Genomic DNA, 230,686 nt, shown 5'->3' on the forward strand with positions numbered 1-230,686 from the left:
TTCAATACCGTGCTCTGCTTGATTGTAACGTTTACGTCCTTCGAATGTAAATGGACGTGTAACCACACCAACTGTTAACGCTCCGCACTCTTTAGCGATCTCAGCGATAACAGGAGCAGCACCTGTTCCTGTACCTCCGCCCATACCAGCAGTAACGAACACCATGTCCGCACCTTTTAAGGTATTCGCAATCAGATCACGAGACTCTTCTGCAGCCTTTTTACCTACTTCTGGATTAGCACCAGCGCCAAGTCCTCTTGTGAGCTTATCACCGATTTGAAGTTTGTGTTCTGAGCGGGCTAAATGAAGTGCTTGAGCATCCGTATTCACCGTAATGAATTCGACTCCTTGCACACCATTCTCAATCATTCGATTAACAGCATTACTTCCGCCGCCACCGACACCTATTACTTTTATCTGAGCCAAGCTCTCCATATCGAAATCAAATTCCAACATACTTTTCCATCTCCCCCTCATGTGTGCATGGATGGCTCGTCCACGTTCCGAAAATGAATCCAGACCATTTCATATATCGACGAACAATACCATTTCGTAAAGATCACTCGAAAACGAATCGTTCAAGGATCTATGAAATGGATTCAGACATGCTATATCAATTCACTGAACATATTTTTTAAGCGTTCGAAAAACCCCGGTTTTTGTTCTTCTTCCGGAGCCGGATTCGGCTTAACTCGATTGGTTGGTTTTTTGTTATTGCTTCCGCCACCAGGATTATTATTCGCTGGTCTTACTTTGATACCACGAATGACGTTATGCAAAATCCCCACACCGCTCGTATAGCCTGGATCCCTTACACCGATATAATCCGGCACTGCGATTCTAACTGAAGCAGCAAGTTCATGTCTAGCAACCTGTAACACACCTGGCATCGCTACAGTACCGCCTGTTAGTATATAACCTCCAGGTAGCTCTGTATAACCCAGTCGCTTCACTTCTTGATGAATTAATTGGAAGATTTCTTGCACACGAGGTTCTATGATCGCTGCCAAATCTTCCTGAGTAAATTCTTTATCCACGTTACTGCCAATACGTGTTACTTTGAATACTACATCACTAGCTGCATCATCAAGCCAAGCACAGCCATACTTAAGCTTGACCTTCTCAGCTTGCTCTGTCAAGGTTCGCAGTCCGTAAGCAATATCGTTAGTAACAAACTCACCACCGATTGGTAGTGTCGAAGTTGCCACCATGGAGCCTTCCTCAAACACGGCAATCGTGGTCATTCCTGCACCGATATCAACCAGTACAGAACCCATTCCTTTTTCATCTTTGGATAAGGACAATAGCCCCGCTCCAAGAGACATGAGCACCAGATCTTTCACTTTCAGTCCTGATTTCTCAACGCAGCGCAACAAGTTATGTATGGCAGTCTTCGCCCCTGTAATGATCGTCGCTTCAACTTCAAGACGAACACCGATCATACCGCGAGGATCCTGAATTCCTTCAAGACCATCAACTACATACTGCCTTGCCACAACATCTATGATCTCACGTTCCGGCGGGATCGCGATGACTTCTGCTGCTTTCAACACCCGTTCCATGTCTTCTTCACCGATCTCGCGGTCCTCATTTGATACTGCCACAACACCGTGGCTTGTCATAAGCCCGATATGATTTCCAGAGATCCCGACATAAACTTCGGATATTTGAATACCAACCATACGTTCCGCGTGATCTACTGCGTTGCGGATCGATTGTACAGTCTGGTCAATGTCTACAATTGCACCTTTACGAATTCCTTCTGAGTCGGCAGATCCAACTCCAATAATATTAAAGGTTCCATTATTAATTTCCCCAATAATAGCCCGAACTTTGGATGTACCGATGTCCAAACTAACAATGATGTCATTGTTGCTCAAGTCTGTGGCACCTCCTGACTCCGATTAATATACGTTCTTTTAAACAAACACTCTCTACATATTCAACACGTTTAAGGCTTTCCCTCTTTTTTCAACAAATTTTTTGGGTGCCTTCATATGGAGATAAGAAGCTCATATCAACTGCCTTTACTCAATTGATATAAGGTATGTCTCCTAATTGTCTCTAAGTTTGTTCACGAGTTTAACCGTCACAAACGATTCTAGTCAAATTTCAAAGAAAAAAGAAGGAAATGATAGCAAGATGCATATAGTGTAAAGTGTAACATTTTTTCATACGATCAGAAAGTGCTATCTTCACACGTCCATTGTTTTCCATTATAATTGCATAAATTTAGATCATTCAGCTGTCTCTAATTCCTCATCTTCCTCTGTGTCTGGAATAAAAGGTTCATAGGAATCTGCTTCAAGCATGGTGATGATCCCTGGTTTCTCCGTTTCAATCACTTGATTCAAATAGCTTACCTTATCTTCTAACAAGGAAACCGTAGTAATCACTTCAAACTGTGATTTCGTGTAAAGTTTAATTCGATCAGGAAACGACGGGGTAGGCGATGGCATAATTTCAGAAATATCTGTGGTGAGTTCATTCGGTATGTTCTTAAGGATCTCAGACAACTCTGTTTTTAACGGATTGCCATCCTCCCAATGTGTCAAGATCGGTTTTTCTACGGCCATTCCGCTATCAGGAAGCGTAACACTCACTCCACTGGATAAAATAGCATGAAGCTGTCCGTCTGCAGCCAGTTCGTAAGCTACTGGATCATATTCTTTAATGTGAATTACGATTGTACCTGGGAACTGCTTGTCCACTGTTGCCTCAGATACAGAAGCAATTTCTTCCAACTTCTTCTCTATATCACTGCCATTATCACTAAAAAACGGATTACCCACTTTAAGACCGCTCTTTGCTAGAATCTCATCTTTAGTAGTAAACACATTTCCATCAATCTGAACCTGAGAAATTTTGCTAACTGGCGATCTGAAAAATATAACAGCAAGTATAGCAATGAATAAAAGGATTAGGATCGTGATTAATTTACGGCTTGTTTTACGTTTTGGCATGCTCTCTTTTTTGAGAGCGGGCAATTGATTTTTTGGCATAAATCTCCGCTCCATAAAAGCCTCATTGTCCCCTCAAAAAGAGGGGACTTTCAAGGCAAGTTTGTGCTTAAAATGATACTGATTGGAATATATATAAGCATCGTTATTCTCACTGACCAAGGGGATAACAATTACGGTGCAACAAAGCTCACCGGCTGACGTTCCACAGAAGCCCCAAGTGATTGAAACAACTGCTCAATTCGATCATAACCCCGATCAATATGATGCACTTGTTCAACGACGGTTCTCCCTTGAGCGGCAAGTCCTGCAATAACAAGCGCAGCACCGGCGCGTAAATCGGTTGCTTCTACTGTGGCCCCATAAAGCCGTGGGACACCACGTATAAAAGCTGCGTTCATATCGACAGAAATATCAGCACCCATTACATTCAGTTCATCAACATGCTTAAATCTTGCTTCAAAGACCGTCTCCTTCATCACACTAAATCCATCTGCCAAACTGAGTAACACCATAACCTGTGATTGAAGATCTGTAGGAAACGAAGGGTATGGTGAAGTAACAATACGATCAACCGCTTTAGGTCGCCCCAAACAGCTTACGTTTATTATATCATTGCATACACTCGTTTGAACACCGGCGCGCTTCAGCACGTGGATAAGAGAATTTAAATGTGCAGGATTGCAGTGAGTAAGAGTGACATTTCCCCTTGTTGCAGCAGCTGCAATCAGCACTGTACCTGCCACAATCCGGTCCGGTATAATCTCATAGGTACAAGAGGTTAAATGATTGACTCCGTGAATCGTAATGGTACTCGTGCCCGCCCCGATAATGTTCGCTCCCATTGCATTCAGGAAATTTTGAAGATCCTGAATCTCGGGTTCTCTTGCTGCATTCGTGATCGTTGTCGTCCCTCTGGCTGTCGCGGCAGCCATCATAATATTTTCCGTGGCCCCGACACTTGGAAAATCAAGTTGTACATCTGCACCGATTAGTTTTTTAGCACGGCAGGTAATTTGAGAATCTTTCTCCTCAATAACCGCACCCAGCGCCTCGAGTCCCCTCAAATGCAGATCTATCTTTCTTTCTCCGATCGCACATCCCCCAGGCTGATAGATGGACACCTCTCCAAATCTTGCAAGCAAAGGACCCATTAAAAAAATGGAGGAGCGCATCTTGCTCATTAAGTCTTCCGGTACTCTAGCAGAACTGACTAAGGATGTGTCGATGGTTACTTTTCCTAAGTCATGTTTTGCACCACATCCGAGCCGTTCTAAAATGTGTAACATCACCTCAATGTCGAGCAAATGAGGTACATTATGGAGCTGCGTGTTTCCTTCTGCAAGTAAACTTGCTGCCATGATAGGCAAAGCAGCATTTTTAGCTCCATGGATACGTATGGATCCTGATAGGGGTTTCCCGCCTTCAATCACCAATTTGTCCAAGTGTATCACCTCCGAGTTTACCCGTTCACCCTAGTTCTTGATCGCTTCGACCCGGTTTATACCGTCCATTTCATTGCCTGATCGAGAAGCGTCCACAAGGTAGAACGTCCTCTGCTGTTTCTCTCCAGGAAGCGCATCAGCGTGATCTAGGCGCTGCTTTGCAATTCCCCTCAAGTCAGTTCAGCGGATAATAGTATTGTTTATGACACACCCGGACATTTACTTCGTCCAAAAGGTGAATGTCACAATTGATAAGGTATCTTATGTAAGGAGTACCTTGTGTGTGACAATCGCCTAGGGACAGTTTTACGTTGCATGGAGACTTTTATATTCCATTTATTTTCTTGTCGCAATACGTTTCATTTCAGCTACTAATAAGGAGGCAGAATCCGGTTTTCCCAGACGCTTTGAAGCTTCCGTCATAGAACGCTGAATCTTCTCATCTTTCATAATATCTTCAATATTCTGGAATAAAGCAATACCCGTAAGGTCCTTCTCAAGCAACATCCGAGCTGCTCCCGCTTTTTCCAGCGTTCTTGCATTCGCTTCTTGATGGTTATTGGTTACATTCGGTGAAGGAATGAGAATAGCAGGAATTCCAAGCGATGTAATCTCCGCAAGAAAAGAAGCGCCGGCCCGGTTAATGATTAACGAGGTAGCTGCCAGCACCTCAGGCATGTTGTGCACGTACGGTAGAACATGCAGATAACTTGGAATATGTCCTAAACGTTCCTTTATTGCCTGAAGTGTTGATTCATAATAGCCATCCCCTGTTACGTATACCACATGGACCTCGCCTAGGTTCTTCAGCTGATCCGCCATTTGGATCATTGCATCATTGATCGCTTTAGCTCCTCTGCTGCCGCCTACAATCAATACTACTTTACTCCCCTTCGGAATACCAAGCGAAGCAAATCCACGCTCCGGGTTCGCATGTTGTACCGTAGTAGCTCGCGGATTGCCGGTATATATGGTGTTCTTAGCGGAAGAGAAGGCTTGCTCAGCCCCTTCAAAGCTAACAGCCACCGTATCGACGTACCGACTCAAAAACTTGTTGGTGAGTCCAGGAATCGCATTTTGTTCATGTATAATGCTTGGGATACCTAGTTTTGCTGCAGCATACACAACAGGACCGCATACATAACCGCCAGTACCCACAACTACATCGGGTTTAAATTCCTTCAGCATTTTTCTGGATTCCTTTACTGCTTCAAGAAAACGAAGGATCGTTTTCACATTATCAAAAGATAACTTTCTTTTGAAACCAGATATTTCAATCGATTTAAAAGGGATGTTCTCTTGTGGAACAAGTTTGCTTTCCAGCCCCTTTTTACCTCCGATATATAAAAATTCCGCCGTTTTATCTTCTGATTCTAATTGTCTTGCGACAGCAACAGCCGGATAAATATGTCCGCCTGTTCCGCCGCCGGTTAGTACAACGCGCATGAATATCGTCACCTCGCATAACGTGATAAATTAAGTAAAATTCCTAGTGCTGTAAGCATCAGCGTCAGAGATGAACCTCCATAACTGATTAACGGGAGCGTAATCCCCGTAACAGGCATCAGCCCAATAACAACTCCAATATTAATGATTACCTGAACAGCAACCATTCCCACAATACCTACCCCAAGCAGACTTCCAAAAGCATCCGGAATCGTCATCGCAACTCGCATCCCTCTCCATACCAGCATCAAAAAGAGCATAAGTACGATGAGACCGCCTATAAACCCGAGTTCTTCCGCTAGAATAGAAAAAATAAAGTCTGTTTGCGGTTCCGGAACATAACTATATTTCTGTCGGCTCATTCCAAGACCCAGCCCTCCAAGGCCCCCCGGACCGATCGCGTATAGGGATTGGAGAATTTGATAACCGGAGCCCAGCGGATCTGACCAAGGATCAAGAAAAGCGGTGATCCGCTTTAGACGATAAGGTGCTGCTGCGATAAGGCCCGCAAAACCCACTAAACCACCCAAACCAAGCAACAGCAAATGTTTCATTCTTGCCCCCGCCGTAAAAATAATCAGCATAGAAGCTCCCATCATTACCGTGCCGGTCCCAAGGTCTGGCTGAAGCATAATAAGACCAAATGCGGTTCCCATTAAAGCAAGCGGCGGCAATAATCCCGATGTGAAATTTTTAATTGCAGCCGGGTCTTTACTGAGCCATTTGGCCAGAAATAAGATCATCCCGAGCTTCATAAACTCGGAGGGCTGAATACCGAACGAACTGATTCCGAGCCAACTTCTCGCTCCGCCGCGAACAACGCCGACGCCAGGAATCAATACGATAATAAGCAAGATAAAACAAAAAATAAGGATATACTTTGCATAATTGCGCCAAATCCGATAATCCACATTTGCAGTGAAAAACATGGCAGCTAGCCCCAGCCCCGCAAATAACAACTGCCTCTTTACAAAATAGAAAGAGTCGCCGTATTGACGGAAAGCGAGGACAGAACCCGCACTGTATACCATTACAAGACCGATGGCAAGTAAAGATACAATGCAGATGATCAGCCAAAAATCGGGCGCCGGACGGGTCTGTTTCATTGGAGGCCACCTCTTACATATGTAGTAGGGGCTTATCCAACCCCCCTACTTACAGGTTATGCACCGCCTCTTTAAAAATGCGTCCACGCTCTTCAAAGGAAGAATACATATCCCAACTTGCGCATGCAGGGGATAATAGAACCACATCTCCAGGTACAGCTAACGAAGCAGCTATCGAAACAGCCTTTCTTAGTGTATCAGCGGCATCTACCTCATTATCGACAACCTCTATTTCCTTTAATCCGGCAAGTTTCGCAACTTCCGCCAGTTTATCTTTCGTTTGACCCAGCAAAACGACAGCTTTTACTCTTTCACTAAAAACAGAAAGTAAATCCATATAATCCGACCCTCGGTCAAGTCCCCCTGCAATAAGGACAATTGGTTTCTTAAACGAGGTAAGTGCCATCGTTGTCGCTTTGGCATTGGTTGCCTTGGAATTGTTATAGTATGCCGTTTCATTACGGGTAAGAACGTACTCGAGACGATGTTCTACCCCTCTAAAAGCAGATAGCGGTCCATGAAGCACATCAGGTGATGCTCCAGCAGCAATAGCTATGGCACAAGATGCAAGTGCATTATCTACATTGAATCGTCCTGGAATTGCGATCTGATCCACAGTTATAATCGGATGAACCTTGCCTTCCTTATCCCGATAGACAACGGTTCTATTGATATCATCCTCTACATTTGCTACGTAAGGAGGATCAGCATAAACACCGGTTTGGAGAGTCTCCGTCATCGAAAAAGGAATTAATTCTGCTTTGATATAAGGAATAAGCTGTCTGCATACCGGGTCATCCCAGTTTAGAACAGCCTTGTCTTCTTCCGTCTGATTCCGAAAGAGTTTTGCTTTTGAAGCTACGTAATCTTCCATTCCTCCGTGGTAATCGAGGTGAGTCTCAGATACATTCAGAAGGCAGCTTATAGCCGGTTTGAAGTCTGTCGTCCCTTTTAGCTGAAAACTGCTCAGTTCAACAACCATAATATCCTTTTCTGTAGCTGTCGTAGCCGCCTCTGAAAGAGGTGTTCCAATGTTACCGGCAACAATCGGCGATAAGCCGGCAGCATCCAGCATCATGCCCACCCAAGTGGTCGTTGTTGTCTTTCCATTTGAGCCGGTAATACCGATGATCGGTGCCTTGCACAAGTGATAAGCTACTTCTACCTCAGTGACTACTTCAATGCCAAGTTCAAGTGCCTTCTGAATCGGTGCCACTTTGTAAGGAATGCCCGGATTCTTCACAAGCAGAGCAACCTCTTCGTGAATAAGGTCATCTGGGTGACCTCCGCATAGAACAGAAATTCCCAAAGCCTCCAATTCGGATGCTTCGGGACACTGTTCTCTTTCTTTTTGGTCATTTACTGTCACAAGAGCTCCAGCTTGATGGAGCACTTTAGCAACTTGAACGCCGCTCTTGGCAAGGCCAAGGACCACGACGTTCTTTCCTTTGTAATTCTCCGGATGATTCATAATTACAACCCCTTGTAGATGAAGAGTCCGAGTCCTGCAAGCAGCAGTCCTACGGCCCAAAACGTAATAACAACACGCCATTCAGACCACCCAGACAATTCGAAATGATGGTGGATCGGGCTCATTTTAAACACCCGTTTCCCTCTTGTTTTAAAAGAAATGACCTGGATTACAACGGACAACATTTCCACAACGAAAACACCGCCGATAACGAGAAACAGTAGTTCCGTCTTCGTGACAATGGCAATAGCGCCAATTGCACCGCCAATGGCTAGTGAACCTGTATCACCCATAAATACTTTGGCAGGATGCGCATTGTATACTAGAAAACCAAGTACTGCACCGATCATTGCAGCAGCACATACCGCAGCAGGAAGGGAAGTTGCCTGCATTGCCACGATCGCAAATGCACCAAATGCGATGGCACTTACTCCAGAGAGCAGTCCATCAAGTCCGTCTGTAAAGTTAACTGCATTACTAATGGCAAGCATCATGATGACAATAAACGGATAGTAGAACCAGCCGCCAAAATCAAATCCAAAGTCCGTTCCTGGCACGGAAATTTCCGTACTATGTCCGTTTTGAATGAGCAAGAAAGACATTATTGCTGCAAAAACCAATTGACCAATGAGTTTTTGCCTTGCTGTCAGACCAAGCGATCTTCTAGCGACAATTTTAATATAATCATCGAGAAACCCAATGAGACCAAACCCTAAAGTAGCCACGAGCAGAACATAAAAATCTGTGTTTTTAACAGGAGCAAACTTTAGGAATGCAAGTGTAAATGCTAAGACGATGACGACGCCGCCCATCGTAGGCGTGCCTGATTTTTTAAGATGGCTCTTCGGACCATCCTCTCTGACCTGCTGTCCAAACTTCATTCTTCTTAGAAGCGGAATAAGCAAAGGGGCTGCAATCACTGCAAGAATAAAAGAAACCCCGATTGTTAAGAGCATTAATTGAAAATCCATGAAAACACCTCTCTAGTTAACTTCAGATCTGTAATGGTTCCGTAATTAAGGCATTCGCCACATCTTCCAGCTTCATTCCCCGGGATGCTTTTACAAGCACTACATCCTTAGAACTCAGTCTATCCTTAAGGTGGGAAATTAAAGCATCCTTATCTTCAAAAGCGAACACTGCTTCCGCAGGCATGTGCTGCCGTGCGCCTTTGGCAATGTAAGAAGACAGGGGACCATATGTGAAAACCAGATCGAGCTTATCAGGTGTCAAATATTGTCCAATCTCTTCATGAAGTTCTTCCTGCCTTGGTCCAAGCTCAAGCATATCGCCGAGAACTGCTGCTTTGCGAGAATAGCCAGTAAGGCCGGCAAGCGCATCAATCGCAGCTTTCATCGCGGTAGGACTCGCATTATAAGCATCATTAAGTACCGTAATCCCACTTGTACCTTTTATGACCTCAATACGCATTCCTGTTAGTTTTATCTCGGATAGACCTTTTTTTATATTTTCGTAGGACACACCGTAATGTCTTGCCACAGCAAGCGCAGCGAGTGCATTCACCACGTTATGAGCGCCAATCAGAGGAATAGACAATGCTTCTTCCCCGGATCGAACCGAAGTGAATACCATTCCTTCCGGGTGATTCATCATTCCCGTAGGGAAATCATCGTTTGTCGCATTCATACCAAAAGTAAACCGTTTAAATTCCATTGGTTTTTTGGTCGCAGGTTCTGCAAGAACACGATCTGCTAAAGGATCATCACCGTTATAGATCAGAAGGCCGCCATTTTTGAGTCCTGCCATTATTTCCAGCTTAGCCCGCGCAATTTCTTCTCTAGAACCCAGCTGCAACAGATGCGCTTCTCCAATATTCGTAATAACGGCCACATCTGGACAAGCAATTTGCGTTAGACGTTCAATTTCCTGACGCCCGCTCATCCCCATTTCCAAAATCGCAATTTCCGCATCTTCCGGCATACTGAGGATCGTTAAAGGCAGTCCAATATGGTTGTTAAAGTTCCCTTGTGTCTTATGTACCTTAAAGGTAGTAGATAAAAGGGAGTACACCATATCTTTCGTTGTCGTTTTCCCATTGCTGCCCGTAATCGCAACTACAGAAGCACCGCTCTCTTTGAGATAGGCAGCCGCAATCTCCTGAAGTGCCGTCAGCGTGTCATCCACGAGGATGACAGCACCTTCAGGTGCATCTCCATGGTCTCTTTGCCACAGTGTCCCTGCAGCTCCTGAAACCAGGCAGCTAGAAGCATATTCATGCCCATCAAAATGCTCCCCTGTCAGCGGAACAAATAATTGTCCCGCCGATGGTTTGCGTGAGTCCGTGTATACTCCTTCAATGAGCGTTTCACGGTCACTTTCTCTTACAAGGGTGCCGCTGCACATATGTGCTATTTGTTCTAACGTTCTTTTTATCACTTTGTTAATCCCCTTATCGCTTCTTTCGCCACGAGCCGATCATCAAAATCTGTTTTCACCGTTCCGATAATCTGGTAAGTCTCGTGACCTTTGCCCGCTATCAATACTACATCGCCTGGGCTTGCCAGTTCAATAGCACGTTTAATAGCTGACTTACGGTCAACAATCAGTTCATATTTTTCGGATGGAACCCCATCTGCTATTAATCCCTGCTTGATATCTTCAAGAATGGCATCCGGGTTTTCTGTGCGAGGATTATCCGAAGTAACAAACACTCTGTCACTGTATTTAGCAGCGATTTGACCCATGATTGGACGTTTTGTGCGATCTCGGTCTCCACCGCATCCAAAGACACAGAATACTTCTTTTTCAGCAAATTCGTTAACTGTACGCAGTACATTCTCAAGTCCATCCGGTGTATGAGCATAGTCTACGATCACAGCGAAAGGCTGACCTTCGTTCACCGCTTCTACCCTGCCATCTACACCTGGAATGGCTTCAAGGCTGCGCTTGATCGAATCAAGCTCAATTCCTTCAAGCAGAGCAGCTGTGATTGCTGCGAGCGCATTATACACATTAAACTTACCTACCATACGAAGCTCTACATCTGTACTTCCTTTAAAGGAATCTACGTGGAAAGAAGTGCCTCGTGCTGTAATTTTAATATTAGAAGCCCGCACATCAGCATTCGCATCGATTCCATATGTAATCACTTCAGCAGAAGTAGAATCTGCAAAATAAACCGATGCTGCATCATCTGCATTAAGAACCGCATACTTGCGTTTATGAAGATCATCTTCAAATCCATTGCCTAGTCTAGCAAAAAGCAAAGATTTCGCACCGCGATACTCTTCCATCGTATGATGATAGTCCAGGTGATCTTGAGTAAGGTTTGTAAACACCGCAGTCCGGAATTCGGTTCCTTTTACGCGCCCTTGCTGCAACGCATGAGAAGAAACTTCCATGACACAATTTTTCACGCCTGCTTCTACCATATGATGAAGACTGCGCTGCAAATCAAGAGCTTCTGGTGTGGTTCCTGACATTGAGAACGTTTGACCGGCATAACGCATCTGAATCGTGCCAATTAGACCAGTCTCTGATTCCGCATCATTCAATATTTGTTCAATCAGATAAGTTGTCGTTGTTTTTCCATTCGTACCTGTAACGCCGATCATATTCAGCTTCTGACTCGGGTGTTCAAAAAAACGATCCGAGAAAACAGCCATTGCAAACCGGCAGCTGCTTACGATGAGTTGAGGTACATCGATTTCAAGTTTACGTTCCACGACAAGCGCAACTGCACCGAGGCTTACTGCTTTGTCAGCATAATCATGACCATCTACGGTATGACCAGGCAGACATATAAACATATCCCCATCTTGAACTTGTCTTGAATCCGTTTGAATTCCTTTGATTTCTGTGTTTCCATTGCCGGAGAGTTCACATACTGCCAGCAGGGAAGCAAATTGTTTTAACTGCACATGTATTCCTTCTTTCCATGAAATAAGACGTCATCCTTACCTATTGTATCCGTTACTTGCCAGTATGGTCCATAGATAGATGAGTAAAAACCTCAAGGCTCTTCTTTTTCAATATCTGCCTTCGTTTTCTCTTCGCTCTGATGCGCATCTTCCGGTTCACTGCCCATGTAGATTCGAATGGTCGAGCCGCGTTCCACCCTTGCTCCTGGCTTTGGAGCTTGACTTACTACGGTTTTGCCAGATCCGGATTTCGACAGCATGAAGTTCATATTAAGATCCTCATAGAGGTCCTGTACTGTCGCTCCGGTAAGATCAGGAACAGTAACGATCGGTGTTTCGCCATATTTGTATTCCTTAGCGATCTGATCACTCCGAGGCGGTACTTGTAAATAATGAAGTGAATCTTCTAGAATGTTCTGTACAATCGGCGCGGCAACAACGCCTCCGAATTGGATTCCTTTCGGGTTATCAACGGCCGTATATACGACAATCTGCGGATCATCCGCTGGAGCAAAACCGATAAAGGAAACAATATGTTCCGTCGACGAGTATCTCCCATTAATTACCTTCTGTGCCGTACCCGTCTTTCCGCCTACTCGGTATCCATCGATAAATGCCGGGCGGCCTGTTCCTTTCGCGACTACACTTTCGAGAGCTTCTCGAACCTGCTTCGATGTTTCTTCAGAGATGACTTGCCTTACGACTTCAGGCTTGGTCTCTTCTACGATTTTACCTGTCACCGGATCAACCCAGGACTTGGCTACAAATGGTTTGTACAGTTTCCCGCCGTTAATGGCGGCAGAGACGGCCGTAATTTGCTGGATAGGAGTAACAGATACCCCTTGACCAAAAGCAGTCGTAGCAAGCTCTACAGGTCCTACCTGCGAGAGTTTGAATAAAATTCCAGAGGCTTCTCCACTAAGGTCAATGCCTGTTTTAGAGCCGAAACCGAAGTTTTTAATATACTTGAAAAGCGACTCTTTGCCAAGCTTTTGACCTAGAGTAACAAACCCTGGATTACAGGAGTTTTCCACAACCTGTAAAAAGGACTGGCTGCCATGGCCGCCTTTCTTCCAGCACCTGAGTCTAGCTCCGCCGACTTCAACAAATCCCTTATCAAAAAACCTGTCATTTTTAAGATCCACTTTCTTTTCTTCCAGAGCAGCCGCCAGCGTAATAATCTTAAAGGTAGAACCCGGTTCATATGTCATCCATACCGGTAAATTCCGATTATATATATCAGCGTCATATTCCTGATAGTGACCGGGTTCATAGCTTGGGCGGCTAGCCATCCCGAGTACTTCCCCAGTCTTTGGGTTCATCGCAATGGCAAGAGCTGAATTGGCTTGAAATTTGACCATTGCTTGATCCAGTTCACGTTCAATAATAGACTGGATCGGCTGGTCAATCGTAAGTTTGAGGTTTAGTCCATCTTGAGGAGCTTGATAAGTCTCGCTTGATCCCGGCATTAATCTGCCTGCGGCATCAGAGAGATAGGCAATACCTCCCCCAATTCCGTTCAGGTTGTCATCATACGTTTTTTCAACACCGGTCAATCCCTGATTATCAATTCCGGTAAATCCAAGAATATGACCTGCAAGATCCCCAAAAGGATAATAGCGTTTATTATCTTCAGCTACAACAATGCCCGGAAGCTCTAAATCACGAATCTGCTGTGCTTTCTCCATCGTAATTTTGCGGCCCCCGGGCTTGATCTGAACTATTCTTTCTTTCTTCGAGATAATACCCAGCACTTTTTCCTTCGTCATACCTAGTAAGGGTGCTAAAGCCGTAGCAGTCTGCTCCTTGTCCTTAATCTGCACAGGAATAGCCATTACGGATGGCGTTGTAATGTTGTAAGCAAGAGAAATCCCATTCCGATCAAGGATTTGTCCTCTTTTTGCTGTGTACGGAATTTCTCTTCGCCACAAGTTCTCCGCTTCCTCCGATAATTCTGGCCCTTTGACAAATTGTACATAAGCTAAACGTACGACCAGTGCTGTAAATAAAATAAGAAGTATCAGCATGCACCATAGTAAACGGCGACGAAGCATCACGCTGGACACTTTGGCCATATTCATCTCCCCCCGACTTGTCTCCTTCATTCACAATATCATTCATCATTATGAATATTCAGGACAATCAGAGAATAGAACAAGCCTTTAGTTATCACCGCGTTCTTCGGTTGTAGTACCACTCAGTTCATTAGTATCAGCAGGTTCCGTTACCGTTGATTCCGCAGATTCTTCCTCTTCAGTACTGGCTTCGGTTTTATTTACATCCTCTGCCTCTTCAGAAGAAAGTACATCTTCTCCTGTTTCTCCAGTAACGGTTTCTTTGGCCGATTTTAGCGTAAGGACAACCGTCCGTTGTTCGCCGGACACTTCTACCTTTTGTTCAGATACGAAACCTTCACCTTCGACTTTAACTCCTACTTTGAGCAGAGTCAGTACTTCCAGAGCATCCCGCAGGGATTCTCCGGTCAGATCCGGTACTTCCATCGTATCGCTGTCTTCCGTTAACAGATACACACGTTGTCCAGGTTGCAAAGTAGTACCCGACTCTGGATATTGCTTAACGACTTCGCTTCCCTTACCAAGAGTTTCATAAGCAATCCCTTGATCAAGAAGCTGTGATCTTGCTTCTTTGCCCGATTTTCCAACCAAATCTGGTGCTTTTTTGCTCACCGTTTTGGATTTGTTGGTATCATCCTTCGATGCTGTTTCTTTTGGCACACCCAAATACGTAAGGGACTTAGACATAATCTCCTTAAATACAGGAGCTGCTGCTGTACCTCCCCCTACCGTAGGGTCATTCGGCTGATCAATTACGACAATCATGGCAATCTTAGGATTATCGGCAGGCGCGTAACCGATAAAAGATACAACTGCCTTCGAATGATCATAGTCACCATTTACATACTTTATCGCCGTCCCTGTCTTACCTGCAACACGATAACCATCAATATAAGCATTTTTTCCAGAACCTTTATCCCGATCAGCAACCACTTGTTCGAGATAACTGCTTACTGTTTTGGAAGTGGTCTCGGAGATGGCCTGTCTCACGACTTTAGGTTCCACCTTTTCAACTTCGCCGGTGTTGGGATCTGTAATTTCCTTAACCAGATGCGGAACCATTAATTTACCGCCATTAGCAATAGCAGAAACGGCAGCAACCTGCTGAAGCGGGGTAACTTGCACGAGACCATGCCCGTATGAAGCTGCAGCTATATCTGCAGCATAATGAAGTTCACGAATCGGCGAAGCAGATTCACTAGGTAAGTCAATACCTGTTTTTACGCCAAACCCAAACTTATCAATATAACTGCGCAGTTTTTCACCGCCAAGCATTTTATATCCGAGATTTACGAATGCAACGTTACTGGAACGTTTAACACCATCGAGATAGGTTATCGTCCCCCAATTGCGACTTACGTCACTAATTGTTCGCCCCCCCACCGTAATACTACCTGATTCATAGGTTGCATTTGGATTAAACAATTTTTCCTCGACTGCTCCTGCCAGTGTAACAATCTTAAAAGTTGATCCAGGCTCGTATATGGACTGTATGGCATGATTATAAAAATTCTTTTGATCTGATTCCCAGTATGTGTTCGGATTATAATTTGGCATATTTGCCATTCCCAAGATTTCCATTGTATTCGGATCTGCTGCGATAACGGTCATACTGATCGGATCATACTGATCCACCGCTTTTTTCATCGCTTCTTCTATATAAAACTGGATCGTATCATCAATAGTTAGAGTCAAATTCTTACCATTAACGGCAGGGGTATAATCAACCGTTGAATTATTAATCTCCACCCCTTTCCTGTCAGCCTGATAGACTATTTTTCCATCTTGTCCTTTTAACTCCTCATCATAATAGAGCTCGAGGCCATAGACGGGGTCATCTTCTTTATTCAGGTAGCCGAGGACATGGGACGCCAGATTATTTTCAGGATAAAACCGTTTGGATTCTTCCGTCAGAATAATCGCATCTTTGGCTCCATACTCTTTGTCCAATTTTTCTCTAAATTCTTCGACTTGGTCCTTGAGTTCTTGGCTAATCTTGTATCCTTCGCTTCGAACTTCCCGATGAACACGTAACTTACCTTTATCTGTTGTTGAAGTTATATCCTCTCGAAGACCAGCCTCATCTTTGCCGAGCAAATTATGGAGCCCCTTCACAACCTCATCTTCAATTTCTTTTTCAGCGATGAGTTTAGGATTCACTGCCACCGTATAAGCAGGGGCATCTTTAGCAAGAATATCTCCATTACGATCGGTAATCGTTCCTCGTTTGGCAGAGATCGTCTTCGTACGATCGATAAGTTCCAAAGCATGCTTTTTCCATGTATCCGCATCAACTACTTGAATCCAAAACACTTTCCCAATAAGTACAAGAAAAAAGAGGGTGATGATCCCTCCAATAAGTAACGTGCGAAGTTTTATTCTTTTTCCTGTGTTCCCCATCATCAAACCTCACATTCAATCGTCAGCTTTGTCCTTCCTTTACGGAGTCCCGGTCGTTACTGACGTTCTTTGAACTCGAATAGCCTCTTGATCGGCAGATGGCTCAATGTAACCCAGCTCCCGCGCTTTCGCCACAATATCGTTTTCCAGTTTTTCTTTCTGAACTTCAATTACAGCCATTTCTTTGTTAGACTTTTCAATACTCTGGTTTGCCGTGTGCATCTGCTTGTTCAGATCGTAAATATTTGCATATCTGCCCACCAAAACACTCGCGATCGCTATACATACGATTACAGTCATCAGATACAGGAATTTCTCTCTTGGAGGCAGACCTGTTCTCCGCGTAACGACTTTCGTCGTCTCCTTATAGCGATTAGGCTTTAGCTGTTCAGCATTTGCTCTCTCTTTCATTGCCAGATTGCCACGTGTATAGGCCATAGTCGACTCTCCTTACATTTCAATAGGTTACAGTTTCTCCGCTACACGCAGCTTTGCTGAACGCGCTCTGGGGTTTTGCGACAGTTCTGCTTCTGTGGGTACCATTGGCTTACGATTCACGAGTCGCAGCGTTCCTTTACCCCCGCAGACACATAACGGGAAGTCAGTTGGGCATGTGCATTTTTCTAAATAACTGCTAAAAATCTGTTTGCATATCCTGTCTTCCAAGGAATGAAACGTAATAACAGATACTCTGCCTCCAGGCTTAAGACAACGCACAGCCTGATGTAAAGCTTCCTCAAATGCACCGAGCTCATCATTCACGGCAATTCGAAGTGCTTGAAAGCTTCGTTTGGCAGGATGACCGCCCGTTCTCCGGGCAGCCGCCGGAATACCTTCTTTTATGATATCGACCAATTCGCCTGTAGTTTCAATAGGTGCAGACTTTCTTTTTTCAACTATTACCCGCGCAATGCGTCTTGAAAACTTTTCTTCGCCATAAACATACAAAATTCGAGCAATTTCTTCTTCGCTCCACTCATTAATGATGTCTTTTGCCGTCAAAAGAGCGGATTGATCCATCCTCATATCAAGTGGTGCGTCGTGGTTATAACTGAATCCGCGTTCTCCTTCATCAAACTGGGGTGACGACACACCTAGGTCGTACAAAATACCGTCCACTTGTGGTATCCCGTCTTGCATAGGCACGTCCTGCGCAGTCAGCACTTCGGTCAAATCCCGAAAGTTAGTCTTTACGAGCGTGATGTTCGTATCAAACTCCGATAGTTTACTCTTGGCATGATCAAGCGCCCAATCGTCCTGGTCAAGGGCAATCAGTCTTCCCTGTGGTCCCAGTTTTGAAGCGATAACCGAGCTATGACCCGCACCGCCGAGCGTGCAGTCCACGTAAATCCCGTCCTGTTTGATGTTAAGTCCTTCGGTTGCTTCTTCTTTAAGTACGGTAATGTGGTGAAACACTTGCTTGTCCTCCAGACATTGTTTTGATTTACAGATTTGCTATTTCCTATCTGCACAGTTATGTGATTTCTTGTTGATTTCCTTACTGCCATTGTTAAAATTCAAAATTGAAATCGACCAGCTTTTCGGCAATATCATTAAACGTTTCTTCAGATTGGCTGTAGTATTGTTCCCAAATGCCTTTGCTCCAGATCTCCACCCGATTCGAAACACCAAGAACCACACATTCCTTGTCCATCTTGGCATAATCCCGCAAATTGGGCGGTAAATTTACCCTGCCCTGTTTGTCGAGTTCGCATTCTGTTGCTCCTGAGAAAAAAAAGCGTGTAAATGCACGTGCATCGGATTTCATCAGCGGAAGAGCTTTAAGTTTCTGTTCCATGATCACCCATTCTTCCATCGGGTACACAAACAGACACTGGTCTAAGCCTCGAGTGATCACAAAGCTAGGTCCAAGAGGTTCGCGGAATTTAGCCGGAATAATGATTCGGCCTTTATCGTCAATGCTATGTTGGAACTCCCCCATAAACATTGTCCACCACTCCTCACCCTAAACTCTCCACTTTGCTCCACTTTCCACCACTTAAGCATAATAGATTCGCCTGTAAAAATCAAAACCCTTCTAGCTTGCTATGAAACTTTTTGGAAAACCTGTAAAGAGACTACCTTGACGCACAAAAAAAGTGATGTGTTCCGCCTTATTCAGGCTTTCACATCACTCTTTTCTACCTCAAAAATAATTATGCATTCCAGCTATCGAGATAAGCTTTTTGCTTCTCTGTCAGTGTATCAAGGGCAATACCTAGACTATCCAGTTTATACCTTGCTACTTTCTCATCAATCTCATAAGGGACTTTAATGACAGAACGATCAAGCGTTTCATAATTTTCTCTTACATAACGAAGTCCGAGTGCTTGCAGCGCAAATGTAGTATCCATAATTTCTGCCGGGTGCCCATCTGCTGCTGCCAGGTTAACCAGACGTCCTTCAGCAAGAAGATACATTTTTCTGCCATCTGCAAAGCGGTATTCTTCGATATTTTTACGAACGGTACGGATGGAAACGGCACGTTTAGCAAGTTCAGGTTTGTTCACTTCCACATCAAAGTGACCGGCATTCGCCAAAACCGCTCCGTCTTTCATCACATCATAGTGTTCACCTGTGATGACATCCTTGTTACCCGTAACGGTAATAAAGAAGTTCCCCCGTTTTGCTGCTTCGATCATCGGCATAACTTGGAATCCATCCATATGAGCCTCAACCGCTTTAATCGGGTCTACTTCGGTTACAATCACATTCGCTCCGAGCCCTTTAGCACGCATTGCCACACCTTTACCGCACCAACCATAACCCACAACAACCACTGTACTGCCCGCTACGACAAGATTCGTTGTCCGAATAATGCCATCAAATGCAGATTGTCCTGTGCCATAACGGTTGTCGAAAAGATATTTACAGTATGCGTCATTAACCGCGACCATCGGAAGTTTCAGCACTCCCTCTTTTTCGAGGGCTTTTAACTTAATAATCCCTGTTGTCGTTTCTTCTGCTCCGCCACGAATGGTTTCAAGCAGCTCAGGTCTCTCCGAATGAAGAATCGTAACCAGATCCCCGCCATCATCAATGATGAAATCAGGTTTTGTTTCCAGCGCATTAATAATCAACTGCTTATATTCAGCAGGGTCAGGATTGTATTTAGCAAATACCGTGATCCCATCCTCAACGAGGGCTGCACATACATCATCTTGTGTGGATAGCGGGTTACTTCCTGTAATGGTTACATTCGCCCCACCCGCTTGAATGACTTTCGCAAGATAAGCTGTTTTTGCTTCAAGATGAAGACAAATCGTAATATTCAGGCCTTTAAAAGGCAAATCTGCCTCAAACTCTTTGCGCACCCGGTTAAGAACCGGCATGTGAGCTTCTACCCAATCAATTTTGAGATGTCCTTCTGGAGCAAGCCCCATATCTGCAACAATACTATTTCTCAGTGCTTCCGTAGTCATCCTTGTTCCTCCATTTATATATACAGAATATGATGATGGCCGCTAAGATCAGCAGGAATATTCATGAGATCCGTAAGCCAGCGTGTACCATAGCGATTTAAATAGCCGTATACGTTATAGACTCTCTCTTGCGGACGTTTCATTGGGAATAAGGTCAGGTCTAGTGTATCCCATTGTTTCACTGAAGCATCATGCCTCTGTGCGATAGCCTGTTTTGTTCTCAGCTGCATATAGGAAATCTGTTCTTCAATCTTACTGCTGTTTGTAACGCCAAGCCGACCAAGCCCCGGCTCAATCTGATTTAGCTGCTCCAGTACGGGAGCATACAGTTTATGGAATGAAGTTTTCAACAATTCAAATTGTTCATTCATGTTAAATTCGTCTAAAGTACCGAGCCAAGTGTCCTTTTTATCATTAAATGCATACTGAATATCATGGAAACTTAAATCATATTTATCCATTAATTTTTGAATATGCTGATCCAAGATTGTAAAAGACATCCTTGGCTGCAAAATCGGCATTCTGAGCCCAAAACGGTGAAAAGCTTCTTTGGTCAAAGCCCAGTAAGCAATCTCTGCATGACCCAGAACGGTAGATAACACAGGGAACAGAGAATCCTGCATCAGCGGCCGTGTCAGAACATTATTGCTAAAACGTTCCGGATGTTGTCTTAGTATATCAATGAGTTCCGTTTTGGTAAAAGAAACGTATCCTCTACGATCGATAAACTTCCCGTTTTCTTTATGTAGCAGCAACCGAGAACCTTCATGGATATAAAATAAATTAGCACAGTCTGCAGTTACCTCAGCCTGCATACCAAACCCGCTGGTTACGACATGCCCTGCCGATTCATGATAACATCGTTCCAGAGAATCGTTGTCTTCAATCATCCGCTCAAAAATAGGAACTTCGAGTGCACGCAGCTCGGGATCTGCCGAATCCAGCAATACAAGTCCATAAGAACCAAACAATTGACCCATCAATTTAGCGAATACATCACTAAGACTTAGGTTATCATCCTGAACCGCTGCCTTGATATCAGAAATGAGACCCGGCTTAAACTCGGTGTCAGGAAGCAGTTCTTCCAGCTTATGTATCGCTTCAAGCCAGTTTTCCCGATCTACGCTGACTTCACTGACAGATGCTCTTCCATCATACCGCCCCGGCATTCTTACCTTCGTAATATTTAGATCAGCTGTCATCATGTAAGTATGATCGACTTCATCCCAGTCATGATCTTCACCTGCAATCCAGAAGACAGGAATGACAGGACGGTTTAATTTCTTCTCTGCTTCTTCCGCAGCCTTAATGATCGTTGCGGCCTTATAAATAACAAGTAATGAACCCGTAAAGAGTCCGCTTTGTTGTCCACCCGAAATTACAAGTGCATTCGGCTGTGCCAAACGCTCAATAGATTCCATTACTGCGGGATGTGAATTTAGTCTTCTATTATATGAACGCAAAAAACGTACGATATCTTGGCGATCCACCCGTGTATCTTCGGTTCGATCCAGCCATTCAGCACGCGCTGCGTAGCTTCCCGCATCACGAAAATCATATTCGTACAAATGATGTATGGCCTCATCGTAACGTAAATAATGTTCCGCGAGTGGTGATCCACTACGAAGCGCCTCAGGAATTACATTCATGAGGTCAACCTCCTATTCATTTAAAACCTTATTCGATTGTACCGAATGCTTAAGTTCCCGTCAAAGTAATAATCAGAACGATACTTCAGTTATAGATGAAGTATTCCTTCTCAAAGAGCAGCACATTCAGCTTTTCCACTTCAATGGAAAGAAGCCGCCGATGATCTCATCGATGGCTTCTTCTTACATTACATTAAGCGTATGGTTCAGCTACAAAATGGCCTTTTGATACTTCAATAAGTTTAGCGTTATCAAGGTTGTATGCACTTTTTGCACCCTGGCCCTCTTTACCGTTACTAATTGGACCCGCATCGTCTTCTGGCATAATGATACGTTTTTTGTTTGCTTCAATATCTGGATCCGGAATCGGAATCGCAGATAACAACATTTTGGTATATGGATGAATTGGATTGGCATAAAGCTCATCGCTCTCCGCTAGTTCTACCATTTTACCCATATACATAACAGCAACCCGGTCACTGATATGCTTAACCATAGAAAGGTCATGGGCAATAAAGAGATAAGTCAAACCAAGACGATCCTGAAGTTCTTTGAGCAAGTTAACCACCTGAGCCTGAATCGATACATCCAGTGCAGAGATAGGCTCATCACAAATAATGAACTTTGGATTTACAGCCAGTGCACGAGCGATACCGATCCGCTGACGCTGACCACCAGAGAATTCATGAGGATAACGGTTGGCATGATCCGCGTTCAGACCAACCAGATCAAGCAATTCCTCAATCCGTTTCTTACGTTCCTTGCTGCTGCCTGCCATATTGTGAATATCAAGCGCTTCTCCAACAATGTCAGCAACGGTAAATCGCGGATTGAGTGATGCATAAGGATCTTGGAAAATCATCTGCATGTCTCGGCGCATGGCTTTCATTTTGTTCGGAGGTAATTTGTAAATATCCGTTCCGTTAAATCTTACACTTCCTGCAGTTGGCTCATACAAACGAAGAATGGTACGGCCAGCTGTTGATTTACCACAGCCAGACTCCCCTACCATGCCCAGAGTCTCTCCTTCACGAATGTAAAAGTTCAGGTTATCTACCGCTTTAAGCGTGCGATTATTTCCTACATTAAAATACTTCTTCAGACCTTCTACTTCAATCAAGTTGTTACTCATCATGAGGAATGTACCTCCTTCGCCATAGGATGATGTTCCCAGCAACGAGCCGAATGCGTATCACTGAATACAGTAGCCGCTGGGTCCACTTTTTGACAGATGCTCATTGCACTATCGCAGCGCGCTGCGAACGGGCAGCCAACCGGAGGTTTGATCAGATCCGGCGGAGTCCCCACGATAGGAATAAGAGGCTCATCCTTTTTCTGATCCAAACGAGGCATGGAGCGCATGAGCCCTCTTGTATATGGATGCTGCGGATTTTTAAAGATTTCATATTTGGTTCCTGTTTCTACCACTTCTCCTGCATACATAACGATAACGCGGTCCGCAATCCCGGCTACAACGCCAAGGTCATGCGTGATCAAAATGATCGATGTACCCAGCTTATCCTGCATATCTTTCATAACATCCATAATTTGGGCTTGAATCGTTACATCAAGAGCCGTAGTCGGTTCATCTGCAATAAGAAGAGCTGGTTTACAGGCAAGGGCGATGGCAATCATCGCACGTTGACGCATACCGCCAGAGAACTCATGCGGGTACTGATTAAATCTCGCTTCCGCATTCTTGATTCCTACCATCTTCAGCATCGCGATGGCTTCTTTTTTCGCTTTTTCTTTAGACATCTTTTGATGCTTAATCAATACTTCAGTGATTTGATGTCCAATTTTTATCGTTGGATTCAGTGAAGTCATTGGATCTTGGAAGATCATTCCGATATCTTTGCCGCGGATTGCTTCCATTTGTCTATTTGTCTTCTTGAGCAAATTCTGCCCTTGAAAGATAATTTCACCTTTATTAATGATAGATGGTGGAGACGGAATCAAACGCATAATGGTTTGAGCTGTTACACTTTTACCACTACCTGATTCACCTACGATCGCAACTGTCTCCCCTTTGCCAATCTCGAAGTTCATACCGCGAACAGCTTTCACCTCTCCGTCTCTCACTTTAAAAGAAACGTTAAGATCTTTAACCTGTAACAACGAATCCATTACATCCACCTCCTATTTTTTCAGTTTTGGATCAAGTGCATCACGAAGACCATCACCAAACAAGTTAAACGCAAGCATAATTAAACTGATAAGACCTGCTGGGAACAACATCCGCCAAGGATAGTACATCCATCCTGTCAGTGCATTCTCAATCATTGAACCAAGAGAAGCCCTAGGAGCTTGTACACCAAGTCCCAAGAAACTTAGGAACGCTTCACTAAAGATGGCACTTGGTACAGAAAGCGTAAGCGTGACAATAATAGGACCTACTGCGTTTGGCAATAAGTGTTTAAAAATAAGTCTAGAAGAATTGGCACCCATCGATTTAGAAGCGAGAACGAACTCTCGATTCTTCAGCTGCATAATCTCACCGCGCACGATCCAGGACATATTAATCCAGCCTGTGATACATAAAGCTAATATAATCGTACCTATACTTGGTTCAAATACGACAAGTAGTAGAATCGTTACTAGCAGGTAAGGGATCGAATATAAGATTTCAGAGAATTTGTTCATGAGTTCTCCGACACGTCCGCCGTAGAATCCCATGATACCACCGTAGATTACACCGATCGCAAGGTCAATAAAAGCTGCTGCAAAACCAATAAGCAGTGAAATCCGCGCACCAGACCAGGTACGAACCCACATGTCGCGTCCGAGATCATCCGTTCCAAACCAAAATTCAGAAGATGGCGGTTGGTTGGTTTTCATAAGATCTTGTGTGTCATATTCATACCCCGAAAACATCGGAGCAAAGATAGCCATAATTATAATGATAATGAGGACGACTAGGCTGCCCATGGCAAGCTTGTTCTTCAGAAGGCGTTCCCAAGCATCTCGCATGGCAGAGACACTTTGTCTTTGGATAACTTCTGCCTGCTTCTCGTCTACCCCGATCTTTCTAAAATCTTCGGGTGTAAGCTGCAAGTTGTTTGGATCGATATGAGATTGATTTGCAGACATTACCTAGCCCTCCTTCCCGTTGGATAATTTGATACGCGGATCAATGATGACATAAGCGATATCTGTAATAAAGCGTGCTACCATCAAGATGAGTCCGTAGAAAATCGTAATTCCCATAATCATCGTATAGTCACGAGTTGTAATACTTTCAACGAATACTTTACCGATCCCGCCGATTCCGAATATACGTTCAATGACAACAGATCCGGTAATAATATTGGCCGTCATCGGACCCACATAAGTCACGACCGGAAGGATTGCGTTACGAATAATATGTTTAAACATAATCGTAATACTGTTAAGACCTTTCGCCTTCGCCGTCTTCACATAATCCGCATGAAGGACTTCGAGCATGCTCGAACGCGTCAACCTTGCAATAAAAGCAATCGGCTGAGCAGATAATGCGGCTACTGGAAGAACGTAGTCAAGCGGTCCGTTAAGTCCCATTACCTTGAACCAGCCAGCCTCTTGAGCTAGATAAAATTGCAGTAGAGATGCAAGCACGAAACTCGGCACCGCTATACCCAGTACGGCTAATATCATCGCTACATTATCAATAATCTTGCGATGATTCATAGCTGCAATCATTCCTAGCAAAACACCAACAATGACAGCAACTACGATCGCAACGGCTCCAAGTTTAAGAGAAACAGCAAATGTGTCGCCAATGATACCGCCTACATCTTGATTAAGTCTTTTCATTGAAATACCAAAGTCACCTGTGGCAATATCACCAAGATACTTTGTATATTGTTGGAAAACCGGCTTATCCAGCCCATATTGCTCCATCAGTCTAGCTTCAATCTCAGGTGATACATTTTTTTCCCCCATGAATGGGTTACCCGGAATCGCCTTCATTAAGAAAAACGTTGCGGAGATGAGGATAAATAATGATATCAGCATAAAGACAAGCCTATTGATCACGTATCTTACCATGACCTTGAACACCTCCCGCATAGAATTAACAGATGTGAATCACAAGTAAATCAGCATAATAATAGTAAGTTCATTTTCGTTATATGCAAAAAATTACTTAATTCTGGAAATTGGTAGAACAAATAAAAAATCGGGATATATAAGGGGTTACCCACATATATATCCCGAAATAACTATACTGTTAGATGATTACTTGTTCTCAAGATAAGCTCTGGTGAAATCAATCGCTCCGCTAAAGTCAAGGCTCACACCTTTAAGATTAGGTTTAGTGAGTGACACATTCGTATAATAGTACACCGGTGCAATAACCATATCATCTTGAATCAAGATTTTCTCAGCTTGTGCGAAGTACTCATTACGTTTAGCTAGATCTTTTTCCTCTGCCGCTTTCTCAATCAAAGCATCATATTCAGGATTCGCATAACCAGAATCATTATTACCGTTACCTGTAGTCCAGATATCCATAAATGTCATTGGATCATTATAGTCAGCAGACCAACCTGCACGTGCAATTTGATAGTTAAGATTGTTACGAGTTTCTAGGAATACGCCCCACTCTTGGTTCTGTGTAGCTACTTCCACACCAAGAACGGTTTTCCACATATTCGCAGCAGCTACCGCCAATTTTTGGTGAGCTTCACTCGAGTTATAGATTAAAGTAATCTTAGGAAGAGTCGTGTATCCTTCTTCTTTCATACCTTCTTCTAGCAATTTCTTCGCTTCATCTGCATTCTCTTGGAAGTACTCTGCATCTTTTACTTCCTCACGGAATTGTGCTGATTCACCTTTAATACCTGGTGGTACAAAACCGTACGCAGGAATTTGACCGCCAAGGGTTACATTATCAACAATGGATTGACGAGTAAGCGCCATTGTAAATGCTTTACGGATTTTCGCGTTTTGGAACGGCTCAGCCGTTGTATTAAACATATAATAGTAAGTGCTTGCAATACCAGTAGAATGGAATTCCTCTGGCAATTCTTTACTTACGCCTGGAATTTGATCAGTAGGGATTTCGCCGTTAGGAGCTCCAGCATAATCAAGTTCTCCGCTTCTATAAGAGGAAAGCTCAGTTGCACCGCTAGGTGTCAAAGACATATCGATTTTTGAAAGTTTGATATTATCTTTATCCCAATATTGTTCGTTCTTCGTTACCTCAATTTTTTGTCCCGTTGTCCACTGGGTGAGCGTGAATGCACCGTTAGTGATCATCGAATCTTTGTTAGTTGCCCATTTATCATTACCTTCTATCGATTGGTGAACCGGATAGTAAGTATAGAATGAAGTCAGACCCAAGAAATAAGGAGTCGGATTTTTAAGAGTAACTCTCAAAGTATGCTCGTCCACAGCTTCAACGCCGACTTTGGAGAAATCTGTTAATTCGCCAGTATTGTATTCCTCTGCACCGCTAATGTAGTAAAGTTGATAGGAATACGGAGGCGCTGGAGAGGTTGCAGGATCAAGTACGCGTTTCCAAGCAAACACAAAATCATTTGCTGTTACTGCGTCGCCATTGCTCCATTTAGCATCTTCACGAAGTTTGAACTCATAGATCAGTCCATCTTCGGAAATTTTCCAACTTTCAGCTACACCTGCAATTTCGTTGCCTTCAGAATCCATACGAACAAGGCCTTCATACATCGTTTTCAAAACGGTGTTCGTCTGGCTGTCTTGCGCAAGAGCAGGGTCAAAAGTTGGTGGTTCAGCGCTCAAGTTAATTTTCAAAACCTGTTCTGTTGGTGTGGAAGAACCATCACCTTGACTGCTATCATTGCTATTATCTGAACCGCACGCTGCAAGTACGGTACCAAATGCAAGAACAAGCGTCAAAAGGACTAGCAAACTTTTCCTCTTCATCTAGCATTTCCCCCTAAAAATGTGGTATATGTTTATAGATTATACAACCAGTGGTCAAAAAAAGCCATATAACTTTTTCTTCTTCTACATATTTTTTCAAAATTCGACTCTTTCGACACAAAACGCACACAATCTATGTCATATTTTCTTACATCAAAGCTATTATGTAACTGAATAATCCAAAGGCCATAAGTACTAAGTAACTAAACCCCATCAAGACAAATGCCATGCGCCAAACGACCCTGAACATACGCTTATAATCAATCTTTCCTTTTAATCTAGTTTGGGCACTTCCGATCAGACCGAGAGCAATAAGTAACAAGATTAAAATCAAATAGAATCCAAACCCTGAGTCAAATGTATTATTAAATAGAGCAGCAACCGCAGCAATAAGAAAGATCGTCGTTACATCCATTGCGGTAAGAAGGGCAACTTTCTTTTGCTTCTTATAATAAAGAACGAGGAAATACACAATGAGAAACGGAAAAAAAGGGAGCATGCTTAGCACGCTCAGGAAAGATTCGATTGTATCCAAATTTTACACTTCCTCCTCTATTAACATCCCTTGAACTATTTTATATACAAGCTCATGTCCAGGAGCAGTCACCCCTGCCTCCTTTGCCATATCGATAATACTGCCGTTAATTGCATCAATCTCTGTTGCTTTACCATTCATGACATCTGTACACATCGAAGACCGATTACTTGCAGTTGAACGGCACACTTGAATCACTTGTTCCCATAAGTCCGTATCATAAGGAATAGACAGCGCATCATACACACGAGTTGCTTCTACATACAATTGTTTCATCGTCTGCAATCGATAGGAACTATGTAATAACTCACCATTTGTAATTCTCCAAATTGAAGTAAGCGGATTAATAATCGCATTGATCATCAGTTTTCGGTAAACCAGCTTATCGATTTCATTCGACGATTTTGTAGTAAATCCTGCTTTGAGCAACGCTTCTGTAAAATACATCACCACATTTACTGCTTGCGTATACTCTTCTTCGCAAGACTCTAGGAGAGTTTCTCCGTAACCTGCTCGAATCACTTCATACTTGCTTGTTCTTTTCGCCCCTTCTGTAGTTACCGCAGCAAATACATAGGCTTTAGGCAAGGCCGAAGCGATTTTGCGAGTATGCCCTGTTCCATTTTGAAAACAATAAATGGGTATATCCACATCGACGCTTGTCAGCACCTTAATCACATCATCAATTGCTCCTTGCTTTGTCATGATCATCAATAGATTTCCCGGCTGCCCCTGCCATATCTCTTCAAATCGGTTTATCACATAGATCTGTAGATTTGAGACTTGCACTTTTGATACATGCCCCTTGGGGTCCGTAATGTGTATCCCATTCTGCACGAGTTCACCCGCTTGCTCCTCTGTTCGCACCCATAAACGGACCGATTCACCAGATGCCGCAAGCTGGCCTCCATATAGTAGCCCCAGTGCCCCAGCACCAATTACATCAATCATCAAAACAGATTCCACTCCCATTACAATTGATTTATCTATTATGATAACAGAAGGATAAGATGACAAAAACCCGTCTACCGCATAATAGCGATAATACGGGTCTTAGATACTGGCTTAATCTGTGTATTAATCAATACGTTCGAGATTGCCGTTCGCATCCATTTTGAACCTAGATTTCACTTCTTCCTCTTCTTCTGACAGAAATGCTAGTCTTCTTGCCCGGTCCATAATCTGGATCAGCGCCTTGTAATCATCGTTCACTACACGATAGTCAGTCTGTACCTCGTTCACTTGTTTGAACAATCGTTCATTCTCAAACTTCAAATCGTTTAATTCTTCTTCTTTTTCACGAAGCTCTTTCTCCAAGAGTTTTAAATGTCTAGCATTTTCGTGAACCATCCCTTTCCATTGTCTCAGGAACCGGATTACGGCATCAATAGATAACGTTTCTTCTGAAAACGCTTCTGAGCGATATACCATTTCTTCCGTATCTGTTACAGAAAGGGCTGCAACCTGCGGCTGTACTGCAGATTGTCTTTTTGAATAACTTCTTTTTTGACGCTGAGCCTTTGCGATTCCGATGGCTTCATCATATTTTTTGCGTACAAAACTATTCCAGCGAAAACCACAAGCAGCAGAAGTCCTTCCAATCTTATCCCCTACTTCTTCAAAAGCAGCCAGCTGAGTACTTCCTTCACGAATATGACGAAGCGTCACATCAGCCAGAATCAAATCATCTTCTGCACTCCAAGCATCTTGTCTCACAGCAGTCATGCTATAAACCTCCTAACTTGCATCCATTATCACAACCTCACTCCGGCATAGTAAGCCAGAGTGTAAGCCGGTTATAAAAGCAGCTTTAATCATTCTTATGCCCTTCATAGAGTTCATAGAATCTATTTCATATTAAAATGTATTCCCAATTTTGAGCATTGTCATACCCGAAAAGATTTCGCTTTCAAACCCGATTTTTATTTACAGCTTTTTCCTTAAAGGCTATAATGTTACTTAGTATACATTTGATCGAATTATCAGAAAGGGGGTTGCTATCGTGGCGCGCATGTTTCGTGTGCTTGGTTTTTTCACTCTAACGATTGGACTTATGGCTTTTGCCGCAAATATGCTAGAAATGGCCTTTCTTTTCTTCTTTCAAACCGTCTTCTTTGTTGTACTTGGCTATTTGAAATTCACCGAGAGAACGTACATCCTTTTATTCTGGGCTTACATGATTGTTAGTTTTTCCGGCTTCAGTTATTGGACTGTATTTGTAATGGGCAATCCTCTATAAAGAACATAATAAAGAACGGTTTGGCTGTTACTGCCAAACCGTTCTTTATTTATTCTCTTTTTCATATTATGTTTTAACAAGGTACAAGCTTGCGTTAGGAGGAGAATCAATTGCGACACCGGTTACACGCTAAGATCGTATGGCTTACTATTTGCTTTCTTCTTATGGCGAACTTTGGCTCTTATGTCCACGCAGAACTTTCTATAGAAGAAGATAACCTAAATATACTCCAGAACAGTCTCTCGATCGTCGAGATTGATCATGAAATTAGACGCATCCTAGATAAGCAAGAAGAACTTCAGCAAAAGCAGCGACTACTTGAAACAGAACTCAAACAACACAAAGAGGAAATGGTCAGTCACGAAGAGCGAGCAGGTTCGATCGTTAGATCCTATTATATGGGTGAGCGTAATCAGCTCCTCCAGATTCTTTTGAATTCAGATTCTTTTCGTTCACTCCAGATTGTAGCTGGTTATTATGAGATGATTATATTGGGTGATCAGGAAACCCTGCGTGCCTATCATAAAAAATACAATGAATTAACGACTGTCTCTGCGGAACTGGATCAAAGTGCAACTGAACTTGAGCAGATAAAACAAAACCTGATCAATCAAAGAGAACGAGTAATGGCCCTTGAAGAAGAAGTGGAAAAAGGACTCTCTTCGAGTGATCAAAGAGACCTCATGGAGAAGTTGATTGTAGAACTGACTTCCTATTGGAATAACGTTGGAGTTCATGAAGTTCATCAATATTTTAATGCGCTGGCTGTGGCGATGGAGAATCTCCCATCCTACGTGCAAAAAGAACCTGGCATTCTCTCTATGAATCGCGGCACTTATACCATTTCAATTACCGAAGCGCAGCTAAATGATTTTTTAAGATCAGAGAATGAAATTTTCCAGGATTTTTCGTTTGAGTTTAGCGACGATTACATTATTGCTTCTGGAAAACGTGACGACCTTGAACTCGCGGTTTATGGTCATTACTCTGTAATTGATGAACCAGAGAACGGTATTCTTTTTCACGTTGATAAGCTCATCTTTAACCAGTTTGAACTCCCTGATACGACACGTACGATGCTTGAGCAAGAATTCGACCTTGGATTTTACCCTCAGAAATTAATGTCCTTCATTAAGGCGACCGGTGTATCAACCAGAGAACAAACACTAGAAGTCACGATGGAACTTTCACTCAAATAGGGCTATTCACAACTCAAGAAATTCCTATCTTGAATCTGTCATTAGTAGACCCAGTTGTACATCATATTCTTCTAAAGAGAGCTGCCCATGTATAAATTGTTCAATCGTTTCCGCTGCTGTCCAAGACTTTTCAGGATCAGATAACACATGATTTTCATCCTGAAGTAATGATTCTTCCATACTTTCTTCTAAAGCTTGCAGCGGGATCGCATTGGTTATATCAAACAGATCGGGATCTGTATACAGAGTGGAATATACTGGAAGCTTACCTGAGAGAGCAAACCAATTTTTTGCTGACTTTGGCGATGTAAGTTTCGTAAGAAACTCTACTGTCGCTTCTTTTTGCGTTGATTTAGGAGAGATAATAAAACTACGTCCTTTTACAGCAAGGGACTGAGACTTCACATCATTATTAATGTAGGAAGAAAGTTCTTCTCTATGAACAGGAATGAGCTCTGATAGAGTAATGATCCCTGCTTGAAAGTCTGCACTGACGGACTTGAGATTGTACCGCTCTGTCTTAATATAAGAAAATAGAGGCTGTATAGCTTGAATCTGCTGTAATGCATCCTCTTCTTGTTCGTCATTTAACTCAAACACGTGTGAGACATCTGAATAAATCCCCAGGAAAGTAAGCCAAGAAGCATAGGCCACAGGATCTTCTCCATTGAAATAAAAAGGCTTATTCAGCCTTTCTCCCCACCCCGTAAAACGAGATACCCACTCATCCCGTGTACTAGTCGATTGCAGCGGCTCTTTACTCGTTTCTTCGTTCCGATACTCAGCATACACATAGGGATCTAAATCCATGGGAATAGACCACAGGTACCCGTTCCACTCTCCTGCTCGAAGCACAGAATCAAAAGAATCACCAGCAGCTATATTTCCATCTCCGCCCGTCATCGGACGAGCATATCCTTTTTTGGCGTACCATTTTATATACCGGTTATCAATAAGTAAAGTATCCGGACTTTCCCCCATCATGAACGTTTCCTTAAACGCTGAATAAAAATCAGCTGTTTCTATATTTGTTATCGTAATTTCCATGCCGATCTCTTTCGCTGTATTCATAGCAAAACTCTGAAATATTTCGTATTCTTCATCGTCCATCGATACCAGAACAGATAAAGGATTATTTTTATGCGTAGTCTCCGGAGCAGGAACTGAGAATATATCTGTCACGTCGTCTCTCTCTTCTTTTGTTTGATCTTGAACGAGATCAAGACTCGGTGAAAGTATGGTTAGGGACAATAACAATACAACAAACAGAATCCAATGATTTCTCCGTTTCAAGGCTCTTGCTCCTTCCGCAAAAACAAAGCTTCCATTTACCAACTATTGTAACAAATAATTGGGTCTGCTGTCCTACTTCCTTTGAGTTTTTGTTCCTCATTCTTCTTTTTTTCATACAAAAAGAACCGGTTCTTTATGCCGGTTCTCCGATTTTAAATAATAGACCCTTTTCCCGGGAAATAAATAGGCCATGTTCTCTTATAATAAATCAGCTGCGAGTTGCGCGAGCTTTGATCGTTCTCCTTTTTCAAGCATAATATGTCCGCTAATCCCTTCCTGACGGAAACGTTCCACAATATAAGTGAGTCCATTACTTGATGAATCCAGATAAGGATGGTCGATCTGTTCCGGATCCCCCATGAGAATGATCTTACTTCCTTCCCCTACTCGGGAAACAATGGTTTTTACTTCATGTCTGGACAAATTCTGAGCTTCATCGATAATAATAAACTGTCCTGGTATCGACCTTCCTCGAATATAAGTTAAGGCCTCAACTTGGATACTGCCAAGCCCCATCAAAATCTTATCAATATCACCTGATTTTTTCGTATCAAATAAAAATTCGAGATTATCATAAATAGGCTGCATCCAAGGACGTAGCTTCTCATCCTTCTCTCCAGGTAGATAACCTATATCTTTTCCCATCGGTACGACCGGTCTTGCAATCAGAAGTTTTTTATATTTATGATCATCTTCCACTCTAAGCAGTCCTGCTGCTAAAGCAAGCAACGTTTTGCCTGTTCCAGCTTTTCCTGTAATTGTAACCAACGGAATTTCATCATTTAATAAAAGTTCGAGAGCCATCCGTTGCTGTGCATTTCTCGCTACGATGCCCCATACAGGATCATTACTTAAATACAGCGGCTCCATCTTCGTTCCTTCTTGATTTACTTTTAGTAAGGCTGATTTCCCTGTACCCATCTCATCCTTAAGAATAACAAACTCATGCGGATATAGAGCATAAGGCAGCTGTAAAGGCTTAATAGGAAGAAATCGATACGTATAAAACTCATCAATGACGGAAGGATGAACTTTAATTGTAGAATAACCAGGATATAAATCACTAGGATCCGCCGTACGATCGGATAAATAGTCTTGCGTATATAAACCAAGCACATCCGCTTTGATTCGGACAAGCACATCTTTACTTACGAGAACAACCTGATCCGCTTCCTCCTTTTCTTGCTCTTCGAGGTGATAGTTTAGCGCGACAGCCAAAATACGATTATCATTCGTCACTTCCCCGAACATCTCCTGCACTCGAACAAAACTGCGATGATTTAGTTCCACCTTTAATCTGCCGCCTTCTGGCAATGGTACCCCGCTGTGCAGGTGACCCTGCTCCCTTAAGCCGTCTAATAAACGCGATACATATCTTGCATTGCGTCCAATCTCGTCCGCATTTCGCTTCTTCGAGTCAATTTCCTCTAAGACAACTGCTGGAATGACGACCTCATGCTCATCAAAAGCATAAATGGCGCCCGGGTCATGAAGCAGCACATTCGTATCCAATACAAAAATTTTTTTCATTGGTATCCCCTCCAAGGCGGCGTCTTTTAAGCACAGTTAGGCAAGCTTTGTAGCAGCGGTAAGGACAATCTTGCATCCCATATTTCAATGTATTCGTTAAGGAGCAAATAATTGTTCATTTTCCTGAAAATATCCTGAGATAAACCAATTTATTTATGAAAAGCATTAAATGGAGCCAAAAAAACCCCAGTGAATTGGGTTCACTGGGGTTCTGAAGCCTCGTTCCTACTATTCACTAGAAGTAGAGTTAACAAAGACGTGTTCACCTGCAAGTTCCTGTGCGAGTGCTTCTTTGGCTTTCGTTAATTCATTTTGATTAATATATACATAAGGGCTGTTCCAGGTTCCTGTCACCGGTACAAAATTCACGTTATCCTTTGACATGTCCCAGTAAGCAGAGATGAAATTTTTCACTTGATCACTTTCTACGGTAGTCGTGATGTTATCACTTACTGCTCCCACCACTTTTCCAATTTTCACTATACCACCAAGTGATTTCATCTGATCCATCATCGATTGCAGCACTTCGTTTTGACGCTGATTACGAGAGAAGTCATCTGAAGCTGGCGTCTTCGGATCACAATTCGATTTACGATAACGTACATAATCGAGTGCTTGATCTCCACTCAGATGCTGCGGGCCTTTTTTGATATTAATGTCTGTGCCATCGGCATTATCTTTGTAGCACATATTCTGCGATGCATTTACGTCAACACCGCCAAGTGCATCTACTGCGTCTGAGAAAGCCTGAAAGTTCAGAACCGTCACATAATCAATATCTAGGTCTAAGTATTTGCTCAGCATCACGCGCATTTCTTCTTCGGCGGTTATTCCTGACTCTTTTTCTGCAGCCTTAAACCTAGGATAGTAGGCATTAAGCTTGCGCTGTGAATAACCATCAAGCTGAATCAGTGTATCCCTCGGTAAAGATACAAGGGTAGCCGAGTCTGTAGCTGGATTCATCGAAGCCACCATAACGACATCGGTAAGATGAGTATTCGTTTTTTCGCGATAGTCTGTACCCAGAATCAACATCGTCAGCGGTTTTACCTTAGCTGAATCCTCCGCAGCAACGGGTGAATCCGTTCCCGTATTGATTACATTGTTATAAATCATATATAAATAGCCGCCGCCTGCCACTACACCGAGAATTACAAAGATCATAATCAATTTCATTAATTTACGAAAAGGGCTTTTCCTTTTCTTCTTCTGATGTTGGTCTTGTTTCCCATTAGAAGGAGGCTTCTTATCTCCCTGATTTCGAGGAGGAAGTCCATTAGAACCTATACTCATTCTCTCAACACCTTTACCTGTTTCTATCATTCTGACTTCTACTTATATTACCGCTTTTTATCGGTTTATATCAAATCTATAGAAATAAATACCCTTAAATAAGGAGAAGACCGCTCAAAGAGCGGTCTTCTCCATTACATTTATGAAATCGTATTGGGTATGCACCCTATAACTCTTTCGGCTTACATCTTACCTGTCTGTCCAGATGCTTGTGTCTTTTTCTTCTGACGTCCTTCGACGAAATAACGAATTCGGACTAGCAGCATCAGTCCCACAGCAACAAGTAAACATTGTATAATTGGCAGTTTATCAATTTGGAAAATAAGCAGCATGAAAGCACCTATGGCCATAAAGATGTACAGTAATATCTCTTTCGGTAATGACAATTTTTGCTGTGGACGAAATACCTTATTGTAGACATACGTGATCAGTACAAAAATCACCACATAACTTATGATCGGGTGTGACGCTAACCATGCTTGCATGGCGAGTCAACTCCTTCCTTAGGTTCATGCTCTCTTTTCCTTATCTTAACTGAAGACGATTAAGAGTTAGCTTGCGCCATCTTACGATGTTTCTCAGCACGTTCGCGCTCACTCTTATTAAGAATTTTCTTGCGAAGACGCACCGATTTAGGAGTAATCTCGCAATATTCATCATCATTCAAGTATTCAAGAGCTTGCTCAAGAGAGAAAATAACTGGAGTCTTCATTTTAACTGTATCGTCTTTAGATGCAGAACGAACGTTAGTCAATTGTTTTTCCTTACAAATGTTCACGACGATGTCGTTGTCACGGTTGTGCTCACCAACGATCATACCCTCATAAACTTCAGTTCCTGGCTCAAGGAATAACGTTCCGCGATCCTCTACCCCAATCATACCGTAGAAAGTAGATACTCCGCTCTCACTGGATACGAGTACGCCTTGGTGACGACCGCCGACTTGTCCGCCCACGAGTGGACCATAGCTGTCAAATGCATTATTCATTACACCATAACCGCGAGTAAGGGTCAGGAAGTTTGTACGGTAACCAATGAGTCCACGTGCTGGAATCAGGAATTCAAGACGAACTTGACCGTTTCCGGAGTTCACCATGTTCACCATTTCCGCTTTACGTGATCCAAGGCTTTCCATAACAGCTCCCATGCTGTCTTCCGGAATATCAATCAGAAGACGCTCAATCGGCTCCATTTTCTTACCATCGACTTCTTTAACGATAACTTCTGGTTTGGATACAGCAAGTTCATATCCTTCACGGCGCATGTTCTCAATCAAGATACTAAGGTGAAGTTCACCACGACCTGAAACAATATACGCATCCGGGCTGTCTGTTTCTTCTACACGAAGACTCACGTCTGTTTCGAGCTCTTTGAAGAGACGATCACGAAGTCTGCGGGAAGTAACCCATTTACCTTCACGGCCAGCAAAAGGACTTGTATTTACAAGGAATGTCATTTGAAGTGTAGGCTCATCGATTTTTAGAACCGGCAAAGCTTCAGGGTTATTCGGATCAGCAATGGTTTCGCCGATGTTGATATCTTTGATTCCGGCAATAGCAACGATGTCGCCTGCGCCCGCTTCGGCTACTTCTATGCGTTTCAACCCTTGGAAACCAAACAATTTCTCAATACGAGCAGATTTCATACCACCATCACGAAGCATTACCGTAACAGGTTGTCCTTGTTTAATTACACCACGGTTTACACGTCCGATAGCGATACGACCAAGGTATTCATTGTAGTCCATCAAAGTAACGAGGAATTGAAGGGGTTCTTCCACACTTTCGGTTGGATGCGGGATGTGGTCTACGATTGTTTCGTACAGGCTCATCATGTTGTCGTCTTGTTTCTCAGGGTCAAGACTAGATGTACCGTTCAAAGCGGAAGCATATACAACTGGGAAGTCAAGCTGTTCGTCATTTGCACCTAGTTCGATAAACAGATCAAGTACTTCATCAATTACTTCAGCTGGACGTGCAGCCGGACGGTCAATCTTATTAACAACTACGATCGGAGTAAGGTTATGCTCAAGTGCTTTACGAAGTACAAACTTCGTCTGTGGCATACATCCCTCGTAAGCATCGACAACGAGAAGTACACCGTCAACCATTTTCATGATCCGTTCTACTTCGCCGCCAAAGTCAGCGTGTCCTGGAGTATCCACAATGTTAATGAGGAAATCTTTATAGTTGATTGCCGTATTTTTAGCTAGGATAGTAATTCCGCGTTCACGTTCTATATCATTAGAGTCCATTACGCGTTCTTGTACAGCCTCGTGATCACGGTATGTTCCTGATTGTTGAAGCAATTTGTCAACTAACGTCGTTTTCCCGTGGTCAACGTGGGCAATAATCGCAATATTGCGAATGTTTTTTCTTACATGCATGGTTTGTATCCATATCCTTTCCAAAATCAAGTCTATTTGTAAATAAAACGGAATGCTCAAAAAAGAAGCGCTGGATCATCCGAGCGCGCTTAATCCACTTATATCCCTTATATTATAGACTAAATTCGTCAAAAATCAAGTCTATTATCTTCGAAATCTGCGATTTGGTTTCGGTCTGCCAAAAATGAGCCAAATGCCTGCGAAGATTAAAATGGCCGCAAATAGATAGATGAATCCGGTCGTAAGAAGCGTTATAAATAAAAGAACGATCGAAACAGCAAGCCCTATAATCGAAGTGGAATAAATGGTTGCCGGTCTTGGGTACTCAAATAAGGCGTACTCGAAAAGCCCCAGGGCGATACCAAAAATAAAAACCGGCCAAAGATAGGCAAGCAGATACCATCCGGTCAGATTGCAGACCAGAAATAAAATTCCATAGACTGTAAATACTCCAGCTGGAATGAGGATCACCGTACTTGTTTTTCTTAAAAAGTAATACAGATGCAGTAAAATACCAGGTATCAATAGAACAAGCGGCCAAAAGTTTCGTCCAATATAACCAAATACACCAAGTTTACCTAGCAAAATAACAAGACCGGCTACCGCGATGAATATGCCGATAGCACGTTCGTTTCTTCCTCTCACGATCCCTTCACCTCATCCATCAAAAATAATATATTTGTTGTTTCTTATTGCCTTAATGATTATCCTGTTTCCAAAAACACAAAGGACTGAGCACCCGATCTATGTATAGTTTATCCTATGTTTTTACAAAAAACTACTCTGTCAGCTAATTCCATTCTTCTTAGATGAAAGCAGGTGCCTCTATACTCTTAGCATAACCAAATCAAACAAAAAACCGGCAATTTCTGCCGGTATCTTTCCTATTAAATATCCTCATAAAGAATACTAAACACGGTAGTGTATCAATTTTCGAAAAACACCGCTAACCATAATACATACAGCAGCAATGGCAGGAATTAACCCCTGATATCCAAACAGATATTGCTGTAGCCAGATGCCTAGTTTCGGATCGCGAAGCAGCATTTCTCCTGCCGTATACGCTAAGATTGCAGACCCTGCAAATACGAGAATCGGATATTTTTGCAATAAAGTTACGATAATTCCGCTCCCCCATACGACGATAGGTATGCTTATCGCAATTCCGATAACGATCAGAGCAAGGTCTCCGTCTGCGATGGCCGCGATCGCTAAAACATTGTCCAGACTCATCACAAAATCTGCAACAAGAATCGTTTGAATGGCACTCCACAGTGTGGAGGACTCACGGACATTCACCTCTCCTGTATCTTCGAGCAGCAGCTTGAATGCGATATAAAGAAGCATCAGTCCACCCGCTGCCTGAATGTACGGAATTTCGAGTATAAGCACCGCAACAAAGGTCAGGATACATCTTAATAAGACGGCACCGAATGCGCCCCACCAAACAGCTTGTCTTCTTCTAGGTTCCGGCAGATTACGACTTGCTAGTGCAATAACCACTGCATTATCTCCGCTAAGCACAAGATTGATCATAAGTATTTGTGCCAGCAACCATAGCTCGTTCATACGTTACGAACACCCCCATACATTAGATGTATGTTCACGTTGCCAAGCCTATGCTTGACGATGTTCGGGCAGAGGAATATAATGAATTCCGATTTATACCAAACAGAGCGTTTTAATAAAAGGAGTGACCTACATGAATTTCAGCGAGTTTATAGTCAGCTTGCTGCAGGTTGTATTTATCGACCTTATACTGGCCGGCGATAATGCAATCGTCATCGGACTCGCTGCCCGAAATTTGCCTCAGGAAACTCAAAAAAAAGCGATTATATATGGTACCGGCGGTGCTGTCTTAATTCGGATTGCAGCTACGGTTGTCGTACTATGGCTGTTGCAGATTCCTTGGCTGTTACTTGTAGGAGGCGTGCTTCTAATCTGGATCGCCTATAAGTTGCTTGCGGATCAAGAGGACGAGCATACCGAAGTAAAAGCAGGAGTTTCCTTATGGACAGCAGTAAAAACGATTGTTATTGCCGACGCAGCTATGGGTATCGATAATGTAATCGCTGTGGCAGGTGCGGCAGAACAACATTTACTTCTCGTTATTTTAGGATTGTTAATTAGTGTGCCGATTATTGTCTGGGGAAGTACGCTGTTTATTAAGCTCATCAACCGCTTTCCGTGGATTATTTTCCTGGGTGCTGCGGTCCTTGGTTATACCGCTTCCAACATGATTACAGAGGAGAAAGTGCTTGAACCCTTCTTTACCGCACATCCTGTAATACGTATTCTATTCATTGCGTTTGTCATTGCAGGCGTACTCTTTGCAGGCTATCGCAAACAAAAAAGTGCGAAGCACGGTCAGCAGCATTCTTATTCGTAAAATTCATTGCAAAAAGAGCTGTCTTTATACATCCAGCGGATGATAGAGGCAGCTCTTTTCGTATGATCCTATATTTATAACCAATCCTCTTCGATCGCGCTGGATTCGAGATCCTTGCCGTCTCCAAGCGTGATCGTTTCCGTATTAGCTACGGCTTGTTCTAATAGTTCAGACAAATTTTCAATAGATGCTTCCAACTTCTCTACAATCCGAAGGTTCGGATTGGTTGCTGGAGATTTAGGAACAAATAAAGTACAGCAGTCCTCATAAGGCAAAATGGATAATTCATAGGTCCCAATTTCCTCTGCTATTTTTACAATTTCCATCTTGTCCATCATAACAAGCGGCCGCAGAAGAGGCAGAGCCGTTGCTCTTCCGATGACATTCATACTGCCAAGCGTCTGACTCGCAACCTGACCGAGACTATCCCCGCTAACAATAGCAAGGGCTCCTTCACGTTCCGCCAACATGGTTGCAATGCGGAGCATAGAACGACGCATTAAAGTAATGATCAGATTGTCCTGTCCCAATTGGGTAAACGAAGTTTGCACCTCCGTAAAAGGAACCAGATGCAGCTTGATCTCGCCCGAATATCCAGCCAGCACTCTAGCAAGGTCAATAACTTTGTCCTTGGCTTTCTGGCTGGTAAAAGGAAAACTGAAAAAGTGAACCAGTTCGAGTTCCAATCCTCTTTTCATGGAAGACCAGGCTGCTACAGGCGAATCAATTCCTCCTGATAACAACATCATTGCCTTGCCATTCGTCCCTCTTGGAAAACCTCCTACAGCGGAAAAAGATTCGAAAAAGAGGTACGTTCCTGTCTCCCTGATTTCGATTTTTAGTTCGATATCCGGTTTTCGTACATCAACTTTAAGTTCTTGGAACGTACGCAGCAAAGGTGATCCTACCAGATGATTCATTTCATGAGAGGAGTGCTCAAACCCTTTCCATACACGTCTGGCATTCACTTTAAATGTTGTACCCGGGGCAGGGCGCATCTCCTTCATGAATGCAAGCGAAGTATCTACAATTTCATCCAGTTCTGAGGCCGTTACCTTGACAGGACTGATCGAAACAAGTCCGAAAATTTTTCGTAAATCCTCGATTACAGCCAAATAGTCATGTCCGCCAAGCCCCACATACATCCGTCCATATTCTTCTACGATGGTAGCTCCGGGGTATGCAGTAAGCTTCGATTTCACATGACTTTTTATTGATTTTTCAAAACGTCTGCGGTTTTTACCTTTTAACGTAAATTCTCCAAAACGAAGAAGTAGCATATCGTATTTCATGTCTTAGCGGTTCCACCCTTCAAAATTAACCAGTCTTTTCTTCATTTCCCGTAGTGCGTGTATTAATTGATCGATATGTTCTTCGGTATGAACATCCCCCAAGCTAATTCGTATACCCGAACGCGCAGCTTTTTCCGATTTTCCCATCGCCAGAAGTACTCTGCTCGGTTCTGTATACTTGGAGGAACAAGCCGACTGTGTGGAAACAACCACACCCAGCTGCTCAAGTGTATGCAATATTACCTCTGCTTTCATACCAGGATAAGAGAAATGCACAATATGCGGCGCACCTTCAGGAGAGCTGTTCAGTTCCCATTCGGGATAACGATGAATTTCCTCCATTAAGCGATCTCTAAGCGGTATGAGGCGGGCGTAAAGATCAGATCTATTTTCTTCTGCTAAACGAATGGCTTTCGTCATACCAGCGATCAGCGGAATGTTCTCTGTCCCGGCCCGAACTCCCCCTTCCTGGGAACCCCCTGACAATAGCGGAGCAAGTTCGAGACCTGATCTAACATAGAGAAGTCCCGCACCTTTCGGTCCGCGTATTTTATGAGCAGATATACTATATAAGTCAATCCCCGAGTGGACAAGATCTACCTTTATTTTGCCAAAAGCCTGAACACCATCTACATGGAAAATAACCTTTGGATGTTGTTTCTTAAGTTTGCGTCCAATCTCTGCAACAGGATGAATTGCACCCGTTTCGTTATTTACATGCATTAGGCTTACCAAGATGGTATCTTTTCGCACTGCTTGAAGAACATCTTCCACATTCACCCGGCCTTTGGAATCCACTGGCAGATAAGTGATATCATACCCCATTCGCTCCAAAAACCGAAAACTTTCATATACCGATGCATGTTCAGTTTTCGTTGTTATCATATGTTTACCACGAGAATGATAGCGCAGGGCAACCCCTTTAATCGCCATATTATTACTTTCGGTAGCTCCCGAGGTGAAAATAATTTCAGATGCTTTGACACCCAGTGCTTTCGCACAGACTTCACGTGATTTGTTGAGCAATTTTTCAGCATTTTCTCCATATCCATGAATAGAGGAAGCATTCGCAAAATGTCGGTTCATCACTTCACTGACCGTCGTGATCACATCAGGATATGGCGGAGTTGATGCTGCATAATCAAAATAAAGCAATGGTTTCACCTCCTTAGGCACATGACCTTTCTTTGTATTAAAAAAGCAAAAAGACCAATGAAAGAAAGGTTCATTCCCATGACCTTCTCATGTGATCTTTTTCGCAGATCTATACAGTTATAAAATAATCAGACAGTGTATTTCGCCTGGGCCTGTTCTATTTTAGTAATATAGCGCTGCGTTTCAAGCGGTAAACGGCTCATTACCGTCATCAGTTCCTCATCGGTATCAACGCCTAGACGTCCGACTCTGCCTGGGCCTGCATTATACGCAGCAAGAGCCAGCTTCTCCTCACCGTTAAAACGCTGAAGCTGATATGATAAATATCGTGTGCCCGCATCTATACTTTGGGCCGGGTCGAATGCATTCGTAACCCCTAAACCTGCTGCTGTACCATCCATAAGCTGCATAAGGCCTTTTGCCCCAGCACTCGATACTACATTTGGATTAAAGGAAGATTCCGTATCAATAACAGCTTTGATCAAAGACTCAGATACGCCGTATTTTAGACTTGCCTGTTTAATTAATGCATCGTAATCTGTGGAAATCGCTTCATGGGCTGCGGATATAGAATTCGAAGAAGTCCCAGGGGCAGCACTTACATTACCCAGCTCCTCTGTTACTGTTCCGTTTCCAAGATGCATCCATAAAAGTCCATCCTCACGATTTGAAATCGTTCTTGAACTGGGCTGCTCTGGATTCTGCCCTACTTGTCCCAATACTTGTTCAAAAGATGCAGCAGGATTGCTGTCATTTGAAACTGAATTCGACGACTGAGAAGGTGAAGATAAGTCATACCAAAGGGTATTCCTCACCGGATCAATATGCATGTATAAATGGCCTCCCATTTGTTTTGTCCATGCTCTATTGTAACGCTATGAACTTGAAGTGCCAAGACCTGTTTTTACTGTACGATATAAAATCACAAAAACAGGCAACTCTAAATTCAGAGATGCCTGCCAATACATTTTTACTGATAGTAAGTGAACATGACAAGAAAGGAGTAACTTAAGAGCGCGGCAATCCCGATGCCTACCGCCCATCCTCCAACCGTTCGTCTTCCTTCTTTAAAAGCATAATAACCAAGGACAATTCCGATCGTACCAAGCACAAAAGACCATACGAATAAAGAGATAAAAGATATGGCGAGTCCAAGGTAACCGATCCGATAGGAGGCGAGACTCTCTGTCTTGGTCCCCTCTTCTTTACTTTCCACCGGTTCCTCATAACCTTTTGTGCCGGGAAGTGGAGAAGTTAACTCAGCTGCATATTCTTCTCGCTGCCTGAGCCCATGCTGGTGCTCCTTGCGTGGATAATCAATTCGTTCTCTAACCGGCTTTACATCGTATTTTTTTGAATCTGTCATGATGCAGGCACCTCCGAAGCAATAAAGCTTTACAAGGTAAGGTAGTTGCAAGGTGTAATGTACATCATCCAATGATTAATGTTTTGGTTTAAAAGTATGGCAACAAGTCGCAGAAGAAGTAGAAGCTACATCTTTATGCTCGGAATCAAAGGTTTCACCTGCATATTCTTCTTTCAAGTGCTTCGTTGCATAAGCATCAATATTGATCATAATTAAATCTGCTTTGCAAAAGTTTTCTTCACCCCAATAGGAACAGTTAGATACACTGCATCTTACAATTGGTTTATCACTCATTGTTATCACCTCTTTACTATCGTTCCCCTTTCTAAAGTGGTTATGCACAGCCCTCTTTCCCTTCTTTATTGTGAAAAATAAAAAAAGCCGCACATGGCGGCCTCAATTGTATTTATAAGATTATAACGTAAACGCTTAGGCGTGATTGCGCTGATTTTGCATTCTTCGCTGTGTCAGATAATCACTTTCGTAGTAGTTAAGATCATCTCTAAGCTCTTCGTAAGTTTTGGTTATTTCCATAATAATGTCACGTGCTGAGCGAACGGGTTTTACACGGAAACGAATTGCATCTTGTCCTGTATAAGCATAACGTCCATCTTCCGAATAGCACTCATTTCTCGGATAAAAAAAGCTGTTCACACTTTGATGGTACAAGTGGTAAAGAGCTTTCTCAGCGAAATCAACGTCAAAATTCGCACGACGTAACACAGTCCCCAGTTTCTCATAAGAAACCTCAGAAAACACTAGCAAATGGCGTAAGTCAGAAAGAAATCCTTGGTAAAATAGTACGGTTTCCTCATCTTGATCAGCAGACAGTTGAGCAAGTGAATGTTCATTCAGAAACGTTTCTAACTTTTCTATTGCAGGTTTCAATTTCTCTCGTGCGGATTCACATAACTTCTGCACATTGGCTGACATAAAGGTAGTTCCCCCTTAAAGAAATAAGTCCTTAATAGACCTCTTGTACAATGATCTGCATTTTGAATCAGACTGTTACCAGTAATTCTCAGCTACTATCCTATCATAAAATAATAACAAGCGGTACTTAAATAAAACTTATGGATGAAGTTTTTGAATTTCCGAGTCATATCCGTATAAAATAGGCTTTTCCTCCTCACGCTAAAGAGACCTGATCCCACTTAAAATAGCAGGAGGAATTTAGTTTACATGAGGAAAAATAATTGGGTTTACCTGGCCCTTATTGTGGCCGCTTCTATCTTGGTTATTACTCTGCTCTTACCTTCTCAGGATAAGAACAACACGGCTGAACCGCCTGCTCCAAAACAAGAACAGCAGCTGAAACAGCAATATAAATCTCAGGATGTTCAGACGACGGAGCGTTTATCACGAATGGATGCCGAGCAGCATTTGCAGAATATGCTCAAAGAGTTAAAGCTTGCAGACGAAGCAGAAATCACTTCCTACATCGATAAGCTCCAGTCCTCTCATCATCAGCTGCATACACTGATTTGGATGAATCTTAAGGATGGAACCTCTACATCTTATTCATTAGAGAAAAACAAGCAAAAACCTGTTCTCGAAAAAAATCAGCAGCTGATGTCCAGTATTAAATCGGCTAAACAAGCATTACGTAAGCATAAGTCTTATGAATCTAATTCTATGCTGCTCGGAGAAGAGAAATACTTTGTTGTCGGTCAGCCTGCTCTAGATGGTAAGCATGCCGTGGTTGCTGTGATGAGCCAGCATATTCTTAACGATGTGGAAGAACATCAGCGCCGCAACCTGCGTATGATCCCCTATCCAAAAGAAGGGAAATATAACGTGAATTCCGTACTTCCTGGATCTTTAAAAGGGATGACAGTAAAAACGGGACATGACAACCAAAATGCAAGTCATTACTATGAGAATGAAATTGTAATTCGCTTTAAAGAAGACCCTTCAACAGACAAAATGGAACAGATTAAGAAAGAAATTAAACTTGACCATGTTCATAAAATGGGTGAAACCTATGTATTTAAATCAAAGGATAAAGACTACGAAGCTTTAGCGTCGTACTTTAAGAAGAACTGGGATCCTATGTATACAGAGCCCCACTATCTGTATCTAACTAACGAATCATCTGATGATAACTTACGTGCAGGCAACATTCCGAACGATTTACTCTTCTCCAGATATCAATGGAACCTCCCTGCAACGGAAACCAATAAAGGCTGGTCTTTGTCCAAAGGCAGCGATAATGTTACCATTGCCGTCGTTGATACGGGAGTAGATCTGGATCATCCTGACCTGGAAGGGCAGTTTGTGGAAGGCTTTAATGTCGTTAACCCAGCAGAGAAACCATATGATGATGTAGGACATGGAACGCATGTCGCTGGTATTATCTCTGCCAAAGTGAATAACAATGAAGGTGTGGCAGGAATGACCTGGTACAATAAAGTGATGCCGGTCAAAGTACTCGACTCATCGGGGTCTGGAACAACTTATGCGGTAGCTGAAGGAATTATATGGGCTACAGATCATGGTGCAAAGGTCATTAATATGAGCCTCGGAAATTATGCGGATGCTGAATTTTTACATGACGCAATCAAATACGCCTATGATCGCGATGTCGTTCTTATTGCAGCAACCGGTAATGATAATACGGAACGCCCTGGTTACCCGGCAGCGTACCCTGAAGTTTTTGCAGTGTCTGCAACGGATTCGGCAATGAGACGAGCTGATTTTTCTAATTACGGCGATTATATTGACGTGGTGGCACCTGGAGCAAGTATCGCCAGCACTTATCCTGGAAATCAGTATGCTGCCCTGTCTGGCACATCCATGGCAAGCCCCCATGTGGCTGCTTTAGCTGGACTTATCCGCTCCGTTAATCCGGATCTCAGTAATGAAGAAGTGATGGATTTGATGCGTTCAAGCGTTATCGATCTTGGGGATTCAGGATATGACAAATATTTCGGATATGGACAAATCGATGTATATAAAGCACTCGAAAAAGCAGGAGCGAATGTAAAGGAAGACAGTCCTCTTCAATTCTGGCCGCAAAACTTACGAAACAAAATGGAAGACACGGTAAAAAAATATGTAAAATAGCTTCACTAATAAATAAAAAAAGAGCAGACGAGGAGCCTAAGCCTCTGGTCTGCTCTTTTTCATCCGTACTATCTACGGCGATTTCGACCGCAGCAATTACCAACGTTACCCATTTGTCCTTCTTGATCGCTTTCTACTACAGCCCACTCATGAACGGGAACAGGAATAACATGGTGTTTGTTGATGATTTCTACAGGGTGAATAATCGGTTGAATCGCTTTGTGATAGTGATTTTTCACAACATGAACAGGTTCACAAACAATCGGCTTCAGGGTTGGGCAATGCTTTTTCATATGGTGATGTCCTTGATAATTCATAACTCAACAACTCCTTTTCTTGTGATAATATAATCTATTCGAAATCGTCTTATCGGATTGGATGTTTGTCTCCTAATGACAAAAATATATGTAAAAATAAAAAAAACGGCAGAATGTCATCCTTTTTGAGGATCAACACTGCCGTTTGTATTTACATTATCTACATTGTTAATGTTAGCTGTTGTCAGTTAGGAAAGTTTTCCGTAAGCCGGGTTCTGTACTCTTCGTGGTATCACGGGAACTACCCTCCCACTTCAAGCGACAATCATCTATCTAGGCCATTCATTGCTGAACAGCTCAAGCGACCAACCTAGACACACCTCGGGCTAAGGCCGTCACAAGTGACTGTGTCTCTTTAGGTCTTGCTCCAGATGGGGTTTACCAGGAACGAAGTCACCAGCGTTCCTCGGGGTCTCTTACACCTCGGTTCCATCCTTGCCTGTGCTGGCGATAAACCAGCCATCGGCGGTCCATTTCTGTGGCACTATCCTTCAACTCGCGCTGACTGGACGTTATCCAGCATCCTGCCCTATGGAGCCCGGACTTTCCTCTCGTGGCAACAAGGCCACCAGCGATTGTCTGTTAAACTTTCCAAAACAACATTACATATTATACTCGGAACTCTTGCTTCATACAAGTACAATTCCTGGGATTTATCTGTTTACACAAATTGAAATGGTTCTGTGTTTATTTCGGAAGCATGTACTTTTGTTTCATATCGATTTTGTTCAAGTTTAGAACGCAGCCATTTGGCTGTATTAGGCTTCATAATTTTCTCAATATTATGTCCTGGATCAATAATCGCAATTCCTGCCATTAAAGCATCTTGAGCAGTATGGTAGTCGATGTCCCCTGTTACAATGACGTCCGCACCTTTGAACAGGGCAGGATTTACATACCGGCTGCCTGAACCTCCAAGCACGGCTGCTTTCTTCACAGTACGATTCAAATCACCGACAACTCGAACTGTTTTGACATCGAACTGTTCTTTCACTGTATCTACGAGTGTCTGCAGTGAGACAGGTTCAGCCAATTTCCCCACTCTACCCAGACCAAGCGCTCGACCTTTCAGGTCCATATGATAGAGGTCATAAGCTACCTCCTCATACGGATGTGCTTTTAACATAGCCTGAACGACTTTGCTCTTTACAGACCCAGGAACGATCGTTTCGATCCGCACCTCTTCTACACGCTCCATTTGACCTTCTGAGCCAATAAAAGGCTTAGTTCCTGCTCCAGGTACAAAAGTTCCTACACCGTCTATATTGAAGCTGCAGTGGCTGTAATCACCGATAGCACCGGCTCCTGCACCAAGAATGGCCTGCAGTACTTTTTCATGATGTGTCTTTGGTACAAATACCACCAGTTTATATAAGTTTTCTGTATGCAAATCCTCGAGAGGAGATCCATTCTGGATTCCGATCGCCTCTGCCATCCAGTCATTAATTCCGCCTTCTGCGACATCCAGGTTCGTGTGACTAATGTATACCGCAATATCATGCTTAATCAGCTTTTCATATAATTTCCCCATTGGAGAATCTGTATTAAGCGATTTTAATGGCCGAAATATAATGGCATGATGGGCAATAATTAAATCAGCTTGAATGCGGATGGCTTCATCAATAACCTCTTCTGTTACATCGAGAGCTACAAGAACATTCTTGATTTCTTTCTGGAGCGTTCCTAGCTGCAGTCCAATCCGGTCATCAGGGACAGCCAAGTGTTTAGGTGCCAGCTGTTCCATATATGAAATTACAGTTTGTCCTTTTGCATACATAACAGTACCTCCTCAATCCGCTTCAACCTATTTTGAATCTCTTCGGCTTTTTCTTTTGCAGCAGGTAGATCTGAGTTAGACAATGATTTCAGTACATGTTTTAGCTTGTCCATTTCCCAGTGCCACTTTTTTATAAAGACAGGACCTCCTTGTTCTACTAAAAAAGGACCCATCGCGATTAGCTCATCCTTGCTCAGTTCGATTTCATTTTCCCCAGTACCGATTAATTTTGGTTCATAAATCTCATCATTGGCAATATGTGAAAAATAAGCGGGTACGGCAGCAATGACTTCATAAATCTTCCCGTCTTCTTCAATGATTCGTTCTGCTTCAACAACAAAATCATGTTCATATAACCATTTACGGAGTATATCTTCTCCAACATTAGGTTGCAGAATAAGCCGCGTGACACCTTCCAGCCTATGAATGCCTCGATCTAGGATAGCGGCAATCAGCGCTCCTCCCATACCTGCAATCGTAACCGTATCTACTTCTCCTGGTTCGATGACATCAAGGCCATCTCCTCTGCGCACTTCAATTTTCGCAGAAAGACCTGCGCTTGCCACTTGTTTCTTTGCAGCTTCAAATGGACCTTCGTTCAGCTCGCCCGCAATCGCCTTCACAGCTTGACCGCTGCGAACACAAGCTACCGGCAGAAGAGCATGATCTGAACCAATATCAGCAAGAATCCGCCCTGGGTCCATTAGATCATGTAATAATTGCAATCTTTTTGACAATTTCACTTCACAACACCATCCATATTTACTTGGTTTACAGTCCAAGAGGACCTTCGCAGTAATGCATTCTCATTTGCAATCAGACAAAAAAAGAGCTAAAATAATGTTTATTAGCAAATTCAATACATTAGTTCCAAAAACAAGAAAACTTGTTCGTATTAATTATAAATAAAGAAGACCTCCTGCCACATCACACAGCAGAAGGCCCACTATTTCAACTATTCAAGAAAATCTTTCAGGCGTTTGCTGCGACTTGGATGGCGTAGCTTACGCAATGCTTTTGCTTCGATCTGACGAATCCGCTCACGTGTAACGCCAAACACTTTACCTACTTCTTCAAGTGTTCTTGTACGTCCATCATCAAGACCAAACCGCAAGCGAAGCACATTCTCTTCACGCTCAGTCAGCGTATCCAGCACATCTTCCAGTTGCTCTTTAAGAAGTTCATAAGCTGCTGCATCTGCAGGAGCTAGTGCTTCCTGATCCTCAATAAAGTCTCCCAAATGAGAATCATCTTCCTCACCAATCGGTGTTTCCAGTGAAACCGGTTCTTGTGCAATCTTCGTAATTTCTCTTACTTTTTCTACACTTAGATCCATTTCCGCTGCAATCTCTTCCGGTGTTGGTTCGCGTCCCAACTCTTGTAGGAGCTGACGAGATACACGAATCAATTTGTTAATGGTTTCTACCATATGCACTGGAATACGAATGGTACGAGCCTGGTCGGCAATTGCACGGGTGATCGCCTGGCGAATCCACCAAGTTGCATACGTACTAAATTTGAAACCTTTATTATGGTCAAACTTCTCAACCGCTTTGATCAATCCCATGTTTCCTTCTTGAATTAGATCGAGGAAAAGCATACCACGACCAACATAACGCTTCGCGATACTTACAACGAGTCGTAAGTTAGCTTCTGCTAGACGTCGTTTTGCTTCTTCGTCTCCATTCATAATACGCTTAGCGAGTTCAACCTCGTCATCTGCGGATAGAAGTGGAACACGGCCGATTTCTTTCAAATACATACGCACCGGGTCATTAATTTTGATACCTGGAGGTAAGCTTAAATCATCATCAAAACGGAAATCATCACTATCATTGTTTTCGGAGTCTTCACTTGGACGAAGTGGGTTCTCCTCATCATTTTCATTCACTACATCGATTCCCAAATCACTGAGCTGTTCATAAAACTCATCCATTTGTTCTGGATCTTGATCAAATGGAGAAAGTTTCTCCATGATCTCTTTATAGTTTAACGATGCCCTCTTTTTACCTTGTTCAATCAGTTGGTCTTTTACTTGATCCAGCGTCAATTCTGTCTCTAGTTCAGTATGCTGATCATTCGCCATATTCCGACTCCCTCCTCCCTAGAAACATGCTATGCTAAAAACAATCACTGTCTCTCTAGGGTTATAATCTCACTTGCAATTTGTGCTGCACGCAAAAAGTCTCCGGATCGTTCGGCAGCAATCATTTCTTCTTTCTTTTGATCAATCTGCCTGAGTACAGGGTATTTAAGCACCTCTCGTATACAATCATCCAGGGCACTCTGATCCCACTGACCAGGAGCATCCATCATGGTGATCGAGCTCACTGTTTTTTCCAACCGGTCATCCTGAAGGGATAACATAAACAACCCTGTATCCGGCGCTTTTCCTTGTGCGTAATAAGCATATAGATAAGCAGCAATTGCTGCATGATCGTTAATGTTAAAAGCCTCACCTAAATGTTCATTGACGTACCTTGCAGCTTCCTCGTCTTGAAGCATCCAGGATAGAAGCCTTCTCTCGGCCGCATGATAGGCAGGAAGAAGATTAGGTGTAGGAATCTGCCTATTTTGTTGCCTACCATTATTCCACCTGTTATCAATATTATCCCCAAAATGCTCGTTTTTTTGTATTTGTTGTCTTTCGAGGTTACATTCCTGCTTTAAGGTCTCGAAATCAACATCTACTTCAGATGAAAGTTCCCGAAGATATACTTCCCTTTCTGTTGGTGATGAGAGGGGAGCTATCAGTTTGATGGCCTCCCTTGAATAAGCGATTCGACCACCTTCTTCTAGCAGTATATGGTTTTTCTTCAGGTTTATAAGCTTAAATTTTATTGGAGACACTGCACCATCAATAATTTGATGGGTAAAGCGGTCACCGCCATGCTTTCGAATGAATTCATCCGGATCAAGTCCATCGGTTAGAAGCGCAATCTTTACTTCAAGACCAGCGGATTCCAAGATAGGCAAGTTTTTTAGTGCAGCAGCTTGTCCGGCTTTATCACCGTCATAACAAATAATTACCTCATCACTGAGTGATTTAAGCATTCGTGCTTGGTTTTCTGTTAATGCGGTTCCCATTCCAGCCACACCATTAAGAATATCATGCTCCCACGCAGAGATTACGTCCCCGTATCCTTCAAACAAAATCGTCTGTCCTTTCTTACGAATGGAAGACTTAGCATCATACATGTTATAGAGGATCCGACTTTTATTAAATAATCTCGTTTCGGGTGAGTTTAGATATTTGGGCTGGCCATCTCCCATGGTCCGTCCCGCAAAAGCAATTACCTTGCCGCTACTGCTTTTGATAGGAAAAATAATACGATCTCGAAAACGGTCTACATATCCCCCGCCTTCATGTCGAGAAGAAATGAGTCCGCCCTTCTCCATTTCTGGAAGAGAGAAAGAACGTTTCTCAAGAAATTGAACCAGTGTATTCCATCCTGCAGGAGCATAACCAATCTGAAAATGATCAATTGCCTTATCGTTCATACCCCGACCACGTAAATATTCTATTGCTGCTTTGCCGTACTCTGAATTTTTGAGTAGATAATGGTATAATTTCGCAGTGAGTTCGTTCGCCTGCAGCAAACGCTCCGTTTCCGGATTGTGGTGCGCAACATTACGTCCATGCCAATCCCCAAGAGGGATATGACTTTCTTCTGCCATTGACTTTACAGCCTCGGGGAAGGTTAATCCTTCGATTTCCATCCTAAATTTGATGGCATTTCCACCCTTGCCGCAACCGTAGCAGTAGAAAATCTGGCGTTCTGGTGTAACCGTAAACGAAGGGGTATTCTCTGAATGAAACGGGCAAAGGCCCTTCATGTATTTGCCCTGCTTGGTCAGATGTACAAATTTACTTACCGTGTCTACGATATCATTACGCTGAAGAACTGATTCGATAACACTTTCCGGTATGTTACCCTGTCCGGCACTCATCCTAACCACCTTCATCTCTTAACACGTAAATATAATTCGCTAAACTCACACAAACTCCTGCAAATCTTTCAAAAGTTTTGTCAGTTTATGTTGAAATGTCCTTCGATCCTCATCTGTCAGTGGCTTCGGACCTTTCCCATAATGACCCCTTTTTCTTGCTTTTGCATGAGTATGTCTAGAATCAAGCAGAAAATCGATGTCCTGATTATCAATTATTTTTCCTCGAAAAGTAATAACACTGCAGTTCTTGGCTAGAGCCAGTGCAGCAAGTCCATAATCTTGAGTCACAACCACATCATGAGCACGTATATGATTCGCAATGTAAAGATCGGCACTCTGATCGCTGCGATCTACTTGGATTACCGTTACCCCTTCTGCTGCCTCTAACCGGTGATCAAATGAAGATACCATTAGCACATGCATGTCAAACCTAGAAGCTGTTTCTGCAATTTCACGTTTTACGGGGCAAGCATCGCCATCGACGACAATTCGCCTTTGCATATCTCCATCACCCGTCTCTTTTTAAATTCAGTCCGGGATATTATTATATACGCCTGAGACCATCCTAATTCCTGCCCAGGCATCAAATACGGCAAACAAAGAAAATAACACAGGACAGCGATATACGCTGCCCATTAATATATCCTTTGTTTCCCTTTATTTTGTTTTGACAATCTCAAAGTCCAGTATAGACCCTGCCGATTATTACCAAACCAACTTAGAGAAATCAGCGAACGATTTCAAGTCTTGATCGATAGAAGCGAGTAAGCCTAAGCGATTCGCACGAACAGCTTCGTCTTCTGCCATAACCATAACAGAATCAAAGAATTCGGTGATAGGCTCTTTCCAGGAGCTAGCCAAACTTAAGGCCTTTTCTGCATCATGACGAGCAATAGCTTCTTGGTAAGCAAGAGAAGTAGCCTTCCATGCATCATATAGTTTACGCTCTCCATCTTCCACAAATACCTCTTCACTAACCGAAGCATTAGAAGCTTTAGCCGCCAAATTACCTACACGATTAAAGGAGTCCACTGTTGTTTTGAAATCTTCTTCAGAGACCACAGCATTCATTAAAGCAGCTCCGCGGCGCGTAACGGATACGATATCATTGTACTGAGCACTAATCACCGCATCCACTACATCATAACGCATGGTTTCAGACAAGAGTTTTTTGACCCGCAAACCAAAGAACTCCTGTAAGTCTTTACGTATTTCATCAGCCGGACGTTTCATAACTCTCATGCTTTCATGAACTCCGAGTCCAATTTCAAAAATAGCATCCAAAGTTATAGGCAGTTCATGTTCATAAGCAATCTGTACGATACCAGCCGCTTGACGACGCAGAGCATAAGGATCTTGTGAACCCGTTGGAATAATACCGATAGAGAAACAACCTACGATGGTATCTATTTTATCAGCAATACTTACGATAGATCCAATCATCGATGCTGGAACATGATCAGAAGCGGATCTCGGTTGGTAATGTTCAAAGATTGCTCTAGCTACCTCGGCGCGTTCCCCTGCTTTCAAAGCGTAATCTTCGCCCATAACCCCCTGCAATTCAGGGAACTCATATACCATCTGTGTTACCAGATCAAATTTACAAATATCAGCTGCACGGCTGACCGATTCAACCTGATCTGCCGGGATATTCAGCTTCGCTGCAAGCGCATCTGCAATTTTGCGAATACGACGGACCTTATCTCCAACCGTACCCATCTCTTCTTGGAAAACAATGCTCTCAAGTTTGGATACTGCATCTTTAATTTGTAATTTTTGATCTTCTTCATAAAAGAATTTCGCATCGGACAAACGTGCACGAAGGACTTTCTCATTCCCTTTTGCAATCACATCAAGCGATTCTTTTCCGCCGTTACGTACAGTGACGAAGTAAGGAAGCAGTGTGCCTTTGTCGTCAAACACAGGGAAATAACGTTGATGTTCACGCATCGAAGTAATCAGCACATCTTGTGGAATGTTAAGGAATGAAGATTCAAATGTTCCGTATAACACCGTTGGAGTCTCAACCAGGAACAAAATTTCTTCGAGCAAATCTTCTTTAACACCAATTGTCCAGTTCTTCTCTTTAGCCAGCTCTTCGATTTGTTTCACAATCATCGCACGGCGCTCTTCAATATCGACAATTACATGCTGAGAACGTAATGCTTCAACATAAGCAGAAGGCTCTTTTATCTCGATTTCTTTTCCTAGGAAACGGTGTCCTCGCGTAATATTGCCTGAAGTAACGCCCGCAACTTCTATAGAGACCACATCTGAACCAAAAAGCGCGACCATCCAGCGGATCGGACGAACGAATTTGAAATCATAAGAAGCCCAGCGCATAAATTTAGGGAATGTCATCGCATGTAAGATTTGCAGCAAACCTTCAGCAATAACTTCAGAAGTTTCCGTACCTTTGCTGCTTTTCGTTGCGTAGATGTATTCCACTCCGCCAAGTTCTTTAAACGTAAACTGTTCTGGAGAAACACCCTGACTTCTCGCAAAACCAAGTGCCGCTTTGCTCCAATTTCCGTTTTCATCCACTGCAATTTTGCGTGACGGTCCTTTTACTTCTTCTTCAATATCCTCTTGCTTTTCAGCAACGTCTTTAATAATGACAGCCAAACGACGTGGGGTCGCATAAGCTTCTACAGCACCATGGTTTACCCGGATACTGCTGAGCCATTTTTCCATCCGGTCCTGAAGCTGCTCAATCGCTCCGCGCACAAATCTTGCAGGCACTTCTTCTAGACCAATTTCAAATAGTAGATCTTTAGACATGATCCGCACCTCCTTGCTTAATCAATGGGAATCCGAGCTTCTCGCGCTCCGCTAGATACGTTGCAGCGACTTGACGAGCGAGATTACGTACTCTCGTAATATAACCCGTCCGTTCCGTTACACTAATTGCTCCACGTGCATCTAAAAGGTTAAACGTATGAGAGCATTTGAGCACATAATCATAAGCTGGGAATACCAGATCCTGATCCATTGCCTTTTTTGCTTCTTCTTCATACATGTTAAAGAGCGTAAATAACATACGAACATCAGAAACTTCAAACGTATATTTGGAATGCTCCACTTCCGGTTGATGGAACACGTCTCCATATTTCACATCGCCTACCCACTCCAGGTCAAATACATTATCTTTATCCTGGATATAGGATGCTAGACGCTCCATACCATAAGTGATTTCAACAGAAACAGGACTTGTTTCGATCCCGCCTACTTGTTGGAAATAGGTAAACTGCGTAATTTCCATACCATCGAGCCATACTTCCCAGCCAAGACCCGCACAACCAAGAGAAGGATTCTCCCAGTTATCTTCTACAAAACGGATATCATGCTGATTCGCATCAATACCCAGCGCCTTAAGGCTGTCTAAATATAGTTCCTGAATATTGTCAGGAGAAGGTTTGATAATGACTTGGAACTGATGATGTTGATACAAACGGTTCGGGTTTTCTCCGTATCTTCCATCCGAAGGACGTCTTGACGGTTCCACATAAGCTACTTTCCATGGTTCAGGTCCGATTGAACGAAGGAAAGTCATTGGATTCATTGTACCTGCGCCCTTTTCCGTATCATATGGCTGAACAATAATGCATTCCTGGCCTGCCCAGAACTCTTGCAGCGTTAAAATCATTTGCTGAAAATTCATGTACTTCTCTCCTTTTTCATCAGCTGTAGGACAGCAAAAAACCCCCGCCCTACGCCTGTTATACAGACGTAGGGACGAGAGTTAATCCCGCGGTTCCACCCTACTTGATTACTTCAAAACTCAGAAGGAGCTTTCAAGCAATCCACTTTTCCGTATCATGTTCTGCTCACGAGTGCCGTTTCCTAAACAAAACCTGCCGGACTCTCACCTGCACCGACTCGCTAGTTAAGGTTTGTCTGTTCAGTACTTTCTCGATCAACGCATGTCTCTTAGAGACTATTATGGTTCATAATAACTTAGTGACAATGCGCTTGTCAAGAAAACATCCAGAATGGAACTTTGAATTCACATTCTATAAACCGTACTTTTCCATTTGATCAAGAAAATGACGGGATTTCAGTTTTAAGGCTAATTGCTGATCCATAAAAGCACGCATGATCACCTTAATTTCAGCCTTTGTCTCTTCACGTACAGAGATATTGCCTAGACGCTGTAAATCCAGCGCTGAAAATAAACGTAACAACTTTAAAGCCCTTGGGGTTATATTCATGGCCGGCGGATCAAAGTGTTTACACGCACGGCATAGAACGCCTCCGAGACCCGGACTAATGAAATATTCTTCATCCGGTCTCTCCCGTCCGCAGGAAATACAAGCTTGAAGCTCAGGTGCATATCCAGCGGATTGTAATATTTTCATTTCATAAAGATGAATAATAATAGCCGGATCTTTATCTTCTTGAAGGGCCCCGAGGCATGCCTTTAATTGTTTAAACCAAAAGGTCCCTGTTTCATCATCTTGCAGCACACGATCCAGTAACTCACAGGCATAAGAAGCAAATGCTGCCTTTATAATATCCTCACGCAGTAGATGATGAGATTCAATAATTTCACCTTGATTTAAGGTACCAAGTCCCTGATTACGAAAAAAAACATATTCCCCATACGTAAACGGCTGTGTCAGGGCAGCATGGCGGCTTTTTGCCTTTTTAGCTCCACGGACAAGAACTCCTACTTTACCTCCATTTTCGGTGCAAAGCGTAATAATCTTGTTCCCTTCGCCGTAGTCCATACTGCGGATGACGATCCCTTCCACCCTGTATAGCATGTTTCGTCCCCCACAAGCCACTCCTGCCGCACCTTACTAAGATTCGATCTGAACCGCATCAAAAGGCTCAACCTCCCCTTCAGCTTCGATTCCTACCTCATCCAGGATAGATGCACAAGCTTCTTTGTACAGCAAGTAAGCATCAACATCTCCAGTCTTTGCAAAATACGTCCACGAAAAATCTCGCATAAGTATTCATCCTCTCTTGTGGAAATGACTTGATAAGCATCTAAGAGATAGGATGTACAAGGGAGATCTTTCTATGCGTAAAACAGCACTGGAAGTGTACGGCAGAAAAGGCATTTCTCAAATATTCAAACTATTTACGCGTCTCGATGAAAACCTAAATCACGGAGAACTCGGTCTTGATTCCGCCAGTCTTTTTTCACTTTTACCCAAAGTTCCAAAAATATTTTGGAACCGAGGAGTCTTTCAATATCGTGACGAGCTCGTTTCCCTACTTCTTTAAGAAGAGCACCTTGTTTACCGATAATAATTCCTTTTTGGGAATCACGCTCCACATAAATCACAGCAGATACATACACTGTCCCATTTTCTTGGGCACGCATATCTTCAATGGTAACAGCAATGGAGTGAGGAACTTCTTCACGTGTCATATGCAGAATTTTTTCACGAACGAGCTCAGCAATGACAAACTGCTCCGGATGATCTGTAATTTGATCTTCAGGATAATATTGAGGACCCGCCGGCAAATACTTCTTAACTTGATCAAGAAGTGTATTTACGTTATTGCCAAGCTTAGCTGAGATCGGTACGATCTCGGCAAATTCATGCAGCTTACTGTACTGTTCAATTAAAGGCAATAGAGCTTCAGGCTCGATTTGATCAATTTTGTTTAAAACAAGGATTACAGGTGTTTTTACATCTTTCAACTGTTCGGCAATAAAGCGGTCACCGCCGCCCATTCCTTCCGCTGCATCAACTAAAAATAAAACAGCTTCTACTTCTCGAAGCGTATTAAGTGCCGTCATATTCATGAAATCGCCCAGTTTTGATTGACGTTTATGAATGCCTGGTGTGTCTAGGAAAACGATTTGCATATTGTCTGCGGTGTATACACCGTGAATTTTATTTCTCGTTGTTTGCGGCTTATCGGACATGATCGCAATTTTTTGCCCGATGACTTGATTCATTAAAGTGGATTTACCCACATTCGGTCTGCCGATAATGGCTACAAAACCCGATTTAAATTCTTTTTTTGACATATTTCCTCCAAATTAGGGCTCAAACCCTGTACATTGATTTTATACTTTCGCAAGATCTTGAGGGCCGAATGCCCCTGGCAGTAGATCGGAGACGGTTGTTTCCACAATGTCACCTTTCAGATTTCCTAAGTAAACAGGCATATCGGGTTCACACAATTCAAACATCACCTGACGACATATACCACAAGGAGAGATCGGACCTTCTGTATCTCCTACGATCGCTATTGCTTTAAATTTTCTAGGCTCATGGCCGCTCGCGATGGCACTAAACACAGCCGTTCGCTCTGCGCAGTTACTTGGACCGTAAGCTGCATTTTCAATATTACAACCATGATAGATATGGCCATCTTCCCCAACCAGTGCAGCACCCACTCCAAAGTGGGAGTATGGGATATAAGCTTTCTTACGAGCTTCAATGGCTTCTTTCATCAAACTTTGCTTATCCATATATCTTACCTCTTTCTAGAACGAAATGTTATTTATTTTAGAAAGCCCATGTAATCAGCGGCTCCAAAAAAACAAACAATGCAATAATCACGGCAAAAACCGCCGCCAGCAGCACAGCTCCAGCAGCGGTATCTTTAGCGGATTTTGCGAGCAAGTGAAACTCAGGGGAGGCGAGGTCTACGACCCGTTCAACAGCGGTATTCAGCAGCTCTGTTATCATCACACCAGCAATTGCCACACAGATGAACATCCACTCCACCTGCGAAATATGAAAAAATAGGCCCGCAACAACGGCAAGGAGAGCACACGCCGCATGAACACGCAGATTTCGCTGCGTTAGAAAACTTTCAATTAAGCCCTCCATTGCATTACGAAATACATCACCCCATGAGCGCTTTTTCATTACCGACTGAGCCCCACCTCAGCAAGAACTGTTTCCTGTTTTCCCATCATTTCAGCTTCACTAGCTTCGTCCTGATGATCATAACCTAACAAATGAAGAAAACCATGTACAAACAAAAATCCGATCTCACGATGAATGGAGTGACCATATTCCTTGCTTTGAGCTATTGCAGTCTCCACCGAAATAATAATATCTCCAAGGATTTCAGGAAGATCTATAGCTTCATTTTCACCAAGATCATAAATAATATCCAGTTCTTCATCAATCGATTCATTCATAGCAAAAGAAAGTACATCGGTAGGACGATCGATTCCTCGATATTCCTTATTCAGTTCATGAATCTCTTGGTCTGTTACAAAAGTGAGGGCTACCTCACCATCTGTAATCTTCTCCATCTCGGCAGCTTTTTCAAGCAGTTTCTCCAAAGTCCCAATTAATTCTTCCGTGATCTCAACAACTTCTTGGTTATTATTCCATACCAGTTGCACACTCATTTTCGTATGCTCCTTATCTGTATACTCTATTGTTATCTTAATAAGCGGTTAAGTCTAAAGCAATCGCTTTTCGCTGCTGGCTCTAACTTAACTTTTTGGTTTCTTTATTTCTTCCGGATATTCAATTCGAGAATGGAAAATACCCATTACCGCTTCTTTTAACGTCTTCGCCACAATATCCAGCTCACGCATGGTCAAATCGCAATCATTCAGCTGATGATCATCGAGCCTGCTTTTTATAATCTTCTCAATCATCGTTTCTACCTGTTCTACCGTCGGTTTCCGTAAGGAACGAACTGCGGCTTCCACGCTGTCTGCAATCCCTACTATAGCTGCTTCTTTGGACTGAGCTTTAGGGCCTGGATACCTAAAATCTTCTTCGGTAAAATCAGGTTCTACTCCTGCCTCTTCCGCCTGCTTTATCGCCTTTTGATAGAAAAAGTGCAAGAAGGTTGTTCCATGATGCTGCTCCGCTATGTCACGAATCCGTTTAGGAAGTTTATAATCTTTTTGCATCTCCACACCATCTCTTGCATGAGCGATAATAATGGACTTACTAAGCTTAGGATCCAGTGTGTCATGCGGATTTTCCATATTGTTCTGATTCTCGATAAAATAAATCGGTCGTTTTGTTTTTCCGATATCATGATAATAAGAACCCACTCTGCATAAGAGTCCATCTGCACCGATCGCTTCAGCAGCCGCCTCAGACAAGTTACCTACCATCACACTGTGATGATAAGTCCCCGGTGTTTCTGTAAGCAGTTTACGTAATAACGGGTGATTCGGATTCGACAACTCTACAAGCTTCAAAGCGGATAAAATTCCAAAAGTAGATTCAAAGAACGGCATAAGACCAATGGCAAGAATCGCCATCAGAATTCCACCTGCAAAAGCAAAACCTACTCCGTACAGTGCATTCGTACGATCCCAATCTCCATCTCCCAGAATCGAAAGCATGAAGACCACAAGGGATCCAATCAAAGACACCATAATACCGCTTTTCAGTAAAGTGGAGCGCTGACTCGCCTTGTCCGTAGCAAAAATAGCAACAAAGCTGACAATGACAGTAAACAATCCAAAATTGAAATCAAAATTTTCGTTTTGCTGCGTATTTAGTATAATGCTGGCCACAATCCCAAAAATAATAGCAGAAATATAGGCCAAAGGTATATCGAGCAGCAGGGTAATTAACATAACGCCAATCCCTACCGGAGCCAAGTATCCGACGAATACTCTACCATCTGTCTGAAGAAAAGCAACTAAATGCATACTGCCTATCGTAATCACAAATACACATAACAGCATGAGCAGCTGCGCATTGTTATATTTGAACTCCGGATTACTCATTTGCTGCATGTACATAAGGATACCTAATGACAGAAACAGCGACAGTAACAATAAACCAAACTGCGGCCAATAATTCACTTCATCACGCAGAAGTTTATTATCCGAAAGCAGCTTGTACACTTCTTCGGTAATAATCTCCCCTTTGGCTACAAGCGTTTCCCCTTCTTCGATGTACACAGGCGGCGTATTTTCCCGCGCCTTCGCTTTGGCTTCTTTTGTCGCTTCTTCATCGTAGAATTTATTTGACGTAATAACAAATCGGGTAAGTTCCTGAACCACCTCACGGGAAGTACGGTCATTAAGCGAGCTTGTATTGACCATTTCCGCTACTTTTGCGCGTGGAATAGATGCATCTGTAATCTGGTCCACCATAAGCCGAGAGACAAGCTCTCTTGCCACAGGTTTCATCTCTTTAATCTGATCTGAAGACAGTCTGGCAATTTTGATGTAGGTCTCTTCTGGAATACGGTAAGACTGTCCTTCGGTTACTTTACGAATCTCTTCGAGCAGCGGTTCGGAATAAATACCGGAGCTTCGATTATTGTTAATAAAATTCGATACGGAGTCCTTTAGTCGCTGCGGAATTTCTTGTTTATAGATTTCTATCTTGTCGTCACTTGATATATCATCCTGATTTAAACGGTCAATACGGTCAAGTATGGATGTAATTAAACTTTCATTACGTAAAGAGACATATTGGTAGATCGGCTGAACACTTTCAGCCGCCTGTTCCTGTGCAAGCGCCCGTGCTTGATTATCTTGGATCTGCATCGGCGCCTTAATTTCTTTTTCACTACGTGTTCCCTGCTGAATATCATAACGCTCAGGCAACAGACTCGGAGACAAACTAACATAGAACAGAATGAGCATAAACAAAAACAGAAGATAGCGGGCTCCCCTGCTATTCTTCCATCCCATTTTCTTATTCTGAAAAGACTTGTCTTTAGACAATTCCTTAGGGGTCACCAGGAAACAATCCCTTTCTATTCTTGATTTTCTGCGGCTCGGTCGTAAGCAGTGATGATTTTCTGCACAAGGGTGTGCCTTACCACGTCAGTTTCAGCAAAGTAAACAAATCCAATCTCTTCAACACTCGATAGAATCGATTTCGCTTCTATGAGTCCTGATTTCTTACCTCTAGGCAAGTCGATTTGAGTTACATCTCCGGTGATTACCATTTTGGAACCAAAACCGAGACGGGTCAAAAACATTTTCATCTGTTCCGGTGTGGTATTCTGCGCTTCATCCAAAATAATAAAAGAATCATCCAGTGTACGGCCACGCATGTACGCCAGTGGTGCAATCTCTATGAGGCCGCGTTCCAGCGCTTTGGCCGTTTGATCAGGACCCATTACATCATATAGCGCATCATATAGCGGACGCAGATAAGGATCGACCTTTTCCTGAAGATCTCCTGGCAGAAACCCGAGGTTCTCCCCTGCTTCGACAGCAGGCCGGGTTAATACAATTCTCTTCACAGATCCTTCTTTTAACGCGGCTACCGCGAGAACAACAGCAAGATAGGTTTTCCCTGTTCCCGCAGGTCCGATCCCAAATACGATGTCCCGTTTCTTGATGGTCGTAACATAATGCTTCTGCCCAATCGTCTTTACACGAATTGGTTTACCGCGAAAGGTAGTTGTAATTTCACCTTTAAATAAGTCAAGCAGCTGATCGGCTCTGAAATCTTTGGCAAGTTCGGTTGCGTACTGGATATCTCTTTCGGAAAGAATGTATCCATTACGAATTAATTGCAATAATACTTCAAATAGCTGTTCCATTTTCTCAACTTCATTTCCGTCGCCCCGAATGGTGATTTCGGCTTCACGTGAGTCAATCGTCACTGGAATTTCGGACTCCATGAGTTTAAGAAAAGTGTCCTGTGGTCCAAAAAGTGATTGTCCTTCACCTGCGTTCTGAAGAGAGATGCGTATGCTGCGATTATGTTCTGTCAAATAACCTCATTCTCCTTGATCTTCAACTTGGTTATAAACGAGCGGTAATTCAACCGCGATACTTTCTTCTACTTCGAAAAGCACTTTCATATAAACTTTACCATTCTCTTTCTTCTCATGCAAAATTTTTTCGCTGATAATCTTAGTACCTTTACCGTTTTTCGCTAAAATATCATTTTTTGCTGCTTGAAGGCCTTGCCCTTTCACAAACTCTTCACCAAGAGACTGCTCTTTATACAACGTTTCACGGTCAATTTCAGTCATCCAACCCACTGGAAGTTTAAAAGAGCGCCATTTCAGCGGGTCCACTTCGGTAATGGTCTCAAATTTGCTGTATGGAGTATCTCCATAGCCCCAGAACTGGACTGCTCTGTTTCCGAGCACAAGGAAGCGACGTTCTTTAGACTCTCCTGTATAAGTGATCTGCTTTTGAAACAAAGGTACTTCAATATTATATTCATGCCAAACAAGCCCTTTTACTTCCCCTTTGGCTACGACACTCTGTGTGTTCTCTTCGTCCCCAAGAATACCTGATATAAGTACAGCACCCTTCTTGACCCGCATATCCTTCTGAACTACGGGTCTGCCTTGTTCCGCATAAATTTCAGTGATTACAGCATCCGTCTTGCTGATCAGATGTCTTGGACTCATCAGCGGTTTCTTCTCTGGTTCATCCGCTTCAACGACCTGAATCGTAACTTTGGTTCCTTCCCGGAGTACCCCGATCCACGAAGCTGCAGGGAGCTGCTTCACCATATCCTTGGCCAGCTCGTCCTGTTCCGGAAGCCGAAATGAAAATTGAAAAGGATATAACCCTTCTTTACGAGCTACTTCCAAAATTTCTTCTTCTGGTATTTTTATATTCCCTTCTACTTTTACGTCCCATACCAATGCAGACATGCCATACAATAAAACGAAGAATAAAATGGCGCCCGTTACAAACAGTTTCCGTTTTAGTAGTCTTGCCGTGAAAAAGGGGAGCCCAATACGCTGCTTTACCCGTACCCTGCAGCCTGTCCGTTTTAAAAGCGGGCGAAGCTCAAAGAAATCGTCCACCAGAATATTCATACTGGCACTGCGATTACCTATTGCTTTGATCTCCCATACATTCAGTCCATGCTTCGCCATTTCATTAATCATGGCTTCGATGTCGCCCCCGAGAAGTACAATATGAACAGTTCCCCTAATATTGGCCAAGCCCGGTGTTCTCACTTGACATCCTCCGTCCCCATATACTGAATATTTTTAATATGGCCTTCTACCGCTACTTCTTCAGGCATAATATTCCGAATGACAAGCTCTGTACCGCTTACCTCAAGCCGTCCTACAGATAGGTCGAGCACAAGTTTATCTTCGGAGAAATGTACAACACCGCGATGGTTCTCTATGTATAATTGCTTACTTCCGATCAGGGTTAGCCTTGGCATGTCAAAAAGAACATCCTGCGGCAAATCGAGTACTTCGCTGGTCCATTTGCGCAAATTGCGACTGATCCGGGTCATTGAGCTGGTCTTCCCCCTTCCTGTACTCTAAACCATATGCAGGAAAAGGCTGCTTTATGAGGATTTCATGACAAAAAGCCGCCTTTCTCCATTAAGAGAAAAGACGGCTCCTTGGTTAATCCAATATTAATACTTATTGCGAGAATGATAAGGACGTTTTGCCCGCGGCGGTCCTAACACTTCTGCCCAAATAATCCCTTTACGAATATCGGATGGGTCAGCAAATAACTTTTCCTGTTCATTCGGTTTCTGAGAAGATTGTGCCCTGGAAGCTGCAGCACGCCTTGCGGCTCGTGCCGCTCTCTCAGACTCTTCTTTTATTCTTTCTAATCGCAGTCTCTCTGCTTCGATCTGTCTGCGCTGTTGCTCCATAATATCATGCTGAGATAATTCTTCCTCTGGAGAATCTTCTACAGCATTAGGGAAGTATGGAGACGGAGAGGGAGTAGCAGGAGTATCATAAGGATTGCGATACTCCCCATCACGGGAATCAACAGGATCTATAGGAAGTGTAAACTCTCTTGAAGAAGGTCTCTCCGATCCGCTATTCCTTCTCGATTTATTTGCTTTATTCAAAAATGAAATGAGCGCAAAGCCAATCACAAATACGAAGTAGATGTTGCTAAATAACCAGTCCAGAAGGTTCATCTATTTCACCACCTTATCTGTTTTGGTTATGATCATCCTGGTCTCTCTTGCTTTCTTCCGGCTTCGCAATAGCACCACGCATCTCTGTATCTGCCTCGATATTGCGATAGTTCATATAATCCATAATTCCAAGTTGTCCGTTTCGGAAAGCTTCTGCCATCGCGAGCGGCACATCAGATTCTGCTTCAACAACGCGAGCTCTCATCTCAATCACACGCGCTTTCATCTCTTGTTCTTGTGCAACCGCCATCGCGCGTCGTTCTTCTGCTTTTGCCTGCGCAATTCGTTTGTCTGCTTCTGCCTGTTCCGTCTGCAGATCAGCCCCGATATTTTTACCTACACTAACATCGGCAATATCAATAGAGAGAATCTCAAATGCAGTACCTGCATCCAAGCCTTTCTCAAGTACGGTACGAGAAATTCGGTCCGGATGTTCTAGAACATCTTTATGCGAGTTAGAAGCACCGTTCGTACTTACAATCCCTTCCCCTACACGGGCAATAATGGTTTCTTCACCCGCACCACCGACGAGGCGATCAATATTAGCACGAACCGTTACACGTGCTTTAACTTTCACTTCAATCCCGTCTTTTGCTACCGCAGAGACGACTGGAGTCTCAATTACTCGTGGATTAACACTCATTTGAACAGCCTGTAGCACATCACGACCTGCAAGGTCAATCGCTGCAGCACGTTCAAATTCAAGTGGAATGTTCGCACGTTGTGCGGCGATCAAGGAGTTAACCACTCGGTCTACGTTACCACCTGCGAGATAATGACTTTCCAGTTGGTTAATGTTAAGACCAAGTCCTGCTTTTGTAGCTTTAATGAGTGGGTTTACAATTCGGCTTGGTACAACCCGTCTCAGTCTCATAGCTACGAGGGTAATAATGCTTAATCTAACACCGGACGCAAGCGCCGAGATCCAGAGCATTACAGGGAAAAAGCTAAAGAACACACTTAATATGATGACCGCAACAACGGCAATTAACAGAATAGCTATCCAACCTGATTCAAATACCATGTAGTAAATTCCTCCAACAAATTAATTTTTTTATAACAGAATCACGCCATCTTATTTAACCGTTATTTAACGCCGCTAGCTTCTCTTTCACTTTGTTTCTTCACCACAACACGCGAACCTTCCACCTTGTAGACATAAATAGGTTCGTTTGCGAGAATATAATCCCCTTCTGTAACCACATCTACACGCTCTGTCCCAATGACAGCCGTACCCGATGGGCGAAGCGGAGTCGCACTTGTGCCTTCCATTCCAATCAGGTCTTCTCTGGTTCTAACCGAAGAATATCCTCTGTCAGCCGTCATGTTATCATTCAGAATAAAACGATTCCAGATTCCTTTCTCCTTGAACACGATGGCGACTATGATCACAAGTGCAATCGCAGCAGCTGCCGCAATTCCTAAGGAGACAAGTGCTGTACTTGTATCGTATGCGGCTCTAACGACCCCTGTAATAAGACTCCCAGCACCCAGTACACCCAGAATACCAAAGCTTGGAACAAATAGTTCAGAGATAAGGAGTGCAATTCCGATGATAAACAGGAACCACGTTTCCGATCCGCCGATACCTGCCACATAACTTCCACCGAAATAAAGGACAAAGCTCAAGAAACCAACAATACCTGGTACTCCAAATCCAGGAACAAATAGTTCAATCAATATGCCAGCGATCCCAATGAATAATAGAATCGTGGAGACAACAGGATGAGTGAGGAAACTCGAAAGCTTCTCAAATGTCGTCTGTTCCATCGTATAGATATTATCAGGCGAGTAATTTAACCATGTAGCTACTTCGGCAGGCGATGAGACGATTTTGTCAGCGTAACCAACTTCGAGCGCTTCCTTCGCTGTCAGAGAGATAACTTCGCCTTTTTCTTTGGTTCTACTAATTTCAGGCATTTCAACAACCATATTAAGATCGGTCATCCCGCCTGCGATCTCTTTTTTACGATCATTCTTTTCAGCTGCCGCCTGCATGTTTGACTTCCATGTAGCTACTAGCTTGGGATCATCAATATAATTATTGCTCCCATCGACCAAAGCTGCCGCACCAATTGTACTTGCCGGAGACATTGCAATATAATCAGAGACCAACGCAATATAACTGCCTGCTGAAGCCGCATCTCCGTTAATATAAGCTACTGTAGGAATTTTGCTTGCCTGAATCATATCTCCAATTTCTTTTGTCGTTGCGACAAGTCCGCCAGGCGTGTTGATCTGAAGAACAATCAGGCCTGCCTGTATTTCTTCCGCTTCCTTGAACCCGCGTTCCATGAATTTTTGAAGCCCGCGTTCAATAGGCTGATCTACCGGAATGACATACACCGCACCATCTTTCGCAGCAGCCTGAATACCCTGAGGTTGAACAAAAGTAGAGACGAGAGTAACAAAGAAAGCGATTAAAATAACAACCGGAAACTTCCAATTTTTGATTTTATTCATTAATTGTTGTACCTCCCTTCTATATCATCCTATAATACCCACCACATAATGTATATTACGTATGTAAACAATTTACGTTTCAAAAAAAGAAAAACACTCCCTGAGTTAGGGAGTGTTTACGGTTATGTTATTGCAGAAATTGTTGAACTGCTTGGCTCACCAGCTTGCCATCCGCTTTGCCTTTTACTTTCGGCATCAGGGCTGACATGACTTTCCCCATCTCGGCTTTCGAAGAAGCACCGGTTTCCTGGATGGTCTGCTGTACAATGACTTTAATTTCTTCTTCGCTAAGCTGTGCGGGAAGGTACTGACTGATTATATCAATTTCCGCTTTGGCATTCTCCGCAAGTTCTGTGCGACCCGCTTTATCAAATTCTTGGAGGGCATCTTTGCGCTGTTTGATTTCACGACTGAGGATATCAAGCACTTCGTTGTCATCCAAAGGTCTTTTCAAATCTATTTCAAGATTCTTAATCGTCGAACGAACCAATCGAATGGTGGAGAGTTTGAACTTGTCCTTACTCTTCATCGCTTGCTTCATATCTTCGTTCAATCGTTCGCTAAGATTCATGTTGTTATAATCCTCCTAAAACTTTCTCTTACGAGCAGCCTCGGACTTTTTCTTACGTTTTACGCTTGGCTTTTCATAATGCTTACGTTTCTTCACCTCAGCCAAAACACCATCTTTAGCGATAGAGCGTTTAAAGCGACGAAGTGCAGCATCAATAGTCTCGTTTTTACGAACTTTAGTTTCAGACACCAGTTTTCCCTCCCTCCGACCAGACCGTCCAAGAGCATATAACACGGTTCATCAAACTTAATTATAGGTGAAAATTCGTTAGCGTGTCAACCTATATACCAATATCGTTTAAAAACAAGGTTTTTATGCGCTTTATCTACGAAATTAACTGTGAGAATTGGAAATTCCAGTGAGTGCACCAAGGCGCGCTCCGCCTAGCACATGGTAATGAAGATGATGGACGGTTTGTTCTCCATCTTTTCCACAATTATTAATTAAACGGTATCCAGATTCTGCAATTCCAAGCTGTTTAGCAGCTTCCTGTGCAGCCTTATGGATCTCAGCAATCAGACCAAAATCTTCTCCCGCAACTTCATTCATGGAAGCAATATGCTTTTTCGGAATAACCAAAACATGCACCGGAGCAGCCGGCTGTATATCATGAAATACAACCACATGTTCATTCTCGAGCACCTTATTAGAAGGAATGCTACCCTCTACAATTTTGCAAAATAAACAATCCATTTTCATTCCTCCTTTTTTATTACACCAAAGTATGTGAATCAATTTCATAACTTATTAAAATGATGAATTTGTAACTATATATAGACAAACAAAACCATTTTGATCTATATATACCCCTGATTAAAGCAACTAAAGGAATTATGAAATTGATTCTTGTACAATAATTTTATCATAACGGATTATAAAACCATTCGCCAGTTGAAGAGGAACATAAAAACGCCCCTTTTCAAAAAGAAAGAGGCGTTTTTTACGAATTTACTTATAATAAAGGCAATAGAGTCAATGCGGTTATACCAATAAGCGGTAGTAACAAACGTCTGAATCTTCGTCTGCCTGGATAATATCCGCCGCCATGATGCGGATAACCTCCATATCCACCATATCCACCATATCCACCAATTGGCATAAAGGCACGTGTGTCTCCGCATGGCGGAGGAGGACACCCACAAGATACGCCTTGATGGGCATACATAGAGGTTTGCATTGGAGCAAACATCTCATTCATATACTCACTTCCCACGGGTATGGCGAGACTAAGATATTCTTCATCCATATTCTCGATGATTCCATCATGCATAGAACCATCTTCCATCCATACACATACATAACGATGCATATGATCTTGACACATTTTTTTCACTTCTGTTTTTTCCATTTTCTTGTTCCTCCTCGGCATCTGGGCTGATACCCTATGTTATTCACTTCAAGAATAAGTGCCAAGAGTTAAGAAGATTTTTTTCTTCCCGCCTTTGAAGGAATGTCGAATTGGAAGTTCGTGATCGGAAAATAAAGATAACCTAATTCCTAATTTATAATTGTTCCATCATTACTTTTGAACCTCCGCCTGCATCTTCAGCCGGAACGACCACCAGTTTTCTGGCAAGTCGTGCTCTAAGTTCAGGTACATGACTAATTACACCGACGGCAAGCTGATCATTATGCAGTTTTTCAAGTGAAGTGATCACCGTATCCAGCAGTTCTGGGTCAAGGGTTCCGAACCCTTCATCAAGGAAAAAGAACTGAAGCGGATATTGACCGCGCAGCTGAATTTGCGCTGACAATGCAAGTGCAAGTGACAAGGAAGTCAGGAATGTCTCGCCGCCGGACAAGGTAGATACCGGTCTTTTCACACCACCGTTTGCATCATCCACAATGACAAAACCGCCGCCGGAATCCACCTCCAGCGCATAACGCTGTTTCGTTAGGTAACGAAGACGAGAAGATGCGGTTCTGCTGACCTGCATCAATTGTTCTTCCGCAATATATTCGACAAACGTGTTACCTCGGAATACGGATTGCAGCTTGGATAACTGTTCAGCATACAAAGCGAGTTCACTGCGTTTTTCATCAAGTTCCATCCAGCGTTCATGACGGCGCGATATGTCTTCCAAATCTCGCTCCGCTCTTGCTTTTATCCGCATCGCCTCTTCGTCTTGCGCCCTCAGTGTCCGCAGCTTGTGACTTGTATGCTCCCACTCTTCCTCTGTAATGATGACTCCCTGAAGCTTCTCATCCAAATCCTTTAGGCGAAGTTCCACTTCTTTTTGTTTGTTGCGATATTCCGTTACCCTATATTCTGCTTTGGCAACAGCCTCCGGTTCCATGTACGCACTTCGCACATCCTCATCAGAATCAAAAGGAGACTTCAACCGCTCCGCTTCATAACGTGAAGTGATCGTAGTAAGCTGATCTTTCGCAGATTCAAGCGATTGTTTAGCTAAACCGACTTGCTGTAAAGCGTGCTGCTTCTTCTCTTCCGCCTCTTTCATCGCCAGTTTTGCTGCTTTTGTCTCTTCACGTATGTGATTTAGTGACGAAGCTGCTGCTTTTAGCAAGTCTTCTGCCCGTTCTTCTCCTACCCAGGAACGAAGTCGGTTCCCTTTCTCTTGCAGCAGTTCCTGTTTGCCAGCGTGTTCTGTATCCAGCTGGGTACGGCGCTTATCAATGAGCGACAACTGTTGCTGCATGTCTGCGATCACACTTGCTTTTTCTTCTAGGAAAATAACGCTCTTCTGGAGCCTTTCCTTCAAATCTTCGGCAAGTGTATCGCGCTCTTGGAGCGACTCGTACTTTACTGTCGCCTCCTCGGGTGTCAGGCCGGGCAGCTCCTCGGCCCAGCTTGCGCGCAGCGCCGCCACCTCAGCCTGGTGCGCATGAACGCGCGCCTTGGCTTCCGCGTGCTGTTTAGCGCACGCGTCACCGTTTGCGGCAGCCAGCATTTGGCGCTGCCGCACTTCCGCTGCACGCGCGGTAAGCTGTGCAGCTTCCTCGCGCAGCGGGGCTATGGAGGCGGCGAGGTGCCCAGCCGCCTCTTCGAGGGACCGGGTGGCTTCCGCGTAAGCGCGCACCCGGTCCGGAGCTGGCACGCCAGGCGCAGCAGCAAAGCCTGTGCTCTTCGCAGGCGCGGCTTCCGCCTGCGAGAGTGCCGCTGCCTGCGGCTCGGCACTTTGGCCTTGCTGCGCAAGCTCAGCGCGCAGCTCATGCAGCTGCTGGCGGAAGCCAAGCCGCAGCTCAGCAAGCTCGGCGCGCAGGCTAGTGAGCTGTGCAAGGTCTTCCTCACTTGCCGTACTTGGCGAGTGAGCATGCCCCCGCGGATTCGGGTGATGCACCGAACCGCATACCGGACATGACTTCCCGTCGCTAAGTTCTGCAGCAAGCCGTGCAGATAATCGCTGCAGTTCTTCTTCCTTCAGCAGAACACGAAGTCGTTCCTCTTCCTGGTTTATGGAAGTAACCGCATCTTGTGCATGGATGTCCATCCGAACAAGCTCTGCTTCTGCCGTCTTCAGTTTATTTCCTAACTGCTGCTGTGCAGCAAGCAGTTCGGAAGCTTCCTTCTCTGCTGAGTGACGCTGCTGATTTGCTTGCTCAAACTCTGCCTGTGTTTTCTGTTCTGTCAGCTGAACTTCTTTCAGCTTGTCCAGTGCGGTATCCAGCCGATGTTTCCGCTGAATGGCATCCAGTAGCACACGTCTTTCCCCAGACTTTACTTCACAGCCAGACAGCTGCTCCTGCAGGTCTTTCCGTCGATTGGTCGCCCTCACCTGAAGATCTTGTTCTTTGAGCAAAAGCTCATGTGTAATCTGATACTGTTTTGCTTCTGCCTCACACTCTTTAGCAAGCTTTTGCACATCACTTACAAGCCGATCCGTCTCTTTCTCCAGTTCTCGCGCTTGTTCCAGTTGTTCAAGACGCACAAGCAGCTTAGGTTCTTCTTCTGCTAGAATCTGTTCCTTTTCTTGTTCAAGCAGAGCACACTCACGAGATATCTTCTCTCTCTGTGCGAGCTGTACTTCAGCAGATTCAGCAGCTAAACGTCTTCTTGTCAGTTCATCTTTTGCTCTATTCTGTTCCTCAAGCATAGGAATCAAAGAACTTGCAAGAGCAGATCGTTCCATCTGCTGTTCTAATTGGCTGATTTCGTCCTGCTGTTGTAACATCTTTTCCAGCTGCCCGCTAAACTTGGTCCGCTCCACAATCAGCTCTCTCGTCTTCGTCATTCCTTCAGCTAGAGCCGTCACCTGCTCAAGTAGTGCACGTATCTGCTTCGCTTCCTTCTCGGCTTGCTTAAGCTGAAGCTCCGCTTCTTTTAAAGCTTCTTTACTTGCCAGACCCAGTCCTTGCTGTTCTGCTTCCAGAGCTTTTAGGGTACTATCATTCTCTTTTACTTTGCGGCTGAGCTTAATTGCCAGCTGATCTCCATATTTCTCTAGATGAAATAGACGCTGCAACATCTGTCTGCGTTCTGTTCCTTTTAGAGATAGAAACTCAGCAAACTTCCCTTGCGGCAAGACGACTGCCCTTGTGAAATCATCCATTTTCAGGCCAATCATATCCTCAACCGCACGATTTACCTCGGCAAGTTTATCAGCAAGTACTTGCTCTCCTTCTGCCGTTACTGCAATAAAACGGCTTACCGAGTTACTGACCGAGACATCTCCGGTCCGCTTAAACCGGCGTTCAACGCGATAAGTCTGTACTCCTTGTTCGGACTGGAGTTCAAAGGTGAAAGATACAAACAATGTATCCTCCGCCTGATTCATAATTCCCTGTGTACCATTCACAGCTCTTTCCACTTTACCGTACATCGCAAGCGTAATCGCATCTAGAATGGTTGATTTTCCACTGCCGGTTGGTCCGAAAATTCCAAACAGACCCGTTTCCGTCAGCGTCCTGAAATCAATTTCCTGTACTTCCCGATAACTTTGAAGTCCAGATAGTTTAAGTTTGACCGGTCTCATTCAGAGTCACTCCCTTCCCCTGTACGGCCGTCATCTTCATTAACTAACTCCAAAAACAACTTCACCAGCTGGTCGTCCGGGACCGCCCCGCCTGTCTGCCGCTGGTAGAATCTTCGGAAAACTTCATGCACCGGAAGTTCAGACCTTACTTCATTCATCTCGGAAGTGATTGTTTCTGGATAAACCGGCCGAATATGAATAATTCCTTCCCTGCTTTTACGAAGTTTCTGAATCTCAGCAATCGACATCGCTTCTTCCAGGGATATCTCCAGATCAATGTAAGCTGTCTTGTCCCGTTCTTCCTCAAGCCAGCGGTATACTTCGGCAAGACCCCCGCGGGCTTTCCAGCGTACTAAAGGTTTGCCGCTGCTTAGATACACTTCATTAGCGATAGCCGGCTGTCCAGGTGCTACATCAACCATCACTACTGATTTCGTCTGGCCCGCTTCTGAAAAGCTATAGGATAAAGGGGATCCGCTGTAACGAATCATCCCCTCTCCTTTCACATGCTGGGGTCTGTGAAGATGTCCTAGCGCCGTATATTGTGCTCCAATAGACAAGGCAGAAGGATCCACTGTATAAGCGCCGCCGACTTGAATTGGTCTTTCTGAGTCACTCTCAAGTCCCCCAAGCACATAAATATGACCCATAGACAGGTTTACTGTGTCCTTCTCAAAACTGTTCCCTAAATGCCTCATGAGCTGCCCCACTCGTTCACTATAGGCAAGCCGCATTCCCTGCTCTTCTCCATCCTCCGTAAACAATTCATTAAGCCTGGATTCGGAGGGATAAGGAAGGGCTGCAATTTTAGCGATTTCTCCGGTTCTTTGGGCATGAATCGTAATAATATCGGAAGTGGGTAATCCGACCAGTGTAATTCCCCGTCCATTTACGAGCGGGGATACCGAAGCCACCCGTTCAGGCTGATCATGGTTTCCTGCAATAACCACTAGTGGTCTGCCTTCAGAGGTCAGCCTAGCAACAGCGTCATAGAAGAGCTGCTCAGCAGCAGCTGGAGGATTCACTGAATCATATACATCGCCTGCCATAAGAATCGCATCTGCTTTTTCCTCATTCGCAAGTCGAACCAACTCGTCCACAAACTGCTCCTGCTCTTTTAGCCGACTGCGCCCTTCCAGTGTTTTTCCGAAATGCCAATCTCCTGTGTGCAATATTCGCATTTGTTAATTACTCCTTTTCGCCCTCATTTTCCTAGAGCTTTACTGCCGTATCTGCATCAAAAAAATAAAGCCATTTCTCATCTATCTGATAACCTAAAATGTCTCGTAAAGCTCTTGCATAAAGATCAAGCTGAAACTCATAGCCCTTTGCAAGGGTGTCGATCCCGCCCCGATGCTCAAGTACTCTATCGGTCTTGTAATCTAGCAAAATTCGTTTGCCGCCTACTTCAAATAGACAGTCTACAATCCCTTGAATGAGTACTGTCTCTCCGCCGAGGATACTCGAGTCCATCCGATTCTCTTCTCCCGTAGACGAATGATGATGAAAATCAAGCAAAGTCTCATCTGCAGGAAGCCCGTAGCTAAACGGCATTTCTCTTCTCACCCAGCCTGTCTTCTCTGCTTCTATCAAAGCCTTACCCGGTTCACTTTCGAAAAAACGTACAATCTGAACCGGATCAATCGCTTCTGCCTGATAAGGGAGCAAGATATGACGCTCTACCAAACTAGCAATGACCGCCTGAGCTGTGCTGACCGTTAATCCTGGTTCAGCGGGTACATGCTGCATTAAGGTATGATATACCGTTCCGCGCTCCGCCCCCGTTAACCTGGATTCTTCCATAAACTTCGGTCTGCGTAAATGTAAAGTAAACTCTTCATTTACCGCCAGTTTTCCCTGCTCGTCATGAAGAACCTTTTCTTCTATTAAACCTAGCGGCGGATGCTCCTGCATCGCAAGGAGCGACTTCATCTCCGTCACGGATGTACTTGCTGCTGTATGTGCACTAGCCGTATATGGATAAGTCCAGCTAAGCACCTCATCAATTTTCATTTTATGACTTTCGGACTCTTCTGAAACGGGCGTCTCAACAGGTGATAGATTCATTAGCGCACGCGTGACCTGCTGCCGATCTTCATTTATTTCATCCGCCGCTTCGTTCATCGAAGCATCCAGGGAAGAAGATACAGATTCTGCAGACAATACGGAAATACGCCATCTCGAATCATCCTGTACAAACAAATCTGGCTGCCCTAAATCTCTGCCCATTTCCTCATCTTCGAGTCCTGCAAGCGCACGCAGATGCCATGCATCTGGATGCCTGAACACAGCGGGACCGATCCAATCCATATAACTGCGTCCTGAAGCCAGCAGTGTTTCTGGAAGCAGAAGCGCCTGATGATTCTTAATCTGAGACCAGTTCATCGCTTTTTGAACAGCATCTTTTACCGTGCCAATAAGAATCATTTTTTCCTTAGGACGTGTCAATGCAACGTAGAGCACACGCATTTCTTCAGCTAATAACTCTGCATGAGCTCGTCTGCGAATGGCAAGACTTGCGAGCGTAGGATAGCTGACTCTATTCTCTTCATCCACAAACCTCGGACCAAATCCTAGCTCTTTATGCATCATAAATGGTGCATTCAAATCTTGTTGATTAAACATTTTGGACATGCCCGCGACAAAGACGATGGGGAATTCTAGTCCCTTACTCCGGTGAATGGTCATGATGCGGACCGATCCTTCTGTATCCGCTGCTATACCCACCGCGCCCAGGTCTCCTCCGTTGTCTTTGAGTCTTGAAATAAAAGTAAGAAAACGGAACAATCCACGATTCGCTGTGGAATTCTCATATTGTTTTGCACGATCGTAGAGAGCTTTCAAATTACGGCTGCGCTGCACTCCGCCCGGCAGACCGCTGACCCAATCCAAATAACCGGTATCCCGGTAGATACGCCAGATTAATTCGCTCAAGCTGCCACTTCTCGCCTCCTGTCTCCACTCTTCTAGAAAATCAGAAAATGCAGTTAATTTGCGAAGCAGATTTGTTTTGAACTGTAAAGAATCGGACTTACTCTCTTCTATATGAACATCGTTCCTTGGATCGCCTAGGGTTTCTACCACTTCAAATGCTGCGCTCGCTTCCTTCATCCCGAGTTCAAGAGCCATCTGTGCCTCTAATTGCTCTATATCATCAGCTCTATTACTGTTTATATGCCCGTTGCTGTTAAACTCACCTGTTTCTATCTCACGATTTGCTCCTGTTTCTTTTCCCAGATTTGCTATAGTGCTGCGCATAGCGTCATAAAAAGAAAGCCGTTTACCTGCAAGACGAATGACAGCGAGTTCCTCTTCATCTAGACCTACAATCGGAGAACGAAGTACAGACGCGAGCGGTATATCCTGCTGAGGATTATCCACGACTTGCAGTAAGGAAAGCATAATTTCAATTTCAGTGGCCTGGAAAAAACCTTTGTTTTGGTCACCGATTACGGGAATACCTTCACGCTTCAGTTGTTCCATAATAAGCGGAGTCCACAGCTGAGCAGAGCGCAGCAGAATGACGATATCGCCATATCTTGCAGGTCTCATCTCTTTCGTGTTTTTATCATAGACAGGAAGCGGATTTCCGGTATTGCCAACCATCTCATGAATACGGGCAGCAATGACCCTTGCCTCGAGCTCTGCTGTCTCCATCTCAAGCTGTTCTATAACTTCACTCGCAGCCCCATCTTCCCCCGCATTCTCAGGCTGTTCCGGTGCTTCCGAACCGGCCCTATCAATCATGATAAGTTCGGGTGTGTATCGCCCATCTTCTGGTACATCAGGAAAAGAGGCTCCAAATGATAAAGCGGCTGCATCATCATATTCAATTTCAGCCACGCCTACATTCATGATCTGTCTGAACAGCATATTTACGGCACTTACAACTTCAAGCCGGCTGCGGAAATTCCGTGCTAGATCAATCCGGAGACCATCACCTTCGCCCTCCGTATCATAACGGCGATACTTATCCAGGAAGAGTCCTGGCTCGGCTAGACGGAAACGATAAATACTCTGTTTGACATCCCCCACCATGAACCGGTTTCCGGGTTCTTTGCGGGAGATCAAGCTAACGATATCTTCCTGAACTGTATTTGTATCTTGATATTCATCAAGTAACACTTCATCAAATTGCTGCTGATACTCTAGTGCTGCATCTGATGGAATCGTCTGTTCTGGCGTAGAGTCAGCACCTCGTAAGATTTGGAGCGCATAATGCTCTAAATCACTGAAATCGACAACACCTCTCGCTTTCTTCTCCTCCGTAAATACACGAGCAAATTGATTTACGACAGAAGCCAGCTCCTCCATTAGAGGTGCCGCTTTATTCATTTCATCAAAGAACTGTTCCGGCGTACGACCAAATAATGCCGTTTTCAGTTCCATAACTGTCTTTTTGGCGGCTTCTCTCCGCTCTTTTGCTCTCTCCTGGAGCCCAGGATCAGCCTGTCCCTTACGGACTGCCTTCAGCTTGCCGAACTCAGATTGATGAAAAACATCGTATAGTTCATCCCAAGCACCATTTTTCACCCTGGAAAGCAGTTCGTGCACCATTTCAAGATCACTATTGAACGTCTCCGCATAAGCTGCAGGACCCTCCGGTTCTTTGGCGATACGCAGTGCCTGCTCAAGCAAAAGGACCGCGCCGCCCAGAGCAAGTTCCGCGTCACGCATAATGCTTCTCACCCAAGTGGACTGACCCAGCTCCTCCACTGAATTCACACGGAAAGAAGCTGCCATTTCTTCAAGCCAATAGGATGGCCATGAATGACTCCGCGAGAAATCGTACAACTTCTGCACCAGCCGGTACATTGCATCATCACTGCGCTCACCGCTGAACCAATCCACGAGCCTGCGGAAGGTACTTCCTTCGCCTTCTTCACTGTATTTTTGTTCAAACAGATCCATCAGTAGTTCTTGACGCATGAGCTCTGCTTCATATTCATTCAGAATACGAAACCCTGGATCCAGCGGAATCTGCTGATAATATCTGCGAATAATCTCCATACAGAATGAATGAAGGGTTGTGATTGAAGCTCGGCCGAGCAGACTCAGCTGACGGCGCAAATGTTCGTTCTCGGGCTGCTTCTCAAGTGCTGTTTCCAGAGTATCCCGGATCCGCTCGCGCATCTCGGAAGCTGCTGCCTTGGTAAACGTAGCTACAAGCAGACGATCTACACTAAATCCCGCATCCTCATCTGATATCTTACGAATGATACGCTCGACAAGCACTGCCGTTTTCCCTGAGCCGGCAGCTGCAGCCACCAGCATGTCCTCTCCGGAAGAAGAAATAGCTTTCCACTGATCATCACTCCAAAAACTTCCTTCCGGTTTAGGTATACTCCTCATTCTTCTTCTCCCCCTTCATGCTGAAATAGATCCCATGCCTGCTGTTTAGCGGGCTTTCGAATGAGATGATATTCGTTCCCAGGCAGCCCCTCGTCAAACTGACACACGGATTTGAATGGACAAAATGTACATGCTGTTTCCTGCTGCATTCGGAAAGGTTCAATCCCAACCTCACCTTCGGTAATTCTTGATCCGATTTCTTGAATTGTATTTCGTACAGAGCCTAGCAGCATGCCCCACTGCTCTTCGGTTGCTACGGAAGCACTGCTATAGAAACCTCCATCTGCCTTAACGGCCACAGGTAAAATAGAGGAGTATCCTTTATCCAGCGTGTTGTCCATCTTCGCCACCACATCGCGGTCGGCAAGCAGCAAACCTTTCATTTTGAATCGTTTCAAAAGCTCTTGTTCTGCCTGCTCTTGTGCCATCGCATTGGCTGAAGTCAAAAGAGGGTTATGCACATGGAAATAAAGTACTCCTGCAGGATGAGCTTCCGTTCCGATCCACTCTTCGGCAAAAGTTAACAGCACATCAAGATACGTAAGCATCTGGAGCGATAATCCATAGAATACTTCATGTAGTTTTAGATCCGTTTGACTGGATTTATAATCAATCACTCGAAGTAGAATATCTCCGTGTTCTCCTTCTGCTACGTCCACACGGTCAATCCGCCCCACAATCTCCATGACAACCCCATTTGCCAATTCAAATGTAAGCGGCGGCAGCGATTTATCTGGTCCAAAATCGAGTTCGAGTGCCAGCGGCTCAAAGTTTCCGCGTTTTGACTGCTCCCCTAAAATAATCGAAGCACGGCTGACAATGTTTTTCAGCTTTCGAAAAATGTATCCATACCGAGCTGAACTCAGTAAAATCTCGCCTTGCAGCTGAGGGGCAAGTACATCTACTGTTGCTTCTGCCTCCTGTACACATTCCTCTTTGGTCAGTACGCCCCAATTCCGATTTTGCTCTTTAAGCCGGCTTGCCATCTTGCTCAGCGCCGCATGGAACAACTGTCCGATATCCGGTGCTTTCAGGCGATAGACCTGACGCTCTTTCAGCTTTAGTCCATGTGAAGCAAAGTGAGAAAATGGACACATCGCAAAACGTTCCATACGAGAAACGCTGGTCTTCAGCTTGTTACCATATAGCTTCCTGCTTGTGGCCTTGGTTAGAGACCTTGTCCGGTTCTCATAAAAAACAGATCCAAGCATTCGTTCGAGTCGTATCTGCTTGTCCGGCTGATGTAGATACCAATTATATACATCCCACCAAACAGCCGGGATCGCCTGTCCCCTGCGCCATTCTCGAAGCTGGCTGATCAGATGAGCCATCGTCTTATCTGGATGTGTTATATATTGCTCATGTTCTTCCCATGGATCACTTGATGCCGGTTCGTCCAGCAATGTCTTCTCTTTAAGTTCCGGAAACATACGTTTCAAATAGCGTATCATTTCAGAAGGATGAAGCGCCTTACCGTCCTCATCACTTTGAGGATAACTTATCCATAATTTATGGCTTGGCTGAGTAAAAGCACTGTAAATTAGAAAACGTTCATCCTGCATTTTCCGGTTTACATCGGGGCCAAGCTGCATTCCATACTCGGTGAGGGCTGCCCGTTCGGTTTCCGTAAGGACTCCATCCTCTGTTTGTATTTGCGGAAGCACACCATCGATTGCTCCAAGGATGAAAATATGACTGACGTTTCCTGTACGGGATCTGTCCATAGAACCAACGAGAACTTGATCCAAAGCAGGCGGAACTAAACCGAGTTTCAGCTCTGATAAGCCTGTTTCCAAAATGCCTGCAAAAAGTTCTGCATCCATTTTTTCTTCGCCCATCATTTCTACGACTTGATCCAAAAGTTCAAGTACCGCTGCCCACATCCCGCGGTGTTCTCGTGCTTTTTCCGGCTTACCTGTCTTGAGCGCCTCATGACTTCGTGCATCAAGCTTATTTGCAATTTCTGCATCATCCAGAAGCAAAAATAAAGCCGAACAGAACTCTTTTGCTGTTTTTGCTTTTTTGACTCTTTTCTCAAAAGCAAACAGCGGAGAAGTAATCACCTCTCGGCACCTTTCAAGCATCTGAACCGTTTCACGGTTTGCCTCTTCACGCTGAGCCTCTGCCCCTTCTTCCTCTTCCAAAGATAAACTTGGGGCTGCTCTCCACGGTTTCCCATCCGTCCATCGATATCCTGAGATCCCGCTCGCAAGCACATAATTCTCGAGTATGTCCATATGGTAACGGTTGACTGAGCCATCCAAAGGAAGAAGCAGATCGGTCTTGACCGCGCGGAATACATCCTCATACCGCCAGCGATGCCGCACAATGTCCATTGCTGATCTCAGGAATTCTGCTAATGGATGATGAAGTTCATCTCTGCGCTTATCGAGAAAATAAGGTATATCGTAATCTTGGAAGAGAGGGGATATTATATTTTCATACGCTTCTATATTTCTAACCAGGACCGCGATATCCCGGTAACGGACGTTCTCTTCACGTACAAGTCGCCCTATCTCTCTTAGCATCCCTTCCACTTCAACTCGGCTGTTCGCAGCACTGCGAATCTCAATTCCGCCGTCATCCTTGCCTGCTGGCATCACTCTACGCTTCTCAAATCCAGACTCCAGATGAGCCAGTGCAGAAGAAGTAAAACGCGGCGATTTCTCCGGTGCAAGTACCGTCGTATGAGTGGACTCACCAATCTCAGATGCTATCCCATTCAGCTTGATATAAGCCGAAGCCGACTGATAGAACAAATTTAACTCTTGTGGTTGTTCCCCTTCCCCGTAAGGACGGTCCAGTGTTAAGGCAATGGTTACGGATCTAGCATGAATAATAAGCTGCCGAATCACCGCGAGTTCCTGCGGAGTAAAACTGCGAAACCCATCGATCCATATATCTGCCTCTTTCACATAATCCGACTCAGGAAGCTGACCAGCAAGTTTCACGAGTGTATCCTCTTCGTCCATATGAAAACGAGAGACTTCTGCTTCAAAATCACGATAGATGGCAGCAATATCATGCATTTTATGACGTAAAATTGTTCCTGCTCCCGGAAGCTGTTCTGCATTTTCAAGCTCTTCTTTGATGGCCCGTTCCGGTTCTCCGTAGCGTTTCAGTTCGGCAAACAGATTGTTTAAATGCCCTACAAACCCCATCTGACCACCTGATGCGGAGAAAATTTTCAGTTCATCTTTGCGCCGTTGTACAATTTTGTACAGCAACATTTTTTTACCTTCTGAACCAACGGGAATCAGCGCTGAACCGCTCGTTTCCTGCATAACCCGGTAACTAAGTCTGCGAAAATCGAGTACCTGAGCCCGGACTGAACCTTTAATCTCATGGGAGCGAATCAGCGTTGTCTCCGTCTGAAAGGAGGCTTGTTCTGGAACAATCAAAATGATCGGTTTCCCTCCAGGATTCTGACGAAGTTCTTCCGTGATCTCCTTGATGATCGAACTGCTTTTTCCAGTGCCTGCACGGCCTATAAGCATATGAAGAGGCAATGGTCACCCCTCGCTTTCTCTCATTTTTTATGTGTAAAATAACTATTGTTCATCTATGAACTAGCTATAAAATATCTATGAAAACATCTATGAAAACAGGAGAATATCTCTCGATATGCTCTCTTAACATTCTGTCCTTCAGTATACCATACCTCTGCGAATAGGAACATGCGTTTGGTAATAGAAACCAATGAAGCAGGCTCCATGCAAAAAAGCACCTGCTGCTCTTAGAAATGAAGAGTAGACAGATGCTTTTTTCTAATCTAACCGCTTGCGGCTGATTCTTATTTATTATTTTGAACGCACTTCAAAAATGGCGAATTTCAGATAATGCCCTTCTTCTACACCTAAAATTTGTGGATGATCTTTACCTGCTGCGCGCCATTCGAGCAGACGCAAAATTTTACCCGCATCTGCAGCTGCATCTTGAATGGTTTCAAGAAACAGATCAGGACGCATATGATAAGAACAACTTGCGGTGACAAGATATCCGCCTTCGTTAACAAGCTTCATCCCATGCAGGTTAATATCCTTGTATCCACGAACAGCTCCTTTTACTGCGCCTCGTGTTTTCGCAAAAGCTGGAGGATCGAGAATAACAACATCAAAAGTTCGTCCGCCTCCTGCGGTCATTGCTTTGGAAGTGTCGACTTTTTTATCACCTTTCGCACGTTCCGCACGTTCTTCAAGCCCTTTTACTTGATTTCTCAAATACTGGAACGCATCGTCCACAACGAATTCAACACGGTCTTCAAAGCCATTCAGCTTCACATTCTCACGTGCACTCTCAATGGCATGTTCCGATATATCAAGACAAGTCACTTGTTTGGCACCATATTTACAAGCATTCAGCGTAAAGCTGCCTGTATGGGAGAAACATTCGAGAACCGTAGCTCCGTCCCAATAAGGGAAGGTGACTTCTTTTCCACTTTTATTAACAGGTACGCGTGTCATTTCTCCGTCTTTTTCTACTTCTTGCAAGGTAATTCCACTTCGATGACCCCAGCCCTTCATCAGCGGCTGAATGGCAGCTCTATTTTCGCGTTGATCAAAGAAATAACCTGTCTTCTGTCCTTGCTCGATATCGACTTTGATAAGCAGTCCATTCTCAGTTACAGTTACATGCCGCGGACATTCCCCGTAGAGCAGCCCTTTGACTTGCTCCAATCCTTCCAGCTCTCTAACACCTACATCGCTGCGCTCGTAAATCCCTTTTGGCTTCACTACTTCCACCAAAGCTTCTACGATTACGTCACGGCACTGATCCATAGCGAGCGTCAGCAGCTGTACAACAAGTACATCTCCAAATCGATCAACGGTCAAGCCGGGTACAAAATCAGCTTCGCCATAAATCAAGCGATATGCGTCGCCGCCCGTTACAAAACGTTCCCGGTGCTGTAGTGCCTGCTCAAATCTACTTACAAAGAAGGCTTTGTCCATCGCTGTAATGGGTTCATAAGACACTACCCTCACTGTAATTTGTGAAGCCGGATTATAATAACCGGTAGCAAGATAACGGCCTTGATGATTCTTCACTTCTACCAGTTCGCCTGGCTGAGGCTGGCCTTCTACCGACTCTATCTCATTTTTAAATATCCAGGGATGTCCCTGTTCAATACGTTTCTTACGGCTTTTCGTAAGGACTACAGATGCCAAAATACGTACAACTCCTTTTATCAATCAAAACTAGATCTCATGGGAGGTCCCCCTGCTTGTCATGGTCGTCCCTTTTTGCACATAAGATGGAAGAAGAGACAAGTCGTGCGAGAGAAGGTGCATACCCCCTATGATTAGATCTGTTGTGTTTCCACTCATTTATGGTCTTATCCTGTTCTTCGCAGGGATGAAACTAATGGAAGCCTCCCTCCATAAGGCAGGCGGACGTTCTCTTGCCACTTCTTTGGAACGGGCTACTTCCACTCCCCTTAAGGGTATGTTGTTCAGTACAGGCATTACGGCTGTGCTTCAAAGCAGTACAGCTGTCACGGTGCTGACCATTGGTTTAGTTAACGCGAGACTCCTTAGTTACGCAAGAACACTCAGCATTATTCTCGGCAGTAATATTGGTACCTGTATTACCACAGAACTGCTAAGTCTCCAGATTGGAAAATACGCTTTATCGATGTTACTTTTCTTTTTGGGAGCATGGGCAATAACCGTCATGCTAGGAGAAACAAAGGCAGCTAGCCGCGTTTCTGCTTCGATATGGAACATCCAGTACGTGCTTCTTGCAGGGGCAGGTTTTTCTCTTGTTATGTTAGGTATATTCATCATGCAAAAAGCAGGCCCCGCCTTGGAACAAGGAGGGCTTTTCCCTTGGTTTATTCACCAAGCGAGTCACAGCGTCTGGTGGGGCGTGATCGCGGGGGCATGTCTTACCGCCATTGTTCACAGCAGTGCGGCAGTGATCGGCATGGCCATTGGACTTGCAAGCTCTGGTGTACTCCCCCCAGAAGTGGGAATCGCGATTGTACTCGGTTCCAATGTCGGAACCTGTGTTACCGCGGTCATGGCCGCAGCCGGTGGAAGCAGAGCCGGTCATTTTGTCGCTTGGTCTCACGTCTTACTAAACGTCTCGGGAGCGCTGCTGTTTATCCCGCTGATTCACTGGCTTTATGAAGCAGCTGCTTATTTCACCAGTGATCCCGGTGCACAGATTGCCCATGCACAGACCATTTTTAATATCGTATGTTCCCTGCTCGCCCTGCCGCTCTGTTATCTTAAAATATGGGATCGTTTAGAGCAAAGATAAACATACCTGGAATTGCTTTTGCTTCTGCATTGAATTCACTACGCATACTAAAAATACAGCCTACTTTACTTTAACACCAAGCTTTTGAAGTGCCTGTTTCAAAATTTTATCGTTGTTATCATAGCCATTTTGCTTTTGCTTTTCCCAAGCTTCCAGCGGCTTATACCATGCTACACCTTTAATTTCTTCAATCTGTGGCTGCAAATCTCCACTCAGTGCTTCTACGAGGTAATAGTGAACTTCTTTATCGACGGTTCCAAGTGAAGAATGTTCATACGTATATTTAATAACATCTACGGGTTCAATGATTTTGCCGATCATTCCTGTTTCTTCCTGAATTTCACGCAGTGCCGTTTCTTCAATCGTTTCCCCTGGCTCCATTTTACCTTTTGCAAGTGAGATTTTTGCATATCTGTCTACGATCAATTGGATTTCAAGACCTTCTTCTGTATTTCGGTATACGACTCCACCCGCTGAAATTTCTTTAGCTGCCATAATGTCGATTCCCCTCTCTTTGGACAAACAAGGATTTCAGCAACCTAGGGATTGAGGTGGTTCCTCTTCCTAAGCAGTGAAATCCTTGCCATCTTTTTTATATTATAATCTTAGCTTGGTTTTCCAACACACGTACCAGTTGTCCTTCGCTTGCGTCCACACCAGCCTTCGTCATTTTGACACGGCACAGCTGACCTACTAATTCTTCGGAACCGTCAAACTCCATTTGGATGTAGTTATCACTATATCCATGCAGTCTGCCGCTGACTCTGCCTTCTTTTGCGTTTCCTTCCGGAATGACTTCCAGCACCTCGCCCACAAATTTCTGAGCGTAAGCCAGCTTCATGGAGTCAGATAACTGCAAAAGTTCCTGAACGCGTGCATTCTTCACATCTTCATCTACTTGATCTTCCATGCGCGCTGCCGGAGTACCAGTACGTTTGGAATAAGGGAACACATGCATTTCTGAGAAATTGATGGCTTTCATGAGTTCGTATCCATTTCTGTACATCTCATCTGTTTCCCCCGGGAACCCAACGATTACATCCGTTGTAATCCCTACATCCGGCATTGCTTCACGAATACGCAGCATTTTGTTATAGAACTGTTCTGTCGTATACTTACGGCGCATCCGTTTCAGGACGTTATCATCCCCCGCTTGGAGCGGAATATGAAAATGACGGCACATTTTTGATGAACGGTTTAACACATCGAGCATACGATCGTCAATTTGGCTAGCCTCAATGGAACTGATCCGAATACGTTCTAGACCATCTACACGGTCTAAATCCCATAAGAGGCTCGACAAGTCATAATTGTCCAAATCATCGCCATAACCGCCTGTATGAATACCAGTTAATACAATCTCCTTGTATCCGGCTTCTACGAGCTGATGAGCCTGCGTAATAATACTCTGCGAATCACGGCTGCGAGATAACCCTCTTGCCCATGGGATAATGCAGAACGTACAGAAATTGTTGCACCCATCTTGAATTTTCAAAAATGCCCGTGTACGGTCTGCAAAATCAGGTACGTCCATTTCTTCAAACACACGTGTCTTCATAATATTTCGTACTGCATTAACTGGCTCACGAGTTTGCTTGATTTGGTTGACGTACGGGATGATTTTATCACGGTCCTGGTTACCTACAACAAGGTCTACTCCCGGAATATCCATAATCTCAGCTGGTGAAGTTTGTGCATAGCAACCTGTTACTGCAATAATAGCATTAGGATTACGGCGAACAGCGCGGCGAATAATCTGCCGACTCTTTTTGTCGCCTGTGTTCGTAACCGTACAAGTGTTAATCAGATAGACATCGGCTGTCTGAGAATCAAAATCTACTTGCTCGTATCCTGCATCTTTAAATTGTTGCCAAATGGCTTCAGTATCATAAAAGTTAACTTTACAACCCAAGGTGTAAAACGCCACGGATGGCATAATTACATTCCTCCCATTTCCTCAGTTTCATATAAGATACATGTTAAAGCCAGCATCCCGGCCGTTTCTGCTCGCAAAATTCGTTTGCCTAGTCCAACTGACTTTGCTCCCGCTGCTTCCGCTGCTTCTGACTCCCCTGTAGTAAACCCACCTTCTGGACCCACGATCACAAGAACACGGGGATCTATACTTGGATCTGCTTTCAGTTTGTCAGCAAATGGCTTCACCACATCGCGCAGCTGCAATCCTTGTTCTTTTTCATAACAATAACATACGAGATCATAGTCTTCAAAAGAAGCCAAAAGTTCTTTCCATGACTTTGATTCCGTGATTTCTGGAACTTTGTTGCGATGGCTTTGCTCGGCTGCTTCCTTGGCAATCTTCCGCCAGCGCTCCAGACGTTTGCCTTCTTTCTTGGCATCATACTGCACGATGGTTCGCTCCGAGACGAAAGGAACAAACACGGCAGCTCCAATTTCAGTGCATTTCTGGATAACAAGTTCCATCTTGTCCCCTTTAGGCAAGCTTTGGGCGATGGTTACCGAAACTTTAGGTTCATGGTCCATAGGCAGCCACTCTATGATAGACACCGTTACTTGTGAAGCTTCGATCTCCGAAATTTCAGCCAGCGCTTCCCGGGAAACTCCGTCGCTTACGATCAGCTTATCCCCTGGCTTGCCGCGCATCACCTTCGTAATATGTCTTACATCGTCGCCAGTAATGGTTGCTTTATGTTCTTCTAGCTGACTTGGTTCAATAAAATAACGCTGCATGGATCTATGATCACCTGTCTTTTCATATCAATGGTTTAGATTAAAATACAGTGCTTGTCATGAAATGACCACATTACATGTTACAACTTTTCATGCCTTCTGACTACCCTTAAAAGACTGGCAGCAGTGACTTCCTGGGCTGTGTGCCCATCCATCCCTGCCACCCCTTCTTATCTATGATCAAGCAAAAATCGTCATGATCATATGTGCGATTCCCACATACCAACTCATTGACAACTCATATAGCGGAGTAATGGTGTAACGGCTCAGCGGGGTAATGACGAGAATCAAGAAAATCAACATAGACCATTGTTCCAATTTGTGCAGACTCATTCGCGCGGAAGGAGACACAAGTTCCTCGACAATTCGGTACCCGTCAAGCGGAGGGAGAGGAATAAGGTTAAAGAAAAACAAGAAAAAGTTCGTTACATTAAAAATAGAGAAAAAAGTGGAAATAGCAAAAACAATTCTTTGATTCTCGATGGATTCCATAACTCCAAACTGAACAAGAAGTGCATAAGTAATCGTACCGAGAACAGCAAGAAGCAAGTTGCTCAGAGGTCCAGCCGCTGACACAACCACACTCATCATACGGCGTTTCTCAAAGTTATCCCGATTTACTGGGATGGGACGTGCCCATCCAAATCCGGCAATGACAAGCAGCAACAGTCCAAAAAGATCAAAATGAACTGCTGGATTGAGTGTCATACGTCCGAGCAATCTTGCGGTTAGATCCCCAAATTTATTAGCAAAATACGCATGAGAAAACTCATGGACCGTAAATGCAATAATAATCGTCAGAATAAAGAAAGGAAGACGATCCAGGTCGTAGAAGAAAAACTGATTAAGAAAGTCCATTCTTTATTTCCTCGACACAAAAGCAAGCCAATCATCTTCACGGTGAATATCGATGATGTCGAAACCGGCTTCTTTCAGTGCTTTCTCTACAATTTCTTCTTTGTTTTTCCAGATACCCGAAGCGATATATAAACCGCCTGGTTTCAAGCCCTGATACACATCTCCGACAAAGAGCAAAATCACTTCAGCAAGAATGTTAGCAACAACCACATCAACAGGCATGCTTACTCCAAGTGCATTATCCTGTTTGTCCAGTATGGACAGCAGGTCACTTTCATAGACTGTAATGTCGCGTTCGAGTCCGTTCAGGCGGCTGTTTTCTTCGGCACTTTGCACGGCAACCGGATCAAGATCAAGCGCTAGCACATGTTTCGCTCCAAGTTTTACTGCACCAATCGCCAGAATTCCCGATCCCGTTCCTACGTCAATAATTTCCTCCCCGCCTTGAAGATATTGCTCAAGCGCACGCAGACATAGAGAAGTCGTTGGATGTGCTCCTGTTCCAAAAGCCATTCCTGGGTCAATCTCGATAATTTTCTCAGCAGGGCTCGCAGGTACGTATTCCTCCCATGTAGGCTTAATGACCAACTGATTTGATACTTTTAGTGGTTTGAAATATTGTTTCCACGCATTTGCCCAGCTGTCTTCATCTACTTGCTGTACCGAGATATCTGCCTTTCCAGCATCGATCCCAAACTCCTTCAATTCTTCGATCCGAGGATGAATGGTGTTCGTTACTTCTGTCATATCCACTGTATCTGCAAAATACCCTTTTATCACAGCTTGGCCTTCAGGAATATCATTCAGCGGTTGATCATACAGTTCTCCATACTCCGTTGATCTCTTTTTGTTCAGTGTCCCTGATTCTTCAATGGATACACCGCCTGCACCTGCTTCGTGCAGAAAATTGGAGATCATCTCCACGGCTTCTTCCGTTGTATGTATTGTTATTTCATTCCAGATCATAAGTTTATAATTTCCTCCCCTGTCTTCATCTTTCCCATTGTACTATATATCCTGCAAAGAGCACAAAGACTCTATGTTCATCATGTTCACAGTTATGTCCAGGTGCTTATCAGATTATAGCAGCACATAAAAAAGCACCGGCCTTGAGCCGATGCTTGCGCTTCTTCTATTCCTGTTTAAATCTAAAATCATGTAAATCTTTCGTTTGACGGCGGTCCGCTGCTGCACTGCGGTTCAAAGCTTCAATATCTTCCATATCCGCTTCTATACTGCTGAATTCCACATCTTCCACCTTTGAGGATTGTAATTCTTTTATTTTTTCTGTTTTTGTCATCACTTTATCAATCCGTTTATTATGTGACATTTGATCTTCCTCCTTACAATGAATTTTTGTATTAAATAAAGCCACCTGATTGCTCGATAATGGCTAGTGCCTCATGATGAGAAGATTCGTCAACAACCACAGTTAACAGAATATCTTTTCCTGTTGGACCACCTCCGCCTCCATCACTCATTCCGCTCGCTGTAACGTCGGCAGCGGCAAGAACTCCTGCATCTTTCGTAAACGTGCCATCCTGGGTCACAGAAGCCAAGCTGCTCATGGTACTTGTCAAAATCGGATCATTACTGCCTTCACCCGCATATCTGCTGAAACGGTCAATTGACATGTGTTCCACTTTTAATCCTTGCAGCTTTGCAGCAACGCTCTGAGCTTGTTCAGGGGTATTGAAGTAAGCGAGAATATTTTTTTCTGTCACGTCAGTACACCGCCTTTTTTTCATCTCATAAGGAATCCAATGATCATGTAAAGTTCAAGATTAGAATACCGCATAACCCGTTTTTTTATACGCAAAAAAGACTGCTCATTCTTAAGATGAACAGTCTTTTTCCTACCTATTAATCTCCACGAAACGCACGTTTTACACGATCAAAGAAAGATTGCTCATTCTCATGCGTTTGTTCTCCGTTCAGTGCAGCAAATTCACGAAGCAAATCTTTCTGTTCTTCGCTTAGTTTGCTTGGAGTGACAACGACAACTTTTACATGCTGATCTCCTTGGCCGCTTCCGCGAAGATGAGGAACACCTTTTCCTTTGAGTCGGAAATAAGTTCCGGTCTGCGTACCTGCCGGGATTTTCAGCTTCACTTTTTCTCGCAAGGTCGGAATTTCAATCTCATCCCCAAGTGCGGCTTGCGCAAACGTCAGTGGAATTTCACAGTAGATATCATTTCCTTCTCTTTCGAAGAAGTCATGTGATTTCACACGAATTACGATATATAGATCGCCCGCAGGACCTCCGCGTAATCCACCTTCACCTTCACCACTCATACGCAGCTGAGCACCATCATCCACACCTGCAGGAATCTTAACGTGAATCTTGCGTTGTTTCCGAACTTTACCGCTTCCTTGGCAAGTCGTACATTTTTCCTTAATGATTTTCCCAGAACCTCCACAGTTGGAGCAAGCACGGCGATTCACCATACGTCCGAATGGAGTATTCTGTACCACCTCTTCTTGACCGCTGCCATGACATACGGAACAAGTCTCTGGTTTCGTTCCTGGTTTTGCACCGGAACCATGACATGTATCGCAGCTCTCTGTCCGCGGGATCGTAATATCGGATTCTTTACCGAATACCGCTTCCTTGAACTCAATAGTCATCGTGTACTGAAGATCATTACCTCGCTGCGGTGCATTTGGATCTCTCCGTCCGCCGCCTCCGCCGCCAAAGAACATATCGAAAATGTCGCCGAATCCACCAAAGTCTTGAGCTCCGCCAAAGCCGCCCATCCCTTGATTCGGATCGACATGACCATATTGATCATATGTTGCCCGCTTCTGTCCGTCACTAAGAACGTCATAAGCTTCTTTTACTTCCTTGAATTTCGTTTCCGCATCGGCTGCCTTGTTCACATCCGGGTGATATTGACGGGCCAGCTTACGGTATGCTTTTTTAATTTCATCTTCACCAGCGTTTTTACTAACGCCTAGTACCTCATAGTAGTCACGCTTATCAGCCACTCTTCCACCCCCATACCTTTTACAAACATAACTATAAACATAACGTATATACGTGACAAAAGGAAGAATCAAAGCACGAAATTACTCCGGCTTTGACCTTCCCATGCTTGTCACTTGTAAGGCTTATGATCGTTTTTACAAACGATTATTTATTTTTTATCCTCATCTACAACTTCATAGTCAGCATCAACGACATTATCGCGTCCGCCGGCATTTTGCTGTGCGTCTGCACCTGCACCTTGCGCTTCAGCTGCTTGCTGAGCTTGCTCATACAGTTTTACAGACAGTTGCTGAACGATTTCAGTAAGTTCCTCTGTAGCTGCTTTGATTTCTTCAGCGTTATCGGACTCAAGCGTTTTTTGCAGTTTTTCTTTCGCTGCATTCGCTTTTTCTACTTCGCCTGCATCTGCTTTTTCGCCGAGGTCTTTAATTGTTTTATCTACAGAGTAGATTAATTGGTCAGCCGTATTTTTCACTTCAACAAGTTCTCTGCGTTTTTTATCTTCTTCTGCATGAAGTTCAGCGTCTTTCATCATTTGTTCAACTTCTGCATCTGACAAACCGCTGGAAGATGTGATTGTGATTTTTTGGGTTTTATTTGTACCTTTGTCTGTAGCAGATACGTTAACAATACCGTTCGCATCGATGTCAAAAGTAACTTCGATTTGTGGTACACCGCGTGGTGCTGGAGGAATATCTCCAAGCGTAAAGCGTCCGAGTGTTTTGTTACCCGCTGCCATTTCGCGTTCCCCTTGAAGTACGTGGATTTCAACGCTTGGTTGGTTATCCGCGTAAGTAGAGAACACTTGGGATTTACTAGTTGGGATCGTTGTGTTACGTTCGATCATCTTCGTAAATACACCGCCTGCAGTTTCGATACCAAGGGACAATGGAGTTACGTCAAGAAGAACAACGTCTTTTACGTCACCAGTAAGTACGCCGGCTTGTACTGCTGCACCAAGGGCAACTACTTCATCTGGGTTTACCCCTTTATGAGGATCTTTACCAGTCAGTCTCTTAATTGCTTCTTGTACTGCTGGGATACGAGTCGATCCACCAACAAGTACAATTTTGTCGATATCGTTAGCTGTCATACCTGCATCACTCAGAGCTTGACGAGTTGGGCCGAGTGTACGCTCTACCAGGTTCGCAGAAATTTCTTCGAATTTCGCACGAGTCAAGTTCATTTCCAAGTGTTGCGGTACGCCGTCTGCTACGGTAATAAACGGAAGGGAAATTGTTGTTGTCAATACGCCGGACAACTCTTTTTTCGCTTTTTCCGCAGCGTCTTTCAGACGTTGTACAGCAGCTTTATCTTTGCTCAGATCAATACCTTGATCTTTTTTGAATTCACTTACCATGTAATCAATGATCACTTGGTCAAAATCGTCACCGCCAAGGCTGTTGTCGCCGCTGGTTGCTTTTACTTCGAAGAATCCATCACCAAGTTCAAGGATGGATACGTCAAACGTACCGCCGCCAAGGTCATATACAAGGATCGTTTGATCTTCGGATTTTTCAAGACCGTAAGCAAGTGCTGCAGCTGTTGGCTCGTTGACAATACGAAGAACTTCAAGACCTGCAATTTTACCAGCATCTTTTGTTGCTTGACGTTGACCGTCATTAAAGTAAGCTGGAACTGTGATAACCGCTTGGGTTACCGGTTGGCCAAGATAAGCCTCTGCATCAGATTTCAATTTTTGCAAGATCATTGCTGAAATTTCTTGAGCGGAGTAATCTTTTCCATCAATTGTTTCTTTATGGCTCGTACCCATATGACGTTTGATAGAGCTGATCGTACGATCAGGGTTTGTGATTGCTTGACGTTTTGCAGTTTCACCTACAACACGTTCACCATCTTTTTTAAAACCTACTACGGAAGGGGTAGTACGTCCGCCTTCTGGGTTAGGGATGACTACAGCTTCGCCGCCTTCCATAACTGCTACGCAAGAGTTTGTGGTTCCAAGGTCAATACCAATAACTTTACTCATGGATAATATCCTCCTTCTGTATGTGCAGGCTTTTAAGGCCCTTTTATTCAATGTATATCATTCGTAGAAAGTCAGTGACTTACCCCGAATTATTTATTGGAAATCTATAAACATGTAAAACGTTGAACACGTTTAGAACATCTAAGTAATACATGTAAGACATTCAAAATGTTAAAACATTAAAGATTAGAAACATCTAAAACATTTAGAACATTTAGAACATTTAGATCATTTAGAACACAACATTAAAAAGATTAAAAAGATTAAAAACATTCAAACACAGAGTATAAACATTTCATGCAGTCTTTTCGACTGGCACCGAAATGTTCATACCGAAGTTATGTCAATCAATGATTTCGCCATTCTTTCGAATGGCTTGGATCATTGATTTTACATACTTACTTTAACCATCGCCGGGCGAAGTACTTTATCTTTAATCATGTAGCCTTTTTGTACTTCTTCCACTACGAATCCTTCTTCATACTCATCACTTTCAACCTGCATGATCGCTTGGTGGAATTCCGGATTAAACGGCTGACCCACCGTGTTCATAACAGTAAGACCCTCCGCTCCGAGGACACCCTCCAGCTGGCGGAAGATCATGTTCACTCCTTTAATCAAGGAGTCCGTATCTGTATTAGAATCAGCAGTGCTCATCGCACGTTCAAAGTTATCAATGACAGGTACAAGTTCAGTGATCAGCTTCGTCGTAGCATACTTCGCTAGGTCTTCCTTCTCCTTTTGAGTACGGCGACGGAAGTTATCGAAATCAGCTTGTGTACGTAAGTAACGTTTCTCGTTCTCTTCAGCAAGTGCTTTGAATTTAGCAACCTCAGGATCAAGTACCTCTGCTTCTGTTCCCTCCTGTGCTGATTCAGCAGAATCATTCACCGGATTTTGTTCCTCTGCAGCTTGATCAGCTTCATTCACTACGTTTTCTTGCGGAGTGTTTTCTTCTTTGTCTACAAATGTTTGTTCATCTTTCAAGATGTTCACCTCCTTAAAATAGGAATAAGTCTACTACTCTGATAACGCGGTCCTCTATTCATTCCACATAAGAACGATACAGACCTGCGTTAGTCTATAGATTTCATTATTAATCGAATCTTGTCTATTCTAAACAGGGCCTATATTTAAAAGAAGACAAGAATTAGAATGACCAACTGACTATTTCTCATCACAATTATTTAAAACGATGGGTTAACACAGCGGTCAGATCTTTAGATAACACATTAAGAATACTGATCACTTTCGCATATTCCATACGAGTCGGGCCCAATATTCCAATGGTCCCAAGTGCCTCACCTTCTACAGAATAAGTCGCTGTAATCAGACTGCAATTGGAAAAGGCTTCATGCTTATTCTCCGTGCCGATCCGAACCTGTACACCTGTTGTCCCCATCTTAGGTGTCATCATTTTCAGCATGGTCGGTGTCTCTTCCAAAAGATCAAAGATATCTTTTACTTTCTCCACATCTCTAAACTCCGGCTGGTTGAGCATATTCGTTGTGCCGCTGAGATAAAGACGATGTTCAGATTCTCCATCAAGTGCCGAGTCAAGCAAGTGCATAAACCCTTCATAATGGGAGATGTGTTTCTCCATCTCTTTTGCAATCTCGGTGTGCAGTCTAGCTTTTAATTTATATAAAGGTACTCCCACCAGTTTGCTGTTCAGCAAATTCACTACTCGCTCCATTTCAGATAATGGAATGCCGGGAGGAAGACTTACTGTCTTATTCTCCACTTGGCCTGTGCTGGTTACGATAATCGCCACTGCTAAATTCTCACCCAACGGTAAAAGCTGAAAATGACGAAGCGAGGTATGAAACACCTCTGGACCCAGCAGGATCGAAGTATAATTGGTCATATGGGATAGGATGGTCGAAGCATGCTGTATCACTTGTTCCATCGCATTTAATTTTTCAGCGAAAAAAGATTTGAGCTGTTGAAGCTCAGAGGGCTCCGTTTCTTTCCAGGGAACCAAATGGTCAACATAATAACGATATCCTTTATGTGAAGGAATGCGGCCGGCAGATGTATGCGGCTGCTCCAAAAATCCCATTTCCTCCAGGTCAGACATTTCGTTACGGATTGTTGCCGGACTAAATCCAACATCGCCCCTTTTTGAAATGCTACGGGATCCCACGGGTTCCGCCGAACGGATATAATCGTCAACAATAGCATTCAAGATCAGTCGTTGTCGCTCGGTTAACATACGTGTGCCCCTCCCTAAATTAAATGTGGTGTTTTCATCGTTAGCACTCAACTCTAACGAGTGCTAATCAATAATACAAAAATACCAAACAGACCTGAACGTTGTCAAGTCAGTTTGGTCTTTTAAGATACCTAACTCACACCTATACCAGCACTGATTGCAAAAATAGTGATAAACACAAGCAGACCAAGTGTAAGCCATTTTTTATTCCACTTTTCCAGGACCATTGATAATAAGATGAAAAAGAAAAAAATAGCACTGCCGATCAGACCAATATATGCAAGCATCTGCATAGAGCGTTATCTCCTTTTCAGACGGTATTAGTAAACATACCCTCCTACTATATCAGCCGCTCATGAGGCGTCTGTTACATTTATCACAATTTATACTTTAACCAAATGCAGGCTTTGGATGCATAATAGCCGCGAAGGAAATCAGAATAAAACTCTTCTTTTTCCTCCGCAGCTAATTGGTCTGCTTCTATTCACTTAGTATTTTTAATACGGCAATTTCGTCACAGCAACTTTGTTTACTGCAGTGAACGCAATCCGTCCATACCTTTTCCGGGAAAATCTCTTTGCTTACAATAGCGAAACCATTCTTTTCGAAAAAAGATACCTCATACGTAAGAGCCATGATTTTCGGTATTTGAAGTTCTCTGGCTTCCTCTACAAGTTTGTCTAACAGCAAGGAACCAATCCCTTGGCCTTTGTGACCCTCCGAGATTCCAAGCGATCTGACTTCCACCAGATCATTCCCCAATTGGCATAAAGAGCCGCATCCAACGACGTTTCCATCGACTTCAGCCACAACAAAAAGATCTATCTGCCTCTCCAGCACGTCTCGCGAGCGGGGAAGCATAATTCCTCTCTCTGCATAGCCTTTAATCATCAGGTATAATGAATCAACATCTTCGGGCGACGCTTTTCTGCATACCGCGGTCATGATTTTCTCTCCTCCTATGTATGATCCATCAATATTTGTATAAATATACAACATGACGCATAGAAGTTCAAGATATTATTTAACGGTTATCGCACCTATGAATTCAGCAAACACTTCATTCCCGTACAGGACTCCCTGGCTGCTTAAGCGATACATGTCACCTTCCGCTTCCAAGAGCCCTGCATGCAACATTTTATGCAGTGGTTTGGCAAATATGTCTTCCATCTTCACATTAAATTGCTGTTCAAATCGTGTACTTGAGACACCCTCTAGCATACGAAGCCCTACCATCAAGAAATCTTCCATTGCTTCTTCTCTAGTAATAGTGAAGGTTTCAAGCCGCGGCAGTCCTTTTTCAGTCGCTTCATTGTAAGGATTAACCCCGCGAACATTCATATGGCGTTGTCTATGAACGTATCCATGAGCTCCCGCTCCAAGACCATAATAATCTTCATTTCTCCAATAAGTGATATTATGACGGCTTTCTTTGCCTGGTTTAGCAAAGTTACTAATCTCATATTGATTGTATCCCGCTTCCTTCATACGTTCCATTAACAAGAGATACATTTGAAGTTCATGATCTTCACTTGGCAGCGGCAGCTGGTTCTTTTGGAACATGGTGTGGAATAGTGTATTCTCTTCAACTTTAAGTCCGTAGATTGAATAATGGGGAAGATCCAGTTCCAGCGCACGTGTAATACTATCAGAAAGCATCTCTACCGTCTGATTTGGCAAACCAAACATTAAATCAATAGAGAGGTTAGTCAGACCGGTTTTGCGTGCATTTTCAAGACTGCGATATACATCATCTATATTATGGATGCGGCCGATCCCTGTTAACAGTTCATTTTGGAAAGCTTGTACTCCAAAACTAACCCGGTTTACTCCGCCTTCTTTCATTACTGCCATTTTCTCTAGATCCGTCGTACCTGGATTTGCTTCCATTGAGAATTCAATGTCATCTGACCAGTTAGGGAAATAAGTCCGAACTGTTTTCAAAAAATAAGCCATTTCATCCGGTTTTAGTACAGTAGGTGTACCTCCCCCGACAAAAATCGTTTTAATCTCACCCGGAGGCGTTTGTGTTACTGTATATTCCATCTCCCGCTCGAGCGCTTCTAAATATTTCATAACCGGCTGATCTTTCAGAACATACGAGTTGAAGTCACAGTAGAAACATTTATTGGTGCAAAAAGGAATATGAATATACACCGCTTGAGGTGCGGATTGTTGCCCAGCTAGCTTCTCGTGAGTCACGCGGGTATACCCCCTTATATTTATACATCGTGTAAGGAATCATTGTATCGTTATTATAGAAAAAAGGAAAGCCAGAGCGGCTTTCCTTTTCGAATGCTTAACATGAAAAGACTACAATCGTACAATCATGCGTAACTTTTCGTAATGCAAGATTGAAAGAATTGTTCGATCATTCATTCACAATTTTCATGGTGCCCGAATGAGTCAATCGTACAATCAACCATTCATGCACACTATTCGTGGTGCACCGAATGGATGATTGTAGGTCAAATGAGATGTCTTAAAAATTGATGATTAATCATCAATTTTTAAGACTGCCATAAACGCTTCCTGCGGAACCTCAACATTACCAACCTGCTTCATCCGCTTTTTACCTTCTTTTTGCTTCTCAAGCAGTTTCCGTTTACGTGAGATGTCACCGCCGTAACATTTAGAAAGCACGTTTTTACGCATCGCCTTAATCGTCTCCCGCGCTACTACTTTCGTACCTACGGAAGCCTGAATTGGCACCTCAAACATTTGACGTGGAATAAGTCCGCGCAGCTTCTCACAAATAACCCGGCCGCGTTGATATGCACGTTCGCGGTGAACGATAAAGGACAGAGCATCAACCTGCTCTCCGTTCAGCAAAATATCCATCTTCACTAGGTTCGACACGCGATACCCGCAAACTTCGTAATCGTAGGACGCATATCCCTTTGTGCTTGATTTCAACTGATCAAAGAAATCATATACAATTTCCGCAAGCGGAATCTCATACGTAATCGTTACACGGTTCGCATCGAGATACTCCATGTTGACGTATTCCCCACGTTTGTTCTGGCAAAGTTCCATAACCGTACCTACATAATCATTTGGTACAATAATATCTGCCTTTACATATGGTTCCTCGACATGATCAATTCGTCCGATCTCCGGATAATTGGATGGGTTATCAATTTCGATCACTTCACCATTCGTCAGCTTAATGCGATAAATAACGCTTGGCGCTGTCGTAATGAGTGGAATGTTGAATTCTCGTTCAATCCGCTCTTGAATAACATCCATATGAAGCAGTCCCAAGAATCCACAACGGAAACCAAATCCAAGTGCGCTGGATGTTTCCGGTTCAAAGCTAAGGGATGCATCATTAAGTTGCAGCTTCTCTAATGCTTCTCGTAGATCATTATAGTCCGATGTCTCAATTGGGTAGAGACCGCAGTATACCATCGGATTGATTTTACGATATCCTGGCAATGGTTCCGGTGCAGGGTTCTTGGCATCGGTAATTGTATCCCCGACACGTGTATCTCCGACATGCTTGATTCCTGCTACGACAAAACCTACATCACCAACGTTAAGCTCGTCCACAATCGTCATACGCGGCATAAATGAGCCAACTTCAATGACTTCAAAAGTCTTGTTCGTTGCCATCATTTTGATCTTCGAACCGGCTTTGATCTTCCCGTCAACGACGCGAATATATACAATAACCCCTTTATAAGGATCATAGTGCGAGTCGAAAATAAGTGCCTTCAGCGGCTTGTCTGGATCGCCCGTAGGTGCAGGAACCCCCGTAACAACTTGCTCGAGAATCTCCTTGATTCCAATTCCTGCTTTCGCAGAAGCGAGAACCGCATCACTTGCGTCAAGACCAATTACATCTTCAATCTCCTGTTTAACCCTATCCGGGTCTGCACTTGGAAGATCGATCTTGTTAATAACCGGAATGATCTCAAGGTTATTATCAAGTGCCAAATACACATTCGCCAGCGTCTGAGCTTCAATGCCCTGTGCCGCATCCACCACAAGAAGCGCACCTTCACAAGCAGCAAGACTTCTCGATACCTCGTACGTAAAATCGACGTGTCCCGGTGTATCAATCAGGTTAAGAAGATATTCTTCACCGTCATCTGCTTTGTAAGTAAGTCGCACCGCTTGCAGTTTAATGGTAATCCCGCGTTCCCGCTCCAGATCCATCTGGTCAAGTACCTGCTCCTGCATTTCGCGCGAAGTCAGTGCACCCGTGTACTCTAGAATACGGTCAGCCAAAGTAGATTTACCATGGTCTATATGTGCAATAATACTAAAGTTTCTAATTTTTCGTTGTCTTGCTTGAATGTCTGTCATGCCTTACCCCCACAAACAGCCTAATGTCAATCATCTCATTATAGCAGTAAGCGGAACAGCCTTCAATAAGAGGAGAGCCAAAGTTGTTCTTATCAGGAAAATCTCCTGTTTTTTCCACGATTATCTAATCCGTTATACCGTTAAATAGCGAAACCACCCAGCGAATCCCGCTTTGGGAAGCTTGCTGCAAGAGTCCGGCCGTCTTTTCCGCAAATCGATCGACTGCCGGTTCTTTTCCCGGTTCGGTTACGAGTACCTCTCTCGGGGTAATGACCTGTGGTCTAGTCTGTACTATTACCGGTTTTTCCTCTAATAATACGGTTTCCTGCTGCATTACTGGCTTTGTTAATTCCCCGGCAGACGGCAATTCTGCCCCCTTCTTATCCGACGAATCAAGACCTTCCCCTGCGATCTGCATTCCAAGCAGTATTCCAAATAGGATAAGTACCATAAACATGAATAATCTTTTTGCAAAAGAGGTCATCCTATTCCCTCCGTCCATGAATTCGTGGTCTAGCCCTTATTTGAACTGCTTGGATTCTGATCTGTGCTTGCTTTATCGATCTTCTGGTCTTCCATATATACTTCCGCGATAATGTCTGCCAAAGCTTCTGATGTACGTTTAAGCTCTGCATCGGTATTATCAATACCGCCAATCTCTATTAAAATACTGTTCTCGGACAAGGACTGGTTATATTCACCATTGTTTCCTCCTCCGCCATTCTTCCCCCATACCCCTCTTGAAAGGCCTGGGTACAATTTTTCCATTTTTTTATGAATTTTCGCTGCATAAGCTTCGTTCTTTTCCCAATTGGGATTATCATGACCGATAATAAAAAAGACTTTGGCATAGCTCTTTCCCTTGATCGTTGCTGTTGATTTATCGTGCCGAGAAGAATCCCGATGAATATCGATGAGATACGTAAGATCATCGTTCGCGGCCATTGCTGCTTTAACCGTTTCTCTTGAATATTTATAAGAATAATTCCAGTTGTAATCTTTTTTTGTAGTTACATAATCTTCTTTCTCATGGACAACACCAATCCCTTGTGACTCCAGCCGCTTCATAAGGTAACTTCCTGGCAAGAACACATTTGCACTTGCTTTCGGGGAGGAAGGGTTATTGCTCTTCGTTCCCAGCAGCGGATTATAGGCTTCATGCGGGTGAGTATGATAGATGAGCACCGTTTTCTTTTTTGCTTCAGCAGGGCTCTGATTTTCCGTAACCTTACCTGGTACTTCTGTGCCAGGATCGGTGTTACTAGGAGCCGGTGACTCACCTGGATCAGGACTCGGTTCAGGATCAGGTTCAGCTTGGCCTGGTGTTTTCCCGCTGGACTCAGCAACGTACCCTGGATCAGGCTGATAGTCTTGCGGAGCCTCTGCCTTCTCGTTGCCTGAACCAATACGCAGCAGTACCGGTTCGTTAGTCCCCATACCTGGAACCTGACTTGCAATAAGGCTTTTCGGATTCAGTGGATCTACACCTGTTAGCATTTCAAACACAAAGGAAGTGATTTGTTCCCCCGTTATTTCGGATTGCTGCTTGCCCTGAGCAAGATGAGGCAGTTCCATTCCGAGCATATCCATGAAAATCCCGCTTGATATTGAACCTGCAAAACCTTTCATGGACGATATGGAAGAGGTATTCAGTTTTCTCTCCGCCATCCCTCCAAGACCTAACACAACAAAAAATAAAGCGGAAACCATTATAAGCAGCATGAGTGCTTTTCCTGTTGCTAACATCCTAAGAACGCCAGCTCTCCATTTTGCCACATTCCATGTTTGTATTTTATTCATTCGAACTTGTCCACCTCCGTAAGCACTTATAGCCGAAAGTAACGTCTATGCTTTTCGTTATGAGCGTAAGAGATTCACCCGTCCTTCTTGCAAATCTCTCATACTTCAAAACTATGAACCGGAGGAAACAAGTAGAACTAAAATAATAGAAACAAAAAAGAAGACCGATAGATTCGGCCTTCTGATTCGGTCTTCACTTCGCCATTCTTTGTTAGTGGGTATAAGAAGCTACGTTACTAAGATCAACGGCTTCATGAAGTGCCGCATTTAGTCCGCTTGCAATAATATTTGCGATATCTTCAATAAAATCATCGATTTCTTTTGGTGTGACAATCAGATCATGACCAAGCGGCTCAAGTACTTCTTTAACGAGACCCAGTCGTTCCTGTTCACTTATATCATTAAGTACACCAAGAATTTGACGACCGGAGTTTGTTTCTTTGGCAAAATGAGCCTTCATCAGCTCAAACGTTGTATTCACGATAGTCGAAGCGTAACAAACGGTTGGTACGCCAATGGCTATACATGGAACACCTAAAATTTCCTTTGTGATTCCTTTTCGTTTGTTACCAATTCCGGACCCAGGGTGAATGCCAATGTCGGCAACCTGAATCGTCGTGTTGATGCGTTCAAGTGATCTGGAAGCAAGAGAGTCAATCGCGATGATCAGATCGGGTCTTGTTCGCTCCACAATTCCTTGCACCGTCTCGCTGGTTTCAATCCCGGTCAGGCCAAGCACCCCCGGAGCAATTGCACTTACATTTCGGTATCCTGGGGAAACCTGGTCTGGCATGAGTTCGAAATATTGACGAGTCACCATCGTATTCTCAACAACCAGCGGACCAAGTGAATCCGGGGTGACATTCCAGTTACCTAACCCAACTATTAGCACCTTAGCCGTTTTAGATATTCCAATTTTCGCAATAAAATCTTCCATTTCTTTCGTGAAAGTGGCCGTTACTTTCTCCTGAAGTGTCGTATCACCATTGCGAAGTTTTGGAACTTCCAGTGTGACATAGTGTCCAATAATACGTCCGATTCGATTCGAACCTTCTTCATTCAGTACATCTAGTCTGGTAACTTTGATATCTCCAAACTGCTCTACTTCTTCCTCTACGCCCGGAATGGGGGAACGATCATGCATTTGAGCCAGTTCTCTAGCTTCGACTGCTAAATCAGTACGTACGCCATATTTTTGCAAATCCAGTGTCATTTGGTTATGATCCTCCCTCAAAATACAGATATCTTGTAGTTTGTGACAACGGCCTTTAATTATTCAATTGTTTTTCCAATTTTGTTTTGTAGGCTTATCTCATGTTATCCTTGCTTTTTAAGGGGGCTCGTGCTAGAATATTTTAAGTTGTGAAAGGTTTGTATTTCATAAGTATTGCCTTAACAGGAGGTGAATGTAATGCCAAACATCAAATCCGCTGTAAAACGCGTGAAAACAAATGATAAACGTCGTGCTTTGAACGCTTCCCAGAAGTCTGCTCTTCGCACTTCCGTTAAAGCTGCTGACCAAGCTCTGGCTACTAACGAAGTTGAAACAGCTAAAGCTGCGATTCAAGCTGCTTCCAGAAGCCTGGACAAAGCTGTAACTAAAGGTCTTGTTCATAAAAATGCTGCAGCTCGTAAGAAATCCCGCTTGGCCAAAAAATTGAACGCTCTTACTAACGCGTAAGCAGCGCTTTCCATAACGACTAGGCAAAAAACCTGAACAGCTCTGCTGATCAGGTTTTTTTAGTATGTCCTCCATCCGCAAGAAATACTTATCTTCTTTTCTCTCCCCTTAAAGCTGCTGATCCGAACCTGGCATAATCAACTAAAAAACAGCGCCGAAGAGACGCTGTTTCGATCTGTCTAGTATTTTTCAAGCTAAGATGAATAAGAGTTAATTAGATACTACTCAGGCGAGTTAGGAATTACTTCCGAGTCTTAATAAAAATAACTCTAAGCCAAGCACTTTATCGATAGCCCCTGTTTTCATCTGATAATCAAGATCAGCAAGGGACTTCAAAATGAGCCGAAGCCGGTCTGCCGGGAATTTTTTCGACTGTTCCCCAGCTATTTTGACCGCATAGGGATGCAGTCCGAGTTGACTTGCGATTTGCTGCTGTGAATAGCTTTGTGCCCCCAGCTCTTTCACTTGCAAAATAATCCGGAATTGTCTTGAGATCAGGGCGGCAATTTTAATGGGTTCTTCTTTTTGCTTCAGAAGTTCATAGAAGATGTCCAGTGCTTTTCCTAATCTAAGATTCGCAATATCTTCGACCATGGCAAAAATATTTTGTTCCGTATTTCGAGCGACCAGATCCTCCACATTCAGCTTGGATAAAGTTCCTCCCTCACCCGCATACAAACAAAGTTTGTCTACTTCGGCTGACAAGGTCTGTAAGCTTGTACCTGCACGCTGTATAAGAGTCTCCGCTGCTTCTTGTCCCATCGTTACCTTACGGCTGGCTGCTTGCTTCACTAGCCAACTCGTCAGTTCTTCTCCATGTATCGGTCCAAAAGAGAGCACAGTCGCTTTACTCTTCGTTGTTTTCACAATTTTTTTACGTTCGTCAAGCTTCTCTCCCTGTACCAGGAAAACAAGAATGCTGTAATCCACAGGATTATCAAGATAGGTAATTAATGTCTCCATCTTGTGCTCTATTTTTGTATCTTTCCCCGCTGTAAATAAATTCTGATCCCGAACAAAGATCAACTTGCGGGGAACAAGAAAGGGAACCGTCTCTGCTTCTTCAATGATCTGTTCAATCGGGGTTTCTGCCGTATCATAAGAAGCCATCGCAAAATCACGATGTTCTTCTTCAATAAGCTGTTCCTTAAGTATATCGGTAAACTGTTTAATACTGTATTTTTCAGTTCCGTACAACAAGTATACGCTAGCCGGCTCTCCCTTTCGAATCGCTTTAACGGCCGTCTTTACGTCCATTCACGTACACACCTCCATCCCTTCTATCCTATCAGAAATCCAGGAAACAACAAAGGGACCTGTTCTGCTAATTTCAAGCAGAACCAGGTCCCCATGTCAACGCATCTATATAAACGAAGGTCCGAATAATGGCTCTAGAAACCATCCGGCCCTCGGTCATACGACGCTTTCCCTTAAAAACTCCGTATAAGGAGTTACCCTATACATATTCATACCAGGTGCTCATGGTGCCTGAATGATGACTCTATTTTCATCATTCTTATCATTTGTGCTATAGTCTATTTCTATTAGATCATTCAGAAGCTACCTCTTGTTGTCGGTGGATTGTGTTTCAGTTTGCGAAGAAGAATGGGTGGTGCTACTGTCTTCAATCTTTTCAGCTGGTTTTTGATCTTCCTTGGTAACGGCATAACTATACTTCGTCGTTTTTCCGTCCTGCTCTATTTCGTAATGATAGGTCAAGCTATCTTCTGACCAGCTGCCTTTTACGAAGGTAGATTGAATCTCAATCTCTTGCAAAAGTATTCTTTGATCTTTCTTTGTCCCGTCCAGACGATAGATACTCAACTTGCTGTCTTTATAACCTGCCAAGTAAAGCCCGTCAGGGGAAAGCCATTTCGGTGAGACCGAAGTTGCTAGACTTGGAAAATTCTCATCCAAAGAGAGCATACTTATGCTTGAGGTATCATCACTGCTGAGCGGCTCTTCACTCTCCGTATTGGAAACACTTGTGTCTGGCACTAGAGACTTTTCTGTTTCTGGCAGTGTTTGTTGTACAGCAGGATCTTCTTTAGAAACGGTTCCTTTGCTGTCCAATTTTGGATTCTCGTTCTTCTTGTTAGAAGTACCTGAAGAAACCGAATTGTTTGATGAAGTTACAGATTTATCATTATTTTTATCTAATGAAGAATTCGGTACGGCTTTCTGATCAGCTGATGGATTCTCTTTTGACGCAGCAGAATCAGGAGAAACAGACTTGGATTTATCAGGATCCGTAGTGATTGACCTGGATTCATCCGGATTTGCAGGCACACTAGCGGGTGCCGGCTGCCCTGCGTCCACATTCGGTTTTGCTTGTGAATTCGCCTCAGAAGACATCTCGGAATCAGGTTTCTCTAGTCCCGGCTTCTCATCAACAGGTTGAGGAGAGATCGTATTTTCTTCTACCTGAACTCCCCCGCCACTTCCCGTTACTGAGCTCGGTCCGAGCTCATTTAAGCTGTAGTTCTTATCGATCTCCGCCTGATTTAATTCTTGCGGCTGATGTTGATATACAGCAACACCAAGAACTACAGCTGCCGCTGCTGTACCCATAAGTATTCGTCCCAATCGGGTCTTCCTAAAGCTTCTTGAAGCATTTCCTGTATGCACAGACAGAGGTATCATATTATCCTCTTTTTTCATTTCTTGAATGGTGCTGCCTTGCTCTTTACGACCTCGATCTATCTCATCAAGCTGTGGCATAATTCGATCTACCAAGCTGAACGGAGGAGATACATCCGGCAATTTTTCGAGATCGTGAGATAGTTTTTGAAGAACTTGAAACTTTTCAGAGCAGCTATCACATGTTTTTATATGTGCTAGTAACTCTTCTTTCTCTTTATCATTCAGATCATGATCAATATATCGGTGCATACGCTCTACCACCTCTTGGCATTTCATCTACGTTACACCACCTTTCTGATACTCCTGTAGTAGATTTTGCAATTGCTGTCTTGCCCTAAACAAATAAGATTTCACCGTATTCAGCGGCAAATCCAAACAGTCTGCAATTTCATTGTAAGAGAGTTCTTGCAAATACCTGAGTACAATAACCGTGCGATGATGCTCGGGGAGTTGGCTGATCGCCTCTTGTACATCTTGTGAAACATAAGTAAGCATCACTTCATGTTCCACATCTTGACGTCCCTCAAATACCATCTCATGTTCATCAATCGAAACCGTAGGCTTTGTTCTTCTGAATTTATCTATACAAATATTTGTTACTATACGCTGTACCCACGTTTTAAACTGTGCTTTTTCTTCGTACGAGTTGATCTTGGTATATATTCGAATAAGTGCTTCTTGTGCAGCGTCTAGTGCATCTTGTTCATTATTTAGAATATAATAAGCAGTTTTGTAGACGTGCTGTTCTATATCTCTCAATAGGGTAATTAATGCGTCGCGATCGCCTGATTGAGCGGCTCTGATGAGTCCCTGCTCTACCACAAAGGATCCCCCTCTCCTTGTATCTTTACTGACGTGCCACAATATAAAATTGTTGCAACATTATGCCAAATTTATACGTTTTATTATCACGCTAAGGATCATATGTAATTTTAACCAAAAATAAGGTAATTGAAGTAAAAGCTTCCTATAGAATATCAAATATATAGGTCTTCGTCATTATTATTTCCAGTTAACTATTTGTACGAATGGTTTTAAAAGGTATATATACCCAAATACTAGTTTATTCACAAAAGACACAAAAAAGCCGACTTCTTTTACAAAGAAAGAGAAACCAATGTAAAAGTAGGTCCGCATGTTAGAGTATTTTCTTATTTCGCTGAATGATTTCTGGCCTTTCGTACGCAGTCGAAATGAGGAATGAATTCATAAAATGGAAATCAAGTTAAATCTCTACTTCTTTATATCGGCAGATTGCCAATTAATTTGAAGAGGGATCAATTATTTTTTTACAAAATAAAAAAGCCTCCTGAGAAACAGATCTTCTCCGAGGCTTAAATCTATGAAAATTAGATGCTATTGGCTTGAATCAATAGTGTAAGCATTGATTTTAATATTCGTTACTGTCCTCACGTTGGAGGCCATATACCTCCAAATTGCTATACTCCGCTATAAATGGTGCCATCTGCCGAAATCCGATTTTGCCGCCTCCTAGTAATGGACCGTACGTAACGCCGTCGTCCTCCCACGTAAATATGGGCAGATCATTAACGGCGAATGTGATCTTGGGGCCCTGTTTAACCACGAGCATCCGGTACGGCCCATCACTGTCAAGTACGGAAGGAATAGGGTCAGCACCTTGTGCAACGAGGTGGAATCCATAGCTTTTACGCAAATTGCACGTATGAAATCTACGTTCTTCCTGCCACATTCTACGGAAATAACTAACATGCAATGCGTTCATCGCACCGTGATGGTACTGATCGTATTCGCCAGTTCGTACAGGAAGGGAAGGATCAAATAGATCTTTGTCTCCTTCGCCCGAAGCAGAGAAAAACAAAATGGCAAGCCCCGGCTCCCGTATCGGCCAAAAATCCCAAGCCACTGCTACATCGGCCGGAAACTCTTTCTCACACCAGAATACCAGGTTCGCCTTTTGCCCTTCTTTGTGGTCCCTTACGCTCTCCAGTCTCATTCGTTTCATTGGAAAGGTAACAGCCCCATCACCTTCCATCCGAAAAGATTTCACTTCTTCAGGGGATGCCAGGCGATTCTCATAAATGAGGCTCCATTCCTTTGGAATTAATACGCTCATCTTATACCCTCACTCCTTAAGCACGGGATGATCTTCCTTTTCAATTCGGGGTATTTCCGGTAAATGCTCCGCTATAAGGGCTAGACTAATTATCGTGTTGAGTGACCACTGAGCGGCTTCGTTCGTGTTAATCCAATCGATTTCTTCAAGCGGCCCAACATGCACAGCCTGCACTGCTTCATCCTGCAGTTGAACACGGGCATAGGAGTTGTCCAGCAAAATGGACCATGCTTGCTCCGCGGTGGACCTGTCCTGCTTATAGTACGCACCAAAAGCAGCCATCGCAATGCTAAGAACGGGATGTGCAAAACGATTCGTACTAACCTCACCAAAGGTGATGGTATCTTTCTGTTCCTGTGACAAATTGTAGTAAACTCCAAATTCAGCCATCATTTGTTCCCAAATCGGATCTTTCAGCAAGTCAGCCAATTCGAACCACACCTGCGGTGCTCCCATACAAATCATCAAATGGCGACCCCAATTGTCATCGCCCATCGGTGTTAACCGGCCCGTGTTCGGATCGTATCCGTAAGTGGGTCCAGAGATCAGACCGTACCTTGCTGCTTTGATGCTATCAATGCCAGTAATGATTTTGTCTCGATAAGCGGTATCCTCATAACGCTCCCATCTCGTCATCCAGTTGGAACTGAATGCCGCCCAATCCGGGCCCACCCGGATATGTGTTGGATGCTCGTCCTTCGGAAAATAAGCACGCATTGGGTCGAGATGGACCGTTGTATAATCTGAATCCTTCACTTCGTCCATGATATCACCAATCCGTTCATCCGCCGTCAAATAATAGTAATACCGGTGGAGTCCCGCCATCCCAATGCGTGCTTCCTTGCAGCCACATCCCCAGTGGACCACGTTATGACGAGAACCAAGACCCGCATACTCCCCAAAATGATAAACATCGACCTCGCTTGTATGCCTAGTCATCGCTTCGGCAAGACGAAACAGATCTTCTCTTCCGGAACGCAGAAAGAGAACCCACAGCCACATATTCGGCACAAGCTCCGTATTCTGCCAGGCACACCCTCCCAGATCGTAATTCCATACATGGCGGACAGGATCGTAGCTGTGCATGAAATCCCCATAATCCCAAAATCCATACCAACCCCGCTGCTGGACTTCCCGCTGATAGAACGCTGCAACACCATCCAGTTGATCCTCCAAATAAGCTTTTGATGGGGAGCTTCGATCAGGAAGACTCCATATACCGAAAGCACGCACTTCATGCAAATAGGCAGGCTCACATACAAGCAGCGAAGGAGACTCCAGTTCAGCCGTCATCTTTTCCAGCATCTCTGTTCCAGGTGTTTCAGATACACACCACAACATCAACTCACTCGTATTACCAATTCCATAAGGCGTTGCTCTTAGCTCTTCAGCCCCTTCATAGGAAGATTCAACATGTGTTTCTGTATCATAATGACGCAGATCCATAGCGGGTGCATCGGGTGACCAAAACCATATGGTAAAAGAAGCCTGGTCCCGTGACGTATGAGTAAGTTCAAGTCCTGACGGGCACTTTTGCCAAAAATTCCGCAGGCCTGCTGCAATTCCACCGCCTTCACTCCCAATAAAGCCGAGTCCGCCGGAATGCCGCCCGTCTACTGCCTTTAGCCAGCAACACTCCTCTTTTGTCCGCTTCGAGATCCTATAATGTTCGGCACTGTCTTGCACAAGCTTAAAATCATCCCATGTAGCAGAGTCATGCAGTAAACCTATAAAATAAGCATCCTCATCAGGCTGAAAATACACATTTTCACCCTTCGTTTGTTTTTCAAACCGTTCACGATATTTCCCTTGGGTACGCCGTGTATGCAGCGTCTTAGGTGATTCGCTGAAATAACCGCTGTCGCCTGCAAACCGGACATGGCGGTTATATAACGGTCCTCTCATTGGAACGGAAAAAGCAATACCCACTCCTTTGATGTAGTCTTCATTGGGATCTCCATCATAAAGCAATGTATGAACGATACGAATCGTTTCCTGCCCAGCATAGAAATAAAGACGAATCGTAAAGGGGAGCCATTCAAGATCCCCTGATGTGCTGCGATGCTTGCCATCCAGTTTGACGACAGCCCGGATGGGACCATCCTGTTCCACGACGGTTTTACTGATAACGCTATGAAACTTCTCTTCACGGACAACCCTCACGCCTGCATCTTCCGGTGATATCAATTCCTTGATGCAGACTAGCTCCCCATGACTGCATAGTTCAATCCCGCTGCGGGTAATGGACTGAATTAGAGCGGAACCTTGCCTAGCAACCGCGCATTTGATGACACCCGTATCGATGACGAAGGAAGTATCCGTCTCTTCCACGGTAATCTTATGAGCTGATTCAGTAGTCTCGCCCTTGGCAATCGTATAGTTGCTGCTTCCTTCCGTTTCACTGCCGGTTCCCACTACAGCTGCATGTGCAGTCCATTTGACGCTGCGATCCGGCCAATAGGCCGTTGCCCAGCTTTGCACCGGCACCTCGATCCCTTTACTGTCCCGGAGCGATATTGGCTCTTCCCGGGTAAGCTCGCCTTCCCTCCATGGAATTCCCCATGTCACGCCGACAGGCATCTTCGCCGGCTCCTTCAACCAACGAAGACTAACGGATTTTTGTGAATTCAATCATGCTCGCCTCCTTTCTCTCTCTTTAATTCACTATTCTAGTTCCACTATCCTTTTACTCTTCAGGATGAACACCGTCCTGATTATAAAAATCAATAATAGACCTCGCCATCTGAATTACTTGTTCTTTTAGCTGGAGGGGCTGAGTAACTCGAATCTGATTACCAAATCCTAAAATAAATGACTTTGCTTCCTCTTCGGTATCGAAGTTTAGCTTAACCGAAATCCATGATCCCTCTTGTTTCTTCAGATCTGCTATTTTTACAAACCGTCCTGCAAACTTGAGTCTTGCTAGAATATCAGGAGAAACTTCCACTTGAGCTTCATAACTCGGCAAACTACGAATGAATTGCTGTTTTGATTCTTGCCAGTAACTAGCTAACTGAAAACCATCTGGTCTTTCAAACGGCTCGTCCAGCTTTTCAGCAGAGATGACCCTGGATGCTCTATAGTTTCTTATTTCTCCTTCGGAAGCGGCAACTACATACCACGTATTCCCTTTGGCTACTAGACCTAAAGGTTCCACAATGCGTGTAACCACTGTTCCATCAGCCCGTTCATATTCGATCTTTATTTTATGTTGATCCCATACCGCTTGATGCAGTAACTCAAACACTTGAATCACTTCTATAGAGGGACGCCAAGCGCTAGAGTCAATATGCAGCCGATTCGTAACATCTTTCACCTCACTGTGCAGATTCTTTGGAATACTGGCGATGAGTTTTTCCCTAGCTTCTGTCCATTCTTGTAAATAGCCGAGATCCTTTAGAAGCTGCTCAGAAGGAGATAGAAATAGAGACATGATTTCTTCTTTTTTCAACCCCGTAAGACGAGTTCGATAATTCTCCATCAGCTGCCAGCCTCCATACTTTCCCCGCCTAGCTACAACAGGAATCCCTGCCACACTTAAAGCTTCCATATCCCGATGTATCGTCCGTTCTGTCACTTCCAATTGTTGGGCCAATTCTTTCGTAGTCAATCTCTCTTGGTTCTGTAATAACAATAGAATTCGAATCAATCGATCTGCCCGCACCGTATATCACCCTTACTTTTTATATAAAAGAAATAATCTCTTCTCTTCTTAATATGACAATAGATGTCTACATTCATGAGTATACTATACTCAATACCGAATAGGAGCTGAGGCTATATGAAACCATTAGAGGGAAAAGTTGCACTCATTGCAGGTGGAACCCGCGGAGCAGGTCGAGGAATTGCCATGGAATTAGGTGCGGCGGGAGCAACCGTATATGTAACGGGTCGAACAACCAGAAAGCAGATTTCAGAATATGGACGTCCGGAAACGATTGAAGAGACTGCGGAATTAGTAACTGAACTTGGGGGGATTGGTATTCCGGTTCAAGTGGATCATTTAGTCCCCGAACAAGTCGCATCTTTAATAGAGAAAATAGAAAAAGAACAAGGAAAACTTGATATCCTGGTAAACGATATATGGGGCGGAGAATACTTGACGGAGTGGGATACACCCGTGTGGCAGCACTCTTTAGATAAAGGCTTACGAATGCTTCGTCTTGGGGTAGAAACACACTTAATTACAAGTCACTATGCCTTGAAATTGCTTATTCAAAATAAGGGCGGGCTTGTGGTAGAAATCACCGATGGGACGGCCGATTATAATGAACATCGCTACCGATTGTCCCTATTTTATGATCTGACAAAGCATTCTGTCATTCGAATGGCAAAATCGCTTGCTCACGAACTCGCACCTCATGAATGTACAGCTCTTGCTATTACACCAGGCTGGATGCGTTCAGAAATCATGCTTGAAGTATTTGGTGTCACCGAGGAGAACTGGAGAGATGGCACGAAAAAAGACCCTCATTTCATCATCTCTGAATCTCCGCGTTATATTGGACGAGCGGTTGCCGCGGTAGCGATGGATGAAAACAAACATGAACTAAACGGCAGCTCCTGTTCCAGCGGAGAGCTGGCAAAGAGATACCATTTTACAGATATAGATGGATCACAGCCAGACTGCTTCCGCTATCTACAAGAAGTACAAGAAGCGGGAAAACCGGCAAACGCTGAAGGGTATCGTTAATCTTAATGCAATCTATTCATACTTAGAAAGAAGGAACCCCGGCCGAAAAATGACCTCGTACCGGGGCTTCTGAATACTTGTCCTATTTCTCATTACCTAAAATACTTCTCGTCCGGATCTCCCCATCCCGTACCCGAATCTGAATCTCTCCCATGGTATCTGTCCTGAAGATTTCACTTCTGTGGTCTTCCAACCTCTCTGTGACAATCGGGTGGGGATGACCATACGTATTATTTACTCCTGCCGAAATAACGGAAAGACGAGGCTGAAAGTAATTCAGCCATTCTTCCGTCGTTGAAGATTTGCTCCCATGATGAGCAACTTTTAGTACATCGATCGGAACTGTTTTGCTGTTGTTGCTGTTATTGCTGCTAATACTGCTATTACTATTGCTGTTGGAGCGACTTTCGTCAGCTGAGTTTTTTATTCTATCCAAAATATCAAGTTCCGCAGCGCTGTCTACATCGCCTGTAAACAGAAAAGATACCCCCTCCATCTTCATCAAAAATACAACAGACACATGGTTTTGCTCTTCGAGAACAGGCAGTGCGGATATTTCTCCCGTATCGTCTGAAGATGTATGAAGGATCTTCTCCTCAGGAGCGATAAAAGAAAGGGTGGTCTCCGCATCAGGGCGATACTCCATTCCGTCGTAAACTTCATACATCGTCACTTTTTGTTCCAATACCGTATGTATAAGTTCTTGATAAAAAGGTTTATCCGTTATCGTCCCATTACTTATGAACTTAGACACGGGTATATTTTCAAATACAGCTTGCAGTCCTCCCGAATGATCCTGATCCGCATGGCTTAGAATGACCGCATCGAGTTTATGAACTCCTCGCTTTTTAAGCAGTGGCACGAGTAGTGATTTGCCTACTTCATATGGATCTCTTCGCTGTTTCCAGCTCGCCTGCTGTCCAAACTGAATGGTGCCTCCACCATCAACAAGAATATGCTTGCCTGTTGGCGTAGTGATCAGCATACTATCTCCTTGCCCCACATCAATAAATGCAACCGTTCCTTCCCCCTTGCGATAGGGACCTTGATAACTAATCGTTAGACCTGCTAACAAAACAATAGATAAGATAATCACCGTGATTCTCTTTACAAAAGTAAAAGGTTCCCGTGCATAATATCCTGCGCCTTGGACTGAAAATAGACTTTCCAGCTCCGGCCAAGCGGATGAAATCTGTACGGCTTGATATACCTGTTGCATACGGGTGGCACCGCTAAGTAAACCTTGTTTTTTCTCGTTAGTCAGAACCGGATCAAATCCATTGGCAAAAGAAAAAGTATGACTCATCCTCTTTACATCCGGCTGTACCGATTGCAACATTGGCGTGAGCGGAACCGTATCCTCTGAACTCAAAGGGAGCGGCTGTTTGCTTATTTTCCATTCCTTAAGCAGTTGGAAGAGGTAGTATAGCAATAAATAATAACTCAGGACGATTATAAAGTGAGGTTTAGCCCAAATAAGCACAAACTGATCAAAGGTATTTAGCCAGGTTACAAAATCAAAGGTTAGTTGATTCAGCCAAGAGACGACCCATACGATCGGTTTCACTGCAGGTTCCCATATGTAAACAAGCAACAGCACAAGTGCGCCGAGCGGGAGAATAAGAAAACTAATAAAACTGACAAGCAGGAAATTGGCACCAAATGATAAAAGGGAAAACTGATTAAAATAAAACACCGTCATCGGAAAAGATAATAGCTGTGCCGCAATGGTGATGACAGCTGTTCCCGACAGCCACTTAGGCCAAGCATCAAAGTGAGGCTGAAGCAGCGGAACAAAGATCATAAGACCCGCTGTCACCAAAAAAGAGAGCTGAAAACTGACATTTACCAGCATATACGGATCCACCCACAACATGATAAGAGCAGTGAGGCAAAGAATATTGAGCCCATCTTTCATCAGACCCTGCCTCGTCATATACAGCCCCATCATCGACATTATACCTGCTCTCACTACAGAGGGAGATGAACCCGACAACAACACATAAAACGGGATCAGCATAAAAGTCACAACAAGTGCCGTCTCCTTACTGAGCCGAAGAAGAGATAACAATAACAGTAGTCCCGAAACATAAATTGCTACATGCATTCCAGATATCGCGAGAATATGGGTTAACCCGAGTTTTGAAAAATCCCCGTACGTATCTGCATGAATCTCATCACCAATACCGATAACAAGACCTTTCATGTATCCGGCATGAGGTTCCTCAAACATAGATTCCATTTGGCTTCCTAGTTCTTTTCGCGCTGAATCACTCAGTCGGAGCACGATATACTTACTAAACCACGTTTCAAGAGGCTCATGGGTAATTCCTTCTGCACCCTTTCCTTTGAGCAGCCAATGAATATGAAGACGCTGTAAATACTGTCCATAATCAAAACTCCCAAAATTCCTCGCCGTCCCCGGGATTTCCAAGGTACCTGTAAATTGGATCTGATCCCCTCGTTTCCATCCTTCTGCTGTCTCTTGTTCTCTTTCTTCCAGCAGCTTAATCTGAACTTGCACCTTCTCATTAATTTCAGAGAATGTATCTTCCACTTTCTCATCACCGGAGCCTAGCGGGCGGACACCCTGAAGTGAAAGTACAAATTGTGCCCGGTCTCCGTCGACTTTGACCTTAGAGGCAATGGTCCCCTCCACCTCTACGGACATCCCGGCTACTTCAGCAGGTATCACGTTAAGCGTGGTCGGCAGTTTGCTCACGTTACGTATTTCTGTCCACTCCATATAACAAGAAGACACAAGAACAGCCATCAGCAAAACTAGCGAATATACTCCTTGTATTCGTTGCAAATAGAGGAATATACCAAGCAGCAATAAGACTCCGAGGAGTATCCTTATCAGGGACCATCCATTATAGAGATAAGCTGCCGAACTCCCCATAATCCAGCACACACAAAATAAGGCAAGCGGCCTCCCTTTCAAAGTCCTTTTCCTCCCCAAAAAGAAAAGAAGAACCCTATAAAGAGCCAGCTTTGACACTGTTCTTCATAAGGTTCTTCCTTATTATTTTCAATCTTCGTATTCTATTGTTGATCTTATATCTCTAATCAAGCACGGTCATTATTGTCTCTTTTGGAGGTTCATACGTGTTAAGTGAACGGAAGGTAATCCCTTTTTGCTCCATCATTTGACGCACTTTTGATGTATCTTTCGGATATGGCCGGTGGTATACAATCTCAACGATTCCGCTGTTCGCGAGCATATTGGCGCAAGTCCAGCAAGGTTCATCTGTAACATAAACACTTGAACCTTCCCGGTCCGCACGATCAGTAAACAGCAGCAAATTTTGCTCTGCATGAATCGTGCGCACACAGCGCTGTTTCTTGATCATTTCTTCCTTGCCGTCTTTAACGATTAATTCGTACTCTTCCGAAATCATACATCCTGCTTCCAAACAGTCCGGCACACCCATAGGCGCTCCATTATATGCGGTTCCAAGCAGCTTCTTCCCCTGAACGAGAACTGCACCTACATGTCTGCGCGAACACCGGGAACGAGTAGATACCATATAAGCAATATCCATGAAGTACGTATCCCAGTCTTTTCTTACCCCCGTATTCATCCTTCTCCACTTCTCCTTACCTCTAAGTTTGTTTAAATGTTTGCAATGTAAGCATTCAGAAAGTCTCGATAAAATAATACTCTAATCTATCACAACATAGGGTGACATTTTCTCAAGCATCTTCATCCCGATCCCCTTGACCTTGGTCAGGTCACTCGGTTTGGTAAAGGAGCCGTGTTCTGTACGATAATCAATAATTGCTTGTGCTTTCTTCTCACCAATACCAGGTAGATTCATCAATTCTTCACGTGATGCTGTATTTACGGCTATTCTGCCATCTGTATTGGCTGAAGATGGAGCGCTCTGACTCTGAGTACCTTGTTCTTCTATAGAAGTAGTCTCGGCAGGCTTTACTGTTTCCTCTTGCGTCGGTTTTGCATCAACTTCATTAGGTCCTGTCTTATCAATTTCTACTTTTTCTATTTCTTTTTCTATCTCTTTCTCTACAGTAGGAACTGCCGGCTGTATTTCCGGTAAAGTAGTTTTATCCGAAACTGCTGGGCTCTCCTCCTGCTGTGTCACTGCTGTCGTATCACTCACCGATATAGCTGCCCTGTCATTAATAGCAGTCCATTCCGCAGGCGCCGGGTCACTCTTTCCTCCGAACAAGATTAAACCACTCCCAAGGAAAGCCCCAATCGTTAACAGCACTGTCGCTTTCTTCACCGTATTCAAAACCTCCCAAACGATTATCATCCTTAGGTAAAACTTATCGTCATGTCGTCCAAGTCTTGATGCATACATTAAGAAGAACGTGCCCGCGCCAGTACCGTAAAGCAAGAAAGGGGGAACCTCAAGATGTTGAAGGTCGGATTTATAGGAACCGGCAGCATGGGAAGTTTACTCATTAACGCCTTCCTTGCTTCCGGAGCACTTGACGCGTATCAAATTACTGCAAGCAATCGAACCCGTGAAAAAGTCGTAAACTTAGCTTCTCAGCATCCAGGTCTTTATCCAGCAGAAACCAATCGTGAAACCGTCGAAAGAAGCAACATTGTATTTCTGTGTATCAAACCGCATGAATTTAAAGAAGTCATCGAATATATTAAACCCGTCGTTACTCCTGATCAGATCATTATCTCAATTACGAGTCCTGTTCAAATCAGACACTTGGAATCCGTCTTACCATGTAAAATCACGAAAATCATTCCGAGTATTACTCACTTAACCGGCAGCGGCGCTTCCTTATGTATTCATGGAAATCGAATGAATGATGAAGACAAAAAACGGGTTGAGATGCTATTCAGCTACATTAGCAGACCGATACGCGTGGAAGAAACCTATACCCGAATCAGCTCTGATTTTAGCAGCTGTGGACCTGCCTTTGTTGCCTTTTTTCTGGAACAATGGATTGATGCAGCAGTTCGCAAGACGGGAATCACTTCAGATGAAGCTACTCGTCTTGCGAGTGAAATGCTGCTTGGTACAGGAAAATTACTAGCAGAAGGAGCTGTGACTCCGTCACAGCTCCAAGAACGTGTTGCCGTACCCGGCGGTATAACCGCCAAAGCCTTGAACCTGCTTGATTCAAGCCTCGCGGGTGTATTTGATCAGCTCATTCAGGTCACGCACGCGAAGTACGAAAAAGACCTGGAAGCGCTAGATGCTGAATTTGGTGCAGGTGAGATTAACCGGCAACAATATTAACCAGTTTGCCTGGTACTGCAATCACCTTACGGATGGTTTTGCCTTCTAGTGCTTCCTTAATTGCAGGAATCTCTAAGCTGAACGCTTCAAGACCTTTTGCATCAAGATCAGCTGCAACGCTTGCGCGCTGTACGATTTTACCGTTAATTTGAATTACGATTTCTACTTCTGCATCAACGGTTAGTGCCTCATCATACTGCGGCCAGGATACATAGCTGATGCTCTCTTCGTGACCAAGACGTGACCACAACTCTTCTGCGATATGCGGAGCAAGAGGAGCAAGCATCTGTACAAAGTTCTCCATTGCTTCGCGTGGCAGACGGTCTGCTTTGTACGCATCATTAGTGAAGATCATCAGCTGACTGATCGCTGTATTAAAGCGTAGATGCTCGAGATCATCGGTAACTTTCTTAATTGTTTTGTGCCATGTACGTTTGAAATCGTCATCTCCGCCATCGCCAATTTTCTCATTAAGCGTACCATCTTCATTAATAAACAAACGCCACACACGTGCTAGGAAACGATAAGCTCCTTCTACGCCATTCTCGTTCCAAGGTTTGGTTGCCTCAAGCGGCCCCATAAACATTTCGTAAATCCGCAGCGTATCTGCACCGTATTTATCCACAATCTCATCTGGATTAATTACGTTGCCGCGGGACTTACTCATTTTCTCATTATTGGTTCCAAGAATCATTCCTTGGTTTACGAGTTTATGGAATGGTTCTTTCGTATCAACGATGCCTAGATCATACAGAACTTTATGCCAGAAACGTGCATAGAGCAAGTGAAGTACCGCATGTTCTGCTCCGCCAATGTACAAGTCAACTGGCAACCATTCACGTTGTTTTTCTTTGGATACCAGTTCCTTATCATTGTGCGGATCAATAAAGCGCAGGTAATACCAGCAGCTTCCAGCCCATTGCGGCATGGTATTGGTCTCACGGCGCGCCTTCATTCCTGTTTCTGGATCGATTGTGTTTACCCAGTCCGTTGCATTTGCAAGCGGGGATTCGCCCGTACCGGACGGTTTGATCTCATCCATCTCTGGAAGCACAAGCGGAAGTTCACTTTCAGGTACAGTTTTCATCGTACCGTCTTCCAGATGCAGAATTGGAATAGGTTCACCCCAATAACGCTGACGGCTGAAGAGCCAGTCACGAAGTCTATACGTTACTTTTCCTTCGCCTTTTCCATTCTCCTCAAGCCATGCGATTGCTTTGGCAATAGCTTCTTCATTCTCAAGACCATCCAGCATACCGGAATTTACGTGTGGGCCATCACCCGTGTAGGCTTCTTTTTCCACATCTCCGCCCGATACCACTTCAATGATTTCAAGACCAAATTGTTTTGCAAATTCCCAGTCACGAGAATCATGTGCAGGCACTGCCATAATCGCACCTGTTCCGTAACCAGCAAGGACATAATCCGCAATCCATACCGGCACTTTTGCACCGCTGATTGGATTGATCGCATACGCGCCAGTAAATACACCTGTTTTTTCTTTCGCAAGATCCGTACGCTCAAGGTCACTCTTACGTGCCGCTTGATCTTGATATGCTTTCACCGCAGCCTGTTGCTCCGGTTTCGTGATCTTCTCCACCAGTTCGTGTTCAGGAGCAAGAACTGCATAAGTTGCACCGAACAGCGTGTCTGGGCGTGTCGTAAATACTTTCAGCTGTTCTTCATGTCCTTCGAGCTCAAACGTCACTTCCGCACCTTTGGAGCGTCCGATCCAGTTACGCTGCATATCTTTAATGCTCTCTGCCCAGTCCAGTTCATCCAGATCATCAAGAAGACGGTCTGCGTATTCAGTAATTTTCAGTACCCATTGACGCATTGGTTTACGTACGACAGGGAAGCCTCCACGTTCACTTTTCCCATCAATTACTTCTTCGTTTGCAAGAACCGTTCCAAGCTCTTCACACCAGTTCACCGGAACTTCAGATACATAAGCAAGACCACGTTTGTACAGCTGGATAAAGATCCACTGTGTCCACTTGTAGTAGTCAGGATCTGTCGTGCTGATCTCACGATCCCAGTCATATGAAAATCCAAGTGATTTAATCTGACGGCGGAAGTTATTTACATTCTTCACCGTTATATCACGCGGATGTTCTCCTGTATCAATCGCATGCTGTTCTGCCGGAAGTCCAAAAGCATCCCAACCCATCGGATGAAGAACATTATATCCGCGCATTCTTTTGTAGCGAGATACGATATCAGTCGCTGTATATCCTTCTGGATGTCCTACATGGAGACCTGCTCCTGAAGGATAAGGGAACATATCAAGGGCATAAAACTTCGGTTTATCTGCCTCTTCCCCTGTTTTAAATGTTTTGTTAGCATCCCAATATTGTTGCCATTTCGGCTCAATGGATTGCGGTTGATAGCCGTGCTTCGGCTGTTCTTTCTGACTCAATGTCCATCCTCCTCGTCATATGAAACGTTAGAACCGGATCACGCCTTGAGCATGTCATACCATGCCAAAACGTATCACGGACCAACAAAAAAACCTCCGCATCCCATAGCGTGTCATCGCTAGGGACGAGAGGTTAGATTCCCGTGGTACCACCCTAGTTAGCGGACATACGTGCTTCGCTGTCCACTCCCTTAAGCACCCTGTAACGGTGGTGAACCGATGAGGCTTACCCTATAAATATAGCCTGACCTCATATCTCCAAGGCGAGTTCATACAACCATGGCAACCAGCTTGCACCACCCGCTGGCTCTCTGTTATGCATAGGTTCTATTACTATTCCTCTTCATCGAAAACATTTTAAGTTTAATCGCAATCATTATACAAGACTGTAACAGATAAAGTCAAATAACGCTGTAAACTCCTGTCATACCTTTTGTTTTTAAGAAGAAAATAGCCAGTAGAAAGAGATCCTGCTGATCCTCTCAATTTATAGGGCTTTGTCATCTATAGAATTAAGATATTCTTCAATACTCGTAATTACAGAAGTTACACACCCGTCTTTAAACGGAGAAATAAGACCTGCCTCTTCCACCAGTTTGGTAAAGGATAAACTTCCTCCTAATTTGCACAAGTGCAAATAATTCGTCCAAGCTGCTTGATAATCCTCTCTGGACTGCTTCCAGAACTGGAATGCACAGATTTGAGCCAGTGTGTAATCGATATAATAGAATGGAGATTGGTAAATGTGAGCTTGTTTTTGCCAGAAACCACCTTGATCGAAATAGAGGTTGCTCTCGTAATTACGATGCGGCAGATATTTACGCTCAATCTCACGCCAAGCTTGTTTACGCTCTGCCGGAGTTGCATCTGGATTACTGTAGACATAATGCTGGAATTCATCCACGGAAACACCATAAGGAATAAATAGAAGAGCACTCGACAAATGATCAAATTTATACTTTTCCACTTCATTTTCAAAGAAGAGATTCATCCACGGCCAGGTTAAGAACTCCATACTCATGGAATGAATTTCAGCCGCTTCATATGTAGGAAATAAATATTCAGGCACTTCGTAATTTCGGCTTTGGTACACCTGAAATGCATGGCCTGCTTCGTGCGTGAGGACATCAATATCATCTGAAGTCCCATTGAAATTGGAGAAAATAAAAGGAGACTTGTAATCATAAATAAAGGTACAGTAACCTCCGCTCTGTTTCCCCTTTTTGCTAACCAGATCCATCAGTTCATGGTCCAGCATGTAATTGAAAAACTCGCTCATTTCCGGGGCTAGTTCGTCGTACATTTTTTTGCCGTTTTGAACAATCCATTCCGGATTTCCCTTTGGCGCTGCATTTCCTGATGGGAATACGATATTCTCGTCGTAATAATAGAGCTCATCTACCCCGACACGCTCGCGTTGACGCTCTTTTAGCTTCGTAGCTACCGGAACAATCTCCTCTAGCACTTGTTTACGGAAGCTCGACACCATATCAGCGTTATAGTCCGTTCGATTCATTCTGGCATAACCCATCTCCACAAAGCTCGGAAATCCAAGTTTCTTCGCCATCTTGGTTCTTACCTTCACCAGTTCATCGTAAATCCGGTCAAGCTGCTCTTCATGTTCGCTCAAAAAAGCAGTGCGTGCTTCTTCCGCACGTTTACGCATGTTTCGATCTGTAGACCGCATGAAAGGAGCAAGCTGCGATAAGGTACGTTCTTCCCCTTCAAATAAAATCTTAGCCGAAGCAATCAGTTTCGAGTATTCCGTCGTCAGTTTATTCTCTTGTTGCAAGTCACCGATAATGTCCGGACTAAATGTTTTGATCGTAAGCTCTGCGATCTGAAATAACTGTTTACCGTATTTTTTCTCCAGCTCAGCTCTAAAAGGGGAACTCACAAGCGCTTCGTAAAATTCAGTCGAATATTTCTGGAACATAGGCGATGTTTCATCGAAAAAATCTTGCTCCGCCTTATAAAATTCGTCATTGGTATCTACGGAATGGCGAATGGACACCAGCGTTTCCTGTGTGGATAAAGCCCCGCGCAGTTTGTTGATCGCCACCATAGCTGCTTCCTGTTCATCTGCATTTTTTGCTTCACGGAACGTGGCGAGCAGCCCATTAAACTCTTCTTCAAAACGTGCCACATTCGGCCGTTCATAAGCATATTCACTAAATTTCATTTACTAAACACCTGCCCTTAATTCCCATTTTCTATCCATTATATCCTAAATGATTTCTCGGTTCTATGTGTAGTTATCATATAATTGAATTATGGTTAAAAAAAAGCATCCTTCTCTATAAATCAAGAAAAGATGCTTTGGACTCTACTTTTTAACGGCTACAAAAAATAAACGTGATGTATTCTCATTTGCTGGTTCCCATTCAAAATCCCCATAAATATTCACATCATGGAAACCTGCTTCAACCAGTTGCCTCTTCATCCATTCCGGATCATATGCTCTCTGATTATGAACTTCTTCAAAACGGTGATATACATCGGGTCCGCTGCCCTCTGCCCGCGTAAAAATGCTTAGATGGTGTTCAATTTCATAACTGGAACGATCTAAATCACAAGTCCATATATATGAAATTGATTTTTCATCTAACACAAAAGGCTGCTCTTCCTCATAACGAATAAAAGTGCTCGGGTGATGTACATCAAACAGGAACGTACCTCCTGACTTGAGACCTTGAAACGTTTTTTGGAACGTGCGGATAATATCTTCTTCTTTTAGCAAATAATTAATACTGTCACAAAAAGAAATAACGGTATCAACGGGTTCCGGCAGTTCCCAGTTTCGCATATCCTGGTGGATCCAGCGGATCGTTCCTTCACGGAAGAAACGGTTGCCCTGTGGAGTTTCTTCGAGCTTCTGCCGTGCTACGGACAGCATATCAGCGGAAAGATCAATTCCCGTTACTTCAAATCCGGATTTAACTAAAGGAATGGTCAGAGAACCGGTACCACAGCCGAGTTCTACAACACTTTTAGGTATTCCATGCTTCTCCCAAGCAATTCTAGCAAATCGAATCCATTCGGGATAAGGCATATCTTCCATCAGTTCATCATATACGTAAGCAAATTTGCGATAGGACATAGAAAACACCACCTTAATGTCAAAAATAAAGTTGAAAATGGAGTGGAAGCGTGGGCAGGATTCTGCTATTCGCGCGATTTCTGCCTTATGGCTCCAGTGGATGGATGGTTCTTACGAGCGCTGTTGTTTTCGGATTTCCAGATTGTATAAAACCAGCCAAGGTAGAAATCCGATAACAAAGGCGCCCGCTTCGCTTCGATAGAACCATTCCATCCACTTCCGCTTCCTACTACTTCCACTTTGTTTTCAAAAATATGGTTGCCCCTAAGTTTAGAGGGGCAACTGGGTGAGTTCCTGCAGTTTTACTGGCAGGAACTTGTGAGTCAAGGGCAAAACCCAGCATGATTTGGACGCTACGCTACGCTTCTCTCCAACCATGGTCAAGAGCTAGTTACTGCTAGCCAATGACAAAACATCCTTCATGATTTGACGTTACGCTTTGCTTCTCTCGAATCATGATACATGAGTTAGCTACTTTTAATGTCAAAGACAAAAATACCATGATTTGACGTTACGCTACGCTTCTCTCGAATCATGAACTTCTTCAAAGACAAAACCCATCATGATTTGGACACTACGCTCCGCTTCTCTCAAATCATGAAAGACAAAACATCCTTTCATAAAAGCAAAGAGCCCTTAAAGGGCTCGTTCACTCCATTACAACATAAGGTTGCTTTGTTATTCTTCAGACGCTTCTTCTTTTTTAACAAGATACGTCCAGTTTTCATCCTGAGTCACGAGGCCATCTTTCATAAGCTTGCCCATGGCACGCTTGAAAGCAGACTTACTGATTCCGAATTTATTTTTTATAATATCCGGCGGTGTCTGGTCAGAATAAGGCATGGCTCCGTTTGGCCGTTCCTTAATAAATTCAAGGATACGCTCAGCGTCTTCATTACGTCCGATTTCCTTACGTTGAGTCATAGAAAGATTCACTCTTCCATCCTCACGAACAAGGGTTACACGAACGCTTACTTTCTCTCCTAGTCTCAGCATACGAGTTCGCTCGGAAGAGTGAATCATCCCAATCGCGCCAAAACCTAATACTCCGCCGTCTACAAGCACAAAAGTACCCATCTGCAGCGGTTTATACACGGTTGCTTCTACCCATTCATTCATCCAGGTCGTCGGTGCATGGAACGTCAAAGGATCAAGTTCTCTTTCCCCTGCAAGTTTTGCGCGAAGGCGTCCTTGCCGGTCATGCTCCATAATGACAAAGACCTCATCTCCAACTTGCGGATGAAGCTCCCTCATTTCGGGAAGCTCGCGAATCGGCAGCAACAACTGACGTCCAAGTCCCATTTCTAGAAAACAACCCAGTCTTGGATGTACGTCAGCTACTACCAGCTTCGCCATTTCACCCAAGGTGAGGTAAGGTTTTTTCATTGTTGCCGCTGGTCGATCATCGGTATCGAAAAATAGAAAAACTTCCACTTCTTCTCCGACTTTAATATCTCGCGTCAGCTCTGAATAGTGCAGCAATACATCTTCACTGCCTGTTGATAAAAAATATCCATACGGGGATACTTCCCGGGATACCGGGAGTGTAACTACCGTTCCTGCTACTAAACTCATACTTTATTCACCACTTTAGCATCTGACCAAAGTCTTTCAATATTATAATATTCCCGCTCATCGCGGTGGAACACGTGCACCACCACATCACCAAGATCCATCAGTACCCAGCGTGCAGAATTCATTCCTTCTAGTCCTTTTATCTGAACTCCGGATTCTTGCACCCGTTTACGGATTTCTGTAGCGATGGCTTGTACCTGTGTATCTGAATTCCCGTGACAAACAACAAAATAATCAGCAACAAGTGAAACCCCTTTAAGATCAAGGGCTACAATGTTCATCGCTTTTTTATCATCTGCCGCCTCTACTGCAATCTGAAGTAATTCCTTGGATGAGATACTCATGAATCAACCTCCGATTTTGAATGTATTGGATTTATCCATTAGCTTAATTTGCTCAATTAAATCATTACGAGTAAAAATCGTTAAAGGATAGATGATCTTTCTCTGAGAAACAAGGTGAGTAATGGTACCATCAAATCCGGCTAAAAGAGCTTCTTCGAGGCTATGCTCTGCAAGTTCACGTATCCGGTCCACTCCAGGGAAGTCTCGTCCCGGCTCCATATAATCTGCAAGACACACCACTTTATCCAGAAGACTCATTCCTACACGTCCGGAAGTATGCCACTTAATTGCACTCAGAACTTCAGGATCTGTCACTTTATACTCATGTTCCGCTACAAAAGCACCGACTTCTGAATGCCACAACTGTTTATCATGAAGAAGAAGATCTTGATTCAAGTTATTCTCCCGAATGATCTTTTCCATCTCTTTGACAGGCCAGTACTTCGTTACATCATGCAAAATAGCAGCAAGATCCGCTTTAACCGGATCTGCTCCGAATCGTTCAGCAAGCACTACCGCTGTTTGCATGACACCTTCTGTATGTTTCCAGCGCTGAGGAGGCATCTGTTCGGAGACGGCTTTAATTAATTCATCTCGATTTAGACTCATATAATCCGCTCCTTGTAATATACGTAAGGACCGAGTCAGGTACCATGAACCGCACCGATTTGCCGCCTGCTAAACGTCTTCTGATCGCAGTTGATGAAATATCAACCAGCGGCATCTCTGCAAGAAGCACGCGGCTTTGCAAAAATTCCGGAAGATCATCCAAATGCAGATCAAATCCGGGCCTGCCTACACCGATAAAGGTAATCTGCTGGACAAGCTCTTCAATCCGCTCCCACTTCGGCAAATAATTCACCATATCTGCACCGATGATAAAATAAAAAGTGGTATTCGGATGTTTTTTTTGCAAGAGCTGGATTGTATCAATGGTATAGGATACCCCTCCGCGAACGACTTCAATATCAAGCGTTGAATAATCTTGATAACCCTCCGTCGCAAGTCTGGTCATATCCAGCCTTTGTTCGCCTGATGCTCCTGCTGCTTGTTTATGCGGTGGAATGTGAGAAGGCATGAACCATACCTCGTCAAGCTTATAAGCATCCTTCACCGTCTCTGCCGCAAGCAAATGCCCCATATGAATAGGGTCGAACGTACCGCCCATGATACCTACCTTCATACGGCCTACTCCTTTTACATCACATAATCTATTCTTTGTTTAGTTTCGCGGCAATTCAATCTGCTTATTATCGCGTGACTCTTTATATAGAGTAATCGTGTTTCCAAGAATTTGAACAAGTTCACTGCCTGTACGCTCTGCCAGTTCAGCTGCTACTTCTTTTTTATCATCCAGGTTATTGCTCAAGATGGAAATTTTCATGAGTTCACGTTTTTCAATTGCTTCTTCAATATGACGGAACAGGTGCTCATTCGTGCCGCCTTTACCAATTTGGAACACAGGATCCAAGTGATGTGCCTGTGAACGTAAAAATCTTTTTTGTTTACCCGTTAACATTGTATTAACCCCTTATAATATGCATTTTCTGTTGGAATCTGCATTCCTCTTATGTTTGTCCATTCGTATGACAGAATATGAGGAATACAGACTACGATAATTAAAAACTTTCTAGTACTGCTTTTCGCATGGCGTGAACAGGTGCAGGAATACCAAACCAATGTTCAAAAGCGATCGCCCCTTGGTATACAAACATACCAAGTCCACCGTGAATGATACATTTCTTTTCTTTTGCTATGGAAAGCAGCTTTGTCTCCAGTGGATTATATATAAGATCGCTTACTACAATCCCTTCTGACAAAGCGTCTGGATCAATAGGAGTTTCGTGCAGATTAGGATGCATCCCTACCGAAGTCGTATTAATGATAATATCCGCATGTAAAAGTGCTTGATGTGCCTCCGATATAGGTAGTCCTTGGACTTGTCCCATCGCTTTGAAATCGGCAGCCATCTTCTCAGCGCGTTCAATGGTTCGATTAAGGATGGTGATCGAAGCCGGGCTTTCCAGAAGCAGTGCATACACAATCCCCCGGGCAGCACCGCCAGCACCAATCACGACAATATGTTTTCCCTCTAGCGAAGAGATGGCTTCTTCTTTTAATGATCTGACATAACCGGTTCCATCCGTATTATATCCGATTAGCCTGCCCTCTTCATGAATCACGGTATTGACTGCGCCCGTAAGCTTTGCACTGACATCGAGCTCATCCATATAAGACATGATCTCTACTTTATGGGGAATTGTCACGTTTACGCCGCGAAATCCCATTGACTTTATTCCTTTAACAGCTGCACCAAGGCCCTCCGGTTTCACATGCAAGGGGACATAATCCCCATGCAAACCTGTTTCATAAAGTGCTGCTTGATGCATAGCGGGAGACTTACTGTGTGCAATCGGGTCACCCATCACCCCAAGAAGTGTATACCCACTAGGCTTAAGTCCTTGTACTTTGTTTGACATCCTGTCTCCCCCTGTGAACTCCCATGTTCAGATAGAGCAAATCAAATTAAGGAAGGACGAACCATAACACGAACTCCACGTGGTGCATGTACTGCAACGAGAGCTCCTTCCTGTCCGTTCACTTTGATCCAGCCGAGACCGGAAATAAAGACATCATTGCGACTTCCTTTTTTAATGCGGAAATCATGACGTGTCCATTCTGGAATATCTTCCATATCCTCACGAGATGGAGGGGACAATAGTTCGCCTGCATGATCTTTATAAAGTTCATCTGCACGCTCCAGTTTGGTCCGGTGAATCTTAATTGCATTGTTGATGTAACAAGTGAAAGACTGACGCTCTCCTTCGATAAAATCAAATCGTGCCAGTCCGCCAAAGAACAGAGTTTGTCCGCTGTTCAGCTGATAGACAGCTGGTTTAAGCGGCTTATCCGGCATAATTGCAGATAAGTCTTTGCGCGATACAATCTCGCTATAACGCCATGGATATACGATACCTGGCGTATCAATGATGGATGCTCCATCATCAAGAGGAATATGGACCATATCCAGCGTTGTCCCTGGATATCTAGAAGTTGTAAGTTCCTGGTCTAAATCACTGTAATCGCGAATCAATCGGTTAATGAGTGTTGATTTCCCAACATTCGTCGCACCAACGACGTATACATCACGATCTCCGCGATGTTCGTTAACGGATTCAAGGAGTCTATCGAAACCTTGATTCTGTTTAGCACTGCACAACACGATATCTACAGTTTTCAGCCCTTGTGCTTTAGCTTGCATCTGAACCCAGTTGCGAACCTTATTCCAATTCGTTACTTTAGGAAGCAAGTCTGTTTTGTTTACCGCAAGCAATACCGGATTGTTACCGACAAAGCGCTGCAGTGCTGAAATCATACTGCCTTCAAAATCGAACAAATCGACAATATGAATAACGAGTGCATCTTTATCTCCGATTTTACTGAGCAGAGCCAGGAATTCATCCTGATCCACCGTAACGGAAGATGCCTCGCTATAATTTTTAATACGAAAACAACGCTGGCAAATGACAGGATCGCGATCCAGCGCTTTAGTGGGTGTATATCCCGGCAGCTCAGGTTGTTCTGTCTGCAGTAGAATACCGCATCCGCTGCATCTTCCTTTTGTGCCGTCATGCATATGATTCATTTTTTCTTTTCCTCCTCAAGCCATAGGCCTTTCCTGCGTAGACTGGATAACGCAATACGTTCGATCCGTCTGTTAATCTTCGTCATAATCCCTTCGTCTGCAATTGCAATAGGCAGCACCAGAACGGTATAGAGTCCTAGTCTGTTTCCTCCCAACACGTCCGTAAGCATCTGATCTCCGACTACAATCGTCTGCTCTTCTGTTAAATCCATCATTTTCATTGCTTTGCGAAACGGGGTGTTCGAGGGCTTTCGTGCCTCATGTACATACTCAATCTTTAAGGGAGTAGCAAAGGTAGACACCCGAGTCAACTTGTTGTTGGAAACAATGACCAGTTTAAACCCGGCATCTCTCACCTTCTCAAACCAAGCGATGAGTTCCGGGGTTGCTTCAGGTGCCTTGGCTCCCACAAGTGTGTTATCAAGATCTGTAATAATTCCGCGATATCCACGTTCATATAATTCTTCCAAATCAATATCAAACACGGTTTCCACCTGGAGTTTTGGTATTAGCCTTTTAAACAACATGTTCACCTCAATTTCATACGACAAACTATAACATAATCTGTACAGTTAGTAAAAAGGCAAAACGGACACGGGGAAAGCTTACACCCGTGCCGATTTCAGCCTTTTCTTCATTTGTCCAGCTAAGACTTGTACCTCTTGCCAAGCATTCTCCTGCACATGATCCGGGCTATACCTTGCCATTTCAAATTGCCTTAGCAGTTCAGAGAGTTCAGCTGCGACTACAGGAACTTCCTGTTCCCATCTTGTAACCGATTCTCGAAGCGTTTCGTGCTGCTCTCGGCGCAATCCTTTACGCCGAACCGTACGAATCCACCGCTCTGTTTCTACGACGACTTTTTGATCCGGTGTTAACGGCTTACCTAATCTTAATCTAAGCACATAGAAATGCAGTATATATCGATTGCGCCATATAATATATCCTGCCCATAGGATTAATACAGATACAGCGGTCCATCCAATAATCGGACTTACGGTAAAAGCAGCATCCTTTTCATCTGTAATCGGTTCTGGTGTTTCTTCTGGCTGAACCTCTTCTTCTTCCTCAGGTGTTTCCTCTGGATCTGCATCTTCTGCACTGGTAAGGAGCGGCATATTAAATCCCGGAGTGGCTTCCACCGGAACCCAGCCGTATTCCTCTCCAAAATACACTTCAGCCCAGGAGTGAGCATCTGCATTTGTTACCACGTATGACATGGAAGACATCTCACCGTTGTTCTGTGAGAACGCAGCATCCTCAGCAAAGTCAGCCTGACCAGGAGCATAGCCTTTTACCCATCTTGCTGGAATATCTAAGGAACGTGCCATCATGACAAGTGAAGTCGAGAAATAATCACAATATCCTTCTTTTATTTCAAACAGAAAACCATCTACGAAGTCATTGCTTTGTTTTAACGATAGATCGGGATTGTTTGTGTAACTGAAATTGGTTGTTAGATAGTTTTGCAGTAAACTGACTTTTTCATACGGATATTCTGAAGTTGCTGTAATTTCTTTTGCAAGCTCGGTAACTCGCTCAGGGAAACGATTAGGAATCTGTAAGTAATCAGAATTAATCTCATCTGTTCCGTACAGTTCTTCGTATGTTTTAGCTTTGATCGTGTCCACTGGAATTAGCGGTACTTCGGACTGAATCGTATAGGTTCTAGGAAAAGGCGTATCACGGCTCCCATCCCAGTGAAGCTCAGCTTGTTCACTTTTCCATAATAGCGTATTCGCTTCGCTCTCTCCATCAACTGAGACCACTTCATTAATCGCATACGCGCCGAAAAGAACAGGATACACCTTATCATTAAGCATTGTGACGGATTGGGTTACTTGCTTCGTATTTCCCCGAGCCGCAGCGCCGTCGTTATTAAGTTCACTTCCCAGATCTGCATCATCAAAAGATCGACGCGAAAAAGAAGGTTCCTGCCAACCTGTACCGGAATACTCATCCCGTGTTTCACCACGCCAGTAACTCCGTTCTGTCGTATATATCGTCATAACAGGAGAATAATCATAATTAAAACCACCGCCGAGCTGATTATCTTCTCTGCTATATCCAGATTCAGAGTTAGTAAAGTTTCCATTCTCCCCATTGGAAGAAAAATTCGTCGGGGCAATATCTCCTCTATATTTAACCCACGCCGTGTAAGGATCCGTCAAAATAGGAGGTATGATCGGCATATTTACACCGACAACGATAATCAGAGAAAAGATAACAATTACGTTGGCAACAATTTTAAAAGGATTACGTCGTAATCTTTTCCAACCTAGAGGATATTTGATCTGGAATGACCGAAGATGTAAACATACAAGCCAAGCCATACCTGCAAATGCAGTCCAAGCTACTTCTTTCCATAGGACAGCAGGCGTAAAAGAATCTAGAATGCCTAGGGCAACAATGTTCAAACCAAGAAACATCAGCACTTTTCTTGCATCCGTTATGAGCCGGATGATACACTCCATCATCACCCACGTACAAATTGCAAACCAAACATATGGATTCAGGCTAGCAATAAAGGCAGTAAGGTTCTCAGGTAAGGTGCCATTTGGTATAAAAACACCGTAAAAAGATAATACATAATATAAAACAAATCCGATAAGGATGAATTTCAGAACCATTCGAATACTTGTACGAAATGGAAGAATCATCTCACAGATCGCTACACTGATTAATGTTACGGCGACAAGTGCGGTCGTCTGCTGGAACCAGATAGGCTCTGTATAAGAGACCCATTGCATCCCGATGATGACAATCCATAATAATGCGAATGCGTCATACCAGGAACGTTTTTGTCTGCTTGAAAAGATCCTCATGCATTCCCTCCTCCTAGAACTGAGGGCAGCTCTTGCAAATCAGACACCCTATACCCTTTTATTCCTCGAGTACGAAGCATTGAGATCCATTCGCTTTCTGACTTTGGTTCGGATTTGCTGATGATTTGAATGTGACAAGCCGTCATCCCTCGGGAACCTGCAAAACGCAATGTTTCCATGATCTCTGAATTATGCTCGGCCGAAATGAGAACAAAAAATGCACCTTGCGGAAAGAAACGAATCGATTCCTGCACGCCCGAGAGTAAATTTCCAGTTCCACTCGAATCCAGATCGACTAGATGGTGCATCATTTTATAACGATCATTCAAGCTATCGGTCGGCTGAAAACAAGTTGTTTTCTCGCTAAGGGTACACAGACCCATTCCCATCCGCTCTCGGCTTCCGTATTCGAGAAGTGAGGCTGCCGTAGAAACGGCAAGTTCATACTGTTCTGAATTTTTATAACCAAGTGCTCGTGAATCTAAGATAATCATCGTTTTCGGCACGGACTCATGTTCAAATTCCTTCGATTTCCACTGCCCTGTTTTTGCTGTAGCATTCCAGTGAATCCGAGATAACCGGTCTCCATACACGTAATCACGAACGCCATTAATTTGTGTTGTCTCTCGGCGAGACTTCATCATTGCTGTCTGCGGACCAGATAACTTGGAGTTCCGATCATACAGCTGCCAGTAAGGGATAAAAACGGTTCTCGGCAGTACTCTGAACGAACCTTGAGCTTGGAATTTCCCTTTATGCTCGATCAAGCCGAAAATATCTTCACTCACACATTCTGTATCTGTAAAATGATATTTCCCGCGTTCAAGCGGCGGGGTTTGAAAAACAAGCGTACCGTTTCCTCGCATATTGGGAATCAGACTTTCTTCAAATGACCACGATTCTCCATTATGGCGTTTTAATACTTCTCTAATCACAACATAGGGCAATGGAAGTATGCCGGGAATTTGTAAATCCAGCCGTACCTGAACTTGATCGCCTGCATGAAGCAGATCCGCATGTGCGTTACCCGAAGTTAATTTTCGTTCACCCTTCGTTCGGCCAGTTCCGTTAAACTTGCCAAGCACTAAATATATACTCAGTAAACTGACCATACCAAAAAGCATAATCGATGTTTTGCCGCCCTGAAACAAAACGTAAAACAGACATGTAATCCATACTAGCAGCACCACCCATAGTCTGGATTTCATAAATTGCAACGGCCTAAACCGCGCCAGTTTCAGCATGTAATATCAGCGCTCCATCGAGACAGGAACTTTTTCGTTTCGAAGCACCTGTGCAAGCACGGTTTCCTGACTGACATTATCAAGCCTTGCTTCTGGTTTCAGTACGATCCGGTGCGAGATCACATAAGGAGCTAGAACCTTCACATCATCAGGAATGACGTAATCTCTTTCATGCAAAAAGGCGTAGCTTTTCACTGCGTTCATAAATGAGATTGCGGCACGCGGGCTCGCACCAAGCAGTGCTGCCGGATGTTCCCTTGTTCTGCGGACGATCCCAAGTAAATAATCGGTAACCGCTTCTTCCATGTACACACTGCGAATTTCCTCTTGAATGGATGCGATTTCTTCCATTGTAGTAACTGGAGTAAGTTTGTCTGCCGGTTGTCCTTGCTGATGTTCTTTTAATAGATACTTCTCCGTCTCTGCGTCCGGATAACCGAGGCTAAACTTCAGCATAAACCGATCCAGCTGTGCTTCTGGAAGTGTATATGTTCCTTCAAAATCAATCGGGTTCTGGGTGGCACAAAGCATAAACGGTTTAGGAAGATCATACGTATCTCCATCTACAGTTACACTGCATTCTTCCATGACTTCAAGCAAAGCGGACTGAGATTTAGTCGTCGCCCGGTTAATTTCATCAGCAAGAAGGATATTCGTCATCACAGGACCAGGTCTAAAGTAGAAACGTTCATCCCGAGGATGAAATACGGAGACCCCTGTAATGTCACTTGGCAAGATATCAGGATTACACTGAATTCGGCGGTACTCTCCCTTCATCGAACGAGCGAGTGCTTTAATCATTTGTGTTTTTCCTGTTCCAGGAACGTCTTCTATAAGCACATGCCCTCCGGCTAATAAAGCCGTCAGAAGCAACTTAATTTCAAATGATTTGCCTAATATAGTAGATTCGAGATTCGATTTGACTCTGGATATAGTATGTACTGATTCCTTAGTCACAGGCATTTATTGTATTACCTCCTAATAGGCAGTAGTTTTTCCTTATATTGTACATGAAATAAGTGCGGAAAGTACAATTTATAACTAGGATTTGATGATAAAAGAATGAATCCTTATTGTCCATTTCATACAAAAATAGGGAAGTGTGGATAGTGTAACTTACATCGGGTAGTGCAAGCAAGCTGGAACTCGATCAAATGAAAGAAAGATAGAGTCTCACTCCATAATAAAAAAAAAGAAACCTCATGATTTTTCTCACAAGATTTCTTTATTATTAATGTTTGATACAAGTTACCCTTTCGGTCTGACAAACAAAGCTGCGAGAAAAGAAAAGATAATCGCTGACGAAATACCGGCACTTGTTACGTTGAATATCCCTGTGATCACACCCAGCCAGCCGTCTTTTTCAAGCTCAATCAGGGCGCCATGAACAAGAGAGTTCCCAAAACTCGTGATTGGCACAGATGCGCCTGCACCCGCAAATTTTACGAGCGGATCATATATACCAAAAGCATCAGCGACTGCGCCAGCAACAACCAGTGTACTCATCGTATGAGCTGGTGTTAGTTTAAGTACGTCAAACATTAATTGACCGATGACACAGATCGCTCCGCCTACCAAAAAAGCCCATAGAAACTGCATTTTATTTAGCCCCCTCTTTTTCAATTGCTACTGCATGTGCAATACAAGGAATAGTTTCACCTTGTTGATATGATAAAGGGGATAATAGAGCTCCTGTCGCTACAATTAATACCTTGTTTAGCTCCCCTCGCTCCATTCTCTTTAGGATATGTCCATAAGTTACCGTTGCTGAACATCCACATCCACTGCCGCCAGCAAAAACATACGTTTGTTTCTTCAGGTCGTAGATCATTAGCCCACAATCATTAAAGACCGTTTGCTCCATTTTAATTCCTTCTTTTTTGAGCAAATCCTTAGCAATAGGAAGTCCCACCGAAGCAAGGTCACCGGTAACAACGAGATCATAATAGCCTGGTTCAAGTCCTGTGTCGCGAAAATGAGCAATGATCGTGTCTGCGGCTGCAGGAGCCATTGCTGCCCCCATATTAAATGGGTCCTTGATTCCAAGGTCCATGACTCGTCCAATTGTTGCCCGTGCGACAATCGGACCTTTGCCAGTACTACTGACCACTGCACATCCAGAGCCGGTCACCGTATTTTGCGCCGTTGGCGGTTTTTGAGCGCCATACTCTGTTGGAAATCGGAACTGCTTTTCTACGGTGCAGTTATGACTGGATGTACCGGCAAGGACCTTGTCCCCTCCTCCAGAATCTACAATAAGCGCTGCAAGAGCTAAACTCTCCATCGATGTAGAACATGCCCCGAATAATCCTAAGTATGGAACCCCTAGCTGCCTCGCTGAAAAGGAGCTGCTGATAATCTGGTTCATTAAGTCGCCGCCAACAAAAAACTGTAGATCATTTTTCGATATACCGGCATTCGCAATCGCCATTTGAGCTGCTTGTTCAAAAAGCCTTCTTTCGGCTTTCTCCCATGTCTTCTCACCAAGTTCCAAATTATCGTAGACATAATCGAAATAGTCTTTTAAAGGACCTTCGCCTTCTTCTGGCCCAACCACACTAGATGCCCCAATAATCTTCGGTTTGTTCTCAAATTCCCAGCTCTGCTTTCCAATTCGCTTCATAGATGGTAACCTCCAAATCCGAGGCAAGCGTAAATAACTCCGATAATAAAGGCAGCGACCACACCGAAGACGATTACCGATCCGGCCAGCTTAAACATGTTTGCACCCACACCTAGAACAAGCCCCTCGGACCGATGTTCAAGTGCAGCGGAACACATGGAATTGGCAAAACCGGTAACCGGTACAGCAGAACCTGCACCCGCAAATTGCGCCAGTTTATCATATACTCCAAAGCAAGTCAGAATGACAGATGTCAAAATAAGAACTGCAACCGTAGGACTAGCAGCATCCTTCTGCGTCATATCAAATCCGGTCATAAAAGCTTGCTGGATACATTGTCCAATCAGGCAAATGGTCCCTCCAACAAGAAAAGCGCGAATACAGTTTTTCAAAACAGGCCTTGAAGGCTCATGTTTTGATGCAATCTTTTTGTATTCCTTCGTATCGATTGATAGCGAAGAAGATTTCGCGCTTGTTTCCGGAGATTTCTTTTGATCCGAAATAGCTGACACCCCCCTCATAACCCTTAGTAATTTCTCTCACACTTTCGTCGTGCCTGAGATATGTTCATTATGGGTTACACTCACCAATCTTATGTTTGGTAAATCATCCTTTTGGATGGATAATAAAGGGGGGGATTCATCTATTGTTATATCGCCGCTCTCCCGTAAATTTAATTCATTTATAGAAAAGAACAAAAATAGTTAAAATAATTAAAACGCCGAGCATAATTAATCCTTTTCTTACGTGAGGATCCATATCTCGTCCGCTCCCTTCATCAATTTGGCCGTCTTTCGAGGAACTTTTGCATTCATTATTAGTGTATGCACTAGGCAGTTGTCTTGTGAGCAACACCTAATCTAAGTTATGAATTATCGTCCTAAGGACCCAGGACAGGAGAGATTACAACATAGACAATCAGGATTTCCAAGTTCATAATAGAGGAATTGAACATTGGTACATAATTAATAAATGACAGGAGAGATGATGATGGAACAGAAAACAAAAGAACTGTTTAAAACGTTAACCGAGTTCCCTTCAGCACCTGGTTTTGAAAGAGAACTTCGTGCCTATGCGAAAAGTTTGATGTCGGAGTATACTAATGAGTTCGTTCAAGACCGTCTTGGCAGCTTATTTGGTGTATTACGCGGGAATGAAGAAGGACCGAAGGTTATGGTCGCTGGGCATTTTGATGAAGTAGGATTTATGACTTCGGGTATTACGGAGACAGGTATGGTTACTTTCCGTCCAATCGGCGGATGGTGGAGCCAAGCTGTATTATCACAGCGACTGCAGATCATTACACCGGATGGCCCGATTACAGGGGTTGTCGGCTCCACTCCTACTCATTTGTTGTCTGAAGCGCAGCGCAGCAAGCCTGTTGAGCTGAGTACCATGTATCTAGATATCGGTGCAGATAACCGCGCAGAAGCAGAATCCTGGGGAATTAGACCGGGTATGCAGATCGTGCCTATTTGTGAGTTCACACCTCTTAAAAACGAGAAAAAAATCATGGCAAAAGCGTGGGATAATCGTTACGGAGTTGGCCTCTCCATCGAACTGCTGGAAGCCTTGCATAAAGAAAAACTTCCCAATATTTTGTATTCTGGTGCAACAGTTCAGGAAGAACTAGGTCTACGCGGAGCACGCACAGCAGCCAATCTTATTCAGCCGGATATCTTCTTTGCGCTCGATTGCAGTGCAGCAAACGATATGACGGGAGATAAGAGTCAATTTGGTCACATCGGCAAAGGTGCGCTTCTACGGATTCTCGATCCGGGTATGCTTACCCATCGCGGTATGGTTGAGTACGTGCAGGATACTGCCGAAACGAATAAAATTAAATACCAATATTTTATTTCTCCAGGCGGTACCGATGCAGGGCAAGTTCATTTGAGCGGCATCGGTGTTCCATCTACGGTGATTGGAATCTGTGCAAGATATATTCATACATCCTCTTCGATTATTCACACCGATGATTATGATGCAGCCAAAGAGCTGATCATCAAGCTCGTTCGTGGACTTGATCGTACGACGATGAACACGATTATTGAAAATTCCTAATCTGTCTGTAAAGGCAACAAAAAAAGGTGTCCTATTAAGCACAATGCTTAAAAGGGCACCTTTTTTATGGATAAAATCCTTCCCAAGGAAAGATACTTATAGAAATAAAGGTGAAAAGGATAGCCAGGCAATAATAAATGTAACCCCGATAAAGAAGATTTCTACCCAAGCTCCTTGCTTCGAACCCGTACTCATCAGTTTAAATTTAATCTTCCACTTGAACGGCGGAAGTGGGCGAATCCCACGGCTTGTTAAACTGTCAGCCAAGAGGTGAAGGGTATACGACAATCCTCCGGCAATCCATACTGCATCTCCATAGGACTTGGTGGTCCCGTATAGTAAAAATGTCCAGACAGCAATTGCATACAAGGTATGGGTCAGTCCCCTATGAGGAACAAGGGTGGCCAAGATCAAAAGACTGCCAACAAGCAAATTCCACGGATGGAATGAGTGACCATACACGATGAGCCCAAGTCCAATAAAGAACATAATCCACTGCCTTAGCGACCTGGAAGGCATAAAAGAAACCGTGGCAATGAGGGCAGCAAGGATCCAGTTCCAGGGTGAACGAGCCATCCCATAAATACCAACAGCTAACGCCAGAATAATTAGCGCAATCTGAACAATTCTAAGCAGCCAATTGGGAATTACACGTGTCACAAGTAGTGAGTTTGGTTCATCTATATCCGGCAATATGGAGCTTACGAGAGCAACAGCCACTGCAGGAACCGTGATTGGTATGCCACCCAGCTCTAAAAGGGATAAAGATATCCCTGTTCCAACGATAATATGGGTTCTACCCATCATGGCAATAATACTTCCCTTCTGTAATATGTATAATTCTGAGGTGTCCGGCGCTTAGAAAGCTGCATTCCATCTGAAATATCTTGACTATTATAGCACGTATGTTCGTATAGGTATACCCAGTTTCTTCAATGCTCTTTTTTATGGAAATCAGATCTCTTGATCTTTGGCTTATTATCAAATTTCTTAACTATGGATACCGATAAAAAAAATAAACCAATTGCGATCGCTCGACACAAATTGGTTTATTTTTTTGTTTTTTCCCTAATTTGTAATTGTTGATCAATTAATTGTGCCCATTCAGGCAATTCATCTAAATAATATTTTATTCCACTTTTATCTGCTCCAAGAATAATTTCACCATCTGTTTTACTATTATCAATAACGACTAATTGATCTAATTGATCCAAGTGAGACAACAAATTATTCATACTCGTGACATTACGTCTGATAATATCCTCAGTTTCAATGTGATGCCCACCATTTTTCACACGCGTAGCAACACGTTCAATATTAAGGCGAACATCCCCGAGTCCTACATAAAACATAATGATTTCAAAGCCTTGTTCCTTTGCATCTCGTATCTGCCGGATAACGTTACCACCCGCTAAAGTAGTTTCTACAGTGAAATCCCACTTATTTCGGATACATTCTCTGGCTATTCTTATGGCTTCTTTTCCAGCAGATACTCTACTCTTTTCAGGATGTCTAGCATTAATTTTGCGAGCTAGTGCATCCGGATCAATATTCACACTTACCCCAAGTCGGTCAATAATCAAGTTACGGATTGTGCTCTTACCACTTCCATTATTACCAGCAAACACGTACATGGTTGCTGCAGCTGTCTCAGTCATGGTTAAGTTCCTGTTTATTCATTTCCTCAATCTCACCCGTGCTATATTCTTTCACAATTTGTCCTTCAGCTGTCTTATATACTATATATGTCCCATTTGCTTTAGCATCCAATTTCGCACGATCTCCCGTTAATCGAATCAATTTAGCAAGATCCTTCGTAAGATTCATCATTTATAAAAACACCTCATCTTTTTCTTGTAGCTCGAGTATACCACAGCAAAGTACATTTTATATTAGCTTATGCCTGGATGTATCATACAACCAAATAGCCTGTAAGAATGATCAGTGTATATCTCACTCTAACAGGCTAATTTATTTCTAAAACTCTGTCATTTTCGTTTCAAAATTAACCCCGTCACTTTACTTCGCGGTACAGTAGGATCATGATGCACAATGTACGCTTTCGAGAATCGATCCAGATAAGAATTCTCATGTGACTTTGGTGACAGAATAATCAATTTACGTTCTAATTCCTCAGCATAAAGATCAAATACCTTTAACTTCCTCTGCTCATCTAATGCACTATCAAATTCATCCATGACAATGAATCCAGGTGCCGTTTGAAGATTCTGTAATAAAGCTAGAGCAAAAAGAAGCGAACTAAGCGACTCTTCCCCTCCAGAAACACCTTTGCCTACTCTTCCTCCACGAGCCTTCACACTGACATCCTCTAATGTTCCCCGATGCCCTTCCTTGCGAGCCTTTATGAACAAATGGAAAAGCACGCGACCTCGACGATCCTCTCGCTGATTCCAATCGATCTGTCCCTCGAATTGAAAAATGCTCATGTAATTCTTAAATCGCTGTTGAATTTCAAGGACTCGCATATTGATTGTCGTCTCTAGCTGATCTTTCAGGTTCTCAGCTCGTTCTTGATTTTCTTCAAACAATAAGCTTGTCCGCTTATACTCATCCTGCAATTGATGAACATCTTCTTCAATCACTTTATAATTTTCAGGTGCTGCGGGATCAATGCCTGACTCATTTCTAGCGCTGTTAAATGTAACTTTTCCAGACTCATGCTCCTGACGGAGCTTCGCAAGCGATTGTTGTTTTTTCGAGGAATTGGATTCAAGTTCAAACTCTTTAGCCAGCTCATCATAAATAAACCGTGCTACCCCTTTAAAGTTTTCAATTTCCTCAGTGACCGTAAGCAGATTTATTTTGGATGTATCAAGTGCCTCACTTGTATCTTTAATTTGATTATCAATTTGATTTAAGTTACGCGTTGCATGTTGAATTTTGTCTTCATTATTCGAAAGATCACGTTTTTGTTGACGTTCAATTCCTTCTATTTGTTCAACTTGCTCTTCCGCTATATCCATATGATGCTTTAACGTATCCCGTTGTATAGATAAGCTACGGAGATCTTGTTTCTTACGTTGTAACGTTTCAAACTGCTCCTTCTGTTGACCTAATTTCACATAAAAATCTGCTTCACGCTGTAATATACCTTGCATATGCTCTAGCCTTACCCGTTTCTCAATGAACTTTATGTTCGTATTCTTTACTTCCTCTCTGTTCGCCTTCTGTTCCTGAAGTTGCTGCATCTCCTCTTCATACTTTAGGAGCCTGCCTTCCCGTTCATGCTTCTTAGTGAGAAAAGCTTCCGATTCACGTACAGATTGGATAATGGAATGTAATTCTTGTATAGTTAGTGTATCGCTCTTAATGGAGTCATGGAGACTCGCAAGTGATGTATTGAGTTCGATAATTTCCTTTTGAATTTCCTCTTTACGTTTCTGCATAGCCTTCAGGCTTAATATATAGTTCTTTTTCTCCTGAGGACCTCGAATACCCTTCGAATCGATGAGTAATCCATTCTCTATTCGCGTCTCACCTGCTAGAAAGAATTGCTCTATCCACCATAAAGCCTTGACCGCATGCGGGAATACGTCATCTCCTAACCCATTCTTCACACGAATTTGTAGTGTCTGAATTTCAGTCACAGTACGATCCGGTATTATACTTCGTAAAGGAACATGATACAAATCATTAGGTGCTTGTACGTGCGAGCCATCAAAGAATACAGAATATTTTATCGCTTCAAACTGTTCTTCAACTATAGGCCGAGCTGACTCATTTAATTCAACCAATTCATTTAGTGTATAAGCTCGCACACCTATGGCTTTGAACAAAGATAGTGATTCCCTTTGACGAGTTGACCATAATTGTTTTTGTTCAAGCCTCAGTTTCTCATCGGTTACTTCCTGAAGTAGTTTAGCCTTATATTCTCGTTCCTGCTTGGATTGTTGAATTGATCGGTCTAAGCAGTTAATTTCCATTTGCACATCATGACTGCTGCGATACTGCCGTAACCGTTCCTTGTGCATATGATCCAACCCTTTATCCTGTTGAATCTGCGCATTCAAGTTAGAACTTGAATCCATTAATTGCGCTATAACAGCTTCGGCTTCCTGAAGACTAGCTTCCGCTTTCTCAATCTCTATATTCAATTCATTGATCTGCTTAGTTATTTCCGTTAGCTGCTGATGAACCTCATTTTCATTACGTGTAATTTGAGACTTTTCTTGATTAAGCTCCTTCAGCTGGAGATCTAATTCTCCAATGACAATTGTAGTTTCTTCAATTTCTTTTTTTACAACAGCTACTTGCTCTTGTAATAAGATGATTTTCGTATCCAGTTGCTCTCTTTCTTCTTGTATTTGCTTTAGCTCATTATTCAATCGTTCGCCTTGCTCCTGTAACGCTCCTAGTCTATCCTTCGCGATATCCTGATCCACGAGCAATTGTTCTTCCTTAGCTACTAAATGCAATTGTTCTTGCTTGTAGTAAATCTCTAATTTCAATAAAGCTCCAGCATACAGCTCCCCTCCTTCTACAAGCCGTTTCTGATTATCTTCATACCGTTCTAGCGCTGCTCGAGCTATACCCAGCCATTGCTTCTTATTGGCTACATTCACTTCAGCCGTACTTAAACTTTCCTGTACATCCTTTAGCTGCTCCATACTTTCTTCCCAGTTCCGTTGCACCTGATCAATACCATGCATTTCGGCAAAAATACGAAAACGCTCCTGCGGATCCATGACAGCAAATTGATTTACCTCCTGCTGGTACCAAATCAGGTAGAACAAATCTGGATCAATTTTATATTTGTACTGGAGATCCTTCTTATAAGAGGTGAAATTGTATTGTCGATCCCCAGACGTATACTTAATTGTTTCGTCCCACTGTTCTGGATCATCCCCTGAATGTATAACAAATTCCTTCTTAGTTGGTTGTCCTGGTTCTTGTAGGATATAAACTGCAAATTCTACATAAGTAGGGGCATCAATACGCATGCGTCCCTCATTCTTAAAGAGAAGTCGAATATGAGCCTTCCACGTATCATTCGGAAGGAGATTACGAGATTTCAAACCCTCAATATCTACCTTGGAAGAGTATAGAACAACTCCCATACAGTATGTCACAGTAGATTTCCCTGCTCCATTAGGACCGGTTATCAGTATATGTGATTCTTTTCCTGACAAATCCATCATAGTAGGCTGATAATCTCTGATGCCAGTAAACCACAATTTCCAAGGTATCATTCTATTTTGTCAGTTCCTTCCTGATACAGATTATATCGTTTGAAGAATTTAAGTACTTCTTCTTTATTTAATTGATTGGATTGACTAAATTCAACAGTACGACGCAAAAATGAATCCGAGAACATATTTGTACCAATTGCAGTGATTGCGTAAGCCTTCTCGTTTGAATTTGTATCATATTCTTCAAGTGCACCGATTTTTTTCAGTTGGTCTATATTCAGATTTAAACGTTGATTTGCCTTTGTTGTCTCATGTCCTAGAGCATTTAACAGTTGATCAAATAATGTAAATTCATGCTGTAAAACTTCTTGCTGGTAAAACATAAACAGAAGGATTGATAAACTTTCTTTAGACAGTGTACTACGTGCAGCTTTAGCAGGAACTCTCATCATAACGATGACTTGATCCTTTTTCTCATCATAAATCACTTTAAAGTATCGACTTACCGCTTGATTAACTCGCTTGAGGAATGAATCGAACTTCTCATGATCATCAGAGATCTTTAATTGTTTCTCCACCTCACGCCTGGATAATCCGAAATTCCCCGCACGTATTGTAGCTGAGGATGAGAATAAAAGATTCATAAAAACAATCTCTTCGACTTCAGTTAGTATCCCTTTGATAGTCTGCATAACATTAAGAGGATTTACATTCATTTCATCCGTCAAGCTCATCATCATTCCTCTCATGCATATTTTCTATGTCCCTATTATTTATATTGAAATATTTTTTATGTTTGACCACTTGATTGATATCATCACGATTCATCCAATCCCATTTCTTTTTATAAAAAGAGGCTTGAACTTTTGAATCCGTAGCTTTCTCCAAGGTTAACTTCTTACTGCCTACCAATGCAGATACCGCAGTAAGCGCATTAATCGCATCCCCCCAAGCCGTAGACGTTGCTTCAATCATCACGGTCTCTATAGGAGCTTCCTCCACTTCCTTCATGAATTCTTCAATTGCTTCCGTTTCAATCATGGATTTGGTAAGCAGCCATTGTGAATCCCCCATCATATCTTCTAGTAGATCAATATCCATTTCCTCATTTACATATTCGATTTCCTGGACGTCCTCTTGCATCAAATCAACAATCGGCTCATAGTTTTCTAAATATTGTATGGCTTCACCAATTGCTTCTCCTGATAGAGGCGCAGCGAATTTAACCGGAATCCATAAACCATCCATGGACTCACCCTCGTATTCATTTTGCTCCATAAAACTCATTATTTGATGAGCATTGGGAATGTCTGATTCTTGAGGCGGATCAAACATTTGTGTAATAAACATCCTTACTTTTTCCGGATTTATCGAGGATAATAACATCGTTTGCTTCATCATCGTAAATTTAAGATATTTATTGATCATCCCCATACTCAAATTCGTACCCTCTGCAAGTGCTGAAGTTCCTGACTGCATTAAATTACTGAGTACCAGACTGTCCTCTAACGTATGGAATTGGCGAAAACGCTCCGACAATTTAATTTCTAATTCCTGCATCAGCTGATGTATGATCTCTAGTTGAGGTAGCGCATTACGGTCAGCTAGCATCTCTAATTCTCGTTCTTTCATCAATTGAATTGCATTTTCAACATTATGAATCATACTAGCAATTTTATTGCCCCCTGATATGCCATGATCGTCATATGCTTCGCTAAGCTCAGCATCCCGTCTAGCTTGGAATAACGATCTGCCAATATCATCATGCATATAATAGGCTAATGAATCATTTGCAAGACGTATAAGCGTATCCATCATTCGCTTACCTACATCTCGCATTTTTAGCTGCCTTGTTTGTTTGGATATCCAGTTATACTTCACTAGAACATTTACAATTTGTTCGACCTTTTTTTTACTTGGTGGTTCAAGGTCATCAAAACGGTTACGATAACGATAATATAGCGTATCTGCGTTTTCAATCGGTTCATCGAGTCCCAAAGCTTCTTCATTGATCAGTTGAATAATACGAAGAAATCGCAAAATTTCGATAGGCGTCTGCAGAAAGCTTTGTGAATTGAGATCATTAAGAACCCCAGATAATAATGCAATATCCCTCAGTGCCTGATGCATTTCTGGTTTGGATACGTTTGTTTGAAAAATTGAAATTAATGGTTGATCCAGCTTCTCCAATCATCTGCCACCCCTAACACGATTTCTTGTTCTGATTTCATATCTTGTAGTAAACTCTCCATGCTCTGTTGATACTCCAACCAATTGGTTATTATCGAGTGATCCGGACAGATCCATTTATGCTGAATAGCGTGTCCCCTGAGCGATTGAAACATCTCTCCTGCAATTTGCAGTCCAGCTTCATCATAGTCGCTCCACAAAATCGTTTGGTCGATACTACTACTCAGCAACAATTGTCTGATGAAATGTTTATGTGCACTTCGAAGATGACCATCTACACAAATTATCAATGAATTTGTCTCCTGCAAGAAATGAGGCTCTGCTGACATCCGAGTCAGTATAGCTCGATTCTCAACTAACCAGAGTGTTGTTGCTCTAGTTGAATATTGGTCTTGTGAAACCGAAATATTCGTTAATGCATGCACAGGACCTGCTCGATAAGTCGACCACTTTCCTTCAAGATCTCCGGCGAAATAGATTGACGTTATTTGACCACCACTAATCATCCCCAACGTTTCCGGCGCATTTCCACTTATTGTCTCCAAAATAATAAGAAACTCTGCTTTATACGCATCAAATGCCTTAGAGCCTCCAATGCTAGGGTAATAATGTGCGCCAATTTCTTTCCAATCAAATATCTCTTTGTTGCTAGAAATCATGAGAAAAGCTAATAAAAAGTTCAACCCTTTGATTCGTTTAATTAAACTCCAATTCGCAGGGAAAACATGCTGTTCATCTAGATCATTAAGGGCCCATTGTAAACTACCTGACAAGAACAATGCCAAATCCTTCAACTTAAGTAATCGTTCGTCATGTAAATACGTAATTTGTTCCATTTTCTGTGCAGCATTCGACTGATATTCCGTAAATTGATTCAAAAAATCCCAATGCTCATCCGTTTGCTTATTTAATAAATAAACATATAATAAATAGCCCATTCGGTACTGAATTCGTTCTACAGATTTCCCATCATGTTTTAAACGTACTTCTTTCAAAATCCATCCTTTATGTAGCCAATCAAAAGTCTGTTGATTATCGTCTAGTGAGGTACGCTTTCTCACTGTCCAACGTAAAAGCTGTGGATCCGGTGGTTCTTGAACAATAGAAGAATACTCTCGAGCAACCGTAATGATCCCGACTCTTCGTATTGTACGTGCTGTTCTTTTTACAATATCTATATCTACAAGTGAAGTTTCACCTATTGTCCTTGGCATCTCTAGTTGCTCGTCCTTTTTCAAAAAAGATTGGCAAATAAACGAAACCACATCATCGAAGTTTTGCACAAAAGCCTCCTACACAAAATATATTTATATTTTCCAAGCTACTTGTACAAGTATACTAGAAAGCAAGAATCGCTACGATGATTTCCTTTGTCTGTTCATAATACACAAATAACCTGTAGGATTAAGACAGTCGTATCTCATCCCTACAGGTTATTTCCCTGAATTTTTTAAGTTAATTCTTCGCCTTATAAAACTCATGATACAGTTTCATCAGTGCCCGTTTCTCGATACGAGAAACGTAGGAACGCGAAATACCAAGCTCTTTTGCGATCTCTCGCTGTGTCCGCTCTTCTCCGCCGGTTACAAGTCCAAACCTGCCCACTACTACTTCTTTCTCCCGATCATCGAGGATATCAAGGTTTTGATAGATTTTGCTCTTCTCTATCTTAAGCTGAACCTTATCCATCACCTCATCCGCTTCGGTACCGAGGATATCTATTAAAGTAATTTCGTTACCTTCCTTGTCAGTTCCTATCGGATCATGGAGAGACACATCTTTTCTTGTCTTCTTCAAGGAACGCAGATGCATCAGTATCTCGTTCTCAATACAACGTGCAGCAAAAGTCGCCAGTTTCGTCCCTTTTCCTTGTTGGAAACTCTCAATGGCTTTGATTAGACCAATCGTTCCAATCGAAATCAGATCTTCTTGATCTTCACCGGTATTATCAAATTTCTTCACAATATGTGCAACCAACCGTAAATTATGTTCAATAAGCAAATTACGTGAACGGGCATCGCCTTCCGCCATTTGCTTTAAATGCTTTGCTTCGTCTTTCTCAGACAAAGGCTGAGGAAACGCATTATTTTTTACATAAGACACCAGCAAAGAAAGCTCTTTAATAAATAGTGCAATCGCCGTAAATAATCCGGGCACGGGGGACACCTCCTACAATTTTCGGGACAGTTCTTGGTTTGTCGTCTAATCATTGTATGTAGGCATACACCTATTCGTGCCTGTACGGCGGAAATAGCTAATTACCGAAAGATCTAAACTATTATTTCAGCAATCCTTATTGTTCGAAACGGAACCAGCCAAAATCAAAGTTGCTTCCAGGCAAGAAGATAAAGGTAACCTTCTGCAGCCCAGTAACTCTCTCTAGCTCAAATACACGTTCCACATATCCTTCGGACTCGGTAAATTCGATAAGTTGGTTGTTAGAATCTTCACCATATTCGAAGCGAACATGAATGGTATTCTTATCAACCGGCGATCTTCCATAAATAACGAGCTTTGAAACTCCTTCTGTTCCGAAATCCATCTGTTCGAACGTAAGGGATACGTTATTTCCGATCCCTTCCACTCCCTGTTCCGCCAAGGTAAAGGTATCTCCGTAAATACGATCACAATCTGTCGCCATATTAACCTCAAAGGCCGGGTTCTTCTTCTCAAATGAGAATCCCTTGATATGCACCTTCTTCTGTAAAACAAAGCAAAGGGACGTAACTCCGCGAAGTCTTCTGGATAATTGATACGTTTCCGCTTGATAGACATTCCACTGGGATTTTTTCTGATACACTACATCAGCCAGCAGTTCACTGCCTTCTTCCTCCGGCATACCTTCCCAAATCTGCAGTTCATAAGGTTCATCATCTAGCGCAAAGATAGGAATCGTAATTAGATCGGATCCATAGGCACCGAAATCGATATTGCGATAGCAGACTTGTGTTTCCCCATCTCGGCTTGTCGCTACACCGCGTTCATTTCCATTGCCGACTTCCCCTTTCACTTCATCGTGAAGCCCTCCAAAAATAAAGCTGTATGGATCTTTAAAAGCAGTGCCCAAACCGGTTGCAGTGAATTCCAACTGGGATATCATTCTGATCTTATCCGAGCCATTCTTACTCATGCAGCGTACTCGAAAGCTTCCATCCCCGAGTGCCGTAATCTTCGCTTCTTGGCCGAAGGATTCGATTTGGGCTAGATTAGACTCAATTCCTGCATCATTCACCACACTCCAAATTACATTTGGATACGATGTGTCCGCGGGGAATAAATTAGCTTGTACCGTCATCTCTTTTGTCGATTCATCAAACTGTTGTCCGGAAGGACTCAGCAGTTCAATTTTGCGAAGAGGTATTTCATCCACCATTCCAAGATTAGGCTGCAGCTCTTTGTTTTGCGTAATTGCCGAAATTCCATCTAATGCGCTTTCAGCTGCCGGCAGAGATGTAATCTCAAGCTTCTGGCTTTCTAACCCTTTTGAAGAAACTTCCACCTCGATCGTACCTGGCTCTAGCGTTGTTCCAATGATCGCCATAAGTTTACCGCTGAACAATCTTCGGCTTGTGCCCTTGTATGGATCGTAATCTGTACTGTCCCCATTATCTAAGCCTAATAAGCGTCCGGCTCCTGTAACGTGTACATGTACGCGGTTGCTCGCATTCTCTACCGGATTACCCTGTTCATCTTCCATCGTAATCTCGACAAAGACCACATCGGTTCCACTTGCTGTAACCGTATTTTGATCTGGCTTCAAACAAATTTCGCTTGCATTACCAAAGGATCTTCTCACATCGACCGCAATCACTTGATCTGACTCGTCATAAGCAATCGCTTTCAGTTCTCCCACTTCATAAGGGATTTTCCACCAGCCTACCAGCTGATCTCCGTGCTCATGATCGATTTCATAAGTTCCTACCGTTTCCCCATTGAGCTGAAGTTCAATCTTTGGTGCATTCGAGCAGACACGAACATCAATGATTTGACCCGGGTTAAAATCCCAATAAGGGAAAATATGAATCATAGGCTTCTTCTTATAATCCGTCCATGCAGCTTGATAGATATAATAAGCGTCTTTCTTAAAATTAGCCGTATCGATCTGTCCGAAATATGAGTTTTTTGTATGATACGGTGTCGGCTCACCGATGTAATCAAACCCTGTCCAAATAAACTGTCCCAGCGAGAACGGCGCATCTCTTTCTGCGATAATGCATGCTTCTGCCGACTTTGCCCCCCAGCTCGTCGTGCTGTTCCCGAGTGCTGAGCACTGTTCATCATCATCATCAAGAATGGATTGTTCGAACGGGAAGTGGTAAATCCCCCGGCTTTGAACAACCGATGCGGTTTCACTGCCGTAAATGATCCAATCCGGATGCTCTTCGTGATGCTTATGATAATATTTTTCTGCATAATTATAACCGGCTAGCTTCACGATATCTGCACATTTCTGTGCGTTTTCCCATGGCATATAGTTCGAGCCGATCGTCACTTTGGCATTTCCTTTGTAATCATGTAGGTGTACTTCTTCCATCAGCATCTTCGTTACCTCTTGTCCCCGCTCATCTGCATGCGTATCATAAATTTCATTGCCGATACTCCACATCAGCAGGCTTGGACGATTACGGTCCCTCATTACCCAGCTTTTCACATCAATCGGAGCCCATTCCTTGAAAAAACGCGCATAATCATAGGTCGTTTTTGGCCTTTCCCACATATCAAATCCTTCCGAGACAATGAGCATCCCCATCTCATCGGCCAAATCCATAAACTCTACTGCAGGCATATTGTGTGCTGTCCGAATGGCATTAACGCCCATATCCTTCAAAATTTCAAATCGTCTTCGCAGTGCCGTTACATGAAACGCTGCCCCTAATGCGCCCAAATCATGGTGCTCGCATACCCCATTCAGCTTCATCTTCTTGCCATTTAACTTCAACCCTTGCTGAGGGTCCATGACTAGCGTTCGAAATCCGATGTTCTGAGTGATGCTTTCAACGACCTTCCATTCCTTCTCCGCTATATCGTCCGGCAAGAGACATAATAATTCTGTTCTCAGCTGATACAAATGCGGTTCATCTGTGCTCCATAGCAAAGGATTCTCGGTATAGAGAACTTGACTTACCTTTGAAACCGCTTCATCTTTTCCAGAAATTATCTCTACACCATTCGTAATCATTTGGTCTTTGTACAGCAATGTATGTAATAGCTGAGTTTCCCCTGCGCTATGTAGATCAGTGTCAATTTCAATACTCCATTTGTGCCCTTCTTGATTTGTGTGTATATACACTCCATTTGTCTCGATATAACTGCTTTCTCTTGTCTTAAGCCATACATTGCGATAAATGCCCGCTCCCGAATACCAACGGCTGTTAGGACTTTGATGCACCACTTTCACGAGAATCTCATTCTCCCCTTCAATGAGCGCGTCGGTAATCTCAAATTCAAAGGAGGAGTAGCCATATTTCCATTCTCCAACATACGTATCATTCACATAAATGGTAGAGTCCATATAAACACCATCAAAGCAGATTAGCGTATGTTTCTCTTTCTTCGAGATCGTAAAGCGCTTACGATACCATCCAATACTATTTTCATATAAGTCTAATGTGTTATAAATCAGCCAGTCATGAGGGATATCTACCGGCCCAAAATCAAGTTCTGTTTTAGCCGTTGTTTCTAAATCACTCTTACAAAACTCCCATCCATCGTTAAACAATTTTTTATGATTCACTGTGTAATCTCCCTTTCTTCCAACTAAAATGTGTTCTCGATTAATGCCGAACTAATCAATAACAAGAATTCGTGGAGATGTGGCAGCGATCACTCTTGAGGAAGCCCACGAACCTATTCCTACAGCAATGAATGTAACAGCCGCAAAAGAAAGAATCCCTCCCCAGTGCAAAATCAAAGGAAGCTCCGCAATCCCATATTCCGATAGAATCGTCCCAAGCAAGCTCGGAAGTAAATAAACGCCCAGTAAAATACCAATGATGACTCCCGCAGCAGAAAGAACGATCAGCCCTATCGAAATCGATAATCGAAGATCTTGTGAAGATAATCCAATCGATTTATAAATGCCATAGGTTTTGCTTTCTTTTCGAATCGTCATTCGACTGATACTGTATATGATGATAATCGTTACTCCGGTGAACAACAACCCCATCATGCTCATCGGCAGAAGCAAAGAGGCTGCCGCTTGTTTAAATGTGGCATCTAATAACGTCTCTATCGTCGATGCTAACAACGAATTTTCATGCTTTTCATTTATTTCACTAACAATTTCATCCGCATCTTGTTCCTGGTTGATATTTACAAATGCAACAATATAATCGCCAAATTGATCGTGCAGGGCATCTGCCATCATTCTTGCGGATACGGACTGGTTTGCAATCGATTGAAAAATACCGCTGACGAGGAAGGATTGCTTATTCCCCTCAATATAAACTTCGACGACATCCCCTACATCTTTGCCTAACTCCTCTGCAACGCGGATCCCGATAGCAATTTCATTTTTCACTTGCGGATTTCTTCCTTTAAGCGTGGTATATCCTACTTCATCATAACTTCCATCCAGTACCGAAATGCTAAAATTCATAGACTTCCGATCTTCATCATGAGAACCCCTATGCTCTTCTGAAGACACGACACCATTCACGTACCCTTGCCATGTTATATTTTTGAACCTTGGGTCAGAAGACCACATTTGATTAAATGACTCAAGGGAGAAGGTAGAGGAATTCACAACTCGTAAGGAAATATCCGAGGAATCATACCCCCAAGATGCCGATGTCTGCTTAATGTTACTAATACTGTATAGGAGAACAAATCCCAGAACAAGAACAGCTGTCATAATCGTAGCCAGTAGCGCCATGAGCATAGAAGCTTTCTTGTTTTTTCGTATGTTTTTTAATCCCAGTACAACCAGAAGTGGTGTCTTACCAAATGAAAAAAGTCCTGTTTCTTTCCCCATAAATGGCTTCGTCTTCTTGCTATAGTCTATCTCTGACATTCCATACCGAATCGCCTGCATCGGCTGAATATCGCGGGCTTTACTAGCATATAGAAAAACGAAGAGCATGATTAACACACATACGAAGCTACCTGCAACGACAGGAATGAAATAGGCTCCGATCTTATCTTGTGAATCCGCTAGTTTTAACGATGATAATGAGCTTTCTATGATCACCCTCGATACCCACTGGCTGGCTAATAAGCCGGGAATAATCGAAATTATCGAAATAAAAGCATATTGCATTAGATAAATACCTACCATTTTATCTGAAGTTAAACCTAATGCTTTTATCACACCAATCGTTCTATAATTCGATAACACATCATCTGAAATGGTGTAACCAATCGTAAATAATGCGACCAGCGTCATTACAATGCCTAGAAAAATCATAATAAATCCAATTGCTTTATTCATGATTAGATAAAAAGAAGACATCTGCTCATAACTGATCTTCGTCTCCAAATAGGGAGTACCCAACTCCTGTTCAAACCGCTCCCAGTACCCCGAACTCTGATCATAATCATCATATCGAAGTCCCATCATATATTGTTCTTTGCCTTGCATACTTTGAGTCTGCTGTACATAATCCTCATGGTTCATCCATATCCGTGCTTCTGTAGCGAAAGGTGCACCAAATGGCATATCGATGACAAGCGCAGATACTTCCAAGGTGAATGGACGCTCTCCATCGGTGAACTCCAGCCTGTCTCCTACCGTTATCTCATATAGATAAGCGATCGAAGTAGGAATCCAGATCTCCCCTCTTTCTGGAGAGACACTCTCCTTCCCTTGCGTAAATAATAACTCATCTACTGCATACGGACGGGTCAGCGTATCCATCATATAGAGAGTGAGATTGGAAAGTTCGGCAGCCCTATCCTCACCCTGTACCGACATGCCCGCTAACATCCGGTAAGGAAACAAAGGAGAAGTTTCTACCCCTTGCTGCTCTGTCCACCACTGAGCGATCTGCTGCGAATTGTGCAGTTCGTCTCGTAAAAGCAACATCTCATGCGACCCCTGTGTTCTCGTATGCATCTCCGTAAATAAATTTGTAGTACTGAAGATCACATTAATGGAAGTGGTCAAAAGTAACGTTGATAGAAGGATTAATAGACCGATTAGTCCATTATGGATTTTCTTTTTTCTAAGATTTGCTAGACAAAGAGTGAATACAGCAGCCATAAGACTCACTCCTTCCCTGAGATGCAAGAAAAGATAATCGATTCCCGATCCAGAAGATCACTAGAATCAAATTTACCAAACTCAAGCACATCTGCTACTTTTCCGTCTTGAATCATAATCAGTCGGTCTGCCCGAGCCGCTGCTTTCATATCATGCGTGACCATGACCACCGATTGTCCTCTTCGATTCATTTCCGTTAGAATTTCAAGTACGGCTACCCCCTGATCATAATTGAGGCTTCCTGTCGGCTCATCTGCAAAAATGACGTCTGGATTGTTTATCAATGCTCTAGCAATTGCAGCTCGTTGTTGCTGTCCTCCAGAGGTTTGAGACGGCAAACGATGCTGCTGTTCGTCAATCCCCATCGCTTTTAGAAGTGAACGCACAGAGTCCTTCACGTGCTTAGTAGACTGCCCGGCAATATATCCAGGTAAAGCAATATTCTCGAACAGCGTAAGATCAGGAACTAAATTTATGCTTTGATAAATATATCCGATCCGGCGGGCTCTAAACTCGGCTAATTGCTTCTCTGTGTAGCGGTCAATTCGCTCTTCTCGAAAATAAACCTCCCCCACAGTTACTGCATCCAAACCACTCAGCAGATAAAGCAGTGTGGACTTCCCTGATCCCGAGTTCCCCATGATGACCGTGAAATCTCCTTCATACACTTCTAAATCTAAATTACGAATCGCATGGAATTGTTCCGTACCTGTAATATATGTTTTACAAAGGTTTTTCGCCTGAATCACTGCCTTTTTCAACAATAAAAGCCTCCTCAAGATAACGTATAATCTCATTGTAGGGAGTATTTATGTATAAATCCTTATCTAAATATGAATGAAATATTACAGCCGTTAAGAGTTACCTTACAGGGATATAGCAATAAAATACCGTTCCTTGATCAGGTACACTTTGAAAAGAAATCGAACCCTGATGTGCTTCTATAATATGTTTACAAATAGAAAGACCGAGCCCCGTCCCAACGGACTCTGGCTTCATTCTCGATTTCCCTTTAAAATACCGATCAAAAACAAAAGGCAGATCCTGCGGAAGAATTCCTTTTCCCGTATCTGCTATGGTTATTTTTAAATGTCCTTGCTCAAGCACCGTACCTACACGAATCGAATCTCCTGAAGATGTATGTTTTAGAGCATTAGAGATTAGGTTTGTTATCACCTGCTCCAGCCGGTTCGCATCGACATGAATCAGTACATTTGGAATATGCTCGGGCTCCATAAAGATCACCCCAGTAGAACGAACGTAATGCCCGACCGGCTGCAAGATTCTAGTTAATACGTCCTTACTGTATTGTTCGGTAAGCGTGACAGAGATTTGTCCTAGTTCCTGTAAGGCGTGCTGTAGTAAATCTTCTGTTAATCGCGTCATTTTCAGCGCATTGTTATGCATCACTTCTACATATTCCATCACAGAGGTCATATCCCGGCATCCTCCCTCTCTTATCATTTCGATATAGGCGGTAAGAGTAGTAAGAGGGGTCTTCAGTTCATGAGAGATCGTAGAGACTAATTCTTTCTGTGCTTGCTCTTGTTCATCTCTCCGGCGGCTATGATGCATAATTTCCATTCTCATTTGGTCAAACATCGCATAAACCTCACCAATCTCGTCCATCGTTGTGTACTCCATTGTATTTTCGTAGTTCCCTTTTAAAATAGCTTCGGAATACTCTTTCAACTGATGTACTCGTCCTATCATATGGGTTCTTATTTTCTTTGCTAGAAGAAACAGCAGGAAGCATAGAATAAGAAACATCACAGTCATCATAATGAACAAAGAAGCAGGCACAGCATAGGATTTCTGTGTGAAGATCTCACTTTCAGGCATAGTAAAAATTGCATTTCCCACTTGAATATTCGTTGTTTCATCAACGATAGGAAAAGCAATGCTATAATTGCCATGGTTTTCTTTTGCGTGATATAAATCGTAATGAAGTTCCGTATTGACATCGATGTTCTCACGTGTATTTTCTTCTAAGGTATCGTATAAGATCTGTCCCTCTAGATTCGTATAGAGTAAGCTTACTTGCTGATCTTGAGCCATGGACCTCAGGGTTTGCTGTAACTTTAAATCATAAGGAATCTGCTTATGATACTCTGCTATGTATAACCTAAGGGCATTCACTTGGAGCCGGACCTGATTAATAACAGCTTCAGAAGCATTATTTTGCCTGCTATAATGCGTGAGGAGCATACCTGCACCGCATCCCCATAGTAGAACAAGACAAGTCATCCCAGCGATCAGCCATTTTCGCATCCAATCCTTCAAATACATTATGTTCTCCCACCCTGACTGGTCTCATTTGTTGAATACCCTAACAAATTATTATGTGAATATTTTCAATTCATATCCATTGCTTCTTTGATTTTAGAACCATATTTTTCTGTAAATCCGTCAAACGCATAATGAACAACTAGAATGTTATCTCGTTTATACTCCGTCACTTTAGTCAATGTTGTAATAGTGTATTCTGCATTATTAACGGCCTTTTCAACTTGGCTCGAAGACTTAAAAAAATATATAAAGAGGGCATCTTCTTCTTCACCATTTACTTTAATATTAAATTGATACGGAACTACATTTTCCATCACTGCATTTGAAGATGGTTGTACCTGTCTTATCTCTAATCCTTGACTTTTAAGAGACGTCTCGAAACTTTCTAAGAACTCATTTTTATCCAAACCTTCTCCCTTTCCCATACAACCAATAGTAAAGAGCAATAACAGAATGCTCAGCAAATTAACCTTTTTCATGCGATCACCACCTACTTGTCCAATTTTTCTCTAGTCATTCGTTTGTACTAAGCTTGTAGCCCACACCCCACACCGTCCGAATATATTCAGGTTTTGAAGGATTCGCTTCCAGTTTTTCACGTAATCTGCGAATGTACACCGTAATCGTATTTTCATCACCATAAGCAGCGTAGCCCCACACGGCATCTAGCAGCTGACTTTTTGTGAACACTTGGTTTTTATGCTTGCTTAGAAAAAATAGCAGCTCCAGTTCTTTGGCGGAAAGCGAAATCTCTGTCCCCTCTTTTGTTACTTGGTATGCCTTCTTATCAATTCGAATCTTTCCAATATGTAAAATATGATCATTACTTTGCAGCATTTGCTGTGTGCCTAGCATTTCAACTCTTCGTAGATTCGATCCAATTCTCGCAAGCAGTTCACGTAAGGAGAACGGTTTTGTCATATAATCATCAGCACCAAAACCAAGTCCAAGCACTTTATCTGTGTCACTACCTCGCGCACTTAATATGAGGATCGGCACAGAGTTATTTTCTCGAATTTGTCGACAGAGTTCGATTCCATCTATATCAGGCAGCATAATGTCTAGAATAATAAATTCCGGATTTTCTACTTCTATTGCTTGTAATGCTTCGCTTCCACTGTATACAGCACAAACTTCATAACTATTAAGGACCAGATAATCTCTGATTACCCGAGAAATATCTTGGTCATCTTCTACAATAAGAATCTTTCGATTAGGGCTCATCTCTACGCTCCTGAACTTGAGTATGCAATACGCATTCATCATAACATATATATCCATTCTACCTAGTAAAAGGAGCGTAAAATAAAAAGCATACCCTGCACAGCCCTTACGCTGTTCAGAATATGCTTTATTAACCATCTCATTACTTAAACGACATTTAGATGTGCTCTTTGCAGAACGTTTCAAGCACGGCCAGTTCATCTTCTTCAAGATCAAAATCAAGATATTTTTCTGTTACTTTTTCATACAAATCGTACTTAATAATTCCCGCTTTAGGCTCGTCTGCTCTATAAATGACGCGAATGTAAACACCATTCTCAGAGTACAACTCATCATCTTCCTCTGGATCAATTACGATTTGGAACTCATATCTTGTCCCTTCTACAATACCAAAGGGGTCGTTAATTTCCTGTACCTCAAATTCTGTAATTGTTAGCATATGATTTTATGTCACCCTTTCTGCCTGTCTTAAAAGATTCATTATAACTGATCTTATGTACTCATACTATCCCTTGGAACACTTCTTTAAAACTGAAAGCTTGGTATTTGCATAAAACTACAGTCTTTTTCGACATTTTCCGATATACTTTACATAGCAAGCCATAGGAACAGGAGGAGAAGGAACCATTGGCTATCTACCAGTGCAGGACAATCTTAGGACAGAATATGCCTAGGAGAAACAGGGGTGTCTACTTGTGACTGATATTGAACTCACAAAAAAAAGAAATAACCGTTTGGTTTTTGTCCTTGCAGCAGCTATCACCGTAAACGAAATGCTTAGTTTTACAATTGGGATCTCACTCCAATTTATACTTCTTGTAATGGGTACCATATTTCTCATTATTGTACCTGTGACCCTTATATCCAATCATCCTAAATTCACTTGGACCGTTCCTTACATAAAATACTTTATTACCCTCGTGAGTGGTGTTGCTTTATTTTTATTAATCAAGATCGATCCCCATATGATCAATATTATGACCATGTATTTTTATGTGGCCATCATGGGCATCTACCAGGATCGAATAATTAATGCACTCACACTGCTCATCACCTTGTCGATCTTATGTTTCTATTTTTTTACTCAAGGAGAAAATATATTTCACTCTACAAATGTTCAGGACCTTCTTTTCTATATCATTACTTTTACTTTGGTATCTGTCGTAAATCTGATGTATGCGCAGTTCAATAACACTTTACAGCAAGAAAAGGAACTAGAAAAGCAAAGAGCATTAGAAGCCAAAAGCGCAATGAAAACCATGCTGACTAAAATTACAGAATCCGTTCAGGCTGCGAGTCAGTATCAGAATGATTTACAGGTGGCCACGTATGAAACCAATCAACGATCGATTGAGATTGTGTCTTCCATTGAAAATATCATTGAATCGTTAGAAATGCAGAACAAACAATCTTTGCTGCTAGCTAATCAGTTCAATCAGGTTAATGAGCAGATTAACAATCTACTGATACCTACCATGTTCCCACATAAACAAAACTCTTTCTTCACAGCTACAGCTGTAGATTCAGCTTTAACTGCACCTCTAGAGGAGACTCTTATTGAGATAAAGTCTATGTTACAGAACCTTGGAACAGCAGCAGAGAGAACAGTAGATATAACCGAATACAACAAAGGAAGCCTGAAAGATGTGCTCCATCTGGTCTCTACTCAACAGCAGGAAATCACATCTTTATCTGAAAGTTTTGCCAAACTCGAAAGACAGCTCCGTCGGATGAATCGAAGAAGCCAACTATAATTGAACACGGGCATTCCGTTTTGGAATGTCTTTTTGGCTACCATTTAAAACGATCTATAATCATATCGGCCACATTTTCAGCATCGACCTGAGTGTTATTAATCCGCACATAATTTTCCCCCGACAACTCTCCTTCTAGCGAATTAAGGCGGTACTGCTTCACCGTATCCAGTAAATCCTGCTTTGAAAAAGTGATGTCCCGCTTGGTTGGTTTATGTTCAAGTCGATTCGGTGTTTGGTTGCGTCTCAGTCGTTCCTCCGTATCTGCCTCTAGTTCAACATAATATATGGATGCCCCCTGCGAGGTGAAAATACTACTAATCTTCTCCACGTAGTCTCGATCCTCAGGAAGGTCTAAAGCCCATACAAACGTAAAGATGAGACCCGTAAGATCACTTTTCGCTGCCTCTTCAAAAATCTCTTTTCGAAACAAGTTCACCAGCCGTTTCCCCGCGGGACTACTATAGCTAAAAAAATTAGAAACCAAATCAATCGTCATATGATTATGAAAAAGCTTCATTCCTGTCTTACGGGCTAATTCCTGCCCTACCGTCATTTTACCAACCGCCTGCGGACCAAAGATGATCACGAATTTCATTGGTTATCCCCCTAAATTATATCCATATTATTCCTATTATATATGGATTATGGTAAGGTTCAAGTAATGACATTGCCACTTCGTCTGTGAAAAAATCATGTTTATAGTAGGAGGTAAACGGACATGTTCTCGAAAAAAGAACCAAAAGATAAAGAAGCCCAAAAACAAGAAAAGCATCAGCCAGAATCGCATCAAAGCCCAAGCGTATATTTGGTTAACGATGCCATTGAAGACTTCGCTAAACGTGGAGGTTTTGATGATCTGGCAGGAATGGGAAAACCTCTAAAGGTTCCAGAGGGGGATGTACTGTCCGGTGTTCTAAAGAACGCAAATTACCTCCCTCCCTGGGTTGAGCTTAGAAAAGAAATTGCAGCAGAAATGAAACTTCTCATCCATAAAATGAATCATATTAACCCAGCGGAAGTAGAGATCGAGATTGAACTTCTTAATGAAAAGATTAAAAACTATAATAAAAAAGTACCAAATCCTGTTCTACAAAAAGGATTTGTATCCGAGCAAACACTTGAAATCAAATATGAAAATCACTGGCGATAATATAGTTCCTCTTATGGCCAAGCATAAAAACCGCCGAGCTGAACTAAACTCAGCCATATAAAAACTGCACCTCCAATGTTAGTTGATATCTAACATTTGGGGTGCAGTTCAAACTCAGCAGTTTAACCTATTCCGCTTATTTCATTGTCATAAACGTTATTTTTTCTTGATCATCACGGTTCTTGAATTCGTAAAAGCAGCAAGTCCTGCTCTACCGTGTTCTACACCAATTCCCGACTCTTTATGGCCGCCAAATGGGAAGTCAGGCTGCATGACTTGGGATTCATTAATCCAGACCGTTCCTGTTTCTAAACGTGAAGCCACGTCATAAGCCAGCTCTAAATCTTTGCCCCATACAGAACCGGCAAGACCATACTTCGTGTGATTAGCACGCTGTACTGCTTCATCAATATCTTTATATTTCAGGAGCGGTACGATGGGACCAAATGGTTCTTCCTGAACGAGCCGAGAATCTTCTGGCGGATTATCTACAATAGTAACGGGAATATAATATCCTTTACCTGCAGGAACTTCTCCTTCATAGGCAATCCGGGCACCGCTGTCTTTGGTCTCTTGAATGAGTTCCCTCACCTTGTCATACTGCATTTTGTTTTGCAGCGGACCTAGACCCGTCTTCGGATCAGAAGGATCTCCTACCTGTATCGTCTTCGCATAAGCGATCATTTCTTCGAGAACTTCATCATAAATCTTTTCATGAATATAAAGTCGTTTTGCATCCACACACACTTGTCCTGTATTCGCAAAAGCTGCCCAGAATAACCCTTCAACCACTTGCTTCGGATCTGCATCAGACAACACAATCGCGGCATCATTCCCGCCTAGCTCAAGGGTTGTCCGTTTTAGATTGTCTGATGCGCTCTTCATTACTTTTTTCCCTGTTTCCGTTGAACCCGTGAAAGAAATTTTATCCATTCCTTCATGCGCTGTCATCCAAGGACCCAGATCATCTCCACCCGAGATGATATTAAGTACCCCTTTAGGGAACAAATCCTTAGCGAGTTCTGCCATACGAAGAGTAGATAGCGGCGTATTAGGTGATGGTTTAACAACGAGTGTATTCCCGGTAAGGAGCGCCGGTGCGATTTTCCAAGCCGCCAAATTCATAGGGAAATTCCAAGGAACAATAGCCCCTACTACACCAAGAGGAACATACTGCAGTACCACCTTATGCTCTTCGGAATCCTCCAATATCTCTTCATCCAGACGCTGTGAGGCGATTGCCCGGTACCACCGGATCGCGTCTTCCATCTCAGCCTGGCTTGCCTGAAGCGGCTTCCCATTCTCATTCATAAGCAGTTCCGTTAATTCATCTTTGTTCTTCTCTATTACGTCAGCCAGTTTCATAAGCAGTTCTGCACGTTCCTCAGTTGGTCTGCTAGACCATGCAGGGAATGCTTCTCTGGCTGCTGCAACCGCTCTATCTAAATCCTCACGTGAGGCATCAGGAACTTCAGCGATGACCTCTTCATTGGAAGGATTAATTACGGGAATCGTTTTCTTCGTCTGAATATACTCGCCGTCAATTAACATGCCTACAGGTTTATTTATTGTAATCGTTTTCATTTTTGGTTCCTCCGTTTCGCATTTACAGTTCCCACACCGGAACTGTTCTTAAAGATTAGGTATAAGAATTGACTCACCAATACACTTATTTCACTTGATTTATGTCATGCAGAATAAACTGCTTCACATCGGGCATACCAGCAAAGGACTTGATGCTGTAGGTGAATTCTACAGACTTCTCAGAATCCCAAGCTTCCACTTTCTCCATGATGCCTTCCTTCAGTTGAAAACATATCGCTTCACCATCTACTTCAATTTCCACAGTATGTGGATCCGCTAGACCGGTGTAAATTCCTTTAGCTTCTATTTTATTAGATTCACTTGTCGTGATCTCGGTTTTATCTTGAATCGTCTCTGAAGTTGTTTCATATATGAACGGCTTTTCAGGGGAGCCTGCTGTGTTGATCTCTGCAGCCGCCGCCTGTTCTGCGTTAAAAGTAGCAACAGCTAACATCAATATACTTCCGGTTAACAAAGTCGAATGATGTTTTCGTCTTTTCATAAGTTTATCCTCCCAATCCTGAGTTAAGCTTACTTTTCATTACACGAAAAAAGAGGGGTTCAATCATTTTTCCGCAAAGAGAGAGTGCATTTCAAGTTTGTTTTTTTGCTTTTCGGCTTTGTTTTTTATCGGTATAATATGAAAGGTTGTAGGTGATTTAATATACATCTAGAGACAATACATACATTCGATTGGGAGAATCAGAAATGCAAAGTGAACGACGGTCATTTAGTAAGTATGAACTGCTTTATATTATTGGCATTGTTGCCATATCGTTTTCCTCTATTTTTGTAAGATGGTCTGAGGCGGAAGTATCTGTCGTTGCCATGTATCGGCTTTTTTTAACGAATCTACTGATGGCCCCATTACTTTATAAATACCGTCATCAAATTTTTCGTTTGAATAAGAAAGAGTGGCTGACTCTTGCTGCCTCCGGTATCATACTGGGAGTTCACTTTCTATTATGGATGAGTTCCTTACGGCTGACTACCGTAGCGAGTTCCACTGTCATTTTGACACTAGAACCGATTTTCGTGATGCTGGGTTCGATGTGGATCTTTGCTGCCAAACCAAATCGTTCGATGCTCATTGGTATGGGTATGGCTGTCGCCGGTTCAATCATTATCGGAGCAGGTGATTTTAAGTTGTCAGGAGATGCCCTTACAGGAGATCTTCTCTCTTTTCTAGGCACGATTGCGGTTGCTATACATATGATTATTGGACAACATGCTCGGAAGAACATTAGTGCTTTTGTATATAACTTCTGGGTGTTCCTGTTCGCTGGTTCTTCCCTGGCACTGTATAACGCTGGAAACCAGATTCCGTTCACAGGATACGACGCCCGCGAGTGGGGGATCTTCCTTCTTCTTGCGATTGTACCTACCCTGCTCGGTCACTATTTATTTAATTGGCTGCTAAAAGTAATGAGCGCAACCACCGTATCCATGTCTGTACTGGGTGAACCAGTCATCGCTTCTCTCTTAGCTTGGATGCTGCTTGGAGAAGCACTTACGGCCCTGCAGCTCATCGCTGGAGTGATTATACTTGCCGGAGTGTGGTTTTTTCTTCGATATGGCACAGATCCTCTTCATGCAGAGACCATACCGCTGGCAGAAGCAGCAGATCCCTTGAATACGATAAGTCCCGTTCCTCAAACCAAAGGATAATGCGTAAGAATATTAATAAATGTGTAGAAGTCATCAAAAGGAGGAAGATGAATGAACTCAATCGTAAGTATGAGATGGGTCCTAGCAAGAATGTATGAACCAGACATCTTTATCGCAGACTGCCGCTTTTCTTTGGCAGAGCCTGAAGCAGGAAGAACCGCTTTTCAGCAAGACCATATCCCTGGAGCGGTTTATTTTAATCTTGAACACAGTTTGTCCTCTCCTCTACAAGATCAGGGACACGGGGGACGTCACCCTCTTCCAGATATTGACAGCCTTGCGCAGCTATTGCGAAAATCAGGCGTAAGTAACGAGACACGTATTGTTGTGTATGATGATCAGGGCGGTGCGATGGCTTCCCGTCTATGGTGGCTGCTGCGCTATATGGGGCATGAGGAGGTTTACCTGATGGATGAAGGCTACAGCGCCTGGAAGGCGGCTGGATTTCCCGTTACAGCAGAGGAGCCGATTCGCATACCTGCTTCTTTTACACCTCAAATTCAGCAGAATCTACTCGCAAGCTTAGAAGAAGTTCGAGAAGCTTCTAAGCAGGGTTCTTCCCTACTCATTGATTCTCGTGAACATGCACGTTATTTAGGTCTTGAAGAACCGATCGATCATACAGCAGGACATATTCCGGGTGCGATCAACTTATTTTGGAAGGAAAATCTTGAATCGGACGGTAGATGGAAATCCCCAGAAGCACTTGCAGATCGCTTCCGTCACCTGCCGAAAGATCAGGAGATCATTGTATACTGCGGTTCAGGTGTCACGGCTTGTCCCAATGTGTTAGCTCTTCGCGCAGCGGGATTTGATAAAGTTAAACTATATGCAGGAAGCTGGAGCGACTGGATCTCCTATCCGGAGAACCCGGTGGCTACTGGAAAAGAGTAACAACGGGGAGATCGTGCTCTTAGCGTTCTTTATTATTTGATCCTATGGCGGTGGATCTCCGAGCTACTGAAGAGAGAAAGTTGGAGTGCGGAGGCTTGATCTTGCGCTCAAAAAAAGGGAGCCTTATAGGCTCCCTCTATGTTAAGCATCGATTTATTTTACTCGGAATGTGCGGCTTCCGTATTTACGGACGAGAATAAGCGAAATAAGTAAGTAAACTAGCGTAAGAGTAACCACAATGACAGTAAAAATACCTGCTGGCGCTCGTACGATAATACTAATACCACTTGCGAACGATACCAACATGTTTATAACATGATACAGCGGATTCTTCACATTTAATTCCGTAGCATATGGCTGAAAGATATAATACATAAACAGATGATGGATAGAAAAAAAGATAGACAGAGATAATACGCACACCCACATCATGAGTATCTCTTTACTCAACCCTTCTCCGCTCGCAGCTAACATGATAACTGATAATACCGCAGCTAGAGTTATTGCAATTCTTATATTGAGGAGCATTATTTTAACTAGCCGAATCCTATAATGCTCAAAAGATGCAGCTCTAAAGAAGCTATACCGCAGCAAACTGAGATCACAGTTATAGAACATAGCTCTGCACATTTTCTCTCCCACGGACAAAAAATACATAGCCAAAACTAGGAAGGGAAAAACAATTCCTTGATCTAGCACTAAAAACTCTTCTCTCTGTGAGAGCATCATAACGACTGCCACTCCCACCGCACCCAATGCACCTATAATGGCCATCCTTTTGTAAACTGGATCATAAATAAGACTGCGATGCCTGGAAAAGAACAACATATTCAGATAGCTGTAGCCTTCCTTTGTTCCGATCTTCTTCTGATGCTTCTCATCCAAGACATAATCGCTTTCTTTGGATTTCACACTCGTTTTTTGTGCCTCCGACATCATACGTCCAAGATCCAGCAAGGGATCATCCCTTTTGGTCGCGGCATCGACAGCCCCACTATAATTGGAATAACGGGCAAGTCGAACAGCTGCGTAAATACCTCCAACCACGATGACCAGACAGATTGGCAGGCTCAGCAGAATCGACGAGGTTACCGGTACCCAGCCAAACAGTAGTGGCAGATAAGCAGCTGCATAGCCAAACCCGATAACGCTCCAAACCATCACGTTATTTTTAATCAAGACCATACCTGTTTTATCAAATAGCTTAAGATGTAGATACTCCATTCCAATCCTCCACAAGGTGACAGACACCACCAACAAAATAGTCTCTGTGATGGAGGCTCCCAGCAGTGAGGTGAATAGCAACATTGCAGGCATGAAATACACCATAAACGTGACATAACGATAACCAAGAGAAGCCTTCATATATCTTGCAGGAGACTGTCTCATTAGCTTCACAGCTACGTACTTCTCCCTTTTCGGCTCCAATATGGTGGCACTACTAACCCCTGCGACCACAAAGCTGAGCAGGAAATAAATATGTATAAAATACTGAAGCTGAACTTCCTCAGAGAGTCCATTACCTAATCCAACTACCGGCACGTAGATAAGCATCCCTACATAGGCTAGCCTAATTGCAAATCCCCATAGCAAGCTTATAAGAAATACGATAATGGAAATGACCTTTTTCAAGTTTACATTGGCGTAGATACTGTCCGTCACAAGCTTGCCGATCACCGGTATCTTCTGGATGTAATAAATGAACAGGTTCGCTGCAGTGGATGTCCGTACGGCAACAAGTGTATTAAGTGTTCTCAGCATAGCTATCAACCTTCAGCAGATTTATAATATTTTGTTCAAATTCCGCACTGTGCAACAACTCTGTGGGTACGGAAGACAATAGTCCATTGTTCAACATGACAAGCTCATCGCATAGATCGGATGCCAACTGTAGAATGTGCGTAGAGAAAACAAGAATATGGTCCTGTTTCATCTCTCTCAACATCTCCTTCATCTCCGATGCCACAATGATGTCAAAAGAGGTGAGCGGTTCATCGAGCAAAATCACCGGTGGTTTCGTTATGAGGAACAGCAGCATTTGTAGCTTGTTCTTCATCCCATGGGAGTAACCCTTAATGAGCCGGTGTCTATCCTCCTCTGACATACTCATCATGTCAAAATAATCGTCGATGCTTTGATCCATTCGCAGCTTATCACGGTTAATATCCATAAAGAACTTAACGAATTCATAGCCAGTCAGGAACTCAGGCAGAATCGGTAGGGAATAGACATAACCAATATCCTGCTCGCGCAGCTCTCGAACCTGTCCATTCTCCTCCAATAACACGTTCCCTCCATCCATAGCCATCTCTCCGCTCAAACAGTTGAACAATGTCGTTTTTCCTGCCCCGTTCCGGCCGAGCAGCCCGTATATCTTTCCTTTTTCAAAAGTATAAGACGCTCCCTTGAGCACCTTTTTCCCGTCAAATTGTTTAACAATATCTTCTATGATCAGACGCAATAACAAATCCCCCTTCAAATAAAATACGATTTGATTTTTATTTCTATACGTAAAAGGAGGCAGTGTAGTTTCATTAACCATTGCGATGGTGTAACTATGTAATGGTATTGTTTTGATTTGGTCCAAAATTACTAATTTATCGCAGTGCTGTGTACTCGGCATTTTCGTGCATTGCTATATGACATCGGTGCCGCGTAGTGATGGAATAACCCACGCAGAGAGCGTGGGTTATTTTTTAGCATATACCGTGTTTTTCTTGCAAAGTCAGCAATGAAGTAGTCGCATAGCAGCGATTCTTTTATCAGTTAATCTACAAATTCTTTGTTCACATTAGCTACAGTCAGAGGCCCGTGATGAGCATCGAAGAAATCGATCACTATGTCCTGAAGGTCACTCCGGGTTGTCTCTTCAGAAAGCGTAAACTCCAATTGACGAAACTGATACCACTGCCCCACTGCATCCTTTTCGTAGGAAGCTATGCCCGTATTGTAATATCCTTCACTGGTGGCTGTCGTATAAGTCGCTGTTCCCCCATCTTCCGCTGCTCCTGCTTGCTGATTCCATTCGGTGAATGACAATGGCTCATATACGGTAAACCCTTGCTCATCAGCCCACTTCGCTTGATCAGGAAAATACGTACCTATTTTAGTAATCGCACAGCCCTGACAAGACCCAGCCGTGTCGCTATAATGGAGCGTTTGCTCTTTATTACTTGGATCGGTCAACGTTACCCCATAAGAACCATTCGCTCCAACGATCGCGGAAGCTTCCCAACCGATGGGCGCAAGCAGCAGATATCCAGAAGCCATGTCAGAACGATAAATCAGTACCGCTTGCAGTTCATCCTTCATCTCAGGTGGAATCTTATAACTTACAGCAGTTGGCGTAAGAATCTGAAAAGGTTCTGACTGAGTACCATCATCCACACTGAGATCGGCTTTTGTTATTTGTAACGGGAGCTCTACTTCTTCACCGTGAGTACCCGAGAACGTGATGAATTTTTCTGTAGAATCGATCAGTTCCGCTTCATTATTCACTGCTGCCTGATTAGGTGAGGTTATTTGGGTAAGAGGCTGCTGTCGATCTGTACCTCCCCAATTACTATAGGTTATATAAATAGTACCAGCTAGTATAAGAAGCATAACAGCGGATATTATCCATTTTTTAAAACCTGACTTTTTCATCGTTCTTTTACCTCCTCTATGCCAGTATCTTTACTGAATAGACTAGTTTATAACGGTAAAAGTTTCATACTCAGCTTGAAATTCCATTATTTTTTTAAATCTTTGATAAATCGATATTACATCATTCAAAACAATGCTGTCATACATAGTCTGTGTAGGCCTCTCATGGTTTGTATGCCTGTCCCTCTTAATCAGACAGTCTAACTCTTCCTCACTAGAATCCTTTATTTTATCAACTTCTTCTAGAATGATTCTCACCGTAGCCTGATCTATCTTTTTCGTTTGCACGCGTAAGAAAAGCTCGTAAATCGAATGATTAACCAATCTCAGGTTCTCTAAAAAACGGTTCGCATCTTTTAGCTCTCTCGTTTCATTATTCAGAAGTATCCGGTCTTCTATCAACGTCGAGATCACAAATAGGTGATGAATACTGTGAATATTGGTCGGATTGGGATTTTTAATAAAGTCATAAAGCTCCTCTATCAGAAACCTAGATGTATCTTTATACATTTGAACGAGGTCCTTTGTGCCTTTTTCAATGCTATGAGAAAGAATAAACCGATTCGCCAGCATCCCTATGCCAATACCAAGGATGACGTATAAAATTCGTTCAAACGTCACCACACCCATGCCACTCACTACTGCAGCAGTTCCTAAAGCCGGAACGGTCGCTGTGAGGATAATCGTGCGATAAGCGACTGCAAAACTATTCAAATATCCAAACAGCAGGATGATCAGTGCGTGGCTGGATGGACTATTAAATATACTGAACAACACAAAGAAGATAACAGCTCCCATTATCGTTCCTTTGAGCCGTTCAGTAAATCGAAACTTTGCAATTTCAGCATATGGCTGTGTTACAGAGAAGATCGTAAACATCATCCATCTTCCCTGCTCAAGTGCAAAGTAATCTGTAATAAAAGCCGCCATCGTAACCGAAATGCTCAAACGAACAGCATAAGTAAATCGCACCGAATTTTTATTGAAATTAGCGATATGAAGATACGATTTTTGAAATAGTCTGGGGATGCTCTCCAATTTCTCGACTTTTCGCAGTTCTTTCTTCTCCGTATTTTGTAATTCCTCAAGCAACTCATAAATCATTTCAAAAGTAAGAAACAATTCCGAAGCGAATTCGCGGTTGGCTGTTTGCTCCTCATTTGGTAGGTATTGAAGCTTCTCCCCATCAAGCGGCTCTTTTCGAATAAAGTGAACTACATTCCTTAATTCTGCCGTCAATGCCTGAATAAACTCATCAATAGGAAGAGATTCATCATATTGATCTAGTAACAGGTGCAATTTTTCGAGACAGGCTGAAATTTTAAGATAGATTCTGCCTTCGTTTGATACATAATAACCATCGACTGTACGATGGTAAATCATCTTTCGTATCTCTTTAATGGATTTTTCAATTGTATGATTGAAATGCAGCGTATCTTTTTGTAATTGAATGGCCTCTAACTTCTGAATGAACTGTTCATAGATTGAAACCAGGAGTTTACTCCCTATTTTCTCCATCTTATTGTTATTAACTAAGAACTGAACTGCCATGATCATGACAGCACCGAAGATCAGAGCCATAATACGAAGCGGCAATGTTTCAAAGGGTACAGGTGTAGTCAAGATAAAAAGATATTGTAAACCGAAAGCAATCGTCAGCGGCTTCACTAGATTGAAGGAAAAGAAATAGCCGACGACAAACATCGATACAAAGTTTAGAGGGATCGCGATCCACATATGGATAGCCGATATGTACCCAAATATCCCTTGCAGTAGATTAACAGTGAGTAAAAGAAAGAAGTTTTTCCAAGGGTTCGCAGTTAAATCTCTATCCAAGTACATAAGCGTTGCGATAACTATAGTTACACCAATCAGCGTGTTGTCTGTGCTAAAAACGGAATTGAACACAAAAATGAACAAAAGGATACAAATAAAAATGATCGTCTTTGTAAGTATACGTTTTTTCATAAGAATTAGCGTTCGCTAGTTCTTGCAGATTTATTCCATCTTAGACCGGAGACTTAAAACTCTCGGACATAAGCACGGTCCGACTTCATTCCTCCCTCATATGTTAGGGAGAAAGGGGTGAACTTTTTCATTATGAACTATCAAAGTACGACCATTAAAAGCAAATGGACCAAAACAAAGTGGCTCTTAGAAAGCACAAGAATAAAAAAGTATATTCCCAGAACCCTTCCCTTTACCTATAACAATTTAAAATTTATGATTTCTGAGTATTCCACTGTTTATTTTAAACCTGTAAGCGGCGCCGGCGGGCATCATATTGTCCGTATCACACAAATAGGCGGCAGCTATCAAACTCAGCACAAATCCGTAAAGAAGCGTTACTCTACCATTGATGGACTCTATGAATATTTGAAAGAACATACAAAAGGGCGAGATTATCTATTACAAAAAGGAATCAAACTGGCCACGGTTAAAGGGAGACCTTTTGACATTCGTGTGATGGTTCAAAAAACAAATCGTGACGTGTGGAAAAGCACAGCCATCTTTGTTAAAATCGGCAGACCGAATTCCGTAGCAACAAACTACAACCAAGGTGGAACTATCGGATATTTTTCACGAACTTTGACGCTAGCAGGATTCAGAAAGACACAAATAAATAGAATCACTGAAGAACTGATTACTCTAGGCGAATCGGTAGGAACTATATTTAACCAGCATGATCCTGGATTTCAAGAACTCGGGCTTGATGTTGCCTTGGACAAGGGCGGTAACATTTGGATTCTTGAAGTAAATACAAGGCCGCAGATCTATCCACTTAAACAAATGAAGGACAAAAGCATGTATTACCGAATTTTATCCTATGCCAAGCAGTATGGAAGAAGAAAATAATGGACTCGGAAGAACAACTACAGATCTAAATCTCCTCATGTTTCCGTTGTTCACATATTTACAGTCTGAATCTAATTCATTATAATGAGTCTATTAAAAGAGCTGCGCAATTTAGGTTTGCACAAAGCGATTAAAGGATATCCTTTCCTTTAGTCGCTTTTTTTGTGAGTAAAAGACAAACGGAGGAATTAGACATGAAGAAAAGAATGTATGACATGGTTATGCTCATCGTTGGAGCATTCATTTTTGCACTTGCCGTCAATTTATTTATTATTCCTAATGATTTCGGAGAAGGCGGCGTTACAGGGATCTCTATTATTCTATTTTATTTATTTGAATGGTCCCCTGCTGTTGTCAGTTTGGTTGCAAACAGCATCTTGCTGATTATTGGATATCGACTGCTCGATAAAACGACTACGGTTTATACGATCATTGTAGTCGCATTTAACGCCTTGTTTCTGCATCTTACTGAACATTGGTATATTGAGTCGAATGAACCGGTTATCAATGCGATATTTGCGGGATTATTTGCTGGAGTCGGCATCGGTCTCATTATCAGAGTCGGGGGAACTACGGCAGGAACAACCATTCTCGCCCGTCTTGCCAATAAGTTCTGGGACTGGAATATCAGCTATGGCTTACTTTTCTTTGATCTCATTGTAGCCGGATTATCCGTCTTTGTTATTGGGATCGAAAAAACGATGTTCACGGTTCTCATCCTCTACATCGGCACGAAAGCGATGGAATTTATCATCGAAGGTTTGAACCCGAAAAAAGCAGTAACGATCATTTCTCCCCATCACGATCGAATTGCAAAGCAAGTAACCGACATTATGGATCGCGGTGTCACCGTCCTAAGAGGTTATGGATATTACACAGGGACAACAAAAGATGTGCTGTATATCGTCATCAATAAACAAGAAGTATCGACCCTGAAAAAAATTGTAAAAGCGGAAGATGTGAATGCATTCGTCACTATTCATGATGTTCGGGATGTATTTGGTGAAGGATTTATTGATATTTCTAAATAGGAATGCCCTTATATTTCATTAAGAATCATACTTAAGTTTCTCACTCTCGTGAAAAATTGTTACAATAGGATATGAATGTGTGAATATAACTGAAGATTAGAATCGAAAGCGAGGCCTATCCATTACATGATCATAAAACCGAGAACACGCGGATTCATCTGTACAACTTCCCATCCGGTGGGTTGTGCACGTCACGTAGAACAGCAAATAGAATATGTAAAATCACAACCGGCAGTTAAAGGTCCAAAAAACGTCCTTGTTATTGGAGCGTCTACGGGATATGGTTTATCATCCCGAATTGTGGCAGCTTTTGGCGCAGGTGCAAATACGATTGGCGTGTATCGCCCAAGCGCAGGAAGTGAGAAACGCACCGCATCTGCAGGCTGGTATAACTCTGCCGCTTTTGAAGCGGCTGCGGAAGAAGCAGGACTTATTTCTTACAGCGTGACAGGCGATGCTTTTACAGAAGAAACGAAACAAAAAACGATAGAAGTCATTCGTGAAAAACTGGGACAGTTAGATCTTGTCGTATACAGTGTAGCAGCTCCTAGACGTCAAGATCCTGCTACGGGTGAGATGGTTAACTCGGTACTTAAGCCAATCGGTGAGCCATATACCAATAAAACGGTCAATTTCCATACCGGAGAAGTAACGCCGATCACGATTGATCCGGCAACGGAAGAAGAAGTGCAGCATACGGTTACCGTTATGGGCGGAGACGACTGGCAGCTATGGATTCATGCTCTTAAAGAGGGCGGCGTACTTGCAGAGAATGCAGTGACCATTGCTTACTCCTATATCGGTTCTGACATTACACAAGCGATCTATCGCGAAGGTTCGATCGGACAAGCGAAAGATCACCTCGAAGCGACGGCCCATACCTTAAACGATACACTTGGAGAAAACGGGGGCCGCGCTTATGTAGCAGTAAGCAAAGCACTTGTAACCCAATCCAGTTCTGCAATTCCTGTCGTTCCGCTATATGTATCCGCACTTTATAAAGTAATGAAAGAAAAAGGACTGCATGAGGGTACGATTGAACAAATGTATCGTTTATTCGCAGATCGTTTATATCATGCTGAAGGCACGGCAGTGGATGAAAAAGGCCGTATTCGAATTGATGACTGGGAGCTTCAAGCGGATGTTCAAGAAGAAGTTCGCCAGATCTGGGATGAAATTTCTACAGATAATATCAATGAACTTTCGGATCTTGAAGGTTATCGGAAAGAATTTTTCCAATTATTTGGATTTCAAATGGACGGGGTTGATTACGAAGCGGATGTGAATCCGGATGTAAAGATCCCGCAAGCCATCACTGTTTCAGAATAAAATAATGAATAGCGATTCGATCGGCCGTTCTTTTTCTGTCGATACGGATCGCTTTTTTATATTAGGCTGTCTTCCTTACGTGACAGTGCATATAGTATTAAAACCAGGATAGACAAGGAGGATGAATACAGGGTGCATATCCTCATCGTCAGCCCGGAGCAATTTCCTTTGCCAGGAAGCGGATCTGTTGAAATTTGTATTCTTGCCATTGCTGAACAGTTATCCCGGCACCATCAAGTTACGGTAATCAGCCCTCTATTCTCCCATCAAACCGAAGAAACGTGGCTAAATCCCAAGCTACGGATTAAACGAGTTAACGCAAAACTTCCCTCTGAATACAGTAAAGCGGTGATTAAAACTATCGCTCAGCTGGAACAACCTGTCGATATCATCCAAGTGGATAATCGTCCCAGATCCATGTCGAGAATAAAAGAGGCGTTCCCTTCCATTCCGGTGGTCCTTTTCCTCCACTCGCTTACCTTTATCCCGCAGAATCGTCTCATTACTTCTTCTCTTCAAAAGGCTGATCTTATCGTAACCAATAGTAAGTCGCTAAAACGAGCTGTCCTCCATCGTTTTCCTATACAGGCAAAAAAACTCACTCATATCGCTCTCGGTGTTGATCATTTTCGCTTCAAACCGTTACATGATGCAGAGAAGCGAGTTTACTATGAACTCTATAGGCTCCCGGCAGATCGATTTCATATTCTTTATGTAGGAAGACTTATTCCCCAGAAAGGGATTTCTACCCTCATTCGTGCGATTCACCATCTAAAACCAATCATCAAATCTAAAGCTCATCTAATCATTGCGGGAAAAACAAAAAATAAAGCTTACAGGAACACCTTACAAAAACTCGCGCAAAAACTGCACGTTTCCGTTACTTTTCTTGGTGAAATACCGCATGAGCAAATTCATACACTATATCCGCTCGCTTCTTGTATGGTATGTCCCTCTCAAAAACACGAGGCCTTTGGTCTCGTCAATATAGAAGCCCTGTCTTGCGGAATCCCCGTGATTGCCTCCAGTAATGGAGGGATGAAAGAGATTATTACTCATGGGTATAATGGTTTCTTAGTAACCAATTATAAACAAGCAAAAAGCTTTACTTCTCATCTCTCCCATCTGGCTCAATCAACGGAACTCTTAAGCTTGATGGGAAATAACGGAAGAACAACCGTACTAGAAAGATATGCTTGGCAAGTAACTGCTCAAAAGCTAGAATCTGCTTATATGAGTTTGCTATGAATCCTATATAGCCGCCCGCTATCAGAGTTGTTCCGATGGAGTGCGGTACATAATGAACGCTTCCTTCTCTCCCGTTCCCGGTTTCGTTGCTACTTCCTTCAGTTCAATAATGGCGATATCATGAAAAATAAACTGCACTACCCCTAGGGTCTGTTGCCGAAAGGAATCATAGATCCGGCCAGCACTGCGGCATCCTCGGGGAACCGAAGTTGAATTATTCGCTATATAACCCACTTGTCCATGAGAAGGCAGAACGACCCGGATTGCTTCAGGATCAGAAAGATTGTCAGGATCCTTTACAAGGAATACGGGATCTCCCACTTTTACTTTTAAAGAACTCGGATAATATTTCATGCCTATAATAGCTGCGTAAATCTTTTTATGCATTGTTCTTCCTCCTTCATCTTCAACACGATCAACATGTAATACTTACTATATCGGTAACCTATATTCGTTCTTTTACACTATCAACTAAATCTTTTGAACTATATGATATATTTTAATTCAATAAATTAGTTCTAAAGTCACTATTATATCCTTAAACATTCCCTTGTTATTTTTCACTGAAATAGGGAAATTGAGATTTTAGTTCGATTCATTCTTCATAATTGTGCAAAGTAATCATCTTTCTTCCTTGCCTCTTACGGTGAACACCGAAAAAAGCTCGACCCTAAGGGCCGAGCTTTTTTGCTTTCTATTAAATTACTAATTTACGTATTATTCCTCACTAGAGCCCTCAGCTGATTCTTCAGAAACAGTAGTGTCTTCACCTGTATCCGTATCAGCGGCTCTAAGCACGGTTACAGAAGCAATCAACATATCTTCAGAAGAAACTAAAGTGACCCCTTTCGGCAATTTCAGATCAGACGCAGATAATTTATCTCCGACGTCCATTCCCGAAATATCCACTTCAATGGAAGCTGGAAGAGCATCCGGCAATCCTTCTACAATCAATTCTGTTTCTTGTGTCTGAAGAACACCCGCTTTTTTAGTCCCTTTTGGTGTTCCTTGAAACTCAATCGGAATGGTTACCTGAATGGATTTATTTTTAGAAATTTGAATAAAGTCAACATGAATCAATTGATCATTTCTCTTTTGCATATCTTTAATGAGAACCGGTACTTTTTTGCCGTCTTTCAATTGGAGTTCAAATAACTCAGAACGTCCCGTACGAGCTAAACGATTGACGTCCTTCTCGTCTACATGAATGGAAATACTATCAAACGATGGACCATATACGACGCCAGGAACTCGTCCACTTTTTCTGAGAGTTGCAAGTGCTGCGCCCTTGTTCTCTGTTCTTTGCTCAGCTGTGAGTTGGGCTGTTTTTCCGTTGGATTTCATTGTAAAACATCCTCCTTCAAAGATCCGTGGTTTCCTAATTTGGCCACTTGGTCATAATCTACATTACCCACTAGAGGAGGAAACCTAACATTTTAATAAATATTTTTCAAAATAATAGATGAGAGACCTTTCCATAAAAGAGAAAAAGGACTGCCAAATAAGCAGCCTCTTCTCCACAATTATGCACTGCTTAAACCATGCAGCTTCATTAGCCTTCCCCCTACAGCTACCACAACTTCTCGTGTACCGCTCTTCACTTTGACCTTAATGCGTTCGTTTCCTGGAGTCGAAGGAAGTTCAATGAACAAATCACGATCACCTTCGCGCCTTTCCCATTCATTCAGCCGTATGATATACCCAATTCGTTTCATACCTGGAGCAACCTTGACCTGCGCAACCACGCTTCCATCTGAAGTAGGATGGAATGGGATCTTCCCATCATGCATTCCGGTACCCCATACCCAAACGTTCCATCCATCATAATGATGGTCAGGGCGTTCATATTCAATCTCAACCGTCCGGATAAAAAAGGGATGAATCTGTACATTCCACTCCGCTGTAAGGGAACCACACTGCGCCGTAATTACTCCTTTACCAGGACGAATGGCTAGAAGCTTCCCTGTATGATCTATGGACACAATTCTGGGAGTTGTCGCAGCAAGCTGGACCGTTTGACCGGGAAGGACTTGATTGTACTGATCCCGCACGGTCGTTTGTAAAGGATAGTTTTGGGTCGCATACATCATAGGTTCTCCCGTAATTTCAATGCGAGCAGGTACCAGATGATCTACGATCATACGGATAGAAGCTTGAACTTTTCCGCACACAGCGGTAATGGTTCCTTCACCTAGAGCCGCTCCTATTATTTTTCCTGTTTGACGAACGATAATCCTTTCAGGATCCGAAGATATCCACTGCGGCTGCAGTCCTTCTATCATTTTGTTATGCTGATCTTTAAACACGACCTCAAGCTTCATTTCTTCTGCACGTTGAATTGCTTTTTTAGGAGACCGGATGTCCATGGATGTAAGAATCTGAGGTTCTACTCCGCTTTCCTTGTCGTAGAGAACCATCATAGACAGCCGCGGAACGGTCACACTACCTTGGACATGGTCCAGCACTTCGACTCCAGCAGCATGGTCATTAACGACAACATTCCATGCGCTGTCCTGAGGCAAATCCACCTTGCTCTCCTGTTCTTTCCCATTATAAATAATCAAAATTCGGTTCCAGGAGTCCTTTACCTCTGTTCCTTCTAAGAGATAAGCAAGCACTCCATGCCCGCAGCTAAGCACCTTTAAATGACGCTCCACTTGTTCCCGCTGCGCCATCTTAAATGCCACATGCGCTTTACGCAAACGAAGAAGTCCGCAGTAATAGTCAAATACAGGGCGAAACCTCGCCTTATTACTCCAGCGCAGTGCATTTACAGCGTCCCCGCTGCGGTAACTGTTATGGTCACCGTATTTAGATCGAAGGATCTCATCCCCCGCATGAAGGAACGGAATTCCTTGCGAGGTGATCATAATTCCATTCGCTAGAAGTGAGCGTCGTACCGTATCGTTACTGAGCATATTGTCCGGTTCAACAAATCGATACGGATCAGCGGAGATAACGGCATCTTGAGCACTATATCCTCCAGAGGGCGATCCATTATGCCACTCAGGAAAAGAGAGTGCATGCCGCATGCCTTGGGAAGTGACAATTTTGTCCCATAAGTTAAGATTATCGTGGGCCGTTACGTAATTAATGGTTTCCGAAGGATGGTAAGTGAAATCATGAATGGCACCTTGAACTCCCTTAAGGACAGCACCTTCAACCCCCCACCAACCCGTAGCAAAGCCGCTTGCGTAACCATCGTTGTCTCCTTTTACAGCAGACCGGTAGTTATCATTAAAGACAGCAAACCCTTTGCCTTTCTGTGCACCTTTTAATGTTTTATCCCATAGCGGTGAATCTCCGCCCGTCCACGGCTCTCCATAGACAAGGATCGTACGATCTATCTCTTGCTGCAGCATATTCGTAATTTCCGTCATGGTTCGTATATCAATCAGTCCCATAAGATCAAACCGAAAACCATCGATATGATACTCTTCCGCCCAATAACGGACAGAATCTTTAATATATTTCCGCACCATAGGCCGTTCTGTGGCAAGTTCATTTCCTACACCTGAACCATTCGTAAGATACCCCTCACTGTTCGTACGGTAGAAATACCCCGGCACAATTCCCTCAAATGGACCATCATCAACACCAAAAGTATGGTTATATACTACGTCCATAATGACGCGAATTCCTTTTCGGTGGAGCGCTTGAACCATTTGCTTAAACTCGATAATCCGGGCAGCTGGATTTGTTGGATCGCTCGAGTACGACCCTTCTGGAACATTAAAGTTTTGCGGATCATACCCCCAGTTATATTTCCCATCCTCTACAGACGGGTCATGAACCGTCAGCTCATTTACCGTTTTAAAATCAAATACAGGCATCAGATGTACATGCGTAATCCCTAGTTCAACCAGATGATCGATACCGACCAGATTGCCGTCTTGATCGGTGAGGCCTTCCTCAGTAAAGGCACGGTACAGCCCTTTTTGCTGAAACAAGTTATCACCGTTAATCGAAAAATCTCTGACATGCAGTTCATAAATAATCGCATCTGTCGGTCTGATCTGCGGAGGACTTACATCATCTTCCCAATCTTCGGGATTCGTTTTCTTCATATCTATAATTGCGGTACGTGCTCCCCCTGCGGCTACCGCTTTTGCATATGGGTCCACGGCATAATTTACGGTCCCATCGGAAAAAGCAACCCGGTACATGTAATACTTCCCGCTATAATTTCCTTCCAGTTCCAAAGACCAGGTGCCTTTTTTCCCTGGGTTCATGAGAAAAGTGAGTCCGCCCTCATGGTTATGCACCATACCATACTGATCGTATTCCCCGGCTTCCTCGTAGAGAACAACCTCTACTTGACTTGCCGTAGGAGCCCACACCTTAAACCTGCAGGCATTGCCCCAATACGTGAGACCCAGATCATTGTTGTCATAGTGTAAATCCTGCATATAACTCACCGCCCGTTATTGTAAAATCAATCTTTACGGACCCTGCTCTCGTATTAGTAGGTTTGTGGGTTATGCCACAAATACGTTTTCGAACTATATTGTGTGTACCGACAGCAAGGTAATTAGCCTACGCTATAATGCTCGTTCATTCCGTTACTATCAGTAATGCCATTTCATAGAGAAACTATAACTAAATGAACAGAGAATATTACGATACATACGACTAGAACAAGCACGGAAAACGCTTACACCATGTAGTATATGTCGATATCTGCAAAGGTTGTCGGCTATTTTCCCCGTGGTCACAAAAAAGGCTCCTATCTATGTTTTAAATGGAATATAGGAGGGACTTTATGTAGAACCTATTCATTGTTGTCCATAGAACAAAAACTGCCCAGGAGCGCCTTGTTAGCAGCGGATTTGGGCAGTTTTTATCATCTATAGTATAGGGGGAAATGTCTATCACCCCGTGATAGATTCATGGTTGAATGCAGTCTCTACCGCTGGGGTATGGGCAAGTACTTCTCCCTTACATAAGACATACAAAGGTTTGGGCCGCAAACGTATAGCATCTGCCGGATCGGTGACTGGGAGTACAACGAGACTCGCATGACAACCTTCTGTTACCCCGTATCCTTCCGTTAGTCCAAGCGCTTCCGCAGCATGCTCTGTAATCGCATCAAGAAGCGGCAACACATCATTCCTGCCTGTCATATGGGCTAGATGCGCAGCCATATGTACCGCCTGCAGCAGATTTCCATCGCCGTAAGAGTAGAATGGGGTAAGCAGATCGTCATGTGCAATGGCAACGGGGATCCCTGCACGAAGCATATCCTGTATACGAGCGATACCACGACCTTTCGGATAGGAATCAAACCGCCCCTGCATCGAGCTATTAATCAGTGGGCACACCACAATATGAATCCCCGAAGATAGAATGAGGCTAAGCACTTTTTGAAAATAGGGTTCATTGTAGTAAGCAGAAGCGCAGCAATGACTTGCTGTTACCTTATTCCTAAGTCCTGTCTCCATCGCAAGTACCGCTGTCCATTCCAGAAAACGAGACTCTGGATCATCCGTTTCATCACAAAAAACATGAACAAAGCAATTCGCTTTTTGGGCTAGTTCAAAGCAAATTTCAAGGGACGCAATCCCATGTTCACGTGTTTTTTCTCCATGCGGAATGGCGCCGACACCATCCGCTCCGAGCCTTAGTGCTTCCTCCATCCGCTCCCGGTTGCCAGGGCAAGCTATAATCCCATTCTGCGGAAAAGCGATAACCTGAAGGGTTACGATCTCAGCAAGCTCTTCCTTGAGTTCAAGCAGCGTTTGTAAAGCAGTCATATTCGGATCTGAAATATCCGCATGACTGCGTATAAAAAGGACGCCGTGGGCGATGAGTTGCCGGATCACTTTCATCGCCCGATCCCGTATATCTTCCCGGGTCAACTGCTGTTTTCGTTCACTCCAAATCGCAATCCCTTCGCTTAACGTCCCGCTCGTATTCCACGCCGGCTGACCTGCCGTAAGTACAGTATCCAGATGGATATGAGACTCTGCAAAAGCAGGCATTACAAGCCCGCCCTTACCATCGGTTATCCTGGTAAAGGTAGCGATGTGCTTATGATCTGAAGTACCGCACGATCTTACTGCAATAATTTTACCTTGATCCATATAAATATCAGATCGCTGTCCATTTAGCAGCACGACATTTTGAAGAATATGCTCCGCCATATTACACTCTCCTTTCCGGTAAAAGTGTCTCTGATGCTTGTTCCCACATTGCTGTCATTTTAGCGGAACCCCACTGCCTCGAGAATGGAGTCATACTGACCCATGTGCCGGATTTTGCAACCCAGCGTCCTGCGGGAAGCATAGTAAAGATCTCTTCCGCACATCCTGCATCGATAATGACAAAATCAGCCGGGCATCCCGGGTAAATTCCATAATCTCCTCTACACCCATACATTTCAGCTGGGGCTGTCGTGACCATTTCAAGCAAGCTATTCATATCGTCCGGACTACCATAATGGGAAGCATATCCTGTAAGCAAAGCCATTTGCAGCACATCACCTCTGCCAAAGGGATGGAATGGGTCATTAATATTGTCAGATGCTGCGGCTACCATGATCCCCGCTTTCCGAAGTTCACGGACCCTCGTTACCCCTCTTTGAACCGGACCAAGATCAGCTCTTCCCTGTAGATAAAGATTGGCCGCGGGTAAGGTAACTGCATGCACACCTGCAAGCGACATCCTATCTATAATTTCTTCTGCCTCTTCCGGCAGCATGGAGGATAAGGAACACAGATGCCCTGCGGTTACCTTGCCGTGATATCCATATTTCAGTGATTCTTCCGCCACCTTTAAGACCGTGCGCTTCGCAGGGTCATCCGATTCATCACAGTGAAGGTCAATCTGGACGTCCAGCCTTGCAGCAAGTTTGAATATGTCTTCTATATCTTGATCAGGGGTCGCAGATAAATGTGGAGCACCGCCAAGGCCGTCAATCCCCATACGAATCGATTCTTCGATGAGATCGAGTCCTCTTTTTCCAAGATCACGATAAGGAACCATAGGAAAAAACTGAATATCTACGATTCCCTCCAGCATCGATTTTGCTTCTAAAGCGGCTTCCACGGTTCTCATGGCTACGTCTTCCCCCGCTGCAAGCTGAAAATCCAGATGAGAACGCAGCTTTGTCGACCCATAAGAAACAGACTGAAGTGCGGTTCGAATCATCCGTGAACGGATGACCTCCTTCGTAAAATAGGGAGCCGCTTGGCTATATCTTTGAATGGCTTCAAGCAAGGTACCGGATGGATTGCCGACTTCACGGAGACTGAACGCTTTATCTAGATGCATATGAATATCTATCATGCCGGGAAGTACCATTCGTTGCTTAAGATCAATAACAAGCTCCCCTTCCGGGTCATGACTATTAAGTTCAGAGATATGAGAGAAAGATTCTAGAGGTCTTGACCGCTCATTATGTACAACGAAAGGTTGTTCTTCGACCCTCTTAAATTGCCCGCTCTCCACCACAATTTCATACTGTTTTCCTGTATGCATCTTACCTTGCAGTGCCGCATTAATGAGCCGAATCCTACCTTTCATACAGATCCCTCCTTAAATGAATATTGAATATTGCAGCCACCGCGAATAAATCTGTAGACGCAAATAACCTCCTGCCATAGGACAGTCATTTACCCGAAAGCAGATCATGACTGACCTATGGCAGGAGGTACGCTATTGCCTTTTTTTATTCAGCTTGCGGAAGATATGCTGTTGTAAAGACCCCCGCGATGTCTTCCTTATTCTTGAGCAGACCAAGATCATACATATCGCTCTGTAGTTTAGTCCAGCGTTCTTCTGTCATAATCCCCATGCCGTGAGTATCTGTTTCTTCCGTAAAAATCAGCTGCATTTCCTGCTCCGCCCCATATTTCATCCCTTCTCGTGTCAGATCCGGATTTTTCTCCTTTAATACTTCGTTCATTTCTTCATAATTATCCTTATAATAATTCCATCCTTTAACAGAAGCCGCAAGGAACCCTTTCACCACATCAGGATTTCCCTTCAGAAACTCCTCTGTCGTGTATAGAACATTAGAATAGGGCTGAAAACCGGCATCATAGGTAAGTAAGTATTTGATCTCAATCCCTTGCTGCTTCAGTGTAAAGGGCTCCGAAGTAATATAGGACTGGGTGACCGCATTCTTGTCTTCGATAAAGTTAACGAACTGTCCGGTATAAGCCATATCTTTCACTTCATTTAGATTGTACTTTTTCTTAATGAAGTCCCAGTAACCAGATCCAGGTGCCGTATACACATTACGACCGTCCAGATCTTCAAAATCTGTAATGTCCGCATCGGCATGAAACAACATGGCTTGGGGGCTTTTTTGAAATACTGCTGCAATGGCGACAACGGGAATCCCAGAATCCCTGGCGGTGAGCACTTCGTCAGCTTGCCCCATTCCAAACTGTGCTTTGCCGGAAGCGACAATCTGCATAGAAGACACTTGAGGTCCACCAGGTTCAATGGTCATATCGATGCCCTCTTCTTCATAGTACCCTTTCGCAAGTGCAGTGTACTGTCCGCCGTGCTCAGGCTGTGCAAACCAGTTGGTGACTTGCGTTATCTTCACCTTCTTCGTGGGCTCTTCCTCTGCACCTGCATCCCCGCCTGTTGGCCCCGTTCCAGTACTCGCATTACAACCAGCAAATATAAGGGCAAGTGTCATCGATACGGTAAATCCGAGCATTCTTTTCTTTAACGGAAGTCCCTTTTGGTTCATTCGCCGCTTCCCCCTTATCCTATGAACTCTTATCCTAGTTCTCTGATTTCATTTCTGATTCATGCCAAGAACTGAGTGCCCATTTTGAAAATGCACTAACTAGCAAGAAAAAGGTAATTCCAAGGACAGAAGCAGAGAGTCCGCAAGCAAAAAGATAAGGCGTTTGAAGTCTCGATGAAGCTACCGTAATCGCATAACCAAGTCCACCTTGACCGCCGCCAATACCCGCAATGTATTCACCGACAATGGCGCCGACAACCGAAAGCGTACAAGATATTTTAAGTCCAGCAATAATGTAAGGCAGTGCAGCAGGCAGACGAAGTCTCCACATCACTTGCCAACGTGAAGCATTGTACAGTTTGAACAAATTTTGCATGTTGCCTTCGGTAGAGTTCAGACCAATCAGCGTGTTTGAAATCATCGGAAAAAATCCGATCAAAAAAGCGATAATGACGATGGAGTTCACCCCCGCACCAAACCAAATGACAATAATCGGCGCAATCGCGACGACGGGAATCGTCTGCAGGACAATCGCGTAAGGATACACCGCTTTTTCAATGATTTTGGAACTAGCGAGCAGCACTGCTCCAGCTACCCCGATTACAATACTAAGCAAAAAACCAAGTACCGATTCATACACTGTGGTGAGTACAGAGGTCATCAGATTACTCCAGTTCTCTGCAGCAGCAAGTACAATATCAGAAGGTTTTGGCAGCAGATAAGGAGCATATCCTAGCATTCGGGTCACCATTTCCCACAGTGCAACTACAACAACAAAAGCAATGGCTGGGGGAATGAATTTCTCTATAAATTCATTATTCTTCTGAGCTGGAGGAATGGCCAGCATCTCGGTAGTAGAGGAAGGTGTTCCACTTCCGTCCTGACCGCTTTTCTCATATGCAAGCTTTGGTTGATTCATTGCCATGTCGCGCACGTCCTTTCTTTCTTAGGGCACTTTAGTCGATTTTCCCTGGGTTCAGCAGTCTTAGCGGATCATTCTCCAGCTTCCGCTGCTTCATCAGCGGCAAAATTCCGCGGCCGCCGGAATCCAAAGAATAGGTATGTGGATTTGCTACGAAAATATCATGTTTGTTAAAGAAATCAATGATCTCATTTAGCCGTTCTTCCGTCGTATACCGGATAATAGGAAGAGAAGCAGGGCTTACCTTTCCACGGCTTCGCATCCATTCAAAATGAAGCAGAACTTCGTCCTGAAAAGTATCTTTTACGAGCTTGATCTGTTCTCTAAAATGTTCCAAGGAGAACCCTGCCTGCAGATACGTAACATTATTCTCACACTTGAGCGCCCACAGGGTAGTGTGGTTCCAACCAAAATCAGACAACCCAATGCCGCTTCGGTATTTTTCGGATGGAATAGAGTACCCTACCTCACCGCCAAAGCTCCGTGCAAGTTCAGTAACCTTCGGAAGCGTCCCTTCTGCTGTCTCTAGAAGTACTGCCGCCTGATTCTGGCGAATGGATTTTTTGATCGGTCGGAAGAACGAGGGAATGGGCCATTCATGCGGGGAAACAAGTCTTTTACGAATCGAATCATCTAGAGACAGGGTATAAGAGAATTCCATAGACTTCATAAAATCATCAAAAAATACGATGGATTGCGTCCATTCTGTTTTTGGGGCTAGTGGAATCACAAGCTCCGTCAAAATGCCCGTTGTGCCATAGTTATGAATATAGGCGTGAAGCTCATCGCCGCTCACGATCATCTTTTTCGGCTGTTCTTCCATCGTATACACGGTGGCCTCTAGCACATTTCCATCCCATAGGTCCCCCCAAGTGATGGACCCGATTCCGCCTGAGCCTCCGCAGACAAAACCGCCAACCGTTGCTTTCATATACGTGCTCGGGTAAATTCGAAGTTCCCTATCTCGTACTCGAGCTTCACGCTCTAACACACCTAATTTCACTCCGCACTGTACCCGGGCCCATCCTTCACCCCATTCCACAATGCGATCCAGTCTACTCAGATCAAGTACAATTCCACCGTTCAGCGGAACGGCCTGTCCGTAATTTCCTGTTCCTGCACCTCTGACCGTAACAGGCATTTGATGCGCATAGGCAATTTCCAGTACCTTCACCACTTCCTCATCGGTCTCAGGTTGAATAATGCCATCCGCCAACTTATCATGCAGTTTCTTCTCGAGTACCGGAGAATACCAGTAATAATCCTTGGATAATTTCTCTCTTGAGCCTGAATCAAGCAGTACCCGATTGATCCCTAGTCCAAGCATAAAGGCTTTTTCCGCTTCAATTGCCATCATGATTCCCTCCTTTGTCTACATAACAATCCAGGGTAACCCGTTACTTAGTGGTGCAGTACACCCGAAACTTGACCCACAAGCTGACTAAATTCGGAAGCAGTACGGAAAGTCTCATTTCGCGGGAACGGAACAGGAACGGAAATGGTTTCTGTAATCTTACCGGGCCTAGCCGACATCACCACGATGGAGGTGGACAAATAGACGGCTTCAAATACGTTATGTGTAACAAACAATACCGTCATTTTCTTATCTTTTTGCCATATACCAAGCAGCTCATCTTGCAGGGTTTGCCTTGTCATTTCATCCAGCGCTCCAAAAGGCTCATCCATCAAAAGCAGCTTCGGCTCAGATGCCAGCGCTCTTGCAATAGACACCCGCATCTTCATCCCGCCGGACAGCTGCCTTGGCAGGGCATGAGCATAATCTTGAAGACCCACCATTTCCAGTACATGCATGGCCTTGTCGATTCTCTCTTGCTTAGGTATTTTGCGCAGTTCCATCGGCAGGGTGACATTATCAATTACTTTGCACCAGGGGAGTAGTGTAGCATCCTGAAAGACAAATGAAATATCACTTTGCTTTCTCGCTTCTGCCGGGTCCATCCCCATGAGCCGCATCGTTCCTGACGTTGGATCTCCAAGACCGGCAATCAGCCTGAAAATCGTTGATTTACCGCAGCCAGACGGGCCTACAAAGCTGACAAACTCCCCTTCGGGAATACTTAGATTTACATCTTGGAGTGCAATGGTGCCTGTTTGATAAACTTTACTGATTCTCTCCATTTCTACGAGCGGAGCGGATCCTTTTTTTACAGCTGGAATTACCCCTGATGTGCTAATGATCTTGCTCATAAGTCATCTCTCCCTTGGTAAGAATCCAATTGGACCATTCTTCTGATTAAAACTAAATACAGACATCATTTTAAATAGTTCTGCTGCATTTCTACCCGCTGAGGCAAGGATGGCCTTCCCCTTCTCTTCTGTTGCCAGCTGTGCATTCCCACAAGCACCGGAAGAAGACAGATCTTTCATTAGCCAAGCAAATCGTTTATTGCTAAATTGAAGTTTCCGGTCTGGTGTAATGGGAGGAAATTCATTCGGAAGGTTATTTTCATGAACCCATTCTCTATGTAAAACCATGATCAGGGAAGTCTCGGAATCTCCAGCATGAATGCCATACATTCGTTCTTCCTGTGTAAGCAGGTCCTTCTCATCATCTAATCCGCCGCCGTCGAGCCGAAAAACGTACATGCCTGTTTTTTCGCGGATGTCTCTCGCTACAAGATTTAGAGCATCTATGTTACCGCCATGTGTATTAAATAGAACGAGCCGCTGAAAACCTGTTTTCGCAAGACTATCCGCTATATCCATCAGCACAGCCAGTAAAGTGGAAGCTGACAGTGTAACTGTTCCATTCCATCCGGTATGCTCGTTGCTTTTTCCATAAGGCAGATGCGGCAAAAGCCAGATATTATCCTCACGAGTAAGATGCATGAATGCTTCCGTTAATATCCCTTCTCCAATCAGTGTGTCAGTGAAAACAGGAAGATGCGGCCCATGCTGCTCCATTGCACCAATCGGCAGGATAACCATTGCCCCTGTTTTTGCTAATTCGCCGATTTCTGGTCCAGGCAATCTGGGCAGGAACAGCTGGTCATACGCCATTCCTTGATAACGTTCGTTCATTCACCTCACCGCTTTCTCGTTCGTTGATAAGACCAATGTAATCGGAAGAAGTCACTGATGTAAACTAAATTCACTTCAATTTGGATAATTATATAAAATGACTCATACAATTTGTGCCTCAGGCACTTAGTATGTTATATCAGTGTAAGGTCTATCGCGAATATTACAAACATGACGAAAAAACCACAAGTTTCTTCATGAAAAAAGGATACCTAACTGATGTCAGGTATCCTTCTCATTTCATTTTACATTTTAATGTCGCAGCCCTTTAACGCTCTCTGCAATATCATCTGGCAGACTGATCGCTGAAATTACCGCTACTCCGTCTGCTCCTGCCTCCAGCACCCTAGCAGCATTCACCGAAGTAATGCCCCCAATCCCTACGATGGGGATATCCATGTCGTGTGCCCTCATAGACTCAATAATCTCCGGCCCCTGCACGGCATGTGCATCCTCTTTGGAACTCGTGGGATAAATCGGCCCGACTCCGATGTAATCAGCCCCTTGCTCTTGTGCTAATCTGGCTTCTTCCAACGTATGAGCAGAAACACCAAGAATCATATCGCCGATTCGTTCTCTTACTCTTACGGTCTCTTCATCATCTTGCCCAATATGCACACCGTCCGCTGCGATCGCAATCGCCAAATCTACATCATCATTGACGATGAAGGGAACGCTTTGTTCTCGGCACAGTTGCTGCAAATGAAGAGCAAGTTCCATCCGTTTCTCTCCAATCGATCCAGGCCCCTTCTCCCGATACTGGAACAGGGTAATTCCACCTTGAATCGCTTCAGCTAACGTGCTCTCCGGCGATTTCTTACAATTTTGGCTTCCCATCACAAAATACACCTGAAGCAATGCCTTCATACGGCTGCTAGAAATTCGGGTCACACAATCACTCCTTTATGTTTGGCGTATGCCCAGTGATTCGTAGGACCATGGCCGCTTCCAATACCCAGCGTATCGGTAAGGGCCGCTTGCACGAATTCTCTCGCGATTAATGTTGCTTCTCTCATATCTGTCCCCTTGGCCAATTGCGCCGTAAGTGCCGCTGCGAACGTACAGCCTGTCCCGTGAGAATGAACGGTATCCACTCGTTTTCCCGAAAGCTCTGTGAAAGATGTACCGTCATATAAAATATCCGTTATGATGTCGTTCACCGCATCATGCCCGCCTTTGATGACCACATTTGCCGCCCCCAAATCGTATAATCGTCTCGCCGCTTCCTTCCGATCAGCAACTGTTCGAATCTCCATATTCGTCATGACCTCAGCTTCCGGAATGTTTGGCGTAACGACAAGTGCAAGTGGAAGCAGATGCAAGATCAGAGCTTCCACCGCTTCCGACTCCAGCAGAGAGGTTCCACCTTTGGCAATCATCACGGGATCTATAACCAGCTTGTCCACATGGTACCTGCTAATCCTTTCCGCTACCGCTTCAATGATTTCACTGCTAAACAGCATCCCTGTCTTCACGGCGTCCGGTCTTAAATCGGAAAATACGGAATCGATCTGCTCCACTACGAAACGGGCAGGCAGGGGATGAACTCCCTGTACCCCAAGTGTATTTTGCGCAGTGACTGCAGTAATCGCCGACATGCCAAAGGCATCCAGCTCCTGAAAGGTCTTGAGATCAGCTTGAATGCCGGCTCCGCCTCCGCTGTCTGATCCTGCAATGGTTAATGCTTTTACAACGGTCATCCTAGGGTCCCCTCCTTGCTGAACAAAGAATGGAGATCCATGACCGTTACATATTCCTCAAAAGAAGAAGGAGTAAGTTTTGATAATTCATCGAGGAAAGCAATCTGAAAACTACCCGGTCCCGCATGTCCTTTGTCCTCTGCTGCCTTTAGCGCTGCGGCTCCGTAAAAGCCAAGACCTGCGGTTCCTGCTTCCAATATGGAAGGTTCGACAGCCAAAAAAGCTCCGATGACGGAAGTAAGCAAACACCCTGCTCCTGTCACACGCGTTAATAGAGGATGACCGGACTTCACCACATATCCCGCATCTCCATCCGTAATCACATCTTCTGGCCCGGATACAATGACGGCGGTTCCAAGCGTACGTGCAGCCCGTATGGCTAACTGCGCTCTTTCTAAAGTCTCGGTTTGGCCTGCGTCCACCCCTTTAACGGTCATGAATTCACCAATCAGGTGGCTGATCTCCCCTGCATTGCCTCGAATCAACGTTACATTCACCTCGCGGATCATGCGAAGGGCCGCATCTGTACGATAAGATGTTGCTCCCGCTCCTACTGGATCAAGTAATACAGGAACTCCATAAACATTCGCAGCTTTGCCTGCCACGATCATGGCGTTTAAAAGTTCCGTCGTTAAGGTACCGATATTGAGTACCAGTGCACGAGCATTTTGGACCATTTCGGCCACTTCTTCTTCTGCATAGGCCATAACCGGAGATGCGCCAATTGAAAGCAGTCCGTTAGCCGTAAAGTTCGTGACAACCGTATTTGTCATGTTATGAATTAAAGGCTGTTCTTCATGAATGCGGGTAATGAGGGATGGAAGTTTCTTTATACTCAGCATGTTTCATCAGACCTTTCTTTCTCGAGATAAGGGAGTCTGATCTACTGTTTTTGACGGTGAAAAGATAGATAACTGAGGAATGGGATACGACTCCCACCTTATAAGAAGAATCATGATTTTTTTGCAGAATGCACAAAAAAACGCATGCGAATGCATGCGTAAATATACATGTTCGCTCCCTACGCTGGCATTATCCATGGCAGGTTCCACCGGTCAACAACAGATTAGTTGTACTCTCAGCTTGCTTCCGCAGGCTCCCGTTCTACGATTTAGTTTTAGAATCCCTTCCAGTTTACACCAGGATATTATTATGGGCAACTAAGGTTTGACATTTCATCTGTAGCCGCATATTATAGTTTATAACTTCTATTCAAAGGAGAGAATTTCATGTCGGGGTATGTTCTTAACTAATCAAATTTCATACTGAGGATTTTCTTTTTTTCGTCCCTATAGCGACGTTTATTTTTTGATGCCCTGCTATGGCGACTAGATCATCCTCGTGAAATCAGTTAAGAACAGCGGACAACATAACTCTCCAGCGGGTAGTCACCCCCCGGATATTTTTGTGAACGTAAGGCCGTGCTGTTTTTCAGCACGGTTTTTTTGTACCTCCATTACATCTTGAGGGTACCGTTCACAAGAAAAGCCGCGTAGATAAACGGAAATGATAAGCGAAGGATTTATGCATGCTCTGTAAGCCACAAGCTTATACAGGCTGCAGAACATGCCTTCTGCAATCATTTCTACTTATGGTACGCCACACCTATCCGAGATCTCCCCCATAAAAGGCAGAGCAATGAGCGCAATCGTTCATAGCTCTGCCTTTTTCTATTTTTCACAACACTTTAGGAAACGAAAAGGAGCTTATCACATGAATAAGAGCAGTAAACAGCGTCTTGAATTCGACACGGTAAAAGAACAACTGAAAGGTTATGCAGTATCCTATCTCGGAGAGGCTCAAATAGAACAGCTCGAACCGATCATGAATGTGAAGATCATTCGTCAGAAACTTGCGGAAACAGAAGAAGCTCTAGGGCTGATCCGTTATAGTTCCAGCATTCCACTCCCCTCCCTAACAGGGATGGAAAATATCATGAATCTGCTGGGCACCGGATATCTGTTTACAGAACAAGATTTTATGAACCTGCTGCAGTTTTTGAGAAGTTGTCATCAACTCCAGAAATATATGATCAGCAAACAAGACATCGCTCCAAGCGTGGCATCCTATGCCACTTCTATGTATACCTTAGATTCCCTTAGGGAGGAAATAGAAAGATGTATTCATCTGGGACGAATTACGGATCAGGCTAGTAAGGAACTGGCGAAAATCCGCAAACAAGCAGCAATTTCTGAAGAACGGCTGAAAAAGAAACTAGACACTTTATTAAACAAGCACCGTTCCATTTTACAAGATCAGTTAGTAGCAAAAAGGGGCGATCGTTATTGCCTTCCTGTTCAAAAAGAGTTTCGCAAACAGCTAAAAGGTACCATCATCGACGAATCAGCAAGCGGCCAGACTGTATTTATTGAACCCACAGATATTTCGATGCTCCAAATGGAACTGAACATGTATAGAGCGCAGGAACAGCGTGAAGAAAGTAAAATTCTCAGTGAACTTACCCAGCTTGCTGACTCTTATAGGTATGAACTACAAGTGAATACCGATACGGTGGGTCTGTACGATTTTCTATTAGCAAAAGCACGTTATGCTCTATCTATACAGGCACGATCAGTGGAAATAACGAGTGATGGCAGCATCCATTTACGTGAAGCAAGACATCCTCTTGTTAAAAACATGGTACCGCTCAATTTCCATATTGGTGATTCTTATCGGTCTCTCATTATTACAGGACCCAATACAGGTGGAAAAACGCTTTGCTTAAAAACGATTGGTCTGCTTACGCTAATGGCACAATCGGGACTGCTTATTCCCACTGGCGAAGGAAGTAAACTTAGCATGTTTGAACAGATCGCAGTGGATATAGGCGATGGACAGAGCATTGAACATGCACTGAGTACTTTTTCTGCGCACATTAAGAACATGATTGATATTCTAAGTACAGCGAGTGCATCGACTCTCGTTCTGATTGACGAAATGGCTTCTGGGACAGATCCCGGTGAAGGCACCGGACTATCGATTGCCCTGCTTGAAGAATTGCATAAAAGAAAGGCTGTCGTTGTTGCTACGACTCATTTTACCGAGATCAAAAACTTTGCAAGCAGTACACCCGGTTTTGAAAATGCACGGATGGAATTCGATACAGAAACGCTTAAACCCCTGTATCGACTAACGATTGGGCAAGCGGGACAAAGCTACGCTTTTGCGATTGCACTGAAGCTTGGGATACCGCCTCACATCATTGAACGATCAAAAGAAATTGCCGCTAAACCGGTCGCATCAGCCTTTCCATCCTCAGCAGCATCTGCTGTGACTGTACCAACCATAATGGAAGAAGATCACGATCCCTCTAATGATCAGCATGATCAGGGCGAGGAAGGACAACAGCAAGATGTACATCCGAAGACCCAGGAGGAGCAGCCTGTTCTCTCAAGTCCTCAAGATGACAATAAGGAGAGACTGAAGGGAAAACCGATAAAAACGGGAGATCGTGTATTGATTCCTTTTATGAAGGAGTCTGGAATTATTGTAGATACGGATACGAGAGGTCAATGCACCGTGCTGGTAAGGGGCAAACGAATTCAGATCGCTCGTAAAAGATTACAACTTCAAATCTCTGCCGAAGAGTTGTATCCAGAAGAGTATGATCTTGATATTGTGTTTGAGTCGAAAGACATTCGTAAGAAGCGGAAATTAATGTCCAAAAGACATGTGCCCGGGCTGACCATCGAAAAAAGACCGGAGGATCTGTAAGGTAGAAACTTTATTTCATTTACGCCTATTCTGTTCTGTCACACAGAGCTTCTGCGGCATCCCGCAGAAATATGATAAACTAAATGAAATCATAATTCAGTAAGAGAGGTTCTATATGAGCACACGCTCCATGAATAATCCGCTGATCTGCCCTTTATGCCGTAAACCTAATCACTGTGCCTATGCTGCGGGAAGACCTGCCGAGGAGTGCTGGTGTATGAATCTGTCTGTACCCAAACTACTACTTGCGCAAATTCCAGACGAGCAAAGAGGCAAATCCTGTGTATGCGAAGCCTGTGTAAGAGCGTATAAGGCAGATACCTGAAGGTAAAAAGCACCCTGAAGAATGGACACTCATAGAAGATGTCTACTCTTTTAGGGTGCTTTTTTAAAAATTAGCTATGCAAATTTGCTTATGCCTGGAATACTTTATCCGTAACATGATCAGAGCTTGGGAGCTTCCGGGTGGTCTTATCGAACAACCAATATAGACCAATCAATAACACAGACAGTCCGCTTAAACCAATAATCATTTCACTTCCAAACACTTCTCCTAGAATACCTCCGCATAACGATCCAATGGGCGCTGCAATACCGCTGAGGCTGTAGGATGCGGAGAATACTCTGCCTAATAGATGCTGAGGGATTCCTTTTTGGATATAAGAATTGATCAGAATATTGGTCACTCCGCCGGGAACCCAAGATAAACCGTATATGATCATCATCATCCAGATATTTGGGCTGAGCACACTAAGGGTCCACAATATACCGCTCACCGAAAACGCAACGGCATAGATAAGACCCATACTGATTCTCTCCAACTTCAAAAAAGGAGCGATCAAGGCTCCAAACATACTCCCCATCGCTTGCGCCATCAGTAAAATCCCATACAATTCGGGGCCCCCATGTAATTTACTAAACGCAGGTAAAACCACAAACGTTGCTCCCCCGACCAAGTTAATGAGGATCATCCCCCAAAGAAGTCTTGAGAAAGATTTGCCTAATAGAATGTGGATTCCTTCCCAGAGTTCTGTTTTATAGTGTTGTAATATCACTGATATTTTTTCCTTTTTAACTGGCTGACTCTGTTCAATTTGCTGTTTATGCTTCGGAATTCGGAGGAAGGAGAATAAAATAGCACTGATGATAAATAAGACGGAATCCAGTAAGTAAATAGAGACAGCTCCGACAATCACGATGAGTACACCGGATACTGCATTACAGAAGGTATCAATCCCCTGACCTGCAAAGGTGAAATAGGAGTTCGCTTTGGTGAGATCCTTTTTATGGACGAAAGAAGGTAACGATGACATTTGTGCGGGGTATATGAGTGTGTTGAAGATCGATATAATTGGTGAAATGATAAGAACAAGGACAACATTCAGCTGACCAAAATAACTTGCTGCAGGAATAATCAATAGTAGAAAAGCTTGTATGAGCTGAGTATGGATGAGCAGATGCCGTATCGATATCCGGTCTATGATCGGTCCGCTGAAGAATTGAATAAACCTGGGTATTAGCGAGAGGAAACCAGCGAGCCCCGTATAAAAAGTAGAGCCGCCAAGCTCCGATACCAGCCACATTGCCGCTACGGCATAGATGGAGTCTCCTACATTCGTAACGAGCCTTCCAAAGAACATAAATAGAAAATTCCGATTCAAGAACAGATTCATAGATGGTTCACTCACTCTTTCTTCTCTTGCTTCGGCTCTGTCGATATGATCTTGACTCCAATACTAAATTCTTGTGTATCTTCGTTCCTTTCGGCTGTGGTTTTCTCAACCCAACGTTCCAGAAAGGCTCTGAATTCACTCGTCATTTGTTCCTTCTGCGCCCCAGTTAACTCCAACCGGATGCTTAACTTGGTTGCGTCTGCGGACTCATATTGATCACTGAGTACGGGATCAATGATCTCCGCTCCCTCCGTGTTAAACCATTTCGACTTGGATTGATAATATTTTTCGGTAACCCCCCCGTTCTTTTTCTCCTCGACAATTTCAAGCAGACCGCCATCGTACAGTTTTTTGATGTGGTAGTGAATATTCCCGCCTGATTCTCCAAGAAGATCAGCGACTTGTTTTGAGGTCTTCGGAGAATCGAGCAGATACTTCATAATTTTTACTCGCAGTGCACTGCTTAATAATTTGGATTGTTGAACGGAAATATTCAGCATTTCCTCATTCATAAATGAGTTCCCCTTTATCAATCTGTTTTCACAGATCATCGATCTGTAAAATTAGATTAACACCCCGAACTGGAATTGTAAACCAAATTTTAAATAGTGAAAATACTAATCTTTTAACCTTCCCTCTTTTATCTTCTCTTTGAATTCTGATGACAAGTAAACGATCTACCAGTAAATCATAGATAAATAACTAGATTCAAAGTCAAATGTATGTTTGGCTAGTCCCTTTTTGCTACAAGTCACATATTAATAAACTACAGATAGACTTGAAGGACCAATGGAGGGTAACCATCTGAAATTGATTCTTCTAATCTATCAAATCTTAAGTAAGAGGAAGGGGAAATAAATAATGAGTAAAAAGGGACAAAGCATGAGAGGTTTAAGAGGTAAAGTAGTAAAGATTAACCGAGGCGGACCAGAATCATTTGAAGGAACATTAGTAAAGGTAAGTTCCGACTATATGGTTGTTCGTAACAAAGAAGGCTTCATTTATGTGAATGAATCCCATGTTAAAAGTATAACCGAAGCAGGACATTCCCACCGTGAAAAAGGACCGAAGCAGAAACTTATCCATGCCAATGATTTTCATGGAGTATTAAAATCTTTACGTCTTAAGCGCGTGCAGATCAATCAGGGGGGACCTGAAAAATTAGAAGGGGTACTCGTAAGTGTGACTCATAATCGATTGATCATCATCTTGAAAAACAATGAAATTGTTCGTGTTTTCATTCATCATGTTAAAACAATCTCTGTCCATGTTCACGGCCACAATAACGAAAACCATGAAAATAATAACCAATCTAAAGACAATCAATCCAAGGACAACAAATCGAATGACAATAAATCTAAAGATAACAAATCGAATGGCAACCAATCCGGAGCAAGAAACAGTAACTCCAGAGGCAATCAATCCCGAGGTACACAAGCCCAAGGGAATCGGAGCGCAAAGAAAACAGCAAAATAAGATAAAGAAATAAGTTGAATCAATTTTCTATCAAACTAAAGGGGGGAATCATCATGTTGATATTTATCGCAATCGTTCTAACTGGCGTGCCTCTATACGTCATTGTCCTTCCTAAGAGATATCCGCCGTCCGAAGAAACAGCCATACAGCTGACACAAGGAATTCTTCCCTTAGGAGGTGAATCCCAATAGAATGCTTGATTATCAGCTTTGGCTGACCTTTGGTGTATTCATCACTACTGTGATCTTCTTAATGTGGCGTCCACGCGGAATGAATGAATCTATTCCAACTTCTTTGGGCGCCCTTCTTCTTATCCTTACTGGAGTAACTAGTTATACCCACATTATAGACATTTTCGGTATCGTCTCAGGGGCGGCCGTAACCATCCTATCGACCATCGTCATGTCCATTATCCTAGATAGTATCGGTTTCTTTCGCTGGATTGCGATCAACATGATTGACAAGGCAAAGGGGTCCGGTATCGCATTATTTTGGCTTGTCATCTTACTTTGTTTCCTGATGACCATATTTTTCAACAATGACGGCAGTATATTGATTACAACCCCCATTATCATTCGCATCTGTTCTATGCTTCGTTTGAAATTGCATCAAAAACTTCCTTATCTACTCTCTGGGGCGTTAATTGCAACGGCTTCGAGTGCTCCTATCGGGTTAAGTAATTTAGCAAATCTGATTGCACTGAAGATGGTGGGACTCGACTTAAACACGTACACACTCATGATGTTTGTCCCTTCTATGCTGGGTATTCTAAGTATGATGTTATTACTCTATTATTACTTCCGCAAAAATATCCCCAAAAAGATTCATCATTTCCCTAACCAGGTTTCTTCTCTGAACTATCATCCATTACAGACACCACCTGATGAAGGGGAAAAGGTGGATTGGTGGTTATTCCGGGTCTGCATCAGCATTGTCGTTTTCATTCGCGGAGGTTTCTTTCTAGCTGAGAGCGTAGGTATCCCCATGGAGATCGTTGCAATCACTGGTGTTGTTCTCTTATTATCCGTTAGATATTACCGCACTCGTCAAGGACTGCGAGATGTGTTTACAAAGACACCTTGGCATATCTTATTGTTTGCATTCAGTATCTATGTAATTGTGGATAGCCTGCATCGGGCCGGTATCACAGAATCGTTAATTGATCTATTAAAGCCGATTGCTGAAATGGGAGATGCTGCTTTAATTCTATCATCCGGCATTTTGCTTACCCTTCTATCCAATCTAGTAAACAATTTGCCTTCCGTTATGATTGGAACTTTTGTGGTTACAGATCTTGGCCTAACAGACCATCAACTTCACCTAGCTTATCTTGCTAATATTTTAGGAAGTGATATTGGAGCACTGCTGACACCAATCGGTACCCTGGCAACACTGATCTGGATGTATATTTTAAAAACTCACCATATTCGGATCTCTTGGAAACAGTATATGAAAGTCACGTTTATTGTGATACCCATTAGTCTAATCATTAGCCTAGTCTCCCTGTATATTTGGACATTAATTTTGTTTTGAGAGGAGGTAAACCGTGCAGCTGATTACATCTTGGTTAGGCAAACAAGCAGAATTCGTACTTTCCGGTTGTAAGAATCCGATTCAAGGAGAAATAATCGATATCGGAAATGATATTGTTGTCGTCTATGAAAATAACCGTTATATTTATATACCCATTCATCATCTGCAGCAGATGAGACATGCTCCCAAACGAAGTAACATGACCGTCAACACGCCTCCTGATCCTGCCATTGATCATAGTAAAATTTCTTATCGTAAAATACTAATGAATTCAAGAGGAATCTTTAGTGAAATATCTCTAGGCGATCCATCGATTCATGGATACGTCACTGCGATTATGAACGATTACTTTGTATTTTTCTCTCCCCTTCACCACTCGGTGTATATTTCTGTAAAGCACTTAAAATATATCGTACCCTATCCAGTAAATACGACGCCATTCTCCCTGAAGCACGAGCATTTCCCTGTACAACCTGCCGCTATATCGCTATCCAGGACACTAGATCAACAGCTTCATAAACTGGAAGGACAACTTGTTACTTTGAATCTTGGAGCTAAACCGTACCGAGCTGGATTGCTAAAAAGAATGGACGGTAACCTGCTCGAATTGGTAGAGGCGGAAGGCACATCCCTGCTGATGCACACGGACCATATCCAAGCAATTCATGTACCATAATCAGTATAAACTACAAGAAGACCTTACTGAGGATCTATTCCCGGCAAGGTCTTTTTTCAATCGTTTTATTTCTAAAATTATTTCTATATATTAAGCATGCTCATTCAAAAAAATCTTTCACATTGGAAAATGGAGCTACCTCTTCTCCCACACTAACTCAAGATTTGTTTTATCCGATCCCTGAATATATATTTTATGTAGATCTTTGTATTTATTTTTGATGTTGAGATGGAAGTCACCGCTGGATTTATGAAGGCTGAGTAGATTTCCTTGGATCTGTACATAAAGGGCATGATCACGGTAATCTACTTTGTAACCTTTGTACAGACTGGCACTATCTATAATTCCACCTGTTAAAGATATAGATTGTTCGGATACCTTGCTTTCAGATATATAGATGGATTCTGGATTGATTACATTAAAGTATGGTAACAACATGATTCCAATAATGACGATAAAAAAGCCAACTATCATTCCTATCCTCATCATGACGCTCTTCAAGAAATACTCACCTCATCCTTTTTGATTAAAGTCTACCCTGTCATTCATGAAGAAGCAATGCTTTACATATCTGCTTCACCCGGTTCAATAAAAAAAACGGTATCCGCATAAAGCGAATACCGTAGTTACTGCAAAAGCAGTTATCAATTAATTGGAAAACGATAGAGGTCTTGAAAACTATTGTCCGATACTGCGAACAAGTTCAACGACTTGTTCTGCGGTTTGCATATCCAGCGCTTTTGCTGCAAGTTCTTTCATTTCTGCTTGAGACAGCTTCGTCAGCTGACTGCGTGCAGGAAGAATAGAAGTTGCGCTCATGCTGAATTCATCAAGACCGAGGCCGAGAAGAAGCGGAATAGCTGTTGTATCTCCTGCCATCTCACCGCACATTCCCGTCCATTTCCCTTCACGATGCGATGCATCAATGACCATTTTGATCAAACGAAGGATGGATGGGTTATATGGTTGATACAAGTAAGATACACGCTCATTCATGCGGTCTGCTGCCATAGTGTACTGAATCAGATCGTTTGTTCCGATACTGAAGAAGTCTACTTCTTTCGCAAATTGATCCGCTAATACCGCAGTTGAAGGAATCTCAACCATGATACCGAGCTGAATGTTATCCGCAACTTCGATACCTTCCTTCACAAGCTTTTCCTTCTCTTCAAGAAGAACCGCTTTTGCTTCACGGAATTCACCCAGTGTTGCAATCATCGGGAACATGATTTTGAGGTTCCCATGGACACTTGCACGCAGCAATGCGCGTAGCTGTGTACGGAAGATATCCTGACGATCAAGGCACAGGCGAACTGCACGGAAGCCAAGGAAAGGATTCATTTCTTTTGGAAGATCAAGGTATGGAAGTTCTTTATCGCCACCAATATCTAGTGTACGAACAACAACCGGTTTCCCTTCCATTTTTTCAAGAACCGTTTTGTATGCATTGTATTGTACATCTTCGGAAGGAAGCTTATCGCGTCCCATATATAGGAATTCAGTACGATACAAACCTACGCCTTCTCCGCCGTTATCAAGCACACCTGCTACATCATTAGGAGTACCAATGTTAGCAGCAAGCTCAACATGAACACCATCAACGGTTACAGTCGGCTCGTCGCGAAGTTTTCTCCACTCTTCAACCTGAGCAGCATATGCGGCTTGTTTAGATCTATATTCTTCAACCACGGAATCTTCCGGATTCACAAGGACATGTCCATCTAATCCATCTACGATGATCAGATCGCCGCTCTTAGCTTGTGTAAGAATGTCTTTTGTTCCTACTACTGCAGGAATTTCAAGGGATCTTGCCATAATTGCAGAGTGAGAAGTTCGTCCGCCAATGTTCGTTGCAAAACCAAGAACATATTTACGGTTGAGCTGTGCTGTATCCGAAGGAGTTAAATCTTCTGCAAGAACGATCACTTCTTCATCAATCTCTGCTGGATTTGCAACTTTAAGACCAAGCAAGTGACCAAGCACACGCTTAGTAACGTCGCGCATATCCGCAGCACGTTCTTGAAGATAAGCACTCTTCATATTTTCAAACATTTGAATAAATGTGGTTGCTGTTTCATCCAAAGCAAACTCAGCGTTTACTTTTTCATCAGCAATTTTGGATTTTACAGGATCAATAAGTTCAGGGTCATCCAGGATCAAAAGATGAGATGCAAAGATCTCTGCTTTTTTCTCTCCAAGTTCCTGTAACGTTTTTTCTTTGATTGCCTCGAGTTCGGCTCTGGATTTCTCCAAAGCCGCCTCCAGTTTAGCAATCTCTGCGTCTACGTCGTTAATCGAGCGTTTCTCTACAGAGTAATCAGGGTGCTCCAAGATAAACGCTCGGGCAATGGCAATACCAGCCGAAGCAGCAATCCCGGAAACATTAGGCATTAATTTCGCCCAGCCCTTCGTTAACCATAACATCAGTCAAAGCTTGAAGTGCTTCTGCTTCGCCTTCACCGTTAACGATGATGCTGATTTCATCACCTTTTTCAAGACCAAGGGAAAGTACTCCCAAGATGGATTTCAAAGTTACTTTTTTACCTTTTGCTTCTGCGAAAGATTCTGCACCTTTGAATTTGTTAGCTGTGTTTACCAGCGCTGTTGCTGGACGTGCATGGATACCGTCTTCGTCTGTAATTCTGAATGATTGTTGCATATGGATTCATCCCACTTTCTGTTATTTTAGTTTGGATTTCATTTTCAACCATAAAACCACGTAATACATATTACCTTTTTTTCAATGGTTGTGAACCTCAAAATTTTTAATGAATTGTGATAATTTTGTCTTCTCCAGCCTTTTGTACGCCTGTTTTTTCCAACTTAACCACAGAACCTTCAGGCAGATTAGAGAAAATTACCGGGGAAATAATAGATGGTGCATTTGCTTTCACATATTCCACATCTACTTCCATAATTGATTGACCAGCGGATACGATATCGCCTTCTTCAACCAACACTTTGAATCCTTGTCCTTTAAGTTTAACGGTGTTAACCCCAATATGAACAAGTACTTCTTTTCCACCATCGGACAAAATGCCAATCGCGTGCTTACTAGGGAATACATTAAATACTTTTCCGTTAACCGGAGAATGAATCGTATTCTCATGTGGCAGGAAGGCAAAACCATCACCCGTCATTTTCTCAGAGAAAACAGGGTCAGGAACTTGCGTGATATCCAGAAGTTCACCATTAGCAGGCATTACAATTTGCTCAGGAATAATTGCTTCACCAGACTCTCCTTGAGCTTGTTCTACCTCTGGTTCTGGATTAACTTCCGGTGCCTCAGGAGTATGTCCATCCATAATATCTTTCATTTGCGACTTGATTGTGTCTGAACGTGTACCGAAAATAGCTTGTACATTATTACCCACTTCAAGAACACCCGAAGCGCCTAAATCTTTTAGACGATTCTTATCAACTCTCGATTTATCTTTAACTTCAATACGAAGTCTGGTGATACATGCATCCAGGTGTTTAATATTATCCGAACCGCCAAAAGCTTTCAAGATTTGATGAGGCAGTTCGTCTTTTGAACCTGTACCCGTCGAACCGGTTTCAATGACTTTTTCTTCACGGCCCGGTGTTTTGAGATTGAATTTCGTAATAACAAAACGGAAACCGAAGTAGTATATTACCGCAAATGCGAGACCCACGACAATAACAAGATACCATGGCGTACGGTTAGGAATAACCCCGAACAAGATGTAGTCAATTAAACCGCCCGAGAATGTCATCCCGATCTTAACGCCCAGGATTTGCATTACCATAAAGGACAGACCAGCAAATACGGCATGGACTGCAAACAAAAGCGGTGCAACAAACAAGAAAGAGAATTCAAGTGGTTCTGTAATACCAGTTAGAAACGCCGTAAGAGCACCGGATACCATCAGGGAACCAACCACTTTTTTGTTCTCTGGTTTAGCTGTATGATAGATCGCCAGCGCTGCAGCAGGAAGTCCGAACATCATGAACGGATATTTACCGGTAGTAAACGTACCTGCTGTGAATTCAACCCCATCACGAAGCTGAGCCATGAATATACGCTGGTCACCACGAATAACTTCACCTGCTTGGTTGATATATTCTCCAAATTCAAACCAGAACGGAGAATAGAAAATATGGTGTAGACCAAAAGGAATCAGCGAGCGTTCGATGGTACCGAAAATAAACGCTGCCAGTGTCTCGTTCGAACTAATCATGCTCTGAGACACAAAGTTTAGACCATTTTGAATCGGCGGCCATACGAGCGTAAGAAGCAATCCGATTAATAATGAAAACGCAGCAGTAGCAATCGGTACAAAACGCTTACCTGCAAAGAATCCCAAATACGACGGAAGTTCAATTTTGAAAAACCTATTGTACATCGCCGCCGCCAAGATCCCGATGATAATACCGCCAAATACCCCAGTCTGTAAGGTAGGAATACCTAGTACATTAGCATAAGCAGCACCTTGTTGTGATAATACATACTCGTTTACACCCAGTACTGTTCCCATCGTTACATTCATGATGAGATAACCAATAATTGCTGCGAGCCCGGCAACCCCGTCTCCTCCAGCAAGGCCTACTGCAACCCCAACGGCAAACAGTAAGGATAAGTTATCAAATACGATTTGCCCTGAGTTCATAAGAACATTGGCAATCACCTGTACCCAGTGTGCTTCAAGGACAGGTACGTATTGCAGAAAGTCTGGATTGACTAACAAGTTACCAATCCCTAGAAGTAAACCGGCTGCCGGCAAGATCGCTACCGGAAGCATGACCGCTTTACCGACACGCTGCAACACGCCGAAAAGCTTTTTGAACATTTTCGTCACTCCTTCTGTAAAATCCACATAGTGTTGATTGAAAACGCAAAAAAAGCATGAGTTAATAGAGTATTCTTGTTCGACCTATGGGTTATCTTGCCCCAATATGGTCTTCATCAATCATACTTTTCTCAACTCATGCCTGATCGTATCAGTAACACGTTGTAAGTATTAAGTTGTAAGCTTGTCAAGGACTACATAATAGCACCATCTAAAAAAGAGTGCAAGCCTTTACAACAAAAAAATTCATTTTTTTAATTCTTGCTCTTTTTTTTGTGACAATCGTTGCAAGTGTAACGCGAGATAGCTGACTTCTGCTCCATACACCGCGAGCTTCATTCGTTTTTCCATAACTTTGGTTAACGTCCATGAAAGGGAGTACATTTCTGGATATTCTTTACTTAGAAGAGAATCCAGTTTTTGAACCTCAGCCACTTCTTCTCCGCGCTTAATTCGTTCAATTGCAAACCGTAAATGTGTAACAAGCCTTGAATAATCTAAGGATTGCCGAGGGATTTGATAATCAAGTTTATCTTCCACGATAGCTACAAGATCGGCAATTAATTTAGAATGTTGCTGCACTTCGCTTAGGTTCTGATTCGTCATTGCACTGTAGATATGGAGAGCGACGAATCCTATTTCTTCTTCTCCTAAATCTACACCAAGCCGTTCCTTGATCAAATTTATGGCATAAGATGCTAAACGGTATTCCATAGGATAAATTTCCTTCGTCTCATACAAAAAAGGATTGTGTAATACAATACCTTGTTCCATCCGTTTCAGTGCAAATGCAATATGATCCGTTAGAGCAATATGAATATGTTCATTTAACTTCACATTACTCTCACTTGTTATATATAAAATAATATCATTTATTGTCTCTATTAGTTTTTCACTCACTCGCGGAATGAGTTGTTTGTACTGCTCTTGTTCTTCCTGATTGGTTAAGATAAACATCTTCTCTACCGTTTGAAGCGGGATGATATCTCCGGACTTGCGATGAAAACCAATCCCCTTACCGATAACAACAACTTCCTCGTGTTCTGGATGGGTTCCAATAATAACGTTATTGTTCAGTACTTTTGCCACTTTCAGGTTCACTTTTGCACCTCTTTTGCCTCATAATTCTTGTAACATTCGCACAGTAGATTCAGATAAGGCATACTGCTAAAAGTAACAAATTATGAGGCAGAGGTCAAATGTAGATCATTGTAAACAAAACGAATTAAATAGGTAATTCCTTAGATTGAATCTTTGGTCGCTGCAACTTCAGCAGGAATGTTGATTTTTTCTATTGCTGCCGGCTCTTTACTTCCTTTTTTGGTTAAGCCTTGAATTAGCTGTTCTACGTCAATGCCAGATACACTCTTAAGCATTTCCGGCGCGGTCGCCATAAGTTCTGTTACATAATTACTTACGCGTGTAGCACCCTCGCCTTTCCCCGTATCCACAACTGTTAATTTATCAATGGAAGAGATTGGTTCTGCAATCTTACCTGCAAGTTCAGGCAGCATTTTCACGATAATATCGAGTACCGCTGCTTCTCCAAATTTCTGGAAGGCTTCGGCCAATTTTTCTTTTGCTTCGGCTTCAGCTAAACCGCGCAGACGAATAACTTCTGCATCTGCTGTACCTTTTGCGAGTTCTGCATCCGCCATCGCTTGACCTTCGAGCCTTTTTTGCTCTGAAGTAGCTTTTGCCTGCGTTTCGATCGAATACTGAAGTGCATCTGCTTCACGCATTCTTTTCGCTTTATCTGCTTCTGCTGCCTGTTCAACCGCATAGCGGTCGGCTTCTGCCTTTTTCTTCACTTCTGCATCGTATTGTTTCTCACGAACCATAATTTCTTTTGCTTGCAAATCAATTTCACGTTCTTTACGTACGAGTTCAACTTTCATTTGTTCTTCAACCATCGTCTGTTTCGCACGGGCTTCTTGGATATGATAAGCCTGATCCGCTTCCGCTTTTGCTGTATCTTGATCTTTCTTAAAGGAAGCTACTTTCAATTCTTTTTCTTTAGCAGCTTCTGCAATGTTCGTATCTCTTAAAAGTTCTGCTTTTTGTCCCTGCTCTTCTGCATTTGCTTTTTGAATTCTTGCATCCCGCACTGCTTCTGCTTCGGCAATTTCGGCATCCCTTTTTACCATAGCGATACGCGGTTTACCAAGCGCATCCAAATAGCCATGTTTGTCACGTACATCTTTAATTGTAAAGGATACAATACTAAGCCCCATTTTTTTGAGGTCTCTAGCCGCTACCCCTTGCACTTCTTGAGCAAAACGATCCCGGTTACGGTACACTTCTTCTACGGTCATGGTACCGAGAATGGCACGCAGATGTCCTTCAAGCACTTCCTGTGCCTCACCTCTTAGGGACTCCACTGGTTTCCCGATGAACTGCTCTGCTGCAGTGGCTACGTCTTCGACTGAACTTCCTACTTTAATAATAGCTACACCATCCGCAATAACAGGAACTCCTTGCTCTGTATATACTTCTGGAGTCATTACATCAAGCTTGTGAGATAATAAAGAGATAAATTCGGATTGCTGGAATACCGGCCATATAAACGTACCGCCACCTCGAACAATTTTTATTTTCCGTCCGCTGTCATCATCTGAGATGTGTTTATTCCCTAAGAAAGAACCTGTTACGATCATGGCCTCATCCGGCCCAACTGTTTTGTACCTCGCCCAAAAAGCGATACCTAATACAAGAATCACACCTACAACAATAGCAGGAACTACGAACACATCTGGCATACTCATCTCTCCCTATTCATAATCAATTTTAATAATCCAGTTCAGCCACTTGAAGAACTCCATCAGCGACTTCGACAACAACGACTTGGGTTCCGGCAAGAATAGGTTTGGCTTCAAAACTAGTTGCGGTATGTACCGTATTTCCGCTTACCAGCTTAATCATGACCTCTCCATACCCTTTCTCTGGAACAGGAATTGTAATTTCACCGATCTTGCCTGTCAGCTCTTTAAGGGAAAAGCCTGTGGACATCTCACTATTCCGTGCTGGCTTTATATAGGCGAAAAACACAAGTACGCCGCCTAGCAGTCCAATGAGCAAAGAAAGGAAAAGATGGCCTGCCGTATCAAGCTCTGTGTACTTTGAGAGCATGATTCCCGCTCCACCAAAGATCGTAATCACACTTGCAATGACCGTTGTATTCAAAAAATCAAAACCCGGAAATTCAGCAATACCTTCAAACAAGCCATCCAGCAAATCCCCAAATAAAACGCCGATTACTGCGAAAAGCGCTCCTCCAATTAGACAAGACCAGTATAAAGTTTCCATGTTCCACCCCCTCTCGTCTCCTTTGCACATGTAAATTAATACGTATGGATTAGGAAAATGTTTCAATAATTTGAAACTGCGGGAAAACGAATTAAAAAGCCCTTCGCAGAGTAAACACCTGCAAAGGGCTTTTGGTTATACCTAATATATATACAATTGCTAATTACAATGAAGCTTTGTAGATCGCCACAACATCTTCACGTTGCAGTTTGTTAAAGTTACCGAATGGGCCGAATACCATGGCTTTATCTGCCATTGTATCAATTTGGCTTTCGTCAATATCATAATCAGCTAAGCGGCTTGGCGCTCCAATGGAAGTCCAGAATGCACGAAGTGCGTCAATTCCTTCAAGGGCAATTTGCTCATCGCTTTTCCCTTCTGGATTCACTTCAAATACATTGATTGCTAAGCGTTTGAATCGAGCTACATCCACATGAAGGTTATGTTTCATCCAGTTCGGGAACAAGATCGCAAGTCCACCGCCATGAGGAATATCATATACCGCAGATACCGCATGCTCGATGTTGTGGGTCGCCCAGTCTCCAGCAAGTCCCATACTTACCATACTGTTTAGAGCCATCGTACCACAGTATAGAATCGTTTCACGCAGTTCATAGTTTTCGAGATCATGGATCAGTTTTGGCGCAGCTTCCATCACCGTGCGAAGCAGCGTCTCACAGAATCCAAGTTGCACCGGAGTGTTCGGATCCAAATGGAAGTAATGCTCCAGTACATGAGACATCATATCAACCATTCCATATACCGTTTGATCTAGAGGTACAGAGTACGTATGTTCCGGATCAAGAATAGAGAATACGGGGAAAACGAATGGACTTCCCCAGCCCAGTTTTTCCTGAGTATCCTGGTTCGTAATAACAGACCCGCTGTTCATTTCTGAACCGGTTGCAGCCATTGTCAGCACCGTTGCGAGTGGCAAAGCATCTTGAGGCATTGCTGTGCGTTTGCAGAAATCCCACATATCTCCATCGTATTTTGCGCCTGCTGCGATGGCTTTTGAACAGTCAATTACACTGCCGCCGCCGACAGCAAGAATTAAGTCTATTCCTTTGCTTTTACAAATCTCTACTCCTTGATGAACAGTGGACAAGCGCGGATTTGGTTCCACGCCAGACAATTCATGTACTTCGGCCCCAATTTCGCTAAGAATGGAAAGGACCCGATCATAGAGACCGTTACGTTTTATACTTCCACCGCCATACACAAGCAGAACCTTTTTGCCGTATTTCGGTACTTCTGTTTTTAAAGATTCCAACTGTCCTTTTCCGAAAATTAGACGTGTTGGATTATAAAATTGAAATGATCTCATTTTGAGAATCGCCTCCAGATTGGTTAGAAGAATAGCGCCTATATAGTAACGACGTTCTATCATTATAAATGCCAAAGAATAGTAAAACAAATTTCATAGACTAGAATCAAATTCATAATACCTTTAGTTGCTTTAACCAGGACGATATATAGATCAAAACACACCCCCGATTCGAAGGTGTGTTTTATTGTTATTTTTGTTCTGTGAAACCAACATGTTGTACAAAACGGCGGAATGCAGCTTTACCTGCTTCATCTCGTTTAAATACACCGGCATGTTCAAGAATTTTCGCGAATTTGATACCTGCTTCTTCTTGAACTTTACCCACTGCTTCTTCCTTCGATAAGGAAGTTCCATATTTATCTGTAAGCTCTTCAATCCATGCTTTATGCTTATAGAGAGCAGATTGTTCATTCGTTACGGTTTGTTGTCTAAGTTCTTGATCTCCTGCGAGCATGTCTGCGATGAGATCAAGTTCTTCTTTTAAACGACCTGGCAAAATAGCTAGTCCCATAACTTCGATTAGGCCGATATTTTCTTTTTTGAGATGGTGCATTTCTGGATGAGGATGGAAGATTCCGTCTGGATACTCGCTGCTCGTACGGTTATTACGCAGTACTAAATCCATCTCATACTGTCCGTCTTCTGTACGGCGAACAATAGGAGTTACGGTGTTATGCGGTACCCGTTCTCCGCTTCCCTCTGTATGTGACAGGATATCAACTGCAGCATCACTGTATTCCTTCCACGCCTCGTAAATCTCATTTCCTGTTTCAAGAAGCGCATCCGGACTTTCGGACGTCAGACGAAGCACGGACATTGGCCATTTCACAAGACTAAGCTTCACTTCTGGAGCTTTTTCACTCGTAAATACAGCTTCCTGTACGGCCTTCTGAATCGGGAATGTATGACGTCCTCCCTGGAAGTGATCGTGCGTAAGAATACTTCCGCCAACGATCGGAAGATCAGCATTGGATCCAATAAAATAATGCGGATACTGATCAACAAATCCAAGCAAACGGCGAAGAGTATCCTTAGTCAGTTTCATCGGTACGTGATCATGATGGAACACGATGCAGTGTTCGTTATAATACACATACGGGGAGTACTGAAACAACCATTTTTCTTCATTTATAGTTAGCGGAATCGTTCTTAGATTCTGACGAGCTGGATGGTTAATCCGGCCCCGATATCCTACATTCTCCCGGCATAACTGACATTTTGGATATACAGGAGGCGGCAAAAGTTTTGCCATTGCAATCTCTTTCGGACTTTTTTCCGGCTTGGATAGATTGATTGTAATCTCCATATCGCCATACTCTGTAGACTGTTTCCAGTATACATTCTTCTTAACTCGTTCCATCCGAATATAGTTGGAGTCTATGGACAGTTGGTAGAAACGGTCCGTAGCTGCCTGAATTCCTGATTTCGACTCATTCTCGCGGAACTCCCGAATCACCTCAGATGGACGGGCCATAAGAAGACCCATAATCTGAGCATCAAGCAAATCACGATACGTATCCGTATTCTCTGCGATCAGTCCAATCTGAGCACCATAATCAATTAGAATATCGAGAACAGGCTGCGGTCCGGAAAGTTCGGACTCATCTACCTCCCCTGCAAAAGGCTCATCGAATTGAAACAAGCTCAGCAGCTGATTACGGCTGTAGTCTACATCTGCATCTTCAATGAGTGTGTGTCTATGAGCAAACAATACCAGCCTTTCAATGGCATGAAGCGCTTCTTCTGCAGCTGGTAAGGACTGTGAAATTTCTGGAGTTGTTTCTGCACCGGCGTTCATATTCATTTCAGACATTAGTTTACTCTCCTTTGTTGTTCGTACTATAACCTTCTGGATGAGATTGATGCCAGCCCCATGCACTCGCAATTACATCTTCCAGATTTGTATACTTCGGTTCCCAACCAAGAACAGAGCGAGCTTTTGCGGAAGAAGCTACAAGAACTGCCGGGTCTCCTGCTCTGCGTGGTTCCATGACAACTGGGATTTCAAGACCGGTCACTTTTTTCGCAGTTTCGATCACTTGTTTTACACTGAATCCTGTGCCATTTCCTAAGTTAAATACATTGCTTTCTTCGCCCTTGCGAAGATAATCTACAGCCCGTAAATGCGCATCTGCCAGATCGCTCACATGAATGTAGTCACGAATACAAGTACCGTCTTCTGTCGCATAATCATCACCAAAAATAGCGATTTGTTTGCGCTGTCCAAGTGCAGTTTGCAGTACCAATGGGATCAGATGGCTTTCCGGTTGATGATCTTCCCCAATTTTTCCGTCCTTATGAGCACCTGCTGCATTAAAGTAACGAAGGGATACATACTTAATGCCGAGTACTTTATCAAACCAAGACATCATGCGTTCCATCATGAGCTTCGTCTCACCATATACATTTGTAGGTTCGGTACGATCTGTTTCTTCAATCGGTACTTTTTCCGGCTCGCCGTAGGTAGCAGCGGTGGAAGAGAATACGATTTTGCTAACCCCTGCATTATTCATTGCTTCCAGAAGAGTTAACGTACCAAATACGTTATTGTCATAATATTTCGCCGGATTCTGCATGCTTTCACCAACCAGTGAATTCGCTGCAAAATGGATGACAGCTTCAATCTTATTCTCGGCAAACACTTGATCCAAAAATGCTTTGTCTCGCAAGTCGCCTTCATAAAAAGCTCCGCCAAGTACCGCTTCACGGTGCCCTGTCTGTAAGTTATCCACTACAACTACTTCTTCTCCGCGTTCAAGGAGTGCCGCTACCGTATGAGATCCAATATATCCTGCTCCACCTGTAACTAAAATCGCCATTTTTTATTCCTCCCCATCCCATTCTTTAACTCCATCGCCAACACCGCATACGTAGAATTCGCCTTCAAGACCTGTACGCTCTTTATAGGCAGTTCCTACTTCTTTAACAAAACGTTCTACATCATCTTCATGTACAAGAGATACCGTACATCCGCCAAATCCTGCACCTGTCATTCTAGCACCGAGAGTCCCCGGAATTTTCCGTGCTTCTTCTACCATGACGTCGAGTTCTGTACAGCTTACTTCATACAGGTCGCGAAGCGAGTCATGAGAAGCATTCATCAGCTGACCGAATGTCGTAAGGTCGTTTGCGCTTAGCGCTTCAACAGAAGCCAGTACACGCGCATTTTCTTCTACAACGTGTCTAGTCCGGTTCTTCAGTACTTGTTCTCCGAGATGTACTTCGAGCTGCTCATATTGTTCTGGCTTCAGCTCAGCAAGATACTCGAGTGACGGAACATGTTCTTTCAGAATCGAGAGAGAACGGTCACATTGCTCGCGGCGTTCGTTATATGCGGAATCTACCAATCCCCGGCGTTTGTTCGTGTTACCGATAATGAGTTTGTAAGATCCCGTTTGGAAAGGAACATGTTTGTATTCCAGCGTATCGCACATGAGCAAAATTGCGTGATCCTTCGCTCCGTTTGCAACCGCGAACTGGTCCATAATACCGCTGTTTACGCCAACATACTGATTCTCTGCACGCTGAGAAAGAAGGGAAAGTTCTACCGTATCGATCTTACCGCCTTCCATCGTTAGCAGTGCAAATCCAGTAAGAACTTCTAGCGAAGCGGAAGAAGACAATCCTGCTCCATTTGGAATTTCGCCGTGGAATAACAGATCATATCCTCTGGTTACAGGAGTTCCTGCTTTTTTCAGTTCAACCATGACACCTACTGGATAATCGATCCACTCATCTGTCTTGGATGCACCAATTTCTCCTACCTTAACAGTTGCTGTATAAGGAATATTGGTAGAGAAGAAGTGAATCTCATCATCTTCACGCTCGCGAATGAGCAAAGTTGTACCAAATTCAAGTGCTGCTGGCAGTACATAACCGCCGTTATAATCAATATGTTCACCGATCAGATTTACACGTCCCGGAGCATAAAATACACGAATGTCAGAAGAGCTGTTACCGTACTGGTTAATAAAAGAAGCTGTAAGATTTTGCACGTTCACGGGTATATCACCTCTTGTATAAGTTGTTTTGATTTATAGGTTCAGTATACTTGAAAGCGTTACACATGGTAATGTAGTGATGTGTTTTATATATGGACAAATGTGACCTTCAAATAAAAATTTGTATGGAAAATATTGGTATTTAGGGCGTGTTCACCCTGTTTTTTATGGTATAATCCTTATATCAATAACTAGATAAATCCATAAGGGAGAGCCCATCCCCATGACGCAAAACGAAATTTCATATACGTATTCTATAGCTTCTAATCCAGTTTCTTACGAAAATAGTTCTTTGCACGTTCTGTTTGCAGGCGAAAGTCAAACCAAGCCAAGTCATGCACTTGGGCCTAAAATTTATGATTACTACCTTCTTCATTACATTGAGTCGGGAAAAGGGATCTATAAAACGGAACATCACACTTACCATTTAAAAAAAGGGGATCTGTTTCTTATTCATCCTTCTCAGCTCGTAAGCTATGTATCTGATGAGAAAGAACCTTGGCGATATCGATGGATTGCTTTTACAGGGACAGAAGCCGATGAACAAGTACGGTATACCGGATTCACTTTAGACTTACCCGTATCATCTGCAGGAGAACAAGAGCAATTTTCGAAGCTCCTCGGTATGATGCAGGAGGCCTTTTACGAGAAAAAAGAGAGCGCACACCTTACCTCCTTAGGATGTTTGTACCTTGTTTTCGCTTTAGCTAAAGAAAGGCTTCTTTTAGAATCTGCATTGCCTCTTGTAGATGCAAGAGTCGGAGGAACAGTTAAGCAAATGATTCAGTACATGTCGACACAGTATGCTCACCCCATCTCTATAGAACAAATGTGTTCGAGTCTTGGATATAATCGGGCCTACCTCTCTCGTATTTTCAAGAAAGAAACGGGATTATCTCCTGTAACCTATCTGCTCAAATTAAGAATCGATAAATCAAGGCAACTGCTGCGAGAGAGACCCGAGTTATCCGTGGAACAGGTTTCTGCTTCGGTCGGGTTACCGGATGCCCTTTACTTTTCAAGACAATTCAAGCGTTTTTATAAACAATCACCAACCGCCTATCGAAAACAGGTACAAGAGCAGCCTGGTGACAAAAAATCATTCCCTTGAACACGCAAAAAATCCTGCCCCGAGATCACACAAGGCAGGATTTTTTATTAATTTATCATGTTCATTCGTCTATATAAGTGCTGTCCTAGGATTCATTGTCTCGAAGAATATTCTCGATTCGTTCTAGCTCTTCTGGAGAAAAATCGAGATTTTGCAGCGTATCAACATTCTCCTTAATCTGACCAGGGCGGCTCGCCCCGATCAGAGCAGAGGTGACTTTTCCACCACGAAGTACCCACGCCAGGGCAAACTGCGCCAGACTTTGACCTCTTGAAGCTGCAATCTGATTGAGTGCGCGTACTTTGCGCAGTGTCTGAGGAGTGATCTGATTTTCGTTCAAGAATACAGACGAGCTTTTCGCTCTTGAATTGTCAGGAATCCCATTCAAATATTTACTCGTGAGAACCCCTTGCTCTAATGGACAAAAAGCAATGCTTCCGACTCCATTTTCCTCAAGTACATCCTGAAGTCCGTTTTCAATCCAGCGATCAAGCATCGAATATCTCGGTTGGTGGATTAATAGCGGTGTGCCCAGCCCATTTAGAATACGAACTGCTTCTTTGGTCTGATCCGCAGAATAGTTAGAAATCCCAACATATAAGGCTTTTCCCGAACGAACAATATGGTCTAGTGCCTGCATCGTTTCCTCTAGCGGAGTCTCTGGGTCAAAACGATGAGAGTAAAAAATGTCTACATAATCTAGTCCCATTCGTTTCAGGCTTTGATCAAGGCTTGATATTAAGTATTTACGTGAACCCCATTCTCCATAAGGTCCTGCCCACATGTGATATCCCGCTTTCGTAGAAATCACAAGCTCATCTCGGTAGGGTAATAGGTCACTCGCAAGTACTTGGCCAAACATCTCCTCTGCCGATCCAGGAGGAGGTCCATAATTGTTAGCTAAATCGAAATGAGTAATCCCTAAATCAAAAGCGGTACGAATCATCTCACGACCGTTCTCTAGACTATTAATTCCACCAAAGTTGTGCCAGAGTCCAAGTGAGATGGCAGGCAATTTCAAGCCTGAGCGTCCCAGCCGATTATATGTCATTGTCTCATATCTTGCTTCATTCGCTATATAAACCATTATTGTTCATCCTCTCCCTATTCCTCATGCCACACCATTCATTTCTACTGTTTATGATAGACCTTACCTCCATTCTACGCAAGAAAACGTTTACAACTAGAATGAAAATATAAGCCTGTCTTGATAATTCAAGACAGGCTGTATTGTAACCTTTCTCTACAACAACGCATTTACTTGATCCATCACTTTACCAATTGGTTCCGAAATGAGAAGATCTGCTTTGTTATCGTACGGTGTAGGCGTAGCGTTTAGGAGTGCGATGTGCTTCCCTTGAAAATACGTCACGAGCTGTGCAGCAGGCTGCACGGTGAGCGAAGTACCGCCAATGATAAGCAAGTCTGCTTCCGACAAGGCATCAACGGCATGATAAAGCGTACCTTGATCGAGGGATTCTCCGTAGAGCACGACATCCGGTTTTACGATGCCGCCACACTTTTCACAATACGGCACTCCGCTCCCTGATTGCAGGATATAATTCAAATGATAAAATTTAGAGCAGTCCATACAGTAGTTACGATGAACGGAACCGTGTAATTCATGTACAATTTTACTGCCTGCTGCTTGATGAAGTCCATCAATATTCTGGGTAATGACAGCCGTCATCTTCCCTTCTTTTTCAAGACGAGCCAGCAGACGGTGTGCTCCGCTTGGTATGGCATCCGGGTGCAGCATCTTATTACGGTAGAAATCATAAAAAATATCGGGGTGCAGTTTAAAAAAATCGATACTTAATAGTTCTTCGGGTGAGTACGGAGAATGCTGTTCCGTTTGATAAATGCCAGCCGCAGAGCGAAAATCAGGAATACCACTTTCCGTGGAAGTACCTGCGCCGCCAAAAAAAACGATTTTGGAACTTTGCTTTATCCAGGTTGTTAATTGTTCAACGGGTTCCATCATGAAAGTGCACTCCATTTCATAAAAGGTCTATTCAAGCGATATTTGGGTATAACTCGTAACCACTGTATCCGCATCATGTAAATAAAACGAATCATGTGATTGTATGAAACCAACAGCAAGTGCTGATTCTGCACTTTTAGCCATCTGCATATCACCATTACTGTCACCAATGACGGCACAATCTTGCGGAGATAAACCGAGCTTGGCGCAGGCAACATGAACACTTTCTGGATGAGGCTTACTGTTCTTTATCTGATCATATCCGATTATAACATCAAAATAATCTAATATCCCGAGCCATCTCAAATGAAGCTCAGCAGTATCTGTTGAGTCAGCGGTCACCACGCCGAGCCTCAGCCCTTTTTCACGGCATTTGATGAGAAAATGGATTAATCCCGGTGTGGGATGAGCATGCTCCTGCTTTACTTTACTCATCGCCTGCCTGCTGATCATTCGTACATAGGTAATTGCATCATTCCATGGGATTCCTGCTGCGTACAGCTGCCAGGCAAGTACTGCCGTAGATTCACTTACGGTTGCAATGGCAAACGGCCCTTGTACATCGTAACCAATGACTCTACCACTATTGTCATACTGCGTGCCCAGTACCTGATCTCTATGCCCTGTAAAAGAATGCCCTAATGAAGCAAGCTTCTTCTCTAATTGATCCAGTACAGATGTGGCCCATGGCGTCCAAAGTTTATTTAAATCAAGCAAAGTTCCATCTTTATCAAACAAAATCCCTGAGACATATGCCTCTGCTTTTTCTGTCTTTAATAAAACCATCCCAAATCCTCCCCTTTCCTATTCCATAATTAAACAATCGTCGCCTTATCATACAACAGCTTATGTAAAAAAAATTCTGACCGGATACCCGATCAGAATGAAAGTTATCATTTCTATAGATTACTGCCTTTTGTGGATTGTATCTGATCCATCCAAGAAAGAAGAGAATCAGCAGTTAAGGTTAGCTGTTCTTCCATCGTGATATCAGCGGTGCCGTCCCCTTTTTGCAGACCATAGTCACCATACTGCGCATGATTACCTCCAGGCAGATTGTAATAGATGGTATCTTGCGGAAGATAGTCTCTGCCTACCTTTACATTCTCACGATTTACCACATCATCTTTTTCCCCAATAATACTGATGACAGAAAGCGAGGTATCACTCACATCTCCTTTTTCATCTGCATAAGCACCTAATAAAAACATGCCTGCAAGATCATCCGCATGACCAGCTGCAAACCTTGCAGCCATAGCTCCGCCAAGTGAATGTCCACCAATCACAAACGTTTCATCAGGATAAGCTTCTATTACTTTACTAGCTGAATTTCCTCCAGCCACCGACAGATTAGCTGGCATTTTCATTACATACACGGGATGGCCGCCTTCTGCAAGCAGCTGAGCTAAAGGAGCATAACTTGCTTCTTCAACAAAGGCTCCTTGATAAAAAATCACACTCACACCCTGTGGTTGTTTAGGTTGAAATTCGATCCAATTCTTCTGATCTATCACTTCAACTTGCTCTGTAGACTGCATTGCAGCTTGAGCTTTCTCCAGCGGTTCAAGGGTATTCATGGAGAGATAAGCCCACATACCTCCAATAACAAGCACTACTAATATGATAATGCTCCAAATTGTTATTTTTAATTTTCGATGTTGTTTTGTCTTGCTGCTGTTCAACTCAGTCACCTTTTCTTTTCTTATTTCTCGAGGATGGCCTTTCGGTAAGCTTCGATATACTCTTCAGCCTTTCGCTTCACGTAAGTCATATCCCCTGTTTTTACTGCTTGCTGTGTTAGATCGGAGCCAATCCCTACGGCAACAGCTCCGCCCTTAATCCAATCACCTAGATTATCCAAGGACACACCACCCGTAGGCATAAAATTAGCCTGCGGAAGCGGACCTTTCATCGTTTTGATGATGGATGGATCGTATACGTTGCCTGGAAACAGTTTGACTACATCCACACCAAGCTCAAGCGCTGCTTGAACTTCAGCAATCGTCATCACACCTGGCATCACAGGCACTCGGTATAAATTACACAATCTTACCGTGTCCGGATTTAGAGAAGGTCCTACAATAAAAGCGGAACCAGCCATAATAGCGGCTCTTGCTGTCTGAGGTTCAAGCACCGTTCCCGCTCCGATGATCGCAAAACGCTCTTCATCCGCTGTGTCCCAGCTGTAAGTTTTACTTAGTTTTTCGATAGCCTGCAAAGCACCCGGTACGGTCAAGGTAATCTCAATTACTTTAATCCCACCCGCAATCGCTTGCTCTGCCATTTCAACAACCTGCTTTGCAGAATCTGCACGTAAGACAGCTACGACACCATGTTCCACGATTTTTTGGATTAACTGCAGTTTTTTCATCGTCCTCACAACTCCTTATATTATGTATGATTTGTTCTACGATTTCAAAAGGTAAATTCGTTAGACCAAAGCCCCCATACTATCGTTCAATATGCTGAATATTGTTCAGGGCAGCTTCTACTTGAGCATGTGTCGGGAGCGCTTCCCAGTCTCCTACTGCCTGAATAACCATGCTTCCAATTAAACTTCCGAGTTTCGTTGCCTCTAAAGGTGTCTTGCCTTGTAATAAACCAGCAAGGAAACCAGCACAAAATCCATCTCCCGCCCCTACGGTATCAAGCACCTGCTCTGCTTTAACATAAGGAACCTGATCTATTCTTCCGTCATCCAGCACATAGGTAAGATCGGGGCCGCCTTTTACAATAGATACTGCTTGCAAAGCCGATAACCTCTCGAAAATTCGTTCCGTATTTTCCTCATCATATAAAAGTTTCAATTCATCAAGACCCGGCAGAAAATAATCTGCCTGCTCGGCTAGAGACAGAAGAACAGGTCTAGCCTCATCAATTGTCCATAACTTCAACCTTACATTAGGGTCAAAACTCACTTTCACACCAGCATCTTTAGCGATCTGGATCGCTTCCTGCACCGTCTTTAAGCTAGATGGACTAATAGCAGCTGTAATCCCGGTGACATGAAGTATTTTGGCACTGGCAATATAATCCCTGTCGAGTTCAGATGGTGTCATGTAGCTTGCTGCAGACAGCTTCCTATAATAATGCACCGAAGACTTGCCCGGGAGATTTTCTCGAATCATAAGCCCTGTTGCCATCTCTTCCTTCAACTTCGCTCGGGATACATCGACTCCTTCCCCGCGAATCGACTTCATGATCATCTGACCTAGAGGATCATTACCAAGCCATCCGCACCATCCACTTCGGTGTCCCAAACGAGCAAGACCAATGGCTACATTGCTTTCTGCTCCGCCAAAAGATTTATGCAAGGTTGAAGCGTACTCGAGTCCCCTGGTATCTTGCGCGGTGAACAACCCCATGCTTTCCCCAAAAGTAACCACTTCGGGCTGAACGGATGTAATTTGCATTATCCTGATATCCCACCTTTTCATCACAAAAACGGAGGCGTTTTTGCTTTAGATAATTTCCGTTTCGGTTCATAAGCTTCCATTAAGGTTCATTAACTCCATTGTCATCTGCATTGAAACCGTTGTCAATTACAAAATTGTTAAAATAATATACTTAACAATATTTTTTTACAATCACAGATTTTCTTCGTTTCACAGCAATTCAGCTGTGGTAATTAGATGATAATAATGAAAAAGGAGAGAGTCCAAATGCCAAATTCAAAAACCAACCGTCCCAAAATGACTCGTGCAGAAGCTGGGCGGCTTGGCGGGGAAGCCACTTCAAAAAAATTTGATCGATCTTTTTATGAAAATATAGGAAGAAAGGGTGGAATTACGACATCGGAGAACCATAATGCAGATTTCTACCAAGAGATTGGAAGCAAAGGTGGACAAGCTACCGCCCGCTCCCATGACCGTACATTTTATCGTGAGATTGGACGCAAAGGGGGCCTCCGTTAAGACATCTTGCATGCTTGATTTTAAAAACATGAAAAACTTGATAAATAAAAGAGACTTTATTTCACATGACAAATCATCTGCTCACTTAAAACGAATCTAGCAAATCTTTTTAGAAGAAAATGCAAGTTCGTAAAGCTGCGGAGTCTTGATCACTGGGAAATTCAGGTCTCTTTTTTTGTTTTTCTATACCTAAGATCCCTTAATTTTGTAGAAATATGCCGGAAACTGTGATAGACTCATACAAATTATATATTCTATTTACGGTAAAGCCTATTTGCGGTAAAGCATTACAGAACGAAGCGTAATTCAAATCATTTTGATTCTGGGGGGAAACAGTCATCATGGCACCGAAAAAAATGCGTTCAGACATGATTAAAAAAGGTTTTGATCGAGCACCGCATCGGAGTTTGCTTCGTGCAGCTGGAGTAAAAGAGGAAGATTTCGGTAAACCGTTTATTGCCGTATGTAATTCATATATCGATATCGTACCAGGACATGTGCATCTTCAGGAATTCGGGAAAATTGTAAAAGATGCCATTCGTGAAGCAGGTGGCGTTCCTTTTGAATTCAATACCATTGGTGTAGATGATGGGATTGCAATGGGTCATATCGGGATGCGATACTCGCTTCCAAGCCGTGATATTATTGCCGATTCGGTAGAAACTGTAGTTTCTGCTCACTGGTTTGACGGTATGGTATGTATTCCTAACTGTGACAAGATTACGCCAGGCATGATGATGGGTGCACTTCGCGTGAACATCCCAACGATTTTCGTCAGCGGCGGACCCATGAAGGCAGGGCGTGATAGTAATGGCCGTGCATTATCTCTAACTTCCGTATTTGAAGGAGTAGGTGCTTACCAAGCAGGTAAAATTGATGATCAAAGCCTGCTCGAACTAGAACAATTCGGTTGTCCTACTTGTGGATCTTGTTCCGGTATGTTTACAGCAAACTCGATGAACTGTCTTGCTGAGGCGATGGGACTTGCCCTACCGGGTAACGGTACCATTCTTGCCGTTTCGCCAGAACGTCGTGATTTTGTACGCAAGTCTGCAACTCAATTAATGGAACTGATCAAACTTGATTTGAAACCTCGCGATATCGTAACTCATGAAGCTATTGATAATGCGTTTGCACTGGATATGGCTATGGGTGGTTCCACAAATACGGTACTTCATACGCTTGCTCTTGCTCATGAAGCAGGAATTGACTATCCAATTGACCGTATTAATGAAGTTGCGAATCGAGTACCTCATCTGTCGAAACTGGCACCTGCTTCGGATTATCATATTGAAGATGTTCAGAATGCGGGCGGTGTAAGTGCCGTTCTAAACGAACTTCTCAAAAAACCAGGTGCAATTCATGGAGATTGCATTACCGTTACTGGGAAAACCATTCGTGAGAATGTGGAAGGAGTAGAAATTCAAGATCATAACGTTATTCATGCCTTGGATAATCCTCACTCCGAACGGGGTGGACTGGCTGTTCTCTTTGGTAACCTAGCACCTCAAGGTTCCATCATCAAAGTTGGAGCAGTAGATGCTTCTGTGGGTGGATATCATAAAGGTCCTGCGATCTGCTTTAACTCCCAAGAAGAAGCACTCGAAGGCATTGCGAACGGAAAAGTAACCGAAGGAAACGTAGTAGTTATCCGTTACGAGGGTCCAAAAGGCGGACCGGGTATGCCGGAAATGCTCGCTCCTACCTCCCAGATTGTAGGGATGGGGCTGGGTGCCAAAGTGGGGCTGATTACAGACGGACGTTTCTCGGGCGCATCCAGAGGAATCAGTATCGGACATATTTCCCCTGAAGCGGCAGAAGGCGGACCGATTGCTTTCGTACATGATGGGGATTTGATTGAACTAGACCTGAACAATCGTAAGATTGAACTGCTTATTAGTGAAGAAGAAATGGAACGTCGTCGTGCGGAAGAATGGACAGAGTTTGAGCCTAAAGTAAAAACCGGATATTTGGCTCGCTATTCCAAACTTGTTACAAACGCAAGTAACGGCGGCGTTCTAAAAATTTAATACTTCATAAAAAAGGATCCTCCGTTCATGAGAACAGAGGATCCTTTTATGATATATATTTCTACTTAAGCTACTGGCGGCGTTCTGCTTAAATCAGAATTTCCCGCAAGAATTCCTGATTCCTCTTCTTCATACCTTTCGTCTTTTACTTCTCTTGGAGCAGTTCGCTCAGGCTTATGTACGCTCCCGAATCGTTCATAGAGTACCTCCATAGGCATAATGATCATTTTGGGTACCATTTGCTGGCTGCCTTCTTTTAGACGCTTCTGCCCTTGCGGATGAATTACACTCATCAAAATTTTGAGATAAATAGAACTGGAAGCAGCAAACCATCCTTTTGGTAAATCTTTGACAAGAAACCCGAATTGCTCTGGTCCTCGATTAATCATCGTAACACCATACAGGGCTTTTACCCCCGCTGCATCCGGATCCTTTGCAATAAGATGAGCAAGATCAGGAAGCTGTTTTTCCATTGCCCGGATCATACGAATAGCTAAATGAACCGATGACCGTGATGTCGTTCCCAGCTGATATAATTTTTTATTATCAAAATGAAGTTCAACGATCGAATCGCCTTTTTCAAGAAATTCTCCATCTGTCATGGCTACCCGTTTTCCTTGATAGGGACGAATTCGATAATGCAAAAAAGGATTCTCTGGGGTAATCGTCTTTAGATGAGTAACAAGATGAAATACTTTCTCCCAGCCTAACCATAGTTTAACGACTACTTTTTTCATACCTGTTCTCATTGTCGCAAGCCCCTCCTTCCCGTATTGTAGTGTCCTAACCGAATTTGCATTCTTTGATGCATTGTGAAGATCAATCATCTCGTCAATGCGGATGCTTTTCAGTCCTTCGTGCTTCGCCATTTCTAGTACTTTTTCCAGCGCAAGAAGCATAATTTGCGGCGCATGTTTGTCTGCTCCTGGTGTCGTTCCGCAATCGTGAAGAACCATGACTTCTCCACCCCGAAGTTTTTTCTTCATCCGTTCCGTTAAACGATCCACACCGATACGTTCTTTCCAATCGCCGAACATGCCAGACCAGAGAATAATGCGATGGTGATGCTTTTTTGAAAAGTCAAATAAATTGGTAATTCCCCACGGCGGGCGATAATATTCCGTATGCGACCCTGTTATCTGAAACACAATGGTATCTGTACGTTCAATTTGCTGGCGGACAAGCTTAGGTGACATCAACCAGTTCGTATAGTGTTTATAATTGTGGATACCAATCAAATGACCTTCGTCATGAATTCGTTTCAGCAGGTCCGGATTACGTTCTGCATGTTCTCCCACTACAAAAAATGTAGCCTTTGCATCGTACCTTTTCAACAAATCTAACAGAAGCGGTGTATAGTATGGATCTGGTCCATCATCAAAGGTAAGTGCATAATCCTTTACGTTTTTCCCTTTTCGAAATACACGAAAACCGAATAACCGGCTGATTAAACTAGGAATAAATGCATAAAAGGATGTAATATAAAAAAGCAAAAGCAACAAATTTTGCATCATGTAATTCCTCACTTCTCTCGCTTTACTCGCCTGCCAATCCAAACCACACTAATTATTATTTTATCATATTGTGAATAAAATGAACCTTTGAATTCAAATTTTACGTATACTTTAAAGTAATCCCCATTAAAAATAAAAAAAAGGAGTCGTTGTTAACGTATGCTTCCCCTATATAAAAAGTATTGGCGCACTGCTTTTGATATCGGCCTGATTGCACTCACCGTGTTCTTAATTATGTTTGTCTCAAGCAAGCTGTATCACATTGCAGCACCTGTATTTCTTTCATTTCTTGTATTTATTATTATTGAGCCACTGGCCAAGTTTCTGCACCGAAAAGGAATAAAAAAAGCAATTGCCTCTGCTATTTCTGTCCTAATATTTCTCGGTATACTGCTCGGTATATTTTTCGGACTTGGAGTAATCATTGTCTCGTCTATCATTCAATTTCAGGAAAATATCCCTTACTATACTGAAATGATTCAAACCCAATTTAATCAGTTTATGACCTTTTTACATACCCAAATCAATGCACTGCCAGCAAGCGTTATAAATCAGATCAATGATTACTTTGAGATCCTTACTGCAACCCTGTCGAACTGGGGCAAAACATTTCTTGGTTATATTATTACTATGCTCAGCTCCTTCTCTACATTTATAGGAAATTTCGCGGTTGCTATTATTCTTGCCTTTTTCCTTAGTGTAGAGATTGATATGTGGCGGGCTCTTACCAAAAGAAAAGCACCAAAAACGATCAAGAAAGCCTATCTGTTTTTAAAAGATCATGTCCTTAGTTCGATCGGTTCTTATTTGAAAGCACAGTTGATTCTCATTTCGATTACCTTTGTACTTGTATATGTAGGGTTACTGATTGTCGGAACCGGCAACGCCCTTACAATCGCACTTATATCTGCATTTTTTGATCTGCTGCCACTGCTGGGTATTCCCGTTATCTTTATTCCATGGATTATCTATTTGTTTATTGTAGGTAATACAGGGACAGCCATCGGACTGATAATTGTATTAGTAGTGACCATGCTGACAAGGCAACTGGCCGAACCTAAAATATCGGGAAATTCAATTGGAGTCACATCTGCCTATTTAATGCTGTCTTTCATGCTCATTTCCTTATCTATTTTTGGAATTGCCGGAGTGATCCTATCGCCAATCTTGCTGATCTTAATCAAGGAATTACTTCAACAGGGATATTTACAGCGGTGGATCCATCTGCCTGAAGATGAGTTCCAATCCTCACCTTTCGTAGTAGATAAACCGGCTCCTCCTGCCGAGTAATCATCATGCAAATAAAGAAACTCTACCGTCCATCCTTATGGTGACTGTAGAGTTTTTTTATTTGCTATAGCTTAGAATGAGTCTTTGCAAGCATGTCCATAACTTGTTTAAATAAGGAGGTCGCTTTGTGCTTTGATGAAGGGGATACATTCTTGATCAGTACAGCGACCGCATATTCCGGAGACTCCACAGGGCCATAGCCGATGAACCACTGATGGTTTCGCTTCACCTTATTTTGCATTACCTGGGCTGTACCTGACTTCCCAGCAAGATGCCACGAGGCTTCATTGAGAGTCTGTCCCGTTCCCTCCTCCACTACCTTATCCATAAACTCTAACAACTTACTCGCTGTTGACTTATGAATGGCCGGCACATTTTTATCTAATAACCGCTGTTGAGGAATTTCAGCGAGCAGAGATCCGTCCGCATAATGAATATGAGAGACGATTCGTGGAGACTGCACTTTTCCCCCATGAAGCAGTGTCACCATAAGATTAGCTGCTTGCAAAGGAGTAACCTGTACATCGCGCTGTCCAATAGCCGTCTGTATCCTTGTTCCTTCATCATTAAGCTGAATGCTCTCTTTCGTATTAAAAATACGTCCCTTCTCCTCATGATCGAACAAGTGAAAATGATCCTGTCCTAAATAATGATCCTTTTCAAATCCAACTGTTCTGCCAAGGCCAAGCGACTCTGCTGCATCTGCTATCTGTTTAGAATTCAGACGTGATGCCACTTCTGCAAAAGCAATATTACATGACTTCGCGAAACCTTCTGCAAATGTCAACGTTCCATGACCATCTGTTTTCCAGCAGCTTAGTCCATATTTCCCATAATGACCGGTACAGTGAAATTTTTCTTGCGGATGTACCAATCCCTGTTCGAGGGCAGCTGCAGCGGTGATTATTTTAAAAATTGATCCGGGTACAGCCGCCTTTAACGCCTGATTTGCCCATTCATTCTTCTCTAGACTAATCCGCTGCGGATTATAGAAGGGTCTTGATACCATAGCCACTACATCTGCATTTTTGGCATCCAGTACCACAACGGCTCCTTCCGTCACCCCTGCCTCTTTCGTTATTTTCTCTATTTGCTCTTGCAGATCTATATCGATTGTAGTCTCTACATTTAGCGGGTATCTCGGATTGTGAGGTGCAATCACTCTTGCCCCGAGGGTTCCGTTTAACGGCTGTTTATGCCCGTCTACCATATTTGATACAATGGTTGGCCCAAGACCTTTTAATAGGGGTTCTAGGGTCCGCTCAAGTCCGCCAGCTCCTGATTTTACATTAAAAGGATCTTTTACTTCCTGATGAAGTTTACTCTTCGCTGTCTTTTCGGGAAGTTCTGCAAGATATCCGAGCCACTGCCTCCCGTTCTCCGAGTCTATATATCGCTTCATATAGGGCAGCGCTTTAATCATCCCCACATTCTTCACTCGAATTGCTTCTACTTCGAGAGATGTGAGGATCCGCGGTTCTCCACTCGCAAGCGTCCACCATTCAGGTGAAGTTAAAGCATTCCATTTCGTCCATAGGGTGTCAGGGTTAATATTCAGGATGCCCGCCATCTCTAAGAGCTCACTTCTTTGTTCTTCCGTAATTCCGTCAGGCAGTGGAAATAGGACCGGTACATAAACCATTTTTCCGGTTAAAGACTTATGGTGACGGTCAAGAAATTGTCCACGGCCTGGGTCCAAAATAATACCTTGTTCACGCTGCAATACCGACATTTCTCTCATTGTTCTTCCGGTTTCAAGAACTTCTTGATTCACCCTAACTAACTGGATATATCCGAGACGAAACATTAGTACAGCTAGCAAACCACCTAATAGAAGCAACGTAAAGAAGATACGTCTCTTTCTTAACAGGTCCATACCCAGGTGCCTACTTTCGACTTTTTTTGCTATTATCCCCTTTTAGGGCATATTAAAAACCCTGCCTCCTTCATTCAGGAAACAGGGCTTGAACTTATTGTACTTGCGATTACCGTTTTAATACTTAAAAACAGATAACGTTGCCTTTAACTCACCGGATACCTTCTCTAATTTGGCCGACAATTCGACGAGCTGATTACCGATACTTTGCTGCTCACTGCTCAGTGATGCCACCTCTTGAGATGTCGCAGAAGATTGCTCAGCAACCGAACTTACATTCATCATCGTCTCGGAAAGGGTAATCTGGGACTGATTCAGTTCTTCTATGGACATCGATGTTTCCTCTAATCTTTTCACGAAGATGCCCATCTGGTCTTCAACCGTTTGAAAAATCTCCCCAGTATCTTTTACAGCTATAATCTGTTCCTGGAACAGTGGATAAGCCTCAGACAAGGCCGATACGGTTTCATTCATTTCCATCATAATACGATCCGTTATACCAGCGACCATATCTATTGATTCCTTCGACTGATCCGCAAGCTGCCGAACTTCACCAGCCACGACCATAAATCCACGACCTGCTGCTCCTGCTCTAGCTGCCTCAATCGTCGCATTCAAAGATAAAATATTGGTTTGCCTTGCGATGTTTTGCAGTACATCTAGAATATTCAGAATAGAGCTTGTGCTCTGCTTAAGCTGATCTACTTTATGAACAAGCGAACGAATCATTTCTTCACTTTGTTCTGTTTTGCTAGTTAACCCCGCTAAATAGGCGCTTCCTTGCTGACTTGCTCCTTCTACTTCACGTGCAGAACTTCCGAGTTCCTCATTGGTGACAACAACTTGCCGCATCTGTGCAGAAATGAGTTCCGTCATTTCCGAACCTCGCTCTGCTTCACTTGCTAGATTTGTTGCACCTCCCGCGATTTGTTCCGTTGCTACAGCTACTTCTGTTGCAGATGCAGCCGTTTTCTGTGAAGCACTACTTAATTCGGATGCAGTCTGTAATACATCCTGTGCTGTTTGGTTGGTTTGCTGAACTAAACGTGTAATCTGCTCCATCATTTGGTTGAAACTTGCAGACAGTTGCCCGATCTCATCTTTTGATTGGTGCGCTGTTCGTACGGTTAAGTCGCCTTTTGCACCTTGTTGCATCAGATCTTTCAGAATGGATAGAGGTTTAGCAATCATGCGTACCATCCACATACCAATCAACAAAGCCATTACGGTTGCGGCAACAGCAAAAATAATCGTCACAAGCAAAATCTGATTTGCTCCCTTAACCAGTTCGCTTACAGGAATCATCCCAATAATTTTCCAACCGGTAATTTCAAGGGTAGTGTACACAGCGAGCATTTCCTGATTCTTTCCATTCATTGTGCTCATTGTATCTCTAAAACCGCTTTTCTCCGAGAGATCCTGTAAAAATGTGAGCTGAGTTTGCTTCCCTTCTCGTTCTGCTATAGTTGATCCTATAACCGTACCATCTTCGGAAATGGCTTGAATAACTCCATTCTCGCCAAAGTTAACTTTCTTGAGTTCCTCTTCTAAGGCACTGGCTTTAATCTCAAAAACAATCATAAACGTGTCAATATTGGCATTAATATTTTTAAAAATACGTGCCATACGATATGTACTTTCTGTTCCATTTTCTTTTTCTTCCGTAGGAAGCCATAATATTCCGCCATTTTCAAAAAGAGACGTAAACCATTCTTCTTCTCGCAGTTTTATTAAATCCGAACTTCCTGTACTTATGGTTGGAGTATCTGGATTCTCATGAACTAAGGAAATCGATGAAATGGATTGATTCGTAAATTGTAAGTTCGTCAATTGTTCACTGAGCAGGGAACTGGATTGATAAATATCAAAAGCGGATGCGTTACTTTCATTTAAAGCTTCTAAATTCTTTTGTAAGTTTGTATCAAAAAAGATTTGAGTCGACATATCTACGTAACGTTCCATAATAATATTTAATCTCTGTGCCGTCTGTTCCATTGTTTCCTGATTAGCTTCCGCAGCTTTTTCTTTAATTGTCGCTTTGGCTGTCTGATAAGACAAGGTCCCGAGACCAAATACAACCAGCAGAACGGCAATCATAAAAATAAGGAATAATCGAACCCCTACAGACTCCATCGGATTCAGCCTATTCATCTGCCTCCATGATAATTTTGTTTGTACTCCCTCCTTATTTACATGCGTTGAGTCTTGAGAATCTTGCTTCTTTCTAAACTTTAAAACCGGTTTCATTCTGTTCACCGCCGTTAATGTTATCGTTTTCAAGATGAATTTATAACTATTACTTCGGCAAGTCGAGAGTAAAACCTTTGCTTTTTATGAAAATAATTGAATCTTTTCTCCTATTTTAACATATGAAAAGACCCTCATCTTACACATAAGATGAGGGCTTTAGACCTGATTGTATTATTTTTTCTTGCGCATCATATCGAAATACGCAACGGGTTGTTCGACTTTTATTTTCACCATTTGCAGTGGATGACGGGCTGCATCTAGTAAATTTCCAGCTTCATCATAGATTTCTCCCACTTTTTGCTTGAAGAATGTACCATTCGGACCAAAGAACTCAATCTCGTTCCCCGTTTTAAAATAGTTCCGTTGTTGAATTGTAGCCATTTGTGAATTCGCATCGTAATCCATCACAAGACCTGCAAAGTCATAAGGAACTGCTTTTTCTTCCGGTTCGTAAATATGATCTTCATGATCTGGAGTATCGTAGAAAAATCCAGTATTCAGCGGGCGATTGGCTGCTTTTTGAATTTCTTCGAGCCATTCCGGTTTCAGTACATAATTTTCCGGATCAGCCATGTAAGAGTCGATCGCTTGACGATATACATTTACGACCGTTGCCACATAGTGAATGGATTTCATTCGTCCTTCGATTTTGAAGGAATCAATCCCCACGTCAATGAGATCCGGTATATTTTCGAGCATGCACAGATCCTTAGAACCCATCGTAAACGCTTGATCTCCTTCTTCATACAGCGGAAGCTGATTTACACCAAGCTCAAAATTCTTCAGTATCTGCGAATCTCTTGTATCTTCTTCCGATACCCATACTTCATTCTCTCTCGCATCTTCAAACAGATCATATTTCCAGCGGCAAGACTGACAGCATCCTCCACGGTTAGAGTCACGGTCTGTAAAATGGTTAGATAATACGCAGCGTCCCGAAAAAGAGGAACACATTGCGCCATGAATAAATGCCTCAATTTCGATATCTACATGTTCTTTGATCTCCGCAATCTCCTTAAGACTTGCTTCCCGTCCAAGAACAACACGCGGCAGACCTTCTTCTTTCCAGAACTGCACTGCTTGCCAGTTAATCGTTGATTGCTGTGTGCTAAGATGTACCTCAAGACCTGGAACGGCACGCTGTGCCACCTCAATAATAGCCGGGTCTGCTACGATAATAGCCGAAATTCCTGCTTCATATAACTCTTTGAGATAGGCTTCAATACCTTCTATATCTTCATTATGTGCATAAATGTTTGTCGCTACAAACACTTTTGCCCCATATTTATTAGCGAATTCAACACCTTCGCGCATTTCTTCAAAACTAAAATTGTCCGCATTGGAACGAAGGCCGTACTTTTGCCCTCCAATATATACAGCATCGGCACCATAGTGGATCGCAAACTTCAGCTTCTCTAAATTTCCTGCCGGAGCGAGCAGCTCAGGCTTGTCGAGCCGATAACGTTTGCCCGTATACTTAGGTTTCGTAGTCGTGTCCATTCCTTTTACCACCTCATATTAATAAACTTGTTCTTTATAGAAAAATCCAAATGACAGTTCGCGCTCAGGATCCTGCATTTCCCGTACTTCATCAAGCCAGGACTCATCAAACTGATAATTTAACGGATCAACCGTATAAGCATCAATTGCTTTACGATAAGCTTTTACAACTGCTTCATTGTATGCTGTGCTTTTTAGAATCCCTTCAATTTTAAAAGAATGCACGCCTGCGTTCATTAAAAGGTGGAGATCTTCCATAATACAAATATCTTCGGAGCTCATAATGTGGGTACCGTTCACATCTTCATAGATTGGAAATTTCTCATCCTGCCGCTCAGCCTCGATAAGGAAAAGTCCTCTGTGCAGTCCGAGATCTCCCTCTACAGGACGTCCTTGTTGCTGCATGTAACTGGCAACCAGCTGACGTTTGGAATGGTAAATGTTCGTCATACCATGAATCTGAACTTGTGCCTCTATTTCGAGCATGGGTACCATTTCTGTAATTTCATCCATGTTCAGTTCTCTTGCAAGCACTACTCGGGATGCACCTTTGCGTCCCCAATAATTCGAAGTACTGTAGTTGGTAGAAGTCATTTCCGCATTCCAGTGAAGCTTGATTTCAGGAGCAATCTCACGTACTGCCCGCAGAACCGATGGATCGTTGAACTCAACACCGTCAACTCCCGCTTCTTTAAGCCCGCGTACATAGTCTGGTATTTCTGGCAGAAGCTCATTTGTCATAATGTTATTCATCGAAACGTATACCTTGGCATGATAATTCTTAGCAAGCTTAACTGCTTCCTTCGTTTCTTCCAAAGTAAAACTGCCGGGTAATCGCATCCCAAAGCGATCATTCCCGATAAGTATTGCATCCGCTCCTGCTGTAAGCAGTACTTCTGCTTCCTGTAAATCACTTGCCGTCACCAGCAATTCATAAGGCCGAGTCAAAAGTCATCCCTCCGTTATTCCGCACTTTCTTTGCTTTTTTCTATATTTTTCAAATGTTCTTCATACGTCTTAGCAAAAAGGTGTTCCGAACTTCCGTCTTTTTTCGTAACATAAAATAAATAATCGGATGTTTCCGGTGATAATGCAGCCTCAATGGAACTTAGACTAGGGGCTGCAATCGGCCCTGGAGGCAGTCCGGTGTTTCTGTAC

Annotated in this window: 198 protein-coding genes, 1 other RNA gene, 1 pseudogene and 1 other annotated feature (2 of these 201 only partly in view); of the genes and pseudogenes, 27 read left to right on the plus strand and 173 right to left on the minus strand. The window is 43.2% G+C overall.

Features of this window, described 5'->3' with window-relative positions; translation table 11 throughout:
* The 25 genes from ftsZ to PV403_RS13820 form a co-directional block, all read right to left on the minus strand.
* Window positions 1-456, minus strand: the 5' portion of a protein-coding gene (gene ftsZ, locus PV403_RS13700; RefSeq protein WP_213530008.1) for a cell division protein FtsZ. 675 nt of this gene lie to the left of the window's left edge; the window shows 456 of its 1,131 coding nt (coding positions 1-456); the start codon lies at window positions 454-456; its stop codon lies off the left edge, out of view.
* A 152-nt stretch (window positions 457-608) separates the two neighbouring features.
* Window positions 609-1,880, minus strand: coding sequence for a cell division protein FtsA (gene ftsA, locus PV403_RS13705; RefSeq protein WP_213530010.1), 1,272 nt, complete (start codon window positions 1,878-1,880; stop codon window positions 609-611).
* Window positions 1,881-2,237: 357 nt separating this feature from the next.
* Window positions 2,238-3,002, minus strand: a complete 765-nt coding sequence (locus PV403_RS13710; protein WP_332085038.1) for a cell division protein FtsQ/DivIB — start codon at window positions 3,000-3,002, stop codon at window positions 2,238-2,240.
* A 131-nt stretch (window positions 3,003-3,133) separates the two neighbouring features.
* Window positions 3,134-4,405 carry a UDP-N-acetylglucosamine 1-carboxyvinyltransferase gene (gene murA, locus PV403_RS13715; protein WP_213530014.1) on the minus strand — a complete coding sequence of 424 codons (1,272 nt, stop codon included), beginning with the start codon at window positions 4,403-4,405 and terminating at the stop codon, window positions 3,134-3,136.
* A gap of 336 nt (window positions 4,406-4,741) precedes the next feature.
* Window positions 4,742-5,851, minus strand: coding sequence for an undecaprenyldiphospho-muramoylpentapeptide beta-N-acetylglucosaminyltransferase (murG, locus tag PV403_RS13720; RefSeq protein WP_332085039.1), 1,110 nt, complete (start codon window positions 5,849-5,851; stop codon window positions 4,742-4,744).
* A gap of 8 nt (window positions 5,852-5,859) precedes the next feature.
* A complete protein-coding gene (gene spoVE, locus PV403_RS13725; protein ID WP_213530020.1) occupies window positions 5,860-6,957 on the minus strand; it encodes a stage V sporulation protein E in 1,098 nt (365 codons plus the stop codon).
* A 49-nt stretch (window positions 6,958-7,006) separates the two neighbouring features.
* The gene (gene murD / locus PV403_RS13730; protein WP_332085040.1) at window positions 7,007-8,428 is read right to left on the minus strand and encodes a UDP-N-acetylmuramoyl-L-alanine--D-glutamate ligase; all 1,422 of its coding nucleotides are present in this window, start codon (window positions 8,426-8,428) and stop codon (window positions 7,007-7,009) included.
* 2 nt (window positions 8,429-8,430) lie between these two features.
* Window positions 8,431-9,399, minus strand: a complete 969-nt coding sequence (gene mraY / locus PV403_RS13735) for a phospho-N-acetylmuramoyl-pentapeptide-transferase (protein ID WP_160034213.1) — start codon at window positions 9,397-9,399, stop codon at window positions 8,431-8,433.
* A 22-nt stretch (window positions 9,400-9,421) separates the two neighbouring features.
* On the minus strand, window positions 9,422-10,822 hold the full coding sequence (locus PV403_RS13740) for a UDP-N-acetylmuramoyl-tripeptide--D-alanyl-D-alanine ligase (RefSeq protein WP_332085150.1): 1,401 nt from the start codon (window positions 10,820-10,822) through the stop codon (window positions 9,422-9,424).
* Window positions 10,822-12,309 carry a UDP-N-acetylmuramoyl-L-alanyl-D-glutamate--2,6-diaminopimelate ligase gene (locus PV403_RS13745; protein WP_332085041.1) on the minus strand — a complete coding sequence of 496 codons (1,488 nt, stop codon included), beginning with the start codon at window positions 12,307-12,309 and terminating at the stop codon, window positions 10,822-10,824. Before PV403_RS13745 ends, PV403_RS13740 begins: the two co-directional genes overlap by 1 nt.
* Before the next feature lie 92 nt (window positions 12,310-12,401).
* Window positions 12,402-14,384 carry a stage V sporulation protein D gene (locus PV403_RS13750; protein ID WP_332085042.1) on the minus strand — a complete coding sequence of 661 codons (1,983 nt, stop codon included), beginning with the start codon at window positions 14,382-14,384 and terminating at the stop codon, window positions 12,402-12,404.
* 87 nt (window positions 14,385-14,471) lie between these two features.
* Window positions 14,472-16,784 carry a penicillin-binding transpeptidase domain-containing protein gene (locus PV403_RS13755; protein ID WP_332085043.1) on the minus strand — a complete coding sequence of 771 codons (2,313 nt, stop codon included), beginning with the start codon at window positions 16,782-16,784 and terminating at the stop codon, window positions 14,472-14,474.
* Window positions 16,785-16,823: 39 nt separating this feature from the next.
* The gene (locus PV403_RS13760; protein WP_332085044.1) at window positions 16,824-17,222 is read right to left on the minus strand and encodes a hypothetical protein; all 399 of its coding nucleotides are present in this window, start codon (window positions 17,220-17,222) and stop codon (window positions 16,824-16,826) included.
* 27 nt (window positions 17,223-17,249) lie between these two features.
* The gene (gene rsmH / locus PV403_RS13765; RefSeq protein ID WP_213530033.1) at window positions 17,250-18,200 is read right to left on the minus strand and encodes a 16S rRNA (cytosine(1402)-N(4))-methyltransferase RsmH; all 951 of its coding nucleotides are present in this window, start codon (window positions 18,198-18,200) and stop codon (window positions 17,250-17,252) included.
* A 94-nt stretch (window positions 18,201-18,294) separates the two neighbouring features.
* Window positions 18,295-18,732 (minus strand): division/cell wall cluster transcriptional repressor MraZ, encoded by a 438-nt coding sequence (mraZ, locus tag PV403_RS13770; protein WP_191798884.1) that lies wholly within the window; start codon window positions 18,730-18,732, stop codon window positions 18,295-18,297.
* A 208-nt stretch (window positions 18,733-18,940) separates the two neighbouring features.
* Complete coding sequence (locus PV403_RS13775; protein ID WP_332085045.1) at window positions 18,941-20,206, minus strand: adenosylhomocysteinase; 1,266 nt, start codon at window positions 20,204-20,206, stop codon at window positions 18,941-18,943.
* Window positions 20,207-20,220: 14 nt separating this feature from the next.
* Window positions 20,221-21,855, minus strand: a complete 1,635-nt coding sequence (gene bshC, locus PV403_RS13780) for a bacillithiol biosynthesis cysteine-adding enzyme BshC (protein ID WP_332085046.1) — start codon at window positions 21,853-21,855, stop codon at window positions 20,221-20,223.
* A 193-nt stretch (window positions 21,856-22,048) separates the two neighbouring features.
* The gene (locus PV403_RS13785; RefSeq protein WP_283771230.1) at window positions 22,049-22,990 is read right to left on the minus strand and encodes an ABC transporter ATP-binding protein; all 942 of its coding nucleotides are present in this window, start codon (window positions 22,988-22,990) and stop codon (window positions 22,049-22,051) included.
* Window positions 22,987-23,982 (minus strand): ABC transporter ATP-binding protein, encoded by a 996-nt coding sequence (locus PV403_RS13790; protein ID WP_191798881.1) that lies wholly within the window; start codon window positions 23,980-23,982, stop codon window positions 22,987-22,989. Before PV403_RS13790 ends, PV403_RS13785 begins: the two co-directional genes overlap by 4 nt.
* Window positions 23,983-23,994: 12 nt before the next feature.
* Entirely contained in the window at window positions 23,995-24,945 is a 951-nt protein-coding gene (locus PV403_RS13795; RefSeq protein WP_332085047.1) for an ABC transporter permease, read from the minus strand.
* Between the two features lie 3 nt (window positions 24,946-24,948).
* Window positions 24,949-25,881, minus strand: a complete 933-nt coding sequence (locus PV403_RS13800; RefSeq protein ID WP_332085048.1) for an ABC transporter permease — start codon at window positions 25,879-25,881, stop codon at window positions 24,949-24,951.
* A 189-nt stretch (window positions 25,882-26,070) separates the two neighbouring features.
* A complete protein-coding gene (locus PV403_RS13805) occupies window positions 26,071-27,738 on the minus strand; it encodes a peptide ABC transporter substrate-binding protein (protein ID WP_332085049.1) in 1,668 nt (555 codons plus the stop codon).
* Between the two features lie 148 nt (window positions 27,739-27,886).
* A complete protein-coding gene (locus PV403_RS13810) occupies window positions 27,887-28,273 on the minus strand; it encodes a DUF3397 domain-containing protein (RefSeq protein WP_374705771.1) in 387 nt (128 codons plus the stop codon).
* A gap of 3 nt (window positions 28,274-28,276) precedes the next feature.
* Window positions 28,277-29,224, minus strand: a complete 948-nt coding sequence (locus PV403_RS13815) for a ketopantoate reductase family protein (RefSeq protein WP_332085151.1) — start codon at window positions 29,222-29,224, stop codon at window positions 28,277-28,279.
* Window positions 29,225-29,350: 126 nt separating this feature from the next.
* Window positions 29,351-29,998 (minus strand): RsfA family transcriptional regulator, encoded by a 648-nt coding sequence (locus PV403_RS13820; protein ID WP_213530048.1) that lies wholly within the window; start codon window positions 29,996-29,998, stop codon window positions 29,351-29,353.
* Window positions 29,999-30,275: 277 nt separating this feature from the next.
* Between PV403_RS13820 and PV403_RS13825 the strand changes: the two genes are divergently transcribed.
* Both PV403_RS13825 and PV403_RS13830 read left to right on the plus strand, forming a co-directional pair.
* Window positions 30,276-30,512, plus strand: a complete 237-nt coding sequence (locus tag PV403_RS13825) for a DUF2626 family protein (RefSeq protein ID WP_213530050.1) — start codon at window positions 30,276-30,278, stop codon at window positions 30,510-30,512.
* Window positions 30,513-30,622: 110 nt separating this feature from the next.
* Window positions 30,623-31,711 carry a hypothetical protein gene (locus PV403_RS13830; RefSeq protein WP_213530052.1) on the plus strand — a complete coding sequence of 363 codons (1,089 nt, stop codon included), beginning with the start codon at window positions 30,623-30,625 and terminating at the stop codon, window positions 31,709-31,711.
* Between the two features lie 24 nt (window positions 31,712-31,735).
* Here PV403_RS13830 and PV403_RS13835 read toward each other — a convergent pair whose 3' ends face one another.
* The 7 genes from PV403_RS13835 to PV403_RS13865 all read right to left on the minus strand — a co-directional run bounded on the left by PV403_RS13835 (window position 31,736) and on the right by PV403_RS13865 (window position 39,782).
* Window positions 31,736-33,004, minus strand: coding sequence for an extracellular solute-binding protein (locus PV403_RS13835; RefSeq protein ID WP_213530054.1), 1,269 nt, complete (start codon window positions 33,002-33,004; stop codon window positions 31,736-31,738).
* A 198-nt stretch (window positions 33,005-33,202) separates the two neighbouring features.
* The gene (locus tag PV403_RS13840) at window positions 33,203-34,534 is read right to left on the minus strand and encodes a PhoH family protein (protein ID WP_213530056.1); all 1,332 of its coding nucleotides are present in this window, start codon (window positions 34,532-34,534) and stop codon (window positions 33,203-33,205) included.
* A 228-nt stretch (window positions 34,535-34,762) separates the two neighbouring features.
* On the minus strand, window positions 34,763-35,827 hold the full coding sequence (locus tag PV403_RS13845) for an LCP family protein (protein WP_213530058.1): 1,065 nt from the start codon (window positions 35,825-35,827) through the stop codon (window positions 34,763-34,765).
* Between the two features lie 182 nt (window positions 35,828-36,009).
* Window positions 36,010-36,312, minus strand: a complete 303-nt coding sequence (locus tag PV403_RS13850; RefSeq protein WP_213530060.1) for a YlaH-like family protein — start codon at window positions 36,310-36,312, stop codon at window positions 36,010-36,012.
* Window positions 36,313-36,371: 59 nt separating this feature from the next.
* A complete protein-coding gene (typA, locus tag PV403_RS13855) occupies window positions 36,372-38,213 on the minus strand; it encodes a translational GTPase TypA (protein ID WP_213530062.1) in 1,842 nt (613 codons plus the stop codon).
* A gap of 144 nt (window positions 38,214-38,357) precedes the next feature.
* Complete coding sequence (locus PV403_RS13860) at window positions 38,358-38,858, minus strand: hypothetical protein (RefSeq protein ID WP_213530064.1); 501 nt, start codon at window positions 38,856-38,858, stop codon at window positions 38,358-38,360.
* 264 nt (window positions 38,859-39,122) lie between these two features.
* Window positions 39,123-39,782: a TerC family protein gene (locus tag PV403_RS13865; RefSeq protein ID WP_213530066.1), complete on the minus strand. Its 660-nt coding sequence runs from the start codon at window positions 39,780-39,782 to the stop codon at window positions 39,123-39,125.
* Between the two features lie 133 nt (window positions 39,783-39,915).
* On the opposite strand from PV403_RS13865, the gene PV403_RS13870 reads away from it, so the two are divergent.
* Window positions 39,916-40,602 carry a TerC family protein gene (locus tag PV403_RS13870; RefSeq protein ID WP_213530068.1) on the plus strand — a complete coding sequence of 229 codons (687 nt, stop codon included), beginning with the start codon at window positions 39,916-39,918 and terminating at the stop codon, window positions 40,600-40,602.
* Window positions 40,603-40,676: 74 nt separating this feature from the next.
* Here PV403_RS13870 and thiI read toward each other — a convergent pair whose 3' ends face one another.
* From thiI to PV403_RS13900, 6 genes are all read right to left on the minus strand, one after another.
* Window positions 40,677-41,894, minus strand: coding sequence for a tRNA uracil 4-sulfurtransferase ThiI (gene thiI / locus PV403_RS13875; RefSeq protein ID WP_213530070.1), 1,218 nt, complete (start codon window positions 41,892-41,894; stop codon window positions 40,677-40,679).
* A gap of 3 nt (window positions 41,895-41,897) precedes the next feature.
* A complete protein-coding gene (locus tag PV403_RS13880; RefSeq protein WP_213530072.1) occupies window positions 41,898-43,049 on the minus strand; it encodes a cysteine desulfurase family protein in 1,152 nt (383 codons plus the stop codon).
* A gap of 128 nt (window positions 43,050-43,177) precedes the next feature.
* Window positions 43,178-43,879 (minus strand): lytic transglycosylase domain-containing protein, encoded by a 702-nt coding sequence (locus PV403_RS13885; protein WP_332085051.1) that lies wholly within the window; start codon window positions 43,877-43,879, stop codon window positions 43,178-43,180.
* A gap of 140 nt (window positions 43,880-44,019) precedes the next feature.
* Window positions 44,020-44,415: a hypothetical protein gene (locus PV403_RS13890; RefSeq protein ID WP_213530075.1), complete on the minus strand. Its 396-nt coding sequence runs from the start codon at window positions 44,413-44,415 to the stop codon at window positions 44,020-44,022.
* Between the two features lie 75 nt (window positions 44,416-44,490).
* Complete coding sequence (locus PV403_RS13895; RefSeq protein WP_201450717.1) at window positions 44,491-44,709, minus strand: DUF1540 domain-containing protein; 219 nt, start codon at window positions 44,707-44,709, stop codon at window positions 44,491-44,493.
* A gap of 135 nt (window positions 44,710-44,844) precedes the next feature.
* Entirely contained in the window at window positions 44,845-45,348 is a 504-nt protein-coding gene (locus tag PV403_RS13900; RefSeq protein WP_213530077.1) for a YpuI family protein, read from the minus strand.
* Window positions 45,349-45,597: 249 nt separating this feature from the next.
* On the opposite strand from PV403_RS13900, the gene PV403_RS13905 reads away from it, so the two are divergent.
* Window positions 45,598-47,481: a S8 family peptidase gene (locus tag PV403_RS13905; RefSeq protein WP_332085052.1), complete on the plus strand. Its 1,884-nt coding sequence runs from the start codon at window positions 45,598-45,600 to the stop codon at window positions 47,479-47,481.
* A gap of 68 nt (window positions 47,482-47,549) precedes the next feature.
* Here the strand turns inward: PV403_RS13905 and PV403_RS13910 are convergent, their stop codons facing one another.
* From PV403_RS13910 to PV403_RS14060, 31 genes are all read right to left on the minus strand, one after another.
* Window positions 47,550-47,798: a hypothetical protein gene (locus tag PV403_RS13910; RefSeq protein WP_213530081.1), complete on the minus strand. Its 249-nt coding sequence runs from the start codon at window positions 47,796-47,798 to the stop codon at window positions 47,550-47,552.
* Between the two features lie 189 nt (window positions 47,799-47,987).
* Window positions 47,988-48,389: RNase P RNA component class A (gene rnpB / locus PV403_RS13915), an RNA gene on the minus strand.
* A 70-nt stretch (window positions 48,390-48,459) separates the two neighbouring features.
* Window positions 48,460-49,575: a Nif3-like dinuclear metal center hexameric protein gene (locus PV403_RS13920; RefSeq protein WP_213530082.1), complete on the minus strand. Its 1,116-nt coding sequence runs from the start codon at window positions 49,573-49,575 to the stop codon at window positions 48,460-48,462.
* Complete coding sequence (locus tag PV403_RS13925; protein WP_332085053.1) at window positions 49,551-50,318, minus strand: tRNA (adenine(22)-N(1))-methyltransferase; 768 nt, start codon at window positions 50,316-50,318, stop codon at window positions 49,551-49,553. Before PV403_RS13925 ends, PV403_RS13920 begins: the two co-directional genes overlap by 25 nt.
* Before the next feature lie 212 nt (window positions 50,319-50,530).
* A complete protein-coding gene (rpoD, locus tag PV403_RS13930; RefSeq protein WP_160034146.1) occupies window positions 50,531-51,661 on the minus strand; it encodes an RNA polymerase sigma factor RpoD in 1,131 nt (376 codons plus the stop codon).
* A 44-nt stretch (window positions 51,662-51,705) separates the two neighbouring features.
* A complete protein-coding gene (gene dnaG, locus PV403_RS13935; RefSeq protein ID WP_213530086.1) occupies window positions 51,706-53,526 on the minus strand; it encodes a DNA primase in 1,821 nt (606 codons plus the stop codon).
* A 45-nt stretch (window positions 53,527-53,571) separates the two neighbouring features.
* Window positions 53,572-54,027 carry a YaiI/YqxD family protein gene (locus PV403_RS13940; RefSeq protein ID WP_213530088.1) on the minus strand — a complete coding sequence of 152 codons (456 nt, stop codon included), beginning with the start codon at window positions 54,025-54,027 and terminating at the stop codon, window positions 53,572-53,574.
* Window positions 54,028-54,231: 204 nt separating this feature from the next.
* Entirely contained in the window at window positions 54,232-56,307 is a 2,076-nt protein-coding gene (gene glyS / locus PV403_RS13945) for a glycine--tRNA ligase subunit beta (RefSeq protein ID WP_332085054.1), read from the minus strand.
* On the minus strand, window positions 56,300-57,187 hold the full coding sequence (glyQ, locus tag PV403_RS13950; protein ID WP_160034137.1) for a glycine--tRNA ligase subunit alpha: 888 nt from the start codon (window positions 57,185-57,187) through the stop codon (window positions 56,300-56,302). The genes glyS and glyQ overlap by 8 nt, the downstream gene beginning before the upstream one ends.
* A gap of 352 nt (window positions 57,188-57,539) precedes the next feature.
* On the minus strand, window positions 57,540-58,292 hold the full coding sequence (gene recO, locus PV403_RS13955; protein WP_213530092.1) for a DNA repair protein RecO: 753 nt from the start codon (window positions 58,290-58,292) through the stop codon (window positions 57,540-57,542).
* A 36-nt stretch (window positions 58,293-58,328) separates the two neighbouring features.
* The gene (locus PV403_RS13960) at window positions 58,329-58,481 is read right to left on the minus strand and encodes a YqzL family protein (RefSeq protein WP_332085055.1); all 153 of its coding nucleotides are present in this window, start codon (window positions 58,479-58,481) and stop codon (window positions 58,329-58,331) included.
* Window positions 58,482-58,615: 134 nt separating this feature from the next.
* Window positions 58,616-59,518, minus strand: a complete 903-nt coding sequence (era, locus tag PV403_RS13965) for a GTPase Era (RefSeq protein WP_213530096.1) — start codon at window positions 59,516-59,518, stop codon at window positions 58,616-58,618.
* Window positions 59,519-59,557: 39 nt separating this feature from the next.
* Window positions 59,558-59,965 carry a cytidine deaminase gene (locus PV403_RS13970; RefSeq protein WP_213530098.1) on the minus strand — a complete coding sequence of 136 codons (408 nt, stop codon included), beginning with the start codon at window positions 59,963-59,965 and terminating at the stop codon, window positions 59,558-59,560.
* 37 nt (window positions 59,966-60,002) lie between these two features.
* The gene (locus tag PV403_RS13975) at window positions 60,003-60,368 is read right to left on the minus strand and encodes a diacylglycerol kinase family protein (RefSeq protein WP_332085057.1); all 366 of its coding nucleotides are present in this window, start codon (window positions 60,366-60,368) and stop codon (window positions 60,003-60,005) included.
* Window positions 60,368-60,862, minus strand: a complete 495-nt coding sequence (ybeY, locus tag PV403_RS13980) for an rRNA maturation RNase YbeY (protein ID WP_332085058.1) — start codon at window positions 60,860-60,862, stop codon at window positions 60,368-60,370. Before ybeY ends, PV403_RS13975 begins: the two co-directional genes overlap by 1 nt.
* Window positions 60,863-60,949: 87 nt before the next feature.
* On the minus strand, window positions 60,950-63,178 hold the full coding sequence (locus PV403_RS13985) for an HD family phosphohydrolase (RefSeq protein ID WP_213530104.1): 2,229 nt from the start codon (window positions 63,176-63,178) through the stop codon (window positions 60,950-60,952).
* Window positions 63,179-63,195: 17 nt separating this feature from the next.
* On the minus strand, window positions 63,196-64,167 hold the full coding sequence (locus PV403_RS13990) for a PhoH family protein (protein WP_191798844.1): 972 nt from the start codon (window positions 64,165-64,167) through the stop codon (window positions 63,196-63,198).
* Between the two features lie 6 nt (window positions 64,168-64,173).
* On the minus strand, window positions 64,174-65,379 hold the full coding sequence (yqfD, locus tag PV403_RS13995) for a sporulation protein YqfD (protein WP_332085060.1): 1,206 nt from the start codon (window positions 65,377-65,379) through the stop codon (window positions 64,174-64,176).
* A complete protein-coding gene (yqfC, locus tag PV403_RS14000; RefSeq protein ID WP_213530109.1) occupies window positions 65,376-65,669 on the minus strand; it encodes a sporulation protein YqfC in 294 nt (97 codons plus the stop codon). The genes yqfD and yqfC overlap by 4 nt, the downstream gene beginning before the upstream one ends.
* Window positions 65,670-65,795: 126 nt before the next feature.
* A complete protein-coding gene (locus tag PV403_RS14005; protein WP_332085061.1) occupies window positions 65,796-66,317 on the minus strand; it encodes a hypothetical protein in 522 nt (173 codons plus the stop codon).
* A 13-nt stretch (window positions 66,318-66,330) separates the two neighbouring features.
* Window positions 66,331-67,341 (minus strand): flotillin-like protein FloA, encoded by a 1,011-nt coding sequence (gene floA / locus PV403_RS14010; protein WP_213530114.1) that lies wholly within the window; start codon window positions 67,339-67,341, stop codon window positions 66,331-66,333.
* Between the two features lie 62 nt (window positions 67,342-67,403).
* Window positions 67,404-68,780, minus strand: coding sequence for an NfeD family protein (locus tag PV403_RS14015; protein WP_332085062.1), 1,377 nt, complete (start codon window positions 68,778-68,780; stop codon window positions 67,404-67,406).
* A gap of 127 nt (window positions 68,781-68,907) precedes the next feature.
* Entirely contained in the window at window positions 68,908-69,351 is a 444-nt protein-coding gene (locus PV403_RS14020) for a GatB/YqeY domain-containing protein (protein ID WP_160034110.1), read from the minus strand.
* Between the two features lie 15 nt (window positions 69,352-69,366).
* Window positions 69,367-69,540: a 30S ribosomal protein S21 gene (rpsU, locus tag PV403_RS14025; RefSeq protein ID WP_005547957.1), complete on the minus strand. Its 174-nt coding sequence runs from the start codon at window positions 69,538-69,540 to the stop codon at window positions 69,367-69,369.
* Between the two features lie 144 nt (window positions 69,541-69,684).
* A complete protein-coding gene (locus tag PV403_RS14030; protein ID WP_332085064.1) occupies window positions 69,685-70,044 on the minus strand; it encodes a histidine triad nucleotide-binding protein in 360 nt (119 codons plus the stop codon).
* A 259-nt stretch (window positions 70,045-70,303) separates the two neighbouring features.
* Window positions 70,304-70,699 carry a hypothetical protein gene (locus PV403_RS14035; protein ID WP_332085065.1) on the minus strand — a complete coding sequence of 132 codons (396 nt, stop codon included), beginning with the start codon at window positions 70,697-70,699 and terminating at the stop codon, window positions 70,304-70,306.
* A 154-nt stretch (window positions 70,700-70,853) separates the two neighbouring features.
* Entirely contained in the window at window positions 70,854-74,285 is a 3,432-nt protein-coding gene (locus tag PV403_RS14040) for an AAA family ATPase (RefSeq protein WP_332085066.1), read from the minus strand.
* Window positions 74,282-75,466: an exonuclease SbcCD subunit D gene (locus PV403_RS14045; RefSeq protein WP_332085067.1), complete on the minus strand. Its 1,185-nt coding sequence runs from the start codon at window positions 75,464-75,466 to the stop codon at window positions 74,282-74,284. Before PV403_RS14045 ends, PV403_RS14040 begins: the two co-directional genes overlap by 4 nt.
* Before the next feature lie 31 nt (window positions 75,467-75,497).
* On the minus strand, window positions 75,498-79,637 hold the full coding sequence (addA, locus tag PV403_RS14050) for a helicase-exonuclease AddAB subunit AddA (protein WP_332085068.1): 4,140 nt from the start codon (window positions 79,635-79,637) through the stop codon (window positions 75,498-75,500).
* On the minus strand, window positions 79,634-83,146 hold the full coding sequence (gene addB, locus PV403_RS14055; RefSeq protein ID WP_332085069.1) for a helicase-exonuclease AddAB subunit AddB: 3,513 nt from the start codon (window positions 83,144-83,146) through the stop codon (window positions 79,634-79,636). Before addB ends, addA begins: the two co-directional genes overlap by 4 nt.
* 291 nt (window positions 83,147-83,437) lie before the next feature.
* Entirely contained in the window at window positions 83,438-84,802 is a 1,365-nt protein-coding gene (locus tag PV403_RS14060) for a class I SAM-dependent rRNA methyltransferase (protein ID WP_213530131.1), read from the minus strand.
* Between the two features lie 130 nt (window positions 84,803-84,932).
* Here PV403_RS14060 and PV403_RS14065 point away from each other — a divergent pair, with 130 nt between their 5' ends.
* Window positions 84,933-85,898 carry a Na/Pi cotransporter family protein gene (locus PV403_RS14065; protein WP_332085070.1) on the plus strand — a complete coding sequence of 322 codons (966 nt, stop codon included), beginning with the start codon at window positions 84,933-84,935 and terminating at the stop codon, window positions 85,896-85,898.
* Window positions 85,899-85,958: 60 nt separating this feature from the next.
* On the opposite strand, the gene PV403_RS14070 is transcribed toward PV403_RS14065, so the two are convergent.
* From PV403_RS14070 to gpr, 18 genes are all read right to left on the minus strand, one after another.
* A complete protein-coding gene (locus PV403_RS14070; protein WP_332085152.1) occupies window positions 85,959-86,396 on the minus strand; it encodes an NUDIX hydrolase in 438 nt (145 codons plus the stop codon).
* Between the two features lie 94 nt (window positions 86,397-86,490).
* Window positions 86,491-87,834 carry a tRNA (N(6)-L-threonylcarbamoyladenosine(37)-C(2))-methylthiotransferase MtaB gene (mtaB, locus tag PV403_RS14075; RefSeq protein ID WP_213530135.1) on the minus strand — a complete coding sequence of 448 codons (1,344 nt, stop codon included), beginning with the start codon at window positions 87,832-87,834 and terminating at the stop codon, window positions 86,491-86,493.
* 2 nt (window positions 87,835-87,836) lie between these two features.
* A complete protein-coding gene (locus tag PV403_RS14080; protein WP_213530137.1) occupies window positions 87,837-88,607 on the minus strand; it encodes a 16S rRNA (uracil(1498)-N(3))-methyltransferase in 771 nt (256 codons plus the stop codon).
* 180 nt (window positions 88,608-88,787) lie between these two features.
* Window positions 88,788-89,465, minus strand: a complete 678-nt coding sequence (locus PV403_RS14085) for a site-2 protease family protein (protein ID WP_332085071.1) — start codon at window positions 89,463-89,465, stop codon at window positions 88,788-88,790.
* Between the two features lie 3 nt (window positions 89,466-89,468).
* Entirely contained in the window at window positions 89,469-90,431 is a 963-nt protein-coding gene (gene prmA, locus PV403_RS14090) for a 50S ribosomal protein L11 methyltransferase (protein ID WP_332085072.1), read from the minus strand.
* Window positions 90,432-90,597: 166 nt separating this feature from the next.
* Window positions 90,598-90,795: a YfhD family protein gene (locus PV403_RS14095; protein ID WP_191798827.1), complete on the minus strand. Its 198-nt coding sequence runs from the start codon at window positions 90,793-90,795 to the stop codon at window positions 90,598-90,600.
* Window positions 90,796-90,826: 31 nt separating this feature from the next.
* A complete protein-coding gene (locus PV403_RS14100; RefSeq protein ID WP_213530145.1) occupies window positions 90,827-91,189 on the minus strand; it encodes a hypothetical protein in 363 nt (120 codons plus the stop codon).
* Between the two features lie 139 nt (window positions 91,190-91,328).
* The gene (gene dnaJ, locus PV403_RS14105; protein WP_160034082.1) at window positions 91,329-92,453 is read right to left on the minus strand and encodes a molecular chaperone DnaJ; all 1,125 of its coding nucleotides are present in this window, start codon (window positions 92,451-92,453) and stop codon (window positions 91,329-91,331) included.
* 149 nt (window positions 92,454-92,602) lie between these two features.
* Window positions 92,603-94,444 (minus strand): molecular chaperone DnaK, encoded by a 1,842-nt coding sequence (gene dnaK / locus PV403_RS14110; protein ID WP_332085073.1) that lies wholly within the window; start codon window positions 94,442-94,444, stop codon window positions 92,603-92,605.
* A 390-nt stretch (window positions 94,445-94,834) separates the two neighbouring features.
* The gene (gene grpE / locus PV403_RS14115; protein WP_332085074.1) at window positions 94,835-95,431 is read right to left on the minus strand and encodes a nucleotide exchange factor GrpE; all 597 of its coding nucleotides are present in this window, start codon (window positions 95,429-95,431) and stop codon (window positions 94,835-94,837) included.
* 196 nt (window positions 95,432-95,627) lie between these two features.
* Window positions 95,628-96,659 (minus strand): heat-inducible transcriptional repressor HrcA, encoded by a 1,032-nt coding sequence (gene hrcA, locus PV403_RS14120; protein WP_332085075.1) that lies wholly within the window; start codon window positions 96,657-96,659, stop codon window positions 95,628-95,630.
* A gap of 131 nt (window positions 96,660-96,790) precedes the next feature.
* On the minus strand, window positions 96,791-96,952 hold the full coding sequence (locus PV403_RS14125) for a hypothetical protein (RefSeq protein ID WP_332085076.1): 162 nt from the start codon (window positions 96,950-96,952) through the stop codon (window positions 96,791-96,793).
* Window positions 96,953-97,139: 187 nt separating this feature from the next.
* Complete coding sequence (locus tag PV403_RS14130; protein ID WP_213530155.1) at window positions 97,140-97,604, minus strand: N-acetyltransferase; 465 nt, start codon at window positions 97,602-97,604, stop codon at window positions 97,140-97,142.
* Between the two features lie 75 nt (window positions 97,605-97,679).
* Window positions 97,680-98,861, minus strand: a complete 1,182-nt coding sequence (gene hemW / locus PV403_RS14135) for a radical SAM family heme chaperone HemW (RefSeq protein WP_332085077.1) — start codon at window positions 98,859-98,861, stop codon at window positions 97,680-97,682.
* A 294-nt stretch (window positions 98,862-99,155) separates the two neighbouring features.
* Window positions 99,156-100,970, minus strand: coding sequence for a translation elongation factor 4 (gene lepA / locus PV403_RS14140; RefSeq protein ID WP_332085078.1), 1,815 nt, complete (start codon window positions 100,968-100,970; stop codon window positions 99,156-99,158).
* A gap of 124 nt (window positions 100,971-101,094) precedes the next feature.
* Window positions 101,095-101,454: a hypothetical protein gene (locus tag PV403_RS14145; protein ID WP_332085079.1), complete on the minus strand. Its 360-nt coding sequence runs from the start codon at window positions 101,452-101,454 to the stop codon at window positions 101,095-101,097.
* A 29-nt stretch (window positions 101,455-101,483) separates the two neighbouring features.
* Window positions 101,484-102,770 carry a stage II sporulation protein P gene (locus PV403_RS14150; protein ID WP_332085080.1) on the minus strand — a complete coding sequence of 429 codons (1,287 nt, stop codon included), beginning with the start codon at window positions 102,768-102,770 and terminating at the stop codon, window positions 101,484-101,486.
* Between the two features lie 211 nt (window positions 102,771-102,981).
* Entirely contained in the window at window positions 102,982-103,983 is a 1,002-nt protein-coding gene (gene gpr, locus PV403_RS14155) for a GPR endopeptidase (protein ID WP_213530165.1), read from the minus strand.
* Between the two features lie 198 nt (window positions 103,984-104,181).
* On the opposite strand from gpr, the gene rpsT reads away from it, so the two are divergent.
* Window positions 104,182-104,451 carry a 30S ribosomal protein S20 gene (gene rpsT, locus PV403_RS14160; protein WP_160034046.1) on the plus strand — a complete coding sequence of 90 codons (270 nt, stop codon included), beginning with the start codon at window positions 104,182-104,184 and terminating at the stop codon, window positions 104,449-104,451.
* 234 nt (window positions 104,452-104,685) lie between these two features.
* Here the strand turns inward: rpsT and holA are convergent, their stop codons facing one another.
* The 6 genes from holA to PV403_RS14190 all read right to left on the minus strand — a co-directional run bounded on the left by holA (window position 104,686) and on the right by PV403_RS14190 (window position 112,853).
* Window positions 104,686-105,708, minus strand: a complete 1,023-nt coding sequence (gene holA, locus PV403_RS14165) for a DNA polymerase III subunit delta (protein ID WP_213530167.1) — start codon at window positions 105,706-105,708, stop codon at window positions 104,686-104,688.
* A 303-nt stretch (window positions 105,709-106,011) separates the two neighbouring features.
* Complete coding sequence (locus PV403_RS14170) at window positions 106,012-107,370, minus strand: anti-sigma factor family protein (protein WP_332085081.1); 1,359 nt, start codon at window positions 107,368-107,370, stop codon at window positions 106,012-106,014.
* Window positions 107,371-107,916 (minus strand): RNA polymerase sigma factor, encoded by a 546-nt coding sequence (locus PV403_RS14175; protein WP_213530171.1) that lies wholly within the window; start codon window positions 107,914-107,916, stop codon window positions 107,371-107,373.
* A 568-nt stretch (window positions 107,917-108,484) separates the two neighbouring features.
* Window positions 108,485-109,189 (minus strand): DUF1961 family protein, encoded by a 705-nt coding sequence (locus PV403_RS14180; protein ID WP_332085082.1) that lies wholly within the window; start codon window positions 109,187-109,189, stop codon window positions 108,485-108,487.
* Window positions 109,190-109,198: 9 nt separating this feature from the next.
* The gene (locus PV403_RS14185) at window positions 109,199-111,820 is read right to left on the minus strand and encodes an exo-rhamnogalacturonan lyase family protein (RefSeq protein WP_332085083.1); all 2,622 of its coding nucleotides are present in this window, start codon (window positions 111,818-111,820) and stop codon (window positions 109,199-109,201) included.
* 55 nt (window positions 111,821-111,875) lie between these two features.
* A complete protein-coding gene (locus PV403_RS14190) occupies window positions 111,876-112,853 on the minus strand; it encodes a helix-turn-helix transcriptional regulator (RefSeq protein ID WP_332085084.1) in 978 nt (325 codons plus the stop codon).
* Between the two features lie 117 nt (window positions 112,854-112,970).
* Here PV403_RS14190 and PV403_RS14195 point away from each other — a divergent pair, with 117 nt between their 5' ends.
* Window positions 112,971-113,882: an SDR family oxidoreductase gene (locus tag PV403_RS14195; RefSeq protein WP_332085085.1), complete on the plus strand. Its 912-nt coding sequence runs from the start codon at window positions 112,971-112,973 to the stop codon at window positions 113,880-113,882.
* Window positions 113,883-113,964: 82 nt separating this feature from the next.
* On the opposite strand, the gene PV403_RS14200 is transcribed toward PV403_RS14195, so the two are convergent.
* From PV403_RS14200 to PV403_RS14210, 3 genes are all read right to left on the minus strand, one after another.
* Window positions 113,965-116,826 carry a ComEC/Rec2 family competence protein gene (locus PV403_RS14200; RefSeq protein WP_332085086.1) on the minus strand — a complete coding sequence of 954 codons (2,862 nt, stop codon included), beginning with the start codon at window positions 116,824-116,826 and terminating at the stop codon, window positions 113,965-113,967.
* Window positions 116,827-116,947: 121 nt separating this feature from the next.
* Window positions 116,948-117,466: a deoxycytidylate deaminase gene (locus PV403_RS14205; RefSeq protein WP_332085087.1), complete on the minus strand. Its 519-nt coding sequence runs from the start codon at window positions 117,464-117,466 to the stop codon at window positions 116,948-116,950.
* 81 nt (window positions 117,467-117,547) lie between these two features.
* Window positions 117,548-118,132: a ComEA family DNA-binding protein gene (locus tag PV403_RS14210; RefSeq protein WP_249716846.1), complete on the minus strand. Its 585-nt coding sequence runs from the start codon at window positions 118,130-118,132 to the stop codon at window positions 117,548-117,550.
* Between the two features lie 117 nt (window positions 118,133-118,249).
* Here PV403_RS14210 and comER point away from each other — a divergent pair.
* Window positions 118,250-119,113 (plus strand): annotated as a pseudogene (gene comER / locus PV403_RS14215) (late competence protein ComER); the annotation flags it as partial.
* Here comER and leuS read toward each other — a convergent pair.
* The 17 genes from leuS to spoVAC form a co-directional block, all read right to left on the minus strand.
* Window positions 119,094-121,532, minus strand: coding sequence for a leucine--tRNA ligase (gene leuS / locus PV403_RS14220; RefSeq protein WP_213530189.1), 2,439 nt, complete (start codon window positions 121,530-121,532; stop codon window positions 119,094-119,096). The pseudogene comER and the gene leuS sit on opposite strands and share 20 nt — an antisense overlap.
* 118 nt (window positions 121,533-121,650) lie before the next feature.
* Window positions 121,651-121,888: a binding site (T-box leader), on the minus strand.
* 131 nt (window positions 121,889-122,019) lie between these two features.
* Window positions 122,020-123,714, minus strand: coding sequence for a M3 family oligoendopeptidase (locus PV403_RS14225; protein WP_332085088.1), 1,695 nt, complete (start codon window positions 123,712-123,714; stop codon window positions 122,020-122,022).
* A gap of 144 nt (window positions 123,715-123,858) precedes the next feature.
* Window positions 123,859-124,632 carry a class I SAM-dependent DNA methyltransferase gene (locus PV403_RS14230; protein WP_213530193.1) on the minus strand — a complete coding sequence of 258 codons (774 nt, stop codon included), beginning with the start codon at window positions 124,630-124,632 and terminating at the stop codon, window positions 123,859-123,861.
* Window positions 124,633-125,310: 678 nt separating this feature from the next.
* Complete coding sequence (locus PV403_RS14235; RefSeq protein ID WP_332085089.1) at window positions 125,311-126,207, minus strand: CvfB family protein; 897 nt, start codon at window positions 126,205-126,207, stop codon at window positions 125,311-125,313.
* Entirely contained in the window at window positions 126,204-126,551 is a 348-nt protein-coding gene (gene rsfS / locus PV403_RS14240) for a ribosome silencing factor (RefSeq protein ID WP_213530201.1), read from the minus strand. The genes PV403_RS14235 and rsfS overlap by 4 nt, the downstream gene beginning before the upstream one ends.
* 3 nt (window positions 126,552-126,554) lie before the next feature.
* A complete protein-coding gene (gene yqeK / locus PV403_RS14245; protein ID WP_213530203.1) occupies window positions 126,555-127,160 on the minus strand; it encodes a bis(5'-nucleosyl)-tetraphosphatase (symmetrical) YqeK in 606 nt (201 codons plus the stop codon).
* Window positions 127,141-127,734, minus strand: a complete 594-nt coding sequence (locus PV403_RS14250) for a nicotinate-nucleotide adenylyltransferase (protein ID WP_213530205.1) — start codon at window positions 127,732-127,734, stop codon at window positions 127,141-127,143. The genes yqeK and PV403_RS14250 overlap by 20 nt, the downstream gene beginning before the upstream one ends.
* A gap of 39 nt (window positions 127,735-127,773) precedes the next feature.
* Window positions 127,774-128,070, minus strand: a complete 297-nt coding sequence (gene yhbY / locus PV403_RS14255) for a ribosome assembly RNA-binding protein YhbY (RefSeq protein ID WP_213530207.1) — start codon at window positions 128,068-128,070, stop codon at window positions 127,774-127,776.
* 100 nt (window positions 128,071-128,170) lie between these two features.
* Complete coding sequence (gene aroE, locus PV403_RS14260; RefSeq protein WP_332085090.1) at window positions 128,171-129,031, minus strand: shikimate dehydrogenase; 861 nt, start codon at window positions 129,029-129,031, stop codon at window positions 128,171-128,173.
* A gap of 41 nt (window positions 129,032-129,072) precedes the next feature.
* Window positions 129,073-130,197 (minus strand): ribosome biogenesis GTPase YqeH, encoded by a 1,125-nt coding sequence (gene yqeH / locus PV403_RS14265; protein WP_332085091.1) that lies wholly within the window; start codon window positions 130,195-130,197, stop codon window positions 129,073-129,075.
* A complete protein-coding gene (locus PV403_RS14270) occupies window positions 130,194-130,721 on the minus strand; it encodes a YqeG family HAD IIIA-type phosphatase (protein ID WP_332085154.1) in 528 nt (175 codons plus the stop codon). Before PV403_RS14270 ends, yqeH begins: the two co-directional genes overlap by 4 nt.
* 81 nt (window positions 130,722-130,802) lie before the next feature.
* The gene (locus tag PV403_RS14275) at window positions 130,803-133,022 is read right to left on the minus strand and encodes a DUF4129 domain-containing transglutaminase family protein (RefSeq protein ID WP_332085092.1); all 2,220 of its coding nucleotides are present in this window, start codon (window positions 133,020-133,022) and stop codon (window positions 130,803-130,805) included.
* Entirely contained in the window at window positions 133,019-134,266 is a 1,248-nt protein-coding gene (locus PV403_RS14280; RefSeq protein WP_332085093.1) for a DUF58 domain-containing protein, read from the minus strand. Before PV403_RS14280 ends, PV403_RS14275 begins: the two co-directional genes overlap by 4 nt.
* A 6-nt stretch (window positions 134,267-134,272) precedes the next feature.
* Entirely contained in the window at window positions 134,273-135,229 is a 957-nt protein-coding gene (locus PV403_RS14285) for an AAA family ATPase (RefSeq protein ID WP_332085094.1), read from the minus strand.
* Window positions 135,230-135,514: 285 nt separating this feature from the next.
* Window positions 135,515-135,865 carry a stage V sporulation protein AE gene (gene spoVAE / locus PV403_RS14290; RefSeq protein ID WP_160034600.1) on the minus strand — a complete coding sequence of 117 codons (351 nt, stop codon included), beginning with the start codon at window positions 135,863-135,865 and terminating at the stop codon, window positions 135,515-135,517.
* Window position 135,866: 1 nt separating this feature from the next.
* Entirely contained in the window at window positions 135,867-136,889 is a 1,023-nt protein-coding gene (spoVAD, locus tag PV403_RS14295; protein ID WP_332085095.1) for a stage V sporulation protein AD, read from the minus strand.
* Window positions 136,886-137,401, minus strand: a complete 516-nt coding sequence (gene spoVAC / locus PV403_RS14300; protein ID WP_374705830.1) for a stage V sporulation protein AC — start codon at window positions 137,399-137,401, stop codon at window positions 136,886-136,888. Before spoVAC ends, spoVAD begins: the two co-directional genes overlap by 4 nt.
* Before the next feature lie 478 nt (window positions 137,402-137,879).
* Between spoVAC and PV403_RS14305 the strand changes: the two genes are divergently transcribed.
* Window positions 137,880-138,953, plus strand: coding sequence for a M42 family metallopeptidase (locus tag PV403_RS14305; RefSeq protein ID WP_213534202.1), 1,074 nt, complete (start codon window positions 137,880-137,882; stop codon window positions 138,951-138,953).
* 96 nt (window positions 138,954-139,049) lie between these two features.
* Here the strand turns inward: PV403_RS14305 and PV403_RS14310 are convergent, their stop codons facing one another.
* From PV403_RS14310 to PV403_RS14380, 15 genes are all read right to left on the minus strand, one after another.
* Window positions 139,050-139,760: a metal-dependent hydrolase gene (locus PV403_RS14310; protein ID WP_213534203.1), complete on the minus strand. Its 711-nt coding sequence runs from the start codon at window positions 139,758-139,760 to the stop codon at window positions 139,050-139,052.
* Window positions 139,761-140,002: 242 nt separating this feature from the next.
* Window positions 140,003-140,611: a zeta toxin family protein gene (locus tag PV403_RS14315; RefSeq protein ID WP_213534205.1), complete on the minus strand. Its 609-nt coding sequence runs from the start codon at window positions 140,609-140,611 to the stop codon at window positions 140,003-140,005.
* Window positions 140,604-140,783: a hypothetical protein gene (locus PV403_RS14320; RefSeq protein ID WP_213534411.1), complete on the minus strand. Its 180-nt coding sequence runs from the start codon at window positions 140,781-140,783 to the stop codon at window positions 140,604-140,606. Before PV403_RS14320 ends, PV403_RS14315 begins: the two co-directional genes overlap by 8 nt.
* 158 nt (window positions 140,784-140,941) lie before the next feature.
* A complete protein-coding gene (locus PV403_RS14325; protein ID WP_213534207.1) occupies window positions 140,942-144,163 on the minus strand; it encodes a chromosome segregation protein SMC in 3,222 nt (1,073 codons plus the stop codon).
* Window positions 144,160-144,837 (minus strand): hypothetical protein, encoded by a 678-nt coding sequence (locus PV403_RS14330; protein ID WP_249717493.1) that lies wholly within the window; start codon window positions 144,835-144,837, stop codon window positions 144,160-144,162. The genes PV403_RS14325 and PV403_RS14330 overlap by 4 nt, the downstream gene beginning before the upstream one ends.
* Complete coding sequence (locus tag PV403_RS14335; RefSeq protein WP_249717495.1) at window positions 144,821-146,293, minus strand: hypothetical protein; 1,473 nt, start codon at window positions 146,291-146,293, stop codon at window positions 144,821-144,823. Before PV403_RS14335 ends, PV403_RS14330 begins: the two co-directional genes overlap by 17 nt.
* Window positions 146,269-147,576, minus strand: a complete 1,308-nt coding sequence (locus PV403_RS14340) for a DUF2399 domain-containing protein (protein WP_213534210.1) — start codon at window positions 147,574-147,576, stop codon at window positions 146,269-146,271. The genes PV403_RS14335 and PV403_RS14340 overlap by 25 nt, the downstream gene beginning before the upstream one ends.
* A gap of 172 nt (window positions 147,577-147,748) precedes the next feature.
* Window positions 147,749-148,450, minus strand: a complete 702-nt coding sequence (sigK, locus tag PV403_RS14345) for an RNA polymerase sporulation sigma factor SigK (RefSeq protein ID WP_213534212.1) — start codon at window positions 148,448-148,450, stop codon at window positions 147,749-147,751.
* Between the two features lie 136 nt (window positions 148,451-148,586).
* Complete coding sequence (locus tag PV403_RS14350) at window positions 148,587-152,027, minus strand: glycoside hydrolase family 2 TIM barrel-domain containing protein (RefSeq protein WP_332085096.1); 3,441 nt, start codon at window positions 152,025-152,027, stop codon at window positions 148,587-148,589.
* 51 nt (window positions 152,028-152,078) lie between these two features.
* Complete coding sequence (locus tag PV403_RS14355; protein WP_332085097.1) at window positions 152,079-154,316, minus strand: ABC transporter permease; 2,238 nt, start codon at window positions 154,314-154,316, stop codon at window positions 152,079-152,081.
* A gap of 182 nt (window positions 154,317-154,498) precedes the next feature.
* Entirely contained in the window at window positions 154,499-155,257 is a 759-nt protein-coding gene (locus PV403_RS14360) for an ABC transporter ATP-binding protein (RefSeq protein ID WP_332085098.1), read from the minus strand.
* A 97-nt stretch (window positions 155,258-155,354) separates the two neighbouring features.
* Window positions 155,355-156,776 (minus strand): HAMP domain-containing sensor histidine kinase, encoded by a 1,422-nt coding sequence (locus tag PV403_RS14365; RefSeq protein WP_332085099.1) that lies wholly within the window; start codon window positions 156,774-156,776, stop codon window positions 155,355-155,357.
* A gap of 71 nt (window positions 156,777-156,847) precedes the next feature.
* On the minus strand, window positions 156,848-157,261 hold the full coding sequence (locus tag PV403_RS14370) for a hypothetical protein (RefSeq protein WP_332085100.1): 414 nt from the start codon (window positions 157,259-157,261) through the stop codon (window positions 156,848-156,850).
* Window positions 157,262-157,295: 34 nt separating this feature from the next.
* The gene (locus PV403_RS14375) at window positions 157,296-158,006 is read right to left on the minus strand and encodes a response regulator transcription factor (protein WP_332085101.1); all 711 of its coding nucleotides are present in this window, start codon (window positions 158,004-158,006) and stop codon (window positions 157,296-157,298) included.
* 157 nt (window positions 158,007-158,163) lie between these two features.
* The gene (locus PV403_RS14380; protein ID WP_213534217.1) at window positions 158,164-158,445 is read right to left on the minus strand and encodes a DUF6509 family protein; all 282 of its coding nucleotides are present in this window, start codon (window positions 158,443-158,445) and stop codon (window positions 158,164-158,166) included.
* 256 nt (window positions 158,446-158,701) lie between these two features.
* Here PV403_RS14380 and PV403_RS14385 point away from each other — a divergent pair, with 256 nt between their 5' ends.
* Window positions 158,702-159,760, plus strand: coding sequence for a hypothetical protein (locus tag PV403_RS14385; RefSeq protein WP_213534219.1), 1,059 nt, complete (start codon window positions 158,702-158,704; stop codon window positions 159,758-159,760).
* Window positions 159,761-159,797: 37 nt separating this feature from the next.
* Here PV403_RS14385 and PV403_RS14390 read toward each other — a convergent pair whose 3' ends face one another.
* A complete protein-coding gene (locus tag PV403_RS14390) occupies window positions 159,798-160,358 on the minus strand; it encodes an AAA family ATPase (protein ID WP_213534221.1) in 561 nt (186 codons plus the stop codon).
* A gap of 123 nt (window positions 160,359-160,481) precedes the next feature.
* Here PV403_RS14390 and PV403_RS14395 point away from each other — a divergent pair, with 123 nt between their 5' ends.
* On the plus strand, window positions 160,482-160,913 hold the full coding sequence (locus PV403_RS14395) for a J-domain-containing protein (RefSeq protein WP_213534223.1): 432 nt from the start codon (window positions 160,482-160,484) through the stop codon (window positions 160,911-160,913).
* A gap of 156 nt (window positions 160,914-161,069) precedes the next feature.
* On the opposite strand, the gene PV403_RS14400 is transcribed toward PV403_RS14395, so the two are convergent.
* Window positions 161,070-162,497 carry an aldehyde dehydrogenase family protein gene (locus tag PV403_RS14400; RefSeq protein WP_213534225.1) on the minus strand — a complete coding sequence of 476 codons (1,428 nt, stop codon included), beginning with the start codon at window positions 162,495-162,497 and terminating at the stop codon, window positions 161,070-161,072.
* 85 nt (window positions 162,498-162,582) lie between these two features.
* Window positions 162,583-162,999 carry a hypothetical protein gene (locus tag PV403_RS14405; protein WP_213534227.1) on the minus strand — a complete coding sequence of 139 codons (417 nt, stop codon included), beginning with the start codon at window positions 162,997-162,999 and terminating at the stop codon, window positions 162,583-162,585.
* 206 nt (window positions 163,000-163,205) lie between these two features.
* Between PV403_RS14405 and PV403_RS14410 the strand changes: the two genes are divergently transcribed.
* A complete protein-coding gene (locus PV403_RS14410) occupies window positions 163,206-164,165 on the plus strand; it encodes a DMT family transporter (RefSeq protein ID WP_213534229.1) in 960 nt (319 codons plus the stop codon).
* A gap of 51 nt (window positions 164,166-164,216) precedes the next feature.
* Window positions 164,217-165,059 carry a sulfurtransferase gene (locus PV403_RS14415; RefSeq protein ID WP_213534231.1) on the plus strand — a complete coding sequence of 281 codons (843 nt, stop codon included), beginning with the start codon at window positions 164,217-164,219 and terminating at the stop codon, window positions 165,057-165,059.
* Window positions 165,060-165,212: 153 nt separating this feature from the next.
* On the opposite strand, the gene PV403_RS14420 is transcribed toward PV403_RS14415, so the two are convergent.
* From PV403_RS14420 to PV403_RS14435, 4 genes are all read right to left on the minus strand, one after another.
* On the minus strand, window positions 165,213-166,820 hold the full coding sequence (locus PV403_RS14420) for a hypothetical protein (protein ID WP_213534233.1): 1,608 nt from the start codon (window positions 166,818-166,820) through the stop codon (window positions 165,213-165,215).
* Window positions 166,804-167,520, minus strand: coding sequence for an ABC transporter ATP-binding protein (locus tag PV403_RS14425; RefSeq protein ID WP_213534390.1), 717 nt, complete (start codon window positions 167,518-167,520; stop codon window positions 166,804-166,806). The genes PV403_RS14420 and PV403_RS14425 overlap by 17 nt, the downstream gene beginning before the upstream one ends.
* Window positions 167,521-167,825: 305 nt before the next feature.
* Window positions 167,826-168,704 (minus strand): DUF4850 domain-containing protein, encoded by an 879-nt coding sequence (locus PV403_RS14430; RefSeq protein ID WP_213534235.1) that lies wholly within the window; start codon window positions 168,702-168,704, stop codon window positions 167,826-167,828.
* A gap of 42 nt (window positions 168,705-168,746) precedes the next feature.
* Window positions 168,747-170,672 carry an FUSC family protein gene (locus PV403_RS14435; protein ID WP_213534237.1) on the minus strand — a complete coding sequence of 642 codons (1,926 nt, stop codon included), beginning with the start codon at window positions 170,670-170,672 and terminating at the stop codon, window positions 168,747-168,749.
* A gap of 132 nt (window positions 170,673-170,804) precedes the next feature.
* On the opposite strand from PV403_RS14435, the gene PV403_RS14440 reads away from it, so the two are divergent.
* The 4 genes from PV403_RS14440 (at window position 170,805) to PV403_RS14455 (ending at window position 175,168) form a co-directional block, all read left to right on the plus strand.
* Window positions 170,805-171,560: a YheC/YheD family protein gene (locus PV403_RS14440; RefSeq protein ID WP_332085102.1), complete on the plus strand. Its 756-nt coding sequence runs from the start codon at window positions 170,805-170,807 to the stop codon at window positions 171,558-171,560.
* A gap of 194 nt (window positions 171,561-171,754) precedes the next feature.
* Window positions 171,755-172,591 carry a YitT family protein gene (locus tag PV403_RS14445; RefSeq protein ID WP_332085103.1) on the plus strand — a complete coding sequence of 279 codons (837 nt, stop codon included), beginning with the start codon at window positions 171,755-171,757 and terminating at the stop codon, window positions 172,589-172,591.
* 126 nt (window positions 172,592-172,717) lie between these two features.
* A complete protein-coding gene (fabV, locus tag PV403_RS14450) occupies window positions 172,718-173,920 on the plus strand; it encodes an enoyl-ACP reductase FabV (RefSeq protein WP_332085104.1) in 1,203 nt (400 codons plus the stop codon).
* 132 nt (window positions 173,921-174,052) lie between these two features.
* Window positions 174,053-175,168: a glycosyltransferase family 4 protein gene (locus PV403_RS14455; RefSeq protein ID WP_213534244.1), complete on the plus strand. Its 1,116-nt coding sequence runs from the start codon at window positions 174,053-174,055 to the stop codon at window positions 175,166-175,168.
* A gap of 21 nt (window positions 175,169-175,189) precedes the next feature.
* Here PV403_RS14455 and PV403_RS14460 read toward each other — a convergent pair whose 3' ends face one another.
* The 13 genes from PV403_RS14460 to thiM form a co-directional block, all read right to left on the minus strand.
* Window positions 175,190-175,555 carry an HIRAN domain-containing protein gene (locus PV403_RS14460; protein WP_213534246.1) on the minus strand — a complete coding sequence of 122 codons (366 nt, stop codon included), beginning with the start codon at window positions 175,553-175,555 and terminating at the stop codon, window positions 175,190-175,192.
* Between the two features lie 330 nt (window positions 175,556-175,885).
* Window positions 175,886-176,512: a 50S ribosomal protein L25 gene (locus tag PV403_RS14465; protein WP_213534248.1), complete on the minus strand. Its 627-nt coding sequence runs from the start codon at window positions 176,510-176,512 to the stop codon at window positions 175,886-175,888.
* Window positions 176,513-176,691: 179 nt separating this feature from the next.
* On the minus strand, window positions 176,692-179,577 hold the full coding sequence (pulA, locus tag PV403_RS14470; protein ID WP_213534250.1) for a type I pullulanase: 2,886 nt from the start codon (window positions 179,575-179,577) through the stop codon (window positions 176,692-176,694).
* A gap of 462 nt (window positions 179,578-180,039) precedes the next feature.
* Window positions 180,040-181,311 (minus strand): amidohydrolase family protein, encoded by a 1,272-nt coding sequence (locus tag PV403_RS14475; RefSeq protein WP_213534252.1) that lies wholly within the window; start codon window positions 181,309-181,311, stop codon window positions 180,040-180,042.
* A 1-nt stretch (window position 181,312) separates the two neighbouring features.
* Window positions 181,313-182,692, minus strand: a complete 1,380-nt coding sequence (locus PV403_RS14480) for an amidohydrolase family protein (RefSeq protein ID WP_213534254.1) — start codon at window positions 182,690-182,692, stop codon at window positions 181,313-181,315.
* Between the two features lie 145 nt (window positions 182,693-182,837).
* The gene (locus tag PV403_RS14485; RefSeq protein WP_213534256.1) at window positions 182,838-183,875 is read right to left on the minus strand and encodes an ABC transporter substrate-binding protein; all 1,038 of its coding nucleotides are present in this window, start codon (window positions 183,873-183,875) and stop codon (window positions 182,838-182,840) included.
* Window positions 183,876-183,909: 34 nt separating this feature from the next.
* The gene (locus PV403_RS14490) at window positions 183,910-184,722 is read right to left on the minus strand and encodes an ABC transporter permease (RefSeq protein WP_213534392.1); all 813 of its coding nucleotides are present in this window, start codon (window positions 184,720-184,722) and stop codon (window positions 183,910-183,912) included.
* A gap of 109 nt (window positions 184,723-184,831) precedes the next feature.
* On the minus strand, window positions 184,832-186,154 hold the full coding sequence (locus PV403_RS14495; RefSeq protein ID WP_332085105.1) for an FAD-binding oxidoreductase: 1,323 nt from the start codon (window positions 186,152-186,154) through the stop codon (window positions 184,832-184,834).
* A 44-nt stretch (window positions 186,155-186,198) separates the two neighbouring features.
* Window positions 186,199-187,005, minus strand: a complete 807-nt coding sequence (locus PV403_RS14500; protein ID WP_213534260.1) for an ABC transporter ATP-binding protein — start codon at window positions 187,003-187,005, stop codon at window positions 186,199-186,201.
* A gap of 3 nt (window positions 187,006-187,008) precedes the next feature.
* A complete protein-coding gene (locus PV403_RS14505) occupies window positions 187,009-187,839 on the minus strand; it encodes a creatininase family protein (protein WP_213534262.1) in 831 nt (276 codons plus the stop codon).
* Window positions 187,840-188,091: 252 nt separating this feature from the next.
* Window positions 188,092-188,730 (minus strand): thiamine phosphate synthase, encoded by a 639-nt coding sequence (gene thiE, locus PV403_RS14510; protein ID WP_213534264.1) that lies wholly within the window; start codon window positions 188,728-188,730, stop codon window positions 188,092-188,094.
* On the minus strand, window positions 188,727-189,539 hold the full coding sequence (gene thiD, locus PV403_RS14515; RefSeq protein ID WP_213534266.1) for a bifunctional hydroxymethylpyrimidine kinase/phosphomethylpyrimidine kinase: 813 nt from the start codon (window positions 189,537-189,539) through the stop codon (window positions 188,727-188,729). The genes thiE and thiD overlap by 4 nt, the downstream gene beginning before the upstream one ends.
* On the minus strand, window positions 189,536-190,381 hold the full coding sequence (gene thiM / locus PV403_RS14520; RefSeq protein WP_213534268.1) for a hydroxyethylthiazole kinase: 846 nt from the start codon (window positions 190,379-190,381) through the stop codon (window positions 189,536-189,538). The genes thiD and thiM overlap by 4 nt, the downstream gene beginning before the upstream one ends.
* A gap of 871 nt (window positions 190,382-191,252) precedes the next feature.
* Between thiM and PV403_RS14525 the strand changes: the two genes are divergently transcribed.
* Both PV403_RS14525 and PV403_RS14530 read left to right on the plus strand, forming a co-directional pair.
* On the plus strand, window positions 191,253-193,253 hold the full coding sequence (locus tag PV403_RS14525) for an endonuclease MutS2 (protein WP_213534269.1): 2,001 nt from the start codon (window positions 191,253-191,255) through the stop codon (window positions 193,251-193,253).
* 115 nt (window positions 193,254-193,368) lie between these two features.
* Window positions 193,369-193,578, plus strand: coding sequence for a cysteine-rich CWC family protein (locus PV403_RS14530; RefSeq protein WP_249717513.1), 210 nt, complete (start codon window positions 193,369-193,371; stop codon window positions 193,576-193,578).
* An 88-nt stretch (window positions 193,579-193,666) separates the two neighbouring features.
* Here PV403_RS14530 and PV403_RS14535 read toward each other — a convergent pair whose 3' ends face one another.
* Together PV403_RS14535 and PV403_RS14540 are read right to left on the minus strand one after the other, a co-directional pair.
* Window positions 193,667-194,941, minus strand: a complete 1,275-nt coding sequence (locus PV403_RS14535) for an MFS transporter (protein ID WP_249717529.1) — start codon at window positions 194,939-194,941, stop codon at window positions 193,667-193,669.
* Window positions 194,938-195,438, minus strand: a complete 501-nt coding sequence (locus tag PV403_RS14540; RefSeq protein ID WP_213534271.1) for an ArsR/SmtB family transcription factor — start codon at window positions 195,436-195,438, stop codon at window positions 194,938-194,940. The genes PV403_RS14535 and PV403_RS14540 overlap by 4 nt, the downstream gene beginning before the upstream one ends.
* A 349-nt stretch (window positions 195,439-195,787) precedes the next feature.
* On the opposite strand from PV403_RS14540, the gene PV403_RS14545 reads away from it, so the two are divergent.
* Genes PV403_RS14545 through PV403_RS14560 form a run of 4 tightly spaced genes read left to right on the plus strand, consistent with a single transcriptional unit; the run spans window position 195,788 to window position 198,611 of the window.
* A complete protein-coding gene (locus PV403_RS14545; RefSeq protein WP_332085107.1) occupies window positions 195,788-196,402 on the plus strand; it encodes a hypothetical protein in 615 nt (204 codons plus the stop codon).
* A gap of 53 nt (window positions 196,403-196,455) precedes the next feature.
* Window positions 196,456-196,593 carry a hypothetical protein gene (locus PV403_RS14550; RefSeq protein ID WP_213534275.1) on the plus strand — a complete coding sequence of 46 codons (138 nt, stop codon included), beginning with the start codon at window positions 196,456-196,458 and terminating at the stop codon, window positions 196,591-196,593.
* Between the two features lies 1 nt (window position 196,594).
* Window positions 196,595-197,935 carry an arsenic transporter gene (locus PV403_RS14555; protein WP_213534277.1) on the plus strand — a complete coding sequence of 447 codons (1,341 nt, stop codon included), beginning with the start codon at window positions 196,595-196,597 and terminating at the stop codon, window positions 197,933-197,935.
* 13 nt (window positions 197,936-197,948) lie between these two features.
* Window positions 197,949-198,611, plus strand: coding sequence for a DUF2642 domain-containing protein (locus tag PV403_RS14560; RefSeq protein ID WP_213534279.1), 663 nt, complete (start codon window positions 197,949-197,951; stop codon window positions 198,609-198,611).
* Between the two features lie 135 nt (window positions 198,612-198,746).
* Here PV403_RS14560 and PV403_RS14565 read toward each other — a convergent pair whose 3' ends face one another.
* From PV403_RS14565 to PV403_RS14615, 11 genes are all read right to left on the minus strand, one after another.
* Entirely contained in the window at window positions 198,747-199,085 is a 339-nt protein-coding gene (locus tag PV403_RS14565; RefSeq protein ID WP_332085108.1) for a hypothetical protein, read from the minus strand.
* A 204-nt stretch (window positions 199,086-199,289) separates the two neighbouring features.
* Window positions 199,290-201,002 carry a phosphoenolpyruvate--protein phosphotransferase gene (gene ptsP / locus PV403_RS14570; protein WP_213534398.1) on the minus strand — a complete coding sequence of 571 codons (1,713 nt, stop codon included), beginning with the start codon at window positions 201,000-201,002 and terminating at the stop codon, window positions 199,290-199,292.
* On the minus strand, window positions 200,995-201,270 hold the full coding sequence (locus tag PV403_RS14575) for an HPr family phosphocarrier protein (protein ID WP_160034496.1): 276 nt from the start codon (window positions 201,268-201,270) through the stop codon (window positions 200,995-200,997). Before PV403_RS14575 ends, ptsP begins: the two co-directional genes overlap by 8 nt.
* A 106-nt stretch (window positions 201,271-201,376) precedes the next feature.
* Window positions 201,377-203,422, minus strand: coding sequence for a glucose-specific PTS transporter subunit IIBC (gene ptsG / locus PV403_RS14580; RefSeq protein ID WP_213534283.1), 2,046 nt, complete (start codon window positions 203,420-203,422; stop codon window positions 201,377-201,379).
* Window positions 203,423-203,668: 246 nt separating this feature from the next.
* Window positions 203,669-204,523, minus strand: coding sequence for a glucose PTS transporter transcription antiterminator GlcT (gene glcT / locus PV403_RS14585; RefSeq protein ID WP_213534285.1), 855 nt, complete (start codon window positions 204,521-204,523; stop codon window positions 203,669-203,671).
* 140 nt (window positions 204,524-204,663) lie between these two features.
* A complete protein-coding gene (locus tag PV403_RS14590) occupies window positions 204,664-206,181 on the minus strand; it encodes a flotillin family protein (protein ID WP_213534287.1) in 1,518 nt (505 codons plus the stop codon).
* Between the two features lie 28 nt (window positions 206,182-206,209).
* Entirely contained in the window at window positions 206,210-206,728 is a 519-nt protein-coding gene (locus PV403_RS14595) for a protease (RefSeq protein ID WP_213534289.1), read from the minus strand.
* Window positions 206,729-206,891: 163 nt separating this feature from the next.
* Window positions 206,892-208,055, minus strand: a complete 1,164-nt coding sequence (locus PV403_RS14600; protein WP_213534290.1) for an iron-containing alcohol dehydrogenase — start codon at window positions 208,053-208,055, stop codon at window positions 206,892-206,894.
* Window positions 208,056-208,245: 190 nt separating this feature from the next.
* Complete coding sequence (locus tag PV403_RS14605; RefSeq protein ID WP_374705833.1) at window positions 208,246-209,862, minus strand: UDP-glucose--hexose-1-phosphate uridylyltransferase; 1,617 nt, start codon at window positions 209,860-209,862, stop codon at window positions 208,246-208,248.
* 13 nt (window positions 209,863-209,875) lie between these two features.
* Window positions 209,876-210,877: a UDP-glucose 4-epimerase GalE gene (galE, locus tag PV403_RS14610; protein ID WP_213534292.1), complete on the minus strand. Its 1,002-nt coding sequence runs from the start codon at window positions 210,875-210,877 to the stop codon at window positions 209,876-209,878.
* A gap of 3 nt (window positions 210,878-210,880) precedes the next feature.
* A complete protein-coding gene (locus PV403_RS14615) occupies window positions 210,881-212,059 on the minus strand; it encodes a galactokinase (protein WP_213534294.1) in 1,179 nt (392 codons plus the stop codon).
* A 223-nt stretch (window positions 212,060-212,282) separates the two neighbouring features.
* Between PV403_RS14615 and PV403_RS14620 the strand changes: the two genes are divergently transcribed.
* Window positions 212,283-213,170: an AraC family transcriptional regulator gene (locus tag PV403_RS14620; protein WP_213534296.1), complete on the plus strand. Its 888-nt coding sequence runs from the start codon at window positions 212,283-212,285 to the stop codon at window positions 213,168-213,170.
* 85 nt (window positions 213,171-213,255) lie between these two features.
* Here the strand turns inward: PV403_RS14620 and mgrA are convergent, their stop codons facing one another.
* The 6 genes from mgrA to PV403_RS14650 form a co-directional block, all read right to left on the minus strand.
* Window positions 213,256-214,257: an L-glyceraldehyde 3-phosphate reductase gene (gene mgrA, locus PV403_RS14625; protein WP_213534297.1), complete on the minus strand. Its 1,002-nt coding sequence runs from the start codon at window positions 214,255-214,257 to the stop codon at window positions 213,256-213,258.
* Window positions 214,258-214,413: 156 nt separating this feature from the next.
* The gene (locus PV403_RS14630) at window positions 214,414-215,151 is read right to left on the minus strand and encodes an NAD-dependent protein deacylase (protein ID WP_213534402.1); all 738 of its coding nucleotides are present in this window, start codon (window positions 215,149-215,151) and stop codon (window positions 214,414-214,416) included.
* 30 nt (window positions 215,152-215,181) lie between these two features.
* Window positions 215,182-215,940 (minus strand): HAD family hydrolase, encoded by a 759-nt coding sequence (locus PV403_RS14635; protein WP_332085112.1) that lies wholly within the window; start codon window positions 215,938-215,940, stop codon window positions 215,182-215,184.
* 113 nt (window positions 215,941-216,053) lie between these two features.
* Window positions 216,054-216,836: an alpha/beta hydrolase gene (locus PV403_RS14640; protein ID WP_332085113.1), complete on the minus strand. Its 783-nt coding sequence runs from the start codon at window positions 216,834-216,836 to the stop codon at window positions 216,054-216,056.
* A 20-nt stretch (window positions 216,837-216,856) separates the two neighbouring features.
* The gene (locus PV403_RS14645; RefSeq protein WP_332085114.1) at window positions 216,857-217,525 is read right to left on the minus strand and encodes a bifunctional 2-keto-4-hydroxyglutarate aldolase/2-keto-3-deoxy-6-phosphogluconate aldolase; all 669 of its coding nucleotides are present in this window, start codon (window positions 217,523-217,525) and stop codon (window positions 216,857-216,859) included.
* 79 nt (window positions 217,526-217,604) lie between these two features.
* Window positions 217,605-218,567, minus strand: a complete 963-nt coding sequence (locus PV403_RS14650) for a sugar kinase (protein WP_332085115.1) — start codon at window positions 218,565-218,567, stop codon at window positions 217,605-217,607.
* A 249-nt stretch (window positions 218,568-218,816) separates the two neighbouring features.
* Between PV403_RS14650 and PV403_RS14655 the strand changes: the two genes are divergently transcribed.
* Both PV403_RS14655 and ilvD read left to right on the plus strand, forming a co-directional pair.
* Window positions 218,817-219,068: a general stress protein gene (locus PV403_RS14655; protein ID WP_332085116.1), complete on the plus strand. Its 252-nt coding sequence runs from the start codon at window positions 218,817-218,819 to the stop codon at window positions 219,066-219,068.
* 341 nt (window positions 219,069-219,409) lie between these two features.
* Window positions 219,410-221,098 (plus strand): dihydroxy-acid dehydratase, encoded by a 1,689-nt coding sequence (gene ilvD / locus PV403_RS14660; RefSeq protein WP_332085117.1) that lies wholly within the window; start codon window positions 219,410-219,412, stop codon window positions 221,096-221,098.
* A gap of 65 nt (window positions 221,099-221,163) precedes the next feature.
* On the opposite strand, the gene PV403_RS14665 is transcribed toward ilvD, so the two are convergent.
* Window positions 221,164-222,612: a polysaccharide deacetylase family protein gene (locus PV403_RS14665; RefSeq protein ID WP_332085118.1), complete on the minus strand. Its 1,449-nt coding sequence runs from the start codon at window positions 222,610-222,612 to the stop codon at window positions 221,164-221,166.
* Window positions 222,613-222,771: 159 nt separating this feature from the next.
* Here PV403_RS14665 and PV403_RS14670 point away from each other — a divergent pair, with 159 nt between their 5' ends.
* Window positions 222,772-223,902, plus strand: a complete 1,131-nt coding sequence (locus PV403_RS14670) for an AI-2E family transporter (RefSeq protein ID WP_332085119.1) — start codon at window positions 222,772-222,774, stop codon at window positions 223,900-223,902.
* Between the two features lie 64 nt (window positions 223,903-223,966).
* Here the strand turns inward: PV403_RS14670 and PV403_RS14675 are convergent, their stop codons facing one another.
* The 5 genes from PV403_RS14675 to mltG form a co-directional block, all read right to left on the minus strand.
* On the minus strand, window positions 223,967-225,778 hold the full coding sequence (locus PV403_RS14675) for a peptidoglycan D,D-transpeptidase FtsI family protein (RefSeq protein WP_332085120.1): 1,812 nt from the start codon (window positions 225,776-225,778) through the stop codon (window positions 223,967-223,969).
* A 117-nt stretch (window positions 225,779-225,895) separates the two neighbouring features.
* The gene (locus PV403_RS14680) at window positions 225,896-227,929 is read right to left on the minus strand and encodes a methyl-accepting chemotaxis protein (RefSeq protein WP_332085121.1); all 2,034 of its coding nucleotides are present in this window, start codon (window positions 227,927-227,929) and stop codon (window positions 225,896-225,898) included.
* 270 nt (window positions 227,930-228,199) lie between these two features.
* Entirely contained in the window at window positions 228,200-229,528 is a 1,329-nt protein-coding gene (locus PV403_RS14685; RefSeq protein WP_213534314.1) for a peptidase U32 family protein, read from the minus strand.
* Window positions 229,529-229,546: 18 nt separating this feature from the next.
* Window positions 229,547-230,476, minus strand: a complete 930-nt coding sequence (locus PV403_RS14690) for a peptidase U32 family protein (protein WP_213534315.1) — start codon at window positions 230,474-230,476, stop codon at window positions 229,547-229,549.
* A 14-nt stretch (window positions 230,477-230,490) separates the two neighbouring features.
* On the minus strand, window positions 230,491-230,686 hold the 3' end of the coding sequence (gene mltG / locus PV403_RS14695) for an endolytic transglycosylase MltG (RefSeq protein ID WP_332085156.1). The gene runs 821 nt beyond the window's last position; only the last 196 of its 1,017 coding nucleotides appear in the window; its start codon lies beyond the right edge, outside the window; it ends in the stop codon at window positions 230,491-230,493.

Origin of the sequence: Paenibacillus sp. GYB006 (assembly GCF_036577645.1) — a bacterium.
In the GTDB taxonomy this organism is placed as follows: domain Bacteria; phylum Bacillota; class Bacilli; order Paenibacillales; family Paenibacillaceae; genus Paenibacillus.

Coding starts and splice junctions, on each gene's coding strand:
- PV403_RS13710 (WP_332085038.1), bottom strand. CDS start 3,002: ATGCCAAAAAATCAATTGCCCGCTCTCAAAAAAGAGAGCATGCCAAAA.
- murG (WP_332085039.1), bottom strand. CDS start 5,851: ATGCGCGTTGTACTAACCGGCGGCGGAACAGGCGGACATATTTATCCG.
- spoVE (WP_213530020.1), bottom strand. CDS start 6,957: ATGAAACAGACCCGTCCGGCGCCCGATTTTTGGCTGATCATCTGCATT.
- murD (WP_332085040.1), bottom strand. CDS start 8,428: ATGAATCATCCGGAGAATTACAAAGGAAAGAACGTCGTGGTCCTTGGC.
- mraY (WP_160034213.1), bottom strand. CDS start 9,399: ATGGATTTTCAATTAATGCTCTTAACAATCGGGGTTTCTTTTATTCTT.
- PV403_RS13750 (WP_332085042.1), bottom strand. CDS start 14,384: ATGGCCAAAGTGTCCAGCGTGATGCTTCGTCGCCGTTTACTATGGTGC.
- PV403_RS13755 (WP_332085043.1), bottom strand. CDS start 16,784: ATGGGGAACACAGGAAAAAGAATAAAACTTCGCACGTTACTTATTGGA.
- PV403_RS13760 (WP_332085044.1), bottom strand. CDS start 17,222: ATGGCCTATACACGTGGCAATCTGGCAATGAAAGAGAGAGCAAATGCT.
- mraZ (WP_191798884.1), bottom strand. CDS start 18,732: ATGTTTATGGGGGAGTTCCAACATAGCATTGACGATAAAGGCCGAATC.
- PV403_RS13775 (WP_332085045.1), bottom strand. CDS start 20,206: ATGACTACGGAAGCACTGAGAAATAGTATTGTTGCAGATATGGGGCTT.
- bshC (WP_332085046.1), bottom strand. CDS start 21,855: ATGAATGTAATTCCTGAGGCGCTTCGTAGTGGATCACCACTCGCGGAA.
- PV403_RS13785 (WP_283771230.1), bottom strand. CDS start 22,990: ATGATGAGTAACAACTTGATTGAAGTAGAAGGTCTGAAGAAGTATTTT.
- PV403_RS13790 (WP_191798881.1), bottom strand. CDS start 23,982: ATGGATTCGTTGTTACAGGTTAAAGATCTTAACGTTTCTTTTAAAGTG.
- PV403_RS13795 (WP_332085047.1), bottom strand. CDS start 24,945: ATGTCTGCAAATCAATCTCATATCGATCCAAACAACTTGCAGCTTACA.
- PV403_RS13800 (WP_332085048.1), bottom strand. CDS start 25,881: ATGGTAAGATACGTGATCAATAGGCTTGTCTTTATGCTGATATCATTA.
- PV403_RS13805 (WP_332085049.1), bottom strand. CDS start 27,738: ATGAAGAGGAAAAGTTTGCTAGTCCTTTTGACGCTTGTTCTTGCATTT.
- PV403_RS13815 (WP_332085151.1), bottom strand. CDS start 29,224: ATGATTGATGTAATTGGTGCTGGGGCACTGGGGCTACTATATGGAGGC.
- PV403_RS13820 (WP_213530048.1), bottom strand. CDS start 29,998: ATGACTGCTGTGAGACAAGATGCTTGGAGTGCAGAAGATGATTTGATT.
- PV403_RS13840 (WP_213530056.1), bottom strand. CDS start 34,534: ATGAAAAAAATTTTTGTATTGGATACGAATGTGCTGCTTCATGACCCG.
- PV403_RS13845 (WP_213530058.1), bottom strand. CDS start 35,827: ATGAGTATAGGTTCTAATGGACTTCCTCCTCGAAATCAGGGAGATAAG.
- PV403_RS13850 (WP_213530060.1), bottom strand. CDS start 36,312: ATGCAAGCATGGTTAGCGTCACACCCGATCATAAGTTATGTGGTGATT.
- typA (WP_213530062.1), bottom strand. CDS start 38,213: ATGCATGTAAGAAAAAACATTCGCAATATTGCGATTATTGCCCACGTT.
- PV403_RS13865 (WP_213530066.1), bottom strand. CDS start 39,782: ATGAACGAGCTATGGTTGCTGGCACAAATACTTATGATCAATCTTGTG.
- PV403_RS13870 (WP_213530068.1), top strand. CDS start 39,916: ATGAATTTCAGCGAGTTTATAGTCAGCTTGCTGCAGGTTGTATTTATC.
- thiI (WP_213530070.1), bottom strand. CDS start 41,894: ATGAAATACGATATGCTACTTCTTCGTTTTGGAGAATTTACGTTAAAA.
- PV403_RS13885 (WP_332085051.1), bottom strand. CDS start 43,879: ATGCATATTGATCCGGTGAGGAATACCCTTTGGTATGACTTATCTTCA.
- PV403_RS13890 (WP_213530075.1), bottom strand. CDS start 44,415: ATGACAGATTCAAAAAAATACGATGTAAAGCCGGTTAGAGAACGAATT.
- PV403_RS13895 (WP_201450717.1), bottom strand. CDS start 44,709: ATGAGTGATAAACCAATTGTAAGATGCAGTGTATCTAACTGTTCCTAT.
- PV403_RS13900 (WP_213530077.1), bottom strand. CDS start 45,348: ATGTCAGCCAATGTGCAGAAGTTATGTGAATCCGCACGAGAGAAATTG.
- PV403_RS13905 (WP_332085052.1), top strand. CDS start 45,598: ATGAGGAAAAATAATTGGGTTTACCTGGCCCTTATTGTGGCCGCTTCT.
- PV403_RS13910 (WP_213530081.1), bottom strand. CDS start 47,798: ATGAATTATCAAGGACATCACCATATGAAAAAGCATTGCCCAACCCTG.
- PV403_RS13920 (WP_213530082.1), bottom strand. CDS start 49,575: ATGTATGCAAAAGGACAAACTGTAATTTCATATATGGAACAGCTGGCA.
- rpoD (WP_160034146.1), bottom strand. CDS start 51,661: ATGGCGAATGATCAGCATACTGAACTAGAGACAGAATTGACGCTGGAT.
- dnaG (WP_213530086.1), bottom strand. CDS start 53,526: ATGAGTGCCGGACAGGGTAACATACCGGAAAGTGTTATCGAATCAGTT.
- PV403_RS13940 (WP_213530088.1), bottom strand. CDS start 54,027: ATGCAAAGGCGAATTGTCGTCGATGGCGATGCTTGCCCCGTAAAACGT.
- glyS (WP_332085054.1), bottom strand. CDS start 56,307: ATGTCTAAAGATCTACTATTTGAAATTGGTCTAGAAGAAGTGCCTGCA.
- glyQ (WP_160034137.1), bottom strand. CDS start 57,187: ATGAATTTTCAGCAAATGATTTTAACGCTGCAAGAGTTCTGGGCAGGC.
- recO (WP_213530092.1), bottom strand. CDS start 58,292: ATGCTATACAGGGTGGAAGGGATCGTCATCCGCAGTATGGACTACGGC.
- PV403_RS13960 (WP_332085055.1), bottom strand. CDS start 58,481: ATGCGAGATTTTTCGTGGACGTATTTTGCAAAGACTGGAGATGTTGAT.
- era (WP_213530096.1), bottom strand. CDS start 59,518: ATGTCAAAAAAAGAATTTAAATCGGGTTTTGTAGCCATTATCGGCAGA.
- PV403_RS13970 (WP_213530098.1), bottom strand. CDS start 59,965: ATGGATAAGCAAAGTTTGATGAAAGAAGCCATTGAAGCTCGTAAGAAA.
- PV403_RS13975 (WP_332085057.1), bottom strand. CDS start 60,368: ATGAAAAAGCGCTCATGGGGTGATGTATTTCGTAATGCAATGGAGGGC.
- ybeY (WP_332085058.1), bottom strand. CDS start 60,862: ATGAGTGTGCAACTGGTATGGAATAATAACCAAGAAGTTGTTGAGATC.
- yqfC (WP_213530109.1), bottom strand. CDS start 65,669: ATGACCCGGATCAGTCGCAATTTGCGCAAATGGACCAGCGAAGTACTC.
- PV403_RS14005 (WP_332085061.1), bottom strand. CDS start 66,317: ATGAACCTTCTGGACTGGTTATTTAGCAACATCTACTTCGTATTTGTG.
- floA (WP_213530114.1), bottom strand. CDS start 67,341: ATGGTATTTGAATCAGGTTGGATAGCTATTCTGTTAATTGCCGTTGTT.
- PV403_RS14015 (WP_332085062.1), bottom strand. CDS start 68,780: ATGAATAAAATCAAAAATTGGAAGTTTCCGGTTGTTATTTTAATCGCT.
- PV403_RS14020 (WP_160034110.1), bottom strand. CDS start 69,351: ATGAATCTTAGCGAACGATTGAACGAAGATATGAAGCAAGCGATGAAG.
- PV403_RS14030 (WP_332085064.1), bottom strand. CDS start 70,044: ATGGATTGTTTATTTTGCAAAATTGTAGAGGGTAGCATTCCTTCTAAT.
- PV403_RS14035 (WP_332085065.1), bottom strand. CDS start 70,699: ATGGAAAAAACAGAAGTGAAAAAAATGTGTCAAGATCATATGCATCGT.
- PV403_RS14040 (WP_332085066.1), bottom strand. CDS start 74,285: ATGAGACCGGTCAAACTTAAACTATCTGGACTTCAAAGTTATCGGGAA.
- PV403_RS14045 (WP_332085067.1), bottom strand. CDS start 75,466: ATGCGAATATTGCACACAGGAGATTGGCATTTCGGAAAAACACTGGAA.
- addA (WP_332085068.1), bottom strand. CDS start 79,637: ATGAGGAGTATACCTAAACCGGAAGGAAGTTTTTGGAGTGATGATCAG.
- PV403_RS14065 (WP_332085070.1), top strand. CDS start 84,933: ATGATTAGATCTGTTGTGTTTCCACTCATTTATGGTCTTATCCTGTTC.
- mtaB (WP_213530135.1), bottom strand. CDS start 87,834: ATGCCATCCGTGGCGTTTTACACCTTGGGTTGTAAAGTTAACTTTTAT.
- PV403_RS14080 (WP_213530137.1), bottom strand. CDS start 88,607: ATGCAGCGTTATTTTATTGAACCAAGTCAGCTAGAAGAACATAAAGCA.
- PV403_RS14085 (WP_332085071.1), bottom strand. CDS start 89,465: ATGGACTTTCTTAATCAGTTTTTCTTCTACGACCTGGATCGTCTTCCT.
- prmA (WP_332085072.1), bottom strand. CDS start 90,431: ATGATCTGGAATGAAATAACAATACATACAACGGAAGAAGCCGTGGAG.
- PV403_RS14095 (WP_191798827.1), bottom strand. CDS start 90,795: ATGTCACATAATAAACGGATTGATAAAGTGATGACAAAAACAGAAAAA.
- dnaK (WP_332085073.1), bottom strand. CDS start 94,444: ATGAGTAAAGTTATTGGTATTGACCTTGGAACCACAAACTCTTGCGTA.
- hrcA (WP_332085075.1), bottom strand. CDS start 96,659: ATGTTAACCGAGCGACAACGACTGATCTTGAATGCTATTGTTGACGAT.
- PV403_RS14125 (WP_332085076.1), bottom strand. CDS start 96,952: ATGCAGATGCTTGCATATATTGGTCTGATCGGCAGTGCTATTTTTTTC.
- PV403_RS14130 (WP_213530155.1), bottom strand. CDS start 97,604: ATGACCGCGGTATGCAGAAAAGCGTCGCCCGAAGATGTTGATTCATTA.
- lepA (WP_332085078.1), bottom strand. CDS start 100,970: ATGACAGACATTCAAGCAAGACAACGAAAAATTAGAAACTTTAGTATT.
- PV403_RS14145 (WP_332085079.1), bottom strand. CDS start 101,454: ATGACCTCTTTTGCAAAAAGATTATTCATGTTTATGGTACTTATCCTA.
- PV403_RS14150 (WP_332085080.1), bottom strand. CDS start 102,770: ATGAATAAAATACAAACATGGAATGTGGCAAAATGGAGAGCTGGCGTT.
- gpr (WP_213530165.1), bottom strand. CDS start 103,983: ATGACACTGGATTTGCAAAAATATGGCGTACGTACTGATTTAGCAGTC.
- rpsT (WP_160034046.1), top strand. CDS start 104,182: ATGCCAAACATCAAATCCGCTGTAAAACGCGTGAAAACAAATGATAAA.
- holA (WP_213530167.1), bottom strand. CDS start 105,708: ATGGACGTAAAGACGGCCGTTAAAGCGATTCGAAAGGGAGAGCCGGCT.
- PV403_RS14170 (WP_332085081.1), bottom strand. CDS start 107,370: ATGAAATGCCAAGAGGTGGTAGAGCGTATGCACCGATATATTGATCAT.
- PV403_RS14180 (WP_332085082.1), bottom strand. CDS start 109,189: ATGAGCGTATTAATTCCAAAGGAATGGAGCCTCATTTATGAGAATCGC.
- PV403_RS14195 (WP_332085085.1), top strand. CDS start 112,971: ATGAAACCATTAGAGGGAAAAGTTGCACTCATTGCAGGTGGAACCCGC.
- PV403_RS14205 (WP_332085087.1), bottom strand. CDS start 117,466: ATGAATACGGGGGTAAGAAAAGACTGGGATACGTACTTCATGGATATT.
- PV403_RS14225 (WP_332085088.1), bottom strand. CDS start 123,714: ATGAAATTTAGTGAATATGCTTATGAACGGCCGAATGTGGCACGTTTT.
- PV403_RS14230 (WP_213530193.1), bottom strand. CDS start 124,632: ATGTCCTATCGCAAATTTGCTTACGTATATGATGAACTGATGGAAGAT.
- PV403_RS14235 (WP_332085089.1), bottom strand. CDS start 126,207: ATGAGTTTAGTAGCAGGAACGGTAGTTACACTCCCGGTATCCCGGGAA.
- rsfS (WP_213530201.1), bottom strand. CDS start 126,551: ATGAGTATCTCATCCAAGGAATTACTTCAGATTGCAGTAGAGGCGGCA.
- yqeK (WP_213530203.1), bottom strand. CDS start 127,160: ATGAGTCTAAATCGAGATGAATTAATTAAAGCCGTCTCCGAACAGATG.
- PV403_RS14250 (WP_213530205.1), bottom strand. CDS start 127,734: ATGAAGGTAGGTATCATGGGCGGTACGTTCGACCCTATTCATATGGGG.
- yhbY (WP_213530207.1), bottom strand. CDS start 128,070: ATGTTAACGGGTAAACAAAAAAGATTTTTACGTTCACAGGCACATCAC.
- aroE (WP_332085090.1), bottom strand. CDS start 129,031: ATGTCAAACAAAGTACAAGGACTTAAGCCTAGTGGGTATACACTTCTT.
- yqeH (WP_332085091.1), bottom strand. CDS start 130,197: ATGAATCATATGCATGACGGCACAAAAGGAAGATGCAGCGGATGCGGT.
- PV403_RS14275 (WP_332085092.1), bottom strand. CDS start 133,022: ATGAGGATCTTTTCAAGCAGACAAAAACGTTCCTGGTATGACGCATTC.
- PV403_RS14280 (WP_332085093.1), bottom strand. CDS start 134,266: ATGCTGAAACTGGCGCGGTTTAGGCCGTTGCAATTTATGAAATCCAGA.
- PV403_RS14285 (WP_332085094.1), bottom strand. CDS start 135,229: ATGCCTGTGACTAAGGAATCAGTACATACTATATCCAGAGTCAAATCG.
- spoVAE (WP_160034600.1), bottom strand. CDS start 135,865: ATGCAGTTTCTATGGGCTTTTTTGGTAGGCGGAGCGATCTGTGTCATC.
- spoVAD (WP_332085095.1), bottom strand. CDS start 136,889: ATGAAGCGAATTGGAAAGCAGAGCTGGGAATTTGAGAACAAACCGAAG.
- PV403_RS14305 (WP_213534202.1), top strand. CDS start 137,880: ATGGAACAGAAAACAAAAGAACTGTTTAAAACGTTAACCGAGTTCCCT.
- PV403_RS14310 (WP_213534203.1), bottom strand. CDS start 139,760: ATGATGGGTAGAACCCATATTATCGTTGGAACAGGGATATCTTTATCC.
- PV403_RS14315 (WP_213534205.1), bottom strand. CDS start 140,611: ATGACTGAGACAGCTGCAGCAACCATGTACGTGTTTGCTGGTAATAAT.
- PV403_RS14320 (WP_213534411.1), bottom strand. CDS start 140,783: ATGATGAATCTTACGAAGGATCTTGCTAAATTGATTCGATTAACGGGA.
- PV403_RS14325 (WP_213534207.1), bottom strand. CDS start 144,163: ATGATACCTTGGAAATTGTGGTTTACTGGCATCAGAGATTATCAGCCT.
- PV403_RS14330 (WP_249717493.1), bottom strand. CDS start 144,837: ATGAGCTTGACGGATGAAATGAATGTAAATCCTCTTAATGTTATGCAG.
- PV403_RS14355 (WP_332085097.1), bottom strand. CDS start 154,316: ATGTTGCTTTTACGAGACGAACTGCACAATTCGCAGCAGATCGCTCAG.
- PV403_RS14370 (WP_332085100.1), bottom strand. CDS start 157,261: ATGAAAAAGGTTAATTTGCTGAGCATTCTGTTATTGCTCTTTACTATT.
- PV403_RS14375 (WP_332085101.1), bottom strand. CDS start 158,006: ATGAGCCCTAATCGAAAGATTCTTATTGTAGAAGATGACCAAGATATT.
- PV403_RS14380 (WP_213534217.1), bottom strand. CDS start 158,445: ATGCTAACAATTACAGAATTTGAGGTACAGGAAATTAACGACCCCTTT.
- PV403_RS14390 (WP_213534221.1), bottom strand. CDS start 160,358: ATGAAATTCGTGATCATCTTTGGTCCGCAGGCGGTTGGTAAAATGACG.
- PV403_RS14395 (WP_213534223.1), top strand. CDS start 160,482: ATGTTCTCGAAAAAAGAACCAAAAGATAAAGAAGCCCAAAAACAAGAA.
- PV403_RS14400 (WP_213534225.1), bottom strand. CDS start 162,497: ATGAAAACGATTACAATAAATAAACCTGTAGGCATGTTAATTGACGGC.
- PV403_RS14405 (WP_213534227.1), bottom strand. CDS start 162,999: ATGAAAAGACGAAAACATCATTCGACTTTGTTAACCGGAAGTATATTG.
- PV403_RS14410 (WP_213534229.1), top strand. CDS start 163,206: ATGCAAAGTGAACGACGGTCATTTAGTAAGTATGAACTGCTTTATATT.
- PV403_RS14415 (WP_213534231.1), top strand. CDS start 164,217: ATGAACTCAATCGTAAGTATGAGATGGGTCCTAGCAAGAATGTATGAA.
- PV403_RS14420 (WP_213534233.1), bottom strand. CDS start 166,820: ATGCTGAGAACACTTAATACACTTGTTGCCGTACGGACATCCACTGCA.
- PV403_RS14430 (WP_213534235.1), bottom strand. CDS start 168,704: ATGAAAAAGTCAGGTTTTAAAAAATGGATAATATCCGCTGTTATGCTT.
- PV403_RS14435 (WP_213534237.1), bottom strand. CDS start 170,672: ATGAAAAAACGTATACTTACAAAGACGATCATTTTTATTTGTATCCTT.
- PV403_RS14440 (WP_332085102.1), top strand. CDS start 170,805: ATGAACTATCAAAGTACGACCATTAAAAGCAAATGGACCAAAACAAAG.
- PV403_RS14445 (WP_332085103.1), top strand. CDS start 171,755: ATGAAGAAAAGAATGTATGACATGGTTATGCTCATCGTTGGAGCATTC.
- fabV (WP_332085104.1), top strand. CDS start 172,718: ATGATCATAAAACCGAGAACACGCGGATTCATCTGTACAACTTCCCAT.
- PV403_RS14460 (WP_213534246.1), bottom strand. CDS start 175,555: ATGCATAAAAAGATTTACGCAGCTATTATAGGCATGAAATATTATCCG.
- PV403_RS14465 (WP_213534248.1), bottom strand. CDS start 176,512: ATGAAATCCAACGGAAAAACAGCCCAACTCACAGCTGAGCAAAGAACA.
- pulA (WP_213534250.1), bottom strand. CDS start 179,577: ATGCAGGATTTACACTATGACAACAATGATCTGGGTCTCACGTATTGG.
- PV403_RS14475 (WP_213534252.1), bottom strand. CDS start 181,311: ATGGCGGAGCATATTCTTCAAAATGTCGTGCTGCTAAATGGACAGCGA.
- PV403_RS14480 (WP_213534254.1), bottom strand. CDS start 182,692: ATGAAAGGTAGGATTCGGCTCATTAATGCGGCACTGCAAGGTAAGATG.
- PV403_RS14485 (WP_213534256.1), bottom strand. CDS start 183,875: ATGAACCAAAAGGGACTTCCGTTAAAGAAAAGAATGCTCGGATTTACC.
- PV403_RS14490 (WP_213534392.1), bottom strand. CDS start 184,722: ATGCTGGCCATTCCTCCAGCTCAGAAGAATAATGAATTTATAGAGAAA.
- PV403_RS14495 (WP_332085105.1), bottom strand. CDS start 186,154: ATGATGGCAATTGAAGCGGAAAAAGCCTTTATGCTTGGACTAGGGATC.
- PV403_RS14500 (WP_213534260.1), bottom strand. CDS start 187,005: ATGAGCAAGATCATTAGCACATCAGGGGTAATTCCAGCTGTAAAAAAA.
- PV403_RS14505 (WP_213534262.1), bottom strand. CDS start 187,839: ATGAACGAACGTTATCAAGGAATGGCGTATGACCAGCTGTTCCTGCCC.
- thiD (WP_213534266.1), bottom strand. CDS start 189,539: ATGACCGTTGTAAAAGCATTAACCATTGCAGGATCAGACAGCGGAGGC.
- thiM (WP_213534268.1), bottom strand. CDS start 190,381: ATGCTGAGTATAAAGAAACTTCCATCCCTCATTACCCGCATTCATGAA.
- PV403_RS14525 (WP_213534269.1), top strand. CDS start 191,253: ATGAATAAGAGCAGTAAACAGCGTCTTGAATTCGACACGGTAAAAGAA.
- PV403_RS14530 (WP_249717513.1), top strand. CDS start 193,369: ATGAGCACACGCTCCATGAATAATCCGCTGATCTGCCCTTTATGCCGT.
- PV403_RS14540 (WP_213534271.1), bottom strand. CDS start 195,438: ATGAATGAGGAAATGCTGAATATTTCCGTTCAACAATCCAAATTATTA.
- PV403_RS14545 (WP_332085107.1), top strand. CDS start 195,788: ATGAGTAAAAAGGGACAAAGCATGAGAGGTTTAAGAGGTAAAGTAGTA.
- PV403_RS14550 (WP_213534275.1), top strand. CDS start 196,456: ATGTTGATATTTATCGCAATCGTTCTAACTGGCGTGCCTCTATACGTC.
- PV403_RS14555 (WP_213534277.1), top strand. CDS start 196,595: ATGCTTGATTATCAGCTTTGGCTGACCTTTGGTGTATTCATCACTACT.
- PV403_RS14565 (WP_332085108.1), bottom strand. CDS start 199,085: ATGATAGTTGGCTTTTTTATCGTCATTATTGGAATCATGTTGTTACCA.
- ptsP (WP_213534398.1), bottom strand. CDS start 201,002: ATGCCTAATGTTTCCGGGATTGCTGCTTCGGCTGGTATTGCCATTGCC.
- PV403_RS14575 (WP_160034496.1), bottom strand. CDS start 201,270: ATGCAACAATCATTCAGAATTACAGACGAAGACGGTATCCATGCACGT.
- ptsG (WP_213534283.1), bottom strand. CDS start 203,422: ATGTTCAAAAAGCTTTTCGGCGTGTTGCAGCGTGTCGGTAAAGCGGTC.
- PV403_RS14590 (WP_213534287.1), bottom strand. CDS start 206,181: ATGCCAGATGTGTTCGTAGTTCCTGCTATTGTTGTAGGTGTGATTCTT.
- PV403_RS14595 (WP_213534289.1), bottom strand. CDS start 206,728: ATGGAAACTTTATACTGGTCTTGTCTAATTGGAGGAGCGCTTTTCGCA.
- PV403_RS14600 (WP_213534290.1), bottom strand. CDS start 208,055: ATGAGATCATTTCAATTTTATAATCCAACACGTCTAATTTTCGGAAAA.
- PV403_RS14605 (WP_374705833.1), bottom strand. CDS start 209,862: ATGAATATGAACGCCGGTGCAGAAACAACTCCAGAAATTTCACAGTCC.
- galE (WP_213534292.1), bottom strand. CDS start 210,877: ATGGCGATTTTAGTTACAGGTGGAGCAGGATATATTGGATCTCATACG.
- PV403_RS14620 (WP_213534296.1), top strand. CDS start 212,283: ATGACGCAAAACGAAATTTCATATACGTATTCTATAGCTTCTAATCCA.
- mgrA (WP_213534297.1), bottom strand. CDS start 214,257: ATGGTTTATATAGCGAATGAAGCAAGATATGAGACAATGACATATAAT.
- PV403_RS14630 (WP_213534402.1), bottom strand. CDS start 215,151: ATGGAACCCGTTGAACAATTAACAACCTGGATAAAGCAAAGTTCCAAA.
- PV403_RS14635 (WP_332085112.1), bottom strand. CDS start 215,940: ATGGTTTTATTAAAGACAGAAAAAGCAGAGGCATATGTCTCAGGGATT.
- PV403_RS14645 (WP_332085114.1), bottom strand. CDS start 217,525: ATGAAAAAACTGCAGTTAATCCAAAAAATCGTGGAACATGGTGTCGTA.
- PV403_RS14650 (WP_332085115.1), bottom strand. CDS start 218,567: ATGCAAATTACATCCGTTCAGCCCGAAGTGGTTACTTTTGGGGAAAGC.
- PV403_RS14655 (WP_332085116.1), top strand. CDS start 218,817: ATGCCAAATTCAAAAACCAACCGTCCCAAAATGACTCGTGCAGAAGCT.
- ilvD (WP_332085117.1), top strand. CDS start 219,410: ATGGCACCGAAAAAAATGCGTTCAGACATGATTAAAAAAGGTTTTGAT.
- PV403_RS14665 (WP_332085118.1), bottom strand. CDS start 222,612: ATGATGCAAAATTTGTTGCTTTTGCTTTTTTATATTACATCCTTTTAT.
- PV403_RS14670 (WP_332085119.1), top strand. CDS start 222,772: ATGCTTCCCCTATATAAAAAGTATTGGCGCACTGCTTTTGATATCGGC.
- PV403_RS14675 (WP_332085120.1), bottom strand. CDS start 225,778: ATGGACCTGTTAAGAAAGAGACGTATCTTCTTTACGTTGCTTCTATTA.
- PV403_RS14680 (WP_332085121.1), bottom strand. CDS start 227,929: ATGAATAGGCTGAATCCGATGGAGTCTGTAGGGGTTCGATTATTCCTT.
- PV403_RS14685 (WP_213534314.1), bottom strand. CDS start 229,528: ATGGACACGACTACGAAACCTAAGTATACGGGCAAACGTTATCGGCTC.